At 59.8% G+C, this 227,903-nt stretch carries 202 protein-coding genes and 1 pseudogene (1 of these 203 running past the window's edge); 115 read left to right on the top strand and 88 right to left on the bottom strand.

Annotation, left to right across the window (positions count from 1 at the left end; all coding sequences use genetic code 11):
* From J2Y90_RS24535 to J2Y90_RS24520, 4 genes are all read left to right on the top strand, one after another.
* Positions 1-431: the 3' portion of a 2-dehydro-3-deoxy-6-phosphogalactonate aldolase gene (locus J2Y90_RS24535; protein WP_253504300.1), read on the top strand. It extends 190 nt beyond the left edge of the window; only the last 431 of its 621 coding nucleotides appear in the window; its start codon lies beyond the left edge, outside the window; it ends in the stop codon at positions 429-431.
* 63 nt (positions 432-494) lie between these two features.
* The gene (gene dgoD / locus J2Y90_RS24530) at positions 495-1,643 is read left to right on the top strand and encodes a galactonate dehydratase (protein ID WP_016770960.1); all 1,149 of its coding nucleotides are present in this window, start codon (positions 495-497) and stop codon (positions 1,641-1,643) included.
* 191 nt (positions 1,644-1,834) lie between these two features.
* Positions 1,835-3,145: an MFS transporter gene (locus J2Y90_RS24525; protein WP_253504297.1), complete on the top strand. Its 1,311-nt coding sequence runs from the start codon at positions 1,835-1,837 to the stop codon at positions 3,143-3,145.
* Positions 3,146-3,206: 61 nt separating this feature from the next.
* On the top strand, positions 3,207-4,010 hold the full coding sequence (locus tag J2Y90_RS24520; RefSeq protein ID WP_253505336.1) for an IclR family transcriptional regulator: 804 nt from the start codon (positions 3,207-3,209) through the stop codon (positions 4,008-4,010).
* 11 nt (positions 4,011-4,021) lie between these two features.
* On the opposite strand, the gene J2Y90_RS24515 is transcribed toward J2Y90_RS24520, so the two are convergent.
* Positions 4,022-5,074 (bottom strand): NAD(P)-dependent alcohol dehydrogenase, encoded by a 1,053-nt coding sequence (locus J2Y90_RS24515; protein WP_253504294.1) that lies wholly within the window; start codon positions 5,072-5,074, stop codon positions 4,022-4,024.
* Positions 5,075-5,264: 190 nt separating this feature from the next.
* On the opposite strand from J2Y90_RS24515, the gene J2Y90_RS24510 reads away from it, so the two are divergent.
* The gene (locus J2Y90_RS24510) at positions 5,265-6,155 is read left to right on the top strand and encodes an AraC family transcriptional regulator (RefSeq protein ID WP_016770956.1); all 891 of its coding nucleotides are present in this window, start codon (positions 5,265-5,267) and stop codon (positions 6,153-6,155) included.
* Positions 6,156-6,339: 184 nt separating this feature from the next.
* On the opposite strand, the gene J2Y90_RS24505 is transcribed toward J2Y90_RS24510, so the two are convergent.
* Positions 6,340-8,004, bottom strand: coding sequence for an electron transfer flavoprotein-ubiquinone oxidoreductase (locus J2Y90_RS24505; protein ID WP_253504291.1), 1,665 nt, complete (start codon positions 8,002-8,004; stop codon positions 6,340-6,342).
* A 550-nt stretch (positions 8,005-8,554) separates the two neighbouring features.
* Between J2Y90_RS24505 and J2Y90_RS24500 the strand changes: the two genes are divergently transcribed.
* The 10 genes from J2Y90_RS24500 (at position 8,555) to J2Y90_RS24455 (ending at position 17,988) form a co-directional block, all read left to right on the top strand.
* Positions 8,555-9,304: an electron transfer flavoprotein subunit beta/FixA family protein gene (locus J2Y90_RS24500; protein ID WP_253504288.1), complete on the top strand. Its 750-nt coding sequence runs from the start codon at positions 8,555-8,557 to the stop codon at positions 9,302-9,304.
* Between the two features lie 2 nt (positions 9,305-9,306).
* Positions 9,307-10,236 carry an electron transfer flavoprotein subunit alpha/FixB family protein gene (locus J2Y90_RS24495; RefSeq protein ID WP_253504285.1) on the top strand — a complete coding sequence of 310 codons (930 nt, stop codon included), beginning with the start codon at positions 9,307-9,309 and terminating at the stop codon, positions 10,234-10,236.
* An 81-nt stretch (positions 10,237-10,317) separates the two neighbouring features.
* A complete protein-coding gene (locus J2Y90_RS24490; protein ID WP_253504282.1) occupies positions 10,318-11,139 on the top strand; it encodes a substrate-binding periplasmic protein in 822 nt (273 codons plus the stop codon).
* A 9-nt stretch (positions 11,140-11,148) separates the two neighbouring features.
* Entirely contained in the window at positions 11,149-11,511 is a 363-nt protein-coding gene (locus tag J2Y90_RS24485) for a DUF4398 domain-containing protein (protein WP_253504279.1), read from the top strand.
* Positions 11,508-12,320: an OmpA family protein gene (locus J2Y90_RS24480; RefSeq protein ID WP_253504276.1), complete on the top strand. Its 813-nt coding sequence runs from the start codon at positions 11,508-11,510 to the stop codon at positions 12,318-12,320. Before J2Y90_RS24485 ends, J2Y90_RS24480 begins: the two co-directional genes overlap by 4 nt.
* 203 nt (positions 12,321-12,523) lie before the next feature.
* Positions 12,524-13,963 (top strand): PLP-dependent aminotransferase family protein, encoded by a 1,440-nt coding sequence (locus J2Y90_RS24475; protein ID WP_024013893.1) that lies wholly within the window; start codon positions 12,524-12,526, stop codon positions 13,961-13,963.
* A 79-nt stretch (positions 13,964-14,042) separates the two neighbouring features.
* Positions 14,043-14,516 (top strand): translation initiation factor 2, encoded by a 474-nt coding sequence (locus tag J2Y90_RS24470; RefSeq protein ID WP_253504273.1) that lies wholly within the window; start codon positions 14,043-14,045, stop codon positions 14,514-14,516.
* Between the two features lie 163 nt (positions 14,517-14,679).
* Positions 14,680-14,934, top strand: coding sequence for a YkgJ family cysteine cluster protein (locus tag J2Y90_RS24465; protein WP_253504271.1), 255 nt, complete (start codon positions 14,680-14,682; stop codon positions 14,932-14,934).
* A 40-nt stretch (positions 14,935-14,974) separates the two neighbouring features.
* On the top strand, positions 14,975-15,580 hold the full coding sequence (locus J2Y90_RS24460; RefSeq protein WP_253504268.1) for an START domain-containing protein: 606 nt from the start codon (positions 14,975-14,977) through the stop codon (positions 15,578-15,580).
* A 314-nt stretch (positions 15,581-15,894) separates the two neighbouring features.
* Positions 15,895-17,988 carry an LTA synthase family protein gene (locus J2Y90_RS24455; RefSeq protein ID WP_253504266.1) on the top strand — a complete coding sequence of 698 codons (2,094 nt, stop codon included), beginning with the start codon at positions 15,895-15,897 and terminating at the stop codon, positions 17,986-17,988.
* A gap of 73 nt (positions 17,989-18,061) precedes the next feature.
* On the opposite strand, the gene J2Y90_RS24450 is transcribed toward J2Y90_RS24455, so the two are convergent.
* Positions 18,062-18,214, bottom strand: coding sequence for a DUF3309 family protein (locus J2Y90_RS24450; protein ID WP_003183939.1), 153 nt, complete (start codon positions 18,212-18,214; stop codon positions 18,062-18,064).
* 331 nt (positions 18,215-18,545) lie between these two features.
* On the opposite strand from J2Y90_RS24450, the gene J2Y90_RS24445 reads away from it, so the two are divergent.
* The 3 genes from J2Y90_RS24445 (at position 18,546) to csrA (ending at position 20,076) form a co-directional block, all read left to right on the top strand.
* Positions 18,546-19,361 (top strand): SDR family oxidoreductase, encoded by an 816-nt coding sequence (locus J2Y90_RS24445; RefSeq protein WP_253504263.1) that lies wholly within the window; start codon positions 18,546-18,548, stop codon positions 19,359-19,361.
* A gap of 63 nt (positions 19,362-19,424) precedes the next feature.
* Positions 19,425-19,757, top strand: a complete 333-nt coding sequence (locus tag J2Y90_RS24440) for a YnfA family protein (protein WP_253504260.1) — start codon at positions 19,425-19,427, stop codon at positions 19,755-19,757.
* A 133-nt stretch (positions 19,758-19,890) separates the two neighbouring features.
* Complete coding sequence (gene csrA, locus J2Y90_RS24435; RefSeq protein WP_024013891.1) at positions 19,891-20,076, top strand: carbon storage regulator CsrA; 186 nt, start codon at positions 19,891-19,893, stop codon at positions 20,074-20,076.
* 6 nt (positions 20,077-20,082) lie between these two features.
* Here csrA and J2Y90_RS24430 read toward each other — a convergent pair whose 3' ends face one another.
* The 4 genes from J2Y90_RS24430 to J2Y90_RS24415 form a co-directional block, all read right to left on the bottom strand.
* Positions 20,083-20,310, bottom strand: a complete 228-nt coding sequence (locus J2Y90_RS24430; protein ID WP_003172962.1) for a YheU family protein — start codon at positions 20,308-20,310, stop codon at positions 20,083-20,085.
* A 170-nt stretch (positions 20,311-20,480) separates the two neighbouring features.
* Positions 20,481-21,671, bottom strand: a complete 1,191-nt coding sequence (locus J2Y90_RS24425) for an osmoprotectant NAGGN system M42 family peptidase (RefSeq protein WP_253504257.1) — start codon at positions 21,669-21,671, stop codon at positions 20,481-20,483.
* Between the two features lie 140 nt (positions 21,672-21,811).
* Positions 21,812-23,557: an N-acetylglutaminylglutamine synthetase gene (ngg, locus tag J2Y90_RS24420; protein WP_253504254.1), complete on the bottom strand. Its 1,746-nt coding sequence runs from the start codon at positions 23,555-23,557 to the stop codon at positions 21,812-21,814.
* 3 nt (positions 23,558-23,560) lie between these two features.
* Complete coding sequence (locus J2Y90_RS24415; RefSeq protein WP_253504251.1) at positions 23,561-25,333, bottom strand: N-acetylglutaminylglutamine amidotransferase; 1,773 nt, start codon at positions 25,331-25,333, stop codon at positions 23,561-23,563.
* 363 nt (positions 25,334-25,696) lie between these two features.
* On the opposite strand from J2Y90_RS24415, the gene J2Y90_RS24410 reads away from it, so the two are divergent.
* Entirely contained in the window at positions 25,697-30,520 is a 4,824-nt protein-coding gene (locus J2Y90_RS24410) for an NEL-type E3 ubiquitin ligase domain-containing protein (RefSeq protein WP_253504249.1), read from the top strand.
* A gap of 3 nt (positions 30,521-30,523) precedes the next feature.
* Here the strand turns inward: J2Y90_RS24410 and mnmC are convergent, their stop codons facing one another.
* Positions 30,524-32,503 (bottom strand): bifunctional tRNA (5-methylaminomethyl-2-thiouridine)(34)-methyltransferase MnmD/FAD-dependent 5-carboxymethylaminomethyl-2-thiouridine(34) oxidoreductase MnmC, encoded by a 1,980-nt coding sequence (mnmC, locus tag J2Y90_RS24405; RefSeq protein ID WP_253504246.1) that lies wholly within the window; start codon positions 32,501-32,503, stop codon positions 30,524-30,526.
* A 227-nt stretch (positions 32,504-32,730) separates the two neighbouring features.
* On the opposite strand from mnmC, the gene pap reads away from it, so the two are divergent.
* Positions 32,731-34,245: a polyphosphate:AMP phosphotransferase gene (gene pap, locus J2Y90_RS24400; RefSeq protein ID WP_253504243.1), complete on the top strand. Its 1,515-nt coding sequence runs from the start codon at positions 32,731-32,733 to the stop codon at positions 34,243-34,245.
* 103 nt (positions 34,246-34,348) lie between these two features.
* Positions 34,349-35,533 carry a thiolase family protein gene (locus J2Y90_RS24395; protein ID WP_253504240.1) on the top strand — a complete coding sequence of 395 codons (1,185 nt, stop codon included), beginning with the start codon at positions 34,349-34,351 and terminating at the stop codon, positions 35,531-35,533.
* A gap of 103 nt (positions 35,534-35,636) precedes the next feature.
* Here J2Y90_RS24395 and J2Y90_RS24390 read toward each other — a convergent pair whose 3' ends face one another.
* Positions 35,637-35,828, bottom strand: coding sequence for a DUF6316 family protein (locus J2Y90_RS24390; RefSeq protein WP_253504237.1), 192 nt, complete (start codon positions 35,826-35,828; stop codon positions 35,637-35,639).
* A gap of 210 nt (positions 35,829-36,038) precedes the next feature.
* On the opposite strand from J2Y90_RS24390, the gene J2Y90_RS24385 reads away from it, so the two are divergent.
* Positions 36,039-36,992 carry a DMT family transporter gene (locus J2Y90_RS24385; RefSeq protein ID WP_253504234.1) on the top strand — a complete coding sequence of 318 codons (954 nt, stop codon included), beginning with the start codon at positions 36,039-36,041 and terminating at the stop codon, positions 36,990-36,992.
* Positions 36,993-37,077: 85 nt separating this feature from the next.
* On the opposite strand, the gene J2Y90_RS24380 is transcribed toward J2Y90_RS24385, so the two are convergent.
* Positions 37,078-38,472, bottom strand: coding sequence for a class II fumarate hydratase (locus J2Y90_RS24380; protein WP_042607951.1), 1,395 nt, complete (start codon positions 38,470-38,472; stop codon positions 37,078-37,080).
* 191 nt (positions 38,473-38,663) lie between these two features.
* On the opposite strand from J2Y90_RS24380, the gene J2Y90_RS24375 reads away from it, so the two are divergent.
* The 7 genes from J2Y90_RS24375 (at position 38,664) to J2Y90_RS24345 (ending at position 46,473) form a co-directional block, all read left to right on the top strand.
* Positions 38,664-39,185, top strand: coding sequence for a DUF2059 domain-containing protein (locus tag J2Y90_RS24375; protein WP_039760068.1), 522 nt, complete (start codon positions 38,664-38,666; stop codon positions 39,183-39,185).
* 12 nt (positions 39,186-39,197) lie between these two features.
* Complete coding sequence (locus tag J2Y90_RS24370) at positions 39,198-39,497, top strand: BolA family protein (protein ID WP_101156381.1); 300 nt, start codon at positions 39,198-39,200, stop codon at positions 39,495-39,497.
* 150 nt (positions 39,498-39,647) lie between these two features.
* Positions 39,648-40,589, top strand: coding sequence for an oxygen-dependent tRNA uridine(34) hydroxylase TrhO (gene trhO / locus J2Y90_RS24365; RefSeq protein WP_186621624.1), 942 nt, complete (start codon positions 39,648-39,650; stop codon positions 40,587-40,589).
* Between the two features lie 35 nt (positions 40,590-40,624).
* A complete protein-coding gene (locus J2Y90_RS24360) occupies positions 40,625-41,227 on the top strand; it encodes a DsbA family protein (protein WP_200890471.1) in 603 nt (200 codons plus the stop codon).
* Complete coding sequence (locus tag J2Y90_RS24355) at positions 41,220-43,037, top strand: ABC transporter ATP-binding protein (protein WP_253504230.1); 1,818 nt, start codon at positions 41,220-41,222, stop codon at positions 43,035-43,037. Before J2Y90_RS24360 ends, J2Y90_RS24355 begins: the two co-directional genes overlap by 8 nt.
* Positions 43,038-43,174: 137 nt before the next feature.
* Positions 43,175-45,634, top strand: coding sequence for an EAL domain-containing protein (locus J2Y90_RS24350; RefSeq protein WP_253504227.1), 2,460 nt, complete (start codon positions 43,175-43,177; stop codon positions 45,632-45,634).
* Between the two features lie 77 nt (positions 45,635-45,711).
* Positions 45,712-46,473: a TenA family transcriptional regulator gene (locus J2Y90_RS24345; protein WP_301291687.1), complete on the top strand. Its 762-nt coding sequence runs from the start codon at positions 45,712-45,714 to the stop codon at positions 46,471-46,473.
* 102 nt (positions 46,474-46,575) lie between these two features.
* Here the strand turns inward: J2Y90_RS24345 and J2Y90_RS24340 are convergent, their stop codons facing one another.
* From J2Y90_RS24340 to J2Y90_RS24320, 5 genes are all read right to left on the bottom strand, one after another.
* Positions 46,576-47,502: a GGDEF domain-containing protein gene (locus J2Y90_RS24340; protein ID WP_253504220.1), complete on the bottom strand. Its 927-nt coding sequence runs from the start codon at positions 47,500-47,502 to the stop codon at positions 46,576-46,578.
* A 361-nt stretch (positions 47,503-47,863) separates the two neighbouring features.
* On the bottom strand, positions 47,864-48,604 hold the full coding sequence (locus tag J2Y90_RS24335) for a YciK family oxidoreductase (RefSeq protein ID WP_253504218.1): 741 nt from the start codon (positions 48,602-48,604) through the stop codon (positions 47,864-47,866).
* A 116-nt stretch (positions 48,605-48,720) separates the two neighbouring features.
* Positions 48,721-49,392, bottom strand: a complete 672-nt coding sequence (gene mupP / locus J2Y90_RS24330) for an N-acetylmuramic acid 6-phosphate phosphatase MupP (protein WP_016770929.1) — start codon at positions 49,390-49,392, stop codon at positions 48,721-48,723.
* A 4-nt stretch (positions 49,393-49,396) separates the two neighbouring features.
* Positions 49,397-50,095: a bifunctional 2-polyprenyl-6-hydroxyphenol methylase/3-demethylubiquinol 3-O-methyltransferase UbiG gene (gene ubiG / locus J2Y90_RS24325; protein WP_253504215.1), complete on the bottom strand. Its 699-nt coding sequence runs from the start codon at positions 50,093-50,095 to the stop codon at positions 49,397-49,399.
* A gap of 58 nt (positions 50,096-50,153) precedes the next feature.
* Positions 50,154-51,488 (bottom strand): TRZ/ATZ family hydrolase, encoded by a 1,335-nt coding sequence (locus J2Y90_RS24320; RefSeq protein WP_253504214.1) that lies wholly within the window; start codon positions 51,486-51,488, stop codon positions 50,154-50,156.
* 108 nt (positions 51,489-51,596) lie between these two features.
* On the opposite strand from J2Y90_RS24320, the gene mtnA reads away from it, so the two are divergent.
* The 25 genes from mtnA (at position 51,597) to J2Y90_RS24195 (ending at position 85,926) form a co-directional block, all read left to right on the top strand.
* Positions 51,597-52,673, top strand: a complete 1,077-nt coding sequence (gene mtnA, locus J2Y90_RS24315) for an S-methyl-5-thioribose-1-phosphate isomerase (protein WP_253504210.1) — start codon at positions 51,597-51,599, stop codon at positions 52,671-52,673.
* 445 nt (positions 52,674-53,118) lie between these two features.
* Complete coding sequence (gene gyrA, locus J2Y90_RS24310; RefSeq protein WP_253504207.1) at positions 53,119-55,773, top strand: DNA gyrase subunit A; 2,655 nt, start codon at positions 53,119-53,121, stop codon at positions 55,771-55,773.
* Positions 55,774-56,027: 254 nt separating this feature from the next.
* A complete protein-coding gene (gene serC, locus J2Y90_RS24305) occupies positions 56,028-57,113 on the top strand; it encodes a 3-phosphoserine/phosphohydroxythreonine transaminase (protein ID WP_064361501.1) in 1,086 nt (361 codons plus the stop codon).
* Positions 57,113-58,207 (top strand): prephenate dehydratase, encoded by a 1,095-nt coding sequence (gene pheA / locus J2Y90_RS24300; protein WP_016770924.1) that lies wholly within the window; start codon positions 57,113-57,115, stop codon positions 58,205-58,207. The genes serC and pheA overlap by 1 nt, the downstream gene beginning before the upstream one ends.
* 12 nt (positions 58,208-58,219) lie before the next feature.
* Positions 58,220-59,332, top strand: coding sequence for a histidinol-phosphate transaminase (gene hisC / locus J2Y90_RS24295; RefSeq protein ID WP_253504204.1), 1,113 nt, complete (start codon positions 58,220-58,222; stop codon positions 59,330-59,332).
* A 28-nt stretch (positions 59,333-59,360) separates the two neighbouring features.
* Positions 59,361-61,568 (top strand): bifunctional prephenate dehydrogenase/3-phosphoshikimate 1-carboxyvinyltransferase, encoded by a 2,208-nt coding sequence (locus J2Y90_RS24290; protein ID WP_253505333.1) that lies wholly within the window; start codon positions 59,361-59,363, stop codon positions 61,566-61,568.
* A complete protein-coding gene (gene cmk, locus J2Y90_RS24285) occupies positions 61,565-62,254 on the top strand; it encodes a (d)CMP kinase (protein WP_024013869.1) in 690 nt (229 codons plus the stop codon). The genes J2Y90_RS24290 and cmk overlap by 4 nt, the downstream gene beginning before the upstream one ends.
* Before the next feature lie 119 nt (positions 62,255-62,373).
* On the top strand, positions 62,374-64,056 hold the full coding sequence (gene rpsA, locus J2Y90_RS24280; RefSeq protein WP_253504202.1) for a 30S ribosomal protein S1: 1,683 nt from the start codon (positions 62,374-62,376) through the stop codon (positions 64,054-64,056).
* Positions 64,057-64,248: 192 nt separating this feature from the next.
* The gene (locus J2Y90_RS24275; RefSeq protein WP_253504200.1) at positions 64,249-64,527 is read left to right on the top strand and encodes a hypothetical protein; all 279 of its coding nucleotides are present in this window, start codon (positions 64,249-64,251) and stop codon (positions 64,525-64,527) included.
* A gap of 143 nt (positions 64,528-64,670) precedes the next feature.
* Positions 64,671-64,967: an integration host factor subunit beta gene (gene ihfB, locus J2Y90_RS24270; RefSeq protein WP_007950920.1), complete on the top strand. Its 297-nt coding sequence runs from the start codon at positions 64,671-64,673 to the stop codon at positions 64,965-64,967.
* A gap of 30 nt (positions 64,968-64,997) precedes the next feature.
* Positions 64,998-65,237, top strand: coding sequence for a LapA family protein (locus J2Y90_RS24265; protein WP_253504197.1), 240 nt, complete (start codon positions 64,998-65,000; stop codon positions 65,235-65,237).
* A gap of 221 nt (positions 65,238-65,458) precedes the next feature.
* Complete coding sequence (gene rfbB, locus J2Y90_RS24260; RefSeq protein ID WP_253504194.1) at positions 65,459-66,535, top strand: dTDP-glucose 4,6-dehydratase; 1,077 nt, start codon at positions 65,459-65,461, stop codon at positions 66,533-66,535.
* Positions 66,532-67,425 carry a dTDP-4-dehydrorhamnose reductase gene (rfbD, locus tag J2Y90_RS24255; RefSeq protein WP_253504191.1) on the top strand — a complete coding sequence of 298 codons (894 nt, stop codon included), beginning with the start codon at positions 66,532-66,534 and terminating at the stop codon, positions 67,423-67,425. Before rfbB ends, rfbD begins: the two co-directional genes overlap by 4 nt.
* Positions 67,422-68,312 (top strand): glucose-1-phosphate thymidylyltransferase RfbA, encoded by an 891-nt coding sequence (gene rfbA, locus J2Y90_RS24250; protein WP_253504188.1) that lies wholly within the window; start codon positions 67,422-67,424, stop codon positions 68,310-68,312. The genes rfbD and rfbA overlap by 4 nt, the downstream gene beginning before the upstream one ends.
* A 47-nt stretch (positions 68,313-68,359) precedes the next feature.
* A complete protein-coding gene (locus J2Y90_RS24245) occupies positions 68,360-69,283 on the top strand; it encodes a glycosyltransferase (protein ID WP_253504185.1) in 924 nt (307 codons plus the stop codon).
* On the top strand, positions 69,280-70,236 hold the full coding sequence (locus J2Y90_RS24240; RefSeq protein ID WP_253504182.1) for an NAD-dependent epimerase/dehydratase family protein: 957 nt from the start codon (positions 69,280-69,282) through the stop codon (positions 70,234-70,236). The genes J2Y90_RS24245 and J2Y90_RS24240 overlap by 4 nt, the downstream gene beginning before the upstream one ends.
* Positions 70,233-71,261, top strand: a complete 1,029-nt coding sequence (locus tag J2Y90_RS24235; RefSeq protein ID WP_253504179.1) for an MraY family glycosyltransferase — start codon at positions 70,233-70,235, stop codon at positions 71,259-71,261. Before J2Y90_RS24240 ends, J2Y90_RS24235 begins: the two co-directional genes overlap by 4 nt.
* A 190-nt stretch (positions 71,262-71,451) precedes the next feature.
* The gene (locus J2Y90_RS24230; RefSeq protein ID WP_253504175.1) at positions 71,452-72,549 is read left to right on the top strand and encodes an acyltransferase family protein; all 1,098 of its coding nucleotides are present in this window, start codon (positions 71,452-71,454) and stop codon (positions 72,547-72,549) included.
* A 71-nt stretch (positions 72,550-72,620) separates the two neighbouring features.
* Entirely contained in the window at positions 72,621-73,409 is a 789-nt protein-coding gene (locus J2Y90_RS24225) for an ABC transporter permease (RefSeq protein WP_253504172.1), read from the top strand.
* The gene (locus tag J2Y90_RS24220; protein ID WP_253504169.1) at positions 73,409-74,671 is read left to right on the top strand and encodes an ABC transporter ATP-binding protein; all 1,263 of its coding nucleotides are present in this window, start codon (positions 73,409-73,411) and stop codon (positions 74,669-74,671) included. The genes J2Y90_RS24225 and J2Y90_RS24220 overlap by 1 nt, the downstream gene beginning before the upstream one ends.
* Positions 74,672-74,674: 3 nt before the next feature.
* Positions 74,675-78,685, top strand: coding sequence for a glycosyltransferase (locus J2Y90_RS24215; RefSeq protein ID WP_253504165.1), 4,011 nt, complete (start codon positions 74,675-74,677; stop codon positions 78,683-78,685).
* Positions 78,686-78,966: 281 nt separating this feature from the next.
* The gene (locus tag J2Y90_RS24210; protein ID WP_253505330.1) at positions 78,967-80,961 is read left to right on the top strand and encodes a polysaccharide biosynthesis protein; all 1,995 of its coding nucleotides are present in this window, start codon (positions 78,967-78,969) and stop codon (positions 80,959-80,961) included.
* Positions 80,962-81,715: 754 nt separating this feature from the next.
* Positions 81,716-82,837, top strand: a complete 1,122-nt coding sequence (locus J2Y90_RS24205) for an acyltransferase family protein (RefSeq protein ID WP_253504162.1) — start codon at positions 81,716-81,718, stop codon at positions 82,835-82,837.
* 725 nt (positions 82,838-83,562) lie between these two features.
* Complete coding sequence (locus tag J2Y90_RS24200; protein WP_253504159.1) at positions 83,563-83,895, top strand: ComEA family DNA-binding protein; 333 nt, start codon at positions 83,563-83,565, stop codon at positions 83,893-83,895.
* A gap of 240 nt (positions 83,896-84,135) precedes the next feature.
* On the top strand, positions 84,136-85,926 hold the full coding sequence (locus tag J2Y90_RS24195) for a hypothetical protein (RefSeq protein WP_253504156.1): 1,791 nt from the start codon (positions 84,136-84,138) through the stop codon (positions 85,924-85,926).
* Between the two features lie 99 nt (positions 85,927-86,025).
* Here J2Y90_RS24195 and J2Y90_RS24190 read toward each other — a convergent pair whose 3' ends face one another.
* From J2Y90_RS24190 to J2Y90_RS24165, 6 genes are all read right to left on the bottom strand, one after another.
* On the bottom strand, positions 86,026-86,847 hold the full coding sequence (locus tag J2Y90_RS24190) for a glycosyltransferase family 2 protein (RefSeq protein WP_253504153.1): 822 nt from the start codon (positions 86,845-86,847) through the stop codon (positions 86,026-86,028).
* Positions 86,847-87,095 carry an SMR family transporter gene (locus J2Y90_RS24185; protein ID WP_253505326.1) on the bottom strand — a complete coding sequence of 83 codons (249 nt, stop codon included), beginning with the start codon at positions 87,093-87,095 and terminating at the stop codon, positions 86,847-86,849. Before J2Y90_RS24185 ends, J2Y90_RS24190 begins: the two co-directional genes overlap by 1 nt.
* Before the next feature lie 104 nt (positions 87,096-87,199).
* Positions 87,200-88,036: a sugar phosphate isomerase/epimerase family protein gene (locus J2Y90_RS24180; RefSeq protein ID WP_253504150.1), complete on the bottom strand. Its 837-nt coding sequence runs from the start codon at positions 88,034-88,036 to the stop codon at positions 87,200-87,202.
* Positions 88,033-88,827, bottom strand: a complete 795-nt coding sequence (locus J2Y90_RS24175; RefSeq protein ID WP_253504147.1) for a pyridine nucleotide transhydrogenase — start codon at positions 88,825-88,827, stop codon at positions 88,033-88,035. Before J2Y90_RS24175 ends, J2Y90_RS24180 begins: the two co-directional genes overlap by 4 nt.
* Positions 88,827-89,987 carry an NAD(P)/FAD-dependent oxidoreductase gene (locus tag J2Y90_RS24170; protein WP_253504144.1) on the bottom strand — a complete coding sequence of 387 codons (1,161 nt, stop codon included), beginning with the start codon at positions 89,985-89,987 and terminating at the stop codon, positions 88,827-88,829. Before J2Y90_RS24170 ends, J2Y90_RS24175 begins: the two co-directional genes overlap by 1 nt.
* Positions 89,987-91,000, bottom strand: coding sequence for a glycosyltransferase (locus J2Y90_RS24165; protein ID WP_253504141.1), 1,014 nt, complete (start codon positions 90,998-91,000; stop codon positions 89,987-89,989). Before J2Y90_RS24165 ends, J2Y90_RS24170 begins: the two co-directional genes overlap by 1 nt.
* Before the next feature lie 290 nt (positions 91,001-91,290).
* Between J2Y90_RS24165 and J2Y90_RS24160 the strand changes: the two are divergent.
* Both J2Y90_RS24160 and fabF read left to right on the top strand, forming a co-directional pair.
* A pseudogene (locus tag J2Y90_RS24160) lies at positions 91,291-91,669 on the top strand (SDR family NAD(P)-dependent oxidoreductase); the annotation flags it as partial.
* Positions 91,670-91,702: 33 nt separating this feature from the next.
* Positions 91,703-92,977 (top strand): beta-ketoacyl-ACP synthase II, encoded by a 1,275-nt coding sequence (gene fabF / locus J2Y90_RS24155; protein WP_253504138.1) that lies wholly within the window; start codon positions 91,703-91,705, stop codon positions 92,975-92,977.
* On the opposite strand, the gene J2Y90_RS24150 is transcribed toward fabF, so the two are convergent.
* The 3 genes from J2Y90_RS24150 to eat form a co-directional block, all read right to left on the bottom strand.
* Positions 92,974-93,531, bottom strand: coding sequence for a TetR/AcrR family transcriptional regulator (locus tag J2Y90_RS24150; protein ID WP_253504135.1), 558 nt, complete (start codon positions 93,529-93,531; stop codon positions 92,974-92,976). The genes fabF and J2Y90_RS24150 overlap by 4 nt on opposite strands.
* A gap of 137 nt (positions 93,532-93,668) precedes the next feature.
* A complete protein-coding gene (locus tag J2Y90_RS24145) occupies positions 93,669-93,836 on the bottom strand; it encodes a DUF2897 family protein (protein WP_016770901.1) in 168 nt (55 codons plus the stop codon).
* 129 nt (positions 93,837-93,965) lie between these two features.
* Positions 93,966-95,330, bottom strand: coding sequence for an ethanolamine permease (gene eat, locus J2Y90_RS24140; protein WP_253504132.1), 1,365 nt, complete (start codon positions 95,328-95,330; stop codon positions 93,966-93,968).
* 399 nt (positions 95,331-95,729) lie between these two features.
* Here eat and kdpF point away from each other — a divergent pair, with 399 nt between their 5' ends.
* The 6 genes from kdpF to J2Y90_RS24110 all read left to right on the top strand — a co-directional run bounded on the left by kdpF (position 95,730) and on the right by J2Y90_RS24110 (position 103,808).
* A complete protein-coding gene (gene kdpF / locus J2Y90_RS24135) occupies positions 95,730-95,819 on the top strand; it encodes a K(+)-transporting ATPase subunit F (protein ID WP_007899818.1) in 90 nt (29 codons plus the stop codon).
* 8 nt (positions 95,820-95,827) lie between these two features.
* The gene (kdpA, locus tag J2Y90_RS24130; protein WP_253504129.1) at positions 95,828-97,522 is read left to right on the top strand and encodes a potassium-transporting ATPase subunit KdpA; all 1,695 of its coding nucleotides are present in this window, start codon (positions 95,828-95,830) and stop codon (positions 97,520-97,522) included.
* 10 nt (positions 97,523-97,532) lie between these two features.
* Entirely contained in the window at positions 97,533-99,590 is a 2,058-nt protein-coding gene (gene kdpB, locus J2Y90_RS24125; protein ID WP_253504126.1) for a potassium-transporting ATPase subunit KdpB, read from the top strand.
* Between the two features lie 129 nt (positions 99,591-99,719).
* Positions 99,720-100,265 carry a potassium-transporting ATPase subunit KdpC gene (gene kdpC, locus J2Y90_RS24120; protein ID WP_253504123.1) on the top strand — a complete coding sequence of 182 codons (546 nt, stop codon included), beginning with the start codon at positions 99,720-99,722 and terminating at the stop codon, positions 100,263-100,265.
* Positions 100,266-100,409: 144 nt separating this feature from the next.
* Complete coding sequence (locus J2Y90_RS24115; RefSeq protein WP_253504120.1) at positions 100,410-103,061, top strand: sensor histidine kinase; 2,652 nt, start codon at positions 100,410-100,412, stop codon at positions 103,059-103,061.
* Positions 103,062-103,109: 48 nt separating this feature from the next.
* Positions 103,110-103,808, top strand: coding sequence for a response regulator (locus J2Y90_RS24110; RefSeq protein WP_253504117.1), 699 nt, complete (start codon positions 103,110-103,112; stop codon positions 103,806-103,808).
* A 124-nt stretch (positions 103,809-103,932) separates the two neighbouring features.
* Here J2Y90_RS24110 and J2Y90_RS24105 read toward each other — a convergent pair whose 3' ends face one another.
* Complete coding sequence (locus tag J2Y90_RS24105) at positions 103,933-104,970, bottom strand: patatin-like phospholipase family protein (protein ID WP_253504114.1); 1,038 nt, start codon at positions 104,968-104,970, stop codon at positions 103,933-103,935.
* Positions 104,971-105,184: 214 nt separating this feature from the next.
* Between J2Y90_RS24105 and J2Y90_RS24100 the strand changes: the two genes are divergently transcribed.
* From J2Y90_RS24100 to J2Y90_RS24090, 3 genes are all read left to right on the top strand, one after another.
* On the top strand, positions 105,185-105,463 hold the full coding sequence (locus J2Y90_RS24100; protein WP_042607906.1) for a lipoprotein: 279 nt from the start codon (positions 105,185-105,187) through the stop codon (positions 105,461-105,463).
* 104 nt (positions 105,464-105,567) lie between these two features.
* Positions 105,568-106,326: a CHAD domain-containing protein gene (locus J2Y90_RS24095; protein WP_253504111.1), complete on the top strand. Its 759-nt coding sequence runs from the start codon at positions 105,568-105,570 to the stop codon at positions 106,324-106,326.
* A gap of 234 nt (positions 106,327-106,560) precedes the next feature.
* Positions 106,561-107,355, top strand: coding sequence for an acyl-CoA thioesterase (locus J2Y90_RS24090; protein WP_253504108.1), 795 nt, complete (start codon positions 106,561-106,563; stop codon positions 107,353-107,355).
* A gap of 1 nt (position 107,356) precedes the next feature.
* On the opposite strand, the gene J2Y90_RS24085 is transcribed toward J2Y90_RS24090, so the two are convergent.
* From J2Y90_RS24085 to J2Y90_RS24075, 3 genes are all read right to left on the bottom strand, one after another.
* Positions 107,357-107,722 carry an Mpo1-like protein gene (locus J2Y90_RS24085; protein ID WP_042607903.1) on the bottom strand — a complete coding sequence of 122 codons (366 nt, stop codon included), beginning with the start codon at positions 107,720-107,722 and terminating at the stop codon, positions 107,357-107,359.
* A gap of 209 nt (positions 107,723-107,931) precedes the next feature.
* Positions 107,932-109,413, bottom strand: a complete 1,482-nt coding sequence (locus J2Y90_RS24080; protein WP_253504105.1) for a methyl-accepting chemotaxis protein — start codon at positions 109,411-109,413, stop codon at positions 107,932-107,934.
* Between the two features lie 176 nt (positions 109,414-109,589).
* Positions 109,590-110,396, bottom strand: a complete 807-nt coding sequence (locus tag J2Y90_RS24075; protein ID WP_253504102.1) for a TatD family hydrolase — start codon at positions 110,394-110,396, stop codon at positions 109,590-109,592.
* A gap of 235 nt (positions 110,397-110,631) precedes the next feature.
* Between J2Y90_RS24075 and J2Y90_RS24070 the strand changes: the two genes are divergently transcribed.
* The 3 genes from J2Y90_RS24070 to J2Y90_RS24060 all read left to right on the top strand — a co-directional run bounded on the left by J2Y90_RS24070 (position 110,632) and on the right by J2Y90_RS24060 (position 113,158).
* Positions 110,632-112,053: a transglycosylase SLT domain-containing protein gene (locus J2Y90_RS24070; RefSeq protein ID WP_253504099.1), complete on the top strand. Its 1,422-nt coding sequence runs from the start codon at positions 110,632-110,634 to the stop codon at positions 112,051-112,053.
* A 113-nt stretch (positions 112,054-112,166) separates the two neighbouring features.
* Positions 112,167-112,601 carry a DoxX family protein gene (locus tag J2Y90_RS24065; RefSeq protein WP_016770887.1) on the top strand — a complete coding sequence of 145 codons (435 nt, stop codon included), beginning with the start codon at positions 112,167-112,169 and terminating at the stop codon, positions 112,599-112,601.
* Positions 112,602-112,849: 248 nt separating this feature from the next.
* Positions 112,850-113,158, top strand: coding sequence for a class I SAM-dependent methyltransferase (locus J2Y90_RS24060; protein WP_253504096.1), 309 nt, complete (start codon positions 112,850-112,852; stop codon positions 113,156-113,158).
* A 6-nt stretch (positions 113,159-113,164) separates the two neighbouring features.
* Here the strand turns inward: J2Y90_RS24060 and greB are convergent, their stop codons facing one another.
* From greB to J2Y90_RS24045, 3 genes are read right to left on the bottom strand one after another with little or no spacing between them, the layout of a single operon-like run.
* A complete protein-coding gene (greB, locus tag J2Y90_RS24055) occupies positions 113,165-113,662 on the bottom strand; it encodes a transcription elongation factor GreB (RefSeq protein ID WP_071173132.1) in 498 nt (165 codons plus the stop codon).
* 34 nt (positions 113,663-113,696) lie between these two features.
* On the bottom strand, positions 113,697-116,201 hold the full coding sequence (locus J2Y90_RS24050) for an ABC transporter permease (protein WP_253504093.1): 2,505 nt from the start codon (positions 116,199-116,201) through the stop codon (positions 113,697-113,699).
* Positions 116,201-116,884 (bottom strand): ABC transporter ATP-binding protein, encoded by a 684-nt coding sequence (locus J2Y90_RS24045; RefSeq protein ID WP_253504090.1) that lies wholly within the window; start codon positions 116,882-116,884, stop codon positions 116,201-116,203. Before J2Y90_RS24045 ends, J2Y90_RS24050 begins: the two co-directional genes overlap by 1 nt.
* A gap of 10 nt (positions 116,885-116,894) precedes the next feature.
* On the opposite strand from J2Y90_RS24045, the gene J2Y90_RS24040 reads away from it, so the two are divergent.
* From J2Y90_RS24040 to J2Y90_RS24030, 3 genes are all read left to right on the top strand, one after another.
* The gene (locus tag J2Y90_RS24040) at positions 116,895-117,500 is read left to right on the top strand and encodes an arylesterase (RefSeq protein WP_253504088.1); all 606 of its coding nucleotides are present in this window, start codon (positions 116,895-116,897) and stop codon (positions 117,498-117,500) included.
* A 57-nt stretch (positions 117,501-117,557) separates the two neighbouring features.
* Positions 117,558-117,851, top strand: coding sequence for a hypothetical protein (locus tag J2Y90_RS24035; protein WP_003226812.1), 294 nt, complete (start codon positions 117,558-117,560; stop codon positions 117,849-117,851).
* Positions 117,852-118,046: 195 nt separating this feature from the next.
* Positions 118,047-119,018, top strand: coding sequence for a L,D-transpeptidase family protein (locus tag J2Y90_RS24030; protein ID WP_150637750.1), 972 nt, complete (start codon positions 118,047-118,049; stop codon positions 119,016-119,018).
* Between the two features lie 124 nt (positions 119,019-119,142).
* Here the strand turns inward: J2Y90_RS24030 and oprI are convergent, their stop codons facing one another.
* Positions 119,143-119,394, bottom strand: a complete 252-nt coding sequence (gene oprI, locus J2Y90_RS24025) for an outer membrane lipoprotei OprI (RefSeq protein WP_003183784.1) — start codon at positions 119,392-119,394, stop codon at positions 119,143-119,145.
* 639 nt (positions 119,395-120,033) lie between these two features.
* Between oprI and J2Y90_RS24020 the strand changes: the two genes are divergently transcribed.
* Positions 120,034-120,315: a GNAT family N-acetyltransferase gene (locus J2Y90_RS24020; RefSeq protein ID WP_253504085.1), complete on the top strand. Its 282-nt coding sequence runs from the start codon at positions 120,034-120,036 to the stop codon at positions 120,313-120,315.
* A gap of 60 nt (positions 120,316-120,375) precedes the next feature.
* Here J2Y90_RS24020 and J2Y90_RS24015 read toward each other — a convergent pair whose 3' ends face one another.
* The gene (locus J2Y90_RS24015; RefSeq protein ID WP_253504083.1) at positions 120,376-121,452 is read right to left on the bottom strand and encodes a 3-deoxy-7-phosphoheptulonate synthase; all 1,077 of its coding nucleotides are present in this window, start codon (positions 121,450-121,452) and stop codon (positions 120,376-120,378) included.
* Positions 121,453-121,580: 128 nt separating this feature from the next.
* Complete coding sequence (locus J2Y90_RS24010) at positions 121,581-122,024, bottom strand: PilZ domain-containing protein (protein ID WP_253504080.1); 444 nt, start codon at positions 122,022-122,024, stop codon at positions 121,581-121,583.
* Between J2Y90_RS24010 and J2Y90_RS24005 the strand changes: the two genes are divergently transcribed.
* From J2Y90_RS24005 to cysB, 5 genes are all read left to right on the top strand, one after another.
* Positions 122,023-122,409, top strand: coding sequence for a thioredoxin family protein (locus J2Y90_RS24005; protein ID WP_253504077.1), 387 nt, complete (start codon positions 122,023-122,025; stop codon positions 122,407-122,409). The genes J2Y90_RS24010 and J2Y90_RS24005 overlap by 2 nt on opposite strands.
* Entirely contained in the window at positions 122,406-123,362 is a 957-nt protein-coding gene (locus J2Y90_RS24000) for a putative 2-dehydropantoate 2-reductase (protein WP_253504074.1), read from the top strand. Before J2Y90_RS24005 ends, J2Y90_RS24000 begins: the two co-directional genes overlap by 4 nt.
* A 20-nt stretch (positions 123,363-123,382) precedes the next feature.
* The gene (locus tag J2Y90_RS23995) at positions 123,383-124,288 is read left to right on the top strand and encodes a 5'-nucleotidase (RefSeq protein WP_024013777.1); all 906 of its coding nucleotides are present in this window, start codon (positions 123,383-123,385) and stop codon (positions 124,286-124,288) included.
* A 98-nt stretch (positions 124,289-124,386) separates the two neighbouring features.
* Positions 124,387-124,890: a universal stress protein gene (locus J2Y90_RS23990; RefSeq protein WP_016770874.1), complete on the top strand. Its 504-nt coding sequence runs from the start codon at positions 124,387-124,389 to the stop codon at positions 124,888-124,890.
* Positions 124,891-125,002: 112 nt separating this feature from the next.
* Positions 125,003-125,977, top strand: a complete 975-nt coding sequence (gene cysB, locus J2Y90_RS23985) for an HTH-type transcriptional regulator CysB (protein WP_016770873.1) — start codon at positions 125,003-125,005, stop codon at positions 125,975-125,977.
* A 9-nt stretch (positions 125,978-125,986) separates the two neighbouring features.
* Here the strand turns inward: cysB and J2Y90_RS23980 are convergent, their stop codons facing one another.
* Entirely contained in the window at positions 125,987-126,469 is a 483-nt protein-coding gene (locus tag J2Y90_RS23980; RefSeq protein ID WP_071173126.1) for a GreA/GreB family elongation factor, read from the bottom strand.
* A 2-nt stretch (positions 126,470-126,471) separates the two neighbouring features.
* Complete coding sequence (locus J2Y90_RS23975) at positions 126,472-126,885, bottom strand: hypothetical protein (RefSeq protein WP_253504071.1); 414 nt, start codon at positions 126,883-126,885, stop codon at positions 126,472-126,474.
* 125 nt (positions 126,886-127,010) lie between these two features.
* Between J2Y90_RS23975 and earP the strand changes: the two genes are divergently transcribed.
* Entirely contained in the window at positions 127,011-128,153 is a 1,143-nt protein-coding gene (gene earP / locus J2Y90_RS23970) for an elongation factor P maturation arginine rhamnosyltransferase EarP (RefSeq protein WP_253504068.1), read from the top strand.
* Between the two features lie 48 nt (positions 128,154-128,201).
* Entirely contained in the window at positions 128,202-128,771 is a 570-nt protein-coding gene (locus tag J2Y90_RS23965; RefSeq protein WP_003226785.1) for an elongation factor P, read from the top strand.
* 178 nt (positions 128,772-128,949) lie between these two features.
* On the opposite strand, the gene J2Y90_RS23960 is transcribed toward J2Y90_RS23965, so the two are convergent.
* The 4 genes from J2Y90_RS23960 to J2Y90_RS23945 all read right to left on the bottom strand — a co-directional run bounded on the left by J2Y90_RS23960 (position 128,950) and on the right by J2Y90_RS23945 (position 132,230).
* Entirely contained in the window at positions 128,950-129,960 is a 1,011-nt protein-coding gene (locus J2Y90_RS23960) for an alpha/beta hydrolase (RefSeq protein ID WP_253504065.1), read from the bottom strand.
* A gap of 37 nt (positions 129,961-129,997) precedes the next feature.
* Positions 129,998-130,417 carry an organic hydroperoxide resistance protein gene (locus J2Y90_RS23955; RefSeq protein WP_008009416.1) on the bottom strand — a complete coding sequence of 140 codons (420 nt, stop codon included), beginning with the start codon at positions 130,415-130,417 and terminating at the stop codon, positions 129,998-130,000.
* A gap of 325 nt (positions 130,418-130,742) precedes the next feature.
* The gene (locus tag J2Y90_RS23950; protein WP_253504062.1) at positions 130,743-131,198 is read right to left on the bottom strand and encodes a MarR family winged helix-turn-helix transcriptional regulator; all 456 of its coding nucleotides are present in this window, start codon (positions 131,196-131,198) and stop codon (positions 130,743-130,745) included.
* Positions 131,199-131,273: 75 nt separating this feature from the next.
* Positions 131,274-132,230 carry a LysR substrate-binding domain-containing protein gene (locus tag J2Y90_RS23945; protein WP_253504059.1) on the bottom strand — a complete coding sequence of 319 codons (957 nt, stop codon included), beginning with the start codon at positions 132,228-132,230 and terminating at the stop codon, positions 131,274-131,276.
* Between the two features lie 109 nt (positions 132,231-132,339).
* Between J2Y90_RS23945 and J2Y90_RS23940 the strand changes: the two genes are divergently transcribed.
* Positions 132,340-133,086, top strand: coding sequence for a sulfite exporter TauE/SafE family protein (locus J2Y90_RS23940; RefSeq protein WP_301291685.1), 747 nt, complete (start codon positions 132,340-132,342; stop codon positions 133,084-133,086).
* Here J2Y90_RS23940 and J2Y90_RS23935 read toward each other — a convergent pair.
* Complete coding sequence (locus J2Y90_RS23935) at positions 133,076-133,930, bottom strand: LysR substrate-binding domain-containing protein (RefSeq protein ID WP_172667885.1); 855 nt, start codon at positions 133,928-133,930, stop codon at positions 133,076-133,078. The two genes, J2Y90_RS23940 and J2Y90_RS23935, sit on opposite strands and share 11 nt — an antisense overlap.
* 97 nt (positions 133,931-134,027) lie before the next feature.
* Here J2Y90_RS23935 and J2Y90_RS23930 point away from each other — a divergent pair, with 97 nt between their 5' ends.
* Together J2Y90_RS23930 and J2Y90_RS23925 are read left to right on the top strand one after the other, a co-directional pair.
* Positions 134,028-134,249: a DUF1127 domain-containing protein gene (locus tag J2Y90_RS23930; protein WP_253504056.1), complete on the top strand. Its 222-nt coding sequence runs from the start codon at positions 134,028-134,030 to the stop codon at positions 134,247-134,249.
* 64 nt (positions 134,250-134,313) lie between these two features.
* The gene (locus tag J2Y90_RS23925) at positions 134,314-135,540 is read left to right on the top strand and encodes a winged helix-turn-helix domain-containing protein (protein ID WP_253504053.1); all 1,227 of its coding nucleotides are present in this window, start codon (positions 134,314-134,316) and stop codon (positions 135,538-135,540) included.
* 98 nt (positions 135,541-135,638) lie between these two features.
* On the opposite strand, the gene J2Y90_RS23920 is transcribed toward J2Y90_RS23925, so the two are convergent.
* On the bottom strand, positions 135,639-136,985 hold the full coding sequence (locus tag J2Y90_RS23920; RefSeq protein WP_253505323.1) for a class II 3-deoxy-7-phosphoheptulonate synthase: 1,347 nt from the start codon (positions 136,983-136,985) through the stop codon (positions 135,639-135,641).
* A 151-nt stretch (positions 136,986-137,136) separates the two neighbouring features.
* Between J2Y90_RS23920 and J2Y90_RS23915 the strand changes: the two genes are divergently transcribed.
* Positions 137,137-137,892, top strand: coding sequence for a spermidine synthase (locus J2Y90_RS23915; RefSeq protein ID WP_253504050.1), 756 nt, complete (start codon positions 137,137-137,139; stop codon positions 137,890-137,892).
* Positions 137,893-138,001: 109 nt separating this feature from the next.
* Here J2Y90_RS23915 and J2Y90_RS23910 read toward each other — a convergent pair whose 3' ends face one another.
* On the bottom strand, positions 138,002-138,793 hold the full coding sequence (locus J2Y90_RS23910) for a crotonase/enoyl-CoA hydratase family protein (protein ID WP_253504047.1): 792 nt from the start codon (positions 138,791-138,793) through the stop codon (positions 138,002-138,004).
* A 419-nt stretch (positions 138,794-139,212) separates the two neighbouring features.
* Between J2Y90_RS23910 and J2Y90_RS23905 the strand changes: the two genes are divergently transcribed.
* The gene (locus J2Y90_RS23905; RefSeq protein WP_253504044.1) at positions 139,213-140,886 is read left to right on the top strand and encodes a DEAD/DEAH box helicase; all 1,674 of its coding nucleotides are present in this window, start codon (positions 139,213-139,215) and stop codon (positions 140,884-140,886) included.
* A 160-nt stretch (positions 140,887-141,046) separates the two neighbouring features.
* Here the strand turns inward: J2Y90_RS23905 and J2Y90_RS23900 are convergent, their stop codons facing one another.
* Positions 141,047-141,814, bottom strand: a complete 768-nt coding sequence (locus tag J2Y90_RS23900) for a DODA-type extradiol aromatic ring-opening family dioxygenase (RefSeq protein WP_253504041.1) — start codon at positions 141,812-141,814, stop codon at positions 141,047-141,049.
* A gap of 103 nt (positions 141,815-141,917) precedes the next feature.
* Between J2Y90_RS23900 and J2Y90_RS23895 the strand changes: the two genes are divergently transcribed.
* A complete protein-coding gene (locus J2Y90_RS23895) occupies positions 141,918-142,574 on the top strand; it encodes a thiopurine S-methyltransferase (protein WP_253504038.1) in 657 nt (218 codons plus the stop codon).
* A 171-nt stretch (positions 142,575-142,745) separates the two neighbouring features.
* On the opposite strand, the gene htpX is transcribed toward J2Y90_RS23895, so the two are convergent.
* The gene (htpX, locus tag J2Y90_RS23890) at positions 142,746-143,633 is read right to left on the bottom strand and encodes a protease HtpX (protein WP_007908619.1); all 888 of its coding nucleotides are present in this window, start codon (positions 143,631-143,633) and stop codon (positions 142,746-142,748) included.
* Positions 143,634-143,936: 303 nt separating this feature from the next.
* Positions 143,937-145,148 (bottom strand): pyridoxal phosphate-dependent aminotransferase, encoded by a 1,212-nt coding sequence (locus tag J2Y90_RS23885; protein ID WP_016770856.1) that lies wholly within the window; start codon positions 145,146-145,148, stop codon positions 143,937-143,939.
* Positions 145,149-145,372: 224 nt separating this feature from the next.
* Between J2Y90_RS23885 and msrB the strand changes: the two genes are divergently transcribed.
* The 3 genes from msrB (at position 145,373) to J2Y90_RS23870 (ending at position 146,813) form a co-directional block, all read left to right on the top strand.
* Positions 145,373-145,768: a peptide-methionine (R)-S-oxide reductase MsrB gene (gene msrB, locus J2Y90_RS23880; protein WP_253504036.1), complete on the top strand. Its 396-nt coding sequence runs from the start codon at positions 145,373-145,375 to the stop codon at positions 145,766-145,768.
* A gap of 104 nt (positions 145,769-145,872) precedes the next feature.
* Positions 145,873-146,358 carry a glutathione peroxidase gene (locus tag J2Y90_RS23875; protein WP_253504032.1) on the top strand — a complete coding sequence of 162 codons (486 nt, stop codon included), beginning with the start codon at positions 145,873-145,875 and terminating at the stop codon, positions 146,356-146,358.
* The gene (locus J2Y90_RS23870; protein ID WP_253504029.1) at positions 146,355-146,813 is read left to right on the top strand and encodes a MarR family winged helix-turn-helix transcriptional regulator; all 459 of its coding nucleotides are present in this window, start codon (positions 146,355-146,357) and stop codon (positions 146,811-146,813) included. Before J2Y90_RS23875 ends, J2Y90_RS23870 begins: the two co-directional genes overlap by 4 nt.
* On the opposite strand, the gene J2Y90_RS23865 is transcribed toward J2Y90_RS23870, so the two are convergent.
* Positions 146,797-149,118 carry a hybrid sensor histidine kinase/response regulator gene (locus tag J2Y90_RS23865; RefSeq protein ID WP_253504027.1) on the bottom strand — a complete coding sequence of 774 codons (2,322 nt, stop codon included), beginning with the start codon at positions 149,116-149,118 and terminating at the stop codon, positions 146,797-146,799. The two genes, J2Y90_RS23870 and J2Y90_RS23865, sit on opposite strands and share 17 nt — an antisense overlap.
* Before the next feature lie 165 nt (positions 149,119-149,283).
* Here J2Y90_RS23865 and J2Y90_RS23860 point away from each other — a divergent pair, with 165 nt between their 5' ends.
* A complete protein-coding gene (locus tag J2Y90_RS23860; protein WP_253504024.1) occupies positions 149,284-150,174 on the top strand; it encodes an ATP-binding protein in 891 nt (296 codons plus the stop codon).
* Positions 150,171-150,653 carry a GAF domain-containing protein gene (locus J2Y90_RS23855; protein WP_253504022.1) on the top strand — a complete coding sequence of 161 codons (483 nt, stop codon included), beginning with the start codon at positions 150,171-150,173 and terminating at the stop codon, positions 150,651-150,653. The genes J2Y90_RS23860 and J2Y90_RS23855 overlap by 4 nt, the downstream gene beginning before the upstream one ends.
* On the opposite strand, the gene J2Y90_RS23850 is transcribed toward J2Y90_RS23855, so the two are convergent.
* The 8 genes from J2Y90_RS23850 to J2Y90_RS23815 form a co-directional block, all read right to left on the bottom strand.
* Positions 150,654-153,599: an HD domain-containing phosphohydrolase gene (locus J2Y90_RS23850; RefSeq protein WP_253504019.1), complete on the bottom strand. Its 2,946-nt coding sequence runs from the start codon at positions 153,597-153,599 to the stop codon at positions 150,654-150,656. It lies immediately after the preceding gene.
* A 49-nt stretch (positions 153,600-153,648) separates the two neighbouring features.
* Positions 153,649-157,293 (bottom strand): transporter substrate-binding domain-containing protein, encoded by a 3,645-nt coding sequence (locus J2Y90_RS23845; protein ID WP_253504016.1) that lies wholly within the window; start codon positions 157,291-157,293, stop codon positions 153,649-153,651.
* Positions 157,294-157,301: 8 nt separating this feature from the next.
* Positions 157,302-157,928, bottom strand: coding sequence for a response regulator transcription factor (locus J2Y90_RS23840; RefSeq protein WP_253504014.1), 627 nt, complete (start codon positions 157,926-157,928; stop codon positions 157,302-157,304).
* A 389-nt stretch (positions 157,929-158,317) separates the two neighbouring features.
* Positions 158,318-159,646, bottom strand: a complete 1,329-nt coding sequence (locus J2Y90_RS23835; protein ID WP_253504011.1) for a deoxyguanosinetriphosphate triphosphohydrolase — start codon at positions 159,644-159,646, stop codon at positions 158,318-158,320.
* 69 nt (positions 159,647-159,715) lie between these two features.
* Complete coding sequence (locus tag J2Y90_RS23830) at positions 159,716-160,879, bottom strand: EAL domain-containing protein (RefSeq protein ID WP_253504008.1); 1,164 nt, start codon at positions 160,877-160,879, stop codon at positions 159,716-159,718.
* A 121-nt stretch (positions 160,880-161,000) separates the two neighbouring features.
* The gene (locus tag J2Y90_RS23825; protein ID WP_253504005.1) at positions 161,001-161,339 is read right to left on the bottom strand and encodes a hypothetical protein; all 339 of its coding nucleotides are present in this window, start codon (positions 161,337-161,339) and stop codon (positions 161,001-161,003) included.
* Entirely contained in the window at positions 161,336-161,722 is a 387-nt protein-coding gene (locus J2Y90_RS23820; protein ID WP_008079909.1) for a phage holin family protein, read from the bottom strand. Before J2Y90_RS23820 ends, J2Y90_RS23825 begins: the two co-directional genes overlap by 4 nt.
* A gap of 2 nt (positions 161,723-161,724) precedes the next feature.
* Entirely contained in the window at positions 161,725-162,039 is a 315-nt protein-coding gene (locus J2Y90_RS23815; RefSeq protein WP_016770842.1) for a DUF883 family protein, read from the bottom strand.
* A 301-nt stretch (positions 162,040-162,340) separates the two neighbouring features.
* On the opposite strand from J2Y90_RS23815, the gene J2Y90_RS23810 reads away from it, so the two are divergent.
* On the top strand, positions 162,341-163,549 hold the full coding sequence (locus J2Y90_RS23810; RefSeq protein ID WP_253504002.1) for an ammonium transporter: 1,209 nt from the start codon (positions 162,341-162,343) through the stop codon (positions 163,547-163,549).
* Here J2Y90_RS23810 and J2Y90_RS23805 read toward each other — a convergent pair.
* Positions 163,546-165,258: a cation:proton antiporter gene (locus J2Y90_RS23805; protein ID WP_253503999.1), complete on the bottom strand. Its 1,713-nt coding sequence runs from the start codon at positions 165,256-165,258 to the stop codon at positions 163,546-163,548. The two genes, J2Y90_RS23810 and J2Y90_RS23805, sit on opposite strands and share 4 nt — an antisense overlap.
* A gap of 198 nt (positions 165,259-165,456) precedes the next feature.
* Between J2Y90_RS23805 and J2Y90_RS23800 the strand changes: the two genes are divergently transcribed.
* The 3 genes from J2Y90_RS23800 (at position 165,457) to J2Y90_RS23790 (ending at position 167,086) form a co-directional block, all read left to right on the top strand.
* On the top strand, positions 165,457-165,693 hold the full coding sequence (locus J2Y90_RS23800) for a glutaredoxin family protein (protein ID WP_253503996.1): 237 nt from the start codon (positions 165,457-165,459) through the stop codon (positions 165,691-165,693).
* 114 nt (positions 165,694-165,807) lie between these two features.
* Complete coding sequence (locus J2Y90_RS23795) at positions 165,808-166,125, top strand: hypothetical protein (protein WP_016770837.1); 318 nt, start codon at positions 165,808-165,810, stop codon at positions 166,123-166,125.
* A gap of 70 nt (positions 166,126-166,195) precedes the next feature.
* A complete protein-coding gene (locus J2Y90_RS23790) occupies positions 166,196-167,086 on the top strand; it encodes a pseudouridine synthase (RefSeq protein ID WP_253503993.1) in 891 nt (296 codons plus the stop codon).
* Positions 167,087-167,167: 81 nt separating this feature from the next.
* Here the strand turns inward: J2Y90_RS23790 and J2Y90_RS23785 are convergent, their stop codons facing one another.
* Together J2Y90_RS23785 and mobA are read right to left on the bottom strand one after the other, a co-directional pair.
* Positions 167,168-167,389: a YgdI/YgdR family lipoprotein gene (locus J2Y90_RS23785; protein ID WP_016770600.1), complete on the bottom strand. Its 222-nt coding sequence runs from the start codon at positions 167,387-167,389 to the stop codon at positions 167,168-167,170.
* A 78-nt stretch (positions 167,390-167,467) separates the two neighbouring features.
* Positions 167,468-168,070 carry a molybdenum cofactor guanylyltransferase MobA gene (mobA, locus tag J2Y90_RS23780; protein WP_253503990.1) on the bottom strand — a complete coding sequence of 201 codons (603 nt, stop codon included), beginning with the start codon at positions 168,068-168,070 and terminating at the stop codon, positions 167,468-167,470.
* Between the two features lie 81 nt (positions 168,071-168,151).
* Here mobA and moaB point away from each other — a divergent pair, with 81 nt between their 5' ends.
* Together moaB and J2Y90_RS23770 are read left to right on the top strand one after the other, a co-directional pair.
* Entirely contained in the window at positions 168,152-168,691 is a 540-nt protein-coding gene (moaB, locus tag J2Y90_RS23775) for a molybdenum cofactor biosynthesis protein B (RefSeq protein WP_016770598.1), read from the top strand.
* A complete protein-coding gene (locus J2Y90_RS23770) occupies positions 168,675-169,901 on the top strand; it encodes a molybdopterin molybdotransferase MoeA (RefSeq protein WP_253503987.1) in 1,227 nt (408 codons plus the stop codon). The genes moaB and J2Y90_RS23770 overlap by 17 nt, the downstream gene beginning before the upstream one ends.
* 58 nt (positions 169,902-169,959) lie before the next feature.
* Here J2Y90_RS23770 and J2Y90_RS23765 read toward each other — a convergent pair whose 3' ends face one another.
* Positions 169,960-170,268, bottom strand: a complete 309-nt coding sequence (locus J2Y90_RS23765) for a hypothetical protein (RefSeq protein WP_253503984.1) — start codon at positions 170,266-170,268, stop codon at positions 169,960-169,962.
* Positions 170,269-170,585: 317 nt separating this feature from the next.
* Between J2Y90_RS23765 and yegS the strand changes: the two genes are divergently transcribed.
* Complete coding sequence (yegS, locus tag J2Y90_RS23760) at positions 170,586-171,503, top strand: lipid kinase YegS (protein ID WP_253503981.1); 918 nt, start codon at positions 170,586-170,588, stop codon at positions 171,501-171,503.
* Here yegS and J2Y90_RS23755 read toward each other — a convergent pair.
* The 3 genes from J2Y90_RS23755 to J2Y90_RS23745 form a co-directional block, all read right to left on the bottom strand.
* On the bottom strand, positions 171,487-172,146 hold the full coding sequence (locus J2Y90_RS23755; RefSeq protein ID WP_253503978.1) for a response regulator: 660 nt from the start codon (positions 172,144-172,146) through the stop codon (positions 171,487-171,489). The two genes, yegS and J2Y90_RS23755, sit on opposite strands and share 17 nt — an antisense overlap.
* Complete coding sequence (locus J2Y90_RS23750) at positions 172,143-173,036, bottom strand: sensor histidine kinase (protein ID WP_253505320.1); 894 nt, start codon at positions 173,034-173,036, stop codon at positions 172,143-172,145. Before J2Y90_RS23750 ends, J2Y90_RS23755 begins: the two co-directional genes overlap by 4 nt.
* Before the next feature lie 463 nt (positions 173,037-173,499).
* Positions 173,500-173,970: a hypothetical protein gene (locus tag J2Y90_RS23745; protein ID WP_253503975.1), complete on the bottom strand. Its 471-nt coding sequence runs from the start codon at positions 173,968-173,970 to the stop codon at positions 173,500-173,502.
* Between the two features lie 453 nt (positions 173,971-174,423).
* Between J2Y90_RS23745 and J2Y90_RS23740 the strand changes: the two genes are divergently transcribed.
* Both J2Y90_RS23740 and J2Y90_RS23735 read left to right on the top strand, forming a co-directional pair.
* Complete coding sequence (locus J2Y90_RS23740) at positions 174,424-175,359, top strand: chemotaxis protein CheV (RefSeq protein ID WP_016770829.1); 936 nt, start codon at positions 174,424-174,426, stop codon at positions 175,357-175,359.
* A gap of 192 nt (positions 175,360-175,551) precedes the next feature.
* Positions 175,552-176,358, top strand: coding sequence for an MOSC domain-containing protein (locus J2Y90_RS23735; protein WP_253503972.1), 807 nt, complete (start codon positions 175,552-175,554; stop codon positions 176,356-176,358).
* Positions 176,359-176,430: 72 nt separating this feature from the next.
* Here the strand turns inward: J2Y90_RS23735 and J2Y90_RS23730 are convergent, their stop codons facing one another.
* The 8 genes from J2Y90_RS23730 to J2Y90_RS23695 form a co-directional block, all read right to left on the bottom strand.
* Complete coding sequence (locus tag J2Y90_RS23730; RefSeq protein WP_039759849.1) at positions 176,431-176,715, bottom strand: pyrimidine/purine nucleoside phosphorylase; 285 nt, start codon at positions 176,713-176,715, stop codon at positions 176,431-176,433.
* A gap of 72 nt (positions 176,716-176,787) precedes the next feature.
* Positions 176,788-177,330: an exonuclease domain-containing protein gene (locus tag J2Y90_RS23725; RefSeq protein ID WP_064361558.1), complete on the bottom strand. Its 543-nt coding sequence runs from the start codon at positions 177,328-177,330 to the stop codon at positions 176,788-176,790.
* Between the two features lie 70 nt (positions 177,331-177,400).
* Complete coding sequence (locus J2Y90_RS23720; protein WP_253503969.1) at positions 177,401-179,362, bottom strand: acetyl-CoA carboxylase biotin carboxylase subunit; 1,962 nt, start codon at positions 179,360-179,362, stop codon at positions 177,401-177,403.
* Between the two features lie 221 nt (positions 179,363-179,583).
* Positions 179,584-180,381 carry an enoyl-CoA hydratase/isomerase family protein gene (locus J2Y90_RS23715; protein WP_253503966.1) on the bottom strand — a complete coding sequence of 266 codons (798 nt, stop codon included), beginning with the start codon at positions 180,379-180,381 and terminating at the stop codon, positions 179,584-179,586.
* Positions 180,378-181,535 carry a citronellyl-CoA dehydrogenase gene (gene atuD / locus J2Y90_RS23710; RefSeq protein ID WP_253503963.1) on the bottom strand — a complete coding sequence of 386 codons (1,158 nt, stop codon included), beginning with the start codon at positions 181,533-181,535 and terminating at the stop codon, positions 180,378-180,380. The genes J2Y90_RS23715 and atuD overlap by 4 nt, the downstream gene beginning before the upstream one ends.
* 30 nt (positions 181,536-181,565) lie before the next feature.
* Entirely contained in the window at positions 181,566-183,182 is a 1,617-nt protein-coding gene (locus tag J2Y90_RS23705) for an acyl-CoA carboxylase subunit beta (protein ID WP_253503960.1), read from the bottom strand.
* A 3-nt stretch (positions 183,183-183,185) separates the two neighbouring features.
* Complete coding sequence (locus tag J2Y90_RS23700) at positions 183,186-184,055, bottom strand: SDR family oxidoreductase (RefSeq protein WP_253503957.1); 870 nt, start codon at positions 184,053-184,055, stop codon at positions 183,186-183,188.
* 12 nt (positions 184,056-184,067) lie between these two features.
* Positions 184,068-185,852, bottom strand: coding sequence for an acyclic terpene utilization AtuA family protein (locus J2Y90_RS23695; protein ID WP_253503954.1), 1,785 nt, complete (start codon positions 185,850-185,852; stop codon positions 184,068-184,070).
* Between the two features lie 184 nt (positions 185,853-186,036).
* On the opposite strand from J2Y90_RS23695, the gene J2Y90_RS23690 reads away from it, so the two are divergent.
* The 3 genes from J2Y90_RS23690 to J2Y90_RS23680 all read left to right on the top strand — a co-directional run bounded on the left by J2Y90_RS23690 (position 186,037) and on the right by J2Y90_RS23680 (position 188,649).
* Positions 186,037-186,660, top strand: a complete 624-nt coding sequence (locus J2Y90_RS23690) for a TetR/AcrR family transcriptional regulator (protein ID WP_253503951.1) — start codon at positions 186,037-186,039, stop codon at positions 186,658-186,660.
* 93 nt (positions 186,661-186,753) lie between these two features.
* Entirely contained in the window at positions 186,754-187,551 is a 798-nt protein-coding gene (locus tag J2Y90_RS23685; protein WP_253503948.1) for a substrate-binding periplasmic protein, read from the top strand.
* Between the two features lie 84 nt (positions 187,552-187,635).
* Positions 187,636-188,649, top strand: coding sequence for a GNAT family N-acetyltransferase (locus J2Y90_RS23680; RefSeq protein WP_253503945.1), 1,014 nt, complete (start codon positions 187,636-187,638; stop codon positions 188,647-188,649).
* A 125-nt stretch (positions 188,650-188,774) separates the two neighbouring features.
* Here J2Y90_RS23680 and J2Y90_RS23675 read toward each other — a convergent pair whose 3' ends face one another.
* Positions 188,775-189,329, bottom strand: a complete 555-nt coding sequence (locus J2Y90_RS23675; RefSeq protein ID WP_253503942.1) for an RNA polymerase factor sigma-70 — start codon at positions 189,327-189,329, stop codon at positions 188,775-188,777.
* A 371-nt stretch (positions 189,330-189,700) separates the two neighbouring features.
* Here J2Y90_RS23675 and J2Y90_RS23670 point away from each other — a divergent pair, with 371 nt between their 5' ends.
* The gene (locus J2Y90_RS23670) at positions 189,701-202,699 is read left to right on the top strand and encodes a non-ribosomal peptide synthetase (protein ID WP_253503940.1); all 12,999 of its coding nucleotides are present in this window, start codon (positions 189,701-189,703) and stop codon (positions 202,697-202,699) included.
* Between the two features lie 197 nt (positions 202,700-202,896).
* Positions 202,897-203,721 (top strand): alpha/beta fold hydrolase, encoded by an 825-nt coding sequence (locus J2Y90_RS23665; protein ID WP_253503937.1) that lies wholly within the window; start codon positions 202,897-202,899, stop codon positions 203,719-203,721.
* Between the two features lie 114 nt (positions 203,722-203,835).
* Here J2Y90_RS23665 and dsbG read toward each other — a convergent pair whose 3' ends face one another.
* The 3 genes from dsbG to dsbD are packed head-to-tail and all read right to left on the bottom strand — an operon-like array spanning position 203,836 to position 207,196.
* Positions 203,836-204,606, bottom strand: a complete 771-nt coding sequence (gene dsbG, locus J2Y90_RS23660; RefSeq protein WP_064361570.1) for a thiol:disulfide interchange protein DsbG — start codon at positions 204,604-204,606, stop codon at positions 203,836-203,838.
* Positions 204,582-205,463 (bottom strand): TlpA disulfide reductase family protein, encoded by an 882-nt coding sequence (locus J2Y90_RS23655; protein WP_253503934.1) that lies wholly within the window; start codon positions 205,461-205,463, stop codon positions 204,582-204,584. Before J2Y90_RS23655 ends, dsbG begins: the two co-directional genes overlap by 25 nt.
* Positions 205,463-207,196, bottom strand: coding sequence for a protein-disulfide reductase DsbD (gene dsbD, locus J2Y90_RS23650; RefSeq protein WP_253503931.1), 1,734 nt, complete (start codon positions 207,194-207,196; stop codon positions 205,463-205,465). The genes J2Y90_RS23655 and dsbD overlap by 1 nt, the downstream gene beginning before the upstream one ends.
* A 155-nt stretch (positions 207,197-207,351) precedes the next feature.
* Between dsbD and J2Y90_RS23645 the strand changes: the two genes are divergently transcribed.
* The 5 genes from J2Y90_RS23645 to J2Y90_RS23625 all read left to right on the top strand — a co-directional run bounded on the left by J2Y90_RS23645 (position 207,352) and on the right by J2Y90_RS23625 (position 211,910).
* Complete coding sequence (locus tag J2Y90_RS23645) at positions 207,352-208,032, top strand: response regulator (protein ID WP_253503929.1); 681 nt, start codon at positions 207,352-207,354, stop codon at positions 208,030-208,032.
* Positions 208,032-209,357, top strand: a complete 1,326-nt coding sequence (locus tag J2Y90_RS23640) for an ATP-binding protein (protein ID WP_253503926.1) — start codon at positions 208,032-208,034, stop codon at positions 209,355-209,357. Before J2Y90_RS23645 ends, J2Y90_RS23640 begins: the two co-directional genes overlap by 1 nt.
* A 203-nt stretch (positions 209,358-209,560) precedes the next feature.
* Complete coding sequence (locus J2Y90_RS23635; protein ID WP_253503923.1) at positions 209,561-210,082, top strand: GNAT family N-acetyltransferase; 522 nt, start codon at positions 209,561-209,563, stop codon at positions 210,080-210,082.
* A gap of 106 nt (positions 210,083-210,188) precedes the next feature.
* Positions 210,189-211,601 (top strand): aspartate aminotransferase family protein, encoded by a 1,413-nt coding sequence (locus J2Y90_RS23630; RefSeq protein ID WP_253503920.1) that lies wholly within the window; start codon positions 210,189-210,191, stop codon positions 211,599-211,601.
* A gap of 84 nt (positions 211,602-211,685) precedes the next feature.
* Positions 211,686-211,910 carry an MbtH family protein gene (locus tag J2Y90_RS23625; protein WP_041478467.1) on the top strand — a complete coding sequence of 75 codons (225 nt, stop codon included), beginning with the start codon at positions 211,686-211,688 and terminating at the stop codon, positions 211,908-211,910.
* 176 nt (positions 211,911-212,086) lie between these two features.
* On the opposite strand, the gene J2Y90_RS23620 is transcribed toward J2Y90_RS23625, so the two are convergent.
* From J2Y90_RS23620 to soxR, 10 genes are all read right to left on the bottom strand, one after another.
* Positions 212,087-212,992: a metal ABC transporter substrate-binding protein gene (locus J2Y90_RS23620; protein WP_253503916.1), complete on the bottom strand. Its 906-nt coding sequence runs from the start codon at positions 212,990-212,992 to the stop codon at positions 212,087-212,089.
* The gene (locus J2Y90_RS23615) at positions 212,993-213,892 is read right to left on the bottom strand and encodes a metal ABC transporter permease (protein WP_007917717.1); all 900 of its coding nucleotides are present in this window, start codon (positions 213,890-213,892) and stop codon (positions 212,993-212,995) included.
* Positions 213,892-214,743 carry a metal ABC transporter ATP-binding protein gene (locus J2Y90_RS23610; RefSeq protein WP_253503913.1) on the bottom strand — a complete coding sequence of 284 codons (852 nt, stop codon included), beginning with the start codon at positions 214,741-214,743 and terminating at the stop codon, positions 213,892-213,894. The genes J2Y90_RS23615 and J2Y90_RS23610 overlap by 1 nt, the downstream gene beginning before the upstream one ends.
* Complete coding sequence (locus tag J2Y90_RS23605) at positions 214,740-215,669, bottom strand: metal ABC transporter substrate-binding protein (RefSeq protein ID WP_186567932.1); 930 nt, start codon at positions 215,667-215,669, stop codon at positions 214,740-214,742. The genes J2Y90_RS23610 and J2Y90_RS23605 overlap by 4 nt, the downstream gene beginning before the upstream one ends.
* 35 nt (positions 215,670-215,704) lie before the next feature.
* Entirely contained in the window at positions 215,705-216,280 is a 576-nt protein-coding gene (locus J2Y90_RS23600) for a DUF6162 family protein (RefSeq protein ID WP_253503910.1), read from the bottom strand.
* The gene (locus tag J2Y90_RS23595) at positions 216,277-216,618 is read right to left on the bottom strand and encodes a hypothetical protein (RefSeq protein ID WP_253503907.1); all 342 of its coding nucleotides are present in this window, start codon (positions 216,616-216,618) and stop codon (positions 216,277-216,279) included. The genes J2Y90_RS23600 and J2Y90_RS23595 overlap by 4 nt, the downstream gene beginning before the upstream one ends.
* Positions 216,615-217,157, bottom strand: a complete 543-nt coding sequence (locus J2Y90_RS23590) for a thiamine pyrophosphate-binding protein (RefSeq protein ID WP_253503904.1) — start codon at positions 217,155-217,157, stop codon at positions 216,615-216,617. The genes J2Y90_RS23595 and J2Y90_RS23590 overlap by 4 nt, the downstream gene beginning before the upstream one ends.
* A complete protein-coding gene (locus tag J2Y90_RS23585) occupies positions 217,154-218,353 on the bottom strand; it encodes a PepSY-associated TM helix domain-containing protein (protein WP_016770800.1) in 1,200 nt (399 codons plus the stop codon). The genes J2Y90_RS23590 and J2Y90_RS23585 overlap by 4 nt, the downstream gene beginning before the upstream one ends.
* Positions 218,354-218,565: 212 nt before the next feature.
* Complete coding sequence (locus J2Y90_RS23580; protein WP_253503901.1) at positions 218,566-219,024, bottom strand: VOC family protein; 459 nt, start codon at positions 219,022-219,024, stop codon at positions 218,566-218,568.
* Between the two features lie 112 nt (positions 219,025-219,136).
* Positions 219,137-219,589 carry a redox-sensitive transcriptional activator SoxR gene (gene soxR, locus J2Y90_RS23575; protein WP_253503898.1) on the bottom strand — a complete coding sequence of 151 codons (453 nt, stop codon included), beginning with the start codon at positions 219,587-219,589 and terminating at the stop codon, positions 219,137-219,139.
* Positions 219,590-219,682: 93 nt separating this feature from the next.
* On the opposite strand from soxR, the gene J2Y90_RS23570 reads away from it, so the two are divergent.
* The 5 genes from J2Y90_RS23570 (at position 219,683) to J2Y90_RS23550 (ending at position 224,382) form a co-directional block, all read left to right on the top strand.
* Positions 219,683-220,036 carry an antibiotic biosynthesis monooxygenase gene (locus J2Y90_RS23570; protein WP_253503895.1) on the top strand — a complete coding sequence of 118 codons (354 nt, stop codon included), beginning with the start codon at positions 219,683-219,685 and terminating at the stop codon, positions 220,034-220,036.
* A gap of 111 nt (positions 220,037-220,147) precedes the next feature.
* Positions 220,148-220,417: a hypothetical protein gene (locus tag J2Y90_RS23565; RefSeq protein WP_056788593.1), complete on the top strand. Its 270-nt coding sequence runs from the start codon at positions 220,148-220,150 to the stop codon at positions 220,415-220,417.
* A gap of 101 nt (positions 220,418-220,518) precedes the next feature.
* Positions 220,519-221,133, top strand: coding sequence for a LysE family translocator (locus J2Y90_RS23560; protein WP_123419086.1), 615 nt, complete (start codon positions 220,519-220,521; stop codon positions 221,131-221,133).
* Positions 221,134-221,338: 205 nt separating this feature from the next.
* Positions 221,339-222,505, top strand: a complete 1,167-nt coding sequence (locus tag J2Y90_RS23555; protein ID WP_253503892.1) for an aminotransferase class V-fold PLP-dependent enzyme — start codon at positions 221,339-221,341, stop codon at positions 222,503-222,505.
* Positions 222,506-222,573: 68 nt separating this feature from the next.
* Positions 222,574-224,382 (top strand): aminopeptidase P family protein, encoded by a 1,809-nt coding sequence (locus tag J2Y90_RS23550; RefSeq protein WP_253503889.1) that lies wholly within the window; start codon positions 222,574-222,576, stop codon positions 224,380-224,382.
* Positions 224,383-224,425: 43 nt separating this feature from the next.
* Here the strand turns inward: J2Y90_RS23550 and J2Y90_RS23545 are convergent, their stop codons facing one another.
* Together J2Y90_RS23545 and J2Y90_RS23540 are read right to left on the bottom strand one after the other, a co-directional pair.
* The gene (locus J2Y90_RS23545) at positions 224,426-225,022 is read right to left on the bottom strand and encodes a 2-hydroxychromene-2-carboxylate isomerase (RefSeq protein WP_253503886.1); all 597 of its coding nucleotides are present in this window, start codon (positions 225,020-225,022) and stop codon (positions 224,426-224,428) included.
* A gap of 38 nt (positions 225,023-225,060) precedes the next feature.
* Entirely contained in the window at positions 225,061-225,789 is a 729-nt protein-coding gene (locus J2Y90_RS23540; protein WP_253503883.1) for an SDR family oxidoreductase, read from the bottom strand.
* Between the two features lie 91 nt (positions 225,790-225,880).
* Here J2Y90_RS23540 and J2Y90_RS23535 point away from each other — a divergent pair, with 91 nt between their 5' ends.
* Positions 225,881-226,450 carry a TetR/AcrR family transcriptional regulator gene (locus J2Y90_RS23535; RefSeq protein WP_253503881.1) on the top strand — a complete coding sequence of 190 codons (570 nt, stop codon included), beginning with the start codon at positions 225,881-225,883 and terminating at the stop codon, positions 226,448-226,450.
* Here J2Y90_RS23535 and J2Y90_RS23530 read toward each other — a convergent pair whose 3' ends face one another.
* Positions 226,451-226,732 (bottom strand): hypothetical protein, encoded by a 282-nt coding sequence (locus tag J2Y90_RS23530; RefSeq protein WP_039759777.1) that lies wholly within the window; start codon positions 226,730-226,732, stop codon positions 226,451-226,453.
* 169 nt (positions 226,733-226,901) lie between these two features.
* Complete coding sequence (rhtA, locus tag J2Y90_RS23525; RefSeq protein ID WP_253503878.1) at positions 226,902-227,789, bottom strand: threonine/homoserine exporter RhtA; 888 nt, start codon at positions 227,787-227,789, stop codon at positions 226,902-226,904.
* Between the last annotated feature and the right edge of the window lie 114 nt (positions 227,790-227,903).

The following is a 227,903-nucleotide window of genomic DNA, read 5'->3' as shown; positions in this document are numbered from 1 at the left end:
TCGGTGCCGGCACCGTGCTCACCCCCGAGCAGGTCGAGCAGGTCAAAGCTGCTGGCGGGCAAGTGATCGTCATGCCGCACAGCGATGCCAAGGTGTTGCGCGCGGCGAAAGTGGCGGGGCTGTACCTGTCGCCGGGCGTGGCCACGCCGACCGAAGCCTTCGCCGCCCTGGCCGAGGGTGCGGACATTCTCAAACTGTTCCCGGCCGAGCAGATGGGGCCGGCAGTCGTCAAAGCCTGGCTCGCGGTGTTGCCGGCTGGCACGGTGCTGGCGCCGGTCGGCGGCATTACCCCGGACAACATGCAGGCCTTTATCGACGCCGGCGTGAAAGGCTTCGGCCTCGGTTCCGGCCTGTTCAAACCTGGCATGACGCCGGAACAGGTGGCCGAGAATGCCAAGGCCTATGTGGCCGCATGGAAAGCCCTGCGTTAAGACTTTTCGGCGCTGTGTGCGCTGCATCCGAACAAGAGCTGCATTTACAAAAAGAGAGCAGAGATGAAAATCACCAAACTCACGACCTTCATCGTTCCGCCGCGCTGGTGCTTCCTCAAGGTCGAAACCGACGAGGGCGTGACCGGCTGGGGCGAGCCCGTGGTCGAAGGGCGCGCACACACGGTCGCCGCTGCGGTGGAAGAATTGTCCGACTACCTGATCGGCAAAGACCCACGCAATATCGAAGACATCTGGACCGTGCTCTATCGCGGCGGCTTCTACCGTGGCGGCGCGATCCACATGAGTGCGCTGGCCGGTATCGACCAGGCCCTGTGGGACATCAAGGGCAAAGCCCTCGGCGTCTCGGTCAGCGACCTGCTCGGTGGCCAGGTGCGCGACAAGATCCGTGTGTATTCGTGGATCGGCGGCGACCGTCCGGCCGACACCGCGCGTGCGGCGAAAGAAGCAGTGAGCCGTGGTTTCACTGCGGTGAAAATGAACGGCACCGAAGAACTGCAGTTCCTCGATACCTTCGAGAAAGTCGACCTCGCCCTGGCCAACGTCGCCGCCGTACGTGATGCGGTCGGGCCGAACGTCGGCATCGGCGTCGACTTCCATGGCCGCGTGCACAAGCCGATGGCCAAGGTGCTGATGAAGGAACTCGACCCGTACAAGCTGATGTTCATCGAAGAACCGGTGCTCAGCGAAAATTACGAAGCGCTAAAAGAACTGGCGCCGCTGACCAGCACACCGATTGCCTTGGGCGAGCGTCTGTTTTCGCGCTGGGACTTTAAACGGGTGTTGAGCGAAGGCTACGTCGACATTATCCAGCCCGACGCGTCCCACGCCGGCGGCATCACCGAAACCCGCAAGATCGCCAACATGGCCGAAGCCTACGACGTCGCGCTGGCGCTGCATTGCCCGCTGGGGCCGATTGCGCTGGCGGCGTGTTTGCAACTCGACGCGGCTTGTTACAACGCGTTTATCCAGGAGCAGAGCCTCGGCATCCATTACAACGAGAGCAACGACTTGCTCGACTATGTGAAGGATCCACGGGTATTCGACTACGACCAGGGCTTCGTCAAGATCCCGAACGGCCCGGGACTGGGTATCGAGATCAACGAGGAATACGTAATCGAACGCGCCGCCGTCGGCCACCGCTGGCGCAACCCGATCTGGCGCCATGCCGATGGCAGCTTTGCCGAGTGGTGAGTCTCTGACTCGCTAGCATCAGATCGTTCCCACGCTCTGCGTGGGAATGCCTCAATGGACGCTCTGCGTCCGCTGCTGGGACGCGGAGCGTCCCGGGCTGCATTCCCACGCGGAGCGTGGGAACGATCAGTTCTCCGAGGGAGAGGAGATCTGCGTCATGACCTCAACAAACATAAAAAGAGGCATCTCTCATGCAAACGCATACCCTCTCCGGGCAGGCGTCTTTAGTCACGCCTAGCCGCAAGCGGTTTTTCATCATGGTGTTGCTGTTCATCACCGTGGTCATCAACTACCTCGACCGCAGCAACCTGTCGATTGCCGCGCCGGCGCTGACCAGTGAGCTGGGCATCGATCCGGTTCACGTCGGGCTGATCTTCTCCGCCTTCGGCTGGACTTACGCTGCCATGCAGATCCCCGGCGGCTGGCTGGTCGATCGCGTGCCGCCACGGATCCTTTACAGCGTCGCGCTGCTGCTGTGGTCGGTGGCCACAGTGATGCTCGGTTTCGTCAGCAGCTTCATCGCACTGTTCGTGCTGCGCATGGCCGTCGGTGCGCTGGAAGCGCCGGCCTATCCGATCAACAGCCGCGTGGTCACCACCTGGTTCCCTGAGCGCGAGCGCGCCACGGCGATCGGTTTCTACACCTCCGGGCAGTTCGTCGGTCTGGCCTTCCTGACCCCGGTGCTGGCGTGGCTGCAACACGAATTCGGCTGGCACATGGTGTTCGTCGCCACCGGCGCGGTGGGCATTCTCTGGGCCGTGATCTGGTACGCGGTGTATCGCGAGCCGCGCAATTTCAAAGGCGCCAATGAGGCGGAAATCGATCTGATCCGCGAGGGTGGCGGGCTGGTCGATATCCAGGCTGACGCGGCCAAGGTCAAGGCCAGATTCAGTTGGACCGATCTGGGTATCGTTCTCAGCAAGCGCAAGTTGTGGGGCATCTACCTCGGCCAGTTCTGCCTGAACTCGACGCTGTGGTTCTTCCTCACCTGGTTCCCGACCTATCTGGTGAAATATCGCGGCATGGACTTCATCAAGTCCGGCCTGCTTGCATCGCTGCCGTTTCTCGCCGCGTTCGTCGGTGTGTTGTGTTCGGGATTCTTTTCCGACTTCCTGATCCGGCGCGGCTACACCGTGGGCTTTGCGCGCAAATTGCCGATCATTGGCGGTCTGTTGATTTCGACCTCGATCATCGGCGCCAACTTCGTCGAGTCGACGCCGCTGGTGATCGCCTTCCTCGCCCTGGCATTTTTCGGTAACGGTCTGGCGTCCATCACCTGGTCGCTGGTCTCGACGCTGGCACCAGCGCGCTTGCTCGGTCTGACCGGTGGCGTGTTCAACTTCATCGGCAACCTCTCGGCGATCGCTACGCCGATCGTGATCGGCTTCCTCGCCAGCGGTGATTCGTTCGCCCCGGCGATCACTTACATCGCCGTGCTCGCGCTGGTCGGTGCCTTGTCCTACGTGCTGCTGGTGGGCAAGGTCGAGCGTATCGAGTTGTAGTGCTCAGCGTCGGGCGACCATAATGCCGCCCGTTCCTTCGCTCAACGGTAAAAGGCTGGATATGCAGGAAGACGCCCCGGAAAAAACCAAGGACGCCGCGCCCACCGGCACCCAGACGCTGTTGCGCGGCCTCGGTGTAGTCCAAGCGGTGGCCAGCGGCGCGCGTGATCTCAAGGAGATTGCCCGGCTGATCGGCACCACGCGCAGCACCACCCATCGTCTGGCCAGTTGCCTGGTCGATGAGCGCTATCTGCGCGTGGCGCCGCAAATCGGTTATCTGCTTGGGCCGAAACTGATCGAACTGGGCTTTCAGGCCCGCGAAGAGTTGCCGCTAGTGACCTTGGCCGGACCGTTTCTGGATGAGTTGTCGGCGCTGACCGGCGATACCGTGCATCTGGGCATTCGCGAAGGCGATGAAGTGCTGTATCTGCTGAAGAATCCGGGGCGCAACGGCCCGGAAATGCGTTCGCGGGTCGGCCATCGCATGCCGCTGGTGCGCACCGGGATCGGCAAGGCATTGATGCTCGATGACTCGCCGCAGGACTGGCGGCGGCTGTACGACATCAGCCTGCCAGCGGGTGGCAAAAGTCAGTTCTGGCCGCAGCATCCCCAGCAATCGTGGGAACAGCTCGAACAGCGCATGGGCGAATACGTCGCCGGTGGTTACGCCTTCGATCTGGAAGACAACGAACCGTCGATCCGCTGCGTGGCGGCGCCGATTCGCGATGCGAGCAAGGGCATTGTTGCCGCGATCAGCATCGCCAGCACCGTGCCGTACATGCCGCTGGAAAAAATGGCCGAGTTGATCCCCCTGCTCAAAGGGGTCACAACCCGGCTGTCGGCGGAGCTTGGCTTGAAGGTGTAAGCCGTGAAGGTTTAAGCCTTCAGCGTCGCCATGTCGATGACGAAACGGTACTTCACGTCACCGGCAATCATCCGCGCGTAGGCTTCGTTGATATTGCGGATGTCGAGCATTTCGATGTCGCAGGTGATGTTGTGCTCGGCGCAGAAATCCAGCACTTCCTGGGTTTCGGCGATACCGCCGATCAGCGAGCCGGCCAGTACGCGACGGCTCATCACCAGTTTGCCGGCGTGGACGGGCGGGTTCACCGGCTCGATCAGGCCCACCAGAATGTGCACGCCATCGAAGCGCAGGGTGTCGAGGTACGGATTGAGGTCGTGCTGCACCGGAATGGTGTCGAGCAAAAAGTCGAAGTAACCGGCCGCGGCCTTCATCTGCTCGGCGTCGGTGGAGACGATCACATGATCGGCGCCCTGACGACGACCTTCTTCCGCCTTGCTCGCCGAGCGCGTGAACAATGTCACTTCTGCGCCCATGGCCTTGGCGAACTTGATGCCCATGTGGCCCAGGCCGCCCATGCCGAGAATCCCGACCTTGTCACCGGCCTTCACGCCGTAGTGCTTGAGCGGCGAGTAGGTGGTGATGCCGGCGCAGAGAATCGGTGCGGCGCTGGCCAGCGCCAGGCGTTCCGGGATGCGCACGACAAAGTGTTCGCTGACCACGATGCTGTCGGAATAACCGCCCATGGTGTTGCTGCCATCGACCCGGTCCGGGGTGGCGTAGGTCATGGTCGGGCCTTCGAGGCAATATTGCTCGAGGTTCGCCTGGCACGCTTCGCAACTGCGGCAGGAGTCGACCATGCAGCCGACGCCAACCAGATCGCCTACCTTGTGACGGGTGACATTCGTTCCGACAGCGGTGACTTTTCCGACGATCTCATGGCCGGGCATCAGCGGATAAACGGCGATGCCCCATTCATTGCGTGCCTGATGGATGTCGGAATGGCAGACGCCGCAGTAGAGAATTTCGATCGCCACGTCGTCCGCGCGCGGGCTGCGGCGTTCGAATTTCATCGGGGCGAGGGGAGTAGTGGCCGATTGGGCGGCATAGCCGATGGCGGTGTACATGAGTGACCTCGCAAAAACAGTGACAAGTGAGGCGGTGAATTCTGGGCGCCAGACGCGGGTGCGGCCATGACGATTTCTCCGGGTCTCATGCCTAATCCTCCGGGATGCGGGTTGCGGCGGTCGCATTGGCCAGCGGATCTGCGATGATGTTTTCATCCCTTTTTCTCAGATTTTTACGAAGACCTATTCGATGCAGTTGACCCGTCATCTTGATGCCAATGCCCGCCTGGTTTCGCTGATCGAACCGCTGGCGCTGCGTGATGGCTACAGCCAGACCGGCCTGCCCGGTGTGCAGATCTTGCGCGCCAGTTGCGACGTCGCCCGTGGCCCGCATATCTACGAGCCGAGCCTGATGATCATCGCTCAGGGCAGCAAACTGGCGTTTCTCGGCCCACGCACCATGGAATACGGCGCCGGGCATTACCTGATCCAGGCGCTGCCGGTGCCGTTCGAATGTGAAACTTTCGCCTTGCCCGATGCGCCGTTGCTTGGTGTGTCGGTGGCGATCGATCGCGTGCTGCTCGGCGAGCTGGTGCTAGCCATGGGGTTGGCGCCGGGGCGGCATATTCCGGCGCAGACGCCGGAGTCGATGACCTCGGTGGTGCTCGATGATGGCATGCGCGGTTGTGTCGAGCGGCTGCTCAGCTGCCTGCACGATCCGCTGGAATGCCAGATTCTCGGCCCGGCGCGGGTCCGCGAATTATTGTTCGTCGCGCTGCGCGGGCCGCAAGCGGATGTGTTGCGCGCGTTGGTCGAGCAACAAGGGCAATTCGCCCGGGTGGCGGCGTCGATCAGCCATCTGCATGCGCACTACACCGAGCCACTGAATGTCGAGACCCTGGCCGGTTGCGCGAACATGAGCGTGTCGACCTTCCACGAGCATTTCAAACGCAGCACATTGTTGTCGCCGGTGCAGTATCTCAAGCGTTTGCGCTTGTTGAAGGCGCAGACGCTGCTGGTGGCGGAAGGGCTGGGTGTGGCGCAGGTGGCGCATCGGGTGGGGTATCAGAGCACGTCGCAGTTCAGCCGCGAGTACAAGCGTTACTTCGAGCGCAGCCCGGGAGACGAGCGCGCTGCTTGAGCCAATGGAGATCCCCTGTAGGAGTGAGCCTGCTCGCGATAGCGGTGTATCAGTTGACGATGATGCTGACTGAAACACCGCTATCGCGAGCAGGCTCACTCCTACATTGGTTCGGCGGTGGTGCAGGAATCGCGGGCAACAAAAAGGCCCCCATTTCGGGAGCCTCTTTGTTCAGCGTTTCGACTTACATGTTCGGATAAGTCGGGCCGCCGGCACCTTCCGGCGCCACCCAGGTGATGTTCTGCGCAGGGTCCTTGATGTCACAGGTCTTGCAGTGCACGCAGTTCTGGGCGTTGATCTGGAAGCGCTTCTCGCCGTCTTCCTTGGTGATCACTTCGTACACGCCGGCCGGGCAGTAGCGCTGCGCCGGTTCGTCGTACAGCGGCAGGTTCTTGCTGATCGGGATGCTCGGGTCGGTCAGCTTCAAATGGCATGGCTGTTCTTCTTCGTGGTTGGTACCGGAGATGAACACCGAGCTGAGTTTGTCGAAACTCAGTTTGCCGTCGGGTTTCGGATAGTCGATCTTCTTGCAGTCGGCCGCGAGCTTGAGGCAGGCGTAATCCGGCTTGGGGTCGCGCAGGGTGAACGGCAGTTTGCCGCCGAAGATGTTCTGGTCGAGCCAGTTGAAACCACCACCGATGATCGCGCCGTATTTGTGAATCGCCGCGCCGAAGTTGCGACTGGCGAACAGTTCTTCGTGCAGCCAGCTGTTCTTGAACGCGTCAACATAAGTGGTCAGCTCGACCGTGCAGTCCTGCTCGGCGAACAGCGCATCGGCTACCGATTCAGCCGCGAGCATGCCGGACTTCATCGCGGTGTGGCTGCCTTTGATCTTGGCGAAGTTCAGGGTACCGAGGTCGCAACCGATCAGCGCGCCACCCTTGAAGACCATTTTCGGCAGCGAGTTCAGGCCGCCCTTGGCGATGGCGCGGGCGCCGTAGCTGACGCGCTTGCCGCCTTCCAGGTATTGCTTGAGCACCGGGTGATGCTTGAGGCGCTGGAATTCGTCGAATGGCGACAGGTAAGTGTTGCTGTAGGACAGGTCGACGATCAGACCGACCACCACCTGATTGTTTTCCAGGTGATAAAGGAACGAGCCGCCGGTGTTCTCGGTGCCCATGATGTCCAGCGGCCAGCCGGCGGTGTGCACCACCAGGCCTGGCTGATGCTTGGCCGGGTCGATTTCCCAGATCTCTTTCAGACCGATGCCGTAATGCTGGACGTCGGCATCGCTGTCGAGGTTGTAACGCTTGATCAGTTGCTTGCCGATGTGACCACGGCAGCCTTCGGCGAACAGCGTGTACTTGCCACGCAGTTCCATGCCCGGGGTGTACAGGCCTTCTTTCGGCTGGCCTTCACGATCTACGCCCAGATCACCGGTGATGATCCCGCGCACCACGCCGTTTTCATCGATCAGTGCTTCCTGAGCGGCGAAGCCCGGGTAGATTTCCACACCGAGGTTTTCGGCCTGCTGAGCCAGCCAGCGGCACAGGTTGCCGAGGGAGATAATGTAGTTGCCTTCGTTGTGCATGGTCTTGGGCACAAAGAAGTCAGGAATCTTCTGCGCGCTGTCGGCGTTTTTCAGCACGAAAATGTCATCGCGTGTTACTGGCGTGTTCAGCGGCGCGCCGAGTTCTTTCCAGTCCGGGAACAGCTCGTTCAGTGCGCGCGGTTCGAACACCGCACCGGAGAGGATGTGCGCGCCGACTTCGGAGCCTTTTTCGACCACGCAGACGCTGATTTCCTTACCGGCGTCAGCGGCCTTCTGCTTCAAGCGGCAGGCGGCGGACAGACCAGCGGGGCCGGCACCGACGATGACGACGTCGAATTCCATGTATTCGCGTTCCACAGGCTATCTCCTACTCAAGGCTCAACAGTTTTTTTTCTAATATGGAGGTTTGATCTCGCATCCGTATTGCCTTTACGTTAACGTCAAAGGGAATATTGGCGAATCCACCTTTCTCTCTAGGCGGCGCATTATATCTACACCACTCCCAGCGTCCAATACAAACGTTTGTTTGAATCGCCTCCAGCCCTGATAAATCAAAGAAGCGCGGCTTATGACAGGGCATTTTGGCGTATTGACCAGAATGGGCGTTCCGGTCAAGATACGGGCGGTTTTGCGCTCGCCGTAGGCAGACTGGCGGTTTCAAGAGCACCTCTAAAGACAGGGCACAGGCAGTAGACGGTGATGCGCAGCGCAAGTCCGGCGCGCAGTTTACACAGCGTGGGAATGAATGACCCGGCAGTCACCCCTGACGAACGGTCATCAGCCTTCGCCAAGTGAATCACCTCACATTCAAGCCGGCGTTTTTAGAGGTGCCCTTGTCGCCCGATGAGCATCATCCGCCAGGTTCGCCTAGGCGACTTTCTTTTCACCGGAGAGTAACGAGGAATCCATGAAGGTTCTTGTAGCTGTCAAACGCGTTGTGGATTACAACGTCAAGGTCCGCGTCAAGGCGGACAATTCCGGCGTCGACCTCGCCAACGTCAAGATGTCGATGAACCCATTCTGCGAAATCGCCGTGGAAGAAGCCGTACGCCTGAAAGAGAAGGGCGTTGCGACTGAAATCGTCGTCGTCTCCATCGGCCCGACCACCGCTCAGGAGCAGCTGCGTACCGCACTGGCTCTGGGTGCCGACCGCGCCATCCTCGTCGAATCCGCTGAAGACCTGACCTCGCTGGCCGTGGCCAAGCTGCTCAAGGCCGTCGTCGACAAGGAACAGCCTCAGTTGGTGATCCTTGGCAAACAGGCGATCGACAGCGACAACAACCAGACCGGTCAGATGCTCGCTGCACTGAGCGGCTACGGCCAGGGCACGTTCGCTTCGAAAGTCGAAGTCTCCGGCGACAGCGTTGCCGTGACCCGCGAAATCGACGGCGGCGCGCAGACCGTTTCGCTGAAACTGCCGGCCATCGTCACCACCGACCTGCGTTTGAACGAGCCGCGCTACGCGTCCCTGCCAAACATCATGAAAGCCAAGAAGAAGCCTCTCGAAGTGCTGACTCCGGACGCTTTGGGCGTTTCCACCGCCTCCACCAACAAGACTCTGAAAGTCGAAGCGCCGGCAGCACGCAGCGCAGGCGTCAAGGTCAAGTCGGTGGCTGAATTGGTCGAGAAACTGAAAAACGAAGCGAAGGTAATCTGATCATGACTATCTTGGTAATCGCCGAACACGACAACAAAGTGCTGGCCCCGGCCACACTGAACACCGTGGCCGCTGCTGCCAAAATCGGCGGCGACATCCACGTTCTGGTGGCAGGTCAGGGCGCAGGCCCGGTGGCCGAAGCCGCGGCGAAAATCGCTGGCGTGAGCAAAGTCCTCAACGCTGACAACGCCGCCTACGCGCATCAGCTGCCGGAAAACATCGCGCCGCTGGTAGCCGAGCTGGGCGCTGGCTACAGCCACATCCTCGCTGCCGCGACCTCCAACGGCAAAAACATCCTGCCGCGCGTGGCTGCTGCGCTGGACGTTGACCAGATCTCCGAGATCATCTCGGTCGAAAGCGCTGACACCTTCAAGCGTCCGATCTACGCCGGTAACGCCATCGCTACCGTGCAATCGACTGCTGCGATCAAAGTCATCACCGTGCGTGCCACCGGCTTCGATCCGATTGCCGCTGAAGGTGGTTCGGCTGCCGTTGAAGCGGTTGGTGCTGCCCACGACGCCGGTACGTCGAGCTTCGTCAGCGAAGAGCTGGCCAAGTCCGATCGTCCTGAGCTGACCGCTGCCAAGATCGTCGTTTCCGGCGGTCGCGGCATGCAGAACGGCGACAACTTCAAACACCTGTACGCTCTGGCCGACAAGCTCGGCGCGGCTGTTGGTGCTTCCCGCGCTGCGGTCGACGCAGGTTTCGTACCGAACGACATGCAGGTCGGTCAGACCGGCAAGATCGTTGCGCCACAGCTGTACATCGCCGTCGGTATCTCCGGCGCGATCCAGCATCTGGCCGGTATGAAAGACTCCAAAGTGATCGTTGCGATCAACAAGGACGAAGAAGCGCCGATCTTCCAGGTGGCCGATTACGGTCTGGTGGCGGATCTGTTCGAAGCAGTACCTGAGCTGGAGAAGCTGGTCTAATCCGGCGGCTTCACTTATAAAGAGCCCGGCCTGTTGGTCGGGCTTTTTTTTGTCTCGGATTTGAGTGGGGAGCGGTTGGCCATGGATCTGCGCTGCGGATGGTTGTTGGGATTGGTGCTGTTGCCCGGTTTGGCCACGGCCGCTGGCAAGTGCGAGCGCCTGGTCGTCACCGGCAGCCCGGATGCGCCGCCGTACCTTTGGCAGGACCCGCAAAACCCCAAGCAATTGATCGGTGCCAGTGCCGATCTGTTGCAGCAAGTGGCCAAGGACCTCGGCATCAAAGTCGATCTGCTGTATGCCGGCAAACGCTCGCAAGCGCTCGACGAAGTGCGCAGCGGGCGCATGGACATGCTGGCCGACGCACCGCTGACCGTGAATGAGCTGGAAAACCTCGACTACATTCATCCGCCCCTGCTGGAAAACGACTACCTGGTGTGGACACGCAAAGGCTCGACGCTGACCTATGCCGAGGCGGCCGATCTGAAAGGCCATGCCGGCGCGGTGTCGGAAAAGTCTCGGATGACCCAGGCATTCGGCGCTTTCGCCGAGCAGAATCTGACCCTGACGCGGACGGCCAACCTTACCCAGGCCTTGCAGAAATTGCTCTTGGGTGAGGTGGAATATGTACTCGCCGGGCGCTACTCAGGGCTCGCCGCCGCGCAGGCATTAGGCATGAGCAACGATCTGTTGACGTTCGAGCAACCCATCGACCGGCCGGGTCTGTTCCTCGCGGTTTCGCATAACTCGGCCTGCAACGATCCGTGGTTGCGCGGACAGCTCGCCAAAAAGATGACAGAATTGTCCGCGTCCGGACTGACGGAAGCCGCGCTGCAACGCAACATCGAGCGCTGGAAGGCGCAACAGCAACAGCCGCCACAACCTGTCAGTGCCCCAAAACAGTAGGGATTCTTAGTGAGTATTCGACCTCTTTTCGCGGCTGTGGCCGTTCTGGCCCTGGCCGGGTGCGCAACCGATCCGGCACCCAGTGAACAAATGCGTTTGACCGAACAAGCCATCGCGCAGGCCAAGGCAGTCGGCGCCACCGCTGACGAAGTGCCGGAAATGCAGCTGGCCGAAACCAAATACAACCGTGCCAAGGGCAATATGGCGGACGAGTCCTATCGCAACGCGCGCATGCGTGCCGAGCAGGCCGAACTGGATGCACGTCTGGCCGAAGCCAAGGTGCTGACGAAAAAAAGCGAAGAGCAACTCAATGTGCTCAATACCCGCATTGTCCGCCTGCGCAAGCAGCTGCAACTGGGGGAAGCGCAATGAGCCTGAATTCCAACGCCCTTGGCATTCTGCTTCTTGCCGGTTGCGCCAGCCTGTACGGCTGCGCCGGCCAGCATAGCGAGGCGGCGCTGCAACAGGCCGGCGCTGATTTCCAGAAGGTCAAGGAAGATTCCAACGTGCTGCGCATCGCGCCGAAAGACGTGATCCGTGCCGGTGAATCCCTGGCCCGCGCCGATCGTCTGTCGACCTATTGGGGCAGCGGTGCCGACGTGGTGCATTACGCCTACCTGAGTCAGCGCTACAGCGAAATCGCTCGCGAGCATACCAATCAGGCGCTCAATGAGGAACGCGCAGCCAAGCTCGAGCTGGAGCGGCAACGGCTGCAACTGGCCCTGCGCGAATCGAAGCTGCTCAGCGTGCAGCAGCAGGGCAAATGGCTGGAGGAACAGATCGTGGCGCTGGCCACCACGCAGACCGATCGCGGTCTGGTGATGACCCTCGGCGACGTGTTGTTCGACACCGGCGAAGCGGAACTGAAGAACTCGGCCAACCGTGTCGTGTTGAAGATCGTTCAGTTCCTGCAACTGAACCCCAAGCGCGTGGTGCGCATCGAGGGTTATACCGACAGCACCGGCGGCAAACAGGAAAACCTCAAACTGTCCCGCGACCGCGCGCAATCGGTGGCTGACGTGCTGGTCGATCTGGGCGTCGATGAAAAACGCATTCAGGTCGAAGGTTACGGTGACCAGTTTCCGGTAGACGCCAATGCTTCCGAGCGCGGCAGGGCGCAGAACCGCCGGGTGGAAATTGTTTTCTCCGACGAAAAAGGCCAGCTCGGCGCCGCCCGCTGAGGGTTGCGTCTCTGGGAAGCCCGGCCTGTCATGCAGCGCCGGGCTTTTTTACGTCTGTGTCGATTGCCGCGCAAAACCGTACAGATGGGGCAGACACCGCACTGTACGGTCGAGTAATCTGGCAACTGTCCCAGTACACTTCTAAACTGTTCCGGTATTGTTTCACACAAGAATAAAACGCCCGTGAAATCGAGTGCTGCGTCATGACCAATCTCTTGCTCTACCAACGTATTGCTCAGCAACTGGCCGAAGACATCCGCCGTGGTGTCTATCAACCCGGGGAGCGCGTGCCTTCGGTGCGCAAGATGAGTTCGCAGCTCAACGTCAGCCATGCGACTGTGCTGCAGGCGTACGCCAACCTTGAAGATCAGGGCCTGATCCGCGCCCGGCCGCAGTCGGGTTACTACGTGCACCAGACCCCGGCGCTGACCGCGCCGACGCCGGACATTGCCCGGGTCGAACGGCCGGGGCTGGTCACCCGCAGCAGCATCATCCAACAGGTATTGGTCGAGTCCCGGCGTGAAGGCGTGTTCCCGCTTGGCGCTGCGGTGCCGAGTGTCGATTATTTGCCGGTAAGGGCACTGCATCAGCAGCTCGCCAAGGTCACCCGGTTTCACAGTCCACGGGCGTTCAGCTACATGTTCAGCCCCGGCTTCGAACCGCTGCGCCGGCAAGTCGCGATCCGCATGCGGGACGCCGGCGTGGTGGTCGATCCGTCGGAAGTGGTGATCACCCACGGCTGTGTCGATGCCTTGCAAATGTCATTGCGCGTGCTGACCCGGCCGGGCGATCTGATCGCGGCGGAATCACCGACCTATTACGGCCTGCTGCAACTGGCTGATCTGCTCGGTCTGAAAGTCATCGAAATCCCCAGTGATCCCGCCACCGGCATGAGCCTGGAAGCCTTGCAACTGGCCGCCAACCAATGGTCGATCAAGGCACTGGTGCTGACCACGCGCCTGAGCAATCCACTCGGCGGAACCATGCCGGAAGAGCGGCAGAAACAGTTGCTGCGCCTGGCCTCGGATTTCGACATTCAGATTGTCGAAGACGATATCTATGGCGAACTGATGTTCGAGCAAGGCCGCACCAAAGCGCTGAAAGCCTATGACCGGCTGGATCGGGTGATCTACTGCTCGAGCTTCTCCAAAACCTTATCGCCAGGTGTGCGCATCGGCTGGATGATCGCTGGCAAGTACCAGCAGGAAATCCAGCGCCTGCAAACCTTCAGCACCCATTCGGCGTGCAGCGTTACGCAAATGGCGATCGCCGCCTATCTGGAAAACGGCGGTTATGACCGGCATTTACGGTACATCCGTCAGGAATACCGAAAAAATCTCAGTGCGTTTCAGCTCGCGGTGCAGCAACATTTCCCCGAAGGCACGCAAATGTCCCGGCCCACCGGCGGTTTTATCCTGTGGGTGAGCTTGCCGGGGCGGGTCAACACTCAGGAATTGCATGTCCGCGCATTGCAGCAAGGCATCAGCATCGCGCCGGGGCTGATCTTCAGTAACACCGAGCAGTTCAACCACTGTATCCGCCTCAATTGCGGCATTCCTTGGAATCGCGAGGCGGAGCGGGCACTGATGACGCTGGGTCTGTTGGCGACGCAACTGTGTCAGGAAACCGCTGGCGGATTCTGAACGAGGAGGGAGGTGATGCTTGTCATGTGACGCACAACAGGCGAGCATGTGGCCCTCTGCCGTTAGTCTCGTTGGGTCCATGAAAGCGATTGTTCCTGCCGCGTGGGTATTGCTGGGTTTGCTGATGATCGGTCAGGTACCGGGTGTCATGGCGGCCGCAGCCCAGGAAAAACCGGCAGCGACGGGTACGGCGAACAAAGCCGTGAAAACCGCGGTTCCCGCGAAGAAAGCCCAGGCCAAAAAAAACGCCACAGTGAAGAAGCGCCGCCCGGTTGCGTCGAAATCGAAATCCGCCAGCGAAGTGGCGAAAACCAAATTGCCGCCGGCAAAACTCGATCTCAGCCTGCCCAAGGATATGGTTGAAGAGTTGAAGCCCAAGGGTACCGTGGAGCTGCCCAAACGCGAGGCGATCCTGCCGCAGATGTTTGGCGAGAAAGACAACGGTTTTCAGCTCAACGGCCGCTTGCTCAGCAACGAAATGCAGTTGCAACTTCGCAACGAAGCGCGACGCGATGTAGAAGGCGCGGCGCTGGATTTCGAATTCAAACAATAGAACAGGCCATCTGTGATGCGCAGGGCAGACGCTTCGTCGGAGACTGCCCGGTCACTTTTACTTATCGTTGAAAACCCGCTTGCAGCAATTTGAAACAGCCGTTTTAGCGGTTACTCTGTTCCCCGTCTCTTTACACATCGCCCGTCGCGAGGATCTGTACGTCATGAAATGCCGCGAAGGCTGTGGCGCTTGCTGCATTGCCCCCTCCATCAGTTCACCGATCCCCGGCATGCCCGACGGCAAACCCGCCGGCGAACGTTGCGTGCAACTGTCGGTCGATAACCTGTGCAGCATTTTCGGCCGCCCGGAACGTCCGGCTGTTTGCTCGGGCTTCGCTGCGGATGTCGAGGTCTGCGGCGGCAGCTCGGAAGAAGCGATCAGATTGATCGGCTGGTGGGAGCAGATGACGGCGGCGTGATGTGTTCACCAACGGAACTTCAACAATAAGGAATAACACTATGGGTTCGCTGCACCGTATCGCTGTGTTGTGTGGTCTGACTGCCGTACTCGCCACTTCGGCCGCCCAGGCGGAAGACTGGAAAGTCGCCAAGAACGAAGACGGCATCAAGGTTTCCCTGAGTGAAATACCCGGGTCTGACTACAAGTCCTATCAGGGCGTCGCGCTGATGAAGACCACCATCGCTAAATTGCGCGCTTTGCAGGAAGACGTCTCCGGCGCCTGCGCCTGGATCTACGAGTGCAAGTCCCAGAAGCTGCTCAAACATGAGGGCGATCAGAGCTGGACCTATACTCAGTTCAATACGCCGTGGCCAGTGACCTCGCGTGATTCGGTGTTGAAGATCACTACCGTTGAAGGCACCGATGGCAGCCTGACCCGCAACCTTGAAGGCGTGCCGACCTATCTGCCGGAAGAAAAAGGTTTCGTGCGGGTTCAGCAGGTCAAGGGTTTCTGGAAGTTTGTGCCTAAAGGCGATCAGGTCGAAGTGACCTATCAAGTGCACACCGAGCCAGGCGGCAGCGTTCCAGCGATGGTCGCCAACAAGTTTGTCGTTGATGCGCCATTCAATACCCTGAAAGCGCTGAAACAACGCGCCGAGAAATAATCAATTCGCTGTAGACAAAACGCCCCGACCGGTTCGGGGCGTTTTGTTTTGTCTCTAAATTGTATTTCCAGATATGCGTTGCACGAAATTTTCACAAAGCCTTCAAGACAATTCGCCCGCACTTGTTGCCTGCTACAGCGCTGCCTGCCCTTTGAATGAAAGTCTCGAAGAGCAGGGCAGTAATCAATGGCAATGGTGTGAACGATCGTGCAACATTTGCGCACCGCGCACGCCCCGGGGTCTGGAATGACCAATAGAGGGCCTGGCGCCGCTGTATTTTTGCAACTTCAACTTCCAATGGGTCCTAAAACGACATGGCAAACCCGGACGCCCTGAATCAGCAGCGATCTTCTGCTCGCCTGCTGCAACCGACCGTCAAATCGCATCTGGCCTACACGCTGCTGTGCGCACTGGTCATGATGGTCATGTTTTCCGCGCTGCGCCTCGCGCTGCTGGTCTACAACCGCGAGATGATCCTCGACACCCCGGCCGCGACCTTCCTTGAAGCGTTCGTCAATGGCTTGCGTTTTGACCTGCGCCTGGTGGTTTACCTGAGCATTCCGCTGGTGCTGGCGCTGTTCAGCGCCCGGGCCATGGCCGCGCGCGGCTTCTTTCGCCTGTGGCTGACCATCGCCTCGAGCATTGCGCTGTTCCTCGGCCTGATGGAGATGGACTTCTACCGCGAGTTTCACCAGCGCCTCAACGGTCTGGTGTTCCAATATGTGAGAGAAGATCCGAAAACCGTGATGAGCATGCTCTGGTACGGTTTCCCGGTGGTGCGCTACCTGCTGGCGTGGGCGATCGGCACGGTGATTCTGACCCTGGCGTTCAAGGGCGCCGACCGTGCCACCCGTCCGCGCGGGCCGTTCAGCGGCGGCAGCGTCAGCTCCCGTCAGGTTGCACCGTGGTACACGCGTCTGGCGGTGTTCGTGGTCTGCCTGTTGATCTGCGTGGTCGCCGCCCGTGGCACCCTGCGTCAAGGCCCGCCAATGCGCTGGGGTGACGTGTACACCACCGATTCCAACTTCGCCAACCAGCTCGGTCTCAACGCCACGCTGTCGCTGATCGAGGCCGCCAAGTCGCGCATGGGCGAAGATCGCGACAATATCTGGAAAGCCACGCTGCCGCAGGAACAGGCGCAGAAAATCGTGCGTGACATGCTGCTGATGCCTGACGACAAACTGGTCGACGCCGATATTGCCGCCGTGCGCCGTGATTACATGCCGCCAGCCGACAAATCCCTGCCGATCAAGAATGTCGTCGTGATCCTCATGGAAAGCATGGCCGGTCACTCGGTTGGCGCCTTGGGTGCTCCGGGCAACATCACGCCTTACCTGGACAAACTGTCGAAGGAAGGCCTGCTGTTCGACCGTTTCTTCTCCAACGGCACCCACACTCACCAGGGCATGTTTGCGACCATGGCCTGCTTCCCGAACCTGCCAGGTTTCGAATACCTGATGCAGACCCCGGAAGGCAGCCACAAGCTGTCCGGTCTGCCGCAGGTGCTCAGTGCCCGCGATTACGACGACGTGTACGTCTACAACGGCGATTTCGCCTGGGACAACCAGTCGGGCTTCTTCAGCAACCAGGGCATGACCAACTTCGTTGGCCGTAATGACTTCGTCAATCCGGTGTTCTCCGATCCGACCTGGGGCGTGTCCGACCAGGACATGTTCGATCGTGGCCTGCAGGAGCTCAAGGCGCGGGAAAACGGCAAGCCGTTCTACGCGTTGCTGCAAACCCTGTCCAACCACACGCCGTACGCCTTGCCGACGCCATTGCCGGTCGAGCGCGTGACTGACCGTGGCAGCCTCAACGAACACCTGACCGCCATGCGTTACTCCGACTGGGCGCTCGGCCAGTTCTTCGAGAAGGCGCGCAAAGAGAAGTACTTCAACGAAACCCTGTTCGTCATCGTCGGCGACCACGGCTTCGGCAACGAGCGCCAGATCACTGAAATGGACCTGGGCCGCTTCAACGTGCCGATGCTGATGATCGCTCCGGGCATCCAGCAGAAGTTCGGTGCCCGTGACCACACCGTGGGCACGCAGATCGACATCGTACCGACCATCATGGGCCGTCTCGGTGGTGAAGTGCGTCACCAGTGCTGGGGGCGTGACCTGCTCAACCTGCCGCAGGGCGACACCGGTTTCGGTGTGATCAAGCCATCGGGCAGCGAGCAGACTACCGCCATCGTCACCGCCGACCAGATTCTGGTGCTGCCGCGCGACAAGGACATGGGCCCGAAAATCTGGCAATACCAACTCGGTGCCAATCCGCACGCTGAAGTCGTGCCGAATGCGCCGCGTACCGCCGAACTTAAACTCAAGCTCGAGGCGTTCCTGCAAACCGCGACCAAGAGCCTGCTCGACAACACCGCCGGTGTGATTCACGGCAAGCCGGACTGATGACTCGGTAAATTCCGCGCAATAAAAAAGAGGCCCTTGAAAAAGGGCCTCTTTTTTTTACAGCTTCAAATCTTCATATCTTGCCGAGTAACAACAGCACCAGCAGCACGACCAACACCACGCCGATAATGCCCGACGGGCCATAACCCCAACTTCTGGAGTGCGGGAAGACCGGCAGACCACCGATCAGCAACAGGATCAGGATGATGATTAGAATTGTGCCCATGGGTGATTTCCTTGTTCAGAGTCTGGAAGAGTCTTGACGCTCAGTGGGCAGCTGGATAGCAACTAAATTCCAGCCGGCTTACATGTTCCGACTTGCGCGAATGAAAAAAAATTCAATGTTTTTTTAATGTATTTGGATTGCTCTGTTATTTCCTTTCCAGCGAAAAGATCGCAGCCTCGTTGCACTCGTCAGCTCCTACAGGATTGGATGGCGAAGTTGGCGGGGGCTGCAATCTTTTGATCCTCCATTCAGCAATTGGATGGAGCGTGGGCGGCAGTGGAACCTTCGCTACACTCGGCGCATCTCTCCCGGAACAACAAGGCTGTCCGCTATGCAAAATCGCATGATGATCACTGGTGCAGGCTCAGGCCTGGGTCGCGAAATCGCGCTGCGCTGGGCCCGTGAAGGCTGGCGGCTGGCCTTGTCCGATGTCAGTGAACCCGGCCTGCAGGAAACCCTGAAACTGGTGCGCGAGGCGGGCGGTGAGGGTTTCATCCAGCGCTGTGACGTGCGCGATTACAGCCAGCTCACCGCCTTCGCTCAGGCCTGTGAAGAGAAGCTCGGCGGCATCGACATCATCGTCAACAATGCCGGGGTCGCCTCGGGCGGATTCTTCAGCGAACTGTCCCTGGAAGACTGGGACTGGCAGATCGCGATCAACCTGATGGGCGTGGTCAAAGGCTGCAAGGCGTTCTTGCCGCTGCTGGAACAGAGCAAGGGCAAGATCATCAACATCGCCTCCATGGCCGCACTGATGCAAGGCCCGGCGATGAGCAACTACAACGTGGCCAAGGCTGGCGTGGTGGCGTTGTCGGAAAGTCTGTTGATCGAACTGGCGCAGCAGGAAGTGGCGGTGCATGTGGTCTGTCCATCGTTCTTCCAGACCAACTTGCTCGATTCTTTCCGCGGGCCGACCCCGGCAATGAAAGCGCAGGTCGGCAAGTTGCTGGAAAGTTCGCCGATCAGTGCAGCGGACATCGCGGACTACATCTACCAGCAAGTCGCCGCCGGCGAATTCATGATTCTGCCCCACGAACAAGGGCGCATGGCCTGGGCGCTGAAACAGAAGAATCCGCAACTGCTCTACAACGAGATGACTTCAATGGCCGAGAAAATGCGCGCCAAGGCCAAACAAAACAACGCTTGATCTTGTTCGTGACCCGCCGCGTGGTTAGGGTGGCCGCCATGGTCACCCTGTCGAGACGCGTTCATGCTCAATTACCTGTGGTTCTTCCTTGCGGCGCTGTTCGAAATTGCCGGCTGTTTTGCTTTCTACATGTGGCTGCGCCAGGGCAAGAGTGCGTTGTGGGTGATTCCCGCGCTGCTCAGTCTGACCGTGTTCGCGCTATTGCTGACCCGTGTTGAAGCGGCCTACGCCGGGCGCGCCTATGCCGCGTATGGCGGCATCTACATCGTTGCTTCGATTGGTTGGCTGGCGGTGGTCGAACGGGTACGCCCGCTGGGCTCGGACTGGATCGGCATGGTGCTGTGCGTGATCGGTGCCAGCATCATTCTGTTCGGGCCGCGCTTTTCCGCCGCCTGATACTTTTGTGCGAAGCGTCTGACGGCTGCGGGCGTGGGAGGCTGTAGGGCAAGACTGATTTGCTCGTCGTGCATTGTGAAGCCGCTGTAAGCCGCGCATCTTCAGGGTTTGCCAGTCCTGAAGGATGAATCCCATGCTTGTACTCAGCCGTGTGGTCGGTGAGTTGATTTCAATCGGTGACGACATCACCCTGCGTGTTCTGTCGGTAAACGGCTCCAGTGTGCGCTTCGGCGTCGAGGCGCCGAAAAAAGTCCATGTGCACCGCGCCGAGGTCTATGACCGGATCAAGCGCAAGGAGGCCGCCGCGAAGGCTGGCTGACGACTATCAGTCGAACAGATGCTTGGGCACGTCGTGTTTGAGCATCAACTGGCACTGTTCGCTTTCCGGGTCGAACACGATCAGTGCCTGGCCTTTGGTCAATGCCTGGCGCACCCGCAGTACGCGGGTTTCCAGCGGGGTGTCATCGCCGTTGTCGGTACCGTCGCGGGTGACGAAATCCTCGATCAGGCGGGTGAGGGTGTCGACTTCAAGCGCGTCGTGGGGAATGAGCATGGGCACCTCGGTCAAATCGATGTCGGGATGCTACGGGGATTGGGTTTTGCCTGCCAGTTTTTGTAGTGCCTCGACCGGCGCCATCGCGAGCAGGCTCACTCCTACAGGGGAACGCATTCCAAATGTAGGAGTGAGCCTGCTCGCGATAGCGGTTTTCCAGGCGCAATGATTCAACTGTCCGAACGCTGCCCCACCAGACTGTCCACCGGCGGCACCCGGGTCTCGCTTTCCATCTGCGTGTCATGCTCGATCTGATGGCTGAAGCGGTCCAGTGAAGCATTGGCCGGGGCCGCATCGCTGGCGAACACCGGCGGGCTCAGAATGTACGCGCCGAGCAAGCGGCTGAGCGCCGCCAGGCTGTCGATGTGCGTGCGTTCGTAGCCGTGCGTGGCATCGCAACCGAAGGCGAGCAGGGCGGTGCGGATGTCGTGGCCGGCGGTGACCGCCGAGTGCGCATCGCTGAAGTAATAGCGGAACATGTCGCGGCGCACCGGCAATTCGTGATCACCCGCCAGGCGCAACAAGTGCCGCGACAAGTGATAGTCGTAAGGGCCGCCAGAGTCCTGCATCGCCACGCTCACCGCGTGTTCGCTGGAATGCTGGCCTGGCGCTACCGGCGCAATGTCGATGCCGACAAATTCGCTGACGTCCCACGGCAAAGCCGCCGCCGCACCACTGCCGGTTTCTTCGGTGATGGTGAACAGCGGATGGCAATCAATGTTCAGTTCCTGGCCGCTGTCGACAATCGCCTTGAGCGCGGCGAGCAGCGCGGCAACGCCGGCCTTGTCGTCGAGGTGGCGCGCGCTGATATGGCCGCTTTCGGTGAACTCCGGCAGCGGGTCGAACGCCACCACGTCACCGACATGAATGCCCAGCGATTCGCAATCGGCCTTGGTCGCGCAGTAGGCATCCAGACGCAGTTCGACGTGATCCCAACTGATCGGCATTTCATCGACCTGAGTATTGAACGCATGCCCGGAGGCCATCAGCGGCAGCACGCTGCCGCGAATCACGCCGGTGTCGGTAAACAGGCTGACCCGGCTGCCCTCGGCAAAACGGCTCGACCAGCAACCGACCGGAGCGAGGGTCAGGCGACCGTTGTCTTTCACTGCACGCACAGCGGCGCCGATGGTGTCCAGGTGCGCAGACACCGCGCGGTCAGGGCTGCTCTTTTTGCCCTTCAGTGTGGCGCGAATGGTGCCGCGCCGGGTCATTTCGAACGGAATGCCCAGCTCTTCAAGACGTTCGGCGACGTAGCGCACGATCGTGTCGGTGAAGCCGGTGGGGCTGGGAATCGCGAGCATTTCCAGCAGGACTTTTTGCAGGTAAGCCAGATCGGGTTCAGGGATTTGTGTGGTCATGGAAACTCCTGATGGGTTGAGCACTGATCGTTCCCACGCTCTGCGTGGGAATGCAGCCCGGGACGCTCTGCGTCCCTCGAATGGACGCGGAGCGTCCGATGAGGCGTTCCCACGCAGAGCGTGGGAACGATCAGGAAAGGTCAAACAGCCGGCTGACTATGCGGAAACAACAGATCGACAAAGCGCTCCGCCGTCGGCTGCGGTTCGTGGTTGGCCAGGCCGGCACGTTCGTTGGCTTCGATGAACACGTACTCGGGCTGATCCGCCGCCGGCACCATGAGATCGAGGCCGACCATCGGAATGTCCAGCGCCCGCGCCGCACGCACTGCCGCGTCGACCAGGGTCGGATGAAGAATGTCAGTCACGTCTTCCAGCGTCCCGCCGGTGTGCAGATTGGCCGTGCGCCGCACGAACAGATGCTCGCCGGCCGGCAGAATGCTGCTGTAGTCATAGCCGGCAGCATGCAGCGTGCGTTGGGTTTCGTGGTCCAGCGGGATCTTGCTTTCGCCGCTGGTGGCGGCTTGCCGGCGGCGGCTTTGCGCTTCGATCAGCGCACCGATCGAATGCTGACCGTCGCCAACCACTTCCGCCGGACGGCGAATCGCCGCCGCTACCACTTCAAAACCAATCACCACAATCCGTAGATCGAGGCCTTCGTGGAAGCTTTCCAGCAGCACGCGACTGTCGAACTGCTTGGCGGTTTCGATGGCCTTCTGCACTTCTTCAATGGTGCGCAGATCCACAGCCACGCCATGGCCCTGTTCGCCGTCGAGAGGCTTTACCACCACCCCTTGGTGTTCATCGAGAAAGGCCAGATTATCGTCGGCATTGCCCGCCAGTTGCTGCGCCGGCAGCTTCAGACCAGCGGCTTTCAGCACCTTGTGGGTCAGGCTTTTGTCCTGGCACAGGGTCATGCTGATGGCGCTGGTCAGATCGCTCAGCGACTCGCGACAGCGCACGCGACGGCCGCCATGGCTGAGGGTGAACAGCCCGGCGTCGGCGTCATCCACTTGCACGTCGATGCCGCGTCGATGCGCTTCTTCGACAATGATGCGCGCATAGGGATTGAAATTCGCCTCCGGCCCCGGACCGAGAAACAGCGGCTGGTTGATGCCGTTCTTGCGCTTGATGGCGAAGGTCGGCAGGTTGCGGAAACCCAGTTTGGCGTAGAGGTTTTTCGCCTGGCGGTTGTCATGCAGCACCGACAGGTCGAGATAGGCCAGGCCGCGACTCATGAAGTGCTCGACCAGGTGCCGCACCAGCACTTCACCGACGCCCGGACGCGAGCAATGCGGATCGACCGCCAGGCACCACAGGCTGCTGCCGTGTTCCGGGTCGTTGAAGGCGTTCTGATGATTGAGGCCCATGACACTGCCGATCACCGCGCCGCTGTCCTCGTCTTCCGCCAGCCAGTACACCGGGCCGCCCTGATGATGCGGGGTGAGCAGTTGCGGATCGATCGGCAACATGCCGCGCGCCTGATACAAACGGTTGATGCCTTGCCAGTCGGTTTCGCTTTGCGCACGACGAATGCGGAAGCCGCGAAACACCCGCGTGGCCTGCCGGTAATCGCTGAACCACAGGCGCAGGGTGTCGGACGGATCGAGAAACAGCTGAGCCGGCTCAAGGCCGAGAATCTGCTGCGGTGCGGCAACGTACAGGGCAATGTCGCGCTCGCCGGGCTGCTCGTTGAGCAGTTCCTGCGCCAGTGACGCCGGGTCGGGAAAGGTGTGACCGATCAGCAGCCGGCCCCAACCGCAATGCACGGCAATCGGGGCGGTGGCAGGTTCGCTGCCGTCTTCGGCCAGGCGCGCCTGCAAACGTTCATACGAGGGGGCCTGACCACGCAACAGGCGTTGGTTGATGGACGTGGCATGGGGTTTCATCAATCAGATTCCTTGTTCACTGAGCCACAGGTTCAGGGCCGCCAGTTGCCACAATTTCGAACCGCGCAACGGGGTCAGCTGGCCTTGTGGATCAGTCAAAAGCTTGTCGAGCATGGTCGGGTTGAACAGGCCGCGATCCTGGCTCGGATCCAGCAGCAGTTCGCGCACCCAGTTGAGCGTGTCGCCCTGCAAGTGCTTGAGACCCGGCACCGGGAAATAGCCTTTCTTGCGGTCGATCACTTCGCTTGGAATGACTCGACGCGCGGCTTCCTTGAGCACTTGTTTGCCGCCATCGGGCAGCTTGAATTGGCCTGGTACACGAGCCGACAGCTCGACCAGTCGATAGTCGAGGAACGGCGTGCGCGCTTCCAGGCCCCAGGCCATGGTCATGTTGTCGACGCGTTTGACCGGGTCATCGACCAGCATCACCGTGCTGTCCAGACGCAAGGCTTTGTCCACCGCGGCATCAGCGCCAGGCTGGGCAAAATGCTCTTTGACGAAGTCGCCGGCCGCGTCGTGGTCGACCAGCCATTTCGGCTGCACGGTTGCGGCATAGTCGTCATAGCTGCGATCGAAAAACGCATCGCGATAGGCCGCATAAGGATCCGCCGCGCCGTCGACTTGCGGATACCAGTGATAGCCGGCAAACAACTCGTCGGCACCCTGGCCGCTCTGCACCACTTTGCAATGTTTGGCCACTTCCCGGGACAACAGGTAGAAGGCAATGCAGTCATGGCTGACCATCGGCTCGCTCATCGCGCGGAACGCGGCGGGGAGTTGCTCGATGATTTCTTTCTCGTCGATGCGCAACTGATGGTGACGGGTGCCGTAGTGCTTGGCGATCAGGTCCGAATACTGGAATTCATCGCCGCGTTCACCGCCGGCGTCCTGGAAACCGATGGAAAAGGTCGACAGATTCTCTACGCCGACTTCGCGCAACAGGCCGACGAGCATGCTCGAATCGACACCGCCGGACAGCAACACACCGACATCAACCGCCGCACGCTGACGAATCGCCACCGCTTCGCGGGTGCTGTCGAGGACGCGATCGACCCAGTCTTCAAGGTTGAGGTTTTTCTCGTCCTCATGCGGGCCGTAGGGCAGGGTCCACCAGGTTTTCTGTTCGGTGCGGCCATCGGCTTCAACGCGCATCCAGGTGGCGGGCGGCAGTTTTTCGATACCGGCCAGCAACGTGCGCGGCGCAGGTACGACTGCGTGGAAATTCAGGTAGTGGTTAAGCGCTACCGGATCAAGGATCGGGTTGATATCGCCGCCCTTGAGCAGGGCCGGCAATGCCGAGGCAAAGCGCAGCCGCTGGCCGGTGCGCGACAGGTACAGCGGCTTCACGCCGAGACGGTCGCGGGCGATGAACAGGCGCTGGGCATCGCGCTCCCAGATGGCAAAGGCGAACATGCCGTTGAGTTTCGGCAGCAGCGCCTCGCCCCAGGCGTGATAACCCTTGAGCAGCACTTCGGTGTCGCCGCCCGAATAGAAGGCATAACCGAGCGCTTCGAGCTCTTCGCGCAATTCCGGGAAGTTATAGATCGCGCCATTGAAGGCCAGGGACAAACCCAGTTGGCTGTCGATCATCGGCTGCGCCGAGCCGTCCGACAGGTCCATGATTTTCAGGCGTCGATGGCCCAGGGCAATCGGCCCTTGGGCATGGAAGCCCCACGCGTCAGGGCCGCGAGGCGCAAGGTGATGGGTGATTCTTTCGATCGCTGCAAGGTCTGCAGGTTGTTGATCAAAACGTAACTCGCCAGCTAATCCGCACATAAGGTCCTTACCGGTTTTTCCGTTGGGGAAGGTCAAGCCGTACCGCGCGAAAAGTGCGGGTACTCAGAAACTGACCTGTCGCGGTAAGTGGAGTTTTAGATCGATAAGTTATAAGCCAGCCGCTACGTCGCGTTGCCGGCAGTCAGGAGCGGCATCCGCAACACGCGTTGGGCGTGCGCGCCGTTACGCTTTTTCAGGTAAGCGGTTCACTGCAGAGGTTTGTGCTGGCCGGGTGGTGCAGGAGTATTTTTTCCATGACAAAAGGTGCTTGATAAGTGCGGATTGCCCACAGGATTTTGAATTGTTAATTGCTGCGCGGGATCGCTAAGGTCAAGGGCTCAACCGCAATAAAGGACTATTGCCATGCCCACCCAAGACAAGACAGATCCACAGATTCAAGCGTCGATCCTGAGCACTTTGTTCGACGCAACCGGCGATCTTGAAATCGCCGAAACCCTGGAAAAGAATCTCTCGGCGCATTTGCTCCAGGCTTCGCCCGCCAGCCTGGCCAGGCTGGATGAAATCAATCGTGAACTGCACGCCAAACAGTTGAAGGTCAACAAGGATCTGACCCGGCTAAAACCCTTGAACAGCTTCTGTATCAATGAGCTTGAGGCGGCGGTGAGCAAAAAATGGCCAGCGGTTTATGACGCAGGCGCGGATGTGATCAGTCTGCCGGGCGTTGATTGTGGTTGCGACGCGACCGCGACCGATCAGCCCGGGACGGATATCGTCAAACACGCTTCGCAAACCCTCTTGCAGGCAGCCATGCAGAACTTCACCGAAGACGAAGAGCAGGCTGACGCGTTTCCCGATGGCAGTCAGGTGCGCTTGACAAGCGCGCCGCAGGGCGTGAACGGCCTGACCCCGGCGGCGTTTGCCGCGTTTTGTCGCCAGCTGGATCTGGGCAAAAGATATCAGGAGCATCTGCAGCAAGTGTTCGGGCTGCGTGATGACAGCGGCACAGTCGTGGCGACCAGTGCCATGACCCGCGATATCGCCGCTTTAAAGCAATCGCTGCTGGAACTGGATACGCATATGGCCGCGCTCAAGGGCCATATCACCGCGACAGGTTTGCGCATGCTGCAGGATCTGATGGTGGCCGAGGGCGTGGCATCGGCGCAGACCCTGCGCTACGGCAAAGACTCGTGGATCATGCAGGGCATCAAGGTCCTCGACAGCTGCGTGTGGGGCGTGGTCGTATTTTCCAGACGCTCCGTGGAACAACACCCCGAGGACGGATGCATGGTGTATATGCCCGGCGAACCTGAGCGGCCGGTGTATGAATACCCGAGTTTCAATGCGTTCAAGCGCTACCTCGTACAGCAACTCAAAACCGCCGAGTATCAGGAGTACTTTGCCCGCAGCCTCGACGAAGATGACAAGGCCGACTTCTTCAAGACGTTCGCTGAAAACGGCGATCTGGGCTTCGTCCAACAGTGGCCGATCGGCGTGCCACTCTTCGAGTTCATGGTGCAAAGCCATGTCGGCAAGTTGCAGATCGACGCCCGTAAACTGGCCGTGCCGACCGCGGATATCGATGAAGAGACGCGCCGCAAGCGCCTGCTGGATTTCATTCAGCGCGGGGTGAGCATTGCCTCGGTGGCCGGGCTGTTCGTGCCGGTGCTCGGGCAACTGATGATGGGCGTGGCGGTAGGGCAATTGCTCGGTGAAGTGTACGACGGTGTCGAGGACTGGCAGCGCGGCGATCATCAGCAAGCCCTGTCGCATCTGCTCAGCGTGGTCGAGGACATTGCGTTGATGGGCGTCTTTGCCGGCGGTCAAAAGGTGCTCGGGACGCTGGGGCGCAAATTGTTGCGCGCGCACCCGGAATTCTTCGGACAATTCACCGCGATACTCAATCGGGCCGGCAAGCCGCGCCTGTGGAAAAACGATCTCACTCGGTACGAGCATATCCTCCCTTCCGGTTTTACCATCAGTGCCGGCTCCAAAGAGCTGTACCTGATTGGCACCAAAACCGTCGCTCGTGTCGACGATCGCGTGCTGGCCGGCCGTTTTGATGCCGATGCCCGGCGCTTGTTCCTGGAACACCCGCAACGTGCGCAAGCCTATGTTCCCGAACTGAATCGCCACGTCGAAGGTGGCTGGCGATTGCCCGCCGAAGAACCCGAAGAATGGGGCAGCAGTGCCTATACGCTCAAACGCATCGATCCGCGCTTGCACGACTTTGTTGACAGTGACCTGGACATGATGCGTCGGCTCAGTGGCACTTCGCAGCAGGCATTGCTCGACACGTTCAACGACAATCTGAAGCTTCCCGTACGCCTGCGCGATACCGTCGAACGTGTACGCATCGAGCGCCAGTTACGCGAACTGACCACGGAGCTGCAGAGCGGTGAGATCCACTCTGGGCAACCTGTCGAGGAGCAGATGCATGCCCTGCCGAAATTGCCGGGCTGGCCCACTGACCGCTATCTCGAGGTCACCAATGACGAGGGCATTGTCGAGGCGACTTATCCCGCAAACAGCGTGATCGACGAGACGCTGGGGGTGGTCGTTACCCGCAGCCAGTTGGCCCGGGGCCAATTGCTGCGCACGGTTATCGATGGCCTGTACCAAAGCGAGATCGATGCGTTGCTTGGCGGCAACGTCACGAAAAGCATCGAGGAAACCGCGCTGGCGAAAAAGCTCGGTGCGGCGCTCCAGTCGGATTACCGCGCAGTGTTCGAACGCCTGTGTCAACGCTACGACCAGAGTCAGGCGGATGACTTGCTCAAACTGCGCGCGGTTTTTCCTGACATTCCCGCGCGCTATGGACAGCGGCTGATCGACCGCGCGCCCAGTGTCGAGCGTCAACACCTGCGCACCAGCGCACGGGTGCCATTGCGGCTGGGGCAGCGAGTCCGGGCCGGTGCCGCCGAGGTGCGGCTTGACCGCGCGCTGAGCGGATTTCACTGGTCATGGCTGGCGAATGCCGATACCGACAAACTGGCCATTCAGTTGCTGCCACGGCTCAGCGGCTGGGATAAACAACTGCGCCTGGAGGTCCGCGACAAAGCCTTGACCGGCCCGGTACTGGAAGCCATCGGCGATGCGTCGGCAACCTCTGGCAATACCTGCTATCTGGTGAAATCCACTGAAGGCTATGAAGCGTTTGGCGGCGACAAAGTATCCCTTGGCAAAGTAACGTCGGGGCCCAACGCCTTGTATACCGCCATCCTCAAAGCACTGCCATCACGTCAGCGTAACGCGATCGGATTTGTCGATGTCGGGCAGACCAGCGGGCAGCGCTTGCGCAGCAAGTTGCTCGACGCAGGGCTGGAGCAACGCGAAGCCACCGGGCGAACACTGATCAATGGCGAGTACGAACCGCTGGTTGTCGAGCCTGCCTGCGTGCAAGGCGATCAGGCCCCTGCGACGAATCACCCACGCAGATTGTTGCGCGCAGTGCGCAAACTCTATCCACGCCTGGACGACGCCCAGCTCCGGCAATTGCTCGATGAACTGGGCGACGCTCCGCTCAGCCGGGCGATCCGGCTCAAAGCCTTGCGTCAGGATCTGCAAACCCTGCGGGACGTTCTCTTCGTCTGGAGCGAGGATGGCGTTGCCCTGAAGGCGATGGGGGGCGATCTGGCCGAAGCGCGGCACAGCCGCAAGATGGCAGCCGAGCTGATCGAGGAGAGTTTTCGGCGGTTTCACTGGATCAAGGATGAACAGGGCAGATCGGTCTGTGCCCTCGACCTTGACGGCATGCGCATCGGCAAGCTGCCGACCTTTTCACCGGGTCTGAGCTTCGCCCATGTGCAGCACTTGTCGATGCGCAACATGGCGCAGGGCGATGATGTCGCGCACTTTCTCAAATCCTTCAAACAGCTTGAGTCGCTGCAACTCGACACCAATAACATCACCCGGCTGCCCGAAGTGCTGTCGTATATGCCCAACCTCAAACGATTGAGCCTGGCCAACAACCAGCTGAAACTGACCGAGCAGACGCTGGCGAAGCTGAACCGGCTGCGCACGTTGTGGTATCTGGATCTGAACAGGAACGCGCTGGGCGCCACCCCGGATGTCAGTCAGATGAGCAACCTGCGTCGGCTATTGCTGCGCAATACGGGGATTACCGAACTGCCTGAAGGCCTGCGCAATTGCGTCCATATCGAATGGATGGATATGGGCGAGAACAAAATCACGGAGTTGCCCGATTGGCTGTTTCAGAAACCGCGAAAATTCACCCAGGCCCTCAACGTGGGGCTCAATCCCTTTACTGAAACCACCAAAACGTATCTGGATAACTACCGCAACAATTTCGGTATAGGAATGGGTTATCCCGCAGACGACATTGCCCGTTTCAACGAGAGCACCGCGCGCTCGTTATGGTTTACCAAAACCAGCGGGGAAGACTGGGCCGAGCAGGCGCGAATCTGGGCGGCATTTCGCGACGATGCGCGTGCAGAAGGCCTGTTTCATTTGCTCGCGCAACTGGGCGATACCGCCGACGCCGCAAAGAGCAGGGCTGACATGCAGCGACGGGTCTGGGTGGTTTTGAAGGCGGCGGAGGCCGATCGCGCCCTCTGCGCTCAGTTGCTCGATGAGGCCGCCAACCCGATCAATTGCATTGACAGCGCGGCGGTCAACTTCAGTCATCTTGAAGTGACCGTGGAGGTCGACCGTATCACCAGGAGATCCGGCGGCACGGTCACTGCCAGACCACTGCTCAACCTCGGCCGCGGCCTGTTTCGGCTGGAACAACTGAACGCGATTGCCCGGGAACACGCCATCAGGGTGCCGAAACTGGATCCGCTGGAGGTCAACCTGGCTTATCGCGTCGGACTGGCAAAGGCCCTGGACCTGCCCGGCCAGCCGCAGAATATGCTGTTCGAGGCGCAGAGCGGCGTGACTGCCACTGATCTGGACACGGCAAAACACCGGATCACCACGGCCGAACTCTCGCCCCGGTGGCTGAAATTCATCCAGGAGCAATCCTTCTGGCGTGACTACTTGCAACGTACTTTTACCCGCAAGTTCTCGCTGATCGATGAAACGTTCGCACCGCGCATGAGTGCGCTGGATGAGCAGGCTGACACACTGCCCAGTGCCGACTATTTGAGTCAGGCGGAGGCCCTCAGACTTGAAAAGGAGCAGGCGCAGGAGGCCGTGTTCAAGCGCCTGACGGAGGAGTCGATTCGCCTGATGGACCTGGGCCTCTGCGTGATGCCGGACCCGTGAAACTCACTTGCCGCGAATCAACTGGCGCAATGCGAAACGGTTGGGATGGCAGGCTTCGGCCACGCTGCGTGGTAACGGCAGCGGCTCGTTGTCCAGCCACGCGGCGAGCAGTTCGCCGGCCAGCGGCGCGGTGATCAGCCCGCGAGAACCGTGGCCGCTGTTGACGTACAGACCGTCGAGCCACGGGCAAGCGCTGTCCGGCACTTGCCGGGCGTCCTTGCTCAGGGCCGCGTAGGTCTGAACGAAGGCTGCGCGGTCGGCGAGCGGGCCGACGATCGGCAGATAGTCCGGGCTGGTGCAACGGAAGGCGGCGCGGCCCTCAAGGTTCTCAAGTGGCTGCTCGCTGATGTTCAGACGTGTCAGCAGATCGCTGGAAATCTCTTCGAGCATCGCCAGATTGCCTTGGTGCTCGGCGGTCGTGGGCGTCAGGTCGTCACTGTTGAAGTCGAAACTGGCGCCCAGCGTGTGCTCGCCCAGGCGTGCCGGGGCGACGTAGCCTTCGGCACACACCACCGTGGCCAGCGCACGACTGTCTGCGGTTTCAGCCAGGCGAGTGATCTGCCCGCGAATACGCTTGAGCGGCAATTCGGCACTCTGGGCAAAACGCTTGATGTCCGCGGCGCCGGCCAAGACCACAACGGGTGCACTGGCGAGCAAACGCTCGCCGTCGAAGGCTTGCCACTGGTCTGCGACCTTGCGCAGCTCCAAGGCATGGTGATGATTGAGCAATTCAATATTGGCGTGCATCACTTGGGCCTGACACAGCGCCGGCGGATGCACCCAGCCACCCTCGGGATAGAACAGACCGCCATGGACCACGCCGACACCGGCGCGCGCCTGCGCTTGCGGCTGGTCCAGCCATTGCAGAAGATCCTCGGGAAACGCCTCCGCCAATTGCGCATGACGCTCGGCTTCCTTGGCGTTGAACGCCAGTTGCAGCACGCCGCAGTCGTCCCAATCAGTGCCGCGTTGCAGGCTTTCCAGCAGGCGCCGGGTGTAACCGAAGCCGCTGACAATCAATTGCGACAACGCGGTGCCATGGGCGGACAGCTTCAGATAGAGCACGCCTTGCGGGTTGCCCGAGGCTTCTTGCGCCACCGTCGCGTGACGTTCCAGCAGACTCACCTGCCAGCCGCGCGCCGCCAGGCTCGACGCCGTCGCGCAGCCGGCCAGACCGGCGCCGATCACCAGCGCCCGGCGTTCGCCGGTGAGTGGAGCAGGGCGGGCGAACCAGGGTTTCGCCGGCACGGGCGCAGCCACCTCGGCGGGCCAGCCGAGAAATTCGCCACGCAGGATTTCCCATTTGTGGCCGATGCCCGGCGTGCGTTTCATCTTGAACCCGGCAGCGTTGAGCAAACGCCGGACCCAACCGGTGCTGGTGAAGGTGCTGATAGTCGAGCCCGGTGCAGCCAGGCGCGCCAGTTCGACGAACAACTCTGCGGTCCACATGTCGGGGTTTTTCGCCGGGGCGAAACCGTCGAGAAACCACGCGTCGATCTGTGCATCGAGTTGCGGCAGTTGCTCCAGCGCATCGCCAATCAGCAAAGTCAGCGTCACCCGACCTTCGGCCAGGGTGATGCGCTGAAAGCCTGGATGAATCGCTACGTATTGCTGGAGCAATTGATCGGCCAATGGCTTGAGCTGCGGCCACAGGACCAAGGCCCGGCGCAGGTCCGCAGGTGCCAGCGGGTACTTCTCGACGCTGACAAAATGCAGGCGCGCGCCGGCCACCGCGTGCTGTTCGAACAACTGCCAGGCGCAGAGAAAGTTCAGTCCGGTGCCGAAACCGGTTTCGCCAATGACCAGACGTCCATCGGCCGGCAACGCAGCGAAACGCTCGGCGAGTCGATTCTGTTCAAGAAACACATAGCGGGTTTCGTCCAGCCCCGACTGGTCGGAAAAATACACGTCATCGAACACCCGCGAACGTGGGCGTCCGTGGTCGTCCCAGTCGAGTAGGGCGTGGGGCATTTCGGCTTTCATGGCAGGCTCGGCAAACACAAGGCGGCCATTCTAGCCGATCGCGCGCGAGCTGCCTGATCCAGCACAAGACGGGATTTGGGCGTGTCAGGGAAAATTTCAAAAGATCGCAGCCTTCGGCAGCTCCTACAGGGAAACGCATTGCAAATGTAGGAGCTGCCGAAGGCTGCGATCTGTTCAGGTGCTGCAATCATCCGCTAGTCTTGCTGAACCCTGGAAGGAGCCGTCCCATGTTTGAATCCGCTGAAATCGGTCACGCCATCGACAAAGACACTTATGAGGCGGCGGTCCCTGCGCTGCGTGAAGCCTTGCTGGAAGCGCAGTTCGAGTTGCAGCAGCAGAAGCGTTTCCCGGTGATCATCCTGATCAACGGCATCGAAGGGGCGGGCAAGGGCGAGACGGTCAAGCTGCTCAATGAATGGATGGACCCGCGCCTGATCGAAGTGCGCACCTTCGACCAGCAAACCGATGAAGAACTCGCACGGCCACCGGCGTGGCGCTACTGGCGCATGCTGCCGGCCAAGGGGCGGATGGGGATTTTCTTCGGCAACTGGTACAGCCAGATGCTCCAGGGCAGGGTCCATGGGCTGTTCAAGGATCCGCGTCTGGACCAGGCCATTGCCGGCGCCGAGCGTCTGGAAAAGATGCTTTGCGATGAAGGCGCGCTGATCTTCAAGTTCTGGTTTCACCTGTCCAAAAAACAGATGAAAGCGCGGCTCAAGTCATTGGCTGACGACCCGCTGCACAGCTGGCGCATCAGTCCGCTGGACTGGCAGCAATCACAGACCTACGACAAGTTCGTCAAATACGGCGAGCGCGTGTTGCGCCGCACCAGCCGCGATTACGCGCCGTGGCACGTCATCGAAGGTGCCGACGCCAATTACCGCAGCCTGGTGGTGGGCAAGATTCTCCTCGAAGGCCTGCAAAATGCGCTCAAGCGTGCCGAGGTCAATCCCCACGAAGTCAGTGCCGCGCCGCTGGGTACGCCGGTCGATCAGTTGAACCTGCTCGACAGCCTCGACCTGACACAGCGTCTGGACAAGAAAGACTACGAAGAACAGCTGATCACCGAGCAGGCGCGCCTGTCCAGGCTGATGCGCGACAAACGCATGCGTCGCCATGCGCTGATCGCGGTGTTCGAAGGCAATGACGCGGCGGGCAAGGGTGGGGCGATCCGCCGCGTCGCCGCCGCACTCGACCCGCGTCAGTACAGCATCGTGCCGATCGCCGCGCCAACCGAAGAAGAACGCGCGCAACCCTACCTGTGGCGGTTCTGGCGGCACATTCCGGCGCGGGGCAAATTCACCGTGTTCGATCGCTCGTGGTATGGGCGGGTGCTGGTCGAGCGCATCGAAGGCTTCTGCACCCAGGCCGACTGGCTGCGCGCTTACGGCGAGATCAACGACTTCGAAGAGCAACTGGCCGACGCCGGCGTGATCGTCGTCAAGTTCTGGCTGGCCATCGATAAGGACACGCAAATGGAGCGCTTTCAGGAGCGTGAAGAGATCTCCTTCAAGCGTTTCAAGATCACCGAGGACGACTGGCGCAACCGCGAAAAGTGGGACGCCTATCGCGCGGCAGTGGGCGACATGGTCGATCGCACCAGCACCGAGATCGCGCCGTGGACGCTGGTCGAGGCCAACGACAAACGCTGGGCACGGGTGAAAGTCCTGCGCACGATCAACCGTGCGCTGGAAGACGCGTTCGAGAAATCCGACAAGAAGGCCAAAAAACACAAGGACTGAAGCGATGGCCGCGCATACGCCGGGTGAATGATCCTCACGGTCGGCAAGAAGGTGGGCTTATGCTCAGGTCCACTTTCAACCGACAACAACAATGAGGTATGCCATGCGTGAAGTGGTGATCGTCGACAGCGTGCGGACCGGCCTGGCCAAATCCTTTCGCGGCAAGTTCAACCAGACCCGCCCCGATGACATGGCGGCCCACTGCGTCAATGCGCTGCTGACACGCAACGATATCGACCCGGCCAGCGTCGAGGACTGCATCGTCGGCGCCGGCTCCAACGAAGGCGCGCAGGGCTACAACATCGGCCGCAACGTCGCGGTGCTCTCGCGATTGGGCACCGGCACCGCCGGCATGACCCTCAACCGTTTCTGCTCGTCGGGCCTGCAGGCGATTGCGATTGCCGCCAACCAGATCGCCTCCGGTTGCAGCGAGATCATCGTTGCCGGTGGCGTCGAGTCGATCAGCCTTACCCTGAAAAGCGTCAACACCGATCACCTGATCAATCCTCTGCTCAAGCAACAGACCCCCGGCATCTACTACACCATGGGCCAGACTGCCGAAGTGGTCGCCCGGCGTTATGGCGTCAGCCGCGAGGCGCAGGATCGTTACGCGCTGCAGAGCCAGATGCGCACGGCGCAAGCGCAGGCTGCCGGCCTGTTCGATGATGAAATCGTGCCGATGGCGGTGAAATACCGCGTCGAAGACAAGAACAGCGGCGAGGTGCAGATTGTCGATGGCGTCGTCGAGCGCGACGACTGCAACCGCCCGGACACGACCTACGAAAGCCTTGCCGGTTTGAAACCGGTATTTGCCGACGACGGTTCGGTGACGGCGGGCAATTCATCGCAACTGTCCGACGGTGCCTCGATGACGCTGGTGATGAGCCTGGACAAGGCGCTGGAGCTGGGGCTCAAACCCAAAGCGTTTTTCCGCGGTTTCACTGTGGCCGGTTGCGAGCCGGACGAAATGGGCATCGGCCCGGTGTTCTCAGTGCCAAAGCTGCTCAAGGCCAAGGGCCTGCAAGTCGCGGATATCGATCTGTGGGAGTTGAACGAGGCGTTCGCTTCGCAGTGTCTCTACAGCCGTGATCGGTTGGAAATCGATAACGAGAAGTACAACGTCAATGGCGGCTCGATTTCCATCGGCCACCCGTTCGGCATGACCGGCTCGCGCCAGGTTGGGCATTTGATTCGGGAATTGCAGCGACGCAATCTGCGTTACGGCATCGTCACCATGTGTGTGGGTGGCGGGATGGGGGCGACGGGGTTGTTTGAGGCGGTGCGCTAAAGGATTGGTTGCCTGTTCAGGCCCCTTCGCGAGCAGGCTCGCTCCCACAGGTGACGGTATTCCCCTGTGGGAGCGAGCCTGCTCGCGAAGGCAGCGCCGCGGTTCAGCGGCTGGAGTCCTGCCGCTGCATCCGCGCTATATATGCCTGAATCTCCCGCTCGATCACCTGACCGTCAAACGGCCCCTCGAGGGTATTTTCCCGGGTGCTGAAATACAGCTCGCCATTGACCCGGCACACGCGGTCGCTGCGAAAACGGGTGGCGGGGGCGCTGTCCTCGGCGCGCATGGCGTACATGTCGGTCTCCCTGATCAATGCGTGGAAAAGTCTGCAATCAGCTTATGCCTGAAGCACTTGGCGCGCCTGTCCGGCCGATCAACGGCGGCGCGGCGGTTTACTCCTGCGACCTGCACAGTTTCATTCGCGGCCTGCCGGCAACTGTCCCTGTGTTGTGCGCGGTCGGGCGCCTAGAATGAGTGTTCTTGTCAGCAGGCTTTTGGGGATCGCATGCACATTTCATCGGGGCGCTGGGTGTACGGACTGTTCCTGGCGCTGCTGACCGCATTTCTGTGGGGCATCCTGCCGATCAAGCTCAAACAGGTGCTGCAGGTGATGGACCCGGTCACGGTGACCTGGTTTCGCCTGTTGGTGTCCGGCGGCTGCCTGTTCATTTATCTGGCCTCGGTAAAACGTCTGCCGAGTCGCAAGGTGCTCGGGCCCAAGGGCAGCTGGCTGGTGCTGATGGCCGTGCTGGGGCTGGTCGGCAATTACGTGCTGTACCTGATGGGTCTCAACCTGCTCAGCCCCGGCACCGCGCAACTGGTGGTGCAAATGGGCCCGATCATGTTGCTGATTGCCAGCCTGTTCGTGTTCAAGGAGCGCTTCAGCATCGGCCAGGGCATCGGCTTGCTGGTGCTGCTGATCGGCTTTGGCCTGTTCTTCAATCAGCGCCTGGCCGAACTGCTGACCTCGCTGTCCGATTACACCGCTGGCGTGCTGTTGGTGTTGCTGGCGTCGACCGTCTGGACCTTTTACGCGCTGGGGCAGAAGCAATTGCTGACGGTGTGGAATTCGTTGCAGGTGATGATGGTGATCTATCTGTTCTGCGCGCTGTTGCTGACGCCTTGGGTGCATCCGCTGGAAGCGCTGGAGCTGAGCCCGCTGCAGGGCTGGCTGTTGCTGGCGTGCTGCATGAATACCTTGATCGCTTACGGCGCATTCGCCGAAGCGCTGGCGCATTGGGAAGCGTCGCGGGTCAGTGCGACGCTGGCGATCACGCCGTTGGTGACATTCGTTGCGGTGGCGATTGCGGCGCGGATCTGGCCCGAGTATGTGCATGCCGAGCAGATCAATGCGCTGGGCTATGGCGGGGCGGTGCTGGTGGTGCTGGGTTCGGCGCTGGTGGCGTTGGGGCCGTCGTTGATTGCCGGGCTCAGGGCGCGGCGGATGCGCATGGCCTGAAGATCAAAAGATCGCAGCCTGCGGCAGCTCCTACAATTGGAATGCGTTTCCCTGTAGGAGCTGCCGAAGGCTGCGATCTTTTGCTTTAGCCCTTGGCGCCAGCCTCGATCATGTTCTCCGGCCGCACCCACGCATCGAACTCTTCATCGGTCAGATAACCCAACTGCAGCGCCGCCTCACGCAAGGTCAACCCTTCGCTGTAGGCCTTCTTGGCGATCTCCGCCGATTTGTCATAACCAATATGTGGGTTCAGCGCGGTCACCAGCATCAGCCCACGCTCCAGATGTTTGGCCATGGCCTCGGCATCGGGTTCGAGTCCGGCGATGCAGTGCTGCTGGAAGTTGCTGCAGCCATCGCCGAGCAAACGGATCGATTGCAGCAGGTTGTGGATGATCACCGGTTTGAACACGTTCAACTGCAAGTGCCCCTGGCTCGCAGCAATACCGATCGCCACGTCGTTGCCGAGCACCTGACAGGCGAGCATCGACAGCGCTTCGCACTGGGTCGGGTTGACCTTGCCGGGCATGATCGAACTGCCCGGCTCGTTGGCTGGCAGCTTCACTTCAGCGAAACCCGCGCGCGGACCTGAGCCCAGCAGACGCAGGTCATTGGCGATCTTCATCAACGCCACGGCGAGGGTTTTCAGCGCGCCGGACAAAGTGACCAGCGGCTCATGGCCCGCCAGCGCAGCGAATTTGTTCGGCGCGGTGACGAACGGCAAACCTGAGAGTGCTGCAAGTTCGGCGGCAATCGCTTCACCGAAACCGTGCGGCGAATTCAGCCCGGTGCCCACCGCAGTGCCGCCCTGAGCCAGTTCGCAGACCGCCGGCAGCGCGGCACGAATCGCGCGCTCGGCATAATCCAGTTGCGCGATGAACCCGGACAGCTCCTGACCGAAGGTGATCGGCGTCGCGTCCATCATGTGCGTGCGCCCGGTCTTCACCAGTTTCATGTGCCGTGCCGCCAGTTCAGCAAGGCCGCCGGACAACTCGGCAATCGCCGGCAGCAGCTGTTCCTGCACCGCTTTGGCGGTGGCAATGCTCATGGCGGTGGGGAAGCAGTCGTTGGAGCTTTGCGAGCGGTTGACGTGATCGTTCGGGTGCACCGGCGACTTGCCGCCGCGCGGGTTGCCGGCCAGTTCGTTGGCGCGACCGGCGATCACTTCGTTGACGTTCATGTTGCTCTGGGTGCCGCTGCCGGTCTGCCAGACCACCAGCGGAAACTGCTCGTCGTGCTCACCGGCGAGGACTTCATCGGCGGCCTGTTCGATCAGCCGGGCGATGTCGGCGGGCAGATCGCCGTTGCGGTCGTTGACCCGCGCGGCGGCTTTCTTGATCAGCGCCAGGGCATGCAGCACCGGTAGCGGCATGCGTTCCTGGCCGATGGCGAAGTTGATCAGCGAGCGTTGCGTCTGAGCACCCCAGTAAGCGTCGTCCGGGACTTCGATCTGGCCCAGGCTGTCGGTTTCGATACGGCTCATCGTGCACACTCCTGTTGGTCTGTTGGCGCAATTTAGGCCGGCATCGGCCCGGGTGGTTCCATCGGCTCGATTGTTGACCGCAAAGCCCCGCCAATCAAGCGCGGCAAGGGTCGGGGGTTGAGCCACAGCGATTGTTAGGCGCAGAATGGTCGCCCTTGGGGTTCGACCTCGCTTTGCTTAAAGGAAACTCGATGACTCGTCTTCGCGCCATCTGTACCGCGGTTGCACTGGTTTGCGCCAGCGGCCAGGTGCTTGCCGATACCGCCAGCCACAACGCCAGTGCCGAAGCTTTCCTGACGCTGGCTCACGCTGACAAGCTGGGCACCCCGGTGTACATGCAAGTGCAGCAAATGTTCGCCCAGCGCTTTGAACAGACCAAAGCGCCTGAGTCGAAGAAAGCCGTTCTCGAAACCTACCAGGCCAAGGCCAACGCCGCGCTGGACCAGGCCATCGGCTGGAACAAGCTCAAGCCGGACATGGTCAAGCTCTACACCAGCAACTTCAGCGAGTCCGAGCTGAAGGATCTGGTGGCTTTCTACCAGTCGCCACTGGGCAAGAAAGTCCTCGAAAAAATGCCACAGCTGACCCAGCAGTCGGCGCAGATGACCCAGGGCAAACTGGAAAGCGCGGTGCCGGTGGTCAACAAGCTGCTCGACGACATGACCAAAGAGCTGGACCCGAAAGGCGCTGCTGCGCCGGCCAAGAAGAAGTAAGCGGAGTTCGTGATGACCATGCAACAACGCATCGAATCGACGCTGGCCCTGTTACAGCCTGAGCATCTGCAGGTGCTGGACGAAAGCCACATGCACAGTCGCGGGTTACAGACCCACTACAAGGCTGTGGTGGTCAGCGCGCAGTTCGAAGGCCTGAACCGGGTCAAGCGTCACCAGAAAGTCTACGGCACGCTCGGCGAGCTGATGGGCGAGTTCCATGCGTTGGCACTGCACACCTACACCCCGCAGGAGTGGGCAGAGATCGATGGCGCCCCGGCGTCGCCGACCTGTGCTGGCGGTAGCAAACATTAAGATCAAAAGATCGCCGCCATCGGCAGCTCCTGCAGGGAACTGCCGCAGGCGGTGATGTTTTTGCTAGAATCCGCAACGCGCCGCTTAGCCGGCGCGTTTTTTTTGAATCCGGTTCACCCTTTGCGAGGGTAGCCACCTGGAGAAATACCCATGACACAACCGATTGTCGTAGCGGCACTGTACAAGTTCGTCACCCTCGAAGATTACGTCAACCTGCGCGAGCCACTGCTGCAAGCGATGGTCGACAACGGCATCAAAGGCACCCTGTTGATCGCCGAAGAAGGCATCAACGGCACGGTTTCCGGCACCCGCGAAGGCATCGACGGTCTGCTCGCCTGGCTGAAGAACGATCCACGCATGGTCGACATCGACCACAAGGAATCGTACTGCGACGAGCAGCCGTTCTACCGCACCAAGGTCAAGCTGAAGAAAGAGATCGTCACCCTCGGCGTCGAAGGCGTCGACCCGAACAAGAAGGTCGGCACCTACGTCGAGCCGCAGGACTGGAACGCGCTGATCAGCGACCCGCAAGTGCTGCTGATCGACACGCGCAACGACTACGAAGTGTCGATCGGCACCTTCGAAGGCGCCATCGATCCGAAAACCACCAGTTTTCGCGAGTTTCCCGACTACATCAAAGAACACTTCGATCCGGCCGTGCACAAGAAGGTCGCGATGTTCTGCACCGGCGGCATTCGCTGCGAAAAAGCCTCGAGCTACATGCTCGGCGAAGGTTTCGAAGAGGTCTACCACCTCAAGGGCGGCATCCTGAAGTACCTCGAAGAGGTGCCGCAGGAAGAAACCAAGTGGCGCGGCGACTGCTTCGTCTTCGACAACCGCGTGACCGTGCGTCACGACCTGACCGAAGGCGACTACGATCAATGTCATGCCTGCCGCACACCGGTCAGCGTTGAGGATCGCGCCTCCGAGCACTACGTCGCCGGTATCAGTTGCCCGCATTGCTGGGACAAGCTCAGCGAGAAGACCCGGCGCAGCGCCATCGATCGGCAAAAGCAGATCGAACTGGCCAAGGCGCGCAACCAGCCGCACCCGATCGGCTACAACTATAAGCAAGCATCCACCGAGGCCTAACCATGTCTGCGCGCCTGCTCTATGTGATGGATCCGATGTGTTCATGGTGCTGGGGATTTGCTCCGGTGGCCAAGGCACTGGTCGAGCAGGCGCAGGCAGCCGGGGTCGAGCTGCATCTGGTGGTTGGCGGTTTGCGGACCGGCAGCGGTTCGGCGCTGGAGCCGACCACGCGACGCTACATTCTTGAGCACTGGCAAGCGGTCACCGAGGCCACCGGCCAGCCGTTCAAATTCGACGACGCGTTGCCTGACGGTTTTGTCTACGACACCGAACCGGCCTGTCGCGCCATCGTCACCGCGCGCAGTCTGGCGCCGGATTGCGCGTGGACACTGGTCGGGCTGATCCAGCAGGCGTTCTATGCCGAAGGTCGCGATGTCACCCAGGCCAGCGTGCTGGTCGAACTGGCGGAGCAGGCCGGCGTACCGCGTATCGAATTCGCCGCGTTGTTCGATCATGCCGACCAGCACAAGGCGACCCAGGCCGATTTCACCTGGGTGCAGGATCTGGGCATCGCCGGATTCCCGACCCTGCTCGCCGAGCGCAACGGTCAACTGGCGCTGCTGACCAACGGCTATCAACCGCTCAGCGAGCTGTCGCCATTGCTCGGCCGCTGGCTGGAGCGCGCGGCCTGTGTCTGACCGGGCCGATGACACGCCAGCCGTAGAGCGTGTCGACCGGCTGAGCTGGGCCGAAGTCCGGCGTCTGGCACTGCATCACAAGAAATCCCTGTGGATCGCCAACGGCGTGGCTGTGCTGGCGACGTTGTGCAGTGTGCCGATTCCGTTGCTGCTGCCATTGCTGGTCGACGAAGTCCTGCTCGGCCACGGCGATGCCGCGTTGAAAGTCATGAACCATTTCCTGCCGAGCATGTGGCAACAGGCGGCGGGTTATATCGGCCTGATGCTGGTGGTGACCCTGACCCTGCGTTGCAGCGCCCTGTGTTTTGGCGTGTTGCAGTCACGGCTGTTCGCGCGGCTGGCCAAGGATATCGTCTACCGGATTCGCGTGCGTCTGATCGAACGGCTCAAGCGTATTTCCCTCGGCGAATACGAAAGCCTCGGCAGCGGCACGGTGACCACGCACCTGGTCACCGATCTGGATACCCTCGATAAATTCGTCGGCGAAACCCTCAGCCGCTTCCTCGTCGCGATGCTGACCCTGTTCGGCACCGCCAGCATCCTGATGTGGATGCACTGGAAGCTGGCGCTGCTGATTCTGCTGTTCAACCCGTTGGTGATCTACGCCACGGTGCAGTTGGGCAAACGCGTCAAACACCTGAAGAAACTCGAGAACGACAGCACCTCACGCTTCACCCAGGCGCTGAGCGAAACCCTCGACGCGATTCAGGAAGTGCGCGCCGGCAACCGCCAGGGCTATTTCCTCGGGCGCCTCGGTCTGCGTGCACAGGAGGTGCGCAACTACGCGGTCAACTCGCAATGGAAAACCGACGCCTCGAACCGCGCCAGTGGTTTGCTGTTCCAGTTCGGCATCGACATCTTCCGCGCAGCAGCGATGCTCACCGTGTTGTTTTCCGACCTGTCGATCGGGCAGATGCTCGCGGTGTTCAGCTACCTGTGGTTCATGATCGGCCCGGTCGAACAGCTGCTCAACCTGCAATACGCCTACTATGCGGCGGGCGGCGCACTGGCGCGGATCAATGAACTGCTGGCGCGCGCCGACGAGCCGCAGTATCCCGGCGGCGTCGATCCGTTCAAGGGCCGCGACACCGTCGGCATCGAGGTGCAAGGCCTGAGCTTCGGTTATGGCGACGAGCTGGTGCTGGATCAGATGAACCTGTCGATCCTGCCCGGCGAGAAAGTCGCGATTGTCGGCGCCAGCGGCGGCGGCAAAAGTACCTTGGTGCAGCTGCTGTTGGGGCTGTACACGCCAGCGGCCGGAACCATTCGCTTCGGCGGGTCGACCCAGCAGGAAATCGGTCTGGAGACGGTGCGCGAGAACGTCGCGGTGGTGTTGCAGCATCCGGCACTGTTCAACGACAGCGTACGCGCCAACCTGACCATGGGCCGCATTCGCAGCGACGAAGCCTGTTGGAACGCTTTGGACATCGCGCAGATGGCCGCGACCATCCGCGCGCTGCCCGATGGCCTCGACAGCATCGTCGGTCGTTCCGGCGTGCGTTTGTCCGGCGGCCAGCGCCAACGTCTGGCGATCGCACGGATGATTCTCGCCGAGCCGAAAGTGGTTATTCTCGACGAAGCCACCTCGGCCCTCGACGCCGCCACCGAGTACAACCTGCACCAGGCGATGGCGAAATTTCTCAATGGCCGCACCACGCTGATCATTGCCCATCGCCTGTCGGCGGTGAAACAGGCGGACCGCGTGCTGGTGTTCGACGGCGGGCAGATCGCCGAGGACGGCGACCATCGCCAACTGATCGCCGACGGCGGTCTGTACGCCAAGCTATACGGCAACTTGCAACAGCACTGATCGAAACCTTCGCCGACCTGTCAGACGTTCTGCGCGCGGTGTAAGGCCGCGCCTTGCCTTGAACGAGAACCCCACCTAGTCTCGTCATAGCGAATTCGCCCGGAAGGCGAGCGGGCAGTGCTCATGCAAGGAATCTCATGAAGCAAAAGCAGACTCTGGGAACGCCACGGTTGTTGGGTATCGTCTGGCCCTTTATCGCTGTCGTGGTGTTCCAGGCATTACTCGGGGGCGTGAGCCTTTACGTGCTCTCGGCCGTGCGTGGCTACGTGGCCGGCGAAAGCCTGTGGTCCAAGGGCCAGAAAGACGCCATCTATTACCTCAACCTGTACGCCGACAGTCGTGACGAGGCGATCTATCGCAAGTACCTCACGGCAATCGCCGTGCCCCAGGGCGGGCACGAATTGCGCCTGGCGCTGGATCGTCAGCCGCCGGATCTGCAGGCTGCGCGCGAAGGCATACTCAAGGGCGGCAATCATCCGGACGACGTCTCCAGCCTGATCTGGCTGTACCTCAATTTCCGGCACTTCAGCTATCTCGAAACCGCCATCGATCGCTGGACGATCGGCGACGCCTATCTGGACCGATTGCACGAAGTCGCGCAAGAGATGCATCAAGGCATTGCGCAGAATCAGGCCAGTCCCGGCGATGTGCAGCGTTGGAAAGTGCAGATCTTTGCCATCAACGATGCCGTGACCCCAGCCGCGAAAGCGTTCAGTGATGCCCTGGGCGAGGGCTCGCGGGTGATCATGCGCTTGTTGCTGTTCACCAACCTGGCCACCGCGCTGGGCCTGATCGCGCTGGCGCTGTGGCGCACGCACAAACTGCTCAAGCAGCGACATGAATTCGCCCAGGCGTTGCAGCTGGAGAAGGATCGCGCGCACATCACCTTGCAGTCGATTGGCGATGGCGTGATCACCACCGATGTCAACGGTGCGATCGATTACATGAACCCGGCCGCCGAGGCCATGACCCACTGGAAGGCCGAGCAGGCGGCGGGACTGCCATTGTCGGCGCTGTTCAACCTGCTCGACGAGAACGCCCAGACCGAAGGGCTGACGTTGATCGAGCACATCCTCAGCGGCCAGCTCAGCGGCGGCAGCGAACACTCCAAGCTGATCCAGCGTCTGGACGGCAGCACCCTGTCGGTGACCCTGGTCGGCGCGCCGATCCGCAATGCCGGCAATGTCAGTGGCACGGTGCTGGTGCTGCACGACATGACTCAGGAGCGGCAGTACATCGCCAATCTGTCCTGGCAGGCCACCCACGATGCGCTGACCGGGCTGGCCAACCGCCGCGAATTCGAATATCGCCTCGAACAGGCCTTGCACAAGCTGACGCGTCAGTCCGGCCGGCATGCGCTGATGTTCCTCGATCTGGACCAGTTCAAACTGGTCAACGACACCTGCGGCCATGCGGCGGGCGATGAGTTGCTGCGGCATATCTGCACGCTGCTGCAATCGGGCCTGCGCGAGGGCGACACCCTGGCGCGGCTCGGCGGCGACGAGTTCGGCATCCTGCTGGAGAACTGCCCGCCGGAGGTGGCGGAGAAGATTGCCGAGAGCCTGCGCCAGACCGTGCAGAACCTGCATTTTGTCTGGAAAGGGCGGCCGTTCCTGACCACGATCAGCATCGGCCTGGTGCATGTGGCGCAGAATCCGACCACCCTCGAAGCCTCGTTGCGCGCGGCGGACATGGCCTGCTACATGGCCAAGGAAAAGGGCCGCAACCGCGTGCAGGTCTATCATGCAGACGATTCCGAACTGTCCATGCGCTTCGGTGAAATGGCCTGGGTGCAACGGCTGCACATGGCGCTGGAAGAAAACCGCTTCTGCCTGTATGCCCAGCAGATCGCGCCGCTCAAGCCGCAACCCGGCCAGGCCGGGCACATCGAGATCCTCCTGCGTTTGCATGATGAATCCGGGCGGATGATTTTGCCTGACAGCTTTATCCCAGCGGCGGAACGGTACGGTTTGATGACCCAGTTAGATCGCTGGGTAGTTCAGAACGTTTTCAAGGTTATTGCTCAGTGTATTGAACAGGAACATGAACTTCCTTTAGCGATGTGTGCGATTAATCTGTCAGGCATTACTATCGGAGATGACGCGTTTTTGCACTTCCTGCGCGAACAGTTCGTTAACTACGCTATACCCCCTGAAATGATTTGTTTTGAAATTACTGAAACCAGTGCAATCGCAAATCTTGGCAGTGCAATTCGTTTTATCAATGAACTCAAAGGCTTAGGTTGTCACTTCTCCTTAGATGACTTTTGTGCCGGAATGTCTTCATTCGCTTACTTGAAACATTTGCCTGTAGACTTCCTGAAGATCGACGGGAGTTTCGTAAAGGATATGCTGGACGACCCGATAAACCGGGCAATGGTCGAGGTGATCAATCACATCGGCCATGTTATGGGTAAGCAGACAATTGCCGAGTTTGTTGAAACTAACCAGATCGAACAGGCATTGCTTGAAATAGGTGTGGATTACGCTCAGGGTTATGTCATCGAGCGTCCGCAGTTGTTTACCTGTGACAGTTTGCAAAGTCGCCCTGCCAGACCGCAGCCGTTGTTGTTCAAAGCGCCTGGCACGTTCCGTTGAGTCTCTCGCCGATCTTGCCATCACAACTCAAAAGGAGCCGAACAGTGATCGACACATTCAACCGAACCGGACCGCTCATGGAAGCTGCAAGTTATCCTGCCTGGGCGCAACAGCTCATCGAGGACTGCAGCGAGAGCAAGCGCCGGGTTGTCGAACATGAACTTTACCAGCGCATGCGTGACAACAAACTCAGCGCGAAAACCATGCGCCAGTACCTGATCGGGGGCTGGCCGGTGGTCGAGCAATTCGCCTTGTACATGGCACAGAACCTCACCAAAACGCGCTTCGCCCGCCACCCCGGCGAGGACATGGCGCGCCGCTGGCTGATGCGCAACATTCGCGTCGAACTCAATCACGCCGATTACTGGATGCACTGGAGCCGCGCCCATGGCGTCAGCCTGGAAGATCTTCAGGCCCAGCAAGTGCCGCCAGAACTGCACGCGCTGAGTCACTGGTGCTGGCACACCAGCTCGGCGGATTCGCTGATCGTGGCGATTGCGGCGACCAACTATGCGATCGAGGGCGCGACCGGGGAGTGGTCAGCGGTGGTCTGCTCGACCGGGGTCTACGCGGCGGCGTTCCCGGAAGAAGATCGCAAGCGCGCGATGAAGTGGTTGAAGATGCACGCCCAATACGACGATGCCCACCCGTGGGAAGCGCTGGAAATCATCTGCACCCTGGCCGGCATGAACCCGAGCAAGACCTTGCAGGCCGAGCTGCGTCAGGCGATCTGCAAGAGCTATGACTACATGTACCTGTTCCTCGAACGGTGCATGCAGCTTGAAACCTCGGAGCGGTTGCTGGTCAACCGCGAGCGCCGGACTGTAACCGAAAGCTGATAGAACTGTGGGAGCGAGCCTGCTCGCGAAAGCGGTGGGTCATTCAACGAATCGTTGTCTGACACTGCCTCTTCGCGAGCAGGCTCGCTCCCACAATGATTTCTAGCCAGCCATCGCCAGCCGGTTGCGCCCCTCGCGCTTTGCGACGTACAACGCACTGTCGGCTCGGCGCAGCAAGCTGTCCGCCGACTCGCCCGGCAACAACGTCGAGCATCCCAGGCTCACAGTGATCTCGATCAACTGGCCATCGGCAAAATATTCCTCCGACTGCGTCGCTTGGCGCAAACGCTCGCCGACCATCGCCGCCGCTTCACGGCCGGTGTTGGACAGCAGGATCAGAAACTCCTCGCCGCCATAACGGAACACCATGTCGACGTTGCGCAGCTGCGCCTTGATCGACGCTGCGATAGCCTTGAGCACGTCATCCCCGGCGCCGTGGCCGTGTTCGTCGTTGACCCGTTTGAAGTGGTCGATGTCGAGCATCAGCACCGACAGCGGCTGCACATGGCGGCGCGACATGTCGATCTCGCGCTGCAAGGTCTGTTCCATGGCCACGCGGTTGCCGGCGCCAGTCAACGGGTCGCGCAGGGCACTTTGGGTGGCGGCGCGATAGAGCAGGGCGTTGCGCATCGGGTACAACAGGCAGGACAGCAGCGACTCGAGGTCGCCCTGTTCCTTTTCGTTGAAACGCTGATTACGGCGGAAGACCAGGTCGCCCATGTGCTCGCCTTCGTGGCTCAGGGCGTAGCTGACCGAATGATGACCACGAGCACCGAACTCAAGGCGCAGGTCGCTGGCCTTATGCACATAGCTCAGGGCATCCAACGGCACCAGGCGCTGGATTTCGCGAAAGAACAGTCCAAGGATGCGCTGTGGCTCAAGACTGGTTTGCAGTTGCAGGCTCATTTGCTGACGCAATTGCGCCAGGCTGGTCGGGCGCTCGATCAGCGCCGGCAGTTGACCGAAGCCCAGGCGCTGCAATTTGGCACTGTCGAAGTCAATTGCATGGGTCTGGGAAGGAGATTTCATATGGCGTGAGCCCCTAAGCAGTAAGTCTGTCTTACAGGCTGGGTGAGAGCGGCTATGGGCTGCGCGTCGTACTGATCCATCAGTCCCGTAGGACGTTTGGCGTAAGTTTAGTCTGCCGCAGAACGATCAGTCAGCTATCGAAATCGGCGTTGCCCCATGGCCATCACACGGCATGTTTTGAGGGAATTTAGAGCGAAACCCGTGCCATTCGGTTCGATTTTATTTAAAGCTTTTTGAATCAATGACTTGCTGAAAGCCGCCGGAGCACCGCGCTGGCTAATTGGCGGCTTTGTGACGCTTCTGAGCGGCAATGGTTTGCCGCGACGGCATTCTGCCGCGGCAACAAATGCGACGTACGGCGTTATTGAGCGTTGAAGGCCTGGCCGTTAACGCCCGCGCTGTCGGGACCCATCAGGTACAGATACACCGGCATGATCTGTTCTGGCGTCGGATTATTCAGCGGGTTTTCCCCCGGATACGCCTGGGCACGCATGCTGGTGCGGGTGCCACCGGGGTTGATGCTGTTGGAGCGCACCGGCGCGACGCCTTCAACTTCGTCGGCCAGGGTTTGCATCAGACCTTCGGTGGCGAATTTCGACACGCCATAAGCGCCCCAATACGCACGGCCCTTGCGCCCGACGCTGCTGGAGGTGAATACCACCGACGCATCCTGGGACAGCTTGAGCAGCGGCAGCAGGGTGCTGGTCAGCATGAACATCGCATTGACGTTGACCTGCATGACGCGCATGAAATTTTCGCCGGAGAGTTGTTCGATCGGCGTGCGCGGGCCGATGATCGAAGCATTGTGCAGCAAGCCATCGAGGTGGCCGAATTCGGTTTCGATCATCGCCGCCAGCTCATCATACTGATGGGGCTGGGCGGTCTCGAGGTTGAACGGGATCACCGCCGGTTGCGGATGACCGGCTGCTTCGATTTCGTCATAGACTTCGGTCAGATTGGCTTCGGTCTTGCCCAGCAGCAGCACAGTGGCGCCGTGTGCGGCATAGGTCTTCGCCGCAGCCGCGCCGATGCCACGCCCGGCGCCGGTAACCAGAATGATCCGATCCTTGAGCAATTCGGGGCGAGCGGTGTAATCAAACATAAAAACCTCATAGTCCTTAAAAGATCGTCCGAACGCGGCCCGAGCCTTCCGCAGCTCCTACATGGGTATGCATTCTCATGTAGGAGCTGCCGAAGGCTGCGATCTTTTGATTTTGATCAGCAGCTGCAAAGCGCGCTATCAAGCACCTTGCGCAACTCCAGCGGGTGATCCACCACCACGTCCGCGCCCCAATGCCGTGGGTTGTCGTCCGGGTGGATGTAGCCGTAGGTCACCGCAGCGGTCTTGGTGCCGGCGTCGCGGCCCGATTCGATGTCGCGCAAATCATCGCCGATAAACAGAACGGTCGACGGATCCAGATCAAGCATTTTGCACGCAAGGATCAGCGGCTCAGGATCCGGCTTGCTGTTCTTCACATGATCCGGGCAGATCAGCAGCGCCGAGCGCTCGGCCAGCCCCAGACGTTGCATGATCGGCTCGGCGAAACGCACCGGTTTGTTGGTGACCACGCCCCAGATCAGGTTGGCCTTCTCGATGTCAGCGAGCAGTTCGCCCATGCCGTCGAACAGCTTGCTGTGCACCGCGCAACCGACCAGATAGCGCTCGAGAAACTCCAGACGCAGTTCCTCGAAACCCGGCGATTCCGGGTCCATCGAGAACGTCACCGCGACCATGGCCTTCGCGCCGCCGGAAATCTCGTCGCGAATGTGCTTGTCATTGATCGGCGGCAGACCGCGATCGGCACGCATCGCCTGGCAGATGGCGATGAAGTCCGGCGCGGTGTCGAGCAGGGTGCCGTCCATGTCGAAAAGTACCGCTCTGATGGCCATCGGCTTATTCCTCGCGCAGGGTCTGGATCATGTAGTTGACGTCAACGTCGTTGGCCAGCTTGTAGTGCTTGGTCAGCGGGTTGTAGGTCAGGCCGATGATGTCTTTTACTGTCAGGCCAGCCATGCGGCTCCACGCGCCGAGCTCGGATGGGCGAATGAATTTCTTGAAGTCGTGGGTGCCGCGCGGCAGCAGCTTCATGATGTATTCGGCGCCGATGATCGCGAACAGATACGCCTTCGGATTGCGGTTGATGGTCGAGAAGAACACCTGGCCGCCCGGCTTGACCATGCGGAAGCAGGCGCGGATCACCGAGGACGGATCCGGCACGTGCTCAAGCATTTCCAGGCAGGTCACGACGTCGAACTGCTCGGGCATTTCTTCGGACAGGGCTTCGGCGGTGATCTGCCGGTATTCGACGCTGACCCCGGATTCCAGCTGATGCAGTTGCGCGACCGCCAGCGGCGCTTCGCCCATGTCGATGCCCATCACCGTGGCGCCGCGCTGGGCCATGGCTTCGCTGAGGATGCCGCCGCCGCAACCGACGTCGAGGACTTTCTTGCCGGCCAGGTTGACCCGTTCGTCGATCCAGTTGACCCGCAGCGGGTTGATGTCGTGCAGTGGCTTGAATTCGCTTTCGCGGTCCCACCAGCGATGAGCCAGGGCCTCGAATTTGGCGATTTCGGCGTGGTCGACGTTGCTCATGTTCAATTCCTCGAAAAACCTGAAAAGGGCTGTAGCCGCGGATATTGCGCCGCGGTGTTTACGATTCGGTATGGCCGCTGATGCGCTGGCCCCAGTGGCGGGCGGTCTCGCCCAGCTGTTGTTCGTCCATGCGGGTCAGGCGCCGGTCGTCGAGCAGTTGCTTGCCGGCGACCCACAGGTGTTTCACGCAATCGCGCCCGGTGGCATAGATCAGCTGCGACACCGGGTCATACACCGGTTGCTGCGCCAGACCGGACAGGTCGAAAGCGACGATGTCCGCGGCTTTGCCGATCTCCAGCGAGCCGACTTGCGCCTCGATCCCCAGTGCCCGCGCGCCATTGAGAGTGGCCATGCGCAGGGCGCGATGGGCGTCCAGCGCGGTGGCGGAACCGGCGACGGCCTTGGCCAGCAGCGCAGCGGTGCGGGTTTCGCCGAGCAGATCGAGATCATTGTTGCTCGCCGCACCATCGGTGCCCACAGCCACATTGACCCCAGCCTGCCACAAACGCTCGACCGGGCAGAAGCCGCTGGCCAGTTTGAGATTGGATTCCGGGCAGTGGATCACGCTGCTGTTGCTTTCTACCAGCAGCGCGAGGTCTTCATCGCTGATCTGGGTCATGTGCACCGCCTGGAACCGCGGGCCGAGGAGGCCAAGGCGGCCGAGACGCGCCAGTGGCCGTTCGCCGGTCTGCTCGACGGCTTGCTGCACTTCGAATGCGGTTTCATGCACGTGCATGTGGATCGCGGCGTCCAGCTCTTCGGCGATCACGCGGATTTTCTCCAGGTTCTCATCACCGACGGTGTAGGGTGCATGAGGGCCAAAGGTGATCTTGATGCGTTCGTGATGCTTGAGGTCGCCGAACAATTCGACGCCCTGACGAATGGCTTCGTCGGCGCTGCTGGCGCCGGGGATCGGGAAATCGAGGATCGGAATGGCGATCTGCGCGCGGATACCGCTGTTGTGCACGCGCTCGCTGGCGACTTTCGGGAAGAAGTACATGTCCGAGAAACAGCTGATGCCGCCCTTGATCTGTTCGGCGATGGCCAGATCGGTACCATCGCGGACGAAATCTTCATCGACCCACTTGCCCTCGGCCGGCCAGATGTGGTTTTCCAGCCAGGTCATCAGCGGCAAATCGTCGGCCAGGCCACGGAACAGCGTCATCGCCGCGTGGCCGTGGGCGTTGATCAGGCCCGGGGCGAGCAGCACGTCCGGCAGTTCACGGACTTCCGTCGCGTTACACTTCAACGCTTCGGCGCGCGGGCCGATAAACACGATGCAACCGTCACGGATGCCCAGGCCGTGCTCCTTGAGCACTACGCCTGCAGGTTCGACGGGGACCAGCCAGGTCGGCAGCAATAACAGGTCGAGCGCAATGGCAGGTTTCGGCATCGAGGGTCGGTTCCAGTGCTTTTGTAAAGGATGGCGAAGTATACCCGAGCGTCTTCGCGGGGGGATCGCTATAATCGGCGGCTTTTGTTCATGAGTGCGGGGTGTGGGATGCGCGATCGACTGTTGGCTGCGGAGAAAGTGAAGGCCATCGATTGGCGTGATGGCGCGCTGCACCTGCTGGATCAGCGTATTTTGCCGTTCGAGGAAACCTGGATCGCCTACACCAGCGCCGCCGGCGTGGCCGAGGCGATTCGCTCGATGGTCGTGCGTGGCGCGCCGGCCATCGGCATCAGCGCGGCCTATGGTGTCGTCCTCGCGGCGCGGGCGCGGATTGCCGAGGGCGGCGACTGGTACGCGGCGCTGGAAGAAGATTTCGCCCTGTTGGCCGACTCGCGTCCGACTGCGGTCAATCTGTTCTGGGCGCTGGGCCGCATGCACGATCGCCTGGATCGTCTGAAAAGCAATGCCGATCCGCTGGCGGCGCTGGAAGCCGAAGCCATCGCCATTCACGAAAGCGACCGCGAGGCCAACCTGACCATGGCGCAGCTCGGCGTCGATCTGATTCGCAAGCATCAGGGCAATGCCCAGGCGATTCTCACTCACTGCAACACTGGCGCGCTGGCCACGGGTGGTTTCGGCACTGCGCTGGGAGTGATCCGCGCTGCTTATATAGAAGGCATGGTCGAACGCGTCTACGCCGATGAAACCCGGCCGTGGCTGCAGGGCTCGCGCCTGACCGCGTGGGAGCTGGCCAACGAAGGCATCCCGGTGACCCTGAACGCTGACTCCGCTGCTGCACACATCATGAAAACCAAAGGCGTGACCTGGGTGATCGTCGGCGCTGATCGCATCACCGCCAATGGCGACGTGGCGAACAAGATCGGGACTTATCAACTGGCGGTGAACGCCATGCACCACGGCGTGCGTTTCATGGTCGTCGCGCCGAGTTCGACCATCGACATGAACCTCGCCAGCGGCGATGACATTCCGATTGAAGAGCGCGATGGCGCCGAACTGCTGGAAGTCGGCGGCAAACGCGTCGGTGCCGATGTTGAAACGTTCAACCCGGTGTTTGATGTCACTCCGGCGGATCTGATCGACGCGATCGTCACCGAGAAAGGCATCGTCGAGCGCCCGGACACCGCGAAAATGGCCCAGCTGATGTGCCGCAAGCGCCTGCATTAAGGTCAGCATGCTCAGGGTAGGAGCTGCCGAAGGCTGCGATCTTTTGACTTTGCTTTTAAGGAGCGAAGATCAAAAGATCGCAGCCTTCGGCAGCTCCTACAGGTGTGTGTGCCAGCAAAGAGGCGGTTATTGTCAATAAACATCGCTAATTCAGCGCCGGTTTTCACATTCAACCAAGCTCTGAGCCTCTCTCGTCCCTCTCAAGCCTGTCATCAGTCAACTAACTATGCTCCATGCGCATCTGGGGGATAGGTGCGTGGCGGCCTTTGTGATAACATCCGGCGTTTTCCGAGGCGGCTCCACGGAGCGGTCTTTACTGCGCAAATCCGCGATCCAATGTTGATTTGTCGTAAGTCGGCGCATGGCACTCGGCCGGCCCCGACGAGCTTCGTTGCTCCCACATGGATATGACGAAGTTTCACCAGAAAAAGGAATCAGGCTTCTCATGGGCGAACTGGCCAAAGAAATCCTCCCGGTCAATATCGAAGACGAGCTGAAACAGTCCTACCTCGACTACGCAATGAGCGTGATCGTCGGCCGTGCACTGCCGGATGCGCGCGATGGCCTCAAGCCCGTGCACCGTCGCGTACTGTTCGCGATGAGCGAGCTGGGCAACGACTACAACAAGCCGTACAAGAAATCTGCCCGTGTCGTCGGCGATGTGATCGGTAAGTATCACCCGCACGGTGACACTGCCGTGTACGACACCATCGTTCGTATGGCCCAGCCTTTCTCCCTGCGCTACCTGCTGGTCGACGGCCAGGGCAACTTCGGTTCGGTCGATGGCGACAATGCCGCGGCCATGCGATACACCGAGGTGCGCATGACCAAGCTGGCGCACGAGCTGCTGGCTGACCTGCACAAGGAAACCGTGGACTGGGTGCCGAACTACGACGGCACCGAACTGATCCCGGCGGTCATGCCGACCCGCGTACCGAACCTCCTGGTCAACGGTTCCAGCGGTATCGCCGTGGGCATGGCGACCAACATTCCGCCGCACAACCTCGGTGAAGTCATCGACGGTTGCCTGGCCCTCATCGACAACCCCGAGCTGACCGTCGATGAGCTGATGCAATACATTCCCGGTCCAGACTTCCCGACCGCCGCGATCATCAACGGTCGCGCCGGCATCATCGAAGCCTACCGCACCGGTCGCGGGCGCATTTACATGCGTGCCCGCTCGATCATCGAAGACATCGACAAGGTCGGCGGTCGTCAGCAGATCGTCATCACCGAACTCCCGTACCAGCTGAACAAGGCGCGTCTGATCGAGAAGATCGCCGAGCTGGTCAAAGAGAAGAAGCTTGAAGGCATCACCGAGCTGCGCGACGAGTCCGACAAGGACGGTATGCGCGTCGTGATCGAACTGCGTCGCGGCGAAGTGCCTGAGGTGATCCTCAACAACCTCTACGCCCAGACCCAGCTGCAATCGGTGTTCGGTATCAACATCGTCGCGCTGATCGACGGCCGCCCGCGCATCCTCAACCTCAAGGATCTGCTCGAAGCCTTCGTCCGTCACCGTCGCGAAGTGGTTACCCGCCGTACCGTGTTCGAACTGCGCAAAGCGCGCGAGCGTGGGCATATTCTCGAAGGCCAGGCTGTTGCCCTGTCGAACATCGACCCGGTGATCGCCCTGATCAAGGCCTCGCCAACTCCGTCGGAAGCCAAGGAAGCGCTGATCAGCACGCCTTGGGAATCTTCCGCCGTGGTGGCGATGGTTGAGCGGGCCGGTGCCGATTCGTGCCGTCCGGAAAACCTCGATCCGCAATACGGTCTGCGCGAAGGCAAGTACTTCCTCTCGCCAGAACAGGCGCAAGCGATTCTCGAACTGCGCCTGCACCGTCTGACCGGTCTGGAGCACGAGAAGCTGCTGGCCGAGTATCAGGAGATCCTCAACCAGATCGGCGAGCTGATCCGCATCCTCAACAGCGCCGTGCGCCTGATGGAAGTGATCCGCGAAGAGCTGGAAGTGATCCGCGCCGAATACGGCGACGTGCGCCGCACCGAAATTCTCGATGCCCGTCTCGACCTGACCCTGGGCGACATGATCCCGGAAGAAGAGCGCGTCGTGACCATCTCCCACGGTGGCTACGCCAAGACCCAGCCGCTGGCTGCGTACCAGGCTCAGCGTCGTGGCGGCAAAGGCAAGTCGGCCACCGGCGTCAAGGACGAGGACTACATCGCTCACCTGCTGGTCGCCAACAGCCACACCACGCTGCTGCTGTTCTCCAGCAAGGGCAAGGTGTACTGGCTCAAGACCTACGAAATTCCGGAAGCATCCCGCGCGGCCCGTGGTCGTCCGCTGGTCAACCTGCTGCCGCTGGACAGTGATGAATACATCACCACCATGCTGCCGGTCGAGGAATACACCGAAGGGCACTTCATCTTCATGGCCACTGCTAAAGGCACGGTGAAGAAGACCCCGCTGGAATCCTTCAGCCGTCAGCGCAGCGTCGGTCTGATCGCGCTGGAGCTGGACGAAGGCGACGTGCTGATCTCTGCGGCCATCACCGATGGCGAGCGCGAAGTGATGCTGTTCTCCGACGGCGGCAAGGTCACCCGCTTCAAAGAGTCCGACGTACGTGCCATGGGTCGTACCGCTCGCGGCGTGCGCGGCATGCGTCTGCCGGAAGGGCAGAAGCTGATTTCCATGCTGATCCCGGAAGAAGGCAGCCAGATCCTCACCGCTTCGGCGCGTGGTTATGGCAAGCGCACCGCGATCACCGAGTTCCCTGAGTACAAGCGTGGCGGTCAGGGCGTGATCGCCATGGTCAGCAACGAGCGTAACGGCCGTCTGGTCGGCGCGGTGCAGGTGCTCGACGGTGAAGAAATCATGCTGATCTCCGATCAGGGCACTCTGGTGCGTACCCGTGTCGGCGAAGTGTCGAGCCTGGGCCGTAACACTCAGGGCGTGACGCTGATCAAGCTGGCCAAGGATGAAACCCTGGTCGGGCTGGAGCGGGTCCAGGAGCCTTCGGAAGTCGAAGGCGAAGAGCTCGAAGGTGAAGAGGGCGAGGAATTCGCAGGCAGCGTCGGCATCGACGAGGCGGGTGAAGACCAGCAACTCGACGCCGCAGCTGACGAAGAACCGCAGGAATAAGCGGACAAACAAGGGGGCGGATGAGAATTCGCCCCCTTGTTATTTGTCCGGTATGAATTTTCGAGAGGTCCCTGTAGGAGCTGCCGAAGGCTGCGATCTTTTGATCTTGCTTTTCGGGGTGAAGATCAAAGGATCGCAGCCTTCGGCAGCTCCTACAGGCTAAATGTTCGGATGCCAGAATGTGCACATTCGCCTATGTGCAGCATCAGCGATTTACAGTTTTTGTGTATCACCAAATCAGAGCGAGATTGGATGTGAGCAAGCGAGCCTATAACTTCTGCGCCGGTCCGGCGGCGCTGCCTGAAGCTGTCCTGCAGCGCGCCCAGGGTGAACTCCTTGATTGGCACGGCAAGGGTCTGTCGGTCATGGAAATGAGCCATCGCAGCGATGAGTTCGTGTCCATCGCCACCCAGGCCGAGCAGGATCTGCGTGACCTGCTGAATATCCCGTCGAACTACAAAGTGCTGTTTCTGCAGGGCGGCGCCAGCCAGCAGTTCGCACAGATCCCGCTGAACCTGTTGCCTGAAGGCGGCTCGGCCGATTACATCGACACCGGTATCTGGTCGCAGAAAGCCATCGAAGAAGCCTCGCGCTACGGTCACGTCAACGTCGCCGCCACCGCCAAGCCTTACGACTATTTCGCCATCCCTGGCCAGAACGAGTGGAACCTGTCGAAAGACGCTGCTTACGTTCACTACGCGCCGAACGAAACCATCGGCGGTCTGGAATTCCAGTGGATTCCGCAAACCGGTGACGTGCCACTGGTGGCGGACATGTCTTCGGACATCCTCTCGCGCCCGGTCGACATCTCGCGTTTCGGCATGATCTACGCCGGCGCGCAGAAGAACATCGGCCCGAGCGGCATCCTCGTCAACATCATCCGCGAAGACCTGCTCGGCAAGGCTCGCTCGCTGTGCCCGACCATGCTCGACTACAAGGTCGCGGCCGATAATGGCTCGATGTACAACACCCCGCCGACCCTGGCCTGGTACCTGTCCGGTCTGGTGTTCCAGTGGCTGAAAGAGCAGGGCGGCGTCGAAGCGATTGCCAGACTCAACGACGTCAAGCAGCGCACCCTGTACGACTTCATCGATGCCAGCGGCCTCTACAGCAACCCGATCAACAAATCGGATCGCTCGTGGATGAACGTGCCGTTCCGTCTGGCTGACGATCGTCTGGACAAGCCGTTCCTCGCCGGTGCCGACGAACGCGGCCTGCTCAACCTCAAGGGCCACCGCTCGGTGGGCGGCATGCGCGCCTCCATCTACAACGCCGTCGACATCACCGCGGTCAACGCGCTGGTGGCGTACATGGCGGAATTCGAGAAGGAACACGGCTGATGTCCGAGCAAGAACTCAAGGCACTGCGCGTTCGCATCGACGCTCTGGACACCAAGGTCCTCGAGCTGATCAGTGAGCGTGCGCGTTGCGCCCAGGAAGTCGCCCGCGTGAAGATGGCCTCGCTGGCCGAAGGCGAAGTGCCGGTGTTCTATCGTCCCGAGCGCGAAGCTCAGGTGCTCAAGCGCGTGATGGAGCGCAATCAGGGGCCGCTGGGCAACGAAGAGATGGCGCGGCTGTTCCGCGAAATCATGTCCTCGTGCCTGGCGCTGGAGCAGCCGCTGAAAGTGGCTTACCTCGGCCCTGAAGGCACCTTCACTCAAGCGGCAGCGATGAAGCACTTCGGCCACGCGGTGATCAGCAAGCCGATGGCGGCCATCGACGAAGTGTTCCGCGAAGTGGCGGCCGGTGCGGTGAATTTCGGCGTGGTGCCGGTGGAAAACTCCACCGAAGGCGCGGTCAACCACACGCTGGACAGCTTCCTCGAGCACGACATGGTGATCTGCGGCGAAGTCGAGCTGCGCATCCACCATCATCTGCTGGTCGGCGAAAACACCAAGACCGACAGCATCAGCCGCATCTATTCCCATGCGCAGTCGCTGGCCCAGTGCCGCAAGTGGCTGGACGCGCATTACCCGAATGTCGAACGCGTCGCGGTGTCGAGCAACGCGGAAGCGGCCAAGCGGGTCAAGGGTGAATGGAATTCCGCGGCGATCGCTGGTGACATGGCGGCGGGGCTGTACGGTCTTACGCGTCTGGCCGAGAAAATCGAAGATCGTCCGGACAACTCGACACGCTTCCTGATGATCGGTAACCAGGAAGTGCCGCCGACCGGCGACGACAAGACTTCGATCATCGTGTCGATGAGCAACAAGCCCGGCGCGCTTCATGAGCTGCTGGTGCCGTTCCACGACAATGGCATCGACCTGACCCGCATCGAAACCCGTCCGTCGCGCAGCGGCAAATGGACCTACGTGTTCTTCATCGACTTTGTCGGCCACCACCGTGATCCGTTGATCAAAGGTGTGCTGGAAAAGATCAGTCAGGAAGCAGTAGCACTCAAAGTGCTGGGTTCCTACCCGAAAGCAGTTCTCTAAGGGCGGTAGCAAATGAGTGGCAACTTCCTCGCTCTGGCACAGCCGGGCGTGCAACAACTTTCGCCGTACGTTCCGGGCAAGCCTGTGGACGAACTGGCGCGCGAGCTGGATCTGGATCCGGCAAAAATCGTCAAACTGGCGAGCAACGAAAACCCATTGGGCGCCAGCCCGAAGGCATTGGCGGCGATCCGCGATGAGCTGACCGAGCTGACCCGCTACCCGGACGGCAATGGTTTCGCCCTGAAATCGCTGCTCGCCGAGCAGTGCCGCGTCGAGCTGAATCAGGTCACGCTGGGTAATGGCTCCAACGACATTCTTGAGCTGGTTGCGCGTGCCTACTTGGCGCCGGGCCTGAATGCGGTGTTCAGTGAGCACGCTTTCGCTGTGTATCCGATTGCTACCCAAGCTGTCGGTGCGCAGGCCAAAGTCGTTCCAGCCAAAGACTGGGGCCATGACCTCCCGGCGATGCTTGCGGCCATTGATGCCAACACCCGCGTGGTGTTTATCGCCAACCCGAACAACCCGACCGGCACCTGGTTTGGCGCCGAAGCGCTGGACGAATTCCTGCAAGACGTTCCCGAGCATGTGCTGGTGGTGCTCGACGAGGCGTACATCGAATACGCCGAAGGCAGCGACTTGCCGGACGGTCTTGACTTCCTCGCGGCGTACCCGAACCTGCTGGTGTCGCGCACCTTCTCCAAGGCCTATGGTCTGGCCGCGCTGCGCGTCGGTTATGGCTTGTCGACCCCTGTCGTGGCGGATGTGCTGAACCGCGTTCGCCAGCCGTTCAACGTCAACAGCCTCGCCCTTGCCGCAGCTTGTGCAGCATTGAAGGACGATGAGTATCTGGCGCAAAGCCGTCAGCTCAACGAATCCGGCATGCAGCAGTTGCAGGCCGGTTTGCGCGAGCTGGGGCTGGGCTGGATCGAGTCCAAAGGCAACTTCATCTGCGTCGATCTCGGCCAGGTCGCGGCGCCAATTTTCCAGGGCTTGCTGCGCGAAGGCGTGATCGTGCGTCCGGTGGCCAATTACGGCATGCCGAACCACCTGCGCGTGACCATCGGTCTGCCAGCGGAAAACAGCCGTTTCCTCGAGGCGCTGCGCAAGGTTCTGGCTCGTGGTTGATGTCACTGCGCTGCAACCTGCTGCACCTATGATCGGTCGCCTTGTGGTGGTCGGTCTGGGGTTGATCGGTGGTTCGTTTGCCAAGGGTTTGCGTGAGAGCGGCCTGTGCCGTGAAGTGGTCGGCGTCGATCTGGATCCGCAATCGCGCAAGCTCGCGGTCGAATTGGGTGTGGTCGATCGTTGTGAAGACGATTTGGCGGCAGCTTGTGTCGGTGCCGATGTGATTCAACTGGCGGTGCCGATTCTGGCGATGGAAAAACTGCTCGCGCGTTTGGCTGTTATGGATTTGGGTGCGGCGATCCTCACGGATGTCGGCAGTGCCAAAGGCAACGTGGTGCGCGCGGCGACTGAAGCGTTCGGCGGCATGCCGGCTCGTTTCGTCCCGGGGCACCCGATTGCCGGTTCCGAGCAGAGCGGGGTAGAGGCCTCGAATACCGAGCTGTTCCGCCGACACAAGGTAATCCTGACGCCGCTCAAGCAGACCGATCCTGCCGCCCTGGCGGTGGTTGACCGGCTCTGGCGCGAACTGGGCGCCGATGTCGAGCACATGCAGGTCGAGCGTCACGACGAAGTGCTTGCCGCGACCAGTCATCTGCCGCACCTGCTGGCCTTCGGTCTGGTCGATTCATTGGCCAAGCGCAATGAAAATCTGGAGATCTTCCGTTACGCTGCCGGTGGTTTTCGCGATTTCACAAGAATCGCCGGAAGCGACCCGGTGATGTGGCACGACATCTTTCTCGCCAACCGCGAGGCTGTCCTGCGCACACTCGATACATTTCGCAGCGACCTCGACGCCTTGCGCGACGCGGTCGATGCAGGGGATGGGCACCAATTGCTGGGCGTTTTCACGCGCGCCCGGGTTGCCCGCGAGCATTTCAGTAAAATCCTGGCCCGCAGGGCCTATGTGGACGCTATGAATTCCAACGATCTGATCTTCCTGGCTCAACCTGGTGGCCGCCTGTCCGGTCGGATTCGCGTACCGGGTGACAAATCGATTTCCCACCGTTCGATCATGCTCGGCTCGCTGGCCGAAGGCGTCACCGAAGTCGAAGGTTTTCTCGAGGGCGAAGACGCCCTGGCGACCTTGCAGGCCTTCCGCGATATGGGCGTGGTCATCGAAGGCCCGCATCACGGCCGCGTGACCATCCACGGCGTCGGCCTGCACGGCCTGAAACCGGCGCCGGGCCCGATCTATCTGGGCAACTCCGGCACCTCGATGCGTCTGCTCTCCGGCCTGCTGGCGGCGCAGAACTTCGACAGCACTCTGACCGGCGACGCATCGCTGTCCAAGCGGCCGATGAATCGCGTAGCCAATCCTCTGCGGGAAATGGGCGCGGTCATCGAAACCGCCGCTGAAGGTCGTCCACCGATGACCATTCGCGGTGGTCACAAGCTCAAGGGTCTGACCTACACCATGCCGATGGCCAGCGCTCAGGTGAAGTCCTGCCTGCTGCTCGCCGGTCTGTACGCTGAAGGCAAGACCACCGTCACCGAGCCGGCACCGACTCGCGATCACACCGAGCGCATGCTGCGTGGCTTCGGCTACCCGGTCAGCGTCGACGGTGCAACGGCTTCGGTCGAATCCGGCGGCAAGCTGACCGCGACTCACATCGAAGTGCCGGGCGACATCTCGTCGTCGGCGTTCTTCCTGGTAGCGGCCTCGATCGCCGAGGGTTCCGAGCTGGTGCTTGAGCACGTTGGTATCAACCCGACCCGCACCGGCGTGATCGACATCCTGCGTCTGATGGGCGCTGACATCACTCTGGAAAACCAGCGTGAAGTCGGCGGCGAGCCGGTAGCGGACTTGCGCGTAAGGGCAGCTAGACTCAAAGGTATCGAGATTCCAGAAGAACTGGTGCCGCTGGCCATCGACGAATTCCCGGTACTGTTCGTCGCGGCTGCGTGCGCCGAAGGGCGTACCGTGCTGACCGGCGCTGAAGAGCTGCGGGTCAAGGAATCCGACCGGATCCAGGTCATGGCGGACGGCTTGCTGGCGCTGGGCGTCAAGTGCGAACCGACCCCGGACGGTATCATCATCGACGGCGGCCAGATCGGCGGCGGTGAAGTGCACGGTCACGGCGACCATCGTATCGCCATGGCCTTCAGCGTCGCTTCGTTGCGCGCTACCGCACCGATCCGCATCCACGATTGCGCCAACGTCGCGACCTCGTTCCCCAATTTCCTCGCACTGTGCGGGCAAGTCGGCATTCGTGTGGCACAAGAGGCTCAGTCGTGAAAAACATTGCACCGGTCATCACCATCGATGGGCCAAGCGGCTCCGGCAAAGGCACCGTCGCCGGGATTCTGGCCAAGCGTCTGGGCTGGAACCTGCTGGATTCCGGTGCGCTTTATCGCTTGCTCGCGTTTGCGGCGCACAACCATGGCGTCGACCTGACCAATGAAGAGCTGCTGAAGACATTGGCCGCTCATCTGGATGTGCAATTCATCGCCGCGACCGAAGGTCAGCTGCAGCGGATCATTCTGGAAGGCGACGAAGTCAGCGATGTCATTCGCACCGAAAGCGTCGGTTCCGGCGCCTCGCAAGTGGCTGCGCTGCCCGCTGTGCGCGAGGCGCTGCTGCAGCGTCAGCGTGCATTCCAGGAAGCGCCGGGCCTGGTGGCCGACGGCCGCGACATGGGTACGGTGGTTTTTCCGGACGCACCGCTGAAGATTTTCCTCACCGCCAGTGCCGAGGAGCGGGCGCGCCGTCGATATTTGCAGTTGAAGGGCAAAGTCGAGGGTGTTAGTCTGTCGAGTCTGCTAGATGAGATCCGTGCACGCGATGAGCGTGACACCCAGCGCGCGGTAGCCCCGCTCAAGCCGGCGGCCGACGCGATTCAGCTGGATTCCACGGAGCTTTCCATCGATCAGGTGCTTGAACGCATCATGAGCGAGATCGCCATTCGCGATATCGCCGGGTGACCAAGAGGGCCACAGGGGACCAGTCATAGTCCTGCGGTGCTTCTTTTAAATGAAACTAACCCACACCGTCTGGGGTGTGGAGATGGGCGTTTACTTCGCCCTCATCTACAGGAATTAAAATGAGCGAAAGCTTTGCGGAACTCTTTGAAGAAAGCCTGAAAACCCTGAACCTTCAGGCAGGCTCCATCATCACCGGTGTTATCGTTGATATCGATTACCAGGCTCGCTGGGTAACCGTTCACGCTGGTCTGAAGTCTGAAGCACTCATCCCGCTTGAGCAGTTCTACAACGATGCTGGCGAACTGAACATCAACGTTGGTGATGAAGTTCACGTTGCTCTGGATTCGGTTGAAGACGGCTTTGGCGAAACCAAGCTGTCCCGTGAAAAAGCCAAGCGCGCTGAATGCTGGATCGTTCTGGAAGCAGCCTTCGCAGCCGAGGAAGTGGTCAAGGGCGTTATCAACGGTAAGGTTAAAGGCGGCTTCACTGTCGACGTTAACGGCATCCGTGCGTTCCTGCCAGGTTCCCTGGTTGACGTCCGTCCAGTGCGCGACACCACGCACCTGGAAGGCAAAGAGCTGGAATTCAAGGTCATCAAGCTGGACCAGAAGCGCAACAACGTTGTCGTTTCCCGTCGCAGCGTCCTCGAAGCCGAGAACTCCGCCGAGCGTGAAGCTCTGCTGGAATCCCTGCAGGAAGGCCAGCAAGTCAAAGGTATCGTCAAAAACCTCACCGATTACGGCGCATTCGTCGATCTGGGTGGCGTGGACGGCCTGCTGCACATCACCGACATGGCCTGGAAGCGCATCAAGCATCCTTCCGAGATCGTCAACGTTGGTGACGAAATCGACGTCAAGGTTCTGAAATACGATCGCGAACGCAACCGTGTTTCCCTGGGCCTGAAGCAGCTGGGCGAAGATCCATGGGTTGCTATCAAAGCCCGTTACCCAGAAGGCACTCGCGTTACCGCTCGTGTAACCAACCTGACCGACTACGGCTGCTTCGCTGAGCTGGAAGAAGGCGTTGAAGGTCTGGTACACGTTTCGGAAATGGACTGGACCAACAAGAACATCCACCCTTCGAAAGTCGTACAAGTCGGCGACGAAGTGGAAGTCATGGTTCTGGATATCGACGAAGAGCGTCGTCGTATCTCCCTGGGCATCAAGCAGTGCAAGTCGAACCCGTGGGAAGACTTCTCTGGCCAGTTCAACAAGGGCGACAAGATCTCCGGCACCATCAAGTCGATCACCGATTTCGGTATCTTCATTGGTCTGGACGGCGGCATCGACGGTCTGGTTCACCTGTCCGACATCTCCTGGAACGAAGTGGGCGAAGAAGCCGTACGTCGTTTCAAGAAGGGCGACGAGCTGGACACCGTCATCCTGTCGGTTGACCCAGAGCGCGAGCGCATCTCCCTGGGCATCAAGCAACTGGAAAGCGATCCGTTCTCCGAGTACGTCTCGGTTAACGACAAGGGCGCTATCGTGACCGGTACCGTGAAAGAAGTTGACGCCAAAGGCGCCATCATCGTTCTGGCCGACGACATCGAAGCTACCCTGAAAGCCTCCGAAATCAGCCGTGACCGCGTTGAAGACGCGCGCAACGTTCTGAAAGAAGGCCAGGAAGTTGAAGCCAAGATCATCAGCGTTGATCGCAAGAGCCGCGTAATCCAGCTCTCGATCAAGTCGAAAGACGATGCTGAAGAGAAAGAAGCCATCCAGAGCCTGAAAGCGGCTCCGGAGGGTGAAACTGACACCACCATGGCGGCACTGCTGCGTCAAGCAATGGCCAAACAGAACTGAGTTCTGCTTGATCATTAAAAAGGGCGACTTCGGTCGCCCTTTTTTGTGTGTGCGATTTGGTCTTTGCACGTCCGTGCATGAAACCAATGTCTTCGCGTGCAGGTCTGTTTCTTTAATCGGATCAATCGCCTATTCGCGACTAAGCTTGGTCTTGAGCATTAGTCGTCAGGCTTGCCTGGCATAAGGAAGTGGATGAACAAGTTACTTGTTGTTGCAATGGTTTTGGCCTTGGCAGGCTGCACCACCAGTGCGAAAACCCATGCAGTGCGCGGCGTCAGTGGTATCGAAGTTGACTGCTCCGGTCTCGGCTCTAGTTGGGAAAAGTGCCAGAAGCGTGCGGCGAAGGAGTGTAAAGGCAAGGGCTACAAGGTCATCACCCGTTCTGATGATGCGAAGGATGAAGACGAATACCCGTTCGGTTTCAATCCCGCAGGCTTTGTAACCCGGACCATGCTGGTGATGTGCCGTTAGGTGCGACTTGCCATCGGGATGCCCTGAAAAAGGGCGTTTTGACCCCGGGAAAGATATGTCAATCCCTGGGCTGTTCAAAATCATCCGGGCATGCTAAAACCTTTCAAGCGCTGATCTAGCTGCTTGAAAAAGAAGGGAAAAATATGACGAAGTCGGAGTTGATCGAACGAATTGTCACCCATCAAGGGCTACTCTCATCCAAAGATGTGGAGCTGGCCATCAAGACCATGCTTGAACAAATGTCTCAGTGCCTCGCCACCGGTGATCGCATCGAGATCCGTGGATTCGGCAGCTTCTCCCTGCACTACCGCGCGCCGCGCGTCGGCCGCAATCCAAAGACCGGCCAGTCTGTCAGCCTGGACGGTAAATTCGTTCCGCATTTCAAACCGGGCAAGGAATTGCGTGACCGCGTGAATGAGGAAGAGGAGGAGGGCGCTTGATCTTCGCTATTCAAATTCAAGGGGGCGTGAATGCGTAACCTCAAACGCATACTGGTTGGCGTTTTTCTTCTGCTGATGGTTCTGGTTGTTCTGGCGTTTGTACTGGAAAACCAGCAATCGGTTTCGCTTTTGTTTCTGGGTTTTTCCGGTCCGCAGTTGCCGGTGTCGGTTGTTGCAGTGTTGGCGTTGCTGATCGGTATGTTGATCGGTCCAATTTTGGGTTGGTTTCTGGGACGCTCGTCCAGAGCTGCACGCAAGCGACTGGTCTAAAGGCGACAGGCGCGCGGCATCTGTCGAAATTGCGCCTCAGCCTGTCTTTATCCATTAGTAAAAGCATCATTAAGCTGTAAAATGCGTCCCTTGTTCGATCGTGCCTTCGCATGTCGATTCAGACTGACTCTGACGGATGCCAACTGATAGTTGCTTCTGCATTCATGGATTAGACCGCGCTCGCTTGCAGCGCTGTCCGCAGCTCAAGGGTATCGTTTCGCGTGAAAATTCTAGTTACCGGCGGCGCCGGCTTCATTGGCTCGGCAGTCATCCGTCACATCATCTCCAACACTTCCGATGCAGTGGTCAACGTCGATAAGCTGACTTACGCCGGCAATCTGGAGTCCTTGGCAGAAGTCAGCCAGAATTCGCGTTACGCCTTCGAGCGCGTCGATATCTGCGATCGTGACCCGATCGACCGTGTCCTGCGTGAACACCAACCAGATGCAATCATGCACTTGGCCGCAGAATCACACGTCGACCGCTCGATCTCCGGCCCGTCCGAATTCATCCAGACCAATATCATCGGTACCTACACGCTGCTCGAAGCAGCGCGCCACTACTGGGCTGCGCTGGATGACACGCGCAAAGCCAACTTCCGTTTCCACCACATTTCGACCGACGAAGTTTACGGAGACCTCGAAGGTCCGGAAGACCTCTTCACCGAAACTACCCCTTACCAGCCAAGCTCGCCGTACTCGGCCAGCAAGGCCAGCTCCGACCACTTGGTCCGTGCCTGGGCGCGTACTTACGGCCTGCCGACACTGGTTACCAACTGCTCGAACAACTACGGTCCATGCCACTTTCCTGAGAAGCTGATCCCGCTGATCATCCTCAACGCGCTGGAAGGCAAACCGCTGCCGGTGTACGGCAAAGGCAACCAAGTTCGTGACTGGCTGTACGTCGAAGATCATGCACGCGCGTTGTACAAAGTCGTCACCGAAGGCGTGATCGGTGAGACTTACAACATCGGCGGTCATAACGAAAAACAGAATATCGAAGTAGTGCATACGCTATGTGCCTTGCTCGATGAGTTGCGTCCCAATTCTGCCCATCGTCCGCACGCCAGCCTGATTACTTATGTTCAGGATCGTCCTGGTCATGATGTGCGTTATGCAATCGATGCCAGCAAGATTCAGCGTGAACTGGGCTGGACGCCGGAAGAGACGTTTGAAACCGGTATTCGCAAGACTGTGGAGTGGTATCTGAACAACGCTGAATGGGTTGAGCACGTGAAAAGCGGCAGCTACCAGCAGTGGATTGACCAGAACTACGCGGATCGCTCGAGCAAAGCATGAAGATTCTGCTTTTAGGAAAGAACGGTCAGGTGGGCTGGGAGCTGCAACGTTCCCTGGCTCCGCTTGGCGAGCTCGTCGCGCTTGATCGTCATCCGGTTGATGGCCTCAGCGGTGATCTGTCCAATCTTGAATCCCTGCGCGCAACGATTCGTCAGGTAAAGCCTGACGTTATCGTTAATGCGGCTGCTTATACGGCAGTCGACAAGGCTGAGTTGGAAACCGAGTTGGCGGACCGCGTGAACGGTCTTGCGAGTGGCGTAATGGCTGAAGAAGCCGCTGCGTTGGGCGCTTGGCTTGTTCACTATTCAACGGATTACGTCTTCAGTGGCCAGGGCGTGACGCCATGGCAGGAGACGGATCCTGTTGCGCCGGTGAACCATTATGGCTCCAGCAAACTCGCGGGCGAGCAGGCGATCATTGCGTCGGGTTGCAAATATCTGATCTTGCGCACCAGTTGGGTGTACGGTGTTCGCGGTAATAACTTCGCCAAGACCATGCTGCGTTTGGCCAAAGATCGCGAAACGTTGAGCGTGATTGCGGATCAGATCGGAGCACCGACCGGGGCTGATCTGATTGCCGATGTTACAGCTTTGACTATGCAGCAAGTTATCAAGCATCCAGAGTTGGCTGGGCTCTATCATCTGGCCGCTGCGGGCGAAGTGTCCTGGCACGGATATGCCAGTCACGTAATTGACTTCGCAAAAGCCCAAGGCGAGGAGTTGGCTGTGGAGACAGTCGATCCGATCGAAACAACGGCCTACCCCACGCCGGCGCGTCGCCCTCTGAACTCACGTCTGAATACCCAAAAACTGCGTGACAATTTTTCTCTACACTTGCCGGATTGGCGAAGTGGTGTAACCCGAATGCTTAGGGAAGTTCTGAATAAATGAACACGACAAATCGTAAAGGCATCATTCTCGCCGGTGGATCGGGCACGCGCCTGCATCCACTGACTCTTGGTGTGTCCAAGCAAATGTTGCCTATCTACGACAAGCCGATGATCTTTTATCCGCTGTCGGTGCTGATGTTGGCGGGAATGCGCGAGATTCTGATCATCTCGACGCCTGAAGACTTGCCTTGTTTCCGCAAGCTTCTGGGGGATGGCAGTCTATATGGCATCAAGTTGACCTATGCCGAACAGCCAAGTCCTGACGGTCTGGCGCAAGCTTTCATCATCGGTGAAGAGTTCATCGGCGATGATCCTTGCTGCCTGATCCTGGGCGATAACATTTTTTATGGTCAGCATTTCTCCGACAATCTGCGTTCAGCGACCAGCCAGCGACAAGGCGCAACGGTATTCGGTTACCACGTTTCCGATCCGGAACGGTTTGGTGTTGTCGAGTTCGACGCCTCCGGCCGCGCGCTGAGCATCGAGGAGAAACCGCTGAAGCCAAAATCCAGCTACGCTGTGACTGGCCTGTATTTCTATGATAATCAGGTAGTCCAGATTGCCAAGAACATTCAGCCTTCGGAGCGTGGAGAGCTGGAGATCACTGACGTCAATCGTGCCTACCTTGAGCAAAAGTCGCTGAATGTTGAAATGCTGGGTCGCGGTTTCGCCTGGCTGGATACCGGGACCCATGATTCCTTGCTGGAGGCGAGTCACTTCGTGCACACCATCGAGCAGCGCCAAGGCTTGAAAGTTGCGTGTCTTGAAGAGATTGCTTTCAATAATGGCTGGATCGACGCCGAACAGCTGGCCAAACAGGCCGACAGCCTGAAGAAAACCGGCTATGGACAGTATCTGCAGAAACTTCTGGATTCCAGCACTCGCTGAGTCCGTTGTCTCGCTCACTTTGTCAGAACCGTGCAAGCAGGAATGGAATGCCAGTAACAACTCCCCGGGTTGCAGTTTTGCTGGCTGCCTACAACGGAATGCAATGGATCGAAGAGCAATTGGCTTCGATCCTCGCTCAATCGGCGGTGCAGATCACCGTTCACATCAGTGTTGATGCCTCTGACGATGGTACGGAGGGGTGGTGCGAAAATTTTGCCGCCCGCCATGCGCACGTGTTCCTGTTGCCGACGGGTATTCGCTTCGGTGGGGCATCGCGCAATTTTTTCCGGCTGATCCGCGACGTCGATTTGCAAGAGTACGACTACGTCTCCTTTGCCGATCAGGATGATGTCTGGCATGTGGACAAACTTCAGCGGGCAATCTCCTCGATGCGCGAGCGTAGCGTGGATGCGTGCTCCAGCAATGTGACCGCGTTCTGGGAAGATGGCAGGACTCAGTTGTTGAACAAGGCGCAACCGCAGACTCGGTGGGATTTTCTTTTCGAAGCCGCCGGCCCCGGTTGTACGTATGTGCTGAGTGCACCGCTGGTGCAGGCGATGAAGCAGTCGATGTTGGCGCAATGGAGTGGGCTGCAGGAAGTCAGCCTGCACGATTGGTATTGTTACGCCTTTGCTCGCAGCCACGGCTTTCGTTGGTATATCGATCCCCATCCTTCGATGGACTATCGACAACACGAAAGTAATCAGGTCGGAGCGAACACCGGCCTTGGTACGATGATCGCCCGCTATAAAACCATTCATGATGGCTGGTGGTTTACTCAGGTTGCGTTAATCGCACGTCTTACGGGGCAGTCTAGCGATCCCTTTGTCGGTTCGTGGCTGGCACTGCGTCGCTGGCAATTGATCAGGCTCTCGTTTTCGTCCTGGCGCTGCCGTCGCCGGGTCAGGGATCGTGTGTTGTTTTTCCTCATCTGCTGGGCGACGGCCCTTGCCGGGAAATCCGCCCAATGAGTGCGCCAAGAGTCTGGGTGACCGGGGCAAGCGGATTCGTCGGTGAGGCGCTGGTCATGCACTTGCTGCTGGGGCGAAAGTTTACGCCGGTGGCGGCTGTGCGTGGCGGTACGCGTCTACTCGGGTTGTGTCCTATTGTGCGATTTGAACTGGGAGCAACCTCGCCCGCGCAGTTGGTCGGTATACACATCGTCGTACATGCGGCTGCCAGGGTACATGTCATGCAAGAGACTGCGGACGATGCATTGGCCGAATTTCGTCGCATAAACGTCGATGGCACCCTGCAATTGGCCCGCTCGGCTGCTCAGGCCGGGGTCAAGCGATTCGTTTTCATCAGCTCAATCAAGGTCAATGGTGAGAGCTCGCCTCCCGGGCGTCCTTTCACGGCGCAGGATAGACCGGCACCGCAGGATCCTTATGGGATTTCCAAGCTCGAAGCGGAGCACGCGTTGCGGTTGCTTGGTAGTGAAACCGGCATGGAGATTGTGATCATTCGCCCGCCACTGGTTTATGGCCCCGGCGTAAAGGCCAATTTTCTCAGTCTGCTCAAGTGGCTCGACAAGGGGATGGTTCTGCCTTTAGGCGGCATTCGCAATCAGCGCAGCATGGTCGCGCTTGGCAACCTGGTCTCGTTTATCGAGACCTGTCTCGACCATCCGGCCGCAGCGGGGCAAACTTTTCTGATCAGCGACGGCAGTGATTTTTCGACACCTGGCCTGCTGCGTCGATTGGCTTCGGCCCTAGGGAAAAAGGCGCGCTTGCTGCCTGTCCCTGCGTTGCTGCTGCTGATCTGTGCAGCTGCCGTGGGCAAGCGCGCTGTGGCTCAGCGAGTCTGTGAATCGTTGCAGGTGGATATCAGCAAAAACCGCGAGATGCTGGGCTGGGTGCCGCCGATTGATGTGGACATTGCCATGCGTCGTACTGCAAACCATTTTCTGGATAGGCATAAATGATTATTGGTGGTTTGTTGCTTCTTGCCATTTTCCTGCTGTCTTGGGCATTGACTTGGGGAGTGCGACGTTACGCGTTGACCAAAAGCCTGATGGATATTCCCAATGAGCGCAGTTCGCACTCGGTACCGACCCCTCGGGGCGGGGGAGTGGCGATTGTCATCAGCTTCCTTTTGGCCCTGCCTATTTTCGGCTGGCTGGGGTTGATGGATCATGCTGCGCTGGTCGCACTTTCAGGCAGTGGGTTGCTGGTGGCACTGATCGGCTTTGCCGACGATCATGGACACATCGCTGCAAGATGGCGGTTGCTCGGACATTTTCTTGCGGCAATTTGGGCTCTATTCTGGTTGGGTGGGCTGGCTCCGATTTCGGTGTTGAACCGCACCGTTGATCTGGGTTGGATGGGTCATGCACTTGCGGCGGTTTATCTGGTTTGGATGCTCAATCTCTATAATTTCATGGATGGTATTGACGGGCTGGCGAGTGCCGAGGCGCTGTGCGCCTGCTTGGGCATTGCACTGGTTTACGCGTTGATCGGCGCAGTCGAGCCAATCTGGGGCGTGCTGGCGATGAGTGCGGCGGTTGGTGGTTTTTTGTGCTGGAACTTTCCACCCGCACGAATCTTCATGGGAGATGCCGGCAGCGGTTTTCTGGGCATTGCCCTCGGGATTATGTCGCTGGATGCGGCAACCCATTCACCAGAGCTGTTGTGGAGCTGGGTCATTCTTCTTGGCGCATTCGTGGTTGATGCAACCTTGACGCTGTGCAGGCGACTGCTCAACGGTGAAAAGGTCTATCAGGCCCATCGCAGTCATGCCTATCAATACGCGGCGCGACATTTTAAAAGCCACAAGGCAGTCACCCTGGCGGTAACCGGATTGAACCTTTGCTGGTTGATGCCATGGGCGGTCGTGGTCGCGTTGGGCCTTGTGCCAGGAGTGGCCGGGCTGATCGCCGCTTATATCCCGCTGTTCTGGTTGGCTATCAGATTTCAGGCCGGCACCCGGGAAATGCCGCCAATCTCTTGAGGCCAGGCCAGCCGGGCGTGGGAGCCTGTATCGGATAATGCTATGATTCGCGACCCCCGCGCGGGGAGGCGTTGGGAGCGCAGGCGTCGGGTATCCTCATGGTCGACTTACGAATCTCTGTCCAGTGCCTTTCGTGACAATCCAGTCAATTTGATGTTGATCAGTTCAATCAGTGTTGGAGCAGTACTAAATGCAGCATAAGGATAATAATTTAAACCTGCTTCGGCTGATCGCTGCGTTGATGGTTCTTTATGCCCACTCGTTTGCGTTCTATGGCAATCCCCCTCCCGGCTTCCTTGGACTCGCCTCTTATGGTGGCCTCGGTATAGAGATTTTTTTCATTATTAGCGGTTATTTGATCGTGAAGAGCTGGGACTTCACCCCCTCGGCCACCAACTTTCTGATCAAGCGTTCCTTACGGATTTTCCCGGCACTGATAGTAGTTGTCCTGATAAGTATGTTCATTCTCGGGCCGCTATTCACCACGTTGACAGTCGGCGAATATTTCAACCACCCGGAATTCTGGGCGTATCTGAGAAATATCATCTTGAGCCCGGTGTTCTATTTGCCCGGTGTACTTGAGCATGCAAGAGTGCCTAACGCTGTCAACGGTTCGCTGTGGAGTTTGCCGGTCGAATTCTTCATGTATCTGGTGGTCATGGCGCTGGGACTTGTTCTGCGCAGCTCGCGCTGGGCCTATATTGCGGTAACGGCACTGTTCGCACTGACAGTGATTTTCTGGTGCTGGCGCGATGCCCCGTCGGTGGTGTTTTACGGCACTGATGTGCGCAATGTTTTCCTCACCGGTATCTACTTCATGATTGGCGCCTGCTACGCGAAGTGGCGGCTCGAACGTTGGTTCAGCCTCTCAGGTGTTTGTATGCTGATCATGGCGACCATTTTATTGGCGCCGTACGCCCCGGTGTCCAAAATTCTTTTATGGTTGACCTTGCCATACGTTGTTCTGGCTTATGGTCTGTCCAGCAGTCGACTGGGCAGCTGGGTCAATCGTGTGGGTGACTGCTCATACGGCGTATATATTTACGCATTCCCGGTTCAGCAGTTTGTCCTGCTCAAATTTCCGAATATTTCCTACCCTTTATACTTGTTCGTCACCATTGTCATTACCTTAGTGCTCGGATACGCCTCGTGGCATCTGGTAGAAAAACGTTTGTTGAAGTTCAAACCCAAGGATAAGTCCAAGGCTATGGTTGGTATTGATAACGTCAAACCGGTATTCGTGCCAGAAACCGGTGAAAGTCTTAAGTCGATGAGCCCGGATCGTTAAATGAAATTCATGATGTCGTGCGGTAGTGTTGAAGCGGTGGTGATTATGGTTGCGAAACGGGGAGCTACGCGATGAGTTGGCTCAGAGGCATGCTGGCGGATCGCAGGATTCTGTTGAGCCTGGTTTCCAATGATCTACGAGCCCGGTATTTGACCAACTACCTTGGTTTTTTATGGGTCTTTATTCAGCCTTGCGCAACCACATTGATTTTGTGGTTCGTGTTTCAGTTCGGCTTCAAAGCAGCGCCTCACGGGGACTTTCCCTTCGTCCTTTGGCTGGTGTGCGGGCTGGTTCCCTGGTTTTTCACCGTGGAGGCGTTGAACGCCGGTTGCACCGCAGTCAAGGAAAACAGCTTTCTGGTGAAGAAGATTGTTTTCAAGGTTTCTCTGTTGCCACTTGTGAAACTTACTTCGGCTGTACTCGTTCACGTGTTCTTCGTGTTCATCCTGTTGCTGTTGTTCGTTATTTATGGCTACGAACCCAACCTTTACTGGCTGCAGGTCGGTTATTACATCGCGTGCCTGTTCATGCTGTTACTGGCGATCGCCTGGATCACCAGTTCGGTGGTGATCTTCTTCCCAGATCTGGGTCAATTGGTGGCCATGGCCACTCAATTCGGTTTCTGGCTGACGCCTGTATTCTGGGATATTGATGCGATTCAGGGGCGCGCGGCTTCCTACCTGCGCTTGAATCCTTTCGCATACATAGTCGAAGGTTTCAGAGATTCGCTGATTCGCGAGGTCTGGTTCTGGGAGCGGCCTACCCAAACCCTGTTTTTCTGGGGGGTATTGATCGTTCTGGCGCTGGTTGGCTGGCGCACGTTCAAAAAATTGAGACCTCACTTTGCGGATGTTTTGTAATGAATGCAGTGAATGAGAGCGCAATCAGCGTCCGTAATGTCAGTAAGGTGTATCGGCTTTACAATAAGCCGGTTGACAGGTTGGTCGAGGCTCTTTCGCCATTCGGCAAGCACCGCCACCATGATTTTCACGCACTGACCGATGTTTCCTTCTCCGTTGAAAAAGGCCAGACGGTAGGGATCCTGGGAAAAAATGGTGCGGGCAAAAGTACCCTGTTGAAAATTCTCACGGGCGTCCTCACCCCGTCCAGCGGTGAGGTCACGGTTGTCGGCCGGGTCGCCTCACTGTTGGAATTGGGCGCTGGCTTCAACCCCGATTACACCGGCGTGGAAAATATCTATTTCCAGGGATCGCTGATGGGCTACTCCCATGCCGAAATGCAAACACGTATTGCGGCGATACTGGAATTTGCGGACATCGGTGATTTCGTCAACCAGCCCGTGCGCATGTACAGCAGCGGGATGTTTGCGCGACTCGCATTTTCTGTGGCGATCAACGTCGAGCCGGATGTGTTGATCGTGGACGAAGCATTGAGCGTCGGTGATGCCGGTTTTCAGCTCAAATGCATGCTCAAGATGAAGCATATGCAAGAGCGCGGAACCACGATTCTGTTCGTCTCTCACGATACCCAATCGGTCATCCGCTTTTGCCAAGCGGTAATCGTGATGCAGAACGGCCAGATCATCGACTACAGCACCGATGTATTGACGGCGACCAAAAACTACGAAAAGAAAGTTCGTAACAGCAGTGCCGCTGCGGCAACCACTGTCGCAGAAGAACTGCACGTCGACATGTCGTATGAAAAGGAACTTGGCGATATTTCGGAAGTTCGATTCGGTTCTCACGCCGCGAAAATCAACGCCGTGGATTTTTACAGCGCAGATGGCACGTTGACCAGTCACTTCGAGCCCACCGAAGACGTCACCATGCATTGCTTCGTCCAGTCCAGCACGCAGATCAAGGAAGTGGTGATGGGCTACTCACTGCGAGACGCGAAAGGTGTCGACGTCGCGGGGGACAATACGTTATTGGCCGGATGCAAGTTTGACCTCGATGCGTGCGCCTACAAAATCAGTTTTTCCTTCCCGCTGAATGTCGCGCCGGGTGAGTACTTCCTGTTTATCGGAATGGCCAGTCTGGACGGCGAGCGCGTTGAACTGGATCAACGTTGGCCGATGCGCAAAATCAGCGTATCGGGTGGACGACAGATCGTGGGAGTCGCTTATTGTCCGTCAACAGTCAACGTTGTGAAGGTTGTTTGAATCATGCTTAAGATCGGTAATGCGACTGTTGCAGAAACAGTACGATTTCATGTTGATGAAACCGCCGAGTGCATCATTGAGGATGATGTTCAATTGCGCGACCACGTCGTCATCGAGTGTGGTGCGGGCGGTTATCTGCGCATCGCTTCCGGTACGGTCGTCAACTATGGAACCTGGATCAATGGCAGCGGCAAGGTCAGCATAGGCAAAGATGTGCTGATTGCCCCCAACGTATCCATCACTTCATCGTCTCACCGTTATGACCTGCGGGCGCCGATCAAGGATCAGGGGTTGCGTCTCGCCAACGTGAACATTGGAGACGATGTCTGGATCGGCGCCAACGCGTCGGTTCTGGCCGGGTCGGATATCGGCCGCGGCGCGGTGATTGCGGCGAACTCGGTGGTGAAATTCAATGTGCCTGCTGAAAGCATCGCGGCGGGCGATCCAGCGGTTAAAGTGGCATCGCGCAAGTATAAGCGTGTGGTGTTTTACACTTTGCCGCTGATACTGCGCGAGCGGCCAACACTGTTCAGCAGCATTGTAGATGTCTATCTGCCGCTGGCGAACAAGTTTGCCGACGAGGGTTGGGAGTGCGTGTTTGTCGGTTCCGACGAACTTAGAGACGAGTATCCCGAATTCAGGCACAGCTGGATCAGTCCCGCTGCTTACGGTGCAGATTACGCGCAATCCAGTCATCCTGACTGGTTAGCGGACTGGAAGTGCTTGCTCAACAAACAACCGTTGGCATTTCATGACCGGTTTGTTGCATCGTTGATCGAGCAGGTGGAGCCCGACCTGGTGTTCTGCTGGAACTACGATGGCAGTTTGGAGACGGCCTGCCAAGCCAGGAATGTCCCACTGATTTTCAACGAGTTGGGTATGTTGCGCGCACCCAACCCGATGGCCTATTACTCGGATACCCGGGGAGTCAACGTGCGCAGTGGCTTCAGCGCCGAGTTCGCTGAATATCAGCTGCAAGCTGCGGATCTGCCGAAGGATGCAGCTCTGACGAAGCTTGCGCAGATGGAAGACCTCTATCGCTTCCAGGGCGCCGACCGGGTTCCCACGGTGCTGATCCTGCTTCAGGTACAGGATGATTCCAACATAATCATGGGATCTCCGTTCGCAAGCATGGCCGAGTATGTCAGGCATGTGCTCGCTGCGGTTGACGGCGCGCCGTTCACGGTAGTCGTCAAACCTCATCCGCTGGATGAGGTGCCGGATCTGCCTGGGCACGTTCAGGTCGCCAACAAGGAAGACAGTATCACCGACCTGATTGCCGGCGCGGACGTGGTGTTCACGATCAACTCCTCGGCAGGTTTTGAAGCCGCATTGGCAGGCAAAACGGTATATGCCTTGGGCAAAGCGCCCTATAGTGGCACCGGGCTGACCATTGACGTTGAACGCCCGCAGGATCTTCTGTCGCTTTGGCAAACCCACGGTGCGGTGTCGCCATGCTCGGCAGAGTTGCGCGCACAGGTTCTGGATTTTGCCCAGTCGCGTTACTTTCTGAGCGAGGCGCAATTCAACGAGCCTTCGGCACACCTCACTCGACTGGCACGCACCATGCCCCTTGAGTCGGAGCGAGGCGAGTTTGATCCGGATCTGGAAAGCTACCGCCAGCAATCCTATATCCGCTGGCTCGAAGAAAAGATTCAGGAAGCGCAAGGTGAGCTTGCGACCATCAATGACAGCTTTCTGGCCGCAAGGGGCGAGCTGACGAATGTCAGGGAAGAACTGCTTTTGACGAAGGACCAACTCTCAGACATGCAAGACAATTTCAACTCAGCGCAGGACCGATACCGGCAAGATAACGATGACCTGGTGCAGATCCAGAGCCAGCTCCTTTTGGAGCAAGAGCAACTGAATCTCCAGCTCGAATCCCGCAAATCAGAGGTAGAGGCGCTCGAGCACAATCTTCATCACGTCTATGCCTCTAAATCCTGGCGTTTGACTCGACCGATCCGTGGCTTTCGGAGATTGCTGTTGTGGGGCTACTGGAGGTTCCGCAGCCTGTTGCTGCGTGGCTACTGGAGGTTCCGCAGCCTGTTGCTGCGTGGCTACTGGAAGTTCCGCAGTCTGTTGCTGCGTGGCTACTGGAGGTTCCGCAGCCTGTTACTACGCGTCTACTGGCATTCTCGTAGCCTCTTCGTCAATCCTCGCGCCGTCCTGCGGCCGATCTACCAGAAACTACCGTTTCTGATCGGCGTGCGCATGCGCTTGGGCCGAATTGTGAGCGCAGCGCAAGCGAAAATGATGCGCGCCATCAATTCACAGCACAACCTGAAGGCCATACAGACGATTGCCGATCGACGCTTTGGTTATGCGCCCGGTACTCCGCTGTTCGACGTACAACCCGTGGTCGATATCTCGGTCGTGACTTACAACAGCAGCAAATGGGTCGATGGGTTTTTCGCGTCTGTAAAAGCGCAACAATATCCGCTGCACAAGCTCAATCTGTGTTTCGTCGATAATGGATCCAAAGACTCTACAGTAGGTGATCTGCAGCGTTGGAAAACTCAGCTGGGCACCGAGCTTGCGGGTTTTGAAATCATCCAGGGAGGGAACGTCGGCTTTGGGCTGGGGCATGACAGGGCGATCAAAACCGGGCATGCGGAATTTGTGCTCATCAGCAATATCGATATTGTCTTCGCACCTGACTCGATCTCCCGAGTCGTGGCAACGGCGCAGGCGGACACTCCGGGTGCCGTCGCCTCATGGGAATTACGCCAAGCGCCGTACGAGCATCCGAAATATTACGATCCTGTCACCCACGAGACCAACTGGTCTTCCCATGCCTGCATCCTGATTCGGCGCTCTGCGTACGCCAAAGTGGGCGGGTACGAACATGAAATATTCATGTACGGCGAAGATGTCGAGTTGTCTTACCGATTCCGTTCCTACGGCTATCAGTTGAAATACTGCCCAGGCGCAGTGGTGTATCACTACACTTATGAACACGAAAACCATGTGAAACCGATCCAGTTCACCGGCAGTACGCTGGCGAACGCCTACCTGCGCCTGCGTTATGGCGATTTGAGTGACAGGTTCGGTGCGTTGGTTCTTCAAGCGGCTCTGTTGTTCCGGCCCGAAGTGTATGCCGGAGCGCGCCGTGATCTGATCGGCAACATCGGCAAGGTACTGCGCAAGGCCCCCCACTTTTTGTCTGGCAAGGGCAGCAGCAAAGAGGCCAGTTACCCGTTCCGTGGTTTTGACTACGAGATGATCCGTGACGGCGCGTTCTGGACGATAGGTGAACCACTGGCCGAAGCTCCCCTGGTAACGATCGTTACCAGGACCTACCGCAACCGCAACGAGTTCCTGCGTCAGGCAATCATGTCGGTGCTCAACCAGACATATCCGAACGTGGAACTGGTGATCGTGGAGGATGGCGGCGAGACCATGAAGGATCTTGTTGCCGAATTTCAGTCTCCGGATGGTCGCCCGATCCGTTTCTACGGGATGGACAAAGTGGGTCGTTCGGTCACCGGTAACTATGGCCTCGAGATGGCTCGGGGTACCTATTGCATGTTCCTCGATGACGATGATCTGTTGTTTTCTGATCACGTCGAAGTACTGGTCGCAGCGCTGGCCAAGAACCGCGAATCGGTAGCCGCGTACTCGCTTGCTATGGAGGTCGGGACAAACGTTGCCGCTGATGGTCGTTACATTGAGGTCAGTCATGAAACGCCGTCGTACTACAAGCACGAGTATGACTATGACATTTTGCTGGATCACAATTTCATCCCGATCCAATCGCTGCTTTTTCAACGATCGCTGTATCTGCAGCGGGGTGGTTTCGAGACGGACATGAGCAATTTGGAAGACTGGAATCTTTGGCTCAGATACGGATACGGCAACACGTTTACGTATGTGGCCAAAACCACCTCCCTGTTCCGCACACCAGCCGATCCGAACGTACGTCTGGAGCGGCACAAGTTGTTGCACGAGGCTTACAACATGGCCAAGGACAGAGCGGCAAAGTCTTGCGAAAGTTACAGTCTGTCAAACTGAAATAGATCAAAAGATGATCGTCACCAAGAAAGAGCCATTTGGGTATGGCTCTTTTTCAAGGATCTGATGATCAAGCGGACCTTACGCGCTAGCCGCTGATAGCGAGTTTTCGATCGTAGTAAGGTCTTAAAAGATGACCGGTTCGTCGGAACATCGGAATTATTGGCGGATTCAAGCAAAAGCCTGGCTGATTAGGGTTAAAGTGCGTGAGGGGGCGGAAGTGGATTCGTCCAGATCTCATTGCCTGGTGAAGGGAGGTCTCGGAGGTGCTAGACATCAATATGGACAGAATAAGGCTGTTTTTGTTGGGGCTGCCGCGCCGGCAAAAGAGAATGTTGCAAGTTGTCACCGACATCTTCCTCGTTTGGGCCGCGTTGTGGATGGCATTCGTGGTGCGACTCGGCGTGGACGAGATGGTCAACCCTTTCAAAGTCCACCTGTGGCTGTTTATCTGCGCTCCTTGTGTTGCCATCCCCCTGTTTGTCCGTTTCGGCATGTACCGCGCAGTCATGCGTTATTTCGGCAACGATGCTCTCGTGGCGATCATCAAGGCTGTCAGCCTGTCCTCTCTGGTTCTGGCGCTCGTCGTTTACTGGTACAGCAATCATCAAGTCGTTGTGCCACGGTCGATCATATTCAACTACTGGTGGTTGAGCCTCGTCATTATCGGTGGTCTGCGTTTGTGCATGCGTCAGTACTTCATGGGAGACTGGTTTACCGCCGCGCAACATGTCCCGTTCACCAGTCGCGATGATGGTTTGACCAAGGTCGCAATCTACGGAGCGGGTGTGGCGGGCAATCAGCTGGTAGCAGCGTTGCGCATGGGTCGGGTGATGCGGCCGGTTGCCTTCATTGATGATGATCCGGGGATTTCGGATCGCTCGATATCCGGCCTCCAGGTTTATAAACCTAAACACATTCAGCAAATGATCGATGTGACTGGCGCGCAGGAAATTCTCTTGGCATTGCCTTCTTCGACCCGTGCCCGGCGCCGGGAGATTCTCAATCTTCTGGAAGGGTTCCCGCTTCACGTGCGCAGTGTGCCGAACTTCACCGATCTAGCCAGCGGACGGGTCAGAGTGGAGGACATTCAGGAGGTAGATATCGCCGATCTTCTCGGGCGCGATTCGGTCCCGGCCCAAGCCGACTTGCTTGAACGTTGCATCAAAGGCAAGACCGTGATGGTGACAGGCGCCGGAGGCTCAATTGGATCGGAACTTTGCCGGCAGATTTTCACCATGTCACCGACCACGCTGATCTTGTTTGAACACAGTGAGTTCAACCTTTACAGCATTCTGTCAGAACTGGAACAGCGCGGAAGCCGGGAGTCGGTATCGATTCGCCTGTTGCCTATCCTGGGTTCGATCCGTCATCAGGACAAGCTGCTGGATGTGATGAAAACCTGGAAGGTCGACACGGTGTATCACGCAGCGGCGTACAAACATGTGCCGATGGTCGAGCACAACATCGCCGAGGGTGTGTTGAATAACGTCATCGGAACGTTGAACACTGCTCAGGCCGCTTTGCAGGCAGGGGTCTCGAATTTCGTATTGATCTCGACCGATAAGGCGGTGCGCCCCACCAATGTCATGGGCAGCACCAAGCGACTCGCCGAGTTGACGCTGCAGGCCCTGAGTCGGGAGGTGGCGCCGGTTTTGTTTGGCGACAAGGCAAACGTCTCTCGGGTTAACAAAACGCGCTTCACCATGGTGCGCTTTGGCAATGTCCTTGGTTCCTCCGGCTCGGTCATTCCGTTGTTTCATAGCCAGATCAAGGCAGGTGGACCGCTCACAGTCACTCACCCGAAAATCACTCGGTATTTCATGACCATTCCTGAAGCGGCCCAACTGGTTATTCAGGCCGGTTCCATGGGGCAGGGTGGCGATGTGTTCGTGCTGGATATGGGCGAGCCGGTAAAAATCGTCGAGCTGGCCGAGAAAATGATCCATCTATCAGGGCTTAGTATTCGTTCCGAACGCAATCCACAGGGTGATATTTCCATTGAATTTACCGGGTTGCGCCCAGGGGAGAAACTCTACGAAGAGCTCTTGATCGGCGACAATGTTGCGGCCACTCCGCATCCGATGATCATGAGGGCCAATGAAGATCATTTGTCGTGGGATGTGCTGAAGGGGCGATTGCACGAACTGCTCGCTGCAGTCGAAAAGGATGATTACTCCCGTGTGCGTCAGCTTTTGCGCGAAACGGTGAGTGGCTACAACCCTGACGGCGAGATCGTTGATTGGATCTACCAACAGCGTCGAATGGAGCCCTGACGTGTGTTTTCCAAGAGGCGAGCACTCGATGCACCCCGCCAGCTTCAGGATGTGCAACGCACTTGGTTAGAGGACGCCAGCGGTACATCCCAAATGGGATAAACGAAGATATGGCCACGAGAGGAGCGCCAATTAACAGCATCAGATGAACCGGCGCGAAGTATCATCTTTCAATACCTAGCACGATAAATGTCACCACAGACCAGTTCAAACCAAAGCGAGGTCTGTGGAGTCCTGCAGCAGATGCTTTGCGCCGTCGTGGCAGTCCGGGAAACAATGCCCTCATTCAATCCATAAACGTATCCAGCATCTAAAGGTGATGCTCATTGAAGAAAGTGGGAGTAATCAGAATGGGCACCCGTGCCTAAAAAGCAAATTTACTTATAATTTATTAAACAGTCATCCGCTGGTGATAAAACGCATACGAAATCCACAGTGTAGTCGAGGCAGTTCAAAGAAAAGCATTAAGTACATTCAGAGTCGACTCGCGAGCGTGCTCGCCTAAGTAAAATTCGCCTGACCTCGTGCACCTCAGGGAAATCATCTGTCTATCGATTTTTTTAGCTCCACCGACACGTTCAGCACTCAACGCGCGGGATCCATGCTTGGCGTAAACACTGGAGCTGTTCAGCTGAAAGCGCGCTTTCTTTGCATCGAATCACGCGGTGGTTTAATATCGCGCCTCCCTTGCGCATCAAAATGCCAGCATCGAATAACGCGTAAAAGGGAGCTGAAATGGACTAGTGGGTCACTGATGAAAAACACAAATAAATTGGACGCCCTGACTTTTCTCAGGTTTGTCGCAGCGAGCTTGGTTGTAGTGTTTCATTATGGTGCAACTACTGTCTTCTACAGTGCGCTTCCTTTCACGTTGAAGATTGGCCCCTTGATGGTTACATTTTTCTTCGTGCTCTCTGGCTTCGTTATTTCGATATCGCATTATAAGAAAAAAATAGAATTTGGACGATTTTATCTCAATCGTATTTCGCGGATCTTCCCTGCCTACTTCGTCTCACTACTGATTTTCGTCGCGTACTCCCCTGCGCCAACAGACATGTATGATGCAGTACTAGCGCTTACGATGCTTCAGGCGTGGGTTCCCAGCTATGCACTGATAGGAAATAGTCCTGCATGGTCTATATCGGTCGAGATTTTTTTCTATCTGGTCGCACCAGCACTGATATTGCTTAGCAACAAAGGCGAAAAGTCTTCGGCAAAACTGTGGATCGGCTTTGCGGTGGCGGTGTGGGCGATCAGCCAAGCCGTACTAATGGTCATGGCATCCCCTCCGTTCTACACGGGCTACCCGTCAGCGTCTCACGATCTGGTTTTCTACTTTCCGCTCTCCCACTTCTGCAGCTTTTTACTGGGATTTGCGGGCGGCATCGCATACAAAAACGGGTTTCTGCGCAATCAGATATCTGACTTCGTTGCAATATCTCTACTGATTGCTACTTTATTGTTGATCAATGAAGTGAGGATCTACGGAAAGGTAATCAATGACTTGTTTGGATACCATGTACCCTATACCAGCAGTTTCTATTCGTTACTATTTCTACCCGCTGTTTATTTTTGCGGTTTAGCCGACAACACCTTGCGCAGGGTAATAGGCTCGCCAGCATTAGTATTGCTTGGCGAAGCAAGCTATGCGCTGTACATTTTCCAGACCCCGGTACACCTGGGCTTTGAGTCAATTGTACCTAGCGATATGTTTACGTCTCCAAATATAAGATTTGCTGTGTACTTTTTTATGCTGGCACTGATTTCGATAGTTGTTTATAAATTCGTTGAAGCCCCAATTATAAATTTCGTAAAACAAAAGTACAAGGCTTCCTACTCTGCGTCGAGCTTAAGATTAGATTCACATACCCGATGATCTATCCGATCTTGGAGGCTGACCAACTGACCATTCATAAGTAGCGTGCGCATGCGCATTTAGGTTCGTTTTGTCTGTAAAAGTTAGCATTATGTCGACTATTTCATGCATAGGCTTTTCGTTGTTCTCAACAGTCCCGCAACAAATTGAAGATCTTGTATTCAGACCGCAACGGCTTCTGATCGTAGGATCAAACGTCTCGACGGAAGAGTGATTCAAAACATCGCCTGACGCCACCGACGAGGCGATCGCTCTGACCGTCCAGCAATTCACTGGATTCTGGACGGCTTTACCTCTGGCGTAACTCATCGAGCTTGATGCCGCGTTTTATGACTTTATTCTCCGAGCTTAGGGCCTGCACGCACTACGTATTCAGCAACTGATCGACCTTTTTGGTGCAGAGAATGCTGCTCGCCTGCAATCCTCGACCCGTGCACCGCGCCAAAAAAGCGGTTCGGTAATTCCGCTGTGCTATCACTAAATCAACCTGTGGCCCTAGCAGATGAGGATTGCGCGCATCCGAGGCAGATACTTAGACCGACAGTGAGTGGTTATCCTGCGGACGACGAGGCTGTCGATCTTATCTGCCAGTAGAGGTGCAGCGAGCTCAGATTGTTACACAAACAGTAACGGATGCACTTTTGACACTCTGGCAACATGGTCTAGTTTTCAGGGGCAGCTTGGGAAAAGCTGCTTAATCACACGATGTCATGGAGCTTCAATTTATGCGTACAAGTTATTTCTATTCTTTGATTTTTGCTTTGATGGCCAGTGCTTCGATCGCTGCGACCGCCACACCTGCCCCTCCTGCGGGCGAAACTGGCGATCAGAGATCGTTGACCACTCAAGAGTCTCGCCCCGGCCAGATTGATCTCAACCATGCCGACGCTGCAACGTTGCAGCGGGAGCTGGCTGGAATTGGCAAGGCAAAGGCGGAGGCTATTGTTGCTTATCGGGAAACTAACGGCTTATTTTCTTCAGTGGATGAGCTTCTTGAGGTGAAGGGTATTGGCAAAGCCATACTTGAGAGGAATCGAGACAAGCTAGATCTGAACTGAAGCGTCCCAGTACCTGGGAGTCGTGAAGGGCCCAGGTTTCGGGGTGAAAACATTAGTACCGCCATTAACCCAGATCGCAAAGGTCTGGGTTTTTATGTATGGATGGTTCTTCCCGCTGACTGCAAGCCGAAAAATGCCTGATTTTTAGCAAATATTAAGTTAGTATTAATAAGTCCCCCACTAAGCCGATAAGCGAGCCTACATGAATGGGTGTTTGTCTGGAAAATCTTGGAGATACCGGTGTTAAATGTATTGCTAATGTATTTTTCGATTCTTGGCCTTGTTGCTCTTTCTTCAAGGCTGGTGACTTCTAGATATCGTGCTGAATACCCGATATCGTTAATTTTGGTCATGGTTGCCCTGTACGTCTTCGGTTTTTTCCAGTTGCTGAGCATTGGCCTTTATGTTGTGCTTTTGGGCGCTTTGGTTGGAGGTGCACTGGCAACAAAGGGAATGGTTTTTCAGTCCGAGGATCGATTTGTAATATTCCGTCAAGCTGCCGAGCTCGCAATTCTTTTCGCACTTGCCTGGTCTTTATCTTGGGGCTCAGAATACTGGGTGTGGGATGAGTTCTCACATTGGGGGGCCGAAGCAGAATATCTAGTAATTAACAAAAATCTTCCAGTCAGCAGTGAATCGCTGGTTTTCCCAAATTATATTCCGGGGATATCGTTGGTCAGGTATTTTAGCGAAGTCCTGATGCGCAGCGGCCCAAGTTCCTCCTACTTCATAACGTGGCTATTCGCGTTGAGTGCTATATATAGCGTTTCTTACTCTAGCTCGCACATGAAGTGGGCGTTGACTATTGTTGCGTTATTTTTTGCTTACTTGGGCTTCTTTCAAACACTGCCGCTTACTTTGTTGATTGATCCGCTGCAATCCTTGCTATTGTTACTTGCGCTGCGTTTTGCGCAGAACGACGATGATGATAGTTTCCGAATCGTGGTGCTTGCGGCTGTAGCCCTCGTGTTGCTCAAGCATGTCGGGATAATCCTAGGCGGCTTTGTATGGCTCTACTACGTTTGCGTACGACTGCTGGCTGACAAGCGTCAGGTAAAAACGATTTTTTCACGAGCAACATTGCTGTTGGCTTCGGTAGTGCTTACTTTTGTGAGTTGGGAGATTTATGTCTATCTTTATGATTTGAGCATAAGGTTTGCAGGTATCTCGATCATGTTTAAAGGTGCAGGGCTGGTAGAAAATTTTTCTATCGGGCTTCACCACGTCCTTAGGAATTTTTATCCTCACGCAGCATTTTTAACGCCCGCGCATCCGGTAGAATTTTTGACTCCGGGAATTCCTTTGTGGGAGTTTACTTGCATTGTCGTCGTTGCTGGGTTTCTCCTGAATTTCAACAAGGCGACTGATGGCAGGCAAGTTTTGATTGCTTTTGTATTTCTGTTGTTTTCCGCTGTTTCCTATATGTTATTTCTCGCTTATGTTGCGGTAGCTTCCCGATGGTTTAACGATCTTTATTCATTTTCCAGATATTTTATCGCTGTACTGTTTGCGGTATTTTTCTTGCAGTATTTCGTTGCTAGAGATGGTTTGGCTATATGGCGTTGTGCGCTGATCGCAGCATTGATGGTTGGCTTGGCATACGTAACAGCGCCATCATTGAGTACATTCTTTGTACAGGAGAAGCGGCCACCAGTTCCTCTTAATGCGGAGTATCAACTCAAGGCAGATCAATTGATCAAGCACACAAAAGGTGGCGAGCGCATCCTTTATGTGGATGGAAAGGATTCCAGTTTTGGATATTTTATGTTCCGCCTCAAAACACTGACGTTGAGATATTTGCCTTATCCAAGCACTTCTTTTGTGAACAATAACAAAAATAATTATGCTCGTAATTATAAGCGGTTCAGAAGGGTCTTGTGCAAATTTGACTACGTGTATGTTGATGGTGCGCCTGATGGATTTTGGAAGCGTAATGCACGGCTGTTCGATGTGGCTGGGGGGCGGGTCTATAAAGTGCATCGTATTTACAAAAACGCTCGCTACTGCACTGCTTCGCTGCTTGAAAAATAAGTTTTAATCTGAAAAAAGGTGGCTGTTCAGACGAACAGCCACCTTTTTTATGATTTTAATATTAGAGCTGCATCCGCAGCGGTCGTAACCAGTGCCAGTTTAAGGATTGAATTTACCCATGCAGGCTTTGAGCAAGGTTTCCAAAACTGAAAGATTGCCCTTGAAAGCACTGATCTTGGTCGGCACCTCGCCCTTCGGATAGCGTCGCACCGTAGGCAGTTCCGCGCATTTGTAGCCGAGTTTTGGAGCTCGATAGGACAGGTATGCCAACAACTCATAGGTGCTGAATATGTTGCGGAAAATGGCAACGTTGGGATCAAGTAGCATCCGACTGCTGTAGGCTCGGAACCCTTGGGTTGTGTCCGTCCATGAATGACCGGAGCTTAAGCTCAGCAACGGAGCATGAATAAATCGAATCGCAAAATCTCTGGATTTTGGAGTGTTTTCAGCGACGCCTCCCGATACGAAGCGAGATGCTTGAACGAAGTCCACACCCTGCTTCAGTGCGTCGATAAAGTCTGGAATCGCAGCCGGATCATCTTTGTCGTTGCCGTCTATGGTTACGATTCCTTCATAGCCATGATCCAATGCAAATGCGTAAGCACACCTTAGTTGTGCACTCAGCTTTCCTAGTCCGGTTTTTACCAGCAATCCACGAACCTGTAATTGTTGGAGCGATTGCAGCTCCATTGAGCCATCGGTGCTGCCACCATCGACAATGATGATATCGGCCACGTTGTCAATTTTATGCGTGGCCATCCTGCTGAGCAGGCTCTTGATGCGTTCTCCTTCATTGATGAGAGGAATAATCACGCACCAGCGATGTTGTTTACCGAGCCATAGCGGCGTTTCGAAGGAGGGTACCTGCCAGGTGTTGCGCAGAGCAGGATCAATAATCGAGGGCATCATCTCGTTTTCCATCAGGCGACGCGCGCTGTAATCAGTGCAACGCCAGCAATCACTAACAAAATCCCAACCCCGGTAGTCCAGTGAAAGGGTTCGCGAAATATAAATATTGAAGAGAGTGCCACCGCCGCTACAGCGCCTGCGGTGAGCACGGGGTGCGCGACGTTGAGCGGGAGCTTTGCCAGCGCTGCTGCATATAGAAGGAACGCCGAGCCATACAGGCCCAGGCCAAGCCAGAAGGGCCAATTGCTCAGCGCTCTCATGGGGTCACCGAGAGATGGGAATTGCCGAGGCGCGGTCATCGCGATTTTGATTAGGACGCTGGCGGAGGCGTTAGACAGAATCCCCAGTATTAAGATTGCCCACTTCATACTGTCGCGCCCTGGTCACCGTTGCGATAATGTTTTATGGCAACTTGAAGCGCCCGCTCAATTGACCGGAGGTGGGGTTCATTCCTAGTGGCCACCATCTCAATTGAAACAACATGGCCAGGCAGATGTTGCTCTAATGCAATGCTCATTTTCGAGTGTTCAGTACTGCCATCGCCCAGAGGTACCAGATTCGGCTCGCTGGCGTGTACGTGACCTATCAAGCTCGCAAATTCATCGAGAATCAATTGCGGGTCTTCCCCGTTGATAGCCAGTGACCCGGTATCGAACTGCATTTTGATAGCCGGATGATTTACTCGTCTGACCACTTCGGCCGTTTCGGGGCTCGTCGTCATAAAATTCGCGCCGTAACAGACAGGATTAGGCTCCAGGCAGTAGATCACATCATTTGCAAATGCGATGTTCCCCAGCTTCTGAAAAAATGTTACGGCCATGTCAAGTGTCTGTTCATCGCTCAGGCCGGTACGGTCACGGTTCTTCGGTGACCCGAAAACCAATCGCCGCGAGCCCAGTTGTTGCGCGATACGTGAGACACCTGACAGATGCTGTAGCAGTGCCGCTTGGCTTTGGGTCGAGCCAAAGACATTGAGTCCGATCGTACCGAACAAAAGCGACTGCATTCCGGTTATCTCAATCCCCTGATCGCGCCACCAATTTCGAGTGTCAGCAATCTCTTGCGGTTTGCTCCGAACCGGGTCGGGAAAGTATTTTCCCGGCGCAATATCTATCGCGTTTATAGCATAGCGTTGGAGTAGCTTTGCGATAGCGGCGTCTTCCGATATATCCCATGAGATATTAGAGAGGGCCAGTCTCATTGCGTTTTCGCCAAGTGGTTTAGTGTTTTAGTCGGTTCTGACTGGGCATATGCCCTGACGGCTTGAATCGTTTCGCGAGTATTGTACTGATAATCTCCGGCTGCCCCAAAAATCTCGGCATGTATCGTACGCATGTTGTACGAGCCGACCGGATTATTCGTCGTATTATGAAACTCGCGTCCGAATCCACCAGAGGAAATATCGGATACGCTGGTGGGTTCAGCTGTAAGGTGGACGAGCTTAAGCCCAGCCATCAATGCCATTTGGATGTCGTACCAAAGATTGACCATTGGGTAGAACTGGAAGATACCTCGGCTATCAATAGCTTCGAGGTTGTTGTCGTTGAGGAAATCGTAGACAACATTTTTCCGTAGCCCTGGCCCTACTAAGCCTGGCAGTCGAACGATTACGTGATTCTCAAAGTGCTCTTCGACGAACTTTTCGAGCACGCGGCGGTTGAGTCCATAGGCGTGCAGGCCCTCTTCGTCAACTGCGGTGTTCTCATCGACGTCTACAGGGTTCTTAAAAACGTCAACCGTGCTTATCAGGATAAAAGTATGACATCTGACCGTTTTAAGATGAACAATCAGGTTGTTGATTTTCAGGCGATCAGCTTCGGGTTCGCGGTTAGCTATCCACTTCTGAGCGGGAGCACCAGCGCAGACCACGGTGCCGAAGGTTTGGTTTTCAATATCCGCGATATTGGTTGAGCGGAATAGCGAGTCGAATTTTGCCTGTTTAAGCAGCGTCCCGCCAACATAACCTGAATAGCCTATAAGCGCGTTTGACATCATTGCTCCTGCTTGTGCTGAGGGGGGGGCATTAGAAACTCCTGCGTATCGAGCTTTTCCAGCACATCGTAAATATTGTCGATTTTTCCGCCGAGGACTGAATAGCAGCCTGGAATATCATTATGACGTTCAAAGAGTATAGGGCGACCATCATCGCCTTCATTTTTCACAAGCACAGTCTTGATCTCAAATAGCGACTCTATATATTTAGACTCCAGTACTTTCGGGATATAGCGCCCTACGTCTCTTATCATTCGATCTACCCGCGTGTCTCGCGGGTAATCGTTTAGCTTGAGATAGGGGTCCATTCCCTGCTGATCAGTCCAATGCATGTGCGGGGTGTATCTCACATGGGACAAGGTATGCAGGCTGCGCGCTGGAAATGGCATCAACGAAAAGAATGGACCATCCATCACCGTTACCCCGATATCGCTGAGCGCGCCGGGCATCTGCATCAGTGCCATCTCCGTGATTTCTTGCTTCAGATCAGCAGTCACTCCGGGAAAATCTCCTCCCAGCTGATTCAGGCCGCTGTAAGTACAATTGAATACATAACGGCAAAGGACTTCATGCGGCTCGCGATTGTCGTCTTTGACAACGACGCTAATATCGCCAGAAGGGGCGTTGGAGATGGCCGTCGCCCGTGCGTTGTAGCGAATCTCGACACCGTTGTCTTTAAGCTCTCTGCCGGCCCACGAAGCGAGCTTCGTCGAGTCGAACGCATACTCTTCAACCAGATAAACCTCTTCGATCAATCGCGGTTCGAAGAGGGCGCGTACGCTGGCCTCTGCAGGTTTGATCACAGCGCCGATGTCTCGACAGAATCGCTCAAACTGTCTGGCCGTGCATTTCGAGTTGCGTCGTGCAATGGCATACAGTTTGGTGAAGTCGGTCTTTACGGCTTCCGGCCAGTCCTGGACGAACCTTGGCAAATTGATACGACTGCGATAGGCGGTTGTGAAACTTCGTGGGTAGTGAAATCCGTTGTGAACGCGTGCCTGATTATTAAAAGACGCGCGCTGCATGAGTGCCGATTCCCGTTCCACCAAGAGGATTCGCTTCAGACCCCGCTGCTTCGCCAGGTAGATTGCGATAGCTGCTCCATAGAAGCCCCCGCCAATAATTACAGCGTCCTGATCCGTTGCTTTAACCGGTCGCATTAAGACACTCTGTCAGTCGGGGAGGGGGCCTTTAAAGACACATCTTCGATGTTGAGTTTTTCACGCCGGGTCATACGCGCACTCGTGAACTCCTGCCCGACATGGTAGAGAGGACCTTCGTTCGAAAGACTCGCCATGTTCAGGATATATTCACCCAGAACAAGCAAGACGAGGGAGATCAGAAAAAACATTCCGGACTGCTGCAGCGATACGCTTATCCAGCCGGGTGCCACGTCTGTCTTCAATATGGCGATTGCGACGATATACACGCAGTACATCAGATTTGCGACGGCTCCAAATAGTGAGAGCGATGTCACCAGTCGCATGGGCGCACGGGTGGTTGAAACGAGCAGGCGTACACCTCGGTCAATACTATCGCCGAGTCGTTTTCGCGGCGCCGGTTTTGGTGTTGAGCTGTAGTTGAGAAACGAGCGTGCAAAGCCACCGGTGGCCGGCAGATGACGGTAAGTCATTGCAGGCTGGGGATGTTGGAGAATGAAATTGATCACGTTTTTGCTGAGAATTCGATACGAGGGCGCCTCATTCGCCAGATGTACCCCATTGATTCGGTTATAAACCCAGTGGAACATCGTAAATGCGGAGCGATAATAGAGGCCCTGGGCAGGTTTCTGATCATTGTTGGCGAATACAACATCGGCGCCTCTGACTGCCTGATCGAGCATTTTAGGCAGGAAATGGACGTCGTCCGCGAGAGGGTCGATGACGGCGACAAAATCACCCAGCGCGTTTTCCATGCCTACCCAAGAGGCGGTGTCGGCATCGACTTCTTTGGTCAGTGCATATACTTGCAAATTGGCCAGACCATGCTCCGTCGTAAGACGCTTCATAGTGAGGATACTTTCGTCATCCGATGCATTGTCGACGATGATCAGCTCGTAATCACTAACGATCGGGCTAATGATCGCCTGCGCCTCGATAAGGATGTTCTCGATTGTTTCCGCTTGATTACGCACCACAAAAACAACCGACAGGAAACAGGGGAAAAATTCCATTTCAGAATCCACTTTTACATACCTAGAGCACCGTCACGAATGCTCATCGATGGGAAATCGATATTATGCTACATCGATTGCGCCGCGTGCGGCCTTTGTTCAAGCCTGTCATTGGCGCTTATAGCACGGCTTTAATCGCTTATACCGGCCGCAATCTGTGCGTCGAAAAGGCTCGCTGGGTGGATTTCCTGACGGCGCTGTGCCCGGCGATAAAATTATGGATGTAATATTGCGCCGCTAATTGGCTATCATCATTTTGTCTCGGCCGCCTACGCATTGACCGGGATCATCATATTGCTTCCGTCATAGCGTTGTTTTCCTAGCGTCTCAACGCAGCGGTATAAGCGCGGCAAGGCTATACATTGAGCCTGATCCAATCGCTCAATGCCGAACTGGAAGGCACGGTTATCCGGCTGCAAGCTGTCGTGCCGGATAGAACCGGGACTGAAATCTGGGAGCGGCTCCGGGATCGACGCAATTGGGATGTTGGCCGAAATGGTTATGAAGGCTGGGAAATGGTAGGTGCCGCGCTGGCAGCGCTGGATCAGGGTGGACTAGTCACCATTCCATCGTTTCCGGATGCGGGCCTAGTGGCACGCTTTCGTTGTCGGCGGTCATGTGATGGCACCGAGTCTGTCGCACAGTTTTGCTGCCGAATGCTACAAGTAATGCCTCTTTGTAATTACCAGAAGGATAAGCACGATGAGCCAGCGTCGAATTGTAGTCACGGGCATGGGCCTGGTTTCACCCTTGGGCAGTGATGTTGAAATCGTCTGGCAGCGTCTGCTCGCCGGGCGTTCCGGATTGCGTAATCTGCCGGACGCTGTGGTGGCCGATCTGCCGACCCGGGTGGGCGGCAGTGTGCCGACGGTCGAGGAGGACGCCGAGGCTGGGTTCGACCCGGATCGCGCGACGCCACCCAAGGAACAAAAGAAGATGGACCGCTTCATCATGTTCGCCATGGAAGCAGCACGGCAGGCATTGGAGCAGGCCGGCTGGCATCCAGCGGACGCTGAACAACAGGAGCGGACCGCAACAATCATCGGCTCGGGTGTCGGCGGTTTCGGTGCGATTGCCGATGCCGTTCGCACCACCGACAGCCGTGGCCCTCGGCGTTTGTCGCCGTTCACCATTCCATCGTTTCTGGTCAATCTCGCGGCAGGTCATGTGTCGATCCAGCATGGCCTGAAAGGTCCGTTAGGTGCTCCGGTTACCGCATGTGCCGCCGGGGTTCAGGCGATCGGCGATGCGGCGCGATTGATCAGGGCGGGAGAAGCGGACATCGCCGTGTGTGGCGGGGCGGAAGCGTCGATCGATCGCGTCAGTCTGGCCGGTTTCGCTGCCGCGCGGGCGTTGTCCAGCGGTTACAACGACACCCCTGAGAAAGCCTCACGTCCTTTCGACAGCGGGCGCGATGGTTTTGTGATGGGCGAAGGCGCTGGTCTGTTGGTTATCGAATCGCTGGAGCATGCGCTGGCGCGTGGGGCGAAACCGTTGGCCGAACTGGTTGGCTACGGCACCACGGCCGACGCCTATCACCTGACCGCCGGGCCGGAAGACGGCAGCGGCGCGCGGCGGGCGATGCAGCTCGCATTGGCTCAGGGTGGCGTGGCGCCGGATCAGGTGCAGCATCTCAATGCGCATGCGACCTCGACACCGGTCGGTGACTTGGGCGAGTTGGCGGCGATCAAGGCTGTGTTCGGTACGCAAAACAAAATCGCCGTGACCTCGACCAAATCTGCTACCGGTCATTTGCTCGGCGCGGCGGGTGGGCTTGAGGCGATTTTCACGTTGCTGGCGATCCGTGATCAGGTGGTGCCGCCGACCCTCAACTTCGAAAACCCGGATCCAGCGAGCGAAGGGGTGGACATCGTCCATGGCGAAGCGCGGCCAATTGAGATCGAATATGCCTTGTCCAACGGCTTCGGTTTTGGCGGGGTCAATGCGAGCGTGCTGTTCAAGCGCTGGCAAGGTTAATCGTTCGATTGCTTGAGATGCTCGCGGGTGACGTCGAGGATGCGCTGAGCGAAGTCGGCATCCGCGACGCTGCGTGACAGCAACAGTGCACCGGCAAGGGTTGCCATGATGACAATGCTGCGGTCAGCATTGTTGTCGCCGGCGAGCGTGCCTTGTATCTGTTCGAGGCGAGCCTTGAGAACTTCGTCACTGGTGGGGCTTGGCTGGCCGCGCAGCCCCAGCTCAGAAGATATGGTCAGCAGCGGGCAGCCTTCGTCGGGCGAGGTCTGATGCCACTGCGACAGGTAGGTGTCGATAAAGACCTGCAAAGGATTTTCCTGCGCGAAGATTTCTTCGCAAAGGCCCCCGACTTGCTCGCCGGCCGCTTGCAGGGCTTTTTCGACCAGTTCTTCCTTGGATTTGAAATGCGAGTAGAAGCCGCCATGGGTCAAGCCCAGCGCTTTCATCAAAGGCTGTAGGCCGGTCGCGCCGATACCGTCCTTGCGAAACCGCGCCGAGGCTTCCTGGATGATGCGCTGATGAGTCTGGGCTTTGTGATCTGGCGAGTAACGCATGTGGAGCTCTCCGCGACGATGTTGCCATCTTAACCACGGAAGATTAAATGGTGACTGTACTTCTAAAATCTAAAAAGCCTGCGGGTAAGTCCGATTGCGCTGGAAAAACCAACCCCGCCATTGCGGCGGGGTACGGGTCAGCGGTCCTGTGCGTCCTTGGCATCCGCTTCGGCATTGCGCTGCGCGACGCGCTTGCGTTCTTCATCGGTCAGTTCGACCTTGTTGGCGGTGTCGCGCAACATCATCAATCCGCCAACAATCGAGCCGATCGCAACGACCAGAATCAACCAGGCATACCAGGGCATAACGGCTCTCCTTAATGGCAGCTCGACGGACGAGGATTTCGCCGTGCGATGCTGCATACCACTTTTGAGCGAAGTGAACTCGCAGTGGTTCCATTCTAGGTCGGTTGCACCCGGTACACCCGAAATCCCTCAATTGCCTGTGAGCATCGCATCGGCCGGCGCATCGGCGCGCAGTTGTCCGGTCAGCATGAAGTAGCAGAACCCCACCGCCATGAAGCCGAGGAAAATCAGCCCGATCAGGGTGTTGAACCACGCCATCGCAACCAGGCAAACCACGGCCAATATCAGTGCAATCAGAGGCACCAGCGGATAGCAAGGCGCGCGGAAGGTGCGCTCCAGATTCGGTTCCGTTTTACGCAGTTTGAACAGGCTGAGCATGCTCATGATGTACATCACGATCGCGCCGAACACCGCCATGGTGATCATCGCTGCCGTCAGTGTCATACCGCCGAGGTTGATCAGACCATCGCTGTATATCGCGGCAATGCCGATGAGCCCGCCAGCGATTATCGCGCGGTGTGGTGTCTGGAAGCGCGAGAGTTTTGCCAGCGAAGCAGGCAGATAGCCGGCGCGGGCGAGGGCGAAGAACTGGCGTGAGTAGCCGAGGATGATGCCGTGAAAACTGGCGACCAGGCCGAACAGGCCGATCCAGACCAGCATGTGCAGCCAGCCTGAGTTGTCGCCGACCACGGTTTTCATGGCTTGCGGCAAGGGGTCGTTGATGTTGGCCAGCGTGCGCCAGTCGCCGACGCCGCCGGCGAAGAACATCACGCCCATGGCCAGCAGCACCAGGGTCAGGATGCCGCTGATGTAGGCTTTCGGGATCGTGCGCTTCGGGTCCTTGGCTTCTTCGGCGGCCATCGCGGCGCCTTCGATGGCGAGGAAGAACCAGATGGCAAATGGAATCGCCGCAAACATCCCGGCAATCGCCGGCGCGCCGAAGACGTCGGAGCCCGCCCAGCCATTCAGGGCGAAGTTGCTGAAACTGAACGCCGGCGCAACCACGCCCATGAACACCAGCAACTCAGCCACCGCCAGCACGCAGACGATCAGCTCGAACGTCGCCGCCAGCTTCACCCCGAGAATATTCAGGCCCATAAACACGATGTACGCGCCAACCGCTGCGTGTTTGGGGTCGAGGGCCGGAAATTGCACATTCAGATAAGCACCAATCGCCAAGGCAATCGCCGGCGGGGCGAAGACGAATTCGATCAGTGTGGCCAGCCCGGCGATCAGTCCGCCTTTCTCGCCAAATGCACGGCGGCTATAGGCAAACGGCCCGCCAGCATGGGGAATTGCGGTGGTCAGTTCGGTGAAGCTGAAGATAAAGCAGGTGTACATGGTCGCGACCATGAATGAAGTGACCAGAAAACCGAGAGTACCGGCCACGCCCCAGCCGTAACTCCAGCCGAAATATTCCCCGGAAATCACCAGCCCCACGGCAATGCCCCACAGGTGCAACGTGCCCAGCGTGGGTTTGAGTTGTGTGTTCATGCGCTTGCTCCCGCAACGGTTGGAAAGCTCGGGGGAGGGCGCGTGCAGTGGGCGTGCCATCGCCGTGAAACAAGTCGTAATGGGTTCAAAGCTGTCGCAGCGGGGATGATTGGCGCTGGGTGTGTGGGTTTTGTGCGCCAGTTGGGTGCGATGTTGTCTGCGCCGCCGCCTTCGCGAGCAGGCTCGCTCCCACATTTGTTATGCGCTCTCCCCTGTGGGAGCGAGCCTGCTCGCGAAGGCGCCAGCCCAAACACCACGAAACTCAGCCGTAAAGCCCGCATAAATCCACTCTTTACGCTTTCTTTATGCCCCACGCCGCGCCTCGCTCTCGTTCCTTTACAGCCACCTTCCCGACAATCACCGCACACACGGCAATACGCCGTAACACGGAGATCTTCCATGAGCGTTCTGGACGGGGTGTCACTGCTGTTGGCAGTGGGGCTGTTCATTTATCTGTTGGTTGCGCTGTTGCGCGCGGACCGGAACTAGGAGCGGCTATGCACAGTTATGACTATTGGCTGATCCTCGGGTTTTTCCTGCTGGTCCTGTTGCCGGCGCCGTTTCTCGGGCGCTTTTATTACAAGGTCATGGAGGGCCAGCGCACCTGGCTGACGCCGATTCTCGGCCCGGTCGAGCGCGGTTGCTATCGCCTCGCCGGGGTCGATGCACAGGCGGAGCAGAGCTGGCAGAAGTACACGCTGGCATTGCTGGCGTTCAACCTTGCCGGTTTCCTGCTGCTGTTCGCCATCCTGTTGTTCCAGGATCACCTGCCGCTGAACCCGCAGAATCTGCCGGGCCAGGAGTGGACCCAGGCATTCAACACCGCGGTCAGTTTCATGACCAACACCAACTGGCAGTCCTACAGTGGCGAAGCGACCCTCAGCTACCTGAGCCAGATGGTCGGCCTCACCGTGCAGAACTTCGTCAGCGCCGCCACCGGCCTCGCCGTGCTGGTCGCGCTGTGCCGTGGCATCGGCCGCAAGTCGACAAAAACCCTCGGCAATTTCTGGGTCGACATGACTCGCGCCACCCTCTATGGCCTGCTGCCGCTGTGCCTGCTGCTCGCGCTGTATCTGGTCTGGCAGGGCGTGCCGCAAACCTTCGCCCAGTATGTGAATGCCGTGACGCTGCAGGGCATTGATCAGGTGATCCCGCTGGGCCCGGCCGCCAGCCAGATTGCGATCAAGCAACTGGGCACCAACGGCGGCGGTTTCTTCGGCGTCAACTCGGCGCATCCGTTCGAGAACCCGACCGCGTGGAGCAACCTGTTCGAAGTCGCCTCGATCATTCTGATTCCGGTGGCACTGGTATTCACCTTTGGCCATTACGTTAAGGATCTGCGCCAGAGCCGCGCGATCATCGCCTGCATGCTGGCGCTGTTCCTGATCGGCTGCGCGACATCGCTGTGGGCCGAATATCAGTCGAATCCGACCCTGAACAACGCCGCTGTCGAGCAGACCGCGCCGCTGGAAGGCAAGGAAGCGCGCTTCGGCACCACCGCCACGGTGCTGTGGTCGGTGACCACGACGGCGGCTTCGAACGGCTCGGTCAACGGCATGCACGACAGCCTCAACCCGCTGAGCGGCATGGTCGCGCTGGTCAACATGATGGTCGGCGAGGTGATCTTCGGCGGTGTCGGCGCCGGGCTGTACGGCATGTTGCTCAACGTGCTGATCGCGGTGTTCCTCGCCGGTCTGATGATCGGCCGCACCCCGGAATACCTCGGCAAGAAACTCCAGGCCCGCGAAGTGCAGTTGCTGGTGGTGACGCTGCTGGTGATGCCGGTCGGCGTGCTGGTGCTCGGCGCCATTGCCGCAGTGCTGCCCGGTCCGGCGGCGACCATCAGCAACCCCGGCCCGCACGGGTTCAGTCAGTTGCTCTACGCCTACACCTCGGCCAGCGCCAACAACGGCTCGGCGTTCGGTGGCCTGAGCGCGAACACGCCGTTCCACAACCTGATGCTCGGCCTGGGCATGTTGATTGGCCGCTTCGGCTACATCCTGCCGGTGTTGGCATTGGCCGGCAGCCTGGCGATGAAGAAAAGCGCACCGGTCGGCCAGAACAGCTTCCCGACTCACGGCCCGCTGTTCGTGACCCTGTTGACCGTGACCATTCTGCTGGTGGGCGGCCTGACGTTCTTGCCGACGCTGGCGCTCGGTCCTATCGCCGAACATTTAAGTATGGGCTTCTAAGGAATCCATCATGAATATGCCTGCAATCAAACCCGCCGCCGTCAAAGCGCCGGAACAAGCCAAAACCGCGATCTCGGCCCTGTGGCGCCCGGCGCTGGTGCAAGCCTTCGTCAAGCTCGACCCACGGCAACTGGCGCGTTCGCCAGTGATGCTGGTGGTCGAACTGACGGCAATTTTCACCACCGTGCTGTGCTTCATCCCGGATGCCGATGTGCCGACCTTCGTCGCCGCACAAATCGCCCTTTGGCTGTGGTTCACCGTGCTGTTCGCCAACTTCGCCGAGGCCTTGGCCGAAGGACGCGGCAAGGCCCGCGCCGACAGCCTCAAGGCCGGCAGCGAAGGTCTCAGCGCACGCTGCCGCCAGGCCGATGGCAGTTTCAAGATTGTTCCCGCTGCCAATCTGCGCAAGGGCGACGTGGTGCGAGTCGAAGCCGGGGAGATGATTCCCGGTGACGGCGAAGTCATCGAAGGCATCGCCGCGGTCAACGAAGCGGCGATCACCGGTGAGTCGGCGCCGGTGATCCGCGAGTCCGGCGGCGACCGTTCCGCCGTCACCGGCAACACGCGGCTGGTGTCCGACTGGCTGCTGGTGAAGATCACCGCCGATCCCGGTGAGTCGACACTTGATCGCATGATCGCCTTGGTCGAAGGCGCCAAACGGCAGAAGACCCCGAACGAAGTCGCGCTGGACATCCTGCTGATCGGCCTGACCCTGATCTTTCTGCTGGTTGTCGTCACCCTGCAACCGTTCGCGCACTTTGCCAATGGCAGCCTGCCGCTGGTGTTCCTCGTGGCATTATTGGTCACGCTGATTCCGACCACCATCGGCGGTCTGCTGTCGGCCATTGGTATCGCCGGGATGGATCGTCTGGTGCGCCTCAACGTGATCGCCAAGTCCGGCCGCGCAGTGGAGGCGGCGGGTGACGTGCACGTGTTGTTGCTCGACAAGACCGGCACCATCACCTTCGGCAACCGTCGCTGCAGTGCCGTATACGCGGCGCCGGGTGTGACCGGCCGTGAGCTGGCCGAAGGCGCGTTGTTTGCTTCGCTGGCCGACGAAACCGCTGAAGGCAAGTCGATCGTCGAGTTCCTTCGTGGCCTGCATCCACAACCGGAGCCGGCCCCGGAAACCCTGACCGCCGTGCCGTTCAGCGCGGAAACCCGCTTGTCCGGCGTCGATTATCAGGGCCGCGTGTATCGTAAAGGCGCGGTGGATTCGCTGCTGGCGTTTCTTGGTCAGCAACGGGCGGATCTGGCCCCGGCGCTGGCGCGGGAAATCGACAGGATCGCCCAGAGCGGCGGCACGCCTTTGCTGGTCTGCGCTGACGGCAAGCTGCTCGGCGCGATCCACCTTAAGGACGTGGTCAAGCCAGGCATCCGCGAGCGTTTTGCCGAGTTGCGCAAACTGGGGATTCGCACGGTGATGGTCACCGGCGACAACCCGCTGACCGCTGCGGCCATCGCCGCTGAAGCGGGCGTCGATGACGTGCTTGCCGAAGCGACGCCGGAGAAAAAACTCGCACGCATTCGTCACGAGCAGAACGACGGTCGCCTGGTCGCCATGTGCGGCGACGGTGCCAACGACGCCCCGGCACTTGCCCAGGCGGACGTCGGCATGGCGATGAACGACGGCACGCAAGCGGCACGCGAAGCGGCGAACATGGTCGATCTCGACAGCGACCCGACCAAGCTGCTCGACGTGGTGCAGATCGGCAAGGAATTGCTGGTGACCCGTGGCGCGCTGACGACCTTTTCCATCGCCAACGACATCGCCAAATACTTCGCGATTCTGCCGGCGCTGTTTGCTTCGATCTACCCGCAGCTGGGCGTGCTGAACATCATGCACCTGAACAGTCCGCAGAGCGCGATTCTCTCGGCCATCGTCTTTAACGCGCTCATCATCGTCGTGCTGATTCCGCTGGCATTGCGCGGCGTGCGTGTGCAGGCGGCGAGTGCGGCAGCGTTGTTGCGGCGCAATCTGCTGATCTATGGCGTGGGCGGGATTGTCGTGCCGTTCGTGGGGATCAAGGCGATCGACATGCTGCTTACGGCGTTGCATCTGGTGTGAGGCTTTCGCGAGCAGGCTCGCTCCCACCTGAAATTGCATTCCCCCTGTGGGAGCGAGCCTGCTCGCGAAGAATGCGCCACTGCTTATCTGACTCAACACAGTACTGGTTTTTGAATCGAGGATTCCGCAATGTCCACAATGATACGCCCGGCTCTGACCCTGTTGGCGCTGATGACCCTGGTCACCGGTGTCGCCTATCCACTCGCAGTCACTGGCATCGCTCAGGTCGCCTTCCCGACTCAGGCCAACGGCAGCCTGATCCACGACGCCGACGGCAAGGTCCGCGGCTCGTCGCTGATCGCCCAGGATTTCAGCGGTGACAACTGGTTTCACCCACGCCCGTCCGCCGGGGCTTTTGCCACGGTGGCCAGCAGCGCCAGCAACCTCGCGCCGAGTAATCCGGCCCTGGCTGCCCGAGTGATCGAAGACGCGCACAAACAACAAGTCCCCGGCCAGGGCCCGGTGCCCTTGGCACTGCTGACCACCTCCGCCAGCGGCCTCGATCCGCACTTGCCACCGGCGGCAATTGCCTATCAACTGGCGCGTGTCGCGGCGGCGCGCAACCTGCCGGTGTCGACCTTGCAGCAATTGCTCGACGCACATATCGAACAGCCGCTGGTTGGGCCGCCGGTGGTGAATGTGCTGGAGCTGAATCTGGCACTGCAAAACCTGTAATTCAGTTGATACCGATCGTTCCCACGCTCTGCGTGGGAATGCACCAATAGACGCTCTGCGTCTGCTTTTATGGGACGCAGAGCGTCCTGGGCTGCATTCCCACGCAGAGCGTGGGAACGATCATCAGGAAGAGAGACATCAAGCATGAGCGACTCCGGCCGCGCCGACGCACTGTTAGCAGACCTGCCCCGCGATGGCCGTGGTCGGCTCAAGGTTTTTCTTGGCGCCGCCCCTGGGGTCGGCAAGACCTACGCCATGCTCCAGGCCGCGCACACGCAACTGCGCCAAGGCGTAAAAGTCCTCGCCGGGGTGGTCGAAACCCATGGCCGCGCCGAAACCGAAGCCTTGCTCGGCGGCCTGCCGCAACAACCTCTGGTACGCAGTGAATACCGTGGCGTGTTGCTTGAGGAAATGGACCTCGACGGCATTCTCGCCGCCAGACCCAAGCTGGTATTGGTCGATGAACTCGCCCACAGCAACGCCCCCGGCAGTCGTCATGCCAAGCGCTGGCAAGACATTCAGGAACTGCTCGCCGCCGGCATTGACGTGTTCACCACGGTCAACGTCCAGCACCTGGAAAGCCTCAACGATCAGGTGCGCGGCATTACCGGCGTGCAAGTGCGCGAAACCCTGCCGGACTGGGTGTTGCAGGAAGCTTACGAGCTGCTGCTGATCGACCTGCCGCCGCGTGAATTGCTCGAGCGTCTGCGCGAAGGCAAGGTCTACGTGCCGGAGCAGGCGCGCGCCGCTATCGACGCATTCTTCACCCAGACCAACCTCACCGCACTGCGCGAACTGGCGATGCAGACCGCCGCCGCGCAGGTCGATAACGATCTCGCCCAAGGCTATCGTCAGCTCGGGCAGGCGGCGCCTGCGGTGCGCGGGCGTTTGCTGGTTGGTGTCGATGGCGATGCGCAGGCTGAGCGTCTGGTGCGTCATGCCAGCCGCGTCGCCCAGCGCCGGCATCTGCCATGGAGTCTGGTGCATGTCGATAACGGCAGCGCCCGCGACGAGCAATCGCGGTTGCGTCTGCAAAGCGCCCAGCAACTCGCCGAACGCCTCGGTGGCGAAGTGGTGCTATTGCGCGCCGGGGAAGTGGCGAAAACCCTGATCCAGCATGCTGCCGAACGCCGCGCCAGTCTGTTGCTGGTCGGCCAGTCGCGGCCGCGATTACGTCGTCGCCTGTTTGGCGGTGGACTGGCGGCGCGACTGCTGCGTCAGGCTCATGGGCTGGAAATCAACGTCCTCGACACTGACCACGAGCAGCACCAACCGCGCCCGCGCAGTCCGCTCACGCTTGTGTGGTTCGACTATGTGCTGGCACTGGTCGCGACGTTGTTGGCCAGTGCCCTGGCCTGGGCGGTGTCGAGCGTGTTGCCGCTGCCGAACATCTCGCTGGTGTTTCTCGCAGCGGTGTTGCTGGTAGCGGTGCGCAGCAGCCTTGGCCCGGCGCTGGCCTGTGCGGCGCTGTCGTTTCTGACCTACGATTTTTTGTTCATCCCGCCGAATTTCTCTTTCAGCATCCAGCGCGAAGAAGACGTGCTGACGCTGCTGTTCTTCCTGTTGATGGCAGCGCTCACGGGCAACCTCGCGGCGCGGCAGCGGCGGCAATTGCAGGCCTTGCGCGACACCCAGGAAGAGACCAGCGAATTGCTCGATTTGTCGCGCAAACTCACCGCCGCGACCGATCGCCAGGCCGTGATCAGCGCCGCCGCGCAACACCTCGAAGGCTGGAGCGATTTGCAATTGTGCTTGCTCAACCGCGACGGCCAGGGCGGCTGGAAAGTCGAGACCGGCGGGCCGCTGCAATTCACCGAGGCCGAACGCGCCGCCGCCGATTGGGCCTGGCAACACGATCAACCGGCGGGCAAGGGCACCGGCACCTTGCCGCTGGGGCGTTGGTGGTGGTGGCCATTGTCGGTCGAGGACGGGCCGCTGGCGCTGCTCGGCGTTTGCGCCAAGGAAGGCCAGACCCTGAGCGGTCAGCGCCGACGCTTGCTCACTGCGTTGAGTCAGCCACTGGCACAAGCCTTGGCACGCGCGCAGTTGGCTGATGATTTGGAGGCGGCGCGCCTGCATGGCGAAACCGAGCAACTGCGCAGCGCCTTGCTGGCCTCGGTGTCCCATGATTTGCGCACGCCGCTTACCGCCATGCGCGGTAGCATCGACAGCTTGTTGGCCCTCGGCGAAGCGATCCCGCTGGAGGATCGCCGCGAGTTGCTCGAAGGCACCCGCGATGAAGCCGAACGCCTCGACCGCTACATCCAGAACCTGCTCGACATGACCCGCCTCGGCCACGGCGCCTTGAAGCTGGCGCGGGACTGGGTGTCGCCGGCCGATATCGTCGGCAGTTCGCTCAATCGCCTGCGGGCGGTGCTGGCGCCGTTGCGGGTCAGCACCGAGGTGCCGGCCGAATTGCCGCTGCTCTATGTGCACGCGGCGCTGATCGAGCAGGCGCTGGTCAACGTGCTGGAAAACGCCGCGCGTTTTTCGCCGAGCCACGGTCGCTTGCAACTGCGCGCCGGCACCAACGAGCAAGAGATTTTCTTTTCGGTCAGCGATGAAGGCCCGGGCATCCCCGAAGAGGACCGCACGAAGATTTTCGACATGTTCTACACCGCCGCGCGCGGTGATCGCGGCGGGCAAGGCACCGGGTTGGGACTGGCGATCTGTCAGGGCATGGTCGGTGCTCACGGTGGGCGTATTTCCGTAGCCGACGGCATCGACGGGCGTGGCACCTGCATCACCTTGCACCTGCCGTTGCAGGCGCAGCCGGGCATGGACCATGAAGCCTGAGGCCGACTGCGCTACTCTCTTGCCACTCTTTTGTGTTGATGTGAATTCATGAGCCAGACCGCGACCATTTTGGTCATCGACGACGAACCGCAGATCCGCAAATTCCTGCGCATCAGCCTCGCTTCACAAGGCTATAAAGTGCTCGAAGCCGGCACCGGTGCCGAAGGCCTGGCGCAAGCCGCCCTGAGCAAACCCGACCTGGTGGTGCTCGACCTCGGCCTGCCGGACATGGACGGTCAGCAGGTGCTGCGCGAGTTACGCGAATGGGCGAGCACGCCAGTGCTAGTGCTGTCGGTGCGCGCCAGTGAAGGGCAGAAGGTCGAAGCGTTGGACGGCGGCGCGAATGACTACGTGACCAAACCGTTCGGCATTCAGGAATTTCTCGCCCGCGTTCGCGCGTTGTTACGCCAGGCCCCGGCGGGCGAGGCGCAACCGGCGGCGTTGAGTTTCGGCCCTCTGACCGTGGATCTGGCCTATCGGCGCGTGCTGCTCGACGGCGCCGAAGTCGCCCTGACCCGCAAGGAATACGCGGTGCTGGCGCAACTGGCGCGGCATCCGGGGCGGGTGATCACCCAGCAGCAATTGCTCAAGGATATCTGGGGGCCGACACACACCGAGGACAGTCATTACCTGCGGATCGTGGTCGGACATCTGCGGCAGAAACTGGCGGATGATCCGACCCGGCCGCGGTTTATCGTGACTGAGGCTGGGGTTGGGTATCGGTTGGTGAGTGAGAACAGCCTGTAGCTTTGTAGTGGCCGATCCGGCGCTTTCGCGAGCAAGCTCGCTCCCACATTTGGAATGCATTCCCCTGTGGGAGCGAGCTTGCTCGCGAAGAGGCCAGAAAAAACACTGAAGGACGTTCAGGATTTCAACCCTGCTCCTGCTCATACCGATCCAGCGTATCGCTGGCAATCTGTCTGCCCAGCGCAATCAACTCCGGCGCCTTGTAGAACTCGAAAAACCGGCACACCCGCTTCGGCACGTTGATCAGGATATCCGGCGGATAGCCGGCGATCTTGTACTGCGCCAGCGAGGTCTGCATCACCTCGAAACTCTGGTTGATCAGATCCAGTAGCGACGCCGGCCCGACGTTATCGATGATGAACGAACCGGTGGCGGATTTCGGCGCGCCTTCGCGTTCCGGGGCGGCCGCTGGTTGCTGGCTTTCCGGCTCGACGCCTTCGAGCCACGGATTGATCTCTGCCGCCTCGGCGCGCAATGCTTCCTGTTCCAGCTTCAACAACTGCTCCGCCGGTTTACGGCGAAATGGCAGCTTCGATCCCAGTGAGTTGATCAGACTGTCGAAGCGCGAACGGAACGCCGCTGGGCGCTCGATCACCGGCAATTTGTACTGACGCTGGTTGGTGGCGTTGAGGTTGACGGCGATGATCAGATCGCAATGGCTGGACACCACAGGAACGATCGGCAACGGATTGAGAATGCCGCCGTCGACCAGCATGCGGTTGCCCTGCATCACCGGAGTAAACAGGCTGGGAATCGCCGCCGAGGCGCGCATGGCTTGATGCAGGCAGCCTTCCTGAAACCAGATTTCCTGCTGATTGGTCAGGTCGGCGGCGACGGCGGTGTAGGGGATGCGCAGGTCTTCGATGTTGATCTCGCCGACGATCTTGCGAATCTGCCCGAAGACCTTTTCACCGCGAATTGCACCGAGGCGGAAGCTCACGTCGACCAGGCGCAGCACATCGAGGTAATCGAGGCTTTCGATCCAGCGCCGGTAGTCATCCAGTTTGCCGGCGGCATAGATCCCGCCAACCACCGCGCCCATCGAACAACCGGCGATGCAGGCGATGTCGTAGCCGCGTTTTTCAATTTCTTCGATAACGCCGATATGGGCATAGCCCCGGGCACCACCGGAGCCCAGCACCAGTGCGACACGCTTTTTCATCAAACTTCCTCCCGACAAGCCTGCACAATGCACGCATCGGCCAGGCGGCTCAATCGCCAAGGTCGTTGCGCGCGGCAGTGACGTCGTTTTTCGCTCGCGGCGCACGCTTGCGCGCTATGCTCTGCGCCACATGGTTTGACCGGCCGGCGAGGCACTTTTTCGCCGCTTGACCGTCTTACCTGCACGACTGTTGACCTACCTTGAGGTGTGAGTGATGAAAGCCTGGATCTGTGTACCGTTGATGGCCTTGGTTCTGGCCGGTTGCGCCGGCAAAACCGCGTACCGCGACAGCTGCGGCAGTCAACTCGATACGGCCTGGCACGAACTGGACCTGGCCAAGGCTGAAGGCTTCGCCGGCACCGTCAGCTATTCCAAAGCGCTGTCGCTGCTGACCGCCGCCAAGACCCAGCAACAATTCGAAGGCTTTGAAGGCTGCAGCAAGAAAGCCGAGAAAGCCCGTTTCTACATTCGCGAATCCCGCGCAGGACGTTAAAAAGCAGCTGCAAGCTTCTAGCTGCGAGCGGCAAGCTCAAGGCGACCGCGTTCAGCTTGGAGCTTGTAGCTTGCAACTTGAAGCTGTCTACGGAGTAGACCCCCATGATCGATCGTTTGGTGGCTCATGTGTTGAGCCTGGATGTGCGGCTGCTGGCGTGTCAGGCGCGGTTGACTGCGCGCACCGATCCGGAAGCGTTGCATGATTTGCGCACCACGGTGCGGCGCTTGCGCAGTCTGTTGCGGCCGTTGCGCGGCTTGCCGGGTGTCGAGCAACTGGAGGCGGCGGCTTCGGCGGTGGGCGATCTGACCACGCCGTGGCGTGATCGCGAGGTGCTCGCGGCGTATCTGCTCGAGCATGATCAACCCGAGGCTGCGCAGCGGCGCCTGGCGCAAATGACCGAGGCGTATCCGGCGCTGGCGGCGAGTGCGGAGCTGGCTTCGTTGCTGATGATTCTCGACGCCTTTCCACGGTTTCTTCGCGCGTCTCAGCGCCAGGGTCTGCTCCAGGATCTGGATAAGCGCATTGAAAAACGTCTGGGCAAACAATGGCAGAAACTCGACGCGGCGCTGCAGGATCCCGCCCATGACCGCCATCGTCTGCGCCTGCTGATCAAACGTGTGCGTTATGGCATCGAAGCCTATCCCGAGCTGGATCGCTTGCCGAAACCGGCTTACAAACGCCTGAAATCCGCGCAAGGCGCATTGGGCGACTGGCACGATTGCTGGCAATGGCTGGCGCGTGCCGAGCAGGAGGCTGATCTGCAACCGTGTGTGGCCACTTGGCAGGCCGGGTTGATCAAGGCAGAGCTGAAGGCCGATCAAGTGCTGGAAAAGCTCAGCGCCACTTGTTTCAAATCCTGAAACTTGCGCATCCCCCTGTAGGAGCTGCCGAAGGCCGCGATCTTTTGATCTTGATTTGCAAACCGATCAAAAAATCGCAGCCTCGTTTCACTCGACAGCTCCTACAAGGGTTTTGCGGCGAAATTGAAACGCGCCAAGGCCTATCTGTCAGCCCATTTGACCGGAATAGACGCTGCGCCGCCGCCCCAGGCTGGTTAAGATCGCCGCATTCCTTTTTCGCTTTCCGAGGTTGCCATGCGCTTTTGCGATCTGCTCGATGCTGTCCGCCAACAACCTGAAGTGACCATCCCCGCCGAATGGGGGCAGGGCCGCGCCAGTTTTGGCGGGCTGGTGGCCGCGCTGCAATTTGAAGTCATGCGCGCCAGGGTGCCGTCGGAACGTCCGGTGCGTTCGCTGGCGATTACCTTTGTCGGCCCGGTCGAGCCGGACGTGCCGGTGAGTTTTGAAGTCGACGTGCTGCGCGAAGGCAAAGCGGTCAGCCAGGTGTTGGGCCGCGCCATGCAAAATGGCCAGGTGGTGACGATCATTCAGGGCAGCTTCGGTGCCTCGCGGCCCTCGGAAGTCGCCGTCGAAGCCTATCCAGCGCCAACAATGAAACACTGGGACGAATGCCAGGAGCTGCCCTATATCAAAGGCGTGACCCCGGAATTCATGCGCCATCTGGCCATGCGCTGGAGCGCCGGCGGTATTCCGTTCTCTGGCACGCCATCGCGCTTGATGGGCGGTTGGGTACGCTTGCGTGGGGATGTCAAAGAGGAGCCGGTCAACGAGGCGCATCTGCTGGCGCTGGTGGATGCCTGGCCGCCGGCGCTGTTGCCGTATCTGAAGAAACCGGCACCCGGCAGCACGCTGACCTGGACCATCGAATTCGTACAGCCGTTACGCGACTTGAGCACGCTGGACTGGTGCCAATACCTGGCCGATATCGAATACGCTGTCGACGGCTACGGCCATGTCGCAGCGAAGCTGTGGAGTGCGAAAGGGGAATTGATTGCGATGAGTCGCCAGACCGTGACGATCTTTGCCTGAATCAATGCCGACGATGACGCTCACGCCAGGCACGCCACCAGCCGCCGCTGAGAAAGAACCGCGGGAAGGTCAGAAACTGCTCGACCAGCAAACGTGACACGGCATCCTGGCGATCACTGAACGGCTCGGAGGCTTGCGCCTCCAGGCTGTGACCGTGACGCTGAAGACCCAGCGCAGCGACGATACCGATCACGCCGATGGCGACGCTGGCCAGGCTCAGGCTGAACACCCCTGACACGATCAGCAGAAAAGCCACGATGAACAGCGGCACGGCAATCAGGTGCAGGACCAGATTGGTCGGATGCTGATGATTGCCCGGGTAGGCGCGCCATTGCCACGCGGGAAGGTTGGGGTGACGTTTGCCCATGTTTGCTACTCCTCGATCCATGTTGAACTTCATGGTTGAAGAATAGGCCCGGGCGCGGAGGGCGGCGAATCAAGGTTGGCTATTGAGTTGATAGCGGCAATGGCTGTTTTTGATGGTGTCCGATCTGGCCCCATCGCGAGCAGGCTCACTCCTACATTTGGAATGCGTTCCCCCCTGTAGGAGCTGCCGAAGGCTGCGATCTTTTGATCTTAAAGCTTCAACTGCCCAATCGCCCTGTTCAACTCCCCAGCCAACGTCGCCAGCTCATCACTGGTCGTCGCCGAGTCCACCGTCTGCTGCACGGTATTCTCAGTCACATCACGAATACTCACCACCGCCCGGTTCATCTCCTCGGCAACCTGACTCTGTTGCTCTGCCGCCACGGCGATCTGCGTGTTGCTCTCGCGCATCTGCGCCACCGCGCCGGTGATCTCAGCCAGAGCTGCGCCGGCCTCCTGCGCCTGCTGCACACAATCATCGGCCTTGTACGAACTCTCCTGCATGAAATCCACCGCATCGCGAGTGCCGGCCTGCAACGCCGCGATCATGCCGGTGATCTCGTCGGTGGACGCCTGCACGCGCTTGGCGAGGTTGCGTACTTCATCGGCGACCACGGCAAAGCCGCGACCCATTTCCCCGGCGCGTGCGGCTTCGATCGCCGCGTTGAGCGCGAGCAGATTGGTCTGTTCGGCGATGCTGTGAATCACGCTGACCACACCGCTGATCTTCTGACTGTCCTCGGCCAGGCGTTGAATCATTTCCGCCGTCTGCTGCACGCCGCTGGACAGCCCGGCAATCGACTGCTGCACCCGCGCGACCACTTGCTGGCCGCTGCCGGCGAGGCCATCGGCGGTTTTCGACAGGTCGCGAGTGGCGCCGGCGTGTTGAGCGATGTGGTAAACGGTGGCGGTCATTTCGTTGATCGCGGTGGCCGCCTGATCGGTTTCGCTCTGCTGGGCGAGCATGCCGTGACGCACATCGTTCATGCTTGAGGCCAGCCGCGCGGCACCGTCATCCAGTTGTCGCGCGGTGTTGGCAACTGTTGACACTACGCGTTGATAGCCGGCCTGCATGGCGTTGAAGGCATTGGCCATCTGCCCGACTTCGTCCCTGCCCACTAGCGGCACCCGAGCTGAAAGGTCGCCGGTTTTTTCAACGTGCAGCATCACGTCTTTCAAGGTGTTGAGCTGGCTGAGCAGGAAGCGGATCAGCAGTTGCGAAGCACCGAGCATCGCCAGCATCAGGATGAAGACCGCCAGCGCATAGTGGGCGAAGCGTTCGCTGAACACTTGGCTCAGGCTTGGCGCGTGGGCAATGACCGCCACTTGCTCGCCGTCGGCGCGGCTGAACACTTCGGCGCCGACCAACGGATTGTCGCCGAACAGCGGCATTTCATTGATGGCGTTCCAACCGACGCGGCCGCTGATTTCCAGTAGCGGTTGATCGTTGAGACGCGGCGCTTCACCGCGCTTGAAGGTCAGCACCTGAGCGGATCTGGGCAGCGCCTGCCCGGGCGGCCAGGCCTTGAGCAATTGCGCCTGCGCCTGAGCGGATGCCTGCGCGGCTTGGCTGCGGGCCTGCTGTTCGAGATGTACGGCGTACAGCACCAACAGCAGGGTGGTGACAAAGGCGACCGCGTTGACCGCCCAGAATTTGTATTTCAGCGAGATGTTGCTAAGCCAGGCACCCATGGAGGTCTTCTCTGATAGCGGAAACAGTTTTGGCAAGGTGCCATTATTGTGCCGCTATGCGGAAAACCATTTTTTGATGCGGATCAACAGATCAAAAGATCGCAGCCTTCGGCAGCTCCTACATTGGCACGACGTACATCCTGTAGGAGCTGCCGAAGGCTGCGATCTTTTGCGTGTTACACCAGCGTCGGAAGTTTAAAAAATGCCCGGGCACACGCGGTGCTATGCGCGGCCAGTGCTTCCTCGGTCTCGCCGCGATGCAACGCCACCTCGCGCAACACTTCGGTCAGATAAGCCGGCTCATTGCGGCCGTTTTTCGGTTTCGGTCGCAGCGTGCGTGGCAGCAGATACGGCGCATCGCTTTCCAGCATCAGCCGTCCCGGTTTGATCTCTTTTACCAGCGGATGCAGATGCGTGCCCCGGCGCTCGTCGCAGATCCAGCCAGTAATGCCGATGTGCAGATCCAGATCGAGGTAGCTGAACAGGGCTTTCTGTTCGCCGGTGAAGCAATGCACCACCGCCGCCGGCAGTTGATCGCGGAAGTCCTTGAGGATTTCCAGCAGGCGCTGGCTGGCATCACGCTCATGCAGGAACACCGGCAATTGCAGCTCGGCGGCCAGCGCCAGATGTTCTTCGAGAACCTTTTCCTGCTGCGGGCGTGGGGAGAAATCGCGGTTGAAATCCAGACCGCATTCACCTACCGCGACGACATTGGCTTCGTTCAACAGACTGCGCAAGCGCCGCGCGCTGTCAGCGTTCCAGTCACTCGCCGAGTGCGGGTGAATACCGGCGGTGGCGAACAGCCGTTGGCCGCTTTCGTCCAGTTGCTGGCACAGCTCCAGCGCCTGCTCGCTGCCCTCGACGCTGGTGCCGGTGAGGACCAGTTGGCAGACGCCGGCGGCGTAGGCGCGGTCGAGCACGGCCTGGTGTTTGTCGGCGAAACTGGGGTTGGTCAGGTTGACGCCGATATCGATGAGTTGCATGGTGCTACCTCGGGCCGAAGGCCGGAAAGCATATCAGAGCTGTAGATTTATAAGAAAAGGCAAGAACTACAACGACTTATGGCTGTCTGTTGAGGCCGCGGGGGACTCCGGGGTGGCGGCAATGCCATCACTGTGCCAGTCTCTCGCACTTTACCAGCGCACAAAGCGCTCTGTTTTCGTCGGTGATCTCGTCCTTTTTGCGACGCAATCGCCCCGTATTCTTTTCGGAGAGTGGATGCATCGTCCCTCGGTTCTGCTGCTGTTGTGTGCTGCGTTGCTGCTGCCGATGACGGCGGTCGCGCGCCTGCCCGGGCCGTTGCAAGCCGTGCCGGCGACCAAGGTTCGCGACCTCTCGGACATTCGCAACAGCCGCGTGTTGCGGGTGTTGGTCAATCAGAGCCGCAACAGCTCCGGCGAAGTCCAGGGCCAGGCCATTGGTGTCGAATACCACCGCCTGCGAGCCTTCGAGCAATACCTCAACGGCCATGCCCGTGACGGCCAGGACGTTACCCTCAAAATCATTCCCAAAGCCAAGGATCAACTGCTCGGCGCGTTGCAGCGTGGCGAGGGCGATATGGTCGCGCCGGGCGAATTGCTCGATCTGCCATCGGGCTATGCCGTCGCCAGCAGTGAGCCGATCGCCAGTGACGTGCCGCTGGTGCTGGTCGGCATCAAGGGCCAGCGACGCTACACCAAGGTCGAACAGCTCTCTGGCAAAACCCTGGCCCTGCCCACTGGCAGTGCGGCGGGGGAGGTGGTGAGCCAGCTCAACCAGAAACTGGCGCTGCACAAACTCGCGCCGATCAATATCGAATGGGTCGATCCAACGCTGGCAGTGGAAGACGTGCTGGAAATGGTTCAGGGCGGGATTTTCCACCTGACCATTGTCGAGCAACCGATTGCCGAGCGCTGGGGCAAGATCCTGCCGAAGCTGCGCCTCGACCGGCAACTGAGCCTCGGCGAGCCGGGCGAGGAACATTGGTTCGTGCGCCGCGACGCGTCGATGTTGCGTGCGAGCATCGATCGTTTCCTCACCGGTTACAAGAAACCGTCTGATGAAGACGCCGCTTTCCTGCGCATCTATCGGCGCCTGTATCAGGTGCACAATCCGCTGGCCAAGGCCGATCGCCAGCGTCTGGAAAAACTCCGCCCGACCCTGCAGAAGCATGCCGACGCGCAGAACATGGACTGGCTCAATCTTGCGGCGCTGGCGTTCAAGGAATCGCGTCTGCAGCCCAACGCCCGCAGCGGCAGCGGCCCGACCGGGCTGATGCAGATCACCCCATCCGCCGCGCAACGGGTCGGCGTCAGCAATATCCACAATCTCGATGCGAATGTTCAGGCCGGCGCCAAGTACCTGGCAATGATCCGCCGCAAGTTCTTCAGCAGTCCGAAACTCAACGAGCGTGAGCGCATGGCATTCACCCTCGCCGCGTACAACATCGGGCCCGAGCGCGTGCAGGGCATGCGCGCCGAAGCGCGCCGCCGTGGCCTGAATCCCAACCAGTGGTTTTTCCAGGTCGAGCGCATCGCCATGGAGCAGGTGGGAATGGGCGCCGTCAGCTATGTTAATAGCGTGAACAAGTACTACCTGGCATTCGACCGGGAGCGTGAGTCGCTGGAGCCCCGCCAGCAGAAAGTGGTCACACGGAAATAATCTATTAATTCGATTGTTATGGCGAATTTTTTGCGCTTTAAACATGAAATAAACTGATTAATATAGCGACCAACCCAAACACACAAACACTTCTGCACAACAAGGAATGCCCCATGAGCTCTCTGATCAACAAGGTTCTGTTCACCCGCGCCGGTTACGGCCTGACTGTCCTGCGCATTGCTGTCGGCGTGATATTCGCCGCCCACGGTTCGCAGAAACTCTTTGGTCTGTTCGGTGGTTACGGCCTGGCCGGCACCGCACAATGGATGGAAAGCATCGGCTTGACCCCGGGGTACCTGATGGCCTCGCTCGCCGGTGGTACCGAGTTCTTCGCCGGTCTGGCACTGATCATCGGCCTGCTGGCACGCCCGGCGGCACTCGGTCTGGCGTTCCTCTCGCTGGTCGCAATCTTCTCGGTGCACATCGGCAACGGTCTGTTCATGGCCAACAACGGTTATGAGTTCGCCCTGGCTCTGCTGGCCGGTAGCATCGCGGTACTCATCGAAGGTGCCGGCAAGCTCTCGGCGGATCGCGCCATCGCCGGTTGAAGGCTCTGGCTCAAGGCAAAGGCCCGCATTGCGCGGGCCTTTTTTTGTTGCGGGCGATTCTTGACACTGATCAGTCACGTTCTCTAGGATGTTGCTCCTGCGCCGATTTAAACAGCTACTTGCGGGGCGCCAGGTGACTTCTACAGTTACCGTCAGAAGCCGGAACAGGGCTTCGAAATACCGCTAAAGCGCTGGTTCGGTGTTGCCTCTCACCTGCCATGCAGACTTTTGAGGCAGAGACACGACAGATGAACGCACTAAGCCCTCCAGCACGTCCCGCGCCGATCACGGCACATATCACCCAGCGCAACCCGAAAATCCTGCTTGGCGGCAAACATCAGCCGACGCTGTTGCGTTATCTCGATGGCTGGCCACGTCGCAGCGGCGGTCCTGCCGCGTTCCTGATCCAGTTTGTCGATGACGGTGAGTCGCTGGCGCGTTTCGCTACGGACAGCTTTGATCTGGCGGTGATTCAGGCGCCGAGCGCAGAAGATGCGCCGGAAATGATCAAGCAACTGACCCGCGTCGCTCGGCAGGGCTTGATCACTCGGCGCTGATTGGCCTTACGGATATTCAATCGCAACGATATAAACGAACTGCTCGCCGGTCGGCGTCTGCACCCGCACTTCGGCGTCGAGTGCCTTGCCGATCAGCGCGCGGGCCAGCGGCGAGTCGATGCTGATCAAACCCTGTTTGAGGTCCAGTTCATCGGGGCCGACGATGCGGTAGCGCGATTGCTTGCCGTCTTCGTCTTCGATGGTTACCCAGGCGCCGAAATAGACCTTGTTCGGGTCGCTGGGTTTTTCGCTGACCACCTTGAGCGCTTCCAGGCGTTTGGTGAGAAAACGCACGCGGCTGTCGATTTCGCGCAGCATCTTCTTGCCGTAGGTGTACTCGGCGTTTTCCGAACGATCTCCCTGCGCCGCCGCTTCACTCACGGCCTGGGTGACCTGCGGGCGACGCACATGCCACAACTCATGGAATTCGGCACGCATCCGCGCTTCACCCTCGGGGGTGATCAACGCGGTGCCAGCGGTGCGGGGAGGGCGATAACGGCTCATGGCGACTTCTTGTGATTAAGAGCGCCTGAGTCTATCAACCCTCGCGCAACACTGTCAGCGGGCTGGCGTTCAGTGCGCGACGCGTGCCGAACACGCCGGCGCCACCAATCAGTGCAGCGCCAATCAACGGCAGCACCAGCAGCCATGGATGCGGATGCCACGGCAGGTCGAAGGCGAAGCGGTACAGCACCAGACTGACCACCTCGGAACCGATTGCCGCGAGCAAGCCGCTGACTGCGCCCAACAAACCAAATTCGATGCGTCGCGCCTTGATCAGCAATTGCCGCTCGGCACCCAGCGCGCGCAACAGCGCACCCTGACGAATGCGTTCATCCAGCGTCGCTTGCAAGCCGGAGAACAACACCGCCATCCCCGCGGCGAGAACGAACAACAACACATATTCCACCGCCAGGGTGACTTGGGCGAGGATGCTGCGCAGCTGTTCGAGCAAGGCTTCGACCTGCAGGATGGTCACCGCCGGGAAGGTCCGCGACAGCTCGACGATCTGCTGATCGTGCCCCGGCGCCAGGTAGAAACTGGTCAGGTAGGTGGCCGGAAGATCCTTCAAGGTGCCTGGCTGGAAGATCATGAAGAAGTTCGGCTGGAAGTTGTCCCAGTTGATCTCGCGCAGGCTGGTGACCTTCGCTTCGCGATTGACCCCACCGACGCTGAATACCATGTGATCGCCGAGTTTGAGTTTCAGGCTTTCGGCAACCTTGCCTTCCACCGAGACCCCCGGCACGTCGTCGGACGGCTGACCGCTCCACCATGAGCCGGCGGTGAGCTTGTTGCCGGCCGGCAGATCCGCCGCCCAGGTCAGGCTCAGATCGCGTTGAATGGCGCGGTCACCCGCCGAGTCCTTGCTGACGATTTGCTGCACCGGCTCGCCATTGATGCTGATCAGTCGTCCTGGCACCACCGGATACAGCGGCGCCGCTTGCGCTGAGACCTTGATCAGATGATCGGCGAAGGCCTGTTTGTCCGCCGGGAGGATATTCAGCGCGAAGTAGTTCGGAGCGTTTTTCGGTAGCTGGTTTTGCCAGGTGTCGAGCAGTTCGCCGCGCAGCAGCGCGATCAGCGCCATCGACAGCAGGATCAGACCGAACGCCAGCGACTGCCCGGCCGCCGCCAATGGATGACGCAACAACTGGCCAAGGCCCAGACGCCATGGCAACGAAGCGCGGGCGAGCATGCGGCGCAGGCTTTGCAGCAATAACAGCAGCAGGCCGCCCAGCACCAGCGCGGCGACCACGCCACCGCCGAGCAGGGCGAAGGTCAGCAGCAGGTCGAGGCTCAGACGCCACATGATCAGGCCCAGCGCACCCAGCGCCGCGCCGTAGACCATCCACGTACTCGAAGGGATCGGCAGCATATCGCGACGCAATACCCGCAGCGGTGGCACGCGACCCAGTGCAGCCAATGGCGGCAAGGCAAAACCGGCTAGTGCCACCAGCCCGGTGCCGATCCCGGCAATCGCCGGAAACAGGCCACCCGGCGGCACATCGCTCGGCAGTAAATCATGCAACAGTGCGAACAGCCCCAGTTGCGCCAGCCAGCCGAGCAGGGCGCCACTGATGGCGGCAATCAGGCCGAGCACGGTCAGTTGCAGGCTGAACAGCACCATGGTTTCCCGGCGCGACAAACCAAGGCAGCGCAGCAAGGCACTGGCGTCGAAACGCCGACTGGCGAAACGGTTGGCCGACAACGCCACCGCCACCCCGGCCAACAACACCGCGACCAGACTGGCCATGTTCAGATAGCGTTCGGCCTTGCCAAGCGCACCACCAATCTGCCGGTTACCGTCACGGGCGTCCTGAATTCGCTGGTTTGCAGCGAGGCCCGGTTTGATCAACTCGCGATAGGTTTCCAGCGCCTGCGGTTCGCCGCGCCACAGTTCGCGGTAACTCACCCGGCTGCCCGGTTGCACCACGCCGGTCGCGGCGAGGTCCTCAAGATTGATCAGCACCCGTGGCGTCAGGCTGTAGAAGTTGCCGGCGCGATCCGGCTCATAGGTGAGCACGCGAGTCAGCTTCAAAGTCTTCATGCCGACGTCGATGCTGTCGCCGATCTTCAGATCCAGCGCGGTCAACAGACGCGCCTCAACCCAGGCTTCACCGGGTTGCGGTTCGCCGCCGACTTCTTCATGGGCAAATGGCGCGGGCGCACTTTTCAGCTCGCCACGCAATGGATAGGCGCGGTCGACGGCTTTGATGCTCGACAGCTGAATGCCGTTGTCGGTGGCAATGACGCTGGAGAATTCCACCACTTGCGCATGCTTCAGGCGCAATTCGGTGCCGCTGCGGATTTGCTCCTCGCGGGCCGGCGAGCTGCCTTCCAGCACCAGATCGGCGCCAAGAAACTCGGTCGCGCGCAGCATCATCGCGCCGTTCAGGCGGGCACCGAAATAGCCAATCGCGGTGCTCGCCGCGACGGCCACCACCAGTGCAAAGAACAACACGCGCAATTCTCCGGCGCGGGCATCGCGCATGAGCTGGCGCAGGGCAAGGCTGAACAGACGCAACAGCGGCAGACGTGCCATCAAGGCTCCAGAGGGGCGACCAGCAGCCCGGCTTCAAGACGGATCAGGCGCCGGCAGCGATGGGCCAGGCGTTCATCGTGGGTCACCAGCACCAGGGTGGTGCCGCGTTCCTTGTTCAATTCGAACAGCAAGTCGCTGATGCGCTCGCCGGTGTGGCTGTCAAGGTTGCCGGTCGGCTCGTCGGCGAACAGCACGTCCGGTTCGGCGGCGAAGGCGCGGGCGATGGCCACGCGTTGCTGTTCGCCACCGGAGAGCTGGCGCGGCGAGTGAGTCAGGCGCTGGCCGAGGCCGACGCGCTGGAGCAGTTGTGTGGCGCGCTCGCGGGCATCTTTGCGGCCATCGAGTTCGAGCGGCAGCATGACGTTTTCCAGCGCATTGAGGCTGTCGAGTAATTGAAACGACTGGAAGACAAACCCGACATGCTCGGCGCGGATTCGTGCGCGCTGGTCTTCGTCGAGGCTGCTCAGGCCCTGGCCGGCGAGGGTGACTTCGCCACTGCTCGGCAGGTCGAGCCCGGCGAGCAGGCCGAGGAGGGTGGATTTGCCGGAACCGGACGCGCCGACGATGGCCAGGCTGTCGCCCTTGTTCAGTTCCAGGCTGAGTTCGTGCAGGATAGTCAGTTCACCTTCCGCGCTAGGGACCACTTTGCTGAGGTTCTTCGCGGTGAGAATGCTTGCGCCCATGGAGAATCCGATGCGTGTATGGTTTTTGAGTGCTGGCCTGGCCTTGATGTGCATGGCCCAGAACGCAGCGGCGGGTACTGTCCTGATCGTTGGCGATAGTATCAGCGCCGGTTTCGGCCTGGATACCCGTCTGGGGTGGGTGTCGCTGCTCGAGCAGCGGCTCAAACAGGAGGGTTTCGACGATAAAGTGGTCAATGCCTCGATCAGCGGTGACACCAGTGCCGGAGGCCAGGCGCGGCTGCCGGCGCTGCTTGCAGAGCATAAGCCTGCGCTGGTGATCCTCGAGCTGGGTGGCAACGACGGACTGCGCGGAATGCCGCCAACGCAATTGCAACAAAATCTTGCCTCGATGATCGACAGCTCACGCCAGAGCGGCGCCAAAGTGCTGTTGCTCGGCATGCAACTGCCGCCCAATTATGGCAAGCGTTACACCGATTCGTTCGCCGAGGTTTACGGCACGCTCGCCGAAGAGAAAAACATCCCGTTGGTGCCGTTTTTTCTTGAAGGCGTCGGCGGCCATCCGGACCTGATGCAGGCCGACGGTCTGCACCCGGCCGCCGGGGCTCAGGGCAAGTTGCTGGAAAATGTCTGGCCGACGCTAAAACCGCTGTTATGAGGCTTTTCTAGTGGCAGGCTTTCGGCTAATGTGGCGCCCCCGAATTTGGAGCCCCCGATGCCGCGTCCTGCCTGGTCCCTGTTTGCCTACCAACTGATCGAGCCTGACGAGCAGCTGGACCTGTTCGCCTGCCAGGAAGTGCGGGTGCATCTGGTGACGCGTCAGCTGGAACTCGGTGGCTCGGCCGATCGCACCCTTTGTGGCAGCCTGTTGCCGGCGCAACCGCGCTGGTCGAGCGTGGATCGCCGGGTGTTCCAGGATCAGCGTCTGTGCTCGCTGTGCCGGGCGATTCTCGAATCGCAGAAGCGCGGCACCTCGCCGATCTGGCCTGAGCTGCGTTTCGAACTTTAAGAACAAAGATCGCAGCCTCGTTGCACTCGTCAGCTCCTACAGGGGAATGCGTTCCAGATGTAGGAGCTGACGAGTGCAACGAGGCTGCGATCTTTCAGGGCGCGACACGGTCCATCGGCGTCTCTCCCGAATCCCCAGGCCGCGGTGTACAATCGCGCTCTTATACCCTTGATGATCATGCGAAGGATTTTCCGGATGTTGCCGCGCTTTCCTGCCGTCACCCGCTGCCTGTCACTTGCCGCCCTGTGTGTGGCCGGTCCCGTTGCTGCATTGGAGCTTCCTCTGCCACCACCCGGCGAGGACATCGTCGGCCAGGTGCAGGTGATCAAAGCCAAATACGAAGACACCTTTGCCGATCTGGGTACCACCTATGATCTGGGCTATTCGGAAATGGTCGCGGCCAACCCGGGCATCGATGCCTGGCTGCCCGGCGCGGGTACCGAGATCGTCCTGCCGACGCGCTTCATCCTGCCACCGGGCCCGCGTGAAGGCATCGTCATCAACCTCGCCGAATACCGCCTCTATTACTACCCGAAAGGCCGCGACGTGGTGTACACGTTCCCGCTGGGCATCGGCCGCGAAGGCTGGGGCTCGCCGATCGCGCACACCTCGATCATCGCCAAGACGCCGAACCCGACGTGGACGCCTCCGGCCTCGATCAAGGCCGAGCACGCCGCTGACGGTGATCCGCTGCCGAACGTGGTGCCGGCCGGCCCCGACAACCCGCTGGGCCCGTTCAAGTTCACCCTCGGTACGCCGGGCTACCTGATCCACGGTTCGAACAAGAAGTTCGGCATCGGCATGCGCACCAGTCACGGTTGCTTCCGCATGTTCAACAACAACGTGCTGGAAATGGCCGGCATGGTCCCGGTCGGCACCTCGGTGCGCATCATCAACGACCCGTACAAGTTCGGTCGCAGTGGCGGCAAGGTCTATCTGGAAGCGCACACGCCGCTCGACGACAAGGGCAACCCGTCGGTGGTCGACAAGCACACAGCGGTGATCAACGCGATGCTCAAGCGTGAAGACATCACCGGCAACCTGCGCATGAACTGGGATGTGGTGCGGGATGTGGTCGCAGCCGAGGATGGCCTGCCGGTAGAGATCGCCGTGCCGAATACCTCGGCGCCGATGGTGAGCAGTGCACCGATCGACCTGCAGCAATAAGCGTTGATCGAAACCCGCCGAGGCGTGCAGCGTCGGCGGGTTTTTTATGGCCCGGAGAAAAGCACCGGTCACAAAAAAGCCGACCCGGAAACCGGATCGGCTCGATAACAATCCCGAGGGATTATTACTTGCGGCTAGCTTTTTCCAGCATGCGCAGAGCACGCTCGTTAGCTTCGTCAGCAGTCTGTTGTGCTTTTTGAGCAGCAGCCAGAGCTTCATCAGCTTTACGGTAAGCTTCGTCTGCACGAGCCTGGGAGCGAGCAGCTGCGTCTTCAGTAGCGGTCAGACGTGCTTCGGTTTCTTTCGATGCGCTGCTGCAACCGGTAGCCAGAACTGCGGCCAGAGCCAGAGCAGAGAATTTCAGAACGTTGTTCATCGTGTTCCCCTTCAAGGACTTTCAAATTAAGTGGCTGTCTCCTCACGATTGAGGAAATAGCCGGCGTACATACTACCCATTACTTGTAGTAAGTAAACTGACGTAGCGCAAGAAGCAAAAAAAATTGTAGGCGTTGATTCTTTTTCGAGCAACTTTTAACCGCGCTGTATAAAAAATATCCAGCTGCAAGCCCCGGCGTGAGCGACTCAAACGGAAAAAGTTCCCGCGCTCGCCTGCTGTTTTTGCGACTTCGGCTAAAGTCTTTCTAAATGAATCGTCCACACTTTTGTTGCGCTTCTGCGAACCGCTTCGCGTATCTTTGTTGATGTACGGGGTGACTTTAAAAAAGGTTACACGTCTTAAGTCTCAACATTCCGGCAATGTTCAGGCAAACGGCACGCAAGAGCGTCTTGCATGCCTGGCCTGCGAGCATCGAAGCCTTTGCGCCCAAACCGTCCGATGACAAGCGTGCCTTGAGCATTTTTGCCAATGGTGCCTACTATTGAGCAGGTGTCAGGTAGCGCGAGATCGGTGTGGCTCTTCTCGGTGTCCATCAGGCACGGGGTGGCGTAGATGTTCCTTCGCCGGGAAAACATCGGTAAGGTAGGGGTCACAATTCAAGACCCGCGAGGAGTAGTGATGAGCGAGGCGTTGTCCATCCACCATGACCAGGCTGGTCATCAATTCGAGACCACTGTGGACGGTCACCGTGCTTACCTGACCTACATGGATCTGGGCAAGCAGACCCTGGATATCTATCGCACCTTCGTGCCCAATGCCCTGCGCGGCCGTGGCATTGCCGCAGCGCTGACCGAACGCGCGCTGCAATACGCTGACGAAATGGGCTACACGGTGATTCCATCCTGCTCCTACGTCGAGCGCTATATGGAACGCCATCAGCGCCGCGCTGCGAAAATCTGAATCGCACACACAAAAACGCCGGACAATGTCCGGCGTTTTTTTATGCCTGCAAAACCACGCTTACGTGCGCTGACGTTTCGGCAACACGTCCTTGAGCTTGGCGTGCATGCTGCGCAGAGTATTTTCGGTGGCGGACCAATCGATGCAGGCATCGGTGATCGACACGCCGTATTGCAGGTCGGCGAGGTCTTTAGGGATCGCCTGGCAGCCCCAGTTCAAGTGGCTTTCAACCATCAGACCGATGATCGACTGGTTGCCTTCGAGGATCTGGTTGGCGACGTTCTCCATCACCAGCGGTTGCAGGGCCGGGTCCTTGTTGGAGTTGGCGTGGCTGCAGTCGACCATGATGTTCGGCTTGATCTTCGCCTCGTTCAGCGCCTGCTCGCAGAGCGCAACGCTGACCGAGTCGTAGTTCGGCTTGCCATTACCGCCACGCAGCACCACGTGACCGTAGGCGTTGCCTTTGGTGGTAACGATCGACACGCCACCTTCCTGGTTGATGCCGAGGAAACGGTGCGGGCTGGACACCGACTGCAACGCGTTGATCGCCACGGTCAGGCCGCCGTCGGTGCCGTTCTTGAAGCCGACCGCCGAGGACAGGCCGGAAGCCATTTCGCGGTGAGTCTGCGATTCGGTGGTACGCGCGCCGATGGCCGACCAGCTGATCAGATCCTGCAGATACTGCGGGGAGATCGGGTCGAGGGCTTCGGTCGCGGTCGGCAGGCCTTTCTCGGCCAGGTCGAGCAGCAACTGACGACCGATGTGCAGACCGTCCTGGATCTTGAACGAGTCGTCCAGATACGGATCGTTGATCAGACCTTTCCAGCCGACGGTGGTACGCGGCTTCTCGAAATACACGCGCATGACCAGGTACAGAGTGTCGGAGACTTCCTCGGCCAGCACCTTGAGGCGATCGGCGTATTCGTGGGCAGCCTTGATGTCATGAATCGAGCACGGGCCGATCACGACGAACAGACGGTGGTCGGTGCCATCGAGAATGTTGCGAATGACTTCGCGGCCCTTGGTGACGGTGCGCAGGGCGACGTCGCTCAGGGGGATATCACGCTTGAGCTGATCGGGAGTGATCAGGGTCTCGTTAGAGGCGACGTTTAGGTCGTTGATCGGTAAATCAGCCATCGTTTACTCGTCAGGTCACGGGTGCCGGCCGCCAGCGACCCCGCGCGGCGGAGCACAGCAGATTTAGCGCGTCGGGGGAGCCGAACCTTAGCGCGTCAGACGCGGCTCGACAATGGGCAAACCGTGCTTTAGTCCAGCGCTGGCTGCGCAAAAGCCTTGCAAAGGTTGTCGTGGGAGAACTCTTCGGCATGCTCCTCGACCCATTGCAGGGCCAGCGCCTGAATATCCTGCAGATCATTGTGGCTGTCCTGCATGCGCGAATAGCGTTCGATCTGACACACCTGCTCACCCATTCGCGCGCTGAAGAGGGTCTGTTCGTCAGTGAAAGCGATGCCCACCAGATAGCCTTTTTTGCGGCGCAGGCACCAGGCCACATAGCCCGGATAACTGAAGTCGGCATTCAGCGTCGGCATGCGCACTTGCAGCGCGGTGCCGTGGCGCCAGGCGCGGTGGTAATTGCAAGCGATGCCGCCGAGGCTGATAGTGTGCAGCTGTTGTCTGGAAATGCATTCAGGCTTGAGTAACGTCAATTCAACCGGAACTTCGTCCGGATGAGGAATGAAACGTCCCATGAGCACAGACTCCCTGTGTCGGCCATCTGACATTGTTTCCCCCAGTATAGTGGGCGAATCCGAGCTGACCGACTTAGACGCCGACCAGCGGCTGCTGGCCATGGACGGTGTGTCGTTGGTGATTTTCACCAGCGTCGGCTGCGCCAGTTGTCGCTATGCCCGCGAGGTGTTGCCGGGCATGCCGCTGGCGATCGATCGGCTGTGCTGGATCGACGCCGGTAATAACGGCGGGCTGGTCGAGCGTTATCAGGTGTTTCATTTGCCGGCGCTGTTTGTGGTGCGCGACGGTGAGTTTTTTGGCGCAGTGCACGCTCGCCTGACGGTTGCTGAACTCAACCAGGCAGTGGCGCAGGCGCTGGGTCGAATTGCAGAGGAGTTGCCATGAGCGAGACAGTCAGCAAACCGGTGGTGGGGATTATCGGCACCGGTGCAATCGGTGGTTTTTACGGGGTGATGCTGGCGCGTGCCGGTTTCGACGTGCACTTCTTGTTGCGCAGCGAATTTTCCGCAGTGGCGGAGCGTGGTTTGCAGATCAACAGTGCGGTGCATGGTGTGTTGACGTTGAATCCGGCCAATGTCTATCGCGCCGCCGAAGACATGCCGCCCTGTGACTGGCTGCTGGTCGGCACCAAGACCACCAGCAACGCCGGCCTCGCGCCAGCGATCATTCAAGCGGCCAAATCTGACGCAAAAGTGCTGTTGCTGCAAAACGGTCTGGATGTCGAAGACAGCCTGCGGCCGCTGCTGCCGGATTCGCTGCATCTGCTCGGCGGCCTGTGCCTGATCTGCGTGAATCGCGAAGGCCCGGGGCAGATTACCCATCAGGCCCTTGGCGCGGTAAACGTCGGTTACCACAGCGGTCCCGCGATCGATGAAGTGGCGCGCATGGCGATCGTCGAGGAGGGCGCCGGGCTGTTCCGCGCGGCCGGTATTGAGTCGCAGGCGATGGCGAATCTGCATCAGGCGCGCTGGCAGAAACTGGTGTGGAATATCCCGTATAACGGCCTTTCGGTGTTGCTCGGCGCGGGCACTGAAGTGCTGATGGCCGATGCCGACAGCCGCATGTCGATTCAGGCGCTGATGGCCGAAGTGGTGCAGGGTGCCAAGGCCTGTGGATACGAGATCCCGCCTGGTTATGCCGAGTACCTGTTCACCATGACGGAAAAAATGCCCGACTACTGGCCGAGCATGTACCACGACTTTTCGCACAAGCGCCCGCTGGAGCTAGAGGCGATCTACGCCCGGCCACTGGCGGCGGCGAAAGCGGCGGGCTGCGAGTTGCCGCGCATCGAGGCGTTGTATCGCCATTTGGGTTTTATCGACCGACGCAATATTTGAGTCGGAGTCTTGGGGGCAGCATGGCCAATAACATCGATGACAAACTGGTGCTGGCGATTTCCTCGCGCGCCTTGTTCGACCTCAGCGAAAGCCACAAGGTCTACCTGTCGAGCGGCGTCGAAGCCTATCGGCAATATCAGATCGAGCACGAAGACGAAATCCTCGCGCCGGGCGATGCGTTCCCCTTGGTGGAGAAACTTCTGAGCCTGAACAGCCGCCTCGGCCGCGCGCGGGTCGAGGTGATTCTGGTCTCGCGCAACAGCGCCGACACCGGGCTGCGCGTGTTCAATTCGATTCACCATTATGGGCTGGCGATTTCCCGCGCGGCGTTCGTTGGTGGGCGCAGTCCGTATCCGTACCTGAAAGCGTTTGGTTGCGACCTGTTTCTCTCGACTCACGCTGAAGACGTGCGTGCGGCGCTGGATGCCGGGTTCGCCGCGGCAACGATCCTGTCCGGTGGCGCCAGCCGCGCGGCCAGCGATGAATTGCGCATTGCCTTCGACGGTGATGCGGTGATTTTTTCCGACGAGTCCGAGCGCGTCTATCAGTCTGGGGGGCTGGAAGCGTTTCAGGCCAAGGAGCGCGAATCGGCGCGCGAGCCGTTACGTGGCGGGCCGTTCAAAGGCTTTCTTGCAGCGCTGAATCTGTTGCAGCGCGAGTTTCCCGATGACGACTGCCCGATCCGCACGGCGCTGGTGACCGCGCGTTCGGCGCCGGCCCATGAGCGGGTGATTCGCACCTTGCGCGAATGGGATATCCGTCTCGATGAATCGCTGTTTCTCGGTGGTCTGACCAAGTCGGCGTTCCTCGAAGCCTTCGCCGCTGACGTGTTCTTCGATGACCAGACCGGGCATTGCGAGCTGGCCCGTGAAGTCGTCGCCACCGGCCACGTACCCCATGGCATCAGCAACGAACCGCCGATCTAGAGCCTTTTCATTCAGGACGTTGCGTCGCACGTCGCACTCGCCAAGGCACTGCTAAGCTGAATCAATCTCCGCCATCGTTGGCTCGCGAGGAGGTCCCGATGATTCGCTCAATGCTGTATGCCACCGACCTCGGTCTTTATGCACCGTTCGTGATGCAGCATGCCCTGGCGTTGGCGCGCACCTTCAATGCCGATCTGTATGTAGTGCACGCGGTGGAACCCATGGGCCTGTTTGCCGAGTCGGTGCTGCAGAGCTATCTCGATGAACAGGCATTGAACGAATTCCATAGTCAGGGTCTGAAAACAGTCATCGCCAATATCGAACAACGGGTGCTCGACAGCTTTCGTGAAGAACTGGGGGACGACGGCGAACAGGATCTGCAGCGCATTCGCGCAGTGCGCGTGCTGCAGGGCGATCCGTCGCAGGTGATTCTCGATCAGGTGCACAAGCTCTCGGTCGATCTGCTGATCGTCGGCAGTCACAGCCATGGCGTCGGCGCGGAAACACCGTTGGGGCGCACGGCGGCGCGGGTTCTGCAACTGGCCAAGGTGCCGGTGTATCTGGTGCCACTGATGGAGCGCCGGCGGCGGGAAGATCGTTGAAGCAGGAATAATGGCGTTTTGATAAAAAGTTCTAGATTTATTCTTCAAACCATTAATATAGTTATATACCGTCGCTGATGCCCGTGGCGTCTACCTGCTTTGAGGGATTGATATGAAGCTTCAACAACTGCGCTACATCTGGGAAGTGGCGCACCACGACCTCAACGTTTCCGCTACCGCCCAAAGCCTGTACACCTCGCAACCGGGCATCAGTAAACAGATTCGCCTGCTGGAAGATGAACTGGGCGTCGAAGTATTCGCCCGCAGTGGCAAGCACCTGACCCGCGTAACCCCGGCCGGCGAGCGCATCATCACCACCGCCGGCGAGATTCTGCGCAAGGTCGAGAGCATCAAGCAGATCGCTCAGGAATTCTCCAACGAGAAAAAGGGCACCCTGTCGATCGCCACAACTCACACCCAAGCGCGTTATGCGCTGCCGCCGGTGATCAGCAATTTCATCAAGCAATACCCGGACGTGGCTCTGCACATGCATCAGGGCTCGCCGATGCAGATCGCCGAAATGGCCGCTGACGGCACCGTCGATTTCGCCATTGCAACTGAAGCGCTGGAGCTGTTCGGCGACCTGGTGATGATGCCGTGCTACCGCTGGAACCGCTGCGTGGTCGTACCCCACGGCCACCCGCTGACCAAGCTGCCGAAGCTGACCCTCGAAGCGCTGGCCGAATACCCGATCGTTACTTACGTGTTCGGTTTCACCGGCCGCTCCAAACTCGACGAAGCGTTCAGCCACCGTGGGCTGACCCCGAAAGTGGTGTTCACCGCCGCTGACGCCGACGTGATCAAAACCTACGTGCGCCTGGGTCTGGGCGTGGGCATCGTGGCGAAAATGGCCGTCGATACCAAACTCGATAACGACCTGGTGGTGCTGGATGCCAGCGAGTTGTTCGAGTCGAGCATCACCAAGATCGGTTTCCGTCGCGGCACGTTCCTGCGTGGCTTCATGTGCGACTTCATCGAGAAGTTCGCCCCGCACCTGACCCGGGAAGTCATGGCCAAGGCCATTCAGTGCCACAACAAGCAGGAACTGGAAGAGCTGTTCGACGGCGTCGAACTGCCCGTTCACTAACTACCCGCTTCAGAGCACCTCGGTGACAGCGAACTGTTGCCGGGTGCCCGCCACCAGAATCTCCACCTCATCGCCTTCGAACTTGCCCAGCAGGCTTTTGCCCAGTGGCGAGCGCGGGGTGATGACGGTAACCGGCTGACCCACCACATCGACTTTCAGGCCCGCCGCATCCGGCGCCAGAAACAGCCATTGCTCGCGACCCTTTTCGTCTTCCAGACCGAGCAGAGCGCCGACTTCGATGCCGCGATTTTCATCGTAGGCACGCAACGTCAGGTTCTGGCACAGCGCCAGTGACTGACGGATCTCCTCAACCCGTTTCGCCTGACCGGCCGCCAGATACGACGCCTCCAGCCCTAGCGTGTCGTATTTGTTTTCGGCGATGTTTTCTTCGTGGGTCGCGGTTTCGTAAGCGGTTTGCGCGGCGCGCTCGGCAATGTCGAGGTCGATGCGCAGCTTGTCTAGGATCAATTGGTGGACGCTGTGTTTGTTCATGATCAATCGCAGAATTGCAAAACGTTGGCGCGGCTCTTTTCGGTCGGCGCGGTCTGGTCCTGCTGCAGCCAGAACTGGCATTTCGGATTGGAGGCATTGCGCGAATTGGCGCGCGCTTGATCCAGTCGGGCCTGCTGTTCATTCTTGCGCAGGTTTTCTTCGTACTGTTGGAACATCGGCGTTGGCGGCGGCGCAACCTCCGGTTGTGGCTCGACGGCTGCTGGTGGATTGACGCGCTGCTGCACCGCTTGCGCGACCGGGGCCAATTGCTCGGCAAAAAACAGACGCGATAGCAGCCAGCAGGTCAGCGCAATCGCCAGGAACCCCAGCCACAGGCCCAGCGCAATGCTGCCGGTCAGCTGCAGCGCGCTAAGCTGAACAGGCAAGGGTCGACGCGGATTCGGACGGTAGGGCATGGCGGCCTCCTGGCGGATGGTTGCAGGCGATTGGCGATTGTCGCACGAAGATTAATCGCCGTCGGCTCTTCTGCGCGAGCGCATTTATGCGGACAATCGAGGTTTTTTGCCAACGGGAGAACGGCATGCCTGAAGCGAAACCCCGCTGGGATATTTTCTGCACCGTGGTCGACAACTATGGCGACATCGGCGTGACCTGGCGCCTGGCCCGGCAATTGGTGGCCGAACATGTGTTGCCGGTGCGCCTGTGGGTGGATGATCTGCGCGCCTTCGAGCGTATCTGCCCAGAGATCGATGTCGATGTCGCGCAGCAGTGGCAGCAGGGTGTCGACGTGCGACAGTGGCCGAGCGAGTGGCCGCATGCGGACGCTGCCGACGTAGTCATCGCAGCCTTCGCCTGTCAGCTGCCCACTGATTACATGGACAGCATGGCCGCCCGGGAAACGCCGCCGTTGTGGCTCAACCTCGATTATCTCAGCGCCGAAGACTGGGTCACCGGTTGCCACGGCTTGCCGTCGGTGAAATACAAATCGGTGCGGAAATTCTTCTTCTTTCCAGGTTTCAAGCCGGGCACCGGAGGCTTGCTGCGTGAGCACGGATTGCTCGAACAGCGTCGGCAGTTTCAGCAGGATCGACCGGCGCAGCGAAAATTCCTGCAAGGTCTGGGCATCGATTCCGCGCCCGACGCGCAACTGATCTCGCTGTTTGCTTATGAAAACCCCGGGTTGGCCAGTTGGCTGGATGTGCTGGCGGCCGATGCACGGCCGACTCACCTGCTGGTGCCGGAAGGGCGGATTCTCGGCGATGTGGCGCACTGGCTGGATGCGGAAACCCTGACGGTCGGCGCGATTCATGTGCGCGAGTCGCTGACCGTACAAGTGCTGCCGTTCGTCCGTCAGGATCAATACGATCATTTGCTCTGGTGCTGCGATTTCAATGCGGTGCGTGGCGAAGATTCGTTCGTGCGGGCGCAATGGGCAGGGCGGCCGATGCTCTGGCACATCTACCAGCAGGACGACGACATCCATCTGGACAAGCTCGATGCGTTCCTCGATCTCTACACCCAAGGCCTTTCGCCTGCTGCTGCGCAGGCGATGAACGGTCTGTGGCGAGCCTGGAGCGCCGGCCAACCGATCGGCGAGCACTGGCTGGCGGCGCGGAATCATTGGTCTGAACTCGAGGAAAATGCCGAGGCATGGTGTCTGGAACAGGCCTTGCAGGCGGATCTTGCCACGGCGCTGGTACAGTTTTATGTAAATTGGATATGATACGCGGCCTAGATTTTTGTAAATCCCATCCAAATTCGGATATCCGCAATGAAAACTGGTAAAGAACTCAAACCCGGTACCGTGATCCGTATCGACAACGATCCTTGGCTGGTTCAGAAAGCTGAATTCACCAAGTCGGGCCGTAACAGCGCGATCATGAAGACCAAGCTGAAGAACCTGCTGACCGGTTACAAGACCGAAACCGTTTACGGTGCGGACGACAAACTGGACGACGTGATCCTGGATCGTAAAGAAGCCACCCTGTCGTTCATCAGCGGTGACACCTACACGTTCATGGACACCACTGACTACACCATGTACGAGCTGAACGCCGAAGACATCGAAAGCGTTCTGCCTTTCGTTGAAGAAGGCATGACCGACGTTTGCGAAGCGGTGTTCTTCGAAGAGCGTCTGGTTTCCGTAGAACTGCCGACCACCATCGTGCGTCAGGTTGACTACACCGAAGGCTCCGCTCGCGGTGACACTTCCGGCAAGGTGATGAAGCCTGCCAAACTGAAGAACGGTACCGAACTGTCGGTTGCCGACTTCATCGAAATCGGCGACATGATCGAGATCGATACCCGCGAAGGCGGTTCCTACAAAGGCCGTGCCAAATAAGCACTGGTTTTTGCGCAAAGAAAAAACCCGACCATTGAGTCGGGTTTTTTTGTGCCTGTTAGAAACACTCGGAACCCTGTGGGAGCGAGCTTGCTCGCGAAAGCGGTGTGTCATTCAACGGCATGTTGTCTGACAGGACGCCTTCGCGAGCAAGCTCGCTCCCACAATGGGACTGTGGTTATTTCAAGTGTTGCTTCAGTTCTTCAGACGCCTGCAACATCGCCGAACGCACCGCCGGTACCTGGCTGACCACGTTGAGCAAACCGTAATCGTGGATCATGCCGTTGTACCGCACCGACGTAACCGGCACTCCGGCCTCGTCGAGTTTGCGCGCATAGGCTTCGCCCTCATCGCGCAGTACATCGGCGCCTGCCGTCTGCACCAGTGCAGGCGGCAGGCCTTTGAGTTGCGCGGTGGTGGCGCGCAGCGGTGAGGCGTAGATCTCGTTGCGCTGCTTGGCGTCGGTGGTGTAGTTGTCCCAGAACCACTTCATCATGTTGCGAGTGAGGAAGTGCCCTTCGGCGTACTGGTTATACGAACCGGTGTCGAAGTTCGCGTCGGTGACCGGCCACAGCAGCACTTGGAATTTGATCGCCGGGGTGCCCTTGTCCTTGGCCATCAGCGCAACCACTGCGGCCATGTTGCCGCCGACGCTGTTGCCGGCCACGGCCAGACGCTTGCCGTCGACGTTGATCTCTTTGCCGTGTTCCGCCACCCATTTGGTCGCGGCGTAGGCCTGATTGATCGCCACCGGGTAATGCGCTTCCGGCGAAGGGGTGTAGTTGACGAATACCGCCGCCGCCCCCGAACCAACCACCAGATCCCGTACCAGACGTTCGTGAGTCGGGAAGTCCCCCAGCACCCAGCCGCCGCCGTGGAAGAACATGAACACCGGCAGCTCACCCTTGACCCCGGCCGGGCGGACGATGGTCAGGCTCAACGATTGACCATCGACCTGGATGGTCTTATCGCTGACATCGGCTTTGGGCAACGTCAACTTGACCCCGGACTGCGCGCCGACCAGCACGGCGCGGGCATCCTTGGGCGACAGCTGCTCGATAGGCTTGCCGCTGCCTGAATTCAGCGCATCGAGGAATGCCTGGGTGTTGTGTTCGACATCACCGGCGAACGCGCTGTGCACCGACAGGGCGAGAAGGGTACCGGTCAAGACTTTGCTGAAAGTGTTCATGTTCAATGTTCCTTGTTCGGGCCGGGGGCTTGAGTGATTACACGGTCACGTGCAGACGGACATCGACGTTGCCACGGGTGGCGTTGGAGTACGGGCAGACCTGGTGAGCGGCCTCGACCAGCGACTGCGCGTCGGCTTGTTCCAGACCCGGCAGGCTGATGTGCAAATCGATGTCCAGACCGAAACCGCCAGGGATCTGGCCGATGCCGACGTGAGCGGTGATCGATGCGTCGTCAGGAATCTTGCGCTTGGTCTGGCTGGCGACGAATTTCAGTGCGCCGATGAAGCAGGCCGAGTAACCGGCAGCGAACAGTTGCTCAGGATTGGTCGCCGCGCCGCCAGCACCGCCGAGTTCTTTCGGGGTGGCCAGTTTGACGTCGAGGACGTTGTCGCTGGAGATCGCACGACCGTCACGGCCGCCAGTGGAAGTTGCGATTGCGGTGTAGAGAGTTTGCATGGTGTGAGCCTCATTGGTTGTGTTGTTGTGCGCTAATTGTTTGCGCGCTAAGTAGGTGTGAAGAGAATGTATAGCGCTAATGTTTAGCGCGCAAGATAAATTTTCGAAGAAGATTTGCGGAAGGCCACTGTCGGGAGATCAATCAGCTGGAAAGGCTTGAGATAGAGCGGGCGGGGAGGACGTCGAAGGGTAAAAAATATTTTCAAGCGGCGCAAATCAACTGTAGGAGTGAGCCTGCTCGCGATAGCGGTGGGTCAGTCACCGCATGTGTGGCCTGACAGACCGCCATCGCGAGCAGGCTCACTCCTACAGGGGCTGCGTGCGTTCAGTTGAGGCTGTCTTGCAGATGTCCGCGCAGCGCTTGCAACTCGGCCTGCAACTTCTGCAAACGCTCAAGGGTGAAACCACTGGCGCCGAGAATGCACTGCGGCACGGTCTGCGCCTTGTCGCGCAAGGCGCGGCCTGCTGCGGTCAGTTCAACAATCACCACACGTTCATCTTCACGACTGCGGGTGCGGCTGAGCAGGCCTTCGCCTTCAAGACGCTTGAGCAATGGCGTCAGCGATCCCGGATCGGTCAGCAGGCGCGCGCTGATTTCTCCGACAGTCAAACCATCCTTCTCCCATAACACCATCATCGCCAGATACTGCGGATAGGTCAGGCCCAGCGCCTGCAATAGCGGCTTGTAGACCTTGGTCATCATCAGCGAAGTCGAGTGAAGGGCGAAGCACGCCTGATTGTCGAGCAGCAGGTCGTCGCAGTTGTCGCGTTCGGAAGTCATGTCAAAGCCTTGATCGTTGATCGTTTTTTAATCTAGCGCTCGAATCTTTAAGGCGCCAGATAAATATGCCCGGCGTCAGTGCCGGGCGAATTGCCGTTGCAGTGCCAGATCCCATGGCGGCACCGGACTGAAGCGGGTTTTCAGGTATTCCAGCAACAGGCGACTGCGCGAATGGATCTGCTGTTCCATGCGCAGCGCATAAATGCCGGTGGACTCCGGCGGCGGCAGGCCGTTTTCACAGAACAGCGGCACCAGCTCGCCCCGCAGCAGGTAATCACTGGCCAGCCAGGTTGGCAGGTGTGCGACGCCCAGACCCGCCGCCGCGCCACACGCCAGCGCTTCGGCGTTGTTGGCGCTCAGGCGCACGCGCGATGGCCGGTGCAATTGCAACTGCCCGTCCACGTCGAATTTCCAGGCAAAGGGCGGAGCGAGGCCTTCCCAGTCGAGGCCATCGTGTTCGCTCAATTGCGCGGGATGACTGGGCACGCCGCGCTGTTTGAGATAGTCAGGACTGGCGCAGGCCACGCGGACCATGCTTGCCAGTGGAGTAGCAACCAGGCGCGAGTCAGCCAACTGCCCGGTACGCAACACCAGATCGACCTTGCCCAGACTGCTGCCGGCCATGTCGATGAAGCTGTCGATCAGATGCATCTGCACATCGAGTCCCGGGTACAGCAGGAGAAAGTCGGCGATCACCGGCGCCAGATGCCGCCGTCCGAATGCCGCTGGTGCATCGATGCGGATCAAGCCTTCCGGCGCGCTGCTCAACGACACTGCTTCGGCGCGGGCCAGCTGCAATTCGGCGATGATCCGTCGCGCCCGTTCGGCAAAGGCCAGACCGGCCGAAGTCGGCAGCACGGCATGGGTACTGCGTACGAACAGCTGACTGCCGACGGCACTCTCCAGGCTGTCGATGCGCCGGGCCACGGCGGAAGGCGTCAGTGGATGACGGCGCGACGCGGCAGAAAAGCTGCCACTCTCCAGCACATCGAGAAACAAACCGAGCTGATCGGTCAGTTGATTAGGATTCATGGAAAACGCTTATGCAAAATCGGCACAGCCATTGTGCGTTGCTGTGCGTTTCCCCGCTAGGCGCGAGTGCGTAGCATTGGCCGCCTGTCGTTAGAGGATTACGCTTGTGATGGATTTTCTGTTGTACCTGCTGTTCGGCGCTGCTCTTGGCACATTGGGCGGGATCTTTGGCATTGGCGGCGGTTTGATCGCGATTCCGCTGCTTGGCGTGTGGTTTGGGCTTGATCAGCAGATCGCCCAAGGCACGGCGCTGGTGATGGTGGTACCGAACGTGATGCTGGCGCTGTGGCGTTATCATCAGCGCAACCGCATCGAATTGCGCCATGCGCTGCCGCTGGCAGTGATGGGCTTCTGCTTCGCTTGGCTCGGTTCGATCTGGGCGGTGGGCATTGATGCACAAACCATGCGCATCGGTTTTGTCGCGTTTCTGGTGGCGCTGTCGGCTTACAACCTGTTGAAAATGTTCGGTCCGCGCCCGGCGCCGACTGCCGAAATGCGCTATTCATGGCCGTGGCTGGGCGTGCTTGGCGCGGCGTCAGGAACCATGGGCGGCTTGTTCGGCGTGGGCGGCGCGGTGGTCGCGACGCCGGTGCTGACCAGCCTGTTCGGCACCACGCAAGTGGTCGCTCAAGGTCTGTCGCTGGCGCTGGCTTTGCCGAGCACCGGTGTGACGCTGGTGACCTACGCCGTGCACCATGAGGTCGACTGGATGATCGGTCTGCCTCTGGCGGTCGGAGGTCTGCTCAGCATCAGTTGGGGCGTGAAAGTGGCCCACGCCATGCCGGAAAAGCTTCTGCGCGGGCTGTTCTGCGGATTCCTGGTGCTGTGTGCGGTGATGCTCGCGTTTAAAGTTTGAAACCTTCGACGATGTGCTCGGCCAGGCACTCGGTGATTGGCGACGGGTTGTTCAGATTGCGGATCAGCATGATGCTCGCCTCGGGCAGCAGCGGCAGGTCTTCGGCGGCGCCGAGGATGCGCATGTCCGGGGTGATCAGGCTTTCCAGCTGCGCGGTGATTGCCAGACCCGCGCTGACCACGGCCATCAGCGCCGACAGGCTGCTGCTGTTGTAGGCGATGCGGTAATCGCGGCCCATCGCATCCAGCGCATTGCACGCCCATAAGCGGCAGAAACAATCACTGTTGAACATTGCCAGGGGCAGCGGCGTCTGTTCGTGGGCGCTGAAATTCTGCGCCTCGGCCCAGACAAAGCGCTCCTTGCGCAGCAACTGGCCGATCTCGTTGCCCGGCTCGCGGGTGACGATCGACAAATCCAGATCGGTGCGTTGCAGCAACTGCTTGCTCGATTCGCAATGCACCTCGATCTGGATCAGCGGATAGAACTGCGCAAACCGCGACAAAATTCCCGGCAGAAACCGCATCACATAATCGTCCGGTGTGCCGATGCGCACGGTGCCGACCATGTGTGGCTCGCGCAGGGTGTTGAACACCTCGCTGTGCAGTTTGAGGATGCGCCGTGCGTAACCGAGCAGCACCTGGCCTTCAGCCGTCAGTCGCACCTGGCGACCATCGCGTTCGAACAGCTGGCGCTGCAACACGTCTTCTTCCAGGCGTTTCATCTGCATGCTCACCGCCGACTGGGTGCGGTTGACCATCTCGCCAGCACGGGTGAAACCGCCCTGATCGGCGATCGCGACGAAGGTGCGCAGGACATCGGTATCGATACTGGGGTACGCGGACAATTGATGAATCTCCGTGATGCATGCCATCAGAAACATTCGTTGGATTGATCTTAGCGCCAGCGCGAGACTTGAGCCATCCACAAAAGGAGGCAAGACGATGAAAGGTCAAAGAGAGTATGTGAGTGAACAACAGCAGTCTGGCCACGGCCATATCGTGTCCGATCTGCTGCACAAGTTCAGCCGTTGGTATGAGCTGCACCGTGAACGGGAATTGCTCGCTGGTCTGAGCGACGAAGCGTTGAAGGACATCGGCATCAGCCGCGCCGATGTCGAACACGAAACCGTGCGGCCGTTCTGGGACGACCCGATGCATAAATGATGAGGCTATCGCTACACAAACCCCTTTCAGGTGAGGTAGGTTGCGAGCAGACATGGAGGAATCAATGCCCGCGACAGTGTCCTTTTCCCTCAAACAGGCGCGACGTCTGGCGCTGGCTGCCCAAGGGTTCAATGGGCGCCAGCCGCCGACCGTCAACGCCAGCCACCTCAACCGGCTGATCGAACGGCTGGGCCTGCTGCAAATCGATTCCGTCAATGCCGTGGTGCGCTCGCACTACCTGCCGCTGTTTTCCCGCCTGGGTTCCTATTCCTCTGATTTGCTCGACCAGGCTGCCTGGAGTTCCGGGCGTCGGCGCACGCTGTTCGAATATTGGGGCCACGAAGCGTCGCTGCTGCCGCTGACGATGTACCCGTTGTTGCGCTGGCGTATGCAGCGAGCCAGACGTGGCGAGGACATCTATCAGCAACTGGCAAAGTTTGGTCGCGAACAACAGGACACCATTCGCCGCGTGCTGGCTTCGGTTGAAGAGCGGGGCGCACTGGGCGCCGGCAGTTTGTCGACCCGGCAGGACAAAGCAGGACCCTGGTGGGACTGGAGTGCCGAGAAACACGCGCTGGAATGGCTGTTCGCCGCTGGCGAGGTGACGGTGGCGGGGCGCCGCGGTTTCGAGCGTTTGTACGATCTACCCGAGCGGGTCCTTCCGGCAGCGGTCCTGCAGCAGCCGCTGCTGGATGAGGCTGAAGCGCAACGCGGTCTGCTGTTGCATGCGGCGCAGGCATTGGGCGTCGGTACGGAAAAAGACCTGCGCGATTATTTCCGCCTGAATCCTGTGGATGCGCGGCCGCGTCTGGCTGAACTGGTTGAGGCGGGGCAATTGCAGATGTGCGAAGTCGGCGATTGGCGGCAGATCGCCTATTGCCTGCCGGAGCCCAAAGTGCCGCGAAAAGTCGTTGCCAGTGCGCTGTTGTCGCCGTTCGACTCATTGATCTGGGAACGCAGCCGCACCGAGCGCTTATTCGATTTTCGCTATCGCCTGGAGATTTACACACCGCAACCCAAGCGGGTCTATGGCTATTACGTGCTGCCGTTTTTGCACAACGAACGGATCGCCGCGCGGGTTGATCTGCGTGCCGAACGGGCGGCGGGGCAGTTGGCGGTGCATGCGGTTCACGAGGAAGAGCCGGGGCTGGGCGAGGAGGGGATGCTGGCGCTGGCGCTGAATCTGCGGCGGATGGCGCAGTGGCTGGGGCTGGCGCGGGTGCAGTTGAATTGTCAGCGCGAGAGTGCGGCTCGGCTCAGGCTGGTATTGGCGCAAATTGAGGGTGTCTGAGCTGGCCCCTTCGCGAGCAAGCTCGCTCCCACATTGGTTTTGTGTAGGCCACAGGTCCTGTGTGGGAGCGAGCTTGCTCGCGAAGATGGCGACTCGGTTTAGCGCCGGACTTGCTTCAACGTCTCGGCAATCAAAAACGCCAACTCCAGCGACTGATCGGCATTCATCCGTGGATCACAATGGGTGTGATAACGGTCGGACAACCCATCCTCGGTAATCGGCCGCGCACCGCCAATGCATTCGGTGACGTTCTGCCCGGTCATCTCGATATGGATGCCACCGGCATAACTGCCTTCCGCTTCGTGCACCTGGAAGAACTGCTTCACTTCGCCAAGGATCTGCGCAAAGTCGCGGGTCTTGTAGCCGCTGCTGGCCTTGATGGTGTTGCCGTGCATCGGGTCGGAGCTCCACAGCACGTGCTTGCCTTCGCGCTGCACCGCCCGGATCAGTGCCGGCAGATGTTCGCCGACCTTGTTCGCGCCCATCCGCGCGATCAGGTTCAGACGGCCCGGATCATTGTCCGGGTTGAGCACGTCGATCAGGCGGATCAGGTCATCGGGGTTCATGCTCGGGCCGACCTTGACGCCGATCGGGTTGTTCACCCCGCGCAGGAATTCGACATGCGCGCCGTCGAGCTGACGGGTGCGGTCGCCGATCCACAGCATGTGCGCCGAGCAATCGTAGTAATCGTTGGTCAGGCTGTCGCGGCGCACGAAGGCTTCTTCGTAGTTCAGCAGCAACGCTTCGTGGGCGGTGAAGAAACTGGTTTCGCGCAGTTGCGGCGAGCTGTCCATGCCGCAGGCGCGCATGAACGCCAGCGTCTCATCGATGCGGTCGGCAAGGTGGCTGTACTTCTCGGCCAGCGCCGAATTGGCGATGAAATCCAGATTCCACTTGTGCACTTGATGCAGGTCGGCAAAACCGCCCTGAGCGAAAGCGCGCAACAGGTTCAGGGTCGCGGTGGACTGATGGTAGGACTGCAGCAGACGTTCCGGATCGGGCACGCGGCTCTTTTCATCGAAGCCGATGCCATTGACGATGTCGCCACGATAGGCCGGCAGGGTCACGCCGCCGATGGTTTCGTCGTTGGCCGAACGCGGCTTGGCGAACTGGCCGGCCATGCGTCCGACCTTGACCACTGGGCAACCGGCGGCAAAGGTCATGACGATCGCCATTTGCAGCAACACTTTAAAGGTGTCGCGGATCTTCGCTGCGGAGAATTCGGCAAAGCTTTCCGCGCAATCGCCGCCCTGCAACAGAAACGCCCGGCCCTGGGTGACTTCGGCGAACTGACGGCGCAGCTCGCGCGCTTCGCCGGCGAACACCAGCGGCGGATAGCTGGCCAGTGTCTGCTCGACCTGGCGCAGGTGCGCGGCGTCGGGGTATTGCGGTTGTTGCTGGATCGGCAGGGCGCGCCAGCTGTCAGGGCTCCACGGTTGGCTCATCACGGTCTCGAAGTTCATACGCAGGGGAGCGCCATGTTAGCAGCAATTAGTGCGTGACCTGTTCCCGCCCCATCGCCGACAATCGCTGCTTTGCCACGGTGCCACAGCGGCGCCATCGCGTCACCGCGCCCGGTGACCATCAGGAGACGAAATGACTGAGGAGCGCGTCGAGCATCTGCTCGCCGAAGTACAGGATGAGTTCGGCGTGATTCGCGTGCTGGAAGTGGCCGATTACCGCTTTCTCGAGTTCGGCGATGCGATCGAGCAGAGCTGCGTGTTCACCGCCGACCCGAGCTGGCTCGAATATGATTACACCCGCGCGATGCTGATCGGTGCGTTGTGCCATGAGCAGCCGGAGAGCGCGCTGTTTCTCGGGCTCGGTGCCGGTACGCTGACCCAAGCCTGTCTCAAATTCCTGCCGCTGGAAGACGTCGAAGCCATCGAACTGCGCCCGGACGTCCCGCGTCTGGCCATCGAATATTTGGGCCTGGATGACGATCCGCGTTTGTACATCCGCGTCGGCGATGCGCTGGAATTGCTGCCGACTGCCGAGCCGGCGGACCTGATTTTCGTCGACCTGTACACCGATGTCGGCCCGGGTGTAGGGCATCTGGCCTGGAGTTTTCTCGGCGATTGTCAGAAGCGCCTGAATCCGGGCGGCTGGCTGGTGATCAACCAGTGGGCCACCGATGACGGCAAACCGCTGGGAGCGGCGTTGTTGCGCGGGCTCTATCACCGGCACTACTGGGAATTGCCGGTGAAGGAGGGCAACGTGATTCTGATCGTCCCGGCGGATCTTGATCAGGCACTGGACATGCAGGCGCTGACCCAACGGGCCGAAGCGCTGGCGCCGCAGCTGGGGTATTCGTTGCAGTCGTTGATCAAGGCGATTCGCCCGGCAACTTGATTTGTCATTGATGCCCCCTTCGCGAGCAAGCTCGCTCCCACATTTGGAATGCGTTCCCCCTGTGGGAGCGAGCTTGCTCGCGAAGGGGGCATCATGAACGGTGCAACTTTCAGATCCCTTTGAAGATCCCTGGCCGCCGCTCCACCATCGACCGCACCCCCTCCCTGGCATCCTCAGTGGCGAGCAACTTCTTCACCAGCGCCGGCAACCCCTGCGCCGCTGCTGTTTCACCTTCATACCGAGCCTGTCGCGCTGACATCAGCGTCGCCTGCACGCCCAGCGGCGCCTGTCGGGCAATCCGCTCGGCCAGCTCGATCGCCCGGGGCATCAGGTCTTCGCTGGCCATCACTTCCTGCACCAGGCCCAAACGCAACGCATCGTGGGCATCAAACTCATCGCCGGTGAGCAACCAGCGCATCGCATTGCCCCAGCCGGCGATTTGCTGAAAACGCAAAGTCGCGCCGCCAAAAGGAAAGATCCCACGCTGCACTTCCATCTGCGCGAAGCGGGTATTGCTCGCGCACAGGTTGATGTCTGCCGCCAGCATCAACTCGATGCCGATGGTCAGGCAGTAACCCTGCGCGGCGACAATTACCGGTTTGCTCACCCGGGGCCCAACGAAAACGCCCCAGGGGTCGCAACCGCCGGGCGGCACCTGCCAGCCTTCGGCCAGGGCGGCGCTGGCATTGACCAGATCGAGCCCGGCGGTGAAGTGTTCACCGTGGCCGAACACCACGGCCACCCGCGCTTCGCGGTCGGCTTCGAACTCGCCATAGGCGCGGCTCAGGTCGTTGAGCAGGTCGAGGTCGAAGGCGTTGCGCTTGGCCGCCCGATCGAGGCCGATAAGGTGCAGGTGACCACGACGTTCTCGGCTGACGCGGCCGGCGCAGGGCTGGTTCATGGCGAAATCCTCAAGCGGGAAGGGCAAAGGCGCGGCGCTTTGCCGCAGCTCGGTGAATCGTTTTAGCGGCATCGCCCACAGGGCCGGGCCCTTGCAAAATAGACCGTGGCGCGATTATCCGCAAAACCCCGTTGCACGGCGGTGACACACGGATTGTGTCGTTAAAAAAAGCTCCCTTTTCGGGCGAAATCCGGTATAGTGCGCGCCGGCCTTTAACCGGGCCGCGTTTAGGTAGCGCATTTCCCGAAGTCAGCTTCGGCTGCACGTCCGCATTGCGGGCTCTCCCTTGACGATTCATCTTCATTCATTCGTTTTCGCAAATCCCCGCCGACAAAGCTGCCAGGGCGACTCTTGAGTCTCAACACGGCATGCGCAGCTTTGGAGCATGGGTCTTTGCGGATGCACTTAGAGGCAGACCCATGACCCAGGAAACCGGCGGATTCGCCGCTTTTAATCTCAACCCGAATATCCTTGCAGCCGTCGCAGCGACTGGCTACGAAGAGCCTTCGGCGATTCAGCAGCAATCGATCCCGATCATCATGGCCGGCCAGGACATGATTGGCCAGGCGCAAACCGGTACCGGTAAAACCGCCGCGTTCGCACTGCCTATTCTGCACCGCATCGATCCTGCCAAGCGCGAACCGCAAGCCCTGATCCTGGCGCCAACCCGAGAGTTGGCGCTGCAAGTAGCAACCGCTTTTGAAACCTACGCCAAGCAAATGCCAGGCGTTACCGTCGTGGCCGTTTACGGCGGCGCGCCGATGGGCCCGCAACTCAAGGCAATCCGTAATGGCGCACAGATCGTTGTCGCTACTCCGGGTCGTCTGTGCGACCACCTGCGTCGCGACGAGAAAGTTCTGTCGACCGTGAACCATCTGGTTCTCGACGAAGCCGACGAAATGTTGAAGCTTGGCTTCATGGATGACCTGGAAGTCATCTTCAAGGCTCTGCCAGCAACCCGCCAGACCGTGTTGTTCTCGGCGACCCTGCCGCAGTCGATTCGCGCCATTGCCGAACGCCACCTGCGCGATCCGCAACACGTCAAGATCCAGACCAAGACCCAGACCGTTACCGCGATCGAACAGGCTCACCTGTTGGTTCACGCTGACCAGAAAACCTCGGCCGTGCTCAGCCTGCTGGAAGTCGAAGACTTCGACGCACTGATCATGTTCGTGCGCACCAAGCAGGCCACTCTGGACCTGGCCAGCGCTCTCGACGCCAAAGGCTACAAAGCCGCGGCGCTGAACGGTGATATCGCCCAGAACCAGCGTGAGCGCGTTATCGACTCGCTGAAAGATGGCCGTCTGGACATCGTTGTCGCGACCGACGTTGCTGCCCGTGGTCTGGACGTTCCGCGCATCACTCACGTGTTCAACGTTGACATGCCGTACGACCCGGAGTCCTACGTGCACCGTATCGGCCGTACCGGTCGTGCCGGTCGCGAAGGTCGTGCGCTGCTGCTGGTGACTCCACGTGAGCGCCGCATGCTGCAAGTGATCGAGCGTGTGACCGGTCAGAAAGTTGCTGAAGTCCGCCTGCCGGACGCTCAGGCTGTGCTCGATGCACGCATCAAGAAACTGACCAACAGCCTGTCGCCGCTGGTTGCTGATGCCGAATCGACTCACGGTGAACTGCTCGATCGCCTGACCGCCGACATCGGTTGCACCCCGCGTGCACTGGCTGCTGCGCTGCTGCGCAAGGCTACCAACGGTCAAGCGCTGAACCTGGCGGCGATCGAGAAGGAACGTCCGCTGGTGCCGAACAACGCACCGCGTGGCGACCGTCCTGAGCGCACCGGTGATCGTCCGGACCGTGGTGACCGCGAGCGTCGCGCGCCAATGCCTTTGGGCGAAGGCCGTGCTCGTTGCCGTACCGCGCTGGGTGCGCGTGACGGTATCGCTGCGAAAAACCTGCTGGGCGCCATCCTCAACGAAGGCGGTCTGGCCCGTGAAGCGATCGGTCGCATCCAGGTGCGGGACAGCTTCAGCCTCGTCGAGCTGCCGGAAGAAGGTCTGGAAAAACTCCTGACCAAACTGAAGGACACTCGCGTGGCCGGTAAGCAGCTCAAGCTGCGTCGCTACCGCGAAGATTGATCCGCCCTTGGGTTGATTGATCGCAGATAAAAAAATCCCCGACTGGTTCGGGGATTTTTTTTGCCTGTTCTCAAGATCAAAAGATCGCAGCCTTCGGCAGCTCCTGCATTTTGGAATGTGATCCACTGTAGGAACTGCCGAAGGCTGCGATCTTTTGCTGTTAACCGAAACGATAAATATCCATACCCAACGCGCCCATCGTAAAGCCCTGATGCGCCACGCTGAACTCACCGCCAGCACCGCGCGCAAAATACAACGGCAACAAATGCTCATCACTCGGGTGACTGCGCACGGCATTCGGCGCTTGCCGACGATAGTCGTGCAGCGCCGCCTCATCGTCGGCTGCGAGCCTTTCGATTACCCAGTCACGGAAGTCCCGCGCCCATGGTTCAACGCTTTCCGGCCCGGCATGCCAGTCCAGCTCGCGCAGGTTATGGGTGATGCTGCCGGAGCCGATCAACAGAATGCCCTGTTCGCGCAGGCTCGCCAGCGCACGGCCAACTCGTGTCTGCAACGCCGGCCCGCCACGACTCGGCAGCGAGACTTGCACCACTGGAATATCGGCCTGCGGATACATCAGCGACAACGGCACCCAGACGCCATGATCGAACGGCCGTTGCGGATCGAGACGCGCCGGCAGGTTATTGGCGTTCAGCAGCTCAGCCACTTCGGCTGCCAACCGCGGATTGCCCGGCGCTGGATATTGCACTTCGAACAGCGCTCGCGGAAAACCGCCGAAGTCGTGCCAGGTCTCCGGATGCGGATGGCTGCCCACCAGCAGCTCTTGGCTTTCCCAATGTGCCGAGACGATGACGATGGCTTTGGGGCGTGGCAACTCGGCGGCCAGTCGTGCCAATGCCGGGCCGCTGGCACCGGGTTCCAGCGCCAGCATCGGTGAACCGTGGGAGATAAACAGGCTGGGCAACATGGACGGACTCCTCAGCGTTAAGATGAGCCATCTTCAGTCAGGTCATCGATCTGAATCCAATATAAGTTTCTGCGGTTTTTCATCGGTTTTTCGGGAGTGAGCCATGCAGCCTGAGTTTTGGTACAAGAAATGGGATTCCAACCAGATTGGCTTTCATCAGCCCGAGGCCAACCCGTATTTGCAGCGCTACTGGCCGGATCTGGCGATTGCGTCGTCGGCGCGTGTGCTGGTGCCCCTTTGCGGGAAAAGTCTGGATTTGCTCTGGCTCGCCGGGCAGGGGCATTCGGTGCTCGGGGTTGAACTGTCGGAAAAGGCTGTCGAGGAGTTTTTCAGCGAACATCAGTTGCAGCCGCAGATCAGCGAGCAGGGTGCATTCAAGGTTTATCGCACTGGTGCGTTCGAATTATGGTGCGGTGATTTTTTTGCACTGACGGCAGAGGACGTCGCAGATTGCGCTGCGCTGTACGACCGCGCGGCGTTGATTGCCTTGCCGGAGGCGATGCGCGAGCGCTACGCGGCGCATCTGCAGCAGCTGCTGGCGCAGGGGATGAAAGGGCTGGTGATTACCCTGGATTACGATCAGGCGCAGATTCCGGGGCCGCCGTTTGCGGTGAATGATGATGAGGTGCAGCGATTGCTGGGTGAGGCTTGGCAGGTGGAGAGGCTGGAAGAGCGGGATGTCTTGGCCGAAAGCCCGAAGTTTCTGCAGGCTGGGGCTGAATGGCTGGTGGAGCGGGTTTACCGGGTTTCCTCCAGATAGTTGTTTGTTAACAGTTCCGGCGTCTTCGCGAGCAGGCTCGCTCCCACAGGGGAATGCATTTCAAAGGTGGGAGCGAGCCTGCTCGCGAAAGGGTCGGCACTGCCAGCGCATAATTGTCGGACACAAAAAAAGGCCCGCATCACTGCGGGCCTTCTTTTTAAACTGGTTGAATCAACCGCGACGACGCAATGCGTCAATACGCTCTTCCAGCGGCGGGTGGCTCATGAACATGCGGGCGAAGCCCTGTTTGATGCCACCGTTGATGCCAAAGGCGTTCAGGGTGTCGGGCATGTGCACTGGCAGGCCCTGTTCGGCGCGCAGACGTTGCAGTGCGCCGATCATAGCGCTGGTACCCGCCAGGCGGGCGCCGGCTTCGTCGGCACGGAATTCGCGCTTGCGCGAGAACCACATGACGATTGCGCTGGCGAGAATGCCCAGCACCAGTTCGGCGAAAATGGTCGCCACATAGTAGGCGATGCCCTGGCCTTCTTCGTTCTTGAAGATCACCTTGTCGACGAAGTTACCGATGATCCGCGCGAAGAACATCACAAAGGTGTTCACTACGCCCTGGATCAGCGCCAGAGTCACCATGTCACCATTGGCGACGTGACCGATTTCGTGGGCCAGCACGGCTTTCACTTCATCGGGCGAAAAACGCTCGAGCAGGCCCTGGCTTACGGCGACCAGCGCGTCGTTCTTGTTCCAGCCGGTGGCAAAGGCGTTCGCTTCGTAGGCCGGGAAGATACCGACTTCAGGCATCTTGATTCCGGCTTCACGGGACAGTTGCTCGACCGTTTGCAGCAGCCATTGCTCATGACGGGTGCGTGGCTGGCTGATGATTTGCGTACCGGTGCTCATCTTCGCCATCCACTTGGAGATGAACAGCGAAAACAGCGAACCGGCGAAACCAAAGACCGCACAGAAAACCAGCAGCTGACTGAGGTCAAGGTCGACCCCGTTGGCCGCCATGAACCCGTTGAAGCCGAACAGGCTCAGGGTGATGCTGGCTATCAGCACGACCGCCAGGTTAGTGGCCAAAAACAGCAGGATGCGCATCATGGTTGTAGAACTCTCCTCAAGCTAAAGATGTAGCGTACTGCGGGGTATATAAGGTGCGGCATCGGGGTATTCAACCGAGTGACTATTTCAAACTGTGTCCTACAGCGGTTTCCTGAGGGAAAAGAAAATTCCCACCCTTGATTCCGATACGGATGACACACCCTTTCGTCCCGCCGCCATTAGGTCAGACACGTCTGCACGGCTCGCATCGCAAGTGTAGAAGGGCTGCAAAGGTGCGGGTTAAAGATGTGTTGCTGAATCAGACAGTGCGCAACAGCCAATCCGTTGCGCACTGCTGGCCCTTTACTGGCGGTAGGACTTGAGGAAGTTGCCGATGCGGCCGATGGCCATTTCCAGATCATCGACGCGGGGCAGGGTGACCACGCGGAAGTGATCCGGCCACGGCCAGTTGAATGCCGTGCCCTGTACCACCAGCAGTTTCTCGGAAAGCAGCAGGTCGAGAACGAACTTCTCGTCGTTATGGATCGGGCAAACCTTCGGGTCGATTTTCGGGAACGCATACAGCGCGCCCATCGGCTTTACGCAGCTGACGCCGGGAATGTCGTTGAGCAGTTCCCATGTGCGGTTGCGCTGTTCCAGCAGGCGACCCTGCGGCAGGACGAGGTCATTAATGCTCTGATAACCGCCCAGCGCAGTCTGGATCGCATGCTGGCTCGGCACGTTGGCGCACAGACGCATGTTGGCCAGCATGTCGATGCCTTCGATGTAGCTCTGCGCGTTGTGTTTCGGCCCGGAGATGGCGATCCAGCCGGAGCGGAAGCCGGCCACGCGGTAGGATTTCGACAGCCCGTTGAAGGTCAGGCAGAGCAGGTCCGGCGCCAGCGAAGCGGTGCAGATATGCACGGCGTCATCATAAAGAATCTTGTCGTAAATCTCGTCGGAGAACACCACCAGGTTGTGCGCGCGGGCGATTTCCAGCATGCCCAGCAACACTTCTTTCGAGTAAACCGCGCCGGTCGGGTTGTTCGGATTGATGATCACCATGGCTTTGGTGTTCGGGGTGATTTTGGCCTTGATGTCGGCCAGATCCGGGAACCAGTCGGCGCCTTCGTCGCACAGGTAGTGCACCGCGTTACCACCGGCGAGGCTGACGGCAGCGGTCCACAACGGGTAGTCCGGCGCTGGAACCAGCACTTCGTCGCCGTTGTTGAGCAGCGCCTGCAGCGACATCACGATCAGTTCGGAAACGCCGTTGCCCAGGTAGATGTCTTCGATGCCGACGCCTTCGACCTGCTTCTGCTGGTAGTACTGCATCACCGCTTTGCGCGCGCTGAACAGGCCTTTGGAGTCGCTGTAGCCTTGCGCGGTCGGCAGGTTGCGGATCACGTCCTGAAGAATTTCGTCCGGCGCTTCGAAACCAAACGGCGCCGGGTTGCCGATGTTCAGCTTGAGGATGCGCTGGCCTTCCTCTTCCAGTCGTTTGGCGTGCTTGAGCACCGGGCCGCGAATGTCGTAGCAGACGTTGGCGAGCTTGTTCGATTTGCTGAACTGCATGGCGATGTGATCCCGAAAATGAACGATCCAGGCGGCGGATGGACAACCGTACTGGGATTGCTGCGTCTTCGCACAGGCGGAGGTCTGACGCTTTTGCGCTCAGAATCCGTTTGAATGCGCCCGGTCTGGCTGCCAGACTGGCGCGTGACGAGGCGCAATCATACGTGCCGCCCGATCCGTGGAAAAGGTACAGATCGGGCTTTTTCAGCCGCTGAGGTGTGATGATGGAAAAGTTGCAGAAAACCCTGGAAGAGTGGAAGGCCATGCTCGACCCCGAGCAGTACAACGTCTGCCGTCTGAGTGCCACCGAGCGCCCGTTCTCCGGCAAATACAACGACACGAAAATCGACGGTGTCTACCACTGCGTCTGCTGCGACGAGCCGCTGTTCGACTCCAAGACCAAGTTCGACTCCGGCTGCGGCTGGCCGAGCTTCTACGCGCCAATCGGCGAAAGCGCGATGACTGAAATTCGCGACACCAGCCACGGCATGATCCGCACCGAAGTGAAATGCGCGCGCTGCGATGCGCATCTGGGGCACGTGTTCCCGGACGGCCCGCCACCGACCGGACTGCGTTATTGCATCAACTCGGTGTGCCTGGATCTCAAACCCCGCGAATAAACAGAACAGGCGACATTGCGTCGCCTTTTTATCCGGCAATTAGATTGCACACAATTCAATTGCTCGTTATGTTTGCGCTTTCCCGACCATTGCGGAGCCGTCCCATGAGCGACAACCTGCTGAATATCCCGTGCACGACCATCAAGGGTGAGCAAAAGACCTTGGCCGATTTCGCCGGCAAAGCGGTGCTGGTGGTCAACACGGCGAGCAAGTGTGGCTTCACGCCGCAATACAAAGGCCTCGAAGAACTCTGGCAGACCTATAAGGACCAGGGGCTGGTGGTATTGGGTTTCCCCTGCAACCAGTTCGGCAAACAGGAACCCGGTAATGAGGGCGCCATCAGTGAGTTCTGCGAGCTGAATTTCGGCGTCAGCTTCCCGCTGTTCAAGAAGATCGACGTCAACGGCGCCGATGCTCACCCACTGTTCGTGCAGTTGAAGAAGCGCGCCCCTGGGTTGCTTGGCTCCCAAGGCATCAAGTGGAACTTCACCAAATTCCTCATCGGCAAGGACGGCGAGTTGGTCAAGCGTTTCGCCCCGACGACCAAGCCGCAGGACTTGAGCTCCGAGATCGAAGCTCTGCTGAAATGAGCCTGCCGGTTGATTCGCTGAAGCTCGACAGCCAGTTGTGCTTCAAGCTTTACGCAGCCTCGCGGGCGGTGATTCGCGCCTACAAGCCGATGCTCGATCAATTGGGTCTGACTTACCCGCAGTACCTGGCGATGCTGGTGCTCTGGGAATGGCAGGACGCTGCACCGGAGCAGCCGACGGTAAAAGCCTTGGGCGTACGTCTGGCGCTGGACTCGGGCACGTTGACGCCGTTGCTCAAGCGTCTGGAGCAGTTGCAACTGGTGCAGCGGCGGCGCTCGGCGCGGGATGAACGCGAAGTGCATTTGAGTCTGACGCCTGCCGGGCAGGCGTTGCGCGAGCAGGTCGGGCCGCTGAAGGCGCGCCTGCTGTGCGACAGCGGCGTGGATCTCGGCCGGCTCAATGATTTACGCGCCGGTCTCGATCACCTGCTCGGGCAGATCAAAACGCTGGCGTAGTCGGCATCCACTGATCCAGCAACGCGGCCAGCTCTTCGCGACGAAACGGTTTGGCGAGGTAGTCGCTCATGCCTGCGGCGCGGCAGCGTTCGCGCTCCTCGGACATCGCATTGGCGGTCAGCGCGACAATCGGCAGATTCGGCCAGCGCCCGCTCTGACGAATCTGTCGACTGGCTTCATAGCCATCCATCACCGGCATGTTGCAGTCCATCAACACCAGATCGAAATCGGCAAACTCCAGCTGGTCCAGCGCCTCGGCGCCATGGCCCGCCACCACTACATCGCAGCCAAGCTTGCCGAGCATGCCTTTGGCGACCAGTTGATTGACCGGGTTGTCCTCGACCAGCAGCACCTTGCCCCGACGTGCGGACGGCGAAGCATCCGCTTGCGCTTCACTGAGGGTGGCGACGTCCGGCTGCAGAATCCGCCGCAAATGTTGATAGAGCGCATTGCGCGCCAGCGGCCGGGCCTGCTGCTGCAAGGGGGCGAGGGCGGCGGCTTCTTCGCTGGGCAGGAAACTTCCGTAAGCAGTCACCAGCAGAATCGGCGCGGTGATGTTCGGGCGCAGACCGAACAGGCACTCGGGGCAATCAGTGATCAGTACGTCCGGATTCAGGCCCAGCAGCGAATCATCGATGGTGCGCTGCGTGTATTCCAGCCCCCACACCGGCAACAGGCTTTTCAGCAGCTCTGCCAGACCACTGCTGGCGGCCGTGATGGCGAGGACCTTGCCGCGTAATGGCACCGGCGCCAGGGCGCGGGTGTGGCAGGGCAGTGGCAGCTCGGCACAGAACTGGCTGCCAAAACCGCTTTCGGAGCTGATGGTCAGCCGACCCTGCATCGCTTCGCACAGGTTATACGTCAGCGCCAGCCCGAGCCCGGTGCCGCCGTACTGACGGGTGATGCCGGCGCCGGCCTGGGTGAACGGCTGGAAGATTTTCAACTGTGCTTCTTGGGCGATGCCGATGCCGGTGTCGCAGACTTCGATGCGCACGCCACCCTTGTACGCCGACAGACGCACATCGACCCGACCGAAGCGGGTGAATTTCAGCGCATTGGACAAAAGGTTGCTGACAATCTGCCGTACCCGCGTCGGGTCGCCCAGCACCAGCGCCGGGAAGTGTGGCTCGATCAAACAGGTCAGCTCAACGCTCGGCGCAGCATTTTGTGAGAGCAGGTTGGCGGTGTCCTCGATCAGCGAACCGAGGTCGAACGGGATGTTTTCCAGCTCCAGTTGCCCGGCGTCGAATTTCGACAGGTCAAGAATATCGTTGAGCAGTTCCACCAGCACCTTGCCCGAGTCGTGGGCAATCGACAGTTGTTGCTGCTGCTCGGCATTCAGTGGGCCGTCCAGCGACAGCGCAATCATTCCGAGCAAGCCGTTGAGCGGCGTGCGGATTTCATGGCTCATGTTGGCCAGAAAGGCCGAACGCGCTTCGGCCATGTCCAGCGCCGTGCGGCGTGCCGCTTCGAGTTCTTCGTTGGATTGACTGAGACGGGCATTGATCGCCTTGAGCTCGGCGGTACGCGCCGAGACGATGTCTTCAAGTTGTGCCAGATATTCGGTCAGACGGTTTTCCGCCGTACGCCGTTGCTGGATTTCGGTGGCAATGTTCTCGAACTGCTGATTGGCGACTTTGACCAGCACGCCGATTTCATCGTTGCCATGCCCGGCCGGGCACTCAAGCGTGGTCGGCTCGGCGCTGCGCGGATCGCGGCCACTGAGTTCACGAATGACCCGCACCAGCGGTTTGGTCAGCATCACATAGAACAGCGCCAGCAGGATCCCGGTCAGCAGCAGACTGCGGGCGAAACCGTTGAGCAGGGTGACTTCCGCGCGGCGCAGGAAGCGGCTGCCAAAGGCATAGGTGTCGACTTCCAGCTTCAGGACGCCGAGGGATTCGTTGGGCAAGTGGTCAAGGTACAGGCGATCTTCGAAATGCCGCTTGGCGCCGAACAGGAAGTCGCTGATCAGCCGATAGTTGCTCTGCAGCTCCGGGCGTTTGACGCTGGCCAGCACGGTTTCGTTGTTGTCGATCAGTTGCGCGGCGATGATCGCCGGCGAGCGCAGCAGGCCGAGAGTGAGTTCCTGCGCCAGTTCGGCGTCGATGTTGTAGGCGATGCGCGAAGCCGGATTGTGGCTGATTTCCAGCAGCGCGAGGATTTCCCGGTTGATGGAAGCGTCTTCGCTGGCATAATCGATGCCGATCTGCAGCAGACTGAGCAGGGTGCCCAGAATGAACCCGACCAGCACGGTAAGCCTGGCTTGCTTGTATGACAGCCGGTGGGTGAATTTGATATCCATGGGGTGTTGAACCACTTCCGTTTCCCTTCGCTGCTCAAGCATAGTCGATCATGTATGGATACCGAGGTTCCCGAATCGCCTTGTAACAAGGCTTGCTGAGGTGATTTTACCTGTGTGTCGTCGCTCGATAGTCATCATCACTGTGAAAGTGCCCGAGGAGAAGACGTGGATTCCCGATTGAATGCTTTTCTTGAACGCGCCGAGTCGGTTCTGGCGCGGATCGAACCGCTGTTGCCGGCACCACGTCCTGTCATTGACTGGAACACATGTCTGGCCGCGCGCTGGCAGCGTGACGGTCGCAGCGGTTACCTGTTGCCGCTGGAAGTCAGCCTCGACATGCGTCTGTCCGACCTGATCGGCGTCGACCGGCAGTTGGAGCAGTTGGGGCGCAACACACAACAATTTCTTGATGGCATGCCGGCCAACCACGCCTTGCTCTGGGGCTCGCGCGGTACCGGCAAGTCTTCGCTGGTGCGTGCGTTGCTGGCCGAGCACGCCGGCGCCGGCCTGCGCCTGATCGAGATCGAGCGCGATCACCTGGCCGACTTGCCACGGGTGGTCGAGCAGATTGCCAAGTTGCCACAACGTTTCGTGCTGTTCTGCGACGATTTGTCGTTCGAATCCGGTGAAGGCGACTACCGCGTGCTGAAAAGCGTGCTCGACGGATCGCTCGAGCAGGCCCCCGACAACGTCTTGCTCTACGCCACTTCCAACCGGCGCCACCTCGTGCCGGAAAAGGAAAGCGACAACGAAAACTGGAAGCGCGTCGACGGTGAACTGCACCCGAGCGAAGCGGTGGAAGACAAGATCGCCCTGTCGGACCGTTTCGGTCTGTGGCTGTCGTTTTATCCGTTCACTCAAGAGCACTTCCTCAATGTCGTCGAACACTGGATCGGCCAGTTGGCCACCAGGGCCGGCCTGAGCTGGCAGCGCGACGAAGCACTGGACATCCTCGCCGTGCGCTGGGCCACCGGCCGCGGTAATCGCAACGGACGTTGCGCGTATCAATTCGCCCGCTACTGGGTGGGACTGAAATTGCTGGAGCACAAGGCATGATTGATTTGCAACACAGCGGCCAGGGCCTCGAAGGCTACGGTATGTTGGCCGCGCAACTGGAATCGCTGCTGGCGGACGAACGCGATTTCATCGCCAATGCCGCGCAGTTTTCCGCGTTCCTGTTCAACCAGCTCGATGATTTGAACTGGGCCGGTTTCTACCTCAACCGCAACGAAGAGCTGGTGCTTGGACCGTTCCAGGGCCAGATCGCTTGCGTGCGTATCCCGTTCGGGCGTGGCGTATGTGGCGCCGCCGCTGCCAGCCTGCAGACCCAGCGCGTCGAGGATGTGCATGCCTTTCCCGGCCATATCGCATGCGACAGCGCCTCGAACAGCGAATTGGTGGTGCCCTTGATCAAGGACGGTCGTCTGATCGGCGTACTTGACCTCGACAGCCCGAAACTGGCGCGTTTCGGCGCCGAAGATCAGGCAGGTATCGAGCAGCTGGCGGCGATTTTCCTGCGCCTGACCGACTGCTGATCAGCCGCTGAGGCCAGCCTTGTGCAACAGGCTGGCCGTATTCACGCTGTCGATTTGCGCGGGATCGAGAAACCGCGTCGCATACTGCAAATACACCCCCTCGCTGATGAACAGGCCGAACAGCGGCGCATCGATGTGTGCTTCGCGGCACATGGTCGCCATGATTCCCAGGGCCTCGCTCAACGGCTTGGCTTTCTTGTAGGGGCGATCAGCCGCTGTCAGCGCTTCGAAAATATCGGCAATCGCCATCATCCGGGCCGGCAGGCTCATTTCCTCGCGTTTCAGGCGTTTGGGGTACCCGGTGCCGTCCATTTTTTCATGGTGGCCCCCAGCGATCTCGGCAATGCTGTCAAGGTGACCGGGGAAGGGTAGATGGCTGAGCATCATGATGGTCTGCACCATGTGGTGGTTGATGATGTAACGCTCTTCGCGGGTCAGCGTGCCGCGAGCGATCTTCAGGTTGTACAGCTCGCCGCGGTTGTATTTGTATTCGGGCACATCCAGTTTGAATCCCCACGGATTGTCTTGCGGAATCAACTCGCTCTTGTCGCGCTCGATCAAGTGTTCGGGTTTGTCCGCCAGGAGTCTTTCGCTGACGGGTAGCGTGGGCGGCGAAGTTTTTGCCTGACGGCGGTTTTCTTCCCACGACACGCCCAGACGATCATCCAGCGTGCGCATCCAGGTGCGTTGGGCGACTTGATCAAGGCGTTGCAGATCAGCCTCGGCCATGGCTTCGCCACCAAGATTGCAGCGGGCGACAAAGGCAAAGTCGTCGTCGAGCATCAGCAGCTCACTGTCGCGCGCGCGGGCCAGCGCAGCCTCGTCAGCACCGCTCGCCAGCGTTTGCCAGTAGTTGATCCAGACATCACGCTTGAGCACTTCGAAGCGGGTACGGATTTCGTGGATGCGGTCGTTGATGGTCTCGAGTTTGGTGGCTTTGTCGACCACATATTCCGGCGTCGTGACCTTGCCGCAATCGTGCAGCCACGCAGCGATGTGCAGGGCCTCCCATTCATCCTCACTGGGCTGGTAGGCGCTGAACGCCGGGTCGTGGCTGGCGGCAGCGGCCTGGGCGAGCATCAGTGTCAGCTCCGGTACGCGCTGGCAATGTCCCCCGGTGTACGGGCTCTTGGCATCGATCGCGCTGGCGAGCAATTGAATGAAGGCATCGAGCAGCTGTTTTTGCCGAGCTTGCAGGCGCTGACTTTCGATGCTCACCGCCGCCGCGCCGGAGACCGCTTGCAAGAAGGCTATACGGTCGGGCCGCAGCTTTTCCAGATCGCTCGGCGCGCCGCTGTCATTGACCAGCAGAATCAGCAGGCCGATGGTTTCGTCGTGCTGGTTGTGCAGGCGGATACCGATCAGGTGGATGCGCGGTGATTGCATGGCCAGCAGAATTTTCTGCAAGTCGCCGGCTTGATCGAAGCCCAGATGGCTGACTGTATTGTCGGCGCTGGCCAATTGTTCGAACCACGCCGGCCCGGTGTTTTTATGCAGCTCTCGTCCCTGAATGTCGAACGCTTCCAGCGCCTGCGGCACGCCATCAATCACCAGCCCATAAGGTTCCATGCGCGCACCGTCGGCTTCACGCAGATAGATCAGGCCGGCCTGCGCTTGAGCGATCTGTACGGTTTCGAACAGCACGCGTTCGAGCAGCGGGGCGAAACGCGTTTCGGCGCACAGGCTATCGGTGATGCGGAAGAAACTTCCCAGCGTCTCTTTCATCCGCGCCATCGACAGGCTCAATTGGTCGACTTCCAGTACGAGAGAGCGTCGCGCCAGCGGAAAATTGAAGTCGAAGCTGCGAATGGCATCGGCTTCCTTGACCAGTGCGTGCAGCGGCTTGACCAGAATCCGCGAAATCACCCAGCCCAGTGGCAGGCACAGCAACAGTATGGCCAGAGTGATCAGCGCGCCCTGCCAACGCATGCGAAAAGCGTCCGCCAGCAACTCGTCTTCGGGCACCAGCAGCGCCAGTTGCAGGCCTTTCGGCCCGCCTTCCTCAATGCTTGTGCGCGCAACAATCCACTGTCGGTTGTTTACCTGTAGACGCTTGCCGATAGTGTCGGAGGTGAGCAGCGCGTTCAGCTCCGGGCTCAAATCGGACGCTCTGGCCAGCCGTGCGCTGCGATCATCGACGATCAGGCGATGGCTGTCGGGGTAGGCCACGGCATTGCCGTCGGCGTCGTATAACGCGATCTCTGTCGAAGGTGTAACGCGATGCTTGCCGAGGGCGGTCGACAGCGAAGCGAGAGTCAGGTCGGCGCCAATCACGGCGTTCTCGCTGCTGCGCCGGGCCAGTGTGGTGCCCACGTTGTGAGTGGAGAAAAATACGTAGGGTTCGGTGGTGATCTGTCCGGCCTGGTGCAGGGCATCGTTAAACCAGGCTCGGCTGCGTGGATCGTACACGTCTTCGAGATGATCGCGACGGCTGATCGGCGTCAGTGCCTGATCGAAGAACAGCGATTGCGAGCGCGCCACGCCCTGCAAGTCATGCTCAATGCTCCAGACCTGATATGCCGCGGCTTGCGGTGCCTGGAGCTGGGCCTTGAGGGCCACCGTACGTAGCGCACGCACCATGAAGAAATCGCCATTGGCGTAACCCAGATACAGCGAAGCCAGTGCCGGGTTGTCGGTGAGTGACTGGCTGAACGGCTTGAGCAGGGCCAGACGTTGTTCAAGATCGGCAGACTGAGCGGCCGGGGTGTCCGCCAGCAGACTCAGCAGATGACGGATCGGTTGGTAGGTAGCCTGCAGGTCCAGGCGCACATCCTGTTCGATACGATCGAACAGTTTCTCGCTGCTCGACAGGATGATTTGCGTGGTCTGGTGATAATTGAACAGGCCCAGCACCACGCCGGTGAGCAACAAGAGAAAGGTGAACATGACGCTGATGTGCACATGCAGCGGCAAGCGGCGCTGCTCGTGGCGCAGTGGGCTGGGCATTTCAGGCTCTCCATGAATGTTCGACTCACTGCTCAGCGCCCAAGCATAGTTAAGACTCGCTCAGTGTGCCTTGATCAGCCAGCGACAATTGATGCTGCAGAGCCTGTTCCAGGTCGAGCATCGCCTGGCTGGTGGCCGCCCAGCGGCGGGCGATCTCCTGCGTGGCGAGCGCGTGCAGGCAAGCCTCTTCGAGGGCATCGCAACATTCGATCAACCGTGTGGCCTGCGCAATGCGTGCCGCGCCCTTGATCTTGTGGGCGACCACGGCCAGCGCTTCGCGATCGTCCTCGGGCGACAGCGCGAGCAGTTCCTGGCGGTCGAGGCGGCTGCTTTTGAGCAGCTCCACGAGCATGCGGCGCGTCTGCGCCGGGTTGCTGCCGGTCAGCAGGCTCAGGCTCTGCAGGTCGAACACCGGTGCGGGCGAAGTCGGCGTGATCCCGTCGATCCACTGCCCGAGCAAGGTCAGACTCAGCGGCTTGAACAGGCAATCATTCATGCCGGCGAGTTTGCAGCGCTGGACTTCCTCGGGCTGAGCATTGGCCGTGAACCCCAGTACCGTGCACGGCGGTCGGCGATTCTGCAGCTCCAACTGGCGAATCGCACGGGTCATCTCGTAACCGTTCATCAATGGCATGTTGCAATCGACGATCACCAGGTCGAAATGCGCGGTTTTCCACAGTTCCAGGCCGTTGCAGCCATCCTCGGCAATGCTGAACCGATGCCCGAGGAACTCCAGCTGTTGACACATCAGCAAGCGGTTGGCTGGATGGTCGTCGACGACCAGTACATGCAGAGGCGTTGCAGAAGGCTTGATCACTGCCTCGTTTCTTGCCGGAGTGACCTGCGCTGGCAGGCTGTCCAGCGGCAGCGACACACAGACCTGAGTGCCAATGCCCAGCTGGCTGCTCAGCTGCATCTTTCCTCCCATCATCTCGCAGAGGTTGCGGCTGATGACGAGTCCCAGTCCTGCGCCGCTTCTGGCTTGAGGGCTGGCATTTTCCGCCTGGGCAAACGGTTCGAACAAGCGTTGCTGATCTTCGGCACTGATACCAACGCCGCTGTCCTGCACGGTCAGTTGTACCAAAGCCCGTGCCGGTGTATCCGACGTCATCAGATCCAGAGTAATCCGCACGTGCCCGTGCTCGGTGAACTTGATCGCGTTGCTGACCAGATTGGACAACACCTGCTTGAAGCGCAGCGGATCCAGGTGTACATCCACAGCCGGATCCGGCGGGTTGAAGACGACTTGCAGGATAAGGTTTTTCTGCCGCGCGAGGCCGTCGAAGATGCGCGCGACGGACGTCACCGTGTCGACCAGATTGATCCATTCCGGGCACAGGCTCAGCCGCCCGGACTCAATCCGGGCGATGTCGAGAATATCGCCAATCAGCCCCAATAGATCCTTGGCCGAATGGTACGCCGTGTCGATCGACGCGCGATCCGGATGCTGCGGCTCAATGCGTTTGAGGGTCAGTTCGAGCATGCCGATCACGGCGTTCATCGGCGTACGGATTTCGTGGCTCATGGTCGCCAGGAACGTGCTCTTGGCCCGATTCGCCTCGTCCGCTCGCTCTTTTGCCGCGCGCAGTTCTTCAAACAATTGGCGGCGTTCGCTGATATCGATCCAGCCACCAATGATCCCTTTGACCACGCCGCTGGAGTCGCGATAGGGAAGGATCCAGTGGTAGATCGTCAAGCGGCGGTTGCCGATGTGCAAGGGGCGGTCGAGTATCAGAGGAATGCCTTCGGCAATAACCCTCTGATAATCGGCCTGAAACGCCTGAGCTTCGAAGGCATTGCTCAGCGTGCCCTGCATGACGCCTTTGCCAATGATGTCTTCGCGTCTGGCGTTGAATACTTCGAGATAACTGTCGTTGCAACTTTGCAACAGGCCCTGTCGGTCCCGCACGTAAATCGGATGCGGCGTGCCGTTGACCAGCGAACGCATGAACTCCAGCTGATCGTTCAACGCGCGTTCGGCTGCCTGGCGCTGTTTGATCTGGTGGCGCATGTAGGCGTTCCAGGTCAGTAACAGCAGCAGGATCAGCCCGGCGGCGGCGATCACCTGGTAGAACAGGCGCTGGTAGTTTTGCCAGATGTTCTGCGAAGCGGTGGAGTAACCGCGCCAGCGACCGTTGATCACACCGAGTTCTTCCGGAGCGATGCTCAGCAGTGCCTTGTTGATGATCGAGGCGAGTTCGGTGTTGTCACGCGCAGTCGCCAGCGAGAAGGCGGCCTGGCCGGTGCCGATCGTGGTGGTGATCTGCAGGGGGCGGGCAAAGATGCGCGATGAAATGAAGTAGTTGGCGATCACCAATGAGTTCACGGCACCGTCGACGTGATTTTCCGCGAGCATCGACACGGCGCTGAAAGTGTCAGGTGTTTCAATCAATTCGATGCCCGGGTGTTCTTGTCGCAGGCTTTCTATGAGCGGGTTGCCTTGAGCGATTGCCAACCGCTTGCCTTTGAGTTGCGCCAGGTTGGTCGGGCCGTCGGCGCTTTTGCGCGTCAGCAGCACATAGGAATTTTCCAGATAAGGACGGCTGAAACTCAGGTTTTTTTCGCGTTCGGCACTTGGCAGCAAGGCAGCGATCAGATCGGCTTTGTGCTCGTTGATCTGCCTGATCATTTCCGCATCGTTGCGACTGCGCTGAATCTCGAAACGCAATCCGGTTCGCAAGCGGATCAGCTCGAGGAGATCGGCACTGATGCCGCGAAAATTGCCGGCGCTGTCGAAGAAGGTCAGCGGCGCATAGGCCTCATTGACCACCACGCTGACGACGGGATGCTGCTTGAGCCATTTCTCCTCACGATCCGTCAGCTGGAGTTTTCTGTCGGTGAGCAGCAGGTCGCTGCCGGCGCTCCAGCGTTTGGCGATGTCCTCGCGCTGACTGCCAGGGACTGCTTCGAGCACCGAGTCGATAATGCTCAACAGCTGTGGATTGGCGCGCCGCACGGCAAAGCTGAACCCTTGGGCTTCCTGCTTGCCGAAATTGGCCATTCGCACATTGTTGAGATACCCCTTGTTGATCATGTAATGGGTGGAAAGGGTATCGCCGAGAAACACGTCGGCCTGATCAAAGGCGACGGCATTGATTGCGTTCTGATAGGACGGATAGCAGGTAATCAGCGCCTTGGGATACAGCGCTTTGATCTCGGGCAGCGGCAGATAGTGATACACCATGCTCAGGCGCAGTCCGGCGAGGCCGTCGGTTAAAGAGCGGGTTTCATCCTCGCGGGTCACCAGTACTGGCTGATCGACCGCGTAAGGTCTGGAGAGCGCGAGATTGGCGTTGCCCGCTTCGTAACCGTTCGCTGTGCCAAGCAGGTCGATCTGGCCGTCGACCAGGGCGCGAATTGCAGCATCGCGAGAAGGGAAACGTCGCACCCGGATCGGTAGTCCGATGGCCTGGCCGAGGATACCTGCGTAGTCGGCGGTGAGCCCTTCGTAGTCCTTGCCACTGACGGTCATGTCGAACGGCGGATAGTCAGGTGCGGAAGCGCCCAGTATCAGTTCACTGCGGGCCTGCCGCCATTGCTGTTGGGGCGGTTGCAGAACAATCTGGACGGCTTCGGTTGCCGAGCGGCTGAGCAAGGCGTAGTCAGGTGAAGCGCCTGACGTGGCAGATGCATTGGCGCTCAGGCACAGGGCTGCGCTCAAGGCAATCAAGTATTCCTTTAGACGGCTGGGCATGCGGGCTCTCACACAAGTGCGTTGCGTTTGGCCATCTCGATAAGTTCTACAAGGGATCTGGCTTTGAGCTTTTGCATCAGGCGTTTTTTGTAAGTGCTGACGGTCTTGTTACTTAGAAACATGCCCTTGGCGATTTCCTTGTTGGTGCGCCCCTGCGCAAATAACTGCAGCACCATCAATTCGCGATCATTGACGGATTTGAATAATTCAAGTTCGGCATATCGAATGTCATCGCTGCGAACCGGATTGAGTGCCTGGCTGGGGAAATAGTTATAACCGGAGAGTACTGCTTTTATTGCGCTGACCAGTTCGCTCAAGTCTTCCTGCTTACAGACATATCCCGATGCTCCAGACTGCATACAGCGAATGCCGAACAGCGTAGGGCACTGTGCTGTCAGAATCAGGATCTTGAAGTTCGCGCCCATGGTGTTGAAGCGGGCCAGAACTTCAAGGCCGTCCAGCTTGGGAATACTGATATCGAGGATCACCAGGTCGGGCATGGATTCACGGACCATCTGCATGGCATCGACACCGTTATCGGTCTCACCGACGACCTTGTAGCCTTCATGTTCCAGGAGCATTCGCACGGCGAGGCGGATCACCGGATGATCGTCGACAATAAAAACGGAGTTCATAAATAGAGTCCCATGCAAGCATGAATAAAGCGCGCACCTTAGCTCAGATGCATGAACACTCGCATGGACTGGTAGTGTCGCGACTACGTTATCGGATTAGTCCTACGTGTAATGAGGAAATGGACTACGTCAAAATTAGGTTTGGCGTAAGGAAGCGCGGGGCTGTCGCTGGCTATGAATAGAAATTCATCCGTGGCCAATAAGCGATCTTCAAATATTTTGCCAGTGTTTAAAGTTGTGTTTAACGCAGCGCTGTTTGTTGTATTTAGATGCCTTCAGCGAAATTGCACCTGGGCAGGATTAAAAAGGTGCGTTACAGACATTTATGTTGGAAAACGTCACTGGGCATTCAGCCGGCCTGATCAACAGCCGGCTGAACGCGGGGATGGTCAATGGCTCGAACGCCCGGTCATTTCCAGCGCCATGTCACTGGCGTAACTGTCAGTCATACCTGCAATGAAATCGATCATGCGCAGAAACGAACTGTGCAGCGAACCCTGCGGGTCCGGCGCGTTGTTGCCGAGCAAGTCGAGGATGCGCCTGCTCTTGAACGACGGCGTGCGACCGTTGTGCTGCTCCAGCGCAGCGCCGCAGAACGAATTGAGTAGAATCTCCAGCGTCGTGTACGCGCCTATTTCATGCAGCGTCTTGCGTTTGTCCTGGAAGATCTTCTTGCGGGCGATGTCCTTGGCGTTCAACACGCAGCGCTTCGCCGGCCCATGCATATGCTCGACCAGATCGCCGTGCAGCGTGCCGGCAAGCAGGGCTTCCTGCTGTTCGACAAATGCCCGCGCCGCCGCGTTGGTCAGGTGCTCGATGGCCTTGCCGCGCAGGATCGCCAGTTTGCGCCGGCGGGAATCCTGCGGTCCGAGCTGACGATAGGTTTCCGGCAAGTCGTCGCCGACCAGGCCGAGCAGCAGCGACTCGACTTCAGCGTATTCGAGCAGCTCCATTTCCAGACCGTCTTCGAGATCGATCAGCGCATAACAGATGTCATCGGCGGCCTCCATCAGATACACCAATGGATGGCGTGCCCAGCGCTGATCTTCAAGCTGCGGCAGGCCAAGCTTGTGGGCGATCTGTTCGAGCAATGGCAGTTCGCTCTGGTAGCAGCCGAATTTGTGTTTCTTGTAGCCGAGGGAATCAGCGTGGCGCGCGGTCCACGGGTACTTCAGATAGGTGCCCAGCGTCGCGTAGGTCAGGCGTGTGCCGCCATCGAACTGGTGATATTCCAACTGCGTCAGCACGCGAAAGCCTTGTGCATTGCCTTCGAAATTGAGGAAATCACCGCGCTCGGCGTCGCTCATGCCGTCAAGCCAGCCCCGTCCGGCGGCTTGTTGAAACCAGTGGCGAATGGCGTCTTCGCCGGAATGGCCGAACGGCGGGTTGCCGATATCGTGAGCCAGGCAGGCCGATTGCACCACCATGCCCAGGTCGGCCGGGTCGCACCATTCCGGCAGCGCACTGCGCAAGGTTTCACCGACACGCATGCCCAGCGACCGGCCGACGCAGCTGACTTCCAGCGAGTGGGTCAGGCGCGTGTGAATGTGATCGTTGCTGGTGACCGGGTGCACTTGGGTCTTGCGCCCGAGGCGGCGGAACGCGCCGGAGAAAATGATGCGGTCATGGTCTTTGTGGAAGGGGCTGCGGCCGAGTTCTTGCGGGCTGTGCAGCGGCTTGCCGAGGCGTTCGCGGTTAAGCAGGGTAGGCCAATCCAAGGCTGATTCTCTCCGTCTGGTGACTGATCGCCCTAGCTTCCCGGTTCGGCCCCGTGCCTGCAAGCAGAACTACAGGCCCGCCGCGTCGATATCGATCAACAGCAGGCGTTCCCCGTTGTCGAAGAACTGCCCGGCGGTCAGGCAATACTGGTTGCTGGTGGCATCGCGATAGGTACTGGACAGGGTCAGGCGCCGTTCTTCCCAGCCTTCGGCGAGCAGATGGTAGAAGTACGGTCGCCACGACCAGTTATGCCCCAGGTAGCGATCATCGGCGAACCAGCCATCGTGACGCCATTCCAGGTTGGGCGTCAGTTGCGTGCCGTGACGATCACACTGATAAAAACGCAGCAGCCACGGAAACGCCTGCAGTTGAGGTAGCGCGCTAAGCGGCGCGCGGGCCTGCGCCCATTGCTGCAGAATCGCCATCAACTCGCTGAGCTGTTGGCGCATCTGCATCAGCCGCCCTCGCTCGCTGAGTTTCTGATTCACGTAGCGTTGTCGCAGTTGAGCGAAATGTGCGACGAAAGCATCCGTAGCGAAGAACTCTTCTTGCGCTCGGGCGAAGAGAAATCCCTGCACGTAGCGCGAGCCGCATTCCAGAGCGAAATTCAGCTGCGCTTCGGTTTCGACGCCTTCAGCGATGATCCAGCAGCCGGTTTTCTCGGCCATCTGCGCGAGCGCTTTGACCACATCGCTGCTCGGACCGCCAAGAGCAGCAGCCTGAAACAAACGCATGTCGAGTTTGAGAATGTCCGGTTGCAGGGCCAGCACCCGATCCAGCTGCGAATAGCCGGCGCCGAAATCGTCTATGGCGATTCTTGCTCCAGCCTCGCGGTAGCGCGCGACCACGTGGGCCAGGCGTTCGCTATTGCCACCCAGTTCGGTGATTTCAAACACAATCCGCTGCGGATCAATGTCGTGTTGCGCCAATTGCTTGAGACTGGGCAAGGCCTGGTCGGCGCGCAGGCGGCTGATCCAGCGTGGCGACATGTTCAAGCTGAGAAACCACTCGGCCGGCGCTTCATGCAGACGGCTCAGTGCGTGGTCACGGATCTGCCGGTCGAGACGGCGCAGGGCAGTGGCCGGGGTGCGCGGATCGGCGAACAACGGTCCGACGGAGTTCAATTGACCATCGTTCTGGCGCAAGCGACCGAGTGCTTCGACGCCTGCTATGCGTCCGGTGGCGGTATCGATGAAAGGCTGAAAGCAGGCGAGCGGGTGCCCGTCGATCACGGCAAGTCCTTAATCTTATTGTTCGTTGGGCCGCGTCTGTTGGACAGGCACGCGGGATTGAACCCCCCGATAAGGAGATTCATCCCGGCGCTATTGCAAGATTGTAGCCAGAGACGTCGACTCAGCGTTTGCCCGAGCTGTGCATGACCAGTCTGATCAGCGGTCCGAGCGTGGTGCCGAGACGCAGCAGTCGGGTCAGACCGCCACCGCCGCTGCGTTTCGAGCCTTTGCCGGTGAGGAAGCCCAGCAGCGTTACCGCCGCCACGCCCCACAACGGCGCATGCTTGATACCGAAACCGTCCTGCACGTTCTGCTTCATGCCACGCATGCGCTGTAACGGCAGGAGCACTTGCGCAGTTTCGTGACGGATTTCCTGACGGTGCATTTCCATGCGCAGGCGGATCAGTGCCTTGCGCATTTCCCGGCGCGAGCTGTTGTGCGGAAGTTCAGGCAGGCTCATGGCAGCAGACGCTCCCGGTCGTTGGCCAGCTCTTCGAGCGTGCCGTGGAAAGGCGAGGACTCATCGAAAATCGCGGCTTTGAGACGCAGGCCGCAGAAGATCGACGCCAGCGTATAGAAAACGCACAGGCCGATGATCGCCGCCAGGCGGTAGGTGTCCCAGAAGATGATCATCACCAGCGTCGACAGACCCACCAGCAACAGCAGGGCGAATACCAGTGCCAGACCGGCGAACAGCAGCAGGCTGACAGTGCGTGATTTCTGCTCCTGCAATTCGATGCCGAACAATTCGACATGACTGTGCAGCAGGCCCAGAACGGCGGCGCCGAGACGACGCGTGGAGGAGGCGGTGCCCGCAGTCGGGCCGGATTCACCGATCGACATGATCAGCGCCGAGTGGCCAGCAGGCCGATCAGGAAACCGACACCGGCAGCGATGCCCACCGACTGCCATGGGTTGGCCGACACATAATCTTCAGTAGCGGTGACCGCCGCCTGGCCGCGCTCGCGCAGCGTGTCTTCAGTCACTTTCAGAGTTTCCCGGGCGCGCAACAGGCTGTCGTGGATCTGTGCGCGCAGCTCATCGGCCTGGTCTCCAGCGAGGGTCTTGGTGTGCTCGAGCAAGCGTTCGGTGTCGGCGACCAGGGTCTGGAAGTCGTTCATCAGGATTTCTTGAGCAGTCTTTGCCTTGATGCTGGCCATTGGTGGATCTCCGTAGGTGGCGTTGAAGCTTTCGAGTATGAGCCTTGCGTGAAGGTTCAGTGCAAATGGCTGGTACAACTTTTGCTGTGTCGTGGTGCGTCGCCAGGTGTGAGTGCGCTGTTGCCGGGCGTCCAGCAGAAAAACTCTAATTCATTTGCTCGCGGTTCGTTATCGGACATCGACCTGTGCGCCAAATCAGTTCATCGACCCTGCGGTCGGATGACTGTCTGGTCGCAACTTGGTGCATGAAGTTCGTCCATGAACCGCTTTGGTGCCTTTTTAGCCTTCAGGTCTGCCTTCCATGGAAAATCTGCAAAGCGCTGTGGACACGCTGGTTCACGGCTCCAATACGTTGTTCATTCTGATCGGCGCGGTCATGGTACTGGCGATGCACGCCGGTTTCGCCTTTCTCGAAGTCGGCACGGTCCGGCAGAAAAACCAGGTCAACGCACTGGCGAAAATCCTCAGCGACTTCGCCGTTTCGACCCTGGCCTATTTCTTTATAGGCTATTGGATCTCCTATGGCGTCACCTTCATGCAACCGGCTGCAGTGCTTACGGCCGACCATGGCTATGGACTGGTAAAGTTTTTCTTCCTGCTGACGTTCGCTGCCGCGATCCCGGCGATCATTTCCGGCGGCATTGCCGAGCGCGCGCGTTTCGTCCCGCAGTTGTGTGCGACGGCGCTGATCGTGGCGTTTATCTATCCGTTCTTCGAGGGATTGATCTGGAACAGCAACTTCGGCTTGCAAGGCTGGCTGGCGGCGCAGTTTGGCGCGGCGTTCCACGATTTCGCCGGTTCGGTGGTGGTGCATGCCATGGGCGGTTGGCTGGCATTGGCCGCTGTTTTGCTGCTCGGACCTCGTAATGGTCGTTATCGCGATGGGCGCCTGGTCGCGTTTGCGCCGTCGAGCATTCCGTTTCTGGCATTGGGTTCGTGGATCCTGATTGTCGGCTGGTTCGGCTTCAACGTGATGAGCGCGCAGACCCTGCAAGGTGTCAGTGGCCTGGTCGCGGTCAACTCGCTGATGGCCATGGTCGGCGGTACTGTTGCGGCGTTGATCGTCGGGCGCAATGACCCGGGCTTTCTGCACAACGGGCCGTTGGCCGGTCTGGTGGCGATTTGCGCCGGATCCGACCTGATGCATCCGGTCGGTGCGCTGGTGACGGGGGCGATTGCCGGGGCCTTGTTTGTCTGGTGCTTTACCGCTGCGCAAGTCAAATGGCGTATCGATGATGTCTTGGGTGTGTGGCCGTTGCACGGCCTGTGTGGCGTCTGGGGCGGGATTGCCTGCGGCATCTTCGGCCAGACTGCGCTGGGTGGCCTCGGCGGGGTCAGCCTGATCAGCCAGATGATCGGCACCGCGCTCGGCGTCGCGGTGGCGCTGGTTGGCGGCTTTGTCGTTTATGGCGCGATCAAGGCATTGCATGGGCTGCGCCTGAGTCAGGAACAAGAGTATTACGGCGCCGACCTGTCACTGCACAAGATCGGCGCGGTGAGTCAGGACTAGATTTCCTCATCGTTGGCTCCGGGATAGAAACCATGGAGCAGGCGATAGCGATCAATGCGCACCTGATCGACTTTCTCCTGCACTTTATGCGCGGGCAGGCCAAGCATGATCAGCGCGTGTGAAGCGAGCATCAGGCTCGACTCCAGAAGCTCCGGCACCACCTCGGTGGCGCCGGCGGCTCTCAGCTCGGCGGATTGGCTGTCGTCGCGGGTGCGCACCAGAATCGGCACCTGTTGGTTGAGTCGGCGGGCTTCGCGAAGTATGCGCAACGCCACATCACTTTGATCGACGGCAATCACCAGCAGCCTGGCGCGTAACAGGCCCACCGCAACAAGCAGGTCGCCACGCGCCGAGTCGCCGTAATGCACGTCGCTTTCTGCGGACGCGGCTTCCTGTACCCGCACCGGGTCGTTGTCCAGCGCGACATAGGATTGTCCCGCGTTGCCCATGAAACGACCGATGGACTGGCCGACGCGGCCGTAGCCGCAGATCACCACGTGCTGGTCGAGATCGGCATTGAGCGCGCTGATCTGTTCGATCTGCGCTTCCTGATTGGGCTTGTGATGCAGCGCGGCGGCAATCCGCGGCGCCGCGCGCAGAAGCAGTGGCGTGAGCAGCATCGAGCAGAAGGTCGCCGCGAGCAGCAGGGCACCCGGTTCGGCCGGTAGCAGGCTGTTCTGCTGCATCTGCGCCATCAGCGCAAAACAGAACTCGCCGCCCTGGGCCAGCGCCAGGCCGCTGCGCCACGCGGTTTCGCTGTCACTGCCACGCCACTTCACCAGCAGCGCCACCACGATGCCCTTGATCAGCATCAGGCCAAGGGTCAGGGCGATGATCAACAGGCTGTGGCTGACGAACAGTTGCAGGTCGATCAGCATGCCGATGCTGACGAAAAACACCCCGAGCAGGATGTCGCGGAATGGCCGGATGTCAGCTTCGATCTGGTGCCTGTAGTGGCTTTCACCAAGCAACATGCCCGCGAGAAACGCGCCGAGGGCGGGTGACAGACCCAACAGGTGCGTGAGCCAGGCGGTGAGCAGCACGATCACCAGTGCCAGCAGGACGAACAGCTCCGCAGAGCGCGAGGCCGCCACCTCATGAAACAGCCGTGGCAATAACCAGCGACTGGCGAGCAGCAGGCCGAAGAACAGCACCACGGTTTTGCCCAGGGTCAACGGCAAGGCCCAGTACCAGGCCTGCGCGCTGGCGCCGGCGAACACGGGCACCAGCGTCAGCAGCAACACCGCGACGACGTCCTGAAACAGCAGCACGCCGACCGCGTTCTGACCGTGGCTGCTGAATACCTCACCGAGACTGCCCAGCTCCTTGGTCACAATCGCCGTGGATGAAAGCGATAAACCGGCACCGAGCAACAGCGCTGGCATCAGCGGCATGCCCAGCCCCATCAAAAGTGTGCCGAGCAGCGCTGTACTGATCAGCACTTGCTGACTGCCCAGGCGAAACACCACTTGGCGCAGCGCAATCATCTTCGACAGGGAAAACTCCAGGCCCAGCGAGAACAGCAGAAACACCACGCCCAGCTCAGCGACATCCGGCAGATGTTCGCTCTCGTTGACCCAGTCGAACGCGTTCGGCCCGACCAGTAATCCCACGCACAGGTAACCCAGCACCGGCGGCAGTCGCAGGCGGCGGAACAGGGCGATCACCACCAGGGACGAGGCGAGAATGATCAACAGATTTGCAAACACGGGACACTCCGCTGTCAGGGCGTTGGCCTCTGAAGCGTAGAGGCAAAAAGTCCGCGAGGATGATGCAATTGCAAATTGCGCCGAATGATTTGCGTCAGGATTTTGCGCCAGCAGCGTTGCCTCCTTTGGGCGGCGGTGGGTCGACGAGGATTCGGGGCCGTCCTAGAATGGGCTCACTTGTTTTCCGGTAACGCCGCCATGCCTCCTGAATGTCAGCTGTTCGGCACCCTCGGGTGTCATCTGTGTGAAGTCGCCGAAGCCGAGCTGATGCCCTTGGTCGAGCATGGTCTGCTGGTTGAACTGATGGACATTGCCGAAGACGAATCGCGGCTCGAAAAGTACAGCTTGCGCATTCCGGTACTGCGGCGGGTCGATACTGGCGCGGAACTGGACTGGCCGTTCAGTGCAGACGATATCGTGGCGTTTTTAAGCTGACGCAGATTTGGCTTCTTCATTCCGCTGGTCGCAGCAACCCATCCTTGCGTTGGCACTCGCTGGCTTCTTCGGTTACTGTATGTCCATACAGCAATCGAGTCAGAGGGATGAACCGTGGTCAATGTCGAACAGTTGAAGAGCAGCGTCAACCGGATGTCGGTCGACGTGGTGCGCGAGGCCGTCCTCGAATTGCGCCTGGACGGGCTGGTCACGGAAGGCAAGACGCCGTTCAACAAGCTGCATTTCAATACCTGCTTTGCCGAGATCGAAGCCCTGTTCCAGCGCGCCGGTTATCACAAGCAACTGGATGTGGTCGGTTATCAGGGCCTGTTGTACGCGTTGTACGACCCGGGGCGTTGGGAAGCGGTCGATGTGTTGCGCTGGCTGAAGGAGTTCACCGAAGCGGCGGCGCTCAAGTCGATTCCGGCTTGAAGAAACTGCGCTAGGTGGCTTTGCCTTGGTGTTGGATAATGCCGGCCTGCATTGAGGATTCTTGTTTCGTATGTCCAGTCCCGTATTTTCCGCTGCGCACAATCAGGCCAGCACGTTGTACTTGCCCCCCGGTCCTTGGTCGACGGTCCTCGATTGCCTGTGCGAGCACTTCAGTGCGGTCGGGCGCGAGCAGTGGCTCGACCGGATCGCCCGGGGGCGGGTGCTGGATGCCCAGGGCCAGCCAATTGCGCTGGACTTGCCCTATAAGGAAGGCTTGCGGATTCATTACTTCCGGGAAGTACCGGACGAAAAACCGATCCCGGTGGTCGAGTCGATTCTCTACGCCGATGAACATCTGGTGGTGGCGGACAAACCTCATTTTCTGCCGGTGACGCCGGCCGGGGAATATGTCGAACAGACCCTGCTGCGGCGGCTGATCCGTCGGCTGGACAATCCGCATCTGGTGCCACTGCACAGAATTGATCGGCACACCGCAGGGCTGGTGATTTTCTCGGCCAATCCGCAAACCCGTTCGGCTTATCAGTCCCTGTTTCCGACACGCCAGATCGACAAGCGCTACGAAGCGATTGCCCCGGCGCTGCCCGGGCTGAATTTCCCGCTGGTGCACAAGAGCCGCTTGGTCGATGGCGAGCCATTTTTCCGTATGCAGGAAGGACCGGGTGCCAGCAATACCGAAACGGCAGTCGAGGTGCGTGAGAAAAACGGCGATCTGTGGCGCTATGGCCTGTTTCCGGTGACCGGCAAAAAGCATCAACTGCGTGTGCACATGACCGCGCTTGGCGCGAGTATCTGCAACGATCCTTTTTATCCGACTGTGCTGAAAGATGTCGAGGACGACTACGCCAATCCGTTGAAGCTGCTCGCGCAGGGCTTGCGCTTCATTGACCCGGTGACGGGTGATTTACGGGAGTTCGAAAGCCGGATCACCTTGCAGTGGTGAAAACTGATGCACTTTTGCTGCGCCCATAAAAAAGCCCGCATCGCAATGCGGGCTTTCTGTATCCGGTATCGACCCGGAGCCTTACAGCTCTTTGACGGTACGAACCTGATCCTTGTTGATGCGGGTCTCTTTGCCGTCCAGTTGCTGGAACTCGTAGAAGCCCGAATCATCATCGTATTTCGGGGTGTCGACGGCCTGGATTTCGCGACCGTCATTCAAGGTGATCACTGTCGGCGAGGAGCAACCGGCGAGGGTTGCCAGGCCCAGTGCGAGCATGAAAGTGGCGAGGGTCCGTTGAGTCATGAGTGTGTCTCCGAATGGGAAATCTTCTGGTTACTGAGCTTGAGACGTAAACAAGGCGTGAGAGTTCCTTGGATAATGTCAGTCTGACACAGTGTTATGCAGATGTAACAATTCGGGGGTGTTGAGGTTGGCCAGTCGCGGATCTTTGTCGGGGCATTGCAATGCGACCGCGTCGAGACTGCGCATCACCCGTCCGGGACTGCGTTCACCAGCGTGCCAGGCCGTTTCGAAGGCCGGTGACAAAGCTACCGGAATCACACACAGCAGCGGTTCCCAGTGCTCGCCGTGGCGCAGCATTAAAGGTTTTTCACTTTGCTGATCGGCAGTGAAGAGCATGTCTTGCAGCAAGGCCTTGTCGATTCGCGGCACATCACACGGCAACACCAGCAGATGCGCATGGCGCGCCGCTTTCAGCCCTGCACGAATACCGGCCAGGGGGCCCGGGAAATCGCCTTCGTCATCGATGACCAACTGATCGGCAAACGTGGCATAACGCTCGCGGTTACGGTTGCACGAAATGATGAGATCGTCGGTCAGCGACCGTACCTTGCGCTGCAAATGCGCGATCAGCGGCTCGCCCTGCCATTCGATAAGTCCCTTGTCCTGACCGCCCATGCGTTGACCGCGTCCACCGGCCAGAAGCAGGACGGAGCAGGGCGGCAATGGGCTGTTCGGGGGCATGACGACTCTCCAGAGGGGCGGCGGAAAAATGGGCCGCTGTGATATAACACCGGGCTGTTTCCCCTACAACTGGAAGAGCCTATGAAAGCCAAGGCTGATGTACCTTTCGTGCCGCTCAATATTGCGGTGCTGACTGTCAGCGACACCCGAACCCTGGAAACCGACACCTCCGGGCAGGTCTTCGTCGATCGCTTGATCGCGGCCGGTCACGCGCTGGCGGAGCGCGTTCTGCTTAAAGATGATCTGTATAAAATTCGCGCGCAAGTCGCCAACTGGATTGCCGACGATGTGGTTCAGGTTGTGCTGATCACTGGCGGCACCGGCTTCACCGGGCGTGACAGTACACCCGAGGCGGTAGCATGCCTGCTGGACAAGCAGGTCGACGGATTCGGCGAACTGTTCCGCCAGATCTCCGTGGCCGATATCGGCACTTCGACCGTGCAGTCCCGTGCCCTGGCAGGTCTGGCCAACGGTACGCTGGTGTGCTGCCTGCCGGGTTCGACCAATGCGGTGCGCACCGGATGGGACGGCATCCTCGCTGAGCAACTGGACGCCCGTCATCGTCCGTGCAACTTCGTCACGCATCTGAAGCAGGCGGCGCCTTGTGAATCCCGTGGGTAAGCCAGGCAAGACCGGCAGTTTGCTGCCCGTCGAAACGGCGCTTGAGCGTTTGCTGGACATGGCCGATGCGTCGCGCATTGTCGAGTGCGAGCACTTGCCGCTGGCTCAAGTCGAAGGACGGGTACTGGCTGAAGATCTGATCTCGACACTGGATCTGCCGCCGTGGCCGAACAGCGCGATGGACGGCTACGCCTTGAACCTGGCCGACTGGCAAGGCGAGCCACTGCCGGTCAGTCAGAAAGTATTTGCCGGACAGTCTCCGGAACCGCTCGAGCCTGGTACTTGCGCGCGGATCTTCACCGGGGCACCGCTGCCACCGGGTGCCGACTGCGTCGAGATGCAGGAAAACGCCGACGTTCAGGCCGATGGCCGGGTGCGTTTCCTCGAGCCTTTGAAAGCCGGGCAGAACATTCGTCCGCAAGGCCAGGAAACCACAGTCGGTGAAATGGTTCTGCAGGCAGGCACCCGATTGGGACCGATTGAACAGGGCTTGGCGGCTTCGCTTGGCTGTGCTGGCCTCAACGTCGTGCGCAAGCCGCGCGTAGCGGTATTGTCCACCGGTGATGAACTGGTTGAACCAGGGAAGCCGTTGGGGCCGGGCCAGATCTACAACAGCAATCGCGTGCTTCTGTGCAGTTGGCTGCAGCGTCTTGGATGTGAAGTCATCGATGGCGGAATCCTCCCGGACGATCTGGCTGCCACTCGGGCCCGGCTCGGTGAGTTGCAAAATGTCGATCTGATTCTTTCTACCGGCGGTGTTTCGGTCGGTGAAGCTGACTTTCTCGGTATCGCATTACGCGAAGAAGGTGAGCTGGCCCTGTGGAAACTGGCCATCAAGCCGGGGAAACCACTAACGGTCGGGTATTTCCGCAATGTGCCGGTCATCGGTCTGCCTGGCAATCCTGCTTCCACACTGGTGACGTTCGCATTGCTGACGCAGCCTTATCTTTTGCGACGCATGGGTGTGCAGGACGTCGAACCTCTCAGGTTTGCCGTGCCTGCGGGCTTTGTCTGGCCAGTGGCCGGAAACCGCCGCGAATATCTGCGCGGGCGTCTGGAAAAAGGACGGGCCACCATTTATCGCAACCAGAGCTCTGGCGTGCTGCGTAGCGCGGCGTGGGCAGACGGATTGGTGGAAGTTCGAGAGGGCCGTACGCTGAGCGAGGGTGAAGAAGTGAGCTTCATTCCGCTGAGTGATCTGCTGGGATAGCCGGCCTTGCCATGCACGCGTCGGCTGCAACAGGCGGCGCGTGCAATGATTCATTCGGTCAGTTGCTGATCAGCGTGACCAACTGGTCGAATCGGCTGTTGCCCACCCAGCCCAGCAGACCCAGCAGTACAGCCGTTGCACCCGCCGAATACGCCAGACGGTGTTTTATAGTTCGAACATCATTGAGCACTTCGTCCATGTCGCGGCGCATATATTTGAAGTGGGTTTCCAGCTCGCTGACACGGGGTTCCATATCAAACTCTCCAGTGGGCTTGGCGCTGTTACAGAAATCGGATTTTTTATTGGCACGACTTTCGGAGAGATCGGCGACCGGGCTCACCGGTGCCTTGGTTTCATGGTTTTGCATGAAAGTACTCGCCGAACGCCTCAGTTGTCTGTTTGCTGCTGGCTGTTCCATCTTGTGATTCATGAAGAAGAATCGGGGGGTATCCGTTCATTTCCGGCACATCCTTGTGTTGTTGGGTTGAAGGTTGATGCTGCCAGCACACGGTGACCCAATGGTCAGGCGTGGTCAATTAAGCCGATTCCTCTTGTTTCGTAAGAAAAGATACCGCTCTGTAGCACGCCGGCTTTTATCAACGGAATTAATTAGCAATCGCGTGGCTTTTTTACGTCGCGCAGCGGTCAAGATGTTTCAACCGATTCAATTCTTGGAGTGACGTTATGAGTGAACGCCGGGCACTGTTGATTTTGCATGGCAAACAGGCACTCAACGAGGGTGTCCGGGCTGCCGTCGAAGCCAGGCGTGAGCTGGGGTGGGAACTCGCCGTTCGACTGACCTGGGAAGCGGGGGACGCCCAGCGCTTGGTAGAGGAGGCGTTGGCCGCCGGCTACACGAAGATCATTGCCGGCGGCGGCGACGGCACCTTGCGCGATATTGCCGAAGCACTGGCTCAACAACCGCATAAGGCCAGTCTGGTCCTGCTGCCGCTGGGGACAGCCAACGATTTCTCCCGCGCCGCTGGCATTTCGCTGGAACCTGCCGAAGCCCTTGAGCTGCTGGATGTTGAACCTTCAGACATCGATCTTGGCGAAGTGGGCGGGCAGATTTTTCTGAATATGGCCACTGGAGGATTCGGCAGTCAGGTCACTGCCAATACGTCGGAAGACTTGAAAAAAGTCTTGGGCGGCGCCGCTTACCTGTTTACCGGCCTGACCCGTTTCAGTGAATTGCATGCGGCATATGGCGAGCTGCAGGGCCCCGATTTCCATTGGCAAGGCGACCTGCTGGCGCTGGGGATCGGTAATGGTCGGCAGGCCGGAGGTGGCCATGTGTTGTGCCCCGAGGCACGGGTCGACGACGGTTTGCTGGACATCAGCATCTTGCCGGCACCTCAGGAACTGGTCGGGACGCTGAAGAATCTGTTGAGCGAGGGATTTGGTCTGGACAACATGTTCGTGCGGGCGAGGTTGCCGTGGGTCGAGATCAAGGTTGCCGAAGGGCTGAGCATCAATCTCGACGGCGAGCCGCTGGAAGGCGACAGTCTGCGGTTTGTGGCCAAACCTGCCGCGTTGCAGGTGCACCTGCCGAAAGACTCGCCCTTATTGACGCAGCAAACGCCGATCAGTCATCAAGGCTGATGATCTGCTCACGAACGGCGAACAGCACCAGACCCGCGACGTCGTAGATTTGCAGGCGTTTCATGATCTGCGCGCGGTGGGTTTCTACGGTCTTGACGCTCAAGCCCAGGCCGTTGGCGATTTCCCGGGTGGATTTGCCTCGCACGATCAACCTGAGGATTTCCAGCTGGCGTGCGGTCAGATTGTGCGAGTCGGCGATGTCCGGCTGATTTTTCTGGTTGCGCGTCAACGCCTGGTTGATCACGGTATGGGCGATGGCCGGGCTCAGGTAGCGTTCGTTGTTGCGCAGGGCATCCAGCGCGTGCTCAAGCTCAGTCGCCGTGGTGTCCTTCAGCAGGTAGCCATGGGCGCCGGACTCCAGCGCCTGCATGATCAGCGCGGGGTCGGTGTGCATCGACAGAATCAAGACCTTGCTCTGCGGACGCACGCGCTTGAGGCGCTGCAGAGCCTCCAGTCCACCGGTCTCTCTCATCGAGATATCCAGTAATACGATATCAGGACTGAGTTGCTCGACCATTTCGAGCAGCTGCGAACCATCGTTGGCTTCGCCGATTACCGCGTAACCGGGAATATCCAGTACCAGAGCGCGAACGCCGGCCCTGATCAGCGAGTGGTCATCCACCAGAAGTAAGTTACAAGTCAACGCATAACCTTATTCGTACTGGCCCGTTCGAGCGCTCGAGGCGCCCAAGGGAAAAGTGCTTCGATTCGAGTGCCTTTGCCCGGCTCGCTAGTGATGCTCAATGTGCCACCCAGTTGTTCGATGCGCTCGGCCATTCCGGCCATGCCGCGTTGACCTTCTCTGGCCGGGTCGGCCGCCGGGGCGAAACCGAGGCCGTCATCGCTGATCAGCAGAGTCAGACCTTGCGGCAGACGCTGTACCCGAATCAACAGGTTTTTCGCCTGTGCATGCCGCAAGATGTTGGTCACGGCCTCCTGAGCGATGCGAAACGCCGCGACGGCCATTTCCTCGGGAATGCCGTTGAGCCGTTGCTGGCAATCGAGACTCCAGTTGACCGGCGTGTTGGCCAGTGTCTTGAGCAAGTGCGCACGCAGGCTCGCTTCGAGGCCCAGGCTGGTCAATTGACGTGGATTGAGAATCGCCGAGACGTCACGCACCTTGGTCAGGGTTTCATCCAGTGTGTCGCAGAGCACTGCGCATTGCTCCTGCAGATCCTCCGGCAGGCGGCGTTTGAGCCAGTCGCTCTGCAGCTTGGCGGCGGTCAGCAATTGGCCGATATCATCATGCAATTCGCGGCTAAGCCGGTGACGTTCGTTTTCCTGGACTTGCAACAGTCGATCGGCCAGTTCTTGCGGCTGGAATTTGATCGATTTGCGCGACAACCTGTATTGCACCCAGACGCAAGCGGTGGCGGCGAAGTCGAGTACCAGCAAACCCAGCGGGATCCGGGCCGACAAGACATAGGCCAGCAGACTGCCAAGGGTCGCCAGGACACACAGCACAAGTGTGAAGCGCCGAGCGTTTTCCCGCGAGGGTGGCCATGTAGTAAGTGACTTGAGACTGGCGTGCATAACGGATGGAGCCAATGGATGTTCGCTGCGGGCAGACCGACCGGTGACTGGCGGATCTCTGTGTGGAAATACTGTCAATTATGTTATTGATTCAAACCGCATTCGTTAAGCAATCATTGACTGGCAATAACATCGGTACTGAAGCATTGCAGTCACTTTGCCATTAACTGGCAGGCAACTAACCGGCGGCATAATACCACTTAACATACCGTTGGTCGCGGTTGCTATATGTGTCTGTACGATCAGGAAATAGCGGATCGTGGACGCAAGTTCCATAATGGAAAAGGTTGGGGTTGTTGTATTTTGGACGACGTCGATGTGCCTGGAAGTGTCGCTGGGGGCAAACAGGGAAACCCTGAGGTCGGCACATGGAAATTAACCGTTGGTCGCGCTGATTATTTCACCCGGATTGTCGCTGGCAGGTATGAACTATTCAATTACGACAATATCGCGACCCATTTCTTCAAGCCTGGCGCGCCGTAAGAGCCGAAGAGAGCAAACGTTTGCTGATCATCTTTGGCTCAAACGTGTCTTGACCCATTTGTGCGGCGAAGGCTTCGAGCAAGGTTGCCTGCTCGCTTTCATCCAGGCTCAGTTGCCCGGTTTTATGGTCGACCAGCTCAAGCTGCCATGCCATCAGGGTGAAACAGTCGCGCAAGGCATCGAGGGCCTGTTCGTGCAGATCGACGCAATCCTGCGGCAAGTTCAGCAGGCTGTAGATATGCAGGGAAAACTCGGAAATCGCTTCCAGTGCCAGCGCGTCGGCTCTGCCTGCCAGCTTGAGCAGGGTGCCAAGCATGCAGTCGATGGCATCCTTGTCATTGCTGATCAGTTGCAGATGGTTCAGGCACTCTTCGGACTTGGCGAGCAGCGTTTCAGCCTCGACCAGAAATTCGGGGAAGCGTTGCGCCCAGTCTTTACGGTCGATTGGCATGTTTATCTCCACCACGTCGTGTTGGTTGACGGATGGCCGTGTGTGGCGCCGATCGTGAATCGTCGGCAGATCGCGCCCGGTCGTGCAGGTGCACAGACTGAGGGGTTCCAAGGGGTGGGTTGCCACCGGGTTGCGATCGCACACAATAGCCTGACTCCGTTCATGCAATGAGAATGGCGTCACAGTAATGGCTATTGGAAATGGCGAATATCAGGTTGGGCCTGATTGATCCTAGGGGAATCCCTTAGGCGCGGGAACCTAACGTGCAAACCGAGGTCGCGCCGCAATGAATCTAGCAGATGAAATCACGAATGCCAGTAAACCATGATGTCAGTGTGACATCAATGACCATTTATGGCATTTTTACTGGGTGGTTTACAGCAATCAAGATTAGCTGAATGCAGCCGATAAACCTTAATAGTGAATTCATCAGAACAAGCCCAGGAGTCATTGATGGCCGGCATTCTCGACACGGTAGACCAACGCACGCAACTGGTGGGTGAGAATCGCCTGGAAATCCTCATGTTTCGCCTGGCTGGACGCCAGTTGTTCGCGATCAACGTGTTCAAGGTTCAGGAAGTGCTGCAGCTGCCGAAGCTGACCCTCATGCCGCAGCGCCACCCCTTTGTTTGCGGCGTGGTCAATCTGCGCGGGCAGACATTGCCGGTGATCGACCTGTCCCAGGCAATCGGGATGCGCCCACTGGTGCCGGGCCCGAACAGCACTATCATCGTCACCGAATACAACCGTTCGGTGCAGGCTTTCCTCGTCGGCGGTGTCGACCGCATCGTCAACATGAACTGGGAAGCCATTCTGCCGCCGCCGACCAGTGCTGGCCGTCAGCATTATCTGACCGCGATCAGCAAGGTCGACGATCAACTGGTAGAGATCATCGACGTCGAGAAAGTTCTCGCCGAAATCGTCCCGTACAACGCCAAGGTCTCGCGCGAGAAACTCGACGATCCGGTACTCGAACGCGCCCGTGGCCGCGAAGTGTTGCTGGTGGACGACTCCAACGTGGCGCTTTCGCAATTGCGCGATACCCTCGGCCAGCTCGGGGTGAAAATGCACATCGCCAGCGATGGCTTGAAAGCCTTGAACATGCTCAAGGCCTGGGCTGATACCGGCGTGCACATGACTGACAAACTGCTGATGATCTTCACCGACGCGGAAATGCCGGAAATGGACGGCTATCGTCTGACCACGGAAATTCGTAATGACCCGCGTTTGCGTGGGTTGTACGTCGTGCTGCACACCTCGCTGTCCGGCAGTTTCAACGACTCGATGGTGAAGAAGGTCGGTTGCGACAACTTCCTCTCCAAATTCCAGCCGGACAAACTGGTCGATGTGGTGCGCCAGCGTCTGATGCTCGACGCCGTGCCGGCGTGAAACACGCAAATTTTGCTTCCTGTGGGAGCGAGCCTGCTCGCGAAGACGCCGGCACATTCACCATCAATGCTGTCTGAGCCTGCGCGTTCGCGAGCAGGCTCGCTCCCACAACAGATATGTTCAAACCCACTACGGCTTTGATTCAGCATTGAAGCTCGTATAGGGTGGCGTTTTTCCATCAGGGAGCTGGCCATGCTGCGTCTGAGCGCGCTTTATCGTTACCCGTTGAAATCCGGCAAGGGCGAAATGCTGCAAAGCATCGAGCTGGACAAGCTGGGGCTGGCGGGCGACCGACGCTGGATGTTGGTGGACGAGGCCAGCGGCCGCTTTCTGACCCAGCGTGCCGAAGCGAAAATGAGTCAGTTGTCGGCATTATGGAATGCCAGCGGCGGTCTGACCCTGAGCGCTCCAGACCAGGGCTCCATCGAAGTCCCGTTGCCTGCGGTCGACGCCGAGCTGCGCGGGGTGACGATCTGGCGTGACACCCTGCGTGTACCGGACGCCGGTGATCAAGCCGCGCGTTTTGTCAGCGACTTCCTCGGCAAACCGACACGTCTGGTGCAAATGCCACTGGAGCGAGCGCGCACCACGCAAGCGGGATTCGGCAGGGACGATGATCAAGTGGCGTTCGCCGACGGTTATCCGTTGCTGCTGATCGGCGAAGCCTCGCGGCTGGCGCTCTCGGAAACGGTAGGACGAGAGCTGGAGATGCTGCGCTTCCGCCCGAATCTGGTCATCGAGGGCAGCGCGCCTTACGCCGAGGACAACTGGAAACGTATTCGCATCGGCGACATCGAATTGCGCGTGGTCAAGCCGTGCGCGCGCTGCATCATGACCACCGTCGACCCGCGAACCGGTGAGCGCAGCACCGATCGCGAGCCGTTCGCGACGCTGCAGAAACACCGCAGCACCGCCGACGGCGCGATGTTCGGACAGAACCTGGTCAACGACAGCAACGGCCGCCTGGAAGTCGGCATGCCGGTTGAAATTCTCGAATAGGCTGTCGCTGAAATGAAAAATGCCCGTGTCTTCTGAACACGGGCATTTTTTTGCGCTGTGAAACCGGCGGGATCAGCCGCGGTATTCGCACAGGTAAGCGGTATCGACGGCGACTTTCAGCTGGAACTTGCTGTTGGCCGGGACGTTGAACTGGCTGCCGGCGGCGAAGGTTTCCCAGTCGCTGCTGTCTGGCAGTTTTACGCTCAGCGCGCCGGACACCACGTGCATGATCTCGCGCTGGCTGGTGCCGAATTCGTATTCGCCCGGGGCCATGACGCCGATGGTCGCCGGACCTTCAGCGGTGCCAAAGGCGATCGACTTGACGGTGCCGTCGAAGTACTCGTTGACTTTAAACATGGGCGGATTCCTCGAAAAGGGCTTAAAAGGGGGGCGGCCAGTATGCACAAGGCTTTTCGCGCCGTCACGCGCCTATAGCGGCAGAACCAGTGGCAACAACCGAGCGGTGTTGCGGGCATCTTCCAGGGCTCGATGTTGCTGTCCGGAAAACTGCATGCCGGCCAGTTGCAACGCGCCGTTGAGCCCCAGCGGTCGCTCCAGGCGTCGGGCCTTGGCGAAGCGTTGTTTGAGGTTCATGTGCGGGACTTTGCTCAGGCCGCTGTCGATGTTCAGGCGCTGCCACTCCTGCAGCAATTGCTGGCGATCGTAACCGCCCCAACTGGCCCAGCCTTCAAGGCGGGCCTGATGCTGCGCCAGCCAGCGCTCGAAGGCCGGCCAGACTTCGCTCAGCGGTTGCGCAGAATCGATATTGGCCTGGGTGATGTGCGTCAGCTCCCGACAGAACGGCGTCAGCAATGGACGGCGGGTCGGTTTGACGAAGCGCTGGAAGTGATCCTGCTCGCGCCCGGCACGATCGACCAGCGTCGCACCGATCTCGATAATTTCCATTTCCGTCACCGGCCAGCCACCCTCGTCTGTGGTGGCTTCCAGATCTATGACCAGCCAATGGGGCATCGCAGGGTTCCTGATTTCCGCGTTCTGATTTATCAGAGCGTAGTCAAACCCCGCGCTTGTGCCCGGGCGACTACTCGACCTGCAACAGAACCTGACGATTTTTTACCTGATCGCCGACCTTCACTTGCACCCGTTTGAGCACGCCATCGATGCCGGCTTTCAGCGGGTGCTCCATTTTCATAGCCTCTAGCACCACCAGCAATTGTCCCTTGCTGACCGTACTGCCCTCGCTGACCAGCACGTCGACAATCGCACCGTCCATCGGTGCTTTCAGTGTGCCGGAGGCGACGCTGGTCTGACTGTCGATCAGCGCATGAGTTCGATCCTCCAGGCGCAGGCTGCCCGGATGGGTGAACAGCCACAGCTGCCCGTCGTGCAGTCGATAGGCATGGCGCTGGCGCAGGCCGTCGATTTCCAGGCTCACCGACTGCGCGGTGTGCTCGATGATTTTCAACTCCAGCGTGCGCTCGCCCAGTTGCACGACACATTCGCCGGATTTGCGCGCGAGCACCGATAGCGCCCAGTCCTGCTCGTCACTGCCCAGTCGATAGTGCAACGGCACGCTGGCGTTGTTGCGCCAGCCGTTCAGCGGCGGGCGATGGGGCAGGGCGCTGGCCTGATAGAACAACACCACGGCAATCGCCAGTTGCTCCGCCGTCGGCACATGGGCGTTGAGACTGGCGTGGCTGGAAAAGTGCTGCTGGATGAAAGCGGTGCTGAAATCGCCACTGATGAACTGCGGATGTTGCAGCAGGCCTTCGAGCAAACGTTGATTGCTCTGCACCCCGAGCAGCACGGTGTCCTGCACCGCACGCAACAGCTTGCGCCGCGCCTCTTCACGCGTGGCGCCGTGGGCGATCAGTTTGCCCAGCATTGGATCGTAGAACGGGCTGACTGACTGACCTTCAAGCAGACCGTGATCGATGCGCGCGCCGTGGTCCGATGCTGGATGCCACGCCGCAATTCGGCCGGTTTGCGGGAGAAAGTCTGCGGCAGGATCTTCAGCGTAGAGGCGCACTTCCATGGCGTGACCGTCGAGGCGGATCTGTTCCTGCGTCAGCGGTAGCGGCTGGCCTTCGGCGACCAGCAACTGCCACGCGACCAGATCAAGTCCAGTGATCATTTCTGTCACCGGGTGTTCGACCTGCAGGCGCGTGTTCATCTCCAGAAAGTAGAACTGCCCGCGCGCGTCGAGCAGAAACTCTACGGTGCCAGCGCCGACGTAATCCACCGCGCGCCCGGCCTTGAGCGCCGCCTCGCCCATGGCCTGGCGCAGCTCGGCGGTCATCACCGGGCAGGGTGCTTCTTCAATGACTTTCTGATGGCGGCGCTGGATCGAGCAATCGCGTTCGCCGAGGTACACCAGATGGCCGTGCTGGTCGCCGAACAGCTGCACTTCCACATGGCGGGGTTCGATCAATGCCTGTTCGAGGATCAGTTCGTCACTGCCGAAACCGTTCAGCGCTTCGGAACGGGCCGTGCGCAGTTGCGCCGCCAGTTCGCTGGCCTCGTGCACCAGGCGCATGCCGCGTCCGCCACCACCGGCGCTGGCCTTGATCATCAGCGGATAACCGATGCGCTCTGCTTCGGCCACCAGGGTCGCGTCGTCCTGCGCTGCGCCCTGGTAGCCGGCGATGCATGGAACGCCGGCATCAAGCATGGCGATCTTCGACAGGCGTTTGCTGCCCATCAACTCGATCGCTTCGGCGCTGGGGCCGATGAAGATCAGCCCGGCTTCGGCGCAGGCGCGGGCGAAATCGGCGTTTTCCGAGAGGAAGCCGTAGCCGGGGTGAATGGCATCGGCACCGCTGCGCCGGGCGGCGTCGAGGATCGCCGCAATGTTGAGGTACGACTGCTGCACCGGCGCCGCGCCGATAGGCACGGCTTGGTCGGCCATTTGTACGTGTAGCGCATCGGCGTCGGCGTCGCTGAACACGGCGACGGTGCGATAGCCCAAGGCCTGGGCCGTGCGCTGGATGCGGCAGGCGATTTCACCGCGGTTGGCGATCAGGATTTTCTGAATGGCGGGCATGGTGGGGTTCCTGAAATGATGGCGGTGAATGTGATGGCCTCATCGCGAGCAGGCTCGCTCCCACATTTGGAATGCATTTCGACCCGGGATTTGTGGATGGCGGGCATGGTGGGGTTTCCTGAGGTTTTTGCGGTGGGTTGGATGGACTCTTCGCGAGCAGGCTCGCTCCCACATTTGCAATGCAATTTCGACCTGTGGGAGCGAGCCTGCTCGCGAAGCTTTTAGTTGACCCACCGCGGTTTGCGCTTTTGCACAAAAGCCATAGTCCCCTCGATGCCTTCGTCTCCAGTCACTGCCGCGCTGAACCACTGCGCCGCGTCATCGAGCAATTCATTCGACGGCTGCCCGGCACTCGCCAACAGCAATTTCTTGGTCATCGCATTCGCTTGCGGCGCGCAGCGCAGCACCTGTTGCAACACCTCATCCAGCCGCTCGGCCAGCGCCTGCGCATCCTGTTCAACGAAATGCACCAGCCCCAGACGTTGCGCCTCGGCGCCATCGAAACGCGCCGCCGTTAGCGCGAGTCGGCGGGTTTCGGTCAAACCGATCCGTTGCACCACGAACGGCGCGATTTGCGCCGGGATCAGGCCGAGGCTGGTTTCCGGCAACCCGAACTGCGCCTTGTGATCGGCCAAAGCGATATCGCTGACACAGGCCAGACCGAATCCGCCGCCGAGCACGGCGCCTTGCAGCACAGTGATCAGCACTTGCGGCGCCTGCTGGGCTTGTTCCAGCAACGCGCCAAACGCCCGGTTCAAATCGCGATAAGCCTCCGCGCCTTGGGCCCGGGCATTGGCCATGTCCTTGATGTCGCCACCGGCGCAGAAATGCCCGCCGGCGCCGCTGAGCACCAGGGCGCGCACCGCGCGGTCATCGCGTATCGCCGCGAGCACCGCGCGCAGTTCGGCGACCATTTGCAGGCTCATCGCGTTGCGGCTGTCCGCGCGGTTGAGAGTGATGTGCAGCACGCCGCCATGCAGTTCCAGCACCAGCGTGTGGCAATCCGGCAGGCCGCTCATTTCTTTTTCCCCGGCAGGATGCCCATCAGTTTGCAGATGATGCCCAGCATGATTTCGTCGGCGCCGCCGCCAATCGACACCAGACGCACATCGCGATAGGCGCGGGCCACCGGGTTGTCCCACATGAAACCCATGCCGCCCCAATATTGCAGGCAGCTGTCACTGACTTCGCGGCCGAGGCGCCCGGCCTTGAGTTTGGCCATGGAGGCCAGGCGGGTGACGTCCTGGCCTTTGATGTACTGCTCGGTGGCCTGATAGACCAAGGCGCGCAGGCATTCGATTTCGGTCTGCAGTTCGGCGAGGCGGAAGTGGATGACCTGGTTGTCGATCAGCGCGTTGCCGAAGGTCTTGCGCTCCTTGCAGTACTCGATGGTGCTGTCGATGCAATATTCCAGGCCCTTGATCATGTTCGCCGCGCCGAACAGGCGTTCTTCCTGGAACTGCAGCATCTGCATCATGAACCCCGCGCCTTCATGGCCGATGCGGTTGCGCTGCGGCACGCGCACGTTATCGAAGAACACCTGGGCGGTTTCCGAGCTGCGCATGCCGAGCTTGTCCAAGTGCGAGCTGAGGCTGATCCCCGGGGTATTCATCGGCACCATGATCAGCGACTTGTTGATGTGCGGCTTGTCGTCGGAGGTGTTGGCCAGCAGGCAGATGAAATCGGCGCTCGGCGAGTTGGTGATCCACATTTTGCTGCCGTTGATCACGTAGTCGTCGCCGTCCTTGCGCGCTGTGGTTTTCAGCCCGGCGACATCGGAGCCGGCGCCGACTTCGGAAACGCCGATGCAACCGACCTGTTCGCCCGTGATGGCCGGGCGCAGGAACTCTTCGCGCAGTTCATCGGAGCCGAAGCGGGCGAGGGCGGGAGTGCACATGTCGGTCTGCACGCCGATCGACATCGGAATCCCGCCGCAATGAATGGTGCCGAACTCTTCGGCGGCGACAATCGAATAGCTGTAATCGAGGCCCATGCCGCCGAATTTTTCCGGCTTGGAAATGCCCAGCAGACCCAGCTCGCCAGCCTTGCGGAAAATCTCGTGAATGGGAAAGCGCCCGGCCTTTTCCCATTCTTCGACGTGCGGATTGATTTCATGCGCGACGAATTGGCGGACGGTGCGGCGCAGGGCTTCGTGTTCCGGGGTGAAGATCATTGTTGTTGTTCTCCGTAGGATCCGTGGCGGTCAGAAGCGGCTGACGCCGAAGCTGTTGGGTTGCAACGTACGCCTGTCGGCTTCGTGGCAGATATCCAGCAAGTAGCCAAGCAGGGTGCGGGTGTCGCGTGGGTCGATCAGGCCGTCGTCCCACAGGTTGGCGCTGCCGTACAGTGCGGTGGACTGGCTGTCGAGTTTCTGCGCGGTCATCTGCTCAAGCATGTCGAGCATTTTCGGATCGGGCTCGATGCCGTCCTTGAGCTGTTTCGCTTCGGTAACGATGCGCAAAACCTTGCCGGCCTGCGCGCCGCCCATCACTGCTGTGCGACTGTTGGGCCAGGCGAAGATGAAACGCGGATCGAGACCGCGCCCGCACATCGCATAATTGCCGGCACCGTAGGAACCGCCGACGACGATGGTCAGTTTCGCCACCCGTGCATTGGCCACCGCTTGGATCAGTTTCGAGCCGTGTTTGATCACGCCTTGCTGTTCCGATTCGGTCCCGACCATGAAACCCGTGGTGTTGTGGAAAAACAGCAGCGGCGTCTGGCTCTGATCGCACAGCTGGATGAACTGCGCGGCCTTGCTCGCACCTTGCGGGGTGATCGGGCCGTTGTTGCCGATGAAACCGCAGGCGCGGCCCTGGATTTTCAATTGGCCGCAAATGGTTTGCTGATCGAACTCGCCCTTGAACTCGAGAAAGTCCGACTCATCGGCGATCCGCACGATGATTTCGCGTACGTCGTAGGGCTTTTTTGCATCATCCGGGATCAACCCCAGCAGTTCGTCGATGGGGTAGAGCGGTTCGTTGTATGGCGGCTCCGGCAGCCAGGGCAGCTGTTCATTCCATGGCAGCATGCGCATTATTTCGCGGACCTGGCGTATGCCGTCGGCATCGTTCTCGGCGAGATATTCAGCGGTGCCGGCGACCTGCGCGTGCATTTCGGCGCCACCGAGTTCTTCATCTGTGGCGACTTCGCCGGTGGCGGCTTTGAGCAATGGTGGGCCGGCGAGAAACAGCTTGGCCTTGCCGCGCACCACCACGACGTAATCCGACAGCCCCGGTTGATAGGCGCCGCCCGCCGTGGCCGAGCCGTGCACCACGGTGATCTGCGGCAAACCCATTGCCGACATGCGCGCCTGATTGGCGAAGCTGCGCGCGCCTTCGACAAAAATCTCCGCCGCGTAGTTGAGATTGGCACCGCCGCTTTCGGCGAGGGTGATCATCGGCAGTTTGTTTTCCCGGGCGATCTGTTGCAGGCGCAGGGATTTTTTCAGGCCGCTCGGCGAGATCGTGCCGCCCTTGATCGCGCTGTTGTTGGCGACCACCATCGCGCGAATTCCGCAGACGTAACCGATGCCGGCAATCAGCCCGCCACCGGCCGAACTGCCGTCCTTGTCGTCATGCAACTTGTAGCCGGCGAGGCTGGCCAGTTCGAGGAACGGCGCGCCGGGGTCGAGCAACAGGTTCAAGCGCTCGCGGGGCAACAGTTGCCCGCGTTTGCTGAATTTGTCTTTGGCTTCGGCGGCCTTGTTCAACAGGTTCTGTTCAAGCTGCTGCACTTGCTCGATGGCGGCGAGCATGGCGGCGCGGTTGCGCGCGTACGCTTCGCTGCGCGGGTCGAGTTGCGACTGAATCTGCGCCATGGCTTATTCCTTGTCCTTGAGCACGTCAGGTAAATAGGCGCGGTGAAAGCCGTTGAACGATTCGCTGTGGCTGGCCTTGTGCAGCGGCCATGCACGACTGCCGAGGCTGGCGGCGCCGTCGATTTTCACTGTGGTGCCGCTGATGAACGCCGCCGCCGGGCTGAGCAGAAACACGATCGCCGCACTGACTTCCGATTCGGTGCCGATACGCTTGAGCGGCACATGCTCGCGCAGGGTCGGAATCACCGCTTTGAATGCGCCTTCGTAAGTGTCCATGCCGCTGGACGCAATCCAGCCCGGCGCCACGGCGTTGACCCGCACCCCGGCATAACCCCACTCGAACGCGGCAGTCTTGGTGAAGTTGTCCATGCCCGAGCGCGCCGCGCCGGAGTGGCCCATGCCGGGCATGCCGCCCCACATGTCGGCGAGCATGTTGACGATGCTGCCGCCGTGTTTGCTCATCGACTGGTTGAACACTTCGCGCGCCATCAGAAAACCGCCGACCAGATTGGTGCGCAACACGGTTTCAAACCCCTTCTGATTGATCGAGGCCAATGGCGACGGGTACTGACCGCCGGCGTTGTTGACCAGACCGTGGATCGGCCCGTGTTCGGCGATCAGCTCTTTGACCAGTTGTTTGACCGCTTCTTCATCGCGGATATCGCAGGCCTTCCAGTGCGCGCGGCCGCCGTCCTTGGCGATTTCAGCGGCGACTTTTTCCAGCTTGTCCGGCTTGCGTCCGACCAGCAACACATTGGCGCCGAGCGCCGCCAGTTCATGGGCGGTGCAGCGTCCGATGCCGCTGCCGCCGCCGGTGACAATCAGGTTCCGGCCGCTGAACAGATCGGCGCGGAAAATCGACGCGTAAGCCATGCACACCATCCTCTAGTCGAGCTGTTCGGCGATGCTCTGCGGCACCGGGATCTGGATTTCCAATAATTGCTGGGCGAAGGCTTTGCCCTGCGGGTCGATGCGCAGACTGGCGACACCGCCACCGCCGAGGGCGTTTTCCAAGAGAAAGTTGAGGCTGTGGGTGCCGGGCAGGTACCAGCGTTCAACACGCCCGAGCACTGGATCAAGGACGTGGCGCATCCAGTCGACAACCACCGAAGTTGTCAGCGCTTCGGCGATCCACGGCAGGTAATCGGGATGACGCGGCATCACGCCTATGTTGCTGTGGTTGCCCTTGTCGCCGGAGCGTGCCACCGCCAGTTTCACCAACGGCACACTGGCATCGGCGCGGCCCTGGGGTTTGGGCGGTTGCTGGGCGACCGGCAAATCTGCGCTGTCGAGGGCCACTGGATCGGGTAGGGCGCACGGATGGCGCTCACCGGCCATGTCGATTTGCAGTGTGCAGGCATTTTTATCTACGAGAAATGAGAACAGGCGGATGACCGGGTACACGGTCGGACGTCCGCCGACGATGCCGGTCAGACCGGGCGCCATACCGGTCGCGGCCTGGGCGATCTCTTTGGAAAACAGCACCAGCGCGCGTTTGTCGGGATGGCGCACGGCGATTTTGATCACCACTTCGCGGCTGTCGCGGCGCTGGCCATGGGGGCCGTAAGTGGCTTCGCTGCCGAGCAGTTCGACATGGGTTTCGCTGTAGGGCGCCCAGCCGCTCAGGCTGAACATCTCGGCGGTCTTGTCGATAATCGCCTGGCTGACCCGCCGCGCCTTGTCCACCGCGTCGATGCCGGCCATCAGGCAACTGGCGGTGCAGCGAAAACCGTCCGGATATGTCGCGCTGACCTTGTATTTGTCGGTGGGTGGCAGGCCTTTGGCACCGTGCACCTGCACGACGTTTTTGCCTTGTTGCTGGAGTTTGACCTGGGTGAAATCGCAGATCACGTCGGGTAGCAAGTAAGCCTGCGGATCGCCGATTTCATAGAGCATCTGCTCGCCAACGGTCAGCGGTGTGACCAGCCCTCCTGAGCCTTCCGGTTTGCTGACAAGGAACTGGCCATCGGCATTGACCTCGACGATCGGAAAACCGATGTGCTCGTAATCCGGCACCTCGCGCCAGTCGGTGAAATTGCCGCCGGTGCACTGTGCGCCGCACTCGATGATGTGCCCGGCCAGTGCGGCCTGGGCGAGTTTGTCGTAGTCATGCCACGACCAGCCGAATTCGTGGACCAGCGCCGCGCTGACCACGGCGCTGTCGACCACCCGACCGGTGATGACTACGTCGGCGCCCAGGCGCAAGGCTTCGACAATCCCTGGCGCGCCGAGATAGGCGTTGGTCGACACGCACATTCGCGGTAGCGGGGCGCTGCTGAACATTTCGCGGATGTCGGCTGGGTTTTTGAGTTGTCCTTGCAGGTCATCGCCGAGCAACACGGCAATCTTCAGCTGGACCCCGGCCTGGTCGCACGCCGCTTGCAGGGCCGCCGCACAGGCCTGCGGATTGACCCCGCCGGCATTGCTGATCACGCGGATGTTCTGCTCGGCCAGTTGCGTCAGCAGCGGCGCCAGCACTTCAACGAAGTCGCCAGCGAACCCAGCCTGCGGGTCTTTCAGGCGCGCGCCGGCCATCAGCGACATGGTGATCTCGGCCAGATAATCGAATACCAGATAATCCAGGTTTCCCCCCGAGACAAGCTGGGCGGCAGCGGTGGACGTGTCGCCCCAGAAGGCACTGGCACAGCCGATTCGCACGGTGGTTGGCATTTTTATCTCCGACTCAGGAACCTGCGACAGAAGTGTCTGGAGGCTACCAAGCAAGCGCTTGGTTTGTAAACAGGCGAAACATTCTTCTGCCCAAGCGCTTGCTTGGTGCCCGCGCGCGGCTTAAATTGCGCGCAACCCTGCGGTAACAGGGGGCAACACACTGATCGACTGTAGGAGAGAACGGGTGGACGAGCAAAAAGCCCTGCGGGTCATGCGCGAACTGGTCGACCAAGGCCAGCTGACCGACCCCGACAGCGCCCGCGGCAAATTGCTGCAAGTGGCGGCTCACCTGTTTCGCAACAAAGGCTACGAGCGCACCACGGTGCGCGATCTGGCCAGCGCTGTGGGCATTCAGTCGGGCAGCATTTTTCATCACTTCAAAAGCAAGGACGAAATCCTGCGCGCGGTGATGGAGGAAACCATCCGCTACAACACCGCGCTCATGCGCGCAGCCCTGGCCGAGGCAAGCGACGTGCGCGACAAGGTGCTGGCGCTGATTCGCTGCGAGTTGCAGTCGATCATGGGCGGCAGCGGCGAGGCGATGGCGGTGCTGGTGTACGAATGGCGCTCATTGTCCGAAGATGGCCAGGCTAAAGTCCTCGCCCTGCGTGACGTTTATGAGGACATCTGGCTGCAGGTTCTGGGTGAAGCCAAGGACGCCGGCTATATTCGCGGCGACGTTTTTATTACCCGACGTTTCCTCACCGGCGCACTGTCCTGGACCACTACCTGGTTCCGTGCTGGCGGCAGTTTGAGCCTCGATCAACTCGCCGATGAGGCGCTGATTCTGGTCCTCGAAGGGCGTTGAACGGTTGTCGGACCGGCCGGGAAACTGGCTAAGTCGGCGAAACCGCCTAGCTTGAATGCATTGATCGCTATTTTTTTCGGGGAGTGGGGTGTTTTGAAGTCTTCGCCAATTCGGACAGCCGCCGGGCTGATGCTCGCTGCGCTGGCTGCGTTATGGGTATTGCCCGCTCAGTCAGCGCAATTGGTCCGGGTCGGCGCCGCGCATTTCCCGCCCTATACGATTCGCCCGGAGAACGGCGCCGACACCGGCCTGTTGCCACAATTGATCGAAGCGCTGAACAGTTCGCAGAGCGACTATCAGTTCGTCCTGGTGCCGACGTCGATCCCGCGCCGCTTCGGTGATTTCAAGCAGGGCCGGATCGACATGGCGATCTTCGAAAACCCCGAGTGGGGCTGGAAAGACATTCCCCACGATGACGTCGACATGGGCCTGGAAGACGCCGAGATTTTCGTCGCGCAACGCGAAGACGGCCGCCAGCAGAGCTATTTCTCCAGCCTGTCGGGCAAGCGTCTGGCACTGTTCAGCGGTTATCACTACGAATTTGCCAACTTCAACGCCGACCCGAAATACCTCGCGAAAAACTACAACGCCACGCTGACCTATTCCCACGACAGCAATCTGCTGATGGTCCTGCGCGGGCGCGCCGACATTGCCCTGGTGACCCGTTCCTATCTGTTCGATTACCTGCTGCGCAACGAAAAGGTCCGCGATGCTTTGCTGCCCTCGCAGCGTACCGATCAGATCTATCACCACTACGCGATTCTGCGACCGAGCGCTCCGATCACTGGCGAAGCCTTCGGTAAGCTGCTGCAAGCCCTGCGCGACAATGGCGAACTGCTGAAGATTTTCGAACCGTACAGGATTGCCGTAGTGCCGGTGCCTCATCCCTGAACACTGTTTTTGTCTAGCGCTTAAATTTCCCCTCCCGGCTCACGTCACTTCGTTGAACTGTCGACGATTACGTGAGCCCGACCCATGTCCAATCTGAATGACCTGACTGCCCTGGCGTTGCCCTCGGGCAGTCGATTGATCGCTGATGCCACCGAGAGCCGCTTGAGCCTGAGCCTGGACGGGCAGCCGTTGATTCGGCTGCGCCTCGACCGTGACGGCAAAGGTCCGATCCAGCTCGACGAGCGTTTCGCCCTTCCGCCCGGGCAAGCCCTGTGGGCGGCCTGCTATTGGTTGTTCGCCCGTGACCCGGCGTGTCAGCAGTTGACCTGGCAACTCGATCAACCGCCGAGCGAAGCCTTGCTCACTGGTTTATTGATCAACACGGAAGTTGCCGGCGAATATCGCTGCGAGCGCACGCTGTTCTGGCAACTGCCGCAACCGTGGCTCGGCGCTTCAATGACCGGCAGCTATCCGCAGCAAATGGTCATCAGCCAGGGCAAGCGCCATCCGCTGCGCCCGGTGAAGCCGCGGGGTGAAGTCTATCGGCGTTTCGATGCGCGGCTCGGCGCGTGGATTTCCTTGCGCACGCTGGAAATCGAGGAAGATCTGTCGCGCTTCAATCGCTGGCAGAACACCCCGCGCGTGGCGAGCTTCTGGCAGGAGGAGGGCAGCCTTGAGCAGCATCGCGAATATCTGAGCAAGCTCGATGCCGATCCGCACACGTTGACGCTGATCGGCTGTTTTGACGATCAGCCATTTGCCTATTTCGAAGCCTATTGGGCCAAGGAAGACCGCATCGCGCCGTTCTACCATGCCGGCGATTACGACCGTGGCATTCACATGCTGGTCGGCGAGGAAAGTCATCGCGGCCCGCACAAGGTGGCGAGCTGGTTATCTGCGCTGGTGCATTACCTGTTTCTCGATGACCCACGCACCCAGCGCGTGGTCGCCGAGCCGCGTGCCGATAACGCGAGGATGATCGGGCATATGCAGAATCAGTGCTTCCACTGCGAGAAGGAATTCGATTTCCCGCACAAGCGTGCGGCGCTGATGATTCTCGGGCGAGAGCGGTTTTTTGATCGGTGCCGGTTGGCCTGATATCGCATCAAGCAAAAAGATCGTCCGATCGCGGCCCGAGCCTTCGGCAGCTCTTACAGAGGAATGCATTCCTCATGTAGGAGCTGCCGAAGGCTGCGATCTTTTTTCCTTCAGGCGACGCGGGTTCAGCGACGACCCGCGTTCACCACATCCCGCCGACTGCCCGAGACCTTGCGGCAGTGCACCAGAGCATCACGAATCATGAAGTTGACCAGGGTCGGCGAAACGCCGAGTTCCTTGGCGATGTCTTTCTGCGGTACGCCGTGCAAGCGGTACATCTCAAAGGCGTAGCGGGTGCGGCTGGGCAGCTCGGTCAGCGCATCGGCGATGTGTTCCAGGGTCGAGAAGTTGATATGCGAGGTTTCCGGCGAAGCGCCCTGAATCACCACGTTCAAGCCTTCCTCTTCCGGGCCTGAGTATTTCTGTTCGAGCGCCTGCTTGCGGTAGTGATCGATGGCGAGGTTGCGCACGATCTGGAACAGGTAGCTCAACTGAGCCTTGATCGACGACGTGATCGGCGGCGCCGATTGCAGTCTGAAAAACGCATCCTGAACCACATCTTCGGCACGAGACCGGCAACCGGTAATGCGGGCTGCAATCTTGACCAGAATCAGTCGATTGTCGACGAATGCCTGAAGTAGCGGTGAATCGCACCTGCTTGTGGATACTTGTTCCGTCATGGAAATCACCTTGCTGCCAATAGGTTAGTGGGAGGGCCTCGGGGGACGGCGCCGTCCTACACATCGAGCGACAAATTATGTTGAATGATAATGATTGTCAAATGAGAAAGAGAAGTAGTGCTGTAAGTCGATGTGTTTTGCGAACTGCGACACGCCGCCGCACCCTCGCCCCACTGGACGTCGCGGCTGCCGACTAATTATTTGCAGACGTCATTCGTTCTCATTGGTGAATGGTTGCGGGTGTAGATCCCCGGCCACAGCGCATTCCGATGCCTTGCGCGGTCGGCACAGACCGCGCCCCGCACGCCTATCGACAGGCGTGACGCAGCACCCCGATTCCACTTGCAAGCCGAATTCAGGCAGGAAACCTCATGACCGACGCGTTCGAACTCCCCAGCACCCTGGTCCATGCCCTCAAGCGTCGCGCAGCCCTGACGCCGGACCGACTGGCCTTGCGTTTTCTCGCCGAAAACGCCGAGCAGGCTGTGGTGCTCAGCTATCGCGAACTGGATCAACGCGCGCGCACCATCGCCGCTGCGTTGCAGGCCGAGGCCGGTTTCGGTGAGCGCGCGGTGCTGCTGTTTCCCAGTGGTGCGGATTACGTCGCGGCGTTTTTCGGTTGCCTGTATGCCGGTGTGATTGCGGTGCCGGCCTATCCGCCGGAGTCCGCGCGTCGTCATCATCAGGAGCGTTTGCTGTCGATCATCGCCGACGCCGAACCGAAGCTGTTGCTGACCAGCGCCGACCTGCGCGACGCCTTGCAGCAAATCGACGGGGCGCCGCCTCTGCTATGTGTCGACACACTCGACAGCGCGCTGGCCGAACGCTGGGTTGAACCGGACCTGCCGGCCGAGCACATCGCCTTCCTGCAATACACTTCCGGTTCCACCGCGCTGCCCAAGGGCGTGCAAGTCAGCCACGGCAATCTGGTCGCCAACGAACTGCTGATCCGTCACGGATTCGGCATCGACGTCAACCCGGACGACGTCATCGTCAGCTGGTTGCCGCTGTATCACGACATGGGTCTGATCGGCGGTCTGCTGCAGCCGATCTTCAGCGGCGTGCCGTGCATTCTAATGTCGCCGGCGTACTTCCTCGGGCGGCCATTGCGCTGGCTGGAAGCGATCGCCGAATACGGCGGCACCATCAGCGGCGGGCCGGATTTCGCCTATCGCCTGTGCAGCGAGCGGGTCAGCGAATCGGCGCTGGAGCGCCTTGATCTGAGCCGTTGGCGCGTGGCCTATTCCGGCTCCGAGCCGATCCGCCTCGACACTCTTGAACGTTTCGCCGAGAAATTCGCCGCCTGCGGTTTCAACGAAAGCAGTTTCATGGCTTCGTACGGTCTGGCCGAGGCGACCCTGTTTGTCGCCGGCACGCCCCGCGGCACCGGCATCCCGGCGCTGCGCGTGGACGATCAGGCGCTGGCGCAAAACCGCGCAGAGCCGGGCGCCGGCAGCGCGATCATGAGCTGTGGCATCAGCCAGCCTGAGCACGCGGTGCTGATTGTCGACCCGAATACCCTCGAAGAACTCGCCGATAACGCCGTCGGTGAAGTCTGGGCCGCCGGCCCGAGCATCGCCCACGGTTACTGGCGCAATCCCGAAGCCAGCGCCAAGACCTTCGTTCAGCACGCCGGCCGCACCTGGTTGCGCACCGGGGATCTGGGCTTTGTTCGGGACGGCGAACTGTTCGTCACCGGACGCCTGAAAGACATGCTCATCGTCCGTGGTCACAACCTCTATCCGCAGGACATCGAGCAGACCGTCGAACGTGAAGTCGAAGTCGTGCGCAAGGGCCGCGTGGCGGCATTCGCGGTTGATCACGACGGCGAAGAGGGCATCGGCATCGCTGCGGAAATCAGCCGCAGCGTACAGAAAATCCTTCCGCCAGAAGCGCTGATCAAAGCCATTCGTCAAGCCGTGGCCGAGGCGTATCAAGAGGCGCCAAGTGTGGTGGTGCTGCTCAATCCGGGCGCGTTGCCGAAAACCTCCAGCGGCAAACTGCAGCGCTCGGCGTGCCGCAATCGTCTGGCCGAGGGCAGCCTCGACAGCTATGCGCTGTTCCCTTCGATCACAGCGGTAACGGAAAACGCGATCAGCAGCACTTCGGATCTCGAAACCTTGATCGGGCAGATCTGGGCCGAGCAACTCAACGTCAAACAGATCAACGCCGACGATCACTTCTTCCTGCTCGGCGGCAACTCGATCGCCGCGACGCAAGTGGTCGCGCGGGTTCGCGAAAAACTGGGTGTAGAGCTGAGTCTGCGCCTGCTGTTCGAAGCCCCCACTTTGTCCGCCTTCACCGCCGCTGTGGCGCAGCAGCAACAGGACGGCGGCAGCGCCCAGGATGCGATCACCACGCTGTCGCGCAGCGAGCCGATGCCACAGTCGCTGGCGCAAAACCGTCTGTGGATTACCTGGCAACTCGACTCGCACAGCAGCGCCTACAACATTCCCGGTGGCCTGCGCTTGCGTGGCGAATTGGATGAAGACGCCTTGCGCAGCAGCTTCCAGCAACTGATCGAACGCCACGAATCTTTGCGCACACGTTTCTTCGAACGCGACGGTGTGGCATTGCAGCAAGTGCTCGCCGCTGCCGAATTCAATCTGCAACTGATCGACATCAGCGGCCTGCCAGCGCCCGAGCGTGAAACCCGCGCCGAGCAGATTCGCGAAGACGAGGCGCGCACTCAATTCGATCTGGAAAAAGGCCCGCTGCTGCGAGTGACGCTGGTGCGCCTCGATGAGGAAGAGCATCAGTTGCTGGTGACCCTGCACCACATCATCGCCGACGGCTGGTCGCTGAATATTCTCCTCGACGAGTTCTCGCGCCTCTACGCCGCCGCTGCGCAGGGTACGACGGCGAATCTGGCAGCGCTGCCCACGCAATACGCCGACTACGGCAACTGGCAACGGCAATGGCTGGCGCAAGGCGAGGGCGAGCGGCAACTGGCGTACTGGAAAGCGCAGTTGGGCGATGAGCATCCGACACTGGAACTGGCTACCGACCACCCGCGCTCGGCGCAAAAAAGTCACAGCGCCGCGCGGCGCAGCGTGCGCCTGAGTGCTCAGCTCAGCGAGGCGATCCGGCACACGGCGCAGACACACGAAGCCACGCCGTTCATGCTCCTGCTCGCCGCATTTCAAAGTCTGCTGCACCGCTACAGCGGCCAGCGCGATATTCGCATCGGCGTGCCCAACGCCAACCGCCCGCGCCTGGAAACCCAAGGCCTGATCGGCTTCTTCATCAACGCCCAGGTACTGCGTGCACAGATCGATTCGCGCCTGCCGTTTGCAGAGCTGTTAGGCCAGACCCGCCAGGCTGCTCTGGGTGCTCAAGCCAATCAGGATCTGCCCTTCGAGCAACTGCTTGAAGCCTTCCCGCAGGCCCGCGAACAGGGTCTGTTCCAGGTCATGTTCAACCATCAGCAGCGCGACCTCAGTGCGCTCAAGCGCTTGCCGGGTCTGCTCGCCGAAGAGCTGCCGTGGCACAGCCGCGAAGCCAAGTTCGATCTGCAATTGCACAGTGAAGAAGACCGTAACGGACGCCTGACCTTGTCGTTCGACTACGCCAGCGAACTGTTCGACGCCGCGACCATCGAGCGACTGGCCGAGCATTTTTATAATCTGCTAAGCGCGGTTTGCGAACGTCCAGAGCAGGCCATCGGCGATCTGCGCTTGTTGACCGCCAGCGAGCAACAACAGCACAACGACTGGAGCATCGCACCGTGCACCGCGGCGCAACAGTGGCTGCCGGAATTGCTTGAGCAACAATTGCGACACACCCCGCAACGCACCGCACTGGTATGGGACGGCGGTAGCCTGGATTTTGCCGAGCTGCACGCGCAAGCCAACCGACTCGCGCATTACCTGCGCGACAAAGGCGTTGGCCCGGACGTGTGCGTGGCCATCGCCGCCGAGCGTTCACCGCAATTGCTGATTGGTCTGCTGGCGATCATCAAGGCTGGCGGCGCTTATGTACCGCTGGATGCGGATTATCCGGCCGAACGCCTCGCCTACATGCTCAGCGACAGCGGCGTCGAATTGCTCCTGACCCAGACCGAACTGCTTGAGCGCCTGCCAGCCAGCGACGGTGTCAGTGTGATCGCCATGGACGCCTTGCACCTGGACAAATGGCCGAGCCACGCACCGGGCCTGCACCTGCACGGCGACAACCTCGCCTACGTGATTTACACCTCGGGTTCCACCGGGCAACCGAAAGGCGTCGGCAACACCCACGCCGCGCTGGCCGAGCGCCTGCAATGGATGCAGGACACTTACCTTCTCGACGAAACCGACGTGCTGATGCAAAAAGCGCCGATCAGTTTCGACGTCTCGGTGTGGGAATGCTTCTGGCCACTGATCACCGGCGCGCGCCTGCTGCTTGCCGCCCCGGGCGAGCACCGTGACCCGCATCGCATTGCGCAACTGGTCCAGGAGCACGGCGTGACTACGCTGCACTTCGTCCCGCCGTTGCTGGCGCTGTTTATCGACGAGCCGCTGAGTGCCGAATGCACCAGCCTGCGTCGGGTATTCTCCGGCGGTGAAGCCCTGCCCGCCGAACTGCGCAATCGCGTCCTCGCGCAACTGCCGGCGGTGCAGTTGCACAACCGCTACGGCCCGACTGAAACCGCGATCAACGTCACCCATTGGCACTGCACAACTGCCGATGGCGAGCGCTCGCCGATTGGCCGGCCGCTGGGCAATGTGATCTGCCGCATCCTCGATGCCGATCTCAACCCGGTTCCGGCGGGCGTGCCGGGTGAGCTGTGCATCAGCGGCAGCGGTCTGGCCCGTGGCTATCTCCGCCGTCCGGCGTTGACCGCTGAACGCTTCGTCGTCGATCCACTGGGCGAGCAGGGGGCACGTTTGTACCGCACTGGCGACCGTGCGCGCTGGACCTCCGACGGTGTGATCGAATACCTCGGCCGTCTCGACCAGCAGGTCAAGCTGCGCGGCTTTCGCGTTGAACCGGAAGAAATCCAGGCGCGGCTGCTCGCTCAGGAGGGCGTCGCCCAAGCCGTGGTGCTGGTGCGCGAAACCGCTGCCGGTGCGCAACTGATCGGCTACTTCACGACAACCGATTTGCGTGAAGATGCCGATGAGCAAATCGCTCGCCTGAAAACCGCCTTGGCCGGCGAGCTGCCGGAGTACATGGTCCCGGCGCAACTGCTGCGCCTCGACGCGATGCCGCTGAGCCCCAGCGGCAAACTCGACCGCCGCGCCTTGCCTGAACCGCAATGGCAGGTGCGTGAACACGTCGAACCGGTCAGCGAACTGGAACAACAAATCGCCGCCATCTGGCGTGAAGTGCTCGGCCTCAATCAGATTGGCCTGCGTGACGATTTCTTTGCCCTCGGCGGTCACTCGCTGCTGGCCACACAAATCATTTCGCGCACACGTCAGGCCTGTGACGTCGAGCTGCCGCTGCGCACGCTGTTCGAGCACAGCGAACTGGGCGATTACGCCGAACAGATCCGTTTGATCCAGGCCAGCGGCCGCACCAACCAACAACTGCCGATCGGCAAAGTCGATCGCAGCCAAGCGGTGCCGCTGTCCTATTCGCAGCAGCGCATGTGGTTCCTCTGGCAGATGGAACCGGACAGCCCGGCGTACAACGTCGGTGGCATGGCGCGCCTGCGTGGCGTGCTGCATGTCGAGCATTTCGAGGCGGCGTTGCAGGCGCTGATCCTGCGTCACGAAACCCTGCGCACAACGTTCCCAAGTGTTCACGGTGTCGCCCGCCAGCAAGTGCATGCCGAGACCGGCGTGCGCATGGGCTGGAAGGATTTCTCCAGCCTGCCGGCAGAAGTCCGGGAGCTACAAGTCCAGCAACTGGCCGATGCAGAGGCGCACCAGCCGTTCGACCTGGAAACCGGCCCGCTGCTGCGCGCCTGTCTGGTCAAGACTGCCGAGCACGAGCATTACTTCGTTCTGACCCTGCACCACATCGTCACCGAAGGCTGGGCGATGGACATCTTTGCCCGTGAACTCAGCGCGTTGTACGAAGCGTTCGTCGACGAGCGCGAATCACCGCTTGAACCGCTGCCGGTGCAATACCTCGACTACAGCGTCTGGCAGCGCCAGTGGCTGGAATCCGGCGAGCGTCAGCGCCAACTCGATTATTGGACTGCACAACTGGGCCGCGAACATCCGCTGCTGGAATTGCCCGGCGACCGTCCGCGTCCACCGGTACAGAGCCATCAGGGCGAGCTGTTCCGCTTCGATCTGAGCGACGATCTCGCCGCCCGGGTGCGGGCGTTCAACGGGCAAAACGGTCTGACCCTGTTCATGACCATGACCGCCGCGCTCGCCACGTTGCTCTACCGCTACAGCGGCCAGACCGACCTGCGCATCGGCGCGCCGGTGGCCAACCGCATCCGCCCGGAAAGCGAAGGGCTGATCGGGGCGTTCCTCAACACCCAGGTGCTGCGTTGCCAGCTCGACGGGCAGATGTCGGTCGGCGAATTGTTCGAGCAAGTGCGCCACACGGTGATCGAAGGCCAGTCCCATCAGGATCTGCCGTTCGATCATCTGGTCGAAGCCTTGCAACCGCCGCGCAGCGCCGCTTACAACCCGCTGTTCCAGGTGATGTGCAACGTCCAGCGCTGGGAATTCCAGCAAAGCCGCACGCTGGCCGGCATGACCGTCGAGTATCTGGCCAACGATGCGCGGGCGACCAAGTTCGACCTCAATCTGGAAGTCACCGACCTCGACCATCGCCTCGGGTGCTGCCTGACCTACAGCACCGATCTGTTCGACGAACCGACCATCGCGCGCATGGCCAGGCATTGGCGCAACCTGCTTGAAGCGTTGATCGCTGATCCGCAGCAACGCCTCAGTGAACTGCCGCTGCTCGATAAGCCTGAGCAACAGCAGCTGCTCGACAGCCTCGGCGTCGAGCCGGGCGAGCATCGTCTCGATCAGTGCATCCATCACCTGTTCGCTGAACAGGCACTGGCGCGCAAAGACGCGCCGGCGCTGACCTTCGCCGGACAGACCCTGAGCTACGCCGAGCTCGATGCCCGCGCCAATCGCTTGGCCTGGGCGTTGCGTGAACGCGCGGTCGGCCCGCAAGTGCGGGTTGGCTTGGCGCTGGAGCGTTCGCTGGAAATGGTCATCGGCCTGCTGGCGATTCTCAAGGCGGGCGGCGCCTATGTGCCGCTGGATCCGGAGTACCCGCTCGACCGCCTGCACTACATGATCGAAGACAGCCGCATCGGTTTGCTGCTCAGTTATCGGGCGATGTTCGAAGCCCTCGGCGAGTTGCCGCCAAGCGTGGCGCGCTGGTGCCTGGAAGATGACAGCCCGGCATTGGCCGACTACCCGGCCAGCGAGTTGCCGTTTATCAGCCTGCCGCAACATCAGGCTTATCTGATCTACACCTCGGGCTCGACCGGCAAACCGAAAGGCGTGGTGGTGTCCCACGGCGAAATCGCCATGCATTGCCAGGCTGTAATCGAATGCTTCGGCATGCGCCCGGACGACTGTGAACTGCATTTCTATTCGATCAACTTCGACGCCGCCACCGAACGTCTGCTGGTGCCGCTGCTCAGCGGTGCGCAAGTGGTGTTGCGGGCGCAAGGCCAGTGGGATGCGGAAGAAATCTGCGGCTTGATTCGCGCGCATCGGATCACCGTCCTCGGCTTCACGCCAAGCTACGGCAGCCAGTTGGCGCAGTTCCTCGCTACACAGAACGAATTCCTGCCGGTGCGGATGATCATCACCGGCGGCGAAGCGCTGACCGGCGAGCATCTGCAGCGCATCCGCGCGGCGTTCCAACCGGCGCAGTTCTTCAACGCCTACGGCCCGACCGAAACCGTGGTCATGCCGCTGGCCAGTCTGGCGCCGCAGGTGCTGGAAGAGGGCGCCGGCAGTGTGCCGATCGGCAGCGTGATCGGCGCGCGGGTCGCGTACATTCTCGACGCCGATCTGGCGTTGGTGCCGCAAGGTGCGACCGGTGAGTTGTTCGTTGGCGGCGCCGGTCTGGCCCAGGCCTATCACGACCGTCCGGGCATCACCGCCGAGCGTTTCGTCGCTGACCCGTTTGCCGCTGATGGCGGGCGCATGTATCGCACCGGCGACCTGGTGCGCCAGCGTGCCGATGGTCTGGTCGAGTATCTGGGGCGCATCGACCATCAGGTGAAGATCCGTGGTTTCCGTATCGAGCTGGGCGAAATCGAAACGCGCCTGCTCGATCACCCTTCGATCCGCGAAGCCGTAGTGCTGGCGCTGGACGCACCGAGTGGCAAGCAACTGGTGGGCTACCTGGTGACCGAAGTAGCCGAGCAAAGTGAGGCGCAACAAGCTGAATTGCGCGAGGCCCTGAAAGCTCACCTCAAGGCGCAACTGCCGGATTACATGGTGCCGACCCAGTTGATGCTGCTGGCGAGCATGCCGCTCACCGCCAACGGCAAACTCGACCGCCGCGCCTTGCCGGCACCGGATCCGCAGCTCAATCGGCAGGACTACGTCGCGCCGAGCAACGAACTGGAGCAGACCCTGGCGCAGATCTGGTGCGACGTGCTCAACGTCAGGCAGGTCGGCCTCAACGATAACTTCTTCGAACTCGGTGGCGACTCGATTCTATCGATTCAGGTGGTCAGCCGCGCGCGTCAGCAGGGTATTCACTTCAGCCCGCGTGATCTGTTCCAGCATCAGACCGTGCAGACGCTCGCTGCAGTTGCCAGTCGCACGCAGCAGGTGACTGCCGAGCAAGGTCTGGTCGACGGCGAATCGCGGCTGACACCGATTCAGCATTGGTTCTTTGACACTGAAATTCCTGAGCGCCAGCACTGGAATCAGGCGCTGTTGCTGGAACCGACTGTGCCGCTCGAGCCGCAACGTTTACGCCAGGCTTTGCTGGCGGTGATCGAGCAGCACGATGCACTGCGTCTGCGTTTCAGCGAAACCGATGGCGCATGGCGAGCAACGCATCAGCCGCTGACGGATGAGGACGTTCTCCTGCAATTCAGCGTCGATTCGCTGGATCAGTGCGAAGCCCTGTTCGCCGACGCACAACGCAGTCTGCATCTGCACAACGGCCCGTTGCTGCGCGCAGTGCTGGTCGATGGCGCCGATGCGCAGCAACGCCTGTTTATCGCCATCCACCACTTGGTGGTCGACGGTGTTTCCTGGCGCGTGTTGCTCGACGATCTGCAAACGGCGTATCGCCAACTCGACGCTGCGCAGCCGCTGAGACTGCCGGCGAAAACCAGCGCCTTCAAGGACTGGGCCGCGCGATTGCAGGCCTACGCCGGCAGCGAATCGCTACGTGAAGAATTGAGCTGGTGGCAAGCGCAACTGGCCGGGCAGAGCGCTGACCTGCCATGCGAGAATCCGCAGGGCGGCGGGCAGAATCGTCATGCGCAAACCGTCAGCGTACGCCTCGATGCCGAGCGCACCCGGCAGTTGCTGCAACAGGCACCGAGCGCATATCGCACTCAGGTCAACGACCTGCTGCTGACCGCGCTGGCCCGTGTGCTGTGCCGCTGGAGCGGCCAGCCCTCGGCACTGATTCAACTGGAAGGCCACGGCCGCGAAACCCTGTTCGACGAGATCGACCTGACCCGCACGGTCGGCTGGTTCACCAGCGCCTACCCGCTGCGCCTGACTCCGCACACCATCGAAGAGGCCGCCGGGCAGGGCGCTTCGATCAAGGCGATCAAGGAACAACTGCGTGCCGTGCCGCACAAAGGTCTCGGTTATGGCGTGCTGCGTTATCTCGCCGATGACGGCTGCCGGCAGAGCATGGCCGCGCTGCCGAGCGCGCCGATCACCTTCAACTACCTCGGCCAGTTCGACCAGAGCTTCGGCAGCGATGCGCTGTTCCGTCCTCTCGATGAGCCGGTCGGTGCCGCCCACGATCCACAGGCGTCGTTGCCGAACGAGCTGAGCGTCGACAGTCAGGTGTATGGCGGCGAATTGCTCCTGCGCTGGACCTTCAGCGCCGAGCGTTATGACGCGCAGACCATCCACGCTCTGGCCGATGCTTACGTCGGTGAGCTGCAAAGCCTGATCGAACATTGCCTGCAGGACGGGGCCGGCGGTCTGACGCCGTCGGACTTCCCGCTGGCAAAACTGACCCAGACGCAACTCGACGCCTTGCCGGTGCCGGCCGCGCACATCGAAGACGTCTATCCGCTGACGCCGATGCAGGAAGGCATGCTCCTGCACACTCTGCTCGAACCGGGCACCGGTCTGTATTACATGCAGGATCGTTATCGCATCAACAGCGAACTCGATCCCGATCGTTTCGCTCAGGCCTGGCAAGCGGTGGTCGCCCGTCACGAAGCGTTGCGTGCCTCGTTCTGCTGGAACGTCGGCGAAGACATGCTGCAAGTGATTCACACGCCCGGGCGCACGCCGATCGAGTACCTGGACTGGAGCGCGGTCGCCGAACCCGAGCAGGAACCCAAGCTGCAAGCCTTGCTGAAAAGCGAGCGCGAGGCCGGTTTCGATCTACTCAATCAGGCGCCGTTTCACCTGCGCCTGATCAAGGTCGGCGCGGCGCGCTACTGGTTCATGATGAGCAATCACCACATCCTCATCGACGCCTGGTGCCGCTCGCTGCTGATGAACGACTTCTTCGAGATCTACACCGCCCTTGGCGAAGGTCGTGAAGCGCAGTTGAGCGTGCCGCCGCGTTATCGCGACTACATCGGCTGGCTGCAACGCCAAAGCCTGGCCGAAGCGCGGCAGTGGTGGCGGCAGAATCTGCAAGGCTTCGAACGCACCACGCCGATCCCGAGCGACCGGCCGTTCCTGCGCGAGCATGCCGGTGACAGCGGCGGCATGATCGTCGGCGACCGTTACACTCGTCTGAATGTCGAGGACGGCGCACGTCTGCGGGAGCTGGCGCAGGCACATCAACTGACCGTCAACACCTTCGCCCAAGCGGCGTGGGCTCTGGTCCTGCGACGCCTGAGCGGTGATCGCGACGTGCTGTTCGGCGTGACTGTGGCCGGGCGTCCGGTGGACATGCCGGAAATGCAGCGCACCGTCGGCCTGTTCATCAACAGCATCGCCCTGCGGGTGAAGATGCCTGCGGACGATCAGCGCAGCAGCGTGCGCCAGTGGCTCAGCGCGTTGCTCGACAGCAACATGCAACTGCGCGAGTACGAGTACCTGCCGCTGGTGAATATCCAAGAACAGAGCGAATTGCCCAAAGGCCAGCCGCTGTTCGACAGTCTCTTCGTGTTCGAAAACGCACCGGTGGAAGTCTCGGTACTGGACCGCGCGCAGAGCCTGAATGCTACCTCGGATTCCGGCCGTACCCACACCAACTTCCCGCTGACGGCGGTGTGCTACCCGGGCGATGACCTTGGCCTGCACCTGTCGTATGACCAGCGTTACTTCGACGAGACGACGGTCGAGCGCATGCTCGCTGAGTTCAAGCGCCTGCTGCTGGCGCTGGTCGACGGCTTCCATGGCGACATGGCCGATTTGCCGCTGCTGGGCGATGAAGAGCGCGATTTCCTCCTGCACGGTTGCAACCAGAGTGGCCACGACTATCCGCTGGAGCAAAGCTACGTGGCGCTGTTCGAAGCCCAGGTCGCGGCGCATCCGCAGCGCATTGCCGCCAGTTGCCTCGATCAGCAATTGAGCTACGCCGAGCTGAACCACAATGCCAATCGCGTCGGCCATGCACTGGTCGCTGCCGGTGTGCGCATGGATCAACCGGTGGCGTTGCTCGCCGAGCGTAATCTCGACCTGCTCGGCATGATCATCGGCAGCTTCAAGGCCGGCGCCGGTTACCTGCCGCTGGACCCGGGCCTGCCGAGCCAGCGCCTGAGCCGCATCATCGAGCTCAGCCGCACGCCGTTGCTGCTGTGCAGCGCTGCCTGCCGTGATCAGGCGCAGACCTTGCTCGAGGAGTTCGGCTGTTCGAATCGTCCGCGCTTGCTGGTGTGGGAAGAGGTGCAGGCGTCGGCGGCAGCGGCGAGTAATCTGGGAATTCACAGCGGCCCGAACAATCTCGCCTATGTCATTTACACCTCGGGCTCGACCGGCCTGCCAAAAGGCGTGATGGTCGAGCAGCGCGGCATGCTCAACAACCAGTTGAGCAAACGCCCGTACCTCGACTTGAGCGAGGCCGACGTGATCGCGCAGACCGCTTCGCAAAGCTTCGACATTTCCGTCTGGCAATTCCTCGCCGCGCCGTTGTTCGGCGCGCGGGTCGACATCGTGCCGAACGCGATTGCCCACGATCCGCAAGGGTTGCTGGCGCATGTGCAGGCGCAAGGCATCACCGTGCTGGAGAGTGTGCCGTCGCTGATTCAGGGCATGCTCGGCGCTGACCACATGAGCCTCGACGGTCTGCGCTGGATGTTGCCGACCGGTGAAGCGATGCCGCCGGAACTGGCGCATCAATGGCTGCTGCGTTACCCGGACATCGGTCTGGTCAATGCCTACGGCCCGGCGGAATGTTCCGACGACGTGGCGTTCTTCCGCGTTGACCTGGCCTCGACGCGCGGCAGTTATTTGCCGATCGGCACGCCGACCGACAACAACTTGCTCTATCTGCTCGATGGTGCGCTGGATCTGGTGCCGCTGGGCGCCGTGGGTGAATTGTGTGTGGCTGGCACCGGTGTCGGTCGCGGCTACGTCAGTGATCCGCTGCGTACGGCTCCGGTATTCGTGCCGAACCCGTTCGGCGCGCCGGGCGAGCGTCTGTACCGTACCGGTGACCTGGCCCGACGCCGCGCTGACGGCGTGCTGGAATACGTCGGCCGCGTCGATCATCAGGTGAAGATTCGCGGTTACCGTATCGAGCTCGGTGAAATCGAAGCGCGCCTGCACGAACAACCGGAGGTACGTGACGCGGCGGTTGGCGTGCAGGAGGGCGTCAACGGCAAGCACCTGGTGGGTTATCTGGTCGCGGCCGATGCAGCGCTCAATCCGGGCGAACGCCTGGAACGGATCAAGCAGCGCCTGCGCGCCGAACTGCCGGAATACATGGTGCCACTGCACTGGCTGTGGCTGGAGCAGATGCCACTCAATGCCAACGGCAAGCTCGACCGCAACGCCTTGCCGGCGCTGGAGATCGGCCAGTTGCAGAGCCAGGATTATCTGGCCCCGCGCAACGAGCTGGAGCAGACCCTGGCTGATATCTGGGCCGAGGTGTTGAAGGTGGAAAAGGTCGGCGTGCGCGATAACTTCTTCGAACTCGGCGGGCATTCCTTGCTGGCGACGCAAATTGCATCGCGGGTACAGAAAGCCCTGCAACGCAATGTGCCGCTGCGCGCGATGTTCGAGTGCAGCACGGTGGAGGAACTGGCTGAGTACATCGATGGATTGGCGGCCAGTGATATTACCGAGGAGAAGGTGGATCGGTTGAATGATCTGATGGCGGAGCTGGAGGGGCTTTGATTCTCTACTGCCTGTTCCGGACCCTTCGCGAGCAAGCTCGCTCCCACACTTAGTACTGTGTAAGCAGGACCATGTGGGAGCGAGCTTGCTCGCGAAGGCGTCAGTGGCATCAACACAAAACGCACCATTTCCACCCTTGACGATCCACAACCGGCAGCTCAGTCTGCCGGTTCTGTTTTTTCTCCCGGAGGTGGTCGATGCCCTTTTTCACGGTTGACGGACAAGCACTGCACTACATTGATCAAGGCACCGGCCCGGCCGTGTTGCTCGCTGGCAGTTATCTCTGGGATCAAGCGATGTGGGCGCCGCAGATCGCCGCGCTGACCCCGCACTATCGCGTCATTGCCCTGGATCTGTGGGGGCATGGCGAGTCCGGCAAGTTACCTGAAGGCACCACATCGCTGGACGACATCGCCCGTCAGGCGCAGGCCCTGCTCGATCATCTGGACATCGACCGCGTCACCCTCGTCGGGCTATCGGTCGGCGGCATGTGGGGCACGCGCCTGGCACTGTCCGCGCCGCAACGTCTCAACGGTCTGGTGCTGATGGACACTTACGTCGGCGTCGAGCCGGAACCGACCCGGCAGTATTACTTCTCGCTGTTCAAGCAGATCGAAGACACCGGCACCATCTCCGAGCAACTGCTGGACATTGTCGTGCCGATCTTCTTCCGCCCGGGCATCGACCCGCAGTCGGCGCTGTATCAGGACTTCCGCGCAAAACTGCAGAGTTATTCGCCCGAGCGCTTGCGCGAAAGCATCGTACCGATGGGGCGCATCACCTTTGGCCGCGACGACCTGTTGCCACGTCTGGGCGAACTCAACGCAGCGACCACGTTGGTGCTGTGCGGCGATCAGGACAAACCGCGACCACCGTCGGAGGCCCGGGAAATGGCTGAATTGATTGGCTGCCCGTGTGTGCTGGTGCCGGAGGCCGGGCATATCTCCAATCTGGAAAATTCCGCGTTTGTCACCGAAGCGCTGCTCGGCTTCTTGAGCGAGTGCAACAGACACACCGTGTGATCTTCAATCGCGAGCAGGCTCACTCCTACAGGGACCGCATTCTTGCTGAAGGAATGCAGTCAACTGTAGGAGTGAGCCTGCTCGCGATTGGGGCCGGTTCAGACGATGAAAAAACTACTTGGGCCCGAGAATCTTCACCAGCTTGTCCGGCGAAGGCGCGCCTTGCTGTTGTTGCAGTTCGCCTTTGTCGTCCAGGTAGAAAATCGCCGGGGTGGCCTGCAGTTCCAGGTCTTCCATCAACTGCATGTTCGCCGCGAGTTTGCTCTGCACGGCGACCGGAATGTCTTTGAGAGCCTTCAGCGCGCTGCCCTTGCCAGCCTTTTCGTGATCTTCCAGGGCTTTGGCCGGGTCTTTCGCCGCCAGTAGCGCGGCGGATTTGCCCGGGCTGTCTTCACGAATGATGCCGACCATGATGTGGCGCAGCTGCACTTTGCCGGCCTTGACCCATGGCCGCGCCTGTTCCCAGAACATGTTGCAGTACGGGCAGTTCGGATCGCTGAACAGGTACACCGTGCGCGGCGCATCCTTGTTGCCGTCCTGAATCCAGTTGCTCGCCTCGAACTTGGCCCAGACTTCCTTGGACATTGGCGCGTACACCAGTTTTTGCAGTGGTTCGCTGCTCAGGTCCTTGCCGTCGGCGTCGTACAGATTGCCCACCACGACGTGTTTGCCGTCCGGGGTCAGGTACAGCGCCATGCCGCGATTCTGGTATTGCGCGGCGTACCCGCGCAGGCCATCGGGGGCGTCGAACTGGCCGACGATTTTCGCGCCCTTGGCTTCGATCTTCTTGATCGCCGCGGGCAGTTCTTCAGCAGCCTGCACCGACGGCAAGTGCAGCAGGGCAGTGCCCAGGGTCAGCGTCAGCAGGTGGCGGAGGCGGGGCATGGCAGTTTCCTTGCAGAGTTGGCCGGGGCAACGGCCTGATTCGGGCTTGAAGGTGAAGTGTCGAAGGTTTCCAGGGCGCGGGCGAGGCTGGCGTTCGACAGTTCACCGAGGTGACTGGTCAGCAAGCGACCGTCCGGGCTATAGAACAGCGTAGTCGGTAGCGCCATGGAACCCACGGCCTGACCGAGACGGCCGCTGCGGTCGAACAGCACGTTGGTCAGGCTCAGGCCCTGGGTTTCCAGGAACGTGGCCACGCTTTGCATGCTTTCGGCCTGATTGACGAACAGGAATGTCAGATCCGGGCGCTGTTGCTGAGCATTTTCCAGCACCGGCATTTCCCGCCGGCACGGTGGGCACCAGGTCGCCCAAAGGTTGATCACCAATGGCCCGCCCTGATAGTCACTGAGCTTGATGGTTTGCCCAGCGGCATTGCGCAGGGAAATGTCCGGCAGCCGTGTACCCTGTTCGTAGATGTTCAGCGAGAGGGTGGCGAGCAGCCAGAACGCCACGCCACTGACCACACCAAAGCCCAACGGTCGGCGTAAACCGGGACGACGCCAGCCGCGATACAACGCCGCCAGCAGCAGCACGATCACCCCGGGCCAGGCGAGGAATCCACCGTCGCGCAGATCGATGATCTGCCACGGGTCGGTGCGGTAATGCGACCAGTACAGCGCGACAAAGGCAATGCGCGCCGCGAGCATGCCCAGCAAAAACAGGCTGAACAGCGCCGACTCGGGGTTATCGCCGCCGCGCTTGGCCACTCGCCAGCCGACAAACGTCGCCAGTGCCAGAGCACTGATCAGCAGCAGGTGATTGAGCGCGATGGCGAAGGTGCCGAGGGTGAACGTCAGCATCAGTTGGCGTCTCGGGTAGTGGACCAGCGTTGCAGGAACGCGTCGGCATCCACCTCACCGGTGATGCGCTGGCTGCGGCGTTCTTCACCGTCAGCGCCGATCCAGATGAAAGTCGGCGGCCCCGGCACTTTATAGCGACTGAGCAGCTCGCGGCTGGCGGCATTGTCAGCAGTCACATCCAGACGCAACAGGCGCACATCGTTCAGGGCCTGCATGACTTTGGCCTCACCGAACACCTTTTTCTCCATGACCTTGCACGACACACACCAGTCGGCGTAGTAATCGAGCAACACCCACTGACCCTGGGCCTTGGCCGCGTCGAGTTCGCGTTGCAGGGCCTCCGGTTCCTTAATTGTGCTGAAGGCATCGTGGCCCGTCGGCGCTGCGCTGGCGACAGGGCCGGCGCTGTAGACCTGCAATGGCTGGTACGGATCATCACTGCCGCCAGCCGCACCGATTACCAACAAGCTGCCCCACAAACCGAGCAACAGGGACAGAGCGCCAAACATCTGCGCGACGCGGCCAAAACCTTCTGACTGTTTCCAGGCGCTGTAAGCCGCAATCAGCAGCAGCGCGCCACACAGGCCCAGCCACAATGACGGGTCCAGTACCGGACGCAGCATCAACAATGCGGTTGCGAGAAAGAGGAAGCCGAATATGCCTTTGAGCAGATTCATCCACGCCCCGGGTTTCGGCAGGAATCGGTTGCCCACGGTGACCAGTAGCAACAGCGGCACACCGATGCCGATGCCCAGCGCAAACAGAATCAGACCGCCGTGCAGCGCATTACCGCTTTGCGCGATGTACAGCAGCGCACCGGCCAGTGGCGCGGTCATGCACGGCCCGACCAGCAGACCGGACAATGCGCCCAGCACGCCGGCGCCGATCAGACTGCCGCCGCTGCGGCTGCGTGAAGCGTGTTCAAGTCGATCACGCAGCGCCACCGGCAGCTGCAGCTCGAAGAAGCCGAACATCGGCAATGCCAGCACCACGAAAATCGCCGCAAACGCACCGAGCAGCCAGGGATTCTGCAACCACGCCTGCAGGTTCGCACCGAGCAGCGCGGCGATAACGCCCATCGCTGCGTACACCAGCGCCATGCAGATCACATAGCTGCTGGCCAAGGCCAAGCCGCGCCGAGGGGTGGCGCCACTGCCGACAATCATCCCGGCCAGAATCGGCAGCATTGGCAGTGAGCACGGGGTAAACGCCAACAGCAGGCCGAGGCCGAAGAACACCAACAGGCTCCAGCCCAGCGCCCGTTGTTGCAAGCTGCTGGCCAAGGCCTGATCGGGCGCTTCCCCGCCAGTTGTCGCTGCGGCTTTGCCGCCCAGATCGATTACCCGGGTTTGCGGTGGATAGCACAGGCCGGCATCGGCGCAGCCCTGATAACTGACTTTGATCTGCCCGCTGGCCGCAGCCGGGATTTTTATTTCCAGGCCTTGGCGGTATACCGGCTGCTCGCCGAAGAACTCGTCGCTATGGGATTCGCCTTCAGGCAACACCGGCTGCTGATCGGCGGCCAGTCCGTCGAATTTCAAGCGTTTCTGATACAGGTAGTAGCCGTCGGTGATCTGCCAGAACAGCTGGGTTTCCCCCGACTCCAGACGCTCTGAGGTGAGTACGAATGCCTGGTCGACGGGTAAAAAGTCCGGCTTGGACTCGAACGGATTGTTTCCGGCCTGGGCCAGGCCGGAAATCAGTAAAGCAAACAGAAGAAAAAAATGACGCATGGAGGAGCCTTGTCCCTGTGCAATTGAGGTGCACAATGGGCAGCGGCGATTAACCGATGATTAACCGCGATGCCCTTGTCGCAGTGACGTTCGGCGCCATAATGTCAGCTTAATCGGCCAACCGCCTAATCCGCTTTTTTCCTTTGGGATTCACCATGCACGTACTGGTTTGCGAAGACGATGAGCTGATCGCCAGCGGCATCGTTGCCGGGCTCACGGCTCAGGGCCTGACCGTCGAGCACGTCAACGCCGCGTCGAAGGCGCGGGCGATGCTCAAGGTCGCCGAGTTCGACGTGATGGTGCTCGATCTTGGCCTGCCCGACGAAGATGGCCTCAAGTTGCTCCAGCAATTGCGCCAGAGCGGCCTGGAGATTCCGGTGCTGATTCTCACCGCTCGCGATTCTGTGACGGATCGCGTCGACGGTTTGCAGGCCGGCGCCGACGATTACCTGCTCAAGCCATTCGACCTGCGCGAACTGTTCGCCCGCCTGCAAACCTTGTTGCGCCGAGTGGCCGGGCGCAGTGTCAATCTGATCGAGCACGGCGCGCTCACCTACGACCCGAGCAGCCGGGAAACCCGCCTGGCCGGACAACCGGTGGACTTGTCGCGCCGCGAGCAGTCGCTGCTGCAGGCGCTGCTACACAATCGTGGCCGGGTGCTGTCCACCGAGCAACTGAAGGACAGCGTCTACGGTTTCAACGATGAACTGGAAAGCAACGCACTGAACGTGCATATCCATCATCTGCGCAGCAAGCTCGGCAAAGGCATTGTCGAGACCGTGCGCGGTCTGGGCTATCGCCTCGGGCCTGCCGATGGCGGAGAGCAGCGCAAGTGATGAGTCTGCGCCTGCGCCTGAGCCTGACGCTCGGCGCCGCCTTCGCGCTGATCTGGGCACTGGCGGCGGCGTGGATGCTCAGCGATCTGCGCAATCAGATGATGTTTTCCCTCGACCAGCGTCTGGTCGCTTCGGCGCGCATGGTCGCCGGCTTGCTCGAGCAATTGCCGACGCTGCCGAGCAAAGGCGAAGGCACCCACTTCAGCGCCGAACAACTGAATATCCCCGGCGGCATGGCCTGTCAGGTCAGCTCTTTGCGCGGGGAAATTCTTGCCCGTAGCCACAACAATCCCGAACAAGCGCTGGAAGCGGAGAAAATGGGCTTTCACGATCAGATGATCGACGGCGCACCGTGGCGCAGTTTCACCCTCGCCCGCGGCGATGTGCGCATCACTACGGCAGACCGGCAGATCGAGCGCGAAGCCTTGAACATGTCGATTCTGCTCGCCGCTTCGGTGCCGGTGGGTGTGGCGTTGCTTGGCTGCCTGTGCCTCTTGTGGCTGGGTATCGGCCAGGGTCTGGCGCCGCTCAATCGTCTGCGCGAAGCGCTGATGCGGCGTAATGCCGACTCTCTTGAGCCTTTGCAATTGCAGGCGTTTCCCAGCGAACTGAAGCCGTTGCTGGAAACCCAGAATCAGTTGTTCCAGCGCATCGGCAAGACCATCGAACGTGAGCGCCGCCTGACCGGCGATGCCGCGCATGAACTGCGCAGTCCGCTGACGGCGATCAAGACCCACCTGCAAGTCGCGCGCATGACCGACGGCACTGCCCGCGATCAATCGCTGGCCCGGGCCGAGGAGGGTGCCGATCGCCTGCACCGCACCCTTGAACAGTTGCTGTTGCTGGCGCGGGTCGAAGGCAGTCTGTCGTTCGATGACGGCTCGCAATGCAGCGCCGAGCAAGTGGCCAGACTGGCGATCCAGGACGCCACCGGCGGTGAACGGCTGCGGATCAAACTGCATGTGCCGGCCGATTTGTCCGCCGCACCATTGCAAATGCCCGCGGCGCTGGCAATTGCTGCACTGCGCAACCTGCTCGACAACGCCCTGCGCCATACGCCTGAAGATTGCGCGGTCGAGGTCAATCTGGAAAACATCGGCAATCGCGTGCGTTTTGTCGTGCGCGACCATGGTCCGGGCATTGCGCCGGATGACTTGCAGTATCTGACTCAACGCTTCTGGCGCAACGGTCAGAGCACCGGTTGCGGTTTGGGTCTGGCGATTGTTCAGGCAATCGTTCAGCGCTGTGATTGTGCCCTGCATTTCGACAGCCGCCCGGATGGCTTGCGGGTCGAACTGACCATGCCGTTGCAAGCCGCACAATAACCCTGTGTAGGAGCTGTCGAAGGCTGCGATCTTTTGATCTTGACCTTTATCTTGAAACAAAATCAAAAGATCGCAGCCTTCGGCGGCTCCTACGGGGCGCTGTGTTCGGGCACATGAAATGTAACTTCTCGACATTCGCTATCCGGCAGCGCCGGGGCTAAGGTCAACGCAGCTTTGACTCAATGGATTGAGGGAACTGCGCCATGGAAGCACCCATCTGCATTCGTCCGGCCCGATTGGCCGACGCTGGCATCATCAGCCGCATTATCGAGCGTTCGGTCCGCGTCGGATGTGCACTCGATCACCGCAACAATTCGTCGATTGTCAGCGACTGGGTCAGCCAGTCCTGCGTCGATTTCATCAGTAGGCGGCTCGCCGACCCGCACTTTTACCTCTGTGTCGCTTTGTTTGAAGAGAAACCGGTCGGTGTCGGCATGGCCCAGGCCTGCGGCGACATTCCCCTGTGCTACGTGCAGCCGGAATCCTTTCGTCGCGGCGTTGGCCGGGCGCTGATGCAGGATCTCGAGGGCTGGTTGCGGGTTCGCGGTGTACAGAGTGTTCATCTCAATAGCACCCACACCGCCGAGGCGTTCTATCGGCATCTGGGGTATCAACAAGCCGCGCCAACTGCCATCTCCAATGGCTTGCAGACCGTGCCGCTGCACAAACCGTTGGCCTCACCAGCCTTACAACTCGATCAAGGGTGTAAATCCGCACCGCGCTGAAGCGTTTCCAGAACAGGAAAACCTGCAAGTGCGCCCCGCGACCGGAACGCGCACCTGTCGGTGTGCTGTTTTGGTCACTATCCATAGCGAATTGAGGGGTCGAGAGATGTCAGTCGCCACCAGCCTTATCGAAGAATCGTCGGCCCGGGTCGCCTCGGCGCCAGCGGAGACGTTATACGAATTCCACGAATCACCGTTACTGGCGCGCCAGAGTCGGCAGGAATCCAATGCGCGCAGCTATCCGCGGCGCATTCCGCTGGCGCTCAAGCGTGCCAAGGGCCTGTATGTCGAGGATGTCGAGGGGCGCACATTCATCGACTGCCTGGCCGGGGCCGGCACGCTCGCGCTGGGGCATAACCACCCGGTAGTGATCGAGGCAATCCAGCATGTGCTGGCCGATGAGTTGCCGCTGCACACCCTCGACCTGACCACGCCGGTCAAAGATCAATTCGTTCAGGATCTGTTCGGCTTGCTGCCGACGGAACTGGCGGCGCAGGCGAAAATCCAGTTCTGCGGCCCGACCGGCACAGACGCCGTGGAGGCAGCACTGAAACTGGTCCGCACCGCCACCGGGCGCAGCACCGTGCTGTCATTTTCCGGCGGTTATCACGGCATGAGTCAGGGCGCGTTGAGCCTGATGGGCAGCCTGGGGCCAAAAAAACCACTGGGTGCCTTGCTCAGCAATGGCGTGCAATTCATGCCGTTCCCCTACGACTACCGTTGCCCGTTCGGCCTCGGCGGCACGGCGGGCGTCAACGCCAATCTGAGCTATCTGGAAAATCTGCTGAACGATCCCGAGGCTGGCGTGCAGTTGCCGGCAGCGGTGATTGTCGAGGCGGTGCAGGGCGAAGGCGGGGTGATACCCGCTGATATCGAGTGGTTGCGCGGCTTGCGCCGGATCACCGAGCAGGCCGGTGTGGCGCTGATTGTCGATGAGATCCAGAGCGGTTTCGCCCGTACCGGCAAGATGTTTGCCTTTGAACATGCGGGCATGGTTCCGGATGTGGTGGTGTTGTCCAAAGCCATCGGCGGCAGCCTGCCCTTGGCGGTGGTGGTTTACCGCGACTGGCTCGACACCTGGCAACCGGGCGCCCATGCCGGCACGTTCCGCGGCAATCAGATGGCCATGGCCGCAGGTTCAGCGGTGATGCGCTATCTGGTAGAGCACAAGGTCTGCGAACACGCCGCCGCCATGGGCGATCGACTCAGCGAGCATCTGCGCATTCTGCAACGCGACTTCCCGCAGTTGGGCGACATCCGCGGGCGCGGCCTGATGCTCGGCGTCGAACTGGTCGACCCGAGCGGCGCACCTGATGCGCTCGGTCATCCGCCGGCATTTGCCCGTCTGGCGCCGCTGGTTCAGCGTGAATGCCTCAAGCGTGGCCTGATTCTGGAGCTGGGCGGCCGCCATGGCGCAGTGGTGCGCTTCCTGCCGCCGCTGGTGATCACCGCAGCGGAAATCGATCGGGTGGCCGAGATCTTCGGTCGCGCATTGGCCGCTGCCACCGCCGCGCTGTAAATTTTTCCGCGCGGCGAACGTTCTTTCTACATACCCCGGCTGCATCCTTTTTTGCAGCCGACCTTACAACGATGGAGAACCAGCATGACGTCAGTATTCGACCGCGAGGACATCCTCTTTCAGGTCGTGGTCAACCACGAAGAGCAATACTCGATCTGGCCCGATTACAAAGCCGTACCGGAAGGCTGGCGCACCGTAGGCAAGAGCGGCCTGAAAAAGGAATGCCTGGCCTACATCGAAGAAGTCTGGACCGACATGCGCCCGTTGAGCCTGCGCCAGAAGATGGATGCACAAGTCGCGGCGCAATAAGTGACCGGGCAGAAAAAACCCGCTGGACCAGTGATGGTCAGCGGGTTTTTTCATGTCTGGAGAGTGGCGCTGTCAGTGCTGGCCTCTTCGCGAGCAGGCTCGCTCCCACAGCGAACGCATTGCCAATGTGGGAGCGAGCCTGCTCGCGAAGAACGATAACGCGGTCGTGCCTGAAATTACGCTCCGCTCAGCCCCTTGAGCAACAGATCCATATTCCCCTCCAGCTCCGCCAGCGGATCCGCCGCATCAGTACTCAACACCACCAGTCGGCTGCCGGATTCGGCAATTGCCGCTTTCACCGGCTCCGCTGGCTGGCGATGGTGCAGCACCACCGCTACGTCGTTGTCCTTGAGCGTTGCTGTCAGCTTCTTCAGTGCTTCAGGCGTCCACTCGGCATCAGGACGCGCATCCTGTCCGGCCAGTTCGAGGTTGAGGCTGCCAATCAGATAGCCGAAGTGATCGCTCAGGCTCATCACACTCAGATTGTCCGCCTCGGCCAGACGCGCTTCGGTGTCCGCGCTGAGTTTCAGCAGACGCTGTTTCAACGCCGCCAGATTGGCTTCGATCGCAGGCTTGGCGCTCGGTGCCAGGCGCACCAGGTCCGCCGCCATCACATCCGCCATGCGCCCCATGTTGTTGCTCGCCAGCCATGGCTGACTGTTCAGGCCATCAACCTGCACGCCCGGCTGCACAGCGATGCCGGGCAGGGCGCCGTCGACCGGGCGGGCAGCGTCGACTTCGACGATACGGATGTTGCTGCGCCGAGCGATCGGGTACAGCGGATCATCGGCCCACAGCGAACGCAGACCGATCACCGCGTCCGCGTCGGTGGCCAGTTTGCTCAGGGCCGGAGCGCCTCGGCCGGTGAAATAAGCAGTCTGGCGGCTGCCGGGCAGGTTGGCCGGAGCTGCGCGCTCGAGCTTGACGTCGGTGCCTTTGAGCAGCGCTTCGCCGAGGCCGACGGTAATCGGCAACGAGGCCAGAACGCGCAAGGGTTTTGCACTTTCAGCAGCCATCAACGGCGTGCAGACCACGCCACACAGCGCCATGGCCAGAGTCAGGTTTCGCAATGAAAAAGCCATTTATCCAAGGTTCCCTTTCAGGCTGGGGACAACACCGCGCGCGATGGCGGCGAGGGCGAAAGCGATGCCGGCGACCAGAATGATCGCGGCGCCGGATGGAATCGGCAGGTCGAACACGATCGGCGCAAGAATCCCGCACAGCGTGCTGACGGTTGCGATCAGCACCGAACACCAGAAAAACCCTTTGAGCGACTGGCTGAGCAAGCGCGCCGCCGCCGCCGGAATCACCAGCAAGGCACCGACCAGAATCGCACCGATGACTTTCACCGCGGCGACGGTGATCAAGGTCACCAGGATCACGAACAGGTAATCCAAGGTCTTGACCGCTACGCCACGCACCGCCGCCAGTTGCGGATTGAAACTGGCGAGCATGATGCGGTTGTACAGCGGCAGGGCGAGGGCCATGACCAGCGACCCGACGATCGCCAGCACTGCCAGATCATTGCCGTTGACCGTCAGTACCGAACCGAACAGCACGTTTTCCAGAATGTGCACGTTGATCTTGCCGGCAAGGATCAGCAGCAGGCTCGCGCCCAGTGCCAGCGACACCGAGAGAAACACGCCGATCAGCGTATCCGGTGCCAGCCCGGTACGGTTGCGCAGGTAATTGAGCAGGATGCCGAACAGCAGGCAATAACCGAACAGGCTGCCGTACGGGCCGGTGTAGGGTTCGCCGAGCAGAATGCCGATGGCCACCCCGGTCAGTGCGGCATGGCCGACCGCTTCAGAGAAGAACGCGAAGCGCTTGACCACCACCAGCGTGCCGAGCCCACCGAGCACCGGGCCGATCAGCAGACCGGCGAGCAGCGCATTGACCACAAATCCGTAGGCCAGCGCTTCCGGTAGATAACCCGAAGATGCCCAACCCTGGACCATCAAACGAAAGGCTTCGTAACTCATCAGACCGCGCTCCGTGGATGGGTGGAAAACAGCGTCAGCAGACGCTCCGGAGTCAGTGCCTTTTGCGGTGTGGCATCGAACAGCACGCGGCGGTTGAGACCGGTGACCCGATCGGCCAGCCGACCCACCGCTTCCAGATCATGCTCGATCCACAGCACGGTGATGCCCACCGCGCGCCAGTCAGTGAGCAGACGTTCGAACACCTGAATCCCGGCCTCATCGAGGGCCGACATCGGCTCGTCGAGCACCAGCAATTGCGGCGCCGGGATCAAGCCCTGCGCGAGCAATACCCGCTGACGCTCACCACCGGACAGCGCGCCCATGCGCCGCTTGCGCTTGTCCTGCATGCCGACCCGTGCCAGCGCCTCGCCGATGGCGCCGGCGTAATGCTTGCTCAAGCCGAGAAAGGCCGGACGGCGCTGACACATGGCGGCCATGAAATCGTCGACGGTCATCGGCAACCCGCGATCGAACTCCAGCGCCTGCGGAACATACCCAATGGTGCCGGGCTCGCCGGGCCAGTGCAGGCTGAGCTGGCCCTGATGCGGCATCTGCCCGAGCAGCGTCTTGATCAGCGAGCTCTTGCCACCGCCGTTGGGGCCGACCAGCGCATGCACGCTGCCGGGCTGCACCTGGAAGCTGACCTTGTCGAGAATCGTCGTGCGCCCGAGCGTCAGGCTGACTTCCGCAAACTCCAGCGCCGGCCCATTTCTCCCCCGTGGGAGCGAGCTTGCTCGCGAAAACGGAGTGTCATTCAACAAAGATGTTGCCTGATCCGGCGCCTTCGCGAGCAAGCTCGCTCCCACAGGGGGTTCAGCGTGATGGGCGATCAGGGTTTCTTTCGACGTCATGCCCCCGACTCCTGAATCGCCCGAACCACGGTGTTGAGGTTGCCGGTCATTTCCTTTTCGTACTTGTCGGCGGTGTATTCGCCGTAGGAAATGTGCGACAGCGGGTACAGCTTCACCCCGGATTCGCGCTGGATGGTGTCGACGTAGCTGGACGGGAAATCCATCTCCGAGAAGATTACTTTCACGTCGAGTTCGCGCAATTGATCGATGGTCTTTTTCAGCTGACTTGGACTTGGCTCGATGCCGTGAGCGGGCTCGACCACGGCTGTGACTTCCAGACCGAATTCGCGCAACAGATAGTCGTATGCCGCGTGCACCGTGGCTACGCGCAGTTCGGCATTCGGTGCCTGGGTCAGTTTGGCCAACGCGTCGGCGCGCATCTGCCGCAGGCGTTTGCCGTAAGCACGGGCGTTCTGGGTGTAGGTCTTGGCGTTGTCCGGGTCGATCTTGCCCAGTTCGCGGGCGATGTTGTTGACCTGGGCGATGGAGGCGCTGATCGACAGGAACGTGTGCGGGTTGACCACTTTGCCGGCGCCGCGCGCAGCGACACCGGTGGCCGCCAGCAGCGGCACGTTCTCGTTGGCTTCGATGGTTTTTACGTTGGGTGTTTCACTGGCGGCGATCATCCGGTCGGCGAAGTCGTCATGGCCGACGCCGTTGAGCACGATCACGTCCAGACCGCTGATGCGCTTGATGTCTTCGGCCCTCGGCTCATAGGCGTGCGGGTTGAAGCCAGCGGGAATCAGTGGCACCACTTCGGCCTTGTCGCCGACGATGTTGGCGACATAGCTGTAATACGGATGCAGGGTGATGCCGATGCGCAGGCGTTTGCCTTGCTCGGCGCTGGCCAATGGGCTCAGCAGGCAGGCGCACAGGCCAAGCAGAAACAGGCGTAACAATGGACGGCGAGGAGATGAAATGGGCATGGGCAAGCAGTCTTCTCTCGGATAAAGGCGAGGAATCAATGGCGATGTTCGCGGGTAACCCCGGCATCGAATTGCGCGACGATCTGTTTCCAGCCAGCGGCGGAGAGCGCGGCGTCGGACAGATCCTGCGCAGACGCGAGGTCGGCGCTGCGGTTCAGCCAGATGTCCGGCGCAGCGTTGGCATCGGCACCGACACGCATCAGAAAAGAACCGGCGACATCAGGCGTGGCGCTGCGACCGAAGTAGGCGCGGTCGGCGAGCATCTGCCACGCATGACCGCCGCGGCTGACCGAACTGGCATCCTGGGCGAACGGCGCGAAACCCTCTTCGGCCAGCACCTGTGGCGTCGGCAGGGCTTTTTGCTCTTCGCGCAGCAAGCGGATTTCGTCGAGGGTCACCCGCAGGTCGGCATAGATGCCTTGCTCGGCGGCGCTGAGGTCGCGACGGGCATCGTACTGGTTGCTCGCGACGGGCTCCGGTTCATGGGAAACCCCGCGCCATGCCACCACCGAGCCGGCGACCGCGAGGATCAGCAGGCACAACAGCAGCACATTGAGGGTTTCATGGCCGGCGCCAGCCGGGCGTACCACTTGAGTTGTCGGGCTACTCATGGCGCTTCGATATCCGCCTGGTCGATTTCCACGACATGGCCGGGGCCGGCGTCGAACAACACATAGAACTCGCTGCCGGGTTTCTTGAATGTCAGGGTCGAGTCATCACCCAGTTTGCCCGGCACCAAAATGGTTTCGTCGTAGCCGATCACGTCGAGCGTCACGCCCGGCGCGCCGCTGCCATCGGAGAAACCGCCGGTGCATTTGATCTGTTCGGCATCGATGGCTTTGCATTCGCACATCGGGTTGTGCGCCAGGGCGCCGGCACTGAAACCGGCGCTCAGCACCAGCAGCGCGGCACTTGCCAGCAAGCGGGGGTTTAGTTGTGAGCGAGTCATGGTTTGGCTCCTTGTCTGTTCAGCCACGCAACCGTGGCGGGGGAGGCTTGGCTCAGGGGTATCGCGGCCTGGTGCATGCTGCCGTCCCAGCCTTCCATGGTGATCCACAGCTCGGCGTCAGGTTTGGTCTTTGCCGGGATCGGCATCTGCGTGCCCATGCGATACGGGGTGCCGAAGAAGATGGTGCCGGCGGCGCGCAGACTGCGCGGTTTGCCGATACGCAAGTAAGTGGCCTTGACCTGCTCGACGCAGGTATCACAGACGGCAGCAGTGAAATCCTTCATATAGCCGGCCGGGCCGCTCAGGTGCGGCGCCTCTTCGCGCAGCTCAGCCAGACGCAGGCTCCACGGGCCGACCTGAACGGTGCCTATTTCCCGTTGGCCCAGGCCACTGTCGCCGCGAAACAGCGAGGCGTCGGCAAAGTATTTTGGCATGAAGCCCAGCGGGATCAGCAACAGCAAAACGTTGATGTGGAAGCGCCACTTGTGCCAGAAACGCGACAGGCGAGACGGCGGTGTGACCGAGATGGCTTTGTTCACAGGCTGGCCTCCGAAGGTTCACGGCGCAGCGCCGGTTGGGCGGTGACGCGGTTTTTCTTGTCCTCGCGTTTCAGCGCATTGGCGGTGGCCAGCGCGGTGCGCTTGGTCCAGATCAGCAGGCCGCTGAGGATCATCATGCTCAGCAACAGACCGAAGAAGAACCAGATCAACTTGATCCAGATACCGCCGAAGTCACCGGTGTGCAGCGGGCGCATGGATTCGGTGACGAATTCCAGCGAGGAGCGGTCGGACAGCAAGCGTGATGAAGCCATTTCGCCGTTGTACGGATTGAGCGTCGCGGTCTGGTACATCAGCGGATACCAGCCGCGACCGCTGACGCTCATGTGCGAGTAGGCATTGCCCGGCAGGTTGACGTAACTGGCTTCCAGCCCCGGAATTTTCTGCTGGGCGATTTCGATGGCGCGGTCCAGGCTGATCCGCGGCGGCGGGGTGCCGGCGGCGGAGATCGGCACACTTTCGCGGGACATTGCCGGGATGATCGGTTCGCTGGAAATGGAAATCTGGTTATCGAACAGGATCGCCTTGATCAGGAACCAGATGCCGGTGATGGAAATCACCGCGATGAACCAGATCGACCAGATTCCGCACAGGCGATGGAAGTCGCCCCAGAAGATCCGCGCGCCATGGCGTACGCGCAGGGTCGGGCGCAGAAAACCTTTCCAGAAGCGCTTGTAGACCACCAGCCCGGTAATCAGCGAAACCAGCATCGGCACGCCGAGCAATGACACCAGATACCAGCCCCAGCTGTAGCCGTTGGTGAACGGCACCAGCCACCAGCCGTGCAGGGCGCGGGTGAACGCCTTGAAGTCGAAGGCCGGTGCGGTGCCCTGAATGACGCCGGTGTACGGATTGACGTAGACCGTCAACGAGCGCCCGTCGGGGTAGCTGACTTCGACATCGAGGGCGAAGTGCGATTCGTCCGGGCGGTTGATGCTCTGCACCAGGGTTTGCGGCTCGGCTTGTTTGATCGCGGCAAGAATCTGGTCGTAGCTCAGTCGCGGCGCGTCGTCCGACGGCTGACTGGCGCGCATTTGCGGATTGGCCAGCCAGACGATTTCCTGGCTGACCACCGCCAGCGTACCGGTGACACAGACGATCAGTACAAAGAACCAGATCGGCAACGCCAGCCAGCTATGCACCAGGAACCACAGTTTGGAACGGGATTTCTTCGACATGATTGCGCGTCTTGATAGCGGTGGAAGGGGCCAGGCTACGGGCTTCGCAGCACGGAACTCCCCGGAAGGCCGTTCGTGGCTTTTGCCTACGCGAACGGCCTGCATTCCTATAAGACGTATGAGCGAAGAAAATCCCGAAAGCGGATATGAAAGCAAATGTTTCGCAATTACATCAGTAGTGCGTTTTGGCGGTCGGTCCGGGCAACAAGTCGTCAGTTTTGGTTGAACATTTCCATCGCTCGTTGGCGAATCTGCTCTTCGCTCAGGTCTTCCTTGTGGGTGGCGAGAAACCATAAATGGCCGAACGGATCTCTCAAGGTGCCGCTGCGATCACCGTAAAACTGGTCTTTGACCTCGGAGACACTTTGCGCACCGGCATCCAGCGCTTGTCGAAAGGACTGGTCGACATCGGGCACGTACAGGTGCAAACCGATCGAAACCGCCTGCTGCGGATTGCTCAACGGCCCTTGATCGCAAGGCGTGCCGAGCATGATCGCGCTGTCGCCGATGCGCAGCTCGGCATGGCCGATATTGCCGTCGGGCATGGTCAGACGCATGACTTCGCTGGCATTGAAGGCTTTCTTGTAGAAATCGATGGCCTCGGCGGCCTGTTGGATGCCGAGATACGGGGTAATGCTGTGATACCCCTCAGGAATGGGTTTGACGCTCATGACGTTCTCCCTGTTTTTGTTTTCAACAGATGGGGTTGCTCCGGATTTGTCCGGAGCAATCACTATAGAACCGTCCTCGCAGCGCAGGTTTTCTGCCGACGAGCAGCGCGCATCACGCATCGCGAAAGTGCGGGCCTGGGCCTCGGTCACCTAGCACGTCACCCTTATTGCGCAATGGACACGCCTCCATGGACAGACAGCCGCAGCCGATGCACCCGGTGAGCTGATCGCGCATTAGCGTGAGTTGTCTGATCCGTTCGTCGAGCTCGCGCTGCCACTGTTCAGACAGCATTTTCCAGTCCGCCGCCGACGGCGCGCGATTCTGCGGCAGGATCTTCAGCGCTTCGCCGATCTCCGCCAGCGGTATCCCCAGCCGTTGCGCGACTTTGATCAATGCCACCCGGCGCAACACGGAGCGCGGATAGCGGCGCTGATTGCCGGCATTGCGTTCGCTCTTGATCAAACCTTTGGCTTCGTAAAAATGCAGCGCCGTGACCGCGACGCCACTGCGCGCCGCCACTTCCCCGACGGTGAGGGGTTTATGCACCTGGTCTTTGCTGATCATGGAGAAAATGCTCTTGACCTTGACTTAACTAGAGGTTTTACCCTGCAGCTCTTCGGGTCGCAAGGCTCGCTTCAAGATGAGTGGGGGCTTTCCATGAGCAATCGCAGCTTTACCCAATTGATCGAATTCGAAATCGAACCCCGTCAGCAAGCGGCGCTGGTCTCGGCACTGGCGACGCAGACCGAGCGTCTGGCTCAGCGTTATGACGGGTTTCTCAGTGCCAGCGTGCAAGCCAGCGACGACGGCCGCCGTGTGTTGAGCTTTCTGCAATGGCAAAGCCGCGAGGCGGGGGAGGCGGCGTTTCACAGTTTCGAAAACGGTGAGCAGGATTTCTGGCAACTGATCCGCACTCATCGGGCGAAAACCGTGACGTTCAATTCGTTCCAGGTGCACAGCAGCATTGCCCGCAGCCACGACGATGCGCTGCATTGCCGTCTGCCGGGTTAGCCCGTATTAGTGCAAACCTGATAGCCACTATTGAGAGCGTTGATTTCTGCGCGAGCGTGCCCGGGCGTAGCCTTTCTCCATCGACCCCACATTGCTCGCCAGGACGCTCCCATGAATCGTTTACTGACTGTTTCGCTGATGCTCGCTGTTTCCGTACTCGCCGGCTGTGCCAGCCATGTTTCGCCGGAGCTGCGCCCTTACACCGCTGAAGAATCCCGCGAATTGGCACTGGAAGCGCTGAACCGCAGCGGCCTGTCGTTCGACGAATACCACGCGAAAAAAGCCCAGTTGCTCGGCCAGCCGCAAAAGACTTTCGGCTTTGATCAACAGGGTGAGATGAGCGCCGAACGTGCCATACAGCTGCACGGACGTCCTAGCTGAAAGCAAACTGTACTGCTTGAAGTTTTCCCTAACTGTCCGTGGGTTTGCCGGGCGGCGTGGGATAGGGTCAACACCTGAATGACCCTGGATGGACTGCCTCGATGAACCTCTCGCTTGATCTGCTGTTGGGCTTTGCCCTGTTTGCTCTTGTCACCTCGATCACACCGGGGCCGAACAACACCATGTTGTTGGCATCCGGAGTGAATTTCGGCTTCAACCGCACCATTCCGCACATGCTCGGCATCAGTTGCGGGTTTTTTCTGTTGGTGGTGGCGGTGGGCTTCGGCCTTGGTGCGGTGTTTCAGGCCTACCCGATTCTTTATACGGTGCTGCGTTATGTCGGCGCCGCCTATTTGCTGTACCTGGCGTGGAAGATCGCCCACTCCGGCCCGGTCGGCGACGGTGCCGACGGCGAGGCGAAACCGATCAGTTATCTGGGCGCCGCGGCGTTTCAGTGGGTCAATCCCAAGGCGTGGATCATGGCCATCGGCGCCATCAGCACGTACACGCCGATGCAGGGCTATTTCTACAACGTCGTGGTCATCGCGGCGGTATTCGCCATCATCAACCTCCCAAGTGTTGGCCTGTGGGCAGCGTGCGGCACGCTGTTGCGCAATGTGCTCAAGGATCCGCGCTGGTTGCGCGTGTTCAATTGGGGCATGGCGGCGTTGCTCGTGATCTCGCTGTATCCGTTACTTCTCGAAAGCTTTCACTGACGCATTGCTTCAATCGTCGGCCCGATGCCTGTTAAGCTCGGTTTCAGGAGCGTTCCTACGCACTTTTAAATGAAGCCCTACTTCTTTAACGGCATCCGATCAGGTATTGATGACGCTCTCGAACCCATGCACAGCTCACGAGGCTGTGCATCGTCGTTTGCAGACACGAGCCTCCTGATCCCGGAACACGCTCTGCGAGTCCTTTATGAACACACGTCCGTTGTATTTCGATTACGCAGCCACCACCCCGGTGGACGAGCGGGTCATCAGGGTGATGACCGAATGTCTGGGTTTTCACGGTAACTTCGGTAACCCGGCTTCCAGCTCCCACGCCTTCGGCCAGCAGGCCCGGCAGACGGTCGAGCAGGCGCGCCGGCAAGTCGCCGATCTGGTCGGCGCGCAGCCTGAGCAGATCGTCTGGACCTCCGGTGCCACCGAGTCGAACAACCTCGCCCTCAAAGGCGTCGCCCAGGCCCGTGGCGTTTCTGGCGGCCACATGATTACCAGTCAGATCGAACACAAGGCCATTCTCGACACCGCCCGGCAATTGCAGGATTCGGGCATTGCCGTGACTTATCTGGTGCCAGACGCCGAAGGCTTGATCACGCCGCAAGCGGTCAGCGAAGCCATCCGTGACGACACGTTTCTGGTGTCGCTGATGCTGGTGAATAACGAGCTGGGCACGGTCAACGATGTCGAGGCGATTGGCGAGGTGGTGCGTAGTCGGCAGGCGCTGTTTCATGTCGATGCCGCGCAGGGCGCCGGCAAAGTCCCGATCGATCTGAGCCGCTGGCCGGTCGATCTGATGTCGTTTTCCGCACACAAACTCTACGGCCCCAAGGGCATCGGTGCCTTGTATGTCGGCCCGCACGCGCAGCAACGCTTGCAGGCGCAGATCCATGGCGGCGGCCACGAAGGTGGGTTGCGCTCCGGAACCCTGGCGACTCATCAGATTGCCGGTATGGGCGCAGCATTCGCTCTGGCCGCCGACGCATTCGATGAAGAGAAAAAATCCATCGTCGCTTTGCGCGAGCGTTTGCTCGAACAGCTTTTGAGTCTGCCGGGTGTGCGCCTCAATGGCAGTGCCTCGCAACGTATTCCGCACACCCTGAGCCTGACCTTCAGCGAGGGCGAGTTCAACAGTGCTGCGTTGAGCCATTCGATCGCGTTTTCCGCGACGTCGGCGTGTAATTCCGCAAGCAATGCGCCGTCCCACGTGCTGCTCGCGCTCGGGCATGATGAGCGGCTGGCGGGGCGCACTGTTCGCCTGAGCCTCGGGCGGTTCACCACCGTCGCGGATGTCGACAAGGCCGTCGAACTGATCAGAACCGCCTGCGCCAGTGCCCCGGCATTCTGGGCGACAGGGCTTTAAACAGCTGGCGCTTTCCATGGCCGAGAAGGCTACTCACAATAACGATGACGCGATTAGCAGGAGACATGATGAGTTCCCACACCTTGACCGAAGGATCGGTGCCTCAGCGCCTGGCGCATACCCGTGAACTGATGCGCCGCGAAGGCATCCATGCGCTGCTGGTGCCGTCCGCCGACCCGCATCTGTCGGAATATTTGCCGGGTTACTGGCAGGGCCGGCAATGGTTGTCGGGTTTCCACGGTTCGGTCGGTACGCTGATTGTCACTGCCGATTTCGCGGGTGTATGGGCCGACAGTCGTTACTGGGAACAGGCGACCAAAGAGCTCGACGGCAGCGGCATCGAACTGGTCAAGCTGCAACCGGGGCAGCCGAGCCCGCTGGACTGGCTGGCGGAGCAAACCCCCGAGGGCGGCGTGGTTGCAGTGGATGGTGCAGTAATGGCGGTGGCTTCGGCGCGCACACTGGGTAGCAAGCTCGAAGCACGCGGCGCGCGTTTGCGCACCGATATCGACTTGTTGCAGGAAGTCTGGCGTGATCGCCCAAGCCTGCCGAACGCGCCGATATATCAGCATCTGCCGCCGCAAGCGACTATCAGCCGTGGCGAGAAACTGGCGAAACTGCGCGAGACCTTGCAAGAGCGTGGCGCCGATTGGCATTTCATCGCCACCCTGGATGACATCGCCTGGCTGTTCAACCTGCGCGGCGGTGATGTCTCCTTCAATCCTGTGTTTGTTTCGTTTGCTTTGATCAATCAACAGCAGGCCACGCTATTTGTGGCGCTGAGCAAGGTCGATGCTGATCTGCGCGGCGTGCTCGAGCAGGACGGCGTGACGCTGCGTGACTACAGCGAAGTGGCCGATGCATTGCGTGCTGTGCCGAGCGGTGCGAGCCTGCTGGTCGATCCGGCGCGAGTAACCACAGGTTTGCTGGAGCATCTGGACAGTGGCGTGAAACTGGTCGAAGGCCTGAACCCGACCACGCTGGCCAAATCGCAGAAAAGCGAAGCCGATGCTCAGCACATCCGCAAAGCGATGGAGCAGGATGGCGCGGCATTGTGCGAATTCTTCGCCTGGCTGGAATCGGCGTGGGGTCGCGAGCGCATCACCGAGCTGACCATTGACGAGAAACTCACCGCCGCTCGCGAACGTCGCCCGGATTATGTTTCGCTGAGTTTCAACACCATCGCCGCGTTCAATGCCAATGGCGCGATGCCGCACTATCACGCTACGGAAGAAGAGCACGCGGTGATGGAGGGTGATGGTCTGTTGCTCATCGACTCCGGTGGCCAATACCTCGGCGGTACCACAGACATCACCCGCATGGTCCCGGTGGGTACGCCGACCCAAGAGCAGAAGCAGGATTGCACGCGTGTGTTGAAAGGCGTGATTGCCCTGTCGCGGGCACGGTTCCCGAAAGGCATTCTGTCGCCGCTGCTCGACGCCATTGCCCGTGCGCCGATCTGGGCTGAAAACGTCGACTACGGTCACGGCACCGGTCACGGCGTGGGCTATTTCCTCAACGTTCACGAAGGCCCGCAGGTGATTGCCTATCAGGCAGCGCCGGCGCCGCAAACGGCGATGCAGCCGGGGATGATTACCTCGATCGAACCCGGCACTTATCGCCCGGGCCGTTGGGGCGTGCGCATCGAGAACCTGGCGATGAACCGCGAGGCCGGCAGCAGCGAATTCGGCGACTTCCTCAAGTTCGAAACCCTGACGTTGTGCCCGATCGATACCCGTTGCCTGATTGCCGACCTGCTGACTCAGGAGGAGAAGCAATGGCTCAATGCTTATCACAGTGAAGTGCGTGAGCGTCTGAGCCCATTGCTGGATGGTGCGGCGCTGAGCTGGCTGAACGAGCGTACTGTGGCCATTTGATCGATTTAACCAAGGCACTGCTCGCGGTGCCTTGGGCTTGGCTTCAATCCTGGCGCAATGCCTCTTCTACGAAGTCGAGTCGATCCTGACCGAAGAAGAGCTGATCGCCGATGAACATGCTGGGGGCACCGAAAACGCCGCGCCTGATGGCGGCTTCGGTGTTTTCCTTGAGTGCAGCTTTTACTGATTCATCGTTGGTCAACGCCATTATCTCTTGGGGATCGAAGCCGTTTTCAGTGAGCACGGCGGCAGTGGCTTGCGGGTCGTTGAGGTTACGGCCTTCTACCCAAAGCGCCCTGAACAGACAATCGACGAACTCCGCGAAACGCTGCGGCTGGTGCATCTGCATGCCAGTGACGGCACGCATCAACGTCAGCGTGTTGATCGGAAAGTGCGGATTGAATTTGAGCTGGACGCCATAGCGTTTGGCAAATCGGTCTAGGTCTTGAAACATGTAGCGGCCCTTGGCCGGAATCACTGCCGGCGAAGCGTTACCGGTGGCTTTGAACACGCCTCCCAACAGCATCGGGATGTAGATCAGGTCGCTTCGGGTTTGCGCGCAAATCTTCGGCAACTGCGTGTATGCCAGATAGGTGGTGGGGCTGCCGAGGTCGAAGTAAAACTCCACTGTTTTCGTCATGATCAGGTTGCTCTCTTATTGTTGTAATGAGTAAGGGCTTACCAGCGTTCGTTCCATGGTCGCAGATCCAGCTCGAACGTCCATGCATCCCGTGGCTGGCTGTGCAGATACCAGTAGTTCTCAGCGATGTGCTCTGGATCGAGAATGCCGTCCTGATCCTTGGTCGCGTATTTTTCGGGAAAGCTGTTGCGGATGAAGTCGGTGTCGATCGCACCGTCCACTACGACATGGGCGACATGGATGTTCATCGGTCCCAGTTCCCTCGCCATGCTTTGGGCCAGTGCGCGGATACCGTGTTTGGCGCCAGCGAAAGCGGCGAATCCGGAAGCACCGCGCAGTCCGGCGGTGGCACCGGTAAACAGAATCGTGCCGCGCTGCCGGGTCACCATGCGCTTGGCCACTTCACGGGCATTGAGAAACCCGGAGAAACAGGCCATCTCCCAGATCTTGAAATACTTGCGTGCGGTTTCTTCGAGAATGCTGCATGGCACGTTGGCGCCGATGTTGAAGACAAAGGCCTCGATCGGACCGACGCGGGTTTCGATGTCTTCGATCAGAGCGACGACGTCTTCTTCCTTGCGCGCATCGCAGGCAAAACCATGAGCCTCACCGCCTTCAGCGACTATGGCGTCGACCAGTGGCTGCAGTTTGTCGGCGCTGCGCCGGGTCACGCAGGCAATGAATCCTTCATTGGCAAAACGCTTGGCAATCGCGCCGCCAGTGGCATCGCCCGCACCGACAACCAATACGACCTTCTTGTTATTCATGGGCGAATCCCTTTGGGTTAACGATCGTTTAGTTAACGAACGTTATGCTAGGATTCGGGCAGCGTCAAGGCGATCTATTTCAGGAGAGGACATGCGTTATTCAGCCGGACACAAATCGGAAACCCGCGAACGCTTGCTGCAAAGCAGCGCGCTTTCGGCAAAGAAATCGGGGTTTTCCACGGTGGGCGTGGATGGTCTGATGAAGGCTATTGGTTTGAGTGGCGCAGCGTTCTACAGCCACTTTTCCTCAAAGGATGGGTTGTTTGCTGCCATCGTCGAGCGAGAGTTGAGTGAAAGTCTTGAGCGTCTTGGTGGGCAGGGCGGTGCAGATCGGCAGCGGCTGGAGCGTTGTCTGAAGCAGTATCTGAGCATGGCCCACGTCGAGCAACCCGAGTCCGGCTGCGCGCTGCCGACATTGGGTGCAGAGATCGCGCGTGCCGATGTGCAGGTGCGTGAGCAGGCTGAAGAATGGATCTGTCGTCTCCAGCAAGGCTGGGCGCAGATACTGGAAAGTGAAAGCCTGGCCTGGTCGGTGCTTTCGCAATGCGTTGGCGCGTTGGTGGTCGCGCGGATGCTGGCAACACCGGACGTGCAGCGTACGGTATTGCGCTCGAGCCATGAGCAAATCACCCGTCAGCTCGCTTCCCCGCGAGCCGAGTAGTTATTTGCAGATGACGATCATGCTGCGGCTGGTATAACCGGCCGGGTTCAAGCCGAACGGGTAATCGCCAGGCTCTTCCACGGCATCCCCGGATTTGGCGATCACCTTGTATCCCTTGGGAGCGCAGGAGTTGGCGGCGCTGGTGTAGCACTTGTCCCATGAGGATGAAAGCCCGGAACAGTTGATATGCAGCCCCTTCTTGCCGCGCTTGACCTGGGTTTCCGAGGTCGCTGCGCAACTTGCGATCGCCAGCAGGGCGATCAATAGCAAAATTCGTTTCATTACCATCCTTAATAGCGGCCGCGAGTCTTGTGCTCGGGTCTGCCTGTATTCGCTCGCGTTTGCAGCGTTGTGCCGTCCCTTTGCGAAAAAATCCATGCCTGGCGATGGGTTACGAAGCTAAACATGGCCTAAATAAGCGCCAATTACCAGAGCCACTTTTCATTACGCTTCAGTCTGCCGCGACAGCAGGCTTTGCTCCGCTGCCCATGGTCATCGTTGCGCCCACGGAGGCCAGAATAATGCACAGGATGGCCAGCCATTGTGACAATGAAAGGTATTCCTGCAGAAAAAGCAGGCCCGATAGCGCGCCGAACGCGGGTTCGATACTCATGAGTGTGCCGAAGGTGCGCGCGGGCATTCGCGTCAGGGCAACCATTTCCAGGGTGTAGGGCAGGGCGGTGGACAGAATGGCGACCCCGATAGCGACGGGAATCAGTGAGGGTGTAAGCAGCGCAGCGCCGGCATGGACGATACCGATCGGCGCTACGAACAACGCGGCGATCATCACGCCCAACGCAGCCGTAGTCACTCCGTTGTCGGCGCCGGCTTTCTGTCCGAACAAGATATACAGCGCCCAGCAGACGCCAGCGCCCAATGCGTATCCTGCACCGACCAGGTCAATGCCGACGGTAGTTGCGCCGGTGGGTATCAGCAGCAGCAAGCCCGCGGCCGCGAGTGCGATCCACAGAAAGTCGATGGCGCGGCGAGAAGCATATATAGCCACGGCCAAAGGGCCTGTAAATTCCAGCGCAACGGCGATGCCCAGCGGCACCGTGCGCAGAGACATATAAAAGAGGAAGTTCATCCCGCCCAATGCCATGCCATAGACAATCACGGTACGAAGAGACTTGGCGGTCAGCTTTGCGCGCCATGGCCGGAGCAATAGCAGCATGATCACGCTGGCAAAGATCAGGCGCAGCGTGGTGGTGCCTTGTGCGCCGATAATCGGGAACATGCTTTTGGCCAGGGAGGCGCCAGACTGGATGGATGCCATGGCTATCATGAGCAGGCCTACCGGAAACAACATGGAGGCTAGGGAGCGAGGTTGTTCATTCATTACAGGGCGGCATCCAGGCAAAAGCAGACTGTTGTTATGGGAGTGGGCAATATACTGCGCATAGGATGGGGGCGCGTCTATATATAGAAGAGGTTTTTGCTGATTTGGAAGAAA

The organism is Pseudomonas koreensis, from assembly GCF_024169245.1.
GTDB classification, from domain to species: Bacteria; Pseudomonadota; Gammaproteobacteria; order Pseudomonadales; family Pseudomonadaceae; genus Aquipseudomonas; species Aquipseudomonas koreensis_F.
This window is presented reverse-complemented; position numbering and strand designations above follow the sequence as displayed.

What these genes read in the sequence shown, in the direction of transcription:
- dgoD (WP_016770960.1), top strand. Translation starts at nt 495, where the DNA reads ATGAAAATCACCAAACTCACGACCTTCATCGTTCCGCCGCGCTGGTGC.
- J2Y90_RS24525 (WP_253504297.1), top strand. Translation starts at nt 1,835, where the DNA reads ATGCAAACGCATACCCTCTCCGGGCAGGCGTCTTTAGTCACGCCTAGC.
- J2Y90_RS24520 (WP_253505336.1), top strand. Translation starts at nt 3,207, where the DNA reads ATGCAGGAAGACGCCCCGGAAAAAACCAAGGACGCCGCGCCCACCGGC.
- J2Y90_RS24515 (WP_253504294.1), bottom strand. Translation starts at nt 5,074, where the DNA reads ATGTACACCGCCATCGGCTATGCCGCCCAATCGGCCACTACTCCCCTC.
- J2Y90_RS24510 (WP_016770956.1), top strand. Translation starts at nt 5,265, where the DNA reads ATGCAGTTGACCCGTCATCTTGATGCCAATGCCCGCCTGGTTTCGCTG.
- J2Y90_RS24500 (WP_253504288.1), top strand. Translation starts at nt 8,555, where the DNA reads ATGAAGGTTCTTGTAGCTGTCAAACGCGTTGTGGATTACAACGTCAAG.
- J2Y90_RS24495 (WP_253504285.1), top strand. Translation starts at nt 9,307, where the DNA reads ATGACTATCTTGGTAATCGCCGAACACGACAACAAAGTGCTGGCCCCG.
- J2Y90_RS24490 (WP_253504282.1), top strand. Translation starts at nt 10,318, where the DNA reads ATGGATCTGCGCTGCGGATGGTTGTTGGGATTGGTGCTGTTGCCCGGT.
- J2Y90_RS24480 (WP_253504276.1), top strand. Translation starts at nt 11,508, where the DNA reads ATGAGCCTGAATTCCAACGCCCTTGGCATTCTGCTTCTTGCCGGTTGC.
- J2Y90_RS24475 (WP_024013893.1), top strand. Translation starts at nt 12,524, where the DNA reads ATGACCAATCTCTTGCTCTACCAACGTATTGCTCAGCAACTGGCCGAA.
- J2Y90_RS24470 (WP_253504273.1), top strand. Translation starts at nt 14,043, where the DNA reads ATGAAAGCGATTGTTCCTGCCGCGTGGGTATTGCTGGGTTTGCTGATG.
- J2Y90_RS24465 (WP_253504271.1), top strand. Translation starts at nt 14,680, where the DNA reads ATGAAATGCCGCGAAGGCTGTGGCGCTTGCTGCATTGCCCCCTCCATC.
- J2Y90_RS24460 (WP_253504268.1), top strand. Translation starts at nt 14,975, where the DNA reads ATGGGTTCGCTGCACCGTATCGCTGTGTTGTGTGGTCTGACTGCCGTA.
- J2Y90_RS24455 (WP_253504266.1), top strand. Translation starts at nt 15,895, where the DNA reads ATGGCAAACCCGGACGCCCTGAATCAGCAGCGATCTTCTGCTCGCCTG.
- J2Y90_RS24450 (WP_003183939.1), bottom strand. Translation starts at nt 18,214, where the DNA reads ATGGGCACAATTCTAATCATCATCCTGATCCTGTTGCTGATCGGTGGT.
- J2Y90_RS24445 (WP_253504263.1), top strand. Translation starts at nt 18,546, where the DNA reads ATGCAAAATCGCATGATGATCACTGGTGCAGGCTCAGGCCTGGGTCGC.
- J2Y90_RS24440 (WP_253504260.1), top strand. Translation starts at nt 19,425, where the DNA reads ATGCTCAATTACCTGTGGTTCTTCCTTGCGGCGCTGTTCGAAATTGCC.
- csrA (WP_024013891.1), top strand. Translation starts at nt 19,891, where the DNA reads ATGCTTGTACTCAGCCGTGTGGTCGGTGAGTTGATTTCAATCGGTGAC.
- J2Y90_RS24430 (WP_003172962.1), bottom strand. Translation starts at nt 20,310, where the DNA reads ATGCTCATTCCCCACGACGCGCTTGAAGTCGACACCCTCACCCGCCTG.
- J2Y90_RS24425 (WP_253504257.1), bottom strand. Translation starts at nt 21,671, where the DNA reads ATGACCACACAAATCCCTGAACCCGATCTGGCTTACCTGCAAAAAGTC.
- ngg (WP_253504254.1), bottom strand. Translation starts at nt 23,557, where the DNA reads ATGAAACCCCATGCCACGTCCATCAACCAACGCCTGTTGCGTGGTCAG.
- J2Y90_RS24415 (WP_253504251.1), bottom strand. Translation starts at nt 25,333, where the DNA reads ATGTGCGGATTAGCTGGCGAGTTACGTTTTGATCAACAACCTGCAGAC.
- J2Y90_RS24410 (WP_253504249.1), top strand. Translation starts at nt 25,697, where the DNA reads ATGCCCACCCAAGACAAGACAGATCCACAGATTCAAGCGTCGATCCTG.
- mnmC (WP_253504246.1), bottom strand. Translation starts at nt 32,503, where the DNA reads ATGAAAGCCGAAATGCCCCACGCCCTACTCGACTGGGACGACCACGGA.
- pap (WP_253504243.1), top strand. Translation starts at nt 32,731, where the DNA reads ATGTTTGAATCCGCTGAAATCGGTCACGCCATCGACAAAGACACTTAT.
- J2Y90_RS24395 (WP_253504240.1), top strand. Translation starts at nt 34,349, where the DNA reads ATGCGTGAAGTGGTGATCGTCGACAGCGTGCGGACCGGCCTGGCCAAA.
- J2Y90_RS24390 (WP_253504237.1), bottom strand. Translation starts at nt 35,828, where the DNA reads ATGTACGCCATGCGCGCCGAGGACAGCGCCCCCGCCACCCGTTTTCGC.
- J2Y90_RS24385 (WP_253504234.1), top strand. Translation starts at nt 36,039, where the DNA reads ATGCACATTTCATCGGGGCGCTGGGTGTACGGACTGTTCCTGGCGCTG.
- J2Y90_RS24380 (WP_042607951.1), bottom strand. Translation starts at nt 38,472, where the DNA reads ATGAGCCGTATCGAAACCGACAGCCTGGGCCAGATCGAAGTCCCGGAC.
- J2Y90_RS24375 (WP_039760068.1), top strand. Translation starts at nt 38,664, where the DNA reads ATGACTCGTCTTCGCGCCATCTGTACCGCGGTTGCACTGGTTTGCGCC.
- J2Y90_RS24370 (WP_101156381.1), top strand. Translation starts at nt 39,198, where the DNA reads ATGACCATGCAACAACGCATCGAATCGACGCTGGCCCTGTTACAGCCT.
- trhO (WP_186621624.1), top strand. Translation starts at nt 39,648, where the DNA reads ATGACACAACCGATTGTCGTAGCGGCACTGTACAAGTTCGTCACCCTC.
- J2Y90_RS24360 (WP_200890471.1), top strand. Translation starts at nt 40,625, where the DNA reads ATGTGTTCATGGTGCTGGGGATTTGCTCCGGTGGCCAAGGCACTGGTC.
- J2Y90_RS24350 (WP_253504227.1), top strand. Translation starts at nt 43,175, where the DNA reads ATGAAGCAAAAGCAGACTCTGGGAACGCCACGGTTGTTGGGTATCGTC.
- J2Y90_RS24345 (WP_301291687.1), top strand. Translation starts at nt 45,712, where the DNA reads ATGGAAGCTGCAAGTTATCCTGCCTGGGCGCAACAGCTCATCGAGGAC.
- J2Y90_RS24340 (WP_253504220.1), bottom strand. Translation starts at nt 47,502, where the DNA reads ATGAAATCTCCTTCCCAGACCCATGCAATTGACTTCGACAGTGCCAAA.
- J2Y90_RS24335 (WP_253504218.1), bottom strand. Translation starts at nt 48,604, where the DNA reads ATGTTTGATTACACCGCTCGCCCCGAATTGCTCAAGGATCGGATCATT.
- mupP (WP_016770929.1), bottom strand. Translation starts at nt 49,392, where the DNA reads ATGGCCATCAGAGCGGTACTTTTCGACATGGACGGCACCCTGCTCGAC.
- ubiG (WP_253504215.1), bottom strand. Translation starts at nt 50,095, where the DNA reads ATGAGCAACGTCGACCACGCCGAAATCGCCAAATTCGAGGCCCTGGCT.
- J2Y90_RS24320 (WP_253504214.1), bottom strand. Translation starts at nt 51,488, where the DNA reads ATGCCGAAACCTGCCATTGCGCTCGACCTGTTATTGCTGCCGACCTGG.
- mtnA (WP_253504210.1), top strand. Translation starts at nt 51,597, where the DNA reads ATGCGCGATCGACTGTTGGCTGCGGAGAAAGTGAAGGCCATCGATTGG.
- gyrA (WP_253504207.1), top strand. Translation starts at nt 53,119, where the DNA reads ATGGGCGAACTGGCCAAAGAAATCCTCCCGGTCAATATCGAAGACGAG.
- pheA (WP_016770924.1), top strand. Translation starts at nt 57,113, where the DNA reads ATGTCCGAGCAAGAACTCAAGGCACTGCGCGTTCGCATCGACGCTCTG.
- hisC (WP_253504204.1), top strand. Translation starts at nt 58,220, where the DNA reads ATGAGTGGCAACTTCCTCGCTCTGGCACAGCCGGGCGTGCAACAACTT.
- J2Y90_RS24290 (WP_253505333.1), top strand. Translation starts at nt 59,361, where the DNA reads ATGATCGGTCGCCTTGTGGTGGTCGGTCTGGGGTTGATCGGTGGTTCG.
- rpsA (WP_253504202.1), top strand. Translation starts at nt 62,374, where the DNA reads ATGAGCGAAAGCTTTGCGGAACTCTTTGAAGAAAGCCTGAAAACCCTG.
- J2Y90_RS24275 (WP_253504200.1), top strand. Translation starts at nt 64,249, where the DNA reads ATGAACAAGTTACTTGTTGTTGCAATGGTTTTGGCCTTGGCAGGCTGC.
- ihfB (WP_007950920.1), top strand. Translation starts at nt 64,671, where the DNA reads ATGACGAAGTCGGAGTTGATCGAACGAATTGTCACCCATCAAGGGCTA.
- J2Y90_RS24265 (WP_253504197.1), top strand. Translation starts at nt 64,998, where the DNA reads ATGCGTAACCTCAAACGCATACTGGTTGGCGTTTTTCTTCTGCTGATG.
- rfbD (WP_253504191.1), top strand. Translation starts at nt 66,532, where the DNA reads ATGAAGATTCTGCTTTTAGGAAAGAACGGTCAGGTGGGCTGGGAGCTG.
- rfbA (WP_253504188.1), top strand. Translation starts at nt 67,422, where the DNA reads ATGAACACGACAAATCGTAAAGGCATCATTCTCGCCGGTGGATCGGGC.
- J2Y90_RS24245 (WP_253504185.1), top strand. Translation starts at nt 68,360, where the DNA reads ATGCCAGTAACAACTCCCCGGGTTGCAGTTTTGCTGGCTGCCTACAAC.
- J2Y90_RS24240 (WP_253504182.1), top strand. Translation starts at nt 69,280, where the DNA reads ATGAGTGCGCCAAGAGTCTGGGTGACCGGGGCAAGCGGATTCGTCGGT.
- J2Y90_RS24235 (WP_253504179.1), top strand. Translation starts at nt 70,233, where the DNA reads ATGATTATTGGTGGTTTGTTGCTTCTTGCCATTTTCCTGCTGTCTTGG.
- J2Y90_RS24230 (WP_253504175.1), top strand. Translation starts at nt 71,452, where the DNA reads ATGCAGCATAAGGATAATAATTTAAACCTGCTTCGGCTGATCGCTGCG.
- J2Y90_RS24225 (WP_253504172.1), top strand. Translation starts at nt 72,621, where the DNA reads ATGAGTTGGCTCAGAGGCATGCTGGCGGATCGCAGGATTCTGTTGAGC.
- J2Y90_RS24220 (WP_253504169.1), top strand. Translation starts at nt 73,409, where the DNA reads ATGAATGCAGTGAATGAGAGCGCAATCAGCGTCCGTAATGTCAGTAAG.
- J2Y90_RS24215 (WP_253504165.1), top strand. Translation starts at nt 74,675, where the DNA reads ATGCTTAAGATCGGTAATGCGACTGTTGCAGAAACAGTACGATTTCAT.
- J2Y90_RS24210 (WP_253505330.1), top strand. Translation starts at nt 78,967, where the DNA reads ATGGACAGAATAAGGCTGTTTTTGTTGGGGCTGCCGCGCCGGCAAAAG.
- J2Y90_RS24205 (WP_253504162.1), top strand. Translation starts at nt 81,716, where the DNA reads ATGAAAAACACAAATAAATTGGACGCCCTGACTTTTCTCAGGTTTGTC.
- J2Y90_RS24200 (WP_253504159.1), top strand. Translation starts at nt 83,563, where the DNA reads ATGCGTACAAGTTATTTCTATTCTTTGATTTTTGCTTTGATGGCCAGT.
- J2Y90_RS24190 (WP_253504153.1), bottom strand. Translation starts at nt 86,847, where the DNA reads ATGGAAAACGAGATGATGCCCTCGATTATTGATCCTGCTCTGCGCAAC.
- J2Y90_RS24185 (WP_253505326.1), bottom strand. Translation starts at nt 87,095, where the DNA reads ATGAGAGCGCTGAGCAATTGGCCCTTCTGGCTTGGCCTGGGCCTGTAT.
- J2Y90_RS24180 (WP_253504150.1), bottom strand. Translation starts at nt 88,036, where the DNA reads ATGAGACTGGCCCTCTCTAATATCTCATGGGATATATCGGAAGACGCC.
- J2Y90_RS24175 (WP_253504147.1), bottom strand. Translation starts at nt 88,827, where the DNA reads ATGTCAAACGCGCTTATAGGCTATTCAGGTTATGTTGGCGGGACGCTG.
- J2Y90_RS24170 (WP_253504144.1), bottom strand. Translation starts at nt 89,987, where the DNA reads ATGCGACCGGTTAAAGCAACGGATCAGGACGCTGTAATTATTGGCGGG.
- J2Y90_RS24165 (WP_253504141.1), bottom strand. Translation starts at nt 91,000, where the DNA reads ATGGAATTTTTCCCCTGTTTCCTGTCGGTTGTTTTTGTGGTGCGTAAT.
- fabF (WP_253504138.1), top strand. Translation starts at nt 91,703, where the DNA reads ATGAGCCAGCGTCGAATTGTAGTCACGGGCATGGGCCTGGTTTCACCC.
- J2Y90_RS24150 (WP_253504135.1), bottom strand. Translation starts at nt 93,531, where the DNA reads ATGCGTTACTCGCCAGATCACAAAGCCCAGACTCATCAGCGCATCATC.
- J2Y90_RS24145 (WP_016770901.1), bottom strand. Translation starts at nt 93,836, where the DNA reads ATGCCCTGGTATGCCTGGTTGATTCTGGTCGTTGCGATCGGCTCGATT.
- eat (WP_253504132.1), bottom strand. Translation starts at nt 95,330, where the DNA reads ATGAACACACAACTCAAACCCACGCTGGGCACGTTGCACCTGTGGGGC.
- kdpF (WP_007899818.1), top strand. Translation starts at nt 95,730, where the DNA reads ATGAGCGTTCTGGACGGGGTGTCACTGCTGTTGGCAGTGGGGCTGTTC.
- kdpA (WP_253504129.1), top strand. Translation starts at nt 95,828, where the DNA reads ATGCACAGTTATGACTATTGGCTGATCCTCGGGTTTTTCCTGCTGGTC.
- kdpB (WP_253504126.1), top strand. Translation starts at nt 97,533, where the DNA reads ATGAATATGCCTGCAATCAAACCCGCCGCCGTCAAAGCGCCGGAACAA.
- kdpC (WP_253504123.1), top strand. Translation starts at nt 99,720, where the DNA reads ATGTCCACAATGATACGCCCGGCTCTGACCCTGTTGGCGCTGATGACC.
- J2Y90_RS24115 (WP_253504120.1), top strand. Translation starts at nt 100,410, where the DNA reads ATGAGCGACTCCGGCCGCGCCGACGCACTGTTAGCAGACCTGCCCCGC.
- J2Y90_RS24110 (WP_253504117.1), top strand. Translation starts at nt 103,110, where the DNA reads ATGAGCCAGACCGCGACCATTTTGGTCATCGACGACGAACCGCAGATC.
- J2Y90_RS24105 (WP_253504114.1), bottom strand. Translation starts at nt 104,970, where the DNA reads ATGAAAAAGCGTGTCGCACTGGTGCTGGGCTCCGGTGGTGCCCGGGGC.
- J2Y90_RS24100 (WP_042607906.1), top strand. Translation starts at nt 105,185, where the DNA reads ATGAAAGCCTGGATCTGTGTACCGTTGATGGCCTTGGTTCTGGCCGGT.
- J2Y90_RS24095 (WP_253504111.1), top strand. Translation starts at nt 105,568, where the DNA reads ATGATCGATCGTTTGGTGGCTCATGTGTTGAGCCTGGATGTGCGGCTG.
- J2Y90_RS24090 (WP_253504108.1), top strand. Translation starts at nt 106,561, where the DNA reads ATGCGCTTTTGCGATCTGCTCGATGCTGTCCGCCAACAACCTGAAGTG.
- J2Y90_RS24085 (WP_042607903.1), bottom strand. Translation starts at nt 107,722, where the DNA reads ATGGGCAAACGTCACCCCAACCTTCCCGCGTGGCAATGGCGCGCCTAC.
- J2Y90_RS24080 (WP_253504105.1), bottom strand. Translation starts at nt 109,413, where the DNA reads ATGGGTGCCTGGCTTAGCAACATCTCGCTGAAATACAAATTCTGGGCG.
- J2Y90_RS24075 (WP_253504102.1), bottom strand. Translation starts at nt 110,396, where the DNA reads ATGCAACTCATCGATATCGGCGTCAACCTGACCAACCCCAGTTTCGCC.
- J2Y90_RS24070 (WP_253504099.1), top strand. Translation starts at nt 110,632, where the DNA reads ATGCATCGTCCCTCGGTTCTGCTGCTGTTGTGTGCTGCGTTGCTGCTG.
- J2Y90_RS24065 (WP_016770887.1), top strand. Translation starts at nt 112,167, where the DNA reads ATGAGCTCTCTGATCAACAAGGTTCTGTTCACCCGCGCCGGTTACGGC.
- J2Y90_RS24060 (WP_253504096.1), top strand. Translation starts at nt 112,850, where the DNA reads ATGAACGCACTAAGCCCTCCAGCACGTCCCGCGCCGATCACGGCACAT.
- greB (WP_071173132.1), bottom strand. Translation starts at nt 113,662, where the DNA reads ATGAGCCGTTATCGCCCTCCCCGCACCGCTGGCACCGCGTTGATCACC.
- J2Y90_RS24050 (WP_253504093.1), bottom strand. Translation starts at nt 116,201, where the DNA reads ATGGCACGTCTGCCGCTGTTGCGTCTGTTCAGCCTTGCCCTGCGCCAG.
- J2Y90_RS24045 (WP_253504090.1), bottom strand. Translation starts at nt 116,884, where the DNA reads ATGGGCGCAAGCATTCTCACCGCGAAGAACCTCAGCAAAGTGGTCCCT.
- J2Y90_RS24040 (WP_253504088.1), top strand. Translation starts at nt 116,895, where the DNA reads ATGCGTGTATGGTTTTTGAGTGCTGGCCTGGCCTTGATGTGCATGGCC.
- J2Y90_RS24035 (WP_003226812.1), top strand. Translation starts at nt 117,558, where the DNA reads ATGCCGCGTCCTGCCTGGTCCCTGTTTGCCTACCAACTGATCGAGCCT.
- J2Y90_RS24030 (WP_150637750.1), top strand. Translation starts at nt 118,047, where the DNA reads ATGTTGCCGCGCTTTCCTGCCGTCACCCGCTGCCTGTCACTTGCCGCC.
- oprI (WP_003183784.1), bottom strand. Translation starts at nt 119,394, where the DNA reads ATGAACAACGTTCTGAAATTCTCTGCTCTGGCTCTGGCCGCAGTTCTG.
- J2Y90_RS24020 (WP_253504085.1), top strand. Translation starts at nt 120,034, where the DNA reads ATGAGCGAGGCGTTGTCCATCCACCATGACCAGGCTGGTCATCAATTC.
- J2Y90_RS24015 (WP_253504083.1), bottom strand. Translation starts at nt 121,452, where the DNA reads ATGGCTGATTTACCGATCAACGACCTAAACGTCGCCTCTAACGAGACC.
- J2Y90_RS24005 (WP_253504077.1), top strand. Translation starts at nt 122,023, where the DNA reads ATGAGCACAGACTCCCTGTGTCGGCCATCTGACATTGTTTCCCCCAGT.
- J2Y90_RS24010 (WP_253504080.1), bottom strand. Translation starts at nt 122,024, where the DNA reads ATGGGACGTTTCATTCCTCATCCGGACGAAGTTCCGGTTGAATTGACG.
- J2Y90_RS24000 (WP_253504074.1), top strand. Translation starts at nt 122,406, where the DNA reads ATGAGCGAGACAGTCAGCAAACCGGTGGTGGGGATTATCGGCACCGGT.
- J2Y90_RS23995 (WP_024013777.1), top strand. Translation starts at nt 123,383, where the DNA reads ATGGCCAATAACATCGATGACAAACTGGTGCTGGCGATTTCCTCGCGC.
- J2Y90_RS23990 (WP_016770874.1), top strand. Translation starts at nt 124,387, where the DNA reads ATGATTCGCTCAATGCTGTATGCCACCGACCTCGGTCTTTATGCACCG.
- cysB (WP_016770873.1), top strand. Translation starts at nt 125,003, where the DNA reads ATGAAGCTTCAACAACTGCGCTACATCTGGGAAGTGGCGCACCACGAC.
- J2Y90_RS23980 (WP_071173126.1), bottom strand. Translation starts at nt 126,469, where the DNA reads ATGAACAAACACAGCGTCCACCAATTGATCCTAGACAAGCTGCGCATC.
- J2Y90_RS23975 (WP_253504071.1), bottom strand. Translation starts at nt 126,885, where the DNA reads ATGCCCTACCGTCCGAATCCGCGTCGACCCTTGCCTGTTCAGCTTAGC.
- earP (WP_253504068.1), top strand. Translation starts at nt 127,011, where the DNA reads ATGCCTGAAGCGAAACCCCGCTGGGATATTTTCTGCACCGTGGTCGAC.
- J2Y90_RS23965 (WP_003226785.1), top strand. Translation starts at nt 128,202, where the DNA reads ATGAAAACTGGTAAAGAACTCAAACCCGGTACCGTGATCCGTATCGAC.
- J2Y90_RS23960 (WP_253504065.1), bottom strand. Translation starts at nt 129,960, where the DNA reads ATGAACACTTTCAGCAAAGTCTTGACCGGTACCCTTCTCGCCCTGTCG.
- J2Y90_RS23955 (WP_008009416.1), bottom strand. Translation starts at nt 130,417, where the DNA reads ATGCAAACTCTCTACACCGCAATCGCAACTTCCACTGGCGGCCGTGAC.
- J2Y90_RS23950 (WP_253504062.1), bottom strand. Translation starts at nt 131,198, where the DNA reads ATGACTTCCGAACGCGACAACTGCGACGACCTGCTGCTCGACAATCAG.
- J2Y90_RS23945 (WP_253504059.1), bottom strand. Translation starts at nt 132,230, where the DNA reads ATGAATCCTAATCAACTGACCGATCAGCTCGGTTTGTTTCTCGATGTG.
- J2Y90_RS23940 (WP_301291685.1), top strand. Translation starts at nt 132,340, where the DNA reads ATGGATTTTCTGTTGTACCTGCTGTTCGGCGCTGCTCTTGGCACATTG.
- J2Y90_RS23930 (WP_253504056.1), top strand. Translation starts at nt 134,028, where the DNA reads ATGAAAGGTCAAAGAGAGTATGTGAGTGAACAACAGCAGTCTGGCCAC.
- J2Y90_RS23925 (WP_253504053.1), top strand. Translation starts at nt 134,314, where the DNA reads ATGCCCGCGACAGTGTCCTTTTCCCTCAAACAGGCGCGACGTCTGGCG.
- J2Y90_RS23920 (WP_253505323.1), bottom strand. Translation starts at nt 136,985, where the DNA reads ATGAGCCAACCGTGGAGCCCTGACAGCTGGCGCGCCCTGCCGATCCAG.
- J2Y90_RS23915 (WP_253504050.1), top strand. Translation starts at nt 137,137, where the DNA reads ATGACTGAGGAGCGCGTCGAGCATCTGCTCGCCGAAGTACAGGATGAG.
- J2Y90_RS23910 (WP_253504047.1), bottom strand. Translation starts at nt 138,793, where the DNA reads ATGAACCAGCCCTGCGCCGGCCGCGTCAGCCGAGAACGTCGTGGTCAC.
- J2Y90_RS23905 (WP_253504044.1), top strand. Translation starts at nt 139,213, where the DNA reads ATGACCCAGGAAACCGGCGGATTCGCCGCTTTTAATCTCAACCCGAAT.
- J2Y90_RS23900 (WP_253504041.1), bottom strand. Translation starts at nt 141,814, where the DNA reads ATGTTGCCCAGCCTGTTTATCTCCCACGGTTCACCGATGCTGGCGCTG.
- J2Y90_RS23895 (WP_253504038.1), top strand. Translation starts at nt 141,918, where the DNA reads ATGCAGCCTGAGTTTTGGTACAAGAAATGGGATTCCAACCAGATTGGC.
- htpX (WP_007908619.1), bottom strand. Translation starts at nt 143,633, where the DNA reads ATGATGCGCATCCTGCTGTTTTTGGCCACTAACCTGGCGGTCGTGCTG.
- J2Y90_RS23885 (WP_016770856.1), bottom strand. Translation starts at nt 145,148, where the DNA reads ATGCAGTTCAGCAAATCGAACAAGCTCGCCAACGTCTGCTACGACATT.
- msrB (WP_253504036.1), top strand. Translation starts at nt 145,373, where the DNA reads ATGGAAAAGTTGCAGAAAACCCTGGAAGAGTGGAAGGCCATGCTCGAC.
- J2Y90_RS23875 (WP_253504032.1), top strand. Translation starts at nt 145,873, where the DNA reads ATGAGCGACAACCTGCTGAATATCCCGTGCACGACCATCAAGGGTGAG.
- J2Y90_RS23870 (WP_253504029.1), top strand. Translation starts at nt 146,355, where the DNA reads ATGAGCCTGCCGGTTGATTCGCTGAAGCTCGACAGCCAGTTGTGCTTC.
- J2Y90_RS23865 (WP_253504027.1), bottom strand. Translation starts at nt 149,118, where the DNA reads ATGGATATCAAATTCACCCACCGGCTGTCATACAAGCAAGCCAGGCTT.
- J2Y90_RS23855 (WP_253504022.1), top strand. Translation starts at nt 150,171, where the DNA reads ATGATTGATTTGCAACACAGCGGCCAGGGCCTCGAAGGCTACGGTATG.
- J2Y90_RS23850 (WP_253504019.1), bottom strand. Translation starts at nt 153,599, where the DNA reads ATGCCCAGCCCACTGCGCCACGAGCAGCGCCGCTTGCCGCTGCATGTG.
- J2Y90_RS23845 (WP_253504016.1), bottom strand. Translation starts at nt 157,293, where the DNA reads ATGCCCAGCCGTCTAAAGGAATACTTGATTGCCTTGAGCGCAGCCCTG.
- J2Y90_RS23840 (WP_253504014.1), bottom strand. Translation starts at nt 157,928, where the DNA reads ATGAACTCCGTTTTTATTGTCGACGATCATCCGGTGATCCGCCTCGCC.
- J2Y90_RS23825 (WP_253504005.1), bottom strand. Translation starts at nt 161,339, where the DNA reads ATGAGCCTGCCTGAACTTCCGCACAACAGCTCGCGCCGGGAAATGCGC.
- J2Y90_RS23820 (WP_008079909.1), bottom strand. Translation starts at nt 161,722, where the DNA reads ATGTCGATCGGTGAATCCGGCCCGACTGCGGGCACCGCCTCCTCCACG.
- J2Y90_RS23815 (WP_016770842.1), bottom strand. Translation starts at nt 162,039, where the DNA reads ATGGCCAGCATCAAGGCAAAGACTGCTCAAGAAATCCTGATGAACGAC.
- J2Y90_RS23810 (WP_253504002.1), top strand. Translation starts at nt 162,341, where the DNA reads ATGGAAAATCTGCAAAGCGCTGTGGACACGCTGGTTCACGGCTCCAAT.
- J2Y90_RS23800 (WP_253503996.1), top strand. Translation starts at nt 165,457, where the DNA reads ATGCCTCCTGAATGTCAGCTGTTCGGCACCCTCGGGTGTCATCTGTGT.
- J2Y90_RS23790 (WP_253503993.1), top strand. Translation starts at nt 166,196, where the DNA reads ATGTCCAGTCCCGTATTTTCCGCTGCGCACAATCAGGCCAGCACGTTG.
- J2Y90_RS23785 (WP_016770600.1), bottom strand. Translation starts at nt 167,389, where the DNA reads ATGACTCAACGGACCCTCGCCACTTTCATGCTCGCACTGGGCCTGGCA.
- mobA (WP_253503990.1), bottom strand. Translation starts at nt 168,070, where the DNA reads ATGCCCCCGAACAGCCCATTGCCGCCCTGCTCCGTCCTGCTTCTGGCC.
- moaB (WP_016770598.1), top strand. Translation starts at nt 168,152, where the DNA reads ATGAAAGCCAAGGCTGATGTACCTTTCGTGCCGCTCAATATTGCGGTG.
- J2Y90_RS23765 (WP_253503984.1), bottom strand. Translation starts at nt 170,268, where the DNA reads ATGCAAAACCATGAAACCAAGGCACCGGTGAGCCCGGTCGCCGATCTC.
- yegS (WP_253503981.1), top strand. Translation starts at nt 170,586, where the DNA reads ATGAGTGAACGCCGGGCACTGTTGATTTTGCATGGCAAACAGGCACTC.
- J2Y90_RS23750 (WP_253505320.1), bottom strand. Translation starts at nt 173,036, where the DNA reads ATGCACGCCAGTCTCAAGTCACTTACTACATGGCCACCCTCGCGGGAA.
- J2Y90_RS23745 (WP_253503975.1), bottom strand. Translation starts at nt 173,970, where the DNA reads ATGCCAATCGACCGTAAAGACTGGGCGCAACGCTTCCCCGAATTTCTG.
- J2Y90_RS23740 (WP_016770829.1), top strand. Translation starts at nt 174,424, where the DNA reads ATGGCCGGCATTCTCGACACGGTAGACCAACGCACGCAACTGGTGGGT.
- J2Y90_RS23735 (WP_253503972.1), top strand. Translation starts at nt 175,552, where the DNA reads ATGCTGCGTCTGAGCGCGCTTTATCGTTACCCGTTGAAATCCGGCAAG.
- J2Y90_RS23730 (WP_039759849.1), bottom strand. Translation starts at nt 176,715, where the DNA reads ATGTTTAAAGTCAACGAGTACTTCGACGGCACCGTCAAGTCGATCGCC.
- J2Y90_RS23725 (WP_064361558.1), bottom strand. Translation starts at nt 177,330, where the DNA reads ATGCCCCATTGGCTGGTCATAGATCTGGAAGCCACCACAGACGAGGGT.
- J2Y90_RS23720 (WP_253503969.1), bottom strand. Translation starts at nt 179,362, where the DNA reads ATGCCCGCCATTCAGAAAATCCTGATCGCCAACCGCGGTGAAATCGCC.
- J2Y90_RS23715 (WP_253503966.1), bottom strand. Translation starts at nt 180,381, where the DNA reads ATGAGCGGCCTGCCGGATTGCCACACGCTGGTGCTGGAACTGCATGGC.
- atuD (WP_253503963.1), bottom strand. Translation starts at nt 181,535, where the DNA reads ATGATCTTCACCCCGGAACACGAAGCCCTGCGCCGCACCGTCCGCCAA.
- J2Y90_RS23705 (WP_253503960.1), bottom strand. Translation starts at nt 183,182, where the DNA reads ATGGCGCAGATTCAGTCGCAACTCGACCCGCGCAGCGAAGCGTACGCG.
- J2Y90_RS23700 (WP_253503957.1), bottom strand. Translation starts at nt 184,055, where the DNA reads ATGGCTTACGCGTCGATTTTCCGCGCCGATCTGTTCAGCGGCCGGAAC.
- J2Y90_RS23695 (WP_253503954.1), bottom strand. Translation starts at nt 185,852, where the DNA reads ATGCCAACCACCGTGCGAATCGGCTGTGCCAGTGCCTTCTGGGGCGAC.
- J2Y90_RS23680 (WP_253503945.1), top strand. Translation starts at nt 187,636, where the DNA reads ATGTCCAATCTGAATGACCTGACTGCCCTGGCGTTGCCCTCGGGCAGT.
- J2Y90_RS23675 (WP_253503942.1), bottom strand. Translation starts at nt 189,329, where the DNA reads ATGACGGAACAAGTATCCACAAGCAGGTGCGATTCACCGCTACTTCAG.
- J2Y90_RS23670 (WP_253503940.1), top strand. Translation starts at nt 189,701, where the DNA reads ATGACCGACGCGTTCGAACTCCCCAGCACCCTGGTCCATGCCCTCAAG.
- J2Y90_RS23665 (WP_253503937.1), top strand. Translation starts at nt 202,897, where the DNA reads ATGCCCTTTTTCACGGTTGACGGACAAGCACTGCACTACATTGATCAA.
- dsbG (WP_064361570.1), bottom strand. Translation starts at nt 204,606, where the DNA reads ATGCCCCGCCTCCGCCACCTGCTGACGCTGACCCTGGGCACTGCCCTG.
- J2Y90_RS23655 (WP_253503934.1), bottom strand. Translation starts at nt 205,463, where the DNA reads ATGCTGACGTTCACCCTCGGCACCTTCGCCATCGCGCTCAATCACCTG.
- dsbD (WP_253503931.1), bottom strand. Translation starts at nt 207,196, where the DNA reads ATGCGTCATTTTTTTCTTCTGTTTGCTTTACTGATTTCCGGCCTGGCC.
- J2Y90_RS23645 (WP_253503929.1), top strand. Translation starts at nt 207,352, where the DNA reads ATGCACGTACTGGTTTGCGAAGACGATGAGCTGATCGCCAGCGGCATC.
- J2Y90_RS23640 (WP_253503926.1), top strand. Translation starts at nt 208,032, where the DNA reads ATGAGTCTGCGCCTGCGCCTGAGCCTGACGCTCGGCGCCGCCTTCGCG.
- J2Y90_RS23635 (WP_253503923.1), top strand. Translation starts at nt 209,561, where the DNA reads ATGGAAGCACCCATCTGCATTCGTCCGGCCCGATTGGCCGACGCTGGC.
- J2Y90_RS23630 (WP_253503920.1), top strand. Translation starts at nt 210,189, where the DNA reads ATGTCAGTCGCCACCAGCCTTATCGAAGAATCGTCGGCCCGGGTCGCC.
- J2Y90_RS23625 (WP_041478467.1), top strand. Translation starts at nt 211,686, where the DNA reads ATGACGTCAGTATTCGACCGCGAGGACATCCTCTTTCAGGTCGTGGTC.
- J2Y90_RS23620 (WP_253503916.1), bottom strand. Translation starts at nt 212,992, where the DNA reads ATGGCTTTTTCATTGCGAAACCTGACTCTGGCCATGGCGCTGTGTGGC.
- J2Y90_RS23615 (WP_007917717.1), bottom strand. Translation starts at nt 213,892, where the DNA reads ATGAGTTACGAAGCCTTTCGTTTGATGGTCCAGGGTTGGGCATCTTCG.
- J2Y90_RS23610 (WP_253503913.1), bottom strand. Translation starts at nt 214,743, where the DNA reads ATGACGTCGAAAGAAACCCTGATCGCCCATCACGCTGAACCCCCTGTG.
- J2Y90_RS23605 (WP_186567932.1), bottom strand. Translation starts at nt 215,669, where the DNA reads ATGCCCATTTCATCTCCTCGCCGTCCATTGTTACGCCTGTTTCTGCTT.
- J2Y90_RS23600 (WP_253503910.1), bottom strand. Translation starts at nt 216,280, where the DNA reads ATGAGTAGCCCGACAACTCAAGTGGTACGCCCGGCTGGCGCCGGCCAT.
- J2Y90_RS23595 (WP_253503907.1), bottom strand. Translation starts at nt 216,618, where the DNA reads ATGACTCGCTCACAACTAAACCCCCGCTTGCTGGCAAGTGCCGCGCTG.
- J2Y90_RS23585 (WP_016770800.1), bottom strand. Translation starts at nt 218,353, where the DNA reads ATGTCGAAGAAATCCCGTTCCAAACTGTGGTTCCTGGTGCATAGCTGG.
- J2Y90_RS23580 (WP_253503901.1), bottom strand. Translation starts at nt 219,024, where the DNA reads ATGAGCGTCAAACCCATTCCTGAGGGGTATCACAGCATTACCCCGTAT.
- soxR (WP_253503898.1), bottom strand. Translation starts at nt 219,589, where the DNA reads ATGATCAGCAAAGACCAGGTGCATAAACCCCTCACCGTCGGGGAAGTG.
- J2Y90_RS23570 (WP_253503895.1), top strand. Translation starts at nt 219,683, where the DNA reads ATGAGCAATCGCAGCTTTACCCAATTGATCGAATTCGAAATCGAACCC.
- J2Y90_RS23565 (WP_056788593.1), top strand. Translation starts at nt 220,148, where the DNA reads ATGAATCGTTTACTGACTGTTTCGCTGATGCTCGCTGTTTCCGTACTC.
- J2Y90_RS23560 (WP_123419086.1), top strand. Translation starts at nt 220,519, where the DNA reads ATGAACCTCTCGCTTGATCTGCTGTTGGGCTTTGCCCTGTTTGCTCTT.
- J2Y90_RS23555 (WP_253503892.1), top strand. Translation starts at nt 221,339, where the DNA reads ATGAACACACGTCCGTTGTATTTCGATTACGCAGCCACCACCCCGGTG.
- J2Y90_RS23550 (WP_253503889.1), top strand. Translation starts at nt 222,574, where the DNA reads ATGAGTTCCCACACCTTGACCGAAGGATCGGTGCCTCAGCGCCTGGCG.
- J2Y90_RS23545 (WP_253503886.1), bottom strand. Translation starts at nt 225,022, where the DNA reads ATGACGAAAACAGTGGAGTTTTACTTCGACCTCGGCAGCCCCACCACC.
- J2Y90_RS23540 (WP_253503883.1), bottom strand. Translation starts at nt 225,789, where the DNA reads ATGAATAACAAGAAGGTCGTATTGGTTGTCGGTGCGGGCGATGCCACT.
- J2Y90_RS23535 (WP_253503881.1), top strand. Translation starts at nt 225,881, where the DNA reads ATGCGTTATTCAGCCGGACACAAATCGGAAACCCGCGAACGCTTGCTG.
- J2Y90_RS23530 (WP_039759777.1), bottom strand. Translation starts at nt 226,732, where the DNA reads ATGAAACGAATTTTGCTATTGATCGCCCTGCTGGCGATCGCAAGTTGC.
- rhtA (WP_253503878.1), bottom strand. Translation starts at nt 227,789, where the DNA reads ATGAATGAACAACCTCGCTCCCTAGCCTCCATGTTGTTTCCGGTAGGC.